Consider the following 180,476-nt stretch of genomic DNA (forward strand, 5'->3'; position numbering starts at 1 on the left):
AGGGGCTGGCCATGTACGGCCAGATGACCGCCGGTTCGTGGATTTACATCGGCACGCAGGGCATCGTGCAGGGAACGTATGAGACCTTTGTGGAGGCCGGTCGCCAGCATTATGATGGCAATCTCAAGGGCAAATGGATTTTGACCGGCGGTCTGGGTGGCATGGGCGGCGCACAACCGCTGGCCGCCGTCATGGCCGGTGCCTGCTGCCTTGCCGTGGAATGCGATGAAACCCGCGTCGATTTTCGACTTCGCACCCGTTACGTCGATGCCAAAGCCCATACGCTGGACGAGGCACTTGCACTTATCGACCAATGGACGAAGGCAGGCGAAGCGAAATCCGTCGGCCTGATCGGCAATGCGGCGGAGATTTTCCCCGAACTGGTCAACCGCATGAAAACTGGAGGCCCGCGCCCGGATATCGTCACAGATCAAACTTCTGCACACGACCCGATCCACGGCTATCTACCGGTTGGCTGGACCGTTGCCGAATGGCGCGCGAAACAAGAAAGCGATCCGAAGGCAGTGGAAACCGCTGCCCGCGCTTCGATGAAGCTCCAAGTTCAGGCCATGGTCGATTTCTGGAACGCGAGTGTGCCTACACTGGATTACGGCAACAATATCCGCCAGGTCGCCAAGGAAGAGGGTCTGGAGGATGCCTTTGCCTTCCCCGGTTTCGTGCCAGCCTATATCCGCCCGCTGTTTTGCCGTGGCATAGGCCCGTTCCGCTGGGCAGCGCTTTCGGGGGACCCTGAGGATATCTACAAGACAGATGCCAAGGTGAAGGAATTGACGCCCGGCAACACCCATCTGCACAACTGGTTGGACATGGCCCGCGAGCGTATTGCTTTTCAGGGTCTTCCAGCCCGTATCTGCTGGGTGGGTCTTGGCGACCGCCATCGTCTGGCATTGGCCTTCAACGACATGGTGAAAAGCGGCGAGCTGAAAGCCCCCGTAGTCATTGGTCGCGACCATCTGGACAGCGGCTCCGTTGCATCCCCCAACCGCGAAACGGAAGCGATGAAAGATGGATCGGATGCCGTCTCCGACTGGCCACTATTGAACGCGCTGCTGAACACCGCCTCAGGTGCGACCTGGGTTTCGCTGCACCATGGCGGCGGTGTCGGTATGGGCTTTTCCCAGCACTCCGGTGTCGTCATCTGCGCTGATGGGTCGGAAGACGCGGCACGGCGGCTGGACCGTGTGCTGTGGAACGACCCGGCTACCGGCGTCATGCGCCACGCCGATGCGGGCTATGACATCGCGCTGGATTGCGCCCGGGAAAAAGGTCTTCGTCTGCCCGGCATTCTCGGCAACTGAACGCCATGAAGCTCTACCGCGCGCACGAACACAAGCGCATGCCATGGAAGAATGGCGGCNGGGAGACGGTGGAAATCGCCGTCTTTCCACCGGGTTCTGGCGTCGAAGATTTCGATTGGCGCATCAGCATGGCGGCGGTTGCGAGTGACGGACCATTCTCGATCTTNCCCGACATTGATCGCACGCTGTCCATTCTAGAAGGGAATGGAATGTCGCTTGCAATAGACGGTCAAGAGGCCGTCCCGCTGACGCGTTCGAGTCCGCCACTCGCCTTCGCGGCGGATGTTCCTGTAGCGGCAACGCTTGCCAATGGGACGATTACGGACCTGAATGTTATGACACGGCGTGGGCGCTATCGTCACAGCGTCGAGAGCGTTAGTGGTCGCTTTTCGGTCAGCAAACAGACGGAAACCGAAACGGTATTCGTGCTGGCAACGGGCAATGTTTCTGCGCTGTCAGATCGTCACTCCTTTGCCTTGACGGCACTGGATGCGATGTCGATCGATACCACCGTGACTGTCGAGGCAGATCACACCGTCTGCTATATAATCCGTCTCACGCCGCAGGAATGAATATCGACCGTTCGCTGGCGACGATGTCCTGAAGAAATTGCACCGCGGTTCTAACCCGCGCCAGCTGGCGGGCGTTTTCGTGGAACGCGGTCCAGTAGGAGCGGTGAATGGTTATGTCTGGCAGGATGCGCGTTAGGTTCTGATCATTGCGGGCGATGTAATCATGCAAGATGCCGATACCAGCACCGGAGCGCACTGCCTCAGTCTGGCCTATGGCGCTGGATATTTCAAAGCTGGCATTCCAGTCCCGCATGATTTCACCCGTATAGTTCAACGAAGGCGAGAAGATGAGGTCTTCGACATAACCAATGCGCCGGTGAAGCTTGAGCGCCTCTACCGTCTCAGGCTTTCCGTTCTCCGCGAGGTAGGATTTCGACGCATAGAGACCAAGCGAATAATCGGTGAGTTTGGAGAAAACCAGCCTGCCTTGCTCCGGCCTTTCAATCGTTATGGCAATATCTGCTTCGCGCTGAGACAGCGNAAAAGAGCGTGGCACCGGCACGAGTTCGATCTTGAGTTCTGGATGCAACGATATCAGTGCGCCAAGGCGTGGCGCCAGAAAAGACACGCCAAAACCGTCAGGGGCACCGATCCTCACAGTTCCGCTAATCGCAGCATCGCTCCTTCCGAGACTGGCCTGAACTGCAAGCATTTCAGCTTCCATATGTTCTGCCGATATCAGAAAGCGGCCACCATCTTCCGTCAACTCACAGCCGTTCGTACGGCGGGTGAAAAGTCGGGTCTTCAGTGCCTCCTCCAGGGAGGTCAGCCGCCGGGACAGTGTGGCGTGGTTCAGTCCGAGACGTTTCGATGCAGAAAGAATTTGGCCCGTGCGCGCAACAGCAAGGAAGATGCGGACGTCATCCCAATTCATGGCTTGTTACGCAAAATCACGGGTTCCACGTCGATCAGAGTGAGCGACCTCACCATTGCCGCCGTGGCTGCCTTGTATTTGAGAAAATGCGGTGTCTGTAAATGGGCTTCATATGCCGCAGGGTTGGCATAAATCTCAAGGATACGAATTTTCTCCGGGCAATCCTTTATCGCCACCGCATTCAATGAGATCACGCCCTCTTCCATACTGACCGAAGCCTCGATCTCCTCGGCCAGCAAATGGCGATAGGCATCCAAGTGAAGCGGATCGATTTCGATGTCCGCCATTCTGACGACAAGGTCTTGATCCATCGATTTGCTCACTGTTTGGCCATCCAGTTTTGGACTTCAATTTACGCACAACGGCTTCTTATATCAGCTCATTGATTTGTACAAATTGAAGTGCGATGGTTCGCTATCAAAAAATCCCGGAGGAACACCCATGAAAGAAATCGGTCACTTTATCAACGGCAAGCATGTGGCTGGCACCAGCGGCCGCACATCCAATGTCTATAATCCGGCAACGGGCGAAGTGCAGGCAACGCTTTCACTGGCGAGCGACGCGGAAATTCTGGCTGCCGTGGAAAGCGCCAAGGCTGCGCAGCCGAAATGGGCCGCGACCAACCCGCAGCGCCGGGCGCGCGTGTTCTTCAAATTCGTGGATTTGCTGAACCAGAACATGGACGAGTTGGCCGTGCTGCTTTCGAGCGAACACGGCAAGACGGTGGAAGATTCCAAGGGGGACATTATTCGCGGGTTGGAAGTCTGCGAATTCGTCTGCGGTATTCCGCATCTGTCCAAAGGTGAGTTTACCGAAGGTGCTGGCCCTGCCATCGATATGTACTCCATCCGTCAGCCGGTCGGTATCGGTGCTGGCATTACGCCTTTCAACTTCCCTGGCATGATACCGATGTGGATGTTTGCCCCGGCCATTGCCTGCGGCAACGCTTTCATCTTGAAGCCTTCGGAGCGTGACCCCTCTCTGCCGATCCGTCTGGCAGAATTGATGATCGAGGCCGGTCTGCCCGCTGGTATTCTCAACGTCATCAATGGTGACAAGAGCGCGGTTGACGGCATTCTCACCAACCCGGATATCGGCGCGATCTCCTTCGTCGGCTCCACCCCGATCGCGCGCTATGTCTATGGCACGGCTGCCATGAACGGCAAGCGCGCGCAGTGCTTCGGCGGTGCCAAGAACCACATGATCATCATGCCAGATGCCGATCTCGATCAGGCTGTCAGCGCCTTGATGGGTGCTGGTTACGGTTCGGCAGGTGAGCGCTGCATGGCAGTTTCGGTTGCCGTTCCAGTCGGCGAAGAGACTGCTAATCGCCTCATCGAAAAGCTCATTCCGCAGATCGAGGCGCTGAAGATCGGCCCCTATACCGATGACAAGGCCGATATGGGTCCGCTGATCACCAAGGAAGCGCAGACACGCGTGAGCGGCCTGATCGACAGTGGCGTCGAGCAGGGTGCAAAGCTTGTCGTTGACGGTCGTAATTTCAAGCTTCAGGGCTATGAAGATGGCTATTTCGTGGGCGGATGCCTGTTCGACCATGTCAAGACCGATATGGACATCTACAAGCAGGAGATTTTCGGGCCAGTCCTGTCCGTCGTGCGCGCCAAGAATTACGAAGACGCGCTCGATCTGCCGATGAAGCATGAATATGGCAATGGCGTTGCGATCTTCACCCGCGATGGTGATGCCGCCCGTGATTTTGCCAGCCGCATCAATATCGGCATGATCGGCATCAACGTTCCGATCCCGGTTNCCCTGGCCTACCACTCCTTCGGCGGCTGGAAGGCATCGAGCTTTGGCGATCTCAACCAGCACGGCACAGATTCGATCAAGTTCTGGACGAAGACCAAGACGGTCACGGCTCGCTGGCCTTCGGGCATCAAGACCGGCGCGGAATTCGTCATGCCGACGATGAAGTAAAAAGACTGTCTTTCCAGTCATGCGCCCTCATCGCTGAGGGCGCANTTTTTGTGCGCGTTATTTCGTACCGTACATACGGTCGCCCGCGTCGCCCAGACCGGGCATGATGTAGCCCTGTTCGTTCAAATGGCTGTCGATCGAGGCCGTGAAAATCGGCACATCAGGGTGTGCTTCGCGGAAGTTCTTGATGCCCTCGGGGGCTGCCAGCAGGCACACAAAGCGCATGTTCTTCGCGCCGCGTTCCTTCAATTTGTCCACGGCAGCGATGGACGAGTTGCCGGTTGCCAGCATCGGATCGACAACGATGATCAGGCGTGCATCGAGATTATCAGGGGCCTTGAAGAAATATTCGACGGCTTCAAGTGTGTCATGATCGCGGTACACACCGATATGCGAGACGCGGGCGGACGGAACGAGTTCCAGCATACCTTCCAAAAGCCCGTTGCCGGCACGCAGGATTGAGGCGAACACCAGCTTCTTGCCTTCCAGAACCGGCGCGTCGATGGTCTGCATCGGCGTTTCGATGGTCTCCATCGTCATTTCCAGATCACGCGTGACCTCATAGCAGAGCAGCGTCGAGATTTCCCGCAGCAGACGGCGGAAACCGGCGGTCGAGGTTTCCTTCTTGCGCATGATGGTGAGTTTGTGCTGCACGAGGGGATGAGCGATTACGGTGACGCCGTCCATGGAGCTGGCCTTTTCTTTTATCTATGATGTCTCTGTATTTCACCGAATGAGCGGCTTTCGCAAGACCGGAAACACATTTTGCATCCCCGTTCCCGCTCGATTTATGCCGCTGTCGACTGCGCATCCAGCTTGGCAAGCAGCTTCGCGCGCGTGTCCTCATCCACAAAGGCGGCCTCAAGCGCGGTACGCGTCATGGCATTGGTCTCGGCATCGCTGAATCCGAAAGCATGGCGCGCGATCTCGTATTCCTGCGCCAGCGACGTGTGGAAGAACGGAGGATCATCTGAGCTGATGCAGACGCGCAAGCCTGCATCGCGAAGGCACTTCAGGGGATGACTTTCGAAATCTGGATAGACATGGAGCGCGATATTGGAGCCGGGGCAGACTTCCAACACCGTTCCGAGTTCCACCAGTCGCGCCACCAGCGCATCATCCTCGATGGCGCGCACGCCGTGGCCGATGCGTTGGGGTTTGACAAGATCAAGCGCATCCGCCACGCTGAACGCGCCGCAGACTTCGCCCGCGTGAATGGTGAGCCCAAGCCCGGCATCACGAGCGATATCGAAGGCGCGGGCGTAATCCGCCACGCGGCCCATGCGCTCTTCACCCGCCATGTTGAAACCTGTGATAAGCGGGTGCTTGACCCGCGCCGCATATTCCGCAGCGGCAATGACGCTTTCCGGGCCGAAGTGGCGCTCTCCGGTGACGATGATGCGCGCTTCGATGCCGGTCTTTTCCTTCGCCGCCGCGATGCCTGCCGCGATCCCCGAGAGATAGGCATCCGCGCCCAAACCGATACGGTCGCCGTGATCAGGCGAAATGATCAGCTCACTATAGATGGTGTTTTCACCGGCCAATTCGGTCAGATAGGTTTCGGCCAGAAGCGCGTAATCGTCCTCGGTCTTGAAGACCTGAGCCACGGCATCATAGCAGCGAATGAATTCGGCAAAATCCGTCCAGATATAAGCGCCATCGCGCATGAAGCAGCTGCTGTCTATGCCGTATTTCCTCGCCTGTTGTACCACCAGCGCGGGCGGCGCGGCACCTTCCAGATGGCAGTGGATTTCTGCTTTCAACAAATNCGACGTCACAAGAAACTCCTGCCGTAGCGGCCAGTTGGGATGCCAAGATGAGTGGCGATGCTTTCGCCGATATCGGCNAAGGATGAGCGTATCCCGATATTGCGTTCGCGGATGCCGGGACCGAAGGCCATGATCGGCACGCGCTCGCGGGTGTGATCCGTGCCGCGCCATGTGGGATCGCAGCCATGGTCGGCGGTGAGAATGGCGATATCACCCGGCTGCATCTTGCGGTGAATTTCAGGGAGGCGGGCGTCGAAAGCCTCAAGTGCTGCGGCATAACCCGCCACGTCGCGGCGGTGTCCGTAATTCATGTCGAAATCGACAAAATTGCTGAAGACGAGATCGCCGTTTTCGGCCTCGTCCATCGCCTGCAATGTTGCATCCATCAGCGCTTCATTGCCATTGGCCTTGATAACGCGGGTAACACCCTGATGTGCATAGATATCGCCTATCTTGCCGATGGCGAGCACCTTACGGTCCATCTCCACCAGACGGTCGAGCAAGGTCGGCTCCGGCGGCAACACGGAAAAATCGCGACGATTACCGGTTCGCTCAAAAGTAGCGACAGTTTCTCCGGTAAAAGGCCGGGCAATGACGCGGCCGATATTGAGCGGATCGACCAGTTTGCGGACCGTCTGGCAAAAGGCGATCAGCCGCTCTAGCCCGAAATGCTCTTCGTGCGCGGCGATCTGGAAAACCGAGTCCGAGGACGTATAGCAGATGGGCTTGCCGGTGCGGATGTGTTCTGGGCCGAAACGGGCGATAATGTCGGTACCGGATGCATGACAATTGCCGAGAATGCCGGGAACCTCACCCTGTTCGCAAATGGCTTCAACCAGTTCAGGAGAGAAGGCGTCGCCCTCAGACGGGAAGTACCCCCAATCGAACCGCACCGGCGTGCCTGCTATTTCCCAATGACCTGATGGTGTGTCCTTGCCTTTTGAAACTTCATTGGCGCAGCCATGAACGCCATAGATACGTTCCGGCTGCTCCATGCCCGCTGGTGTTTCGCCGCTGGAAAGCTGGGCGATGTTCAAAAGGCCAAGCGCCGACATGTTCGGCAATTTCAGCGGGCCGGACCGGAGACCTTCGCGATCCGCCGCACTGGCGGCGCAGAATTCGGCGATGTGGCCCAGCGTGTTCGAACCGAGATCGCCATATTGCTCGGCGTCCGGCGCACCACCGACACCGAAGGAATCAAGAACGAGAAGAAAAGCTCGTGCCATGCGTCACCACAAAAAGCGCGGCGTAAAGGGCCGCGAGAACAAATGAGTGATATAATCACCGCGATCAGAAAGGTGAAACGCTTTCTTCAAGCACTGTCTTGATCGTCTGTCCTGGCTTTCTTTGGCGCATTGAGATTGCGTGTGACATACCAGCCAGCAGCTACAACCATGCCCGCCAGAATGTACCATGTGATGGCATAGGACAGATGGTTGTTGGGNAAAGTCAGCATCGTCTTGCCGCCGATGGGCAGGCCGCCGGGATTGGGTGTTGCATCCGCATCGATGTAGAAGGGAGCGGCGTTCTCGATCTGTTTGGTTTCAGCAATCTGGACGATATTGCGGGAGTACCAGCGATTGTTCTGCGGATCGTTGGCGCGCAGGAAAAGGCTGCCGGTTTCAGGCGCCCGCATCAGGCCGATTACCTCGACATTGCCTTCGACCTCGCCCTGGGGGCGGGTAGCCGGATCGCGCTTATTGGTCGGCACGAAGCCTCTGTTAACGATGACGCGTGTGCCATCCGCGCGTTGCAGGGGCGTCAGCACCCAATAGCCGGGGCCGAGATCGGTCACGGTATAGACCTGAACCTCATCCTGATGGCGATATGTGCCGGTAATCTTCACACGGCGATATTCGTATTGCGAAGGATCCGTCATTGCAGGCCATTCGCTTGGCGCGGAAATGTCCACGGGCGCGGCTTGCGCACGCTCCTCCACGTGAGCTACGAGATCGCGCTTCCACGCGAGACGGTTGACCTGCCATGTGCCAAGCGCCAGCAAGCAGTTGGTGAGGACGACGGTCATGAAAATGACGACGATGGCTGCCGGGCGGATGCCCTTACGTGGTGTGGTTTCTTTTTTGGTGGTCATTAGAGCTTTCCCGCTCAACAGAAACCCCATGAATCCGCTCTCCGATTCATGGGGTTTTTGTCTCTCGGAGAGGAGCGACCCGCTGTTACGCGGGCCACGATAGCTTTGCAACGGTGCCGGTTACGGCATGTTGCGCATCTGTTCCATCGTCATCGTCGGCATCATGTTCTTGTTCATGTTGTACATGACCCAGAGAGAACCGACGAGCGTGATCATGACCACAACCAGCGTGAACAGCAGCGACATGAAGGTCCAGCCGCCCTGCGACTTCGTGTTCATGTGCAGGAAGTAGATCATGTGCACGAACACCTGGATGACACCGAAGATCATGATGACGATGACGGTGGTCGTGCGGTTGTCGATGACATCGCCCATGACCAGCCAGAATGGAATTGCCGTCAGGATGACCGAGAGGATGAAGCCGATCATGTAGCTCTTGAAGGAGCCGTGATCCTCACCGCTATCGTGGTGATGATCGTCGCCATGGGCATGCCCGTGTCCGTGATTGTGATCGTGGTTATGGTCGTGTGTGTTTGCACTCATCACAGAACTCCAACCAGATAAACAAAGGAAAAGACGCCAATCCAGATAACATCCAGGAAGTGCCAGAACATGGAAAGGCACGTCAGGCGGCGCATGTTTTCAGGATGCAGGCCAAACTTCTTGACCTGGACCATGAGGGTAACAAGCCATATCACGCCGAAGGTGACGTGCAAACCGTGCGTGCCGACGAGCGCGAAAAAGGCGGACAGGAACGCGGAACGCTGCGGCGTCGCACCTTCGTGGATCAGGTGGTAGAACTCGTAAAGCTCCAGACACAGGAAGGCCAGACCGAACAGGCCGGTGATGGCGAGCCAGATCAGCGTCGTGTTGATGTTCTTCTTCTGCGCTTCCAGCATGGCAAAGCCATAGGTGATGGAGGAAAACAGCAGGAAGGCGGTGTTGATCGCCACCAGCTTCAGATCGAAGAGGTCTGCACCGGATGGGCCGGCCGCATAGCTGCGGCCGACCACGGCATAGGTTGCAAAGAGCGTCGCGNAAATAAGGCAGTCGCTCATCAGATACAGCCAGAAACCGATAGATGTACCGTTTTCCGTGTGGTGGTCTTCCTTTAGATAGAAGACCGGCTTTTCCGCGCCGTCGGCGCTCTGGGCAGGTGCTTGAGACATTCTGTTACGCCTGAGTTGCCAGCAGCTTCGTACGTTCTGCTTCGACTTCCGTCACATCCGATACCGGGATGTAATAGTCGCGATTGTAGTTGAAGGTGTGGGCGATGGAGACCGCTATAATCGCAACCAAGGATACGATTGCCAGCCACCAGATGTGCCACACCAGGGCAAAGCCGAGGACGACGCTGATCGCACTGATGATCACGCCCGTGCCGGTGTTTTTCGGCATGTGAATGGGGATGAAGCCATCGACCGGACGTTCTGCATTGTGTTTCTTCATATGGGCCCAGGCATCGATTTCATGCACGACCGGCGTGAACGCGAAGTTGTAGGCAGGCGGCGGAGAAGACGTAGACCACTCCAGCGTACGACCGCCATAGGGATCACCCGTCACATCACGCAATTGATCGCGTCTGATGTAGCTGACGATGAGCTGGATGATGAAGGACGCGATGCCGAGTGCGATAAGGAATGCACCGAAGGCTGCAACGATGAACCATATCTGAAGCGATGTGTCTTCGAACTGGCTGAGACGACGCGTGATACCCATCAAGCCAAGCACGTAGAGCGGCATGAAGGCAAAGTAGAAGCCGACGAACCAGAACCAGAATGACATCTTGCCCCAGAATGGATCGAGACGGTATCCGAATGCCTTTGGATACCAATAAGCGATACCCGCGAGAACACCGAACACCACGCCACCGATGATCGTATTGTGGAAATGGGCGATGAGGAACAGCGAGTTGTGCAGCACGAAGTCAGCTGGAGGAACGGCCAGCNAAAACGCCCGTCATGCCACCGATGACGAAGGTGATCATGAAGCCCATGGCCCACAGCATCGGGACATCGAACGTGATGCGGCCCTTATACATGGTGAACAGCCAATTGAAGATCTTCGCACCGGTCGGGATCGAGATGATCATGGTCGTTATGCCGAAGAAGGCATTGACGCTGGCACCCGAACCCATGGTGAAGAAGTGGTGCAGCCAGACGACATAAGCGAGAATGGTGATAACCACGGTCGCGTAAACCATCGAGGCGTAACCGAACAGGCGCTTGTTGGAGAATGTCGACACGATCTCGGAGAATATGCCGAATGCTGGCAGCACGAGAATGTAGACTTCCGGGTGACCCCAGATCCAGATGAGGTTGACGTACATCATCGGGTTGCCGCCGAGATCGTTGGTGAAGAAGTTCGTACCAACGTAACGGTCAAGCGTCAGAAGTGCGAGCGTGCCAGTGAGGATCGGGAACGACGCCACGATCAGGATATTGGAACACAGCGATGTCCACACGAAGATAGGCAGGCGCATCAGGGTCATGCCGGGCGCGCGCATCTTGATGATGGTCACGATCAGGTTGATACCGGATAGCGTCGTTCCCACACCGGCGATCTGCAAGCCCCAGATATAATAGTCGACGCCCACACTCGGGCTTCCCTGAATACCCGACAACGGCGGATAGGCCAGCCAGCCCGTCTGCGCGTACTCACCGATGAACAGCGAGATCATTGTTATGACAGCTCCGGCTGTCGTCATCCAGAAGGAGAAGTTGTTGAGGAACGGGAACGAGACGTCACGCGCGCCAATCTGTAGCGGAATGATGTAGTTCATCAGACCGGTGATCATCGGCATCGCCATGAAGAAGATCATGATCACGCCGTGGGCGGTGAAAATCTGGTCGTAATGGTGCGGGTTGAGATACCCCTCAGAGCCACCAGAGGCTATAGCCTGTTGAATTCGCATCATGATGGCATCAGCAAAGCCGCGCATGAGCATGACGAGCGCCAAAATGATGTACATGATACCGATCTTCTTGTGATCGATACTGGTGAACCATTCCTTCCAGAGATATCCCCAGAGACGGAAATAGGTGAGTGCGCCCAAAACGGCCGCGCCACCAAGCGCCACGACCGCAAAGGTCACGATCAGGATTGGCTCATGGAAAGGGATGGATTCCCACGTCAGTTTCCCGAAAAGGAACGACGTTTGATCGGTATTGACGACCATTTTAGCCTCTTGCGATTTTCGGAGTGCTGCCTGCCCAACGGGACGAGTAGAGCATTCCCACGTCATTGAATCTACGTATCGGACAAACCGATGCGCTCAGAGCAGCGCGAACGACGCGCTGCATAGAATTCACTCTCACTCAGCCCGCGCTTTTACCCGCCGAAGGTAATTGCGCTTTCGTATCTGGCAAAGCTGCGGGCTCGAACGTCTGGCCTTCTATGGCCGCTGGCACAGACTGTGGACCTGACGCTATGCCGTAAGGCGAAAGCGGCGTGCAAACCACGGAGTTCAGAGCCTTGGCAATGTCGATGCCTTCCTTGCCGCCGCCGCCATTCGCGTCGATGTGCATCATGTCACGCATGCAGAGCTTGTTCGGCTCCACACAACGGTTGAGGATGGCATCGTAGAGCTGCGGATCGACATTGGCGAAATACTGCACGGGCTCGCGTTCGCTTGGCTTTGCGAATTCGAGATATTCCATGCGGCCGAAGCCCTTGCCCCCATCCTTGGCCTTGGCAACCCACTGATCGAAACCTTCCTGGCTCATGCCATGGAACTTGAAGCGCATGTGCGAGAAGCCGGGGCCGGAGAAGTTGGCCGAGAAGCCGTCGTACACGCCGAGCTTGTTGATGACGGCGTGAAGCTTCGTTTGCATGCCGCCCATGGCGTAAATCTGACCCGCCAGCGCCGGAACGAAGAACGAGTTCATCGCCGTTGTGCCGGTAATCTTGAAGTTGATCGGCACGTCGACAGGCGCTGCGAACTCATTGACGCTGCCGATGCCGAGTTCCGGGTAGAAGAACAGCCACTTCCAGTCCATGGCCACCACTTCGACGGTGATCGGCTTCATATCGGCCGTCACCTGACGATTCTCATCGATACGCTCGATCGGACGATAGGGATCCAAACGGTGGGTCGCGATCCAGGTGACCGTGCCGAGCATCAGAATGATGGCGACCGGAGCCGACCAGATCACCATTTCAAGACGCGTGGAGTGATGCCACTCCGGATCGTAATCCTCCGCCTTGGCGGATGCACGGTACTTCCACGCAAAAAAGAGCGTGAGAGCAAGAACCGGAACAATGATGAGGAGCATCAAAACCGTGGAAGTGATGATGAGGTCTCTCTGCTGGACTGCGATGTCACCGGCAGGATTCATCACAACGAGATCGCAGCCGCTCNAAAGCAGAAGCGACGAAATAGCCAACAGGGCAGATGGAATTTTCATGAGCGTGCGCACGTTCTGATACTCGTACTGNTTTTGGTAATGTCGCGTATAATTGTCAAACGTCATAAAGGACATGAGGTAGTTTGTCGCGGTGCAGCATAAACTTAAAACTGCAATCGTTGCGGCAATCGGATTTTGAGCCGNAAAGGATGAGTGCGCCCCATTATCTCACACGATACGGTCTGGGCAAGCCCCTACGCGCATTCTGTAATTGACGGGTTCAAACCCCTGTGTGACAATCCGCCGCATATGACACAGCGCAAGAGGAGGCGGGTGCGTCATGGACAAGTGCTCTGCACTGCGCAGGAGGGAATTTTTATGAGTTATACCGATACGGCTTTTCCGCAACACAAAGGACCAACCGGTCAGTCGCCAGCGCCGGTTGCTGTCGATCCAGACCGCATCACGATTGCGGTCATTCTGGCCCGAATGACGGAGTTCTTCGATTTTTTCGTCTATGCAATCGCATCCGCACTGGTTTTCCCTCACGTCTTTTTCTCCTTCGTCGATCCCCTGACGGCCACTCTCTATTCATTTGCGGTGTTCTCGCTGGCTTTCATTGCCCGCCCCATCGGCTCGCTCCTGTTTCTCCAGATCGACCGTAAGTTTGGACGTGCGGTCAAACTGGCGACAGCGCTGTTCACGCTCTGTGGCTCCACCATGGCGATCAGCTTTCTACCCTCCTATGCCGAAGCTGGAATGATCGCGCCCATTCTTCTTGCCGTCTTCCGTATCGGCCAGGGTGTTGGTCTCGGCGGCGCGTGGGATGGCCTTGTCTCGCTGCTTGCCATGAATGCGCCTGNAAAACAGCGCGGCTGGTACGCTATGATGCCGCAGCTCGGTGCCGCCATGGGCTTTGGTCTGGCCAGCGCGTTCTTCATTATCTTCACAACACAGCTTTCCAATCCGGAGTTTCTGGCATGGGGCTGGCGCTTCCCGTTCTTCGTGGCCCTGGCGCTTAATGTTCTGGCGCTGTTTGCGCGGCTACGCATGATCATGACACCCGAATTCCAGACGATGCTGCAACAGCATGAGCTCGAGCCGAAGCCGATGTTTGAAATGCTGCGCAAGCAGTCACGCGTTGTGCTGACGGGTGCTTTCGTGCCACTGGCAAGCTTTGCCCTGTTTCACCTTGTCACAGTCTTCCCGCTTAGCTGGGTGTCACTCAACACCGACCAGAAGGTTTCGGATTTTCTGTTTGTTCAATTTGTAAGCGCCATCATCGCTGGTGGCATGATTGTCGTTTCAGGCGTTCTCTCCGACAAATTCGGTCGTCGCAAGTTGCTGGGCGCTGCCGCTGCAATGATCGCGGTGTTCAGCTTCATCGCGCCGGTTCTTCTGTCATCGGGCGATATTGGCCGTTACCTTTTCGTGTTGATCGGATTTGCGCTGCTGGGCTTGTCCTTTGGCCAATCCGGCGGCGCACTGGCATCGCGTTTCAGCCGCGAATACCGCTATACCGGAGCGTCGCTAACGTCAGATATTTCCTGGCTGATCGGCGCAGGCTTCGCGCCACTAGTGGCCCTTGGCTTCTCGTCCAAATTCGGATTGTTTGCCGTCGGCATTTATCTTCTGTCCGGTGCGGTCTGCACGCTTGTCGCGCTATATTTCAGCCGAACGCTGGACATGCCTGCCGAGTAACATGACTTGAAACCTGAAGCGCCGCAGGATCACAAGCGATCCTGCGGCGCTTTTTATACTGGTCAGNTTTCAGCAATCCGAGCAGGTGATCGGATCTGCTTCGCGCTTGGCGAAATAATAATCGCGGCCAATGGTGATCGGTGTAATCTTTGACGACAATGTCGACATGAACATCNAAAGCGTGTGGGGAATCGTCAGTTCCGCATGGACGAGAAAAGCATTAGGCTGCTTCAGGNTTTCAGGGATTTTCACGACAGAATTGACGGGATAAGGCCGCTGATTATCCTGATCCCATGACCAGCTGATCTTCGCGATCTTGTTGGCGTCGACCTGTATCCCGCTGATCTTCAACTTGAGGCCGGTTGTTCCATACGGCACGAAAATGGCCGCAGCTACGTCCTTCATGGTGTTGAGATAGGCCTTGTTGACGGTCTGCGGCTGGGACGTCAAATCTGCAATCGCGCCAGCGGCTCGCGTCGCACGCTTGTAGACGCTAAAGCCGATTGTGAGCTCAAACGCTGTAATGTAAAGCGCGAGCAGGATCGGAAAAATAATGGCGAATTCTACAGCGCCCACGCCCTGACGATCGCGTCTCAGTCGATTGAACGTCTGGCCCAGAGCGCGCATGGCTTGCTTCGTTTTTCTCATGATCTGGACGCACTCATTGATAGGCTTCATTGCGGTAGGCGTCCGTTGCGACGATCAGAAAATGGGATGGCATGGAGCCGTCCTTGGGACGAANTTTTGTAAGATAAGGCCTGACAAGATCGGTGATCACTTGCCAGCGGTAATAGACACGCAGCATGTTGATCGACGTCGGCCCACCCGGCGTGAATCCGAACGCCGAATCATCCAGATCGAAGTACTGGCCGTTCGGCGTCAGCGGTATTGTCTTGGGTATGTCCGCGAAAGTGTTGAAACGCCTTAGATCGATATAGAGCTTCTGCGGTATTTTGATCTCATCGACAGAGCAGGTGATCAAGATCGACACTTCAGCGCAGAACTGCTTTCGGAAATCTTCCTCGGTGATCGTATTGGCGATCTGCCCGGTGCGCAACTTGCGCGCCATGGTGTCAGTCGCGTTTGTCACCAACTGCTCTCCGACCAAAGCGAGAAACGTCTCTATAATGGCGAAGACGATCAGGAAATAAGGGATGGCCAGGATCGCAAACTCTATCGCTGCCGACCCATCGCGGGAGCGGATGAATCTGGCGGCCGGATTTGTTTTGGNAAACACTGATCGCATAGGGCTTTTTATCTTCATGATGAGAAAGCATGTCTGGCCCGAAAGCTTTTATGCGATAGAACTATATGGCTGCTTCCTTTACATTCCCTTGCTTGAAATCATTGCATTTCCCCTAATGACACGATTTCCCCGCTGGACCAGATGAGCGCCACGCGGAGATCATATCAATGGAAGACAGAAATAATATAAATATTGCCAATTTTGTGCATTTGCGGGATATTTACAGGACTGATATTTTTAACGGAAACGCCTTTCTGGCAGTTTCCACTTTGCCTGGGGTGAACATTTGGCCAGCTTCAATGAAACCGTCGAAGGCGGTGTAAAAGAACATTCCGCTATCGGTCGCGCAGGTGGCTCGCTCGTCAGCCAGACGGCGGATGCATTGCGGCAGTCCATTTTGTCCGGTGAATACAAGCCCGGCGATAAGTTACCGAGTGAAGCGGGCCTAACCGAACTGTACAAGGTCAGCCGTACCGTCGTGCGAGAAGCCGTCGCTGCGCTGCGCGCCGACAAACTCGTGGAAGCCCGCCATGGCGCAGGCATTTTTGTGCTGACCTTGCCAATACAGCAACCGCAACCGTTTCAGGACGTGGACCACGACCGCATCTCGTCGATTATCGAGCTTCTGGAATTGCGTGCCGCGGTGGAAACCGAGGCGGCGGAACTGGCGGCGGTTCGCCGATCACCCGCGCAGGAAGAAGCGATCATTCGCTGTCTGTCCGCTGTTCAGGTTTGCATAGAGAAGGCAGAGCCGACAGCCGAGGCCGATTTCAAGCTGCACCTCGCCATTGCCGATGCGACCAACAATCCGCGCTTTCGCGAGTTTCTGGAAGTCATGGGTCAGAATATCATCCCGCGTGCGGCATTAAGGTCATCCCAGTCCGAGCAGACTGCCGCCTCTTACCTGCGACAGCTTCAGAACGAGCACGACGTGATCGTCCACGCAATCTCAGATGGCGATGCTTCCGCCGCCCGGGAGGCCATGCGGAAACACTTGAAGGGTAGCCAGCAGCGCTACCGCGCCATGTTGCGGCAGGGCTGATCGCCAGAACCAAGGGCGGATGCCCAAAGGAGTTTCAATGACATTGGTTAGAACCTTTGAGGGGAAGAACCCTCGTATAACAATGCCGAAAGGCGCAATCGATACTCAAATGCACATGTATCTGCGCGACTTTCCCGCTCAGGAGGGAGGACCGCCTGTGCCGGAGGGAACGCCAGGGCCAGATGAGTATCGCCGNCTGATGAAATGGATCGGCATAGAGCGTGTGGTCATAACCCAGGGGAATGCCCACCAGCGTGACAATGGCAACCTGATCGCCTGCCTGCGAGAAATGGGCAGCGTGGCCAAAGGCGTAGCCGTCGTGACGCGCGAAACACCGCTTGATGAGTTGCAGGAACTTGTCGAAGCAGGTGTCGTTGGTGCACGCATCATGGATCTACCAGGTGGTGCCGTCGATCTCACCCATCTGGAAGAGGTCGACAGCATAGCGCAGGAACTCGGCTGGTCCGTTGCTGTTCAGTTCGATGGCTCCAACATTCTCGATCACGAGCAGAAGCTCGCCGCAATCAAGAGCCGTTGGATTTTCGATCATCATGGCAAGNTTTTTTCCGGCGTCACGCCCGACAGCGATCAGATATCGGCTCTGAAGCGGCTGATCGAAAAGGGAAATTGCTGGTTCAAATTTGCTGGTTGCTATGAATCGAGTCGCTCAGGCGCGCCAGATTTCGAAGACATCGCAGCCGTCGCCCGCGTGATTGCGGAACACGCGCCGGAGCGCATCATCTGGGGCACCAACTGGCCGCACAACAACGCGAAAACAACCGAAGAATATCTAGATGATGCAGACCTGCTGGATACGGTGCTATCGTGGTTGCCATCCGATGAAGCCCGCAAAAAAGCACTGGTGACGAACCCCGAAGAACTGTTTGGTTTCGATCCGGTCTGAGTGAATATGCAAAAAGCCCGGGTTGACCGGGCTTTTTCAAGTCTGGAAATATCTTAGGCCTTAACCGCCGTCGGCGTTATAAAGCACTTCCAGTGTCGGAATCGACGTGATGTTGAAGCCGCCATCGACATAGTGACATTCGCCGGTAACGCCGCGCGACATATCCGACNAAAGATAAAGTGCGGAACCGCCGATATCGTCGATGTCAGGTGTGCGGCGAAGCGGTGCGTTCTTCTGGTTCCAAGAGAAGATCGCCCTCGCGTCCGAAATACCCGCACCTGCCAGTGTACGCACTGGACCAGCGGAGATTGCATTGACGCGAATGCCTTTCGGCCCGTAATCAGCAGCGAGATAGCGAACGGAGGCTTCCAGTGCAGCCTTTGCAACACCCATGACATTGTAATTCGGAATAACGCGCTGCGAGCCGTTATAGGTCAGCGTCAGAATTGAGCCGCCATCGGTCATGAGAGCAGCTGCGCGCTTGGCGATTTCCGTGAACGAGAAACAAGAGATGACCATGGTGCGGCTGAAATTTTCACGCGTGGTATCCGCGTAAAGACCCTTCAATTCATTCTTGTCGGAAAAGCCTATCGCATGAACCACGAAATCGAGAGAGCCCCAGCGCTCGCCCACCGTTTCGAACAGGGCATCCACCGAGGCAATATCCTCGACGTCGCAAGGCACGATAAAGTCGGAGCCGAGCTCCGCAGCCAGCGGCTTTACGCGCTTGCCCAGGGCTTCGCCCTGATAGGTGAAAGCAAGCTGTGCACCCTGCGCAGCCAACGCCTTGGATATCCCCCAGGCAATGGAATGATTGTTGGCGACCCCCATGATGAGGCCGCGNTTTCCCTGCATGATCCCATTCATGGGCAATTATCCGTTATAGCGCTGGAAGACGAGCGTAGCGTTGGTACCGCCGAACCCGAATGAGTTGGAAAGAACCGTATCGATCTTGGCATCGTCGATGCGCTTGCGAACGATGTTCACGCCCTCGAATTCGGGATCGAGGGTCTCGATATGCGCGCTTTCGCCGATGAAACGTTCCTGCATCATCAACAGGCCGTAGATCGATTCCTGAACGCCTGCGGCACCCAGGGAGTGACCGGTCAGCGACTTAGTAGACTGGATGTGAGGAATCTTCGAGCCGAACACTTCACGGATCGCACCGATTTCCTTGCTGTCGCCAACGGGTGTCGATGTGCCGTGTGTGTTGACGTAATCGACCTCGCCCTTCACCGTTGCGAGTGCCTGACGCATGCAGCGAACAGCGCCCTCACCTGACGGTGCGACCATGTCGTAACCATCTGATGTCGCACCGTAACCGACGATTTCCGCATAAATCTTTGCCCCGCGCGNCTTGGCATGTTCCAGTTCTTCCAGAACCAGAACACCAGCACCGCCTGCAATGACGAAGCCGTCACGATTGACGTCGTAGGCGCGAGACGCAACGGTTGGCGTCTCGTTATATTTGGAAGACATCGCACCCATGGCGTCGAACAAGTTGGACATGGACCAATCTAGGTCTTCATGGCCGCCGGCAAACATCACGTCCTGCTTGCCCCACTGAATCATTTCAGCCGCATTGCCGATGCAGTGCGCAGACGTCGAGCAGGCCGACGAAATCGAGTAGTTCACGCCGTGGATTTTGAACCAGGTCGCAAGCGTCGCGGATGCCGTCGAGGACATGGCCTTCGGCACGGCGAATGGGCCGATGCGCTTCGGGCTGTTGTTCTTCAGCGTGATGTCAGATGCTTCAACGATGGTGCGGGTGGAAGGTCCACCGGAACCCATGATGATACCAGTGCGCTCATTGCCGCTGATGTCGCTTTCTTCCAGACCGGAATCGGCAATCGCCTGCTTCATGGCAACGTGGTTCCAGGCACCGCCTTGGCTGAGGAAACGCATAGCGCGACGGTCGACCAGATCGGTTGGGTCGAGCGATGGCTTGCCCCACACCTGGCACTTGAAGCCGTGTTCAGCNAAATCCGGTGAGAACGAGATTCCCGACTTCGCGTCTCTCAATGACGCCGTAACCTCTGCGGCATCCCCGCCGATCGATGAAACAATACCGAGGCCGGTGACTACAACTCTTCTCATAAAGTTGACCTTTTCTCTGTTTGCCGCATGACGCATCTGCTCTTTCGCGGTTAAACCGCCAAGAGCAGACATCCCATATCAGGCGGTCTTTTCTTTAGACAGGCCGACACGCAGGTCCGACGCTTGATAAATCGTTTCGCCATCGGCCTTCAGCCAGCCATCGGCAGTGCCAAGAACCAGGCGGCCACGCATGACGCGCTTGAAATCGATGCCGTATTGAAGGAGCTTCGTCTCGGGACGAACCATGCCCTTGAATTTGACTTCACCTGTGGACAACGCCATGCCGCGGCCCGGCTCGCCCAGCCAGCCGAGGAAAAAGCCCGTCAGCTGCCACATGCCGTCGAGACCAAGGCAGCCCGGCATAATGGGATTGCCCTGNAAATGGCATGGGAAATACCAGTCATCTGGAGATACATCATACTCCGCACGGATGAAGCCCTTGTCGTGAGCTCCGCCGGTTTCCGAAATTTCNGTGATGCGGTGAACCATGAGCATAGGAGGCAGAGGAAGCTGCGCATTGCCGGGGCCAAACAGTTCGCCACGTCCGCAAGACAGAATTTCCTCGTAATTGTAGCTCGATTGCCTCGTTGACATGTTGCTCCGCTTCCCCGTTCACTGGTGTTGAAGGACTTCTTTAGAGCAAGTTAGGTTCAAAATGAAGCGCCACAAGGGCAGCTTGCATCTTCAATCACTTAAGCTCTTGGCAAAGTCCTGTCTTAACATGGCGCCCGCATACAGGAAGCGTAAGTCCTGAACCAGAGGAAAATTGCAAAAACGCCCGGTTTGCAGCCAATTGCTACTGCTGCCATGACGGAAACTATTGAATGCAGTGCCCGTAAAAGTTATATGCTTTCTAAATTGAGTTTATTTGACAGCTTTTGGGGCCGCACTTATGGCATTTGACGCCACGCTGGATATTGGAACAAGGTTGCGCCGTTTCGGCTTGCGACCTACGCGCCAGCGTGTGGCGCTTGGCGACCTTCTGTTTGCCAAGGGCGACCGGCATCTCACGGTTGAAGAACTGCATGACGAAGCCGTGAACGCAAATGTTCCGGTATCTCTGGCAACCGTATACAACACACTGCATCAGTTTACCGAGGCCGGTCTGATCCGCGTTTTGGCCGTGGAGGGTGCGAAAACCTATTTCGACACCAACGTCTCCGACCATCACCACTTCTTTGTTGAAGGTGAAAACGAAGTTCTGGATATCCCCGTCAACAATCTGCAGATCGACAATCTACCGGAGCCGCCTGAGGGCATGGAAATCGCCCATGTCGACGTGGTCATCCGCCTGCGCCGCAAGCGTCGCTGATATCGTCAGGCCTAGGCCATCGCTCAAGCGTTCCTAGTTTGACGGACCTTCGTTGAAGCCGACCTCATCGACCAGTTCGGACGCTTGTTTACGGTGAGCAGCTATGTCAGCAAGTGACAAAGTGTCTGGCTTGATCGGGCCAAAGTTCTTCACGACATCTGAAGGCTGCCCGCCAGGAATCACCGGATATTCGAAAACTTGCTTGGCGTAAATTTCCTGCGCCTCACCGGACGCAAGGAATTCAATCAGCTTGAGAGCATTTTCACGGTTTGGTGCATATTTCGTCATCGCCACGCCGGAGATATTCACATGTGTTCCCCGGTCGTTCGCATTGGGGAAGATCACACGAACGGCGTTACCCCAGACTTTTTCTTCCGGTTCCTGCTCGTTGGTCAGCATCAGGCCAACATAATAGGTGTTTCCAAGCGCGATATCGCATTCGCCGGAATAAATGGATTTGGCTTGTGTGCGATCCGTACCATCCGGTTTGCGGGCCAGATTGTTCTTCAATGCCGTCAGCCACGTGCGGGTGTAGTCAACACCGTGATGGGCGATCATCGATGCGAAGAGCGCAATATTGTAGGAATGCTGGCCGTCGCGAATGCAGACTTTGCCTTTCCATTTCGGATCGGCAAGCTCCTCATAGGTAATATCTTTCTGGCTTACACGGTCTTTTGAGGCATAGACGACGCGTCCACGCGTCGTCAGACCGAACCACTCGCCCTCAGGGTCACGCAGATTGGCGGGGATATCCNTTTCGATGATCGGATCGTTCAGGACGGACTGCGTAACCTTACCTTCCTTGGCTTCGACCAAACGGGCTATGTCGACGGTCAGGAGAATATCGGCGGGAGAGTTGACCCCTTCTGCCTGAAGGCGCTCCACCAGTCCTTTGTCCAGAAACAGGACATTCGTTTCAATACCGGTCTCTTTGGTAAAGGCGTCCAGCAAAGGCTGGATCAGTTCCGGTTGCCTGTAGGAGTAGACGTTGACCTCGCCACCCGCAAAAGCTGTGGACATTCCGCCACTGGCAACCAAAGATGTCGCCGCCATCGCATAAATCACGGATTTCATGCTTGCCATGGGAAACGCCTCCGATAAATTCGATTCTTGAGTTGTTTGTTCATGAATCGAATGGACGGTCAACGGGGCAATTTTGAGAACCAGAAATCTGCGAGAGATTTTTTTACTTCTGGAATTGTTCTAAACTGNAAAAGCGACTATATGACTCCACATTATAGAGTCAGGAGATCAGCATGCGTTTGACCAAACAGACCAATTATGCCGTCCGCATGTTGATGTACTGCGCCGCCAATGAGGGCCACCTCAGCCGTATCCCGGAAATTGCCAAGGCTTATGGTGTGTCGGAATTGTTCCTGTTCAAAATTCTTCAGCCGCTGAACAAGGCAGGCCTTGTTGAAACCGTGCGTGGCCGCAATGGCGGCGTCAAGCTCGGCAAGCCAGCAGACCAGATCAGCCTTTTCGATGTTGTGAAGGTCACCGAAGACAGCTTCGCGATGGCTGAATGTTTCGAGGACGGCGNCGTCGAGTGTCCGCTTGTGGATAGCTGTGGATTGAACTCTGCACTTCGCAAGGCGCTCAACGCGTTCTTTGAAGTCCTGACACAGTATTCGATCGATGATCTCGTCAAGGCACGCCCGCAGATCAGCTTCCTGCTAGGCCTTGAAGAAACCATGGCAAAGCGCCGGCCCGTTAGCGTTGCGGCCACGGCCCCAGCAGCCTGAAGCAGGCGAGACCGGTGATATGAAACCCGCAACATCGTTTGCGGGNTTTTCNTTTTGCCATCCAGTTGACGACAGCGGTTGAACGGGCGCAACTGCACATAGATACTCGCCTGTCCCGATTCCATTCGTATGTGCAATGATCACCAAGCCAGACCTCTACAGCTTTATCCTGACCATCATCATTGGCAGCATCGGCGCCTTCATCGCCTTCGTCATCGGTCTTCCGGCTCCGTTTTTGTGCGGTCCGGCACTTGCCGTCACCCTTGCCGGGTTGGCAGGTTTTAAGCTGTCGATCCCTCCCCTGTTGCGAAACGCCACATTCGTTGTCGTCGGCATTTCCATGGGAACGAGCGTTACGCCACAGGTCATCGACGCTGCAAGGGCTTGGCCGCTGAGTTTCCTGGCGGTTCTAGTTACGGTCGTTATACTTCTCTACGTAGCCTTCTGGATCCTGCGCTACGGTTTTGGCTATGATCGCACGACAGCGATGCTGGGCGCTTCGCCCGGCCATCTCAGCTACATCATCAGCCTGACAGCGGAAACAAAGAGCGATCTGGCAACCGTCAGTGTCATTCAGAGTGTCCGCGTACTGGCGCTGACGCTCGCCGTACCGCTGCTCGTTGAGTATTTCGATCTGATCAGCATAGAACCGATTATCCTGTCGCCACCGATGAGCCCTGTCGTCTTAGGCATGACCATTCTTGCGTCGCTTGCAGTCGGTTGGATTTTCATGCGCTGGCGCTTTCCGGCAGCACTGCTTTTGGGCGGCGTTGCGGTTTCGATCGGTATTCACATCACCGGCTTGACCAGCGGCGGCGTCCCGAGTTGGCTGAGCCAACCCACTTACATCATATTGGGCAGTCTCATCGGCACGCGTTTTTCCCGTGCGTCCCTTCGCGACATGCAAAAGGCGTTTGTCGCTGGCGGGGTGGTCACCATAGCTGTCATGGTCCTTTCCTCGGTGGTTGCGATATTGGTTTCACGGCTGACGGGCGTACCTCTCAACGCTGTCATGATTGCGTTTGCGCCTGGAGGATTGGAAACGATGGCAGCCATGGCGGTCATGATGCACGCCGATACCGCATATGTCGGTTCACACCACGTTCTGCGTCTCTTGTTTCTATCCGTGCTGATGCCATCAGTCATGGGCAAGGATGCGCGCAAGAAACAGGACTAGACCTAAGTTCTTCGTTAGAATCCGCATGCATTCAGCTTCGAATGCGATCCTCTTGGCCCGGCTCTCGTCACGACCACCGGACCGGGGAAAAATCGCCTACATCGACATGAGTACGACTTTCCCGCCGCCGCTCTCCCTGCCGTTCAGAAGACCTGCGGCTTTCCGCTGAATCCGAATCAACTCATCACGCTATCCGGCAGCGACACCGCTGCAACCATCGCAGCTGCTGCCAGCCAGACGAATAACGCCAACGCGGCCACGGATCTATGGCACCGATGGTGGCATTGCTTCGCAACTCCTGCCGTGTTGGTCCATAGCGGACTATCGATGCTGGAAGCAAAAGCCGCCAAGCGCGCAGGCTACTGACATGTTGCCAGCCCCGATGTGTAGAAAAAGTTTCCGCGGCGCTCCGCAATACGGTAAGCGGTTGAGACGGGTTTTGAAATTGCAGAGGTCATCGTGAAACAGGCAATCATCGTTATGGGTGTCAGCGGCTGCGGCAAGTCCACTGTGGGTGAAGAACTGGCTGACAAGCTGAGCATTCCCTTTATGGAGGGTGACAAGCTTCACCCCGCTTCCAATGTCGAAAAAATGGCTGCCGGAATGCCATTGACGGACGATGATCGCTGGCCGTGGCTGGATCTGGTCGGTGCCCAACTGCACAAAGGTTTTGAGGCTGGCGGCATCGTCATCTCTTGCTCTGCACTGAAGAAAAGTTATCGTGAACGTCTGCGTGATGCCTGCGGTGGACCGCTAGCTTTCGTTTACCTGGAAGGAAGCGAAGCGCTTTTGACCGAGCGCATGGGTGCCCGCACAGGCCACTTCATGCCGCTCTCGCTGCTGAAGACCCAGCTCGCAACGCTGGAAGTGCCAACCAGCGAACCCAGCGTCGTCACCGTCAGCATCGACGCCACGCCAGACGAGATAACCGAGAATGCCTTGAAGGGTCTATCTGCTCTTTAAACGCCCAGCTTGTCACGAAGACCGTACCACCAGGCACCGAGCATGGTCAGCGGCACGCGGAACGTCTTTCCGCCCGGAAACGGGTAGTTCGGCAGCGATGACCAGACGTCGAAGCGTTCCGCATGGCCAGCCACCGCTTCGCCCAGTATTTTGCCCAACAACTGTGTCGTCGTCACACCATGGCCGCTGTCGCCGTGGGAGAAATAGATGTTGGGTGCCAGGCGTCCGATGTGCGGAACACGGGTCAGCGTCAGCGCGAAATTGCCACTCCAAGCAAAGTCGATTTTGGCGTTTTGCAATTGCGGAAAAGTTTTGAGCATATTGGGACGGATGACGCTGGTTAGGTCGGCTGGATCGCTGCCGCCATAACCGATACCGCCGCCATAGAGCAGGCGATTGTCGGAGGTGCGGCGATAATAATCGAGGATGTAATTGGCATCCTCGACGCAGTAATTGGCAGGCAGCAGTTCTTCGATCAGCGCCGCGTCCAGCGGCTCCGTCGCCATCACCTGGCTGGATACCGGCATCATCCGCTCACCGATTTCCGGCAATAAACCGCCGAGATAGGCGTTTCCGCAGACGAGTACATATTTGGCGGCAACTTTGCCCTGCGCTGTCCGAACGACCGGGTTTGCCCCTTGTTCGACCGCGATGACGCGTGAGTTTTCGAAGATGCGCCCACCCAATCGATCGATAGCTTCAGCTTCGCCCAGAACATAATTCAGCGGATGAATATGGCCGCCGAAACGGTCGATCATGCCGCCCGCGTAACGGTCCGACTTCACGTATTTGCCGACCTCGGCTTTGGAGACCATTTCGAGACCGGTATGGCCGTGCTTTTCCCAATTGGCCTTGTTGGCCGCCATTTCGGTGATCTGCTTGGGTGTGAAGGCCGCAAAGAACCCGCCATCGACAAGGTCGCAATCGATCTCGTATTTCGCCACACGCTCGCGGATGATCTGGCCGCCTTCAAGTGACATTGCACCCAATTGCGAAGCCTTTTGCGCTCCGTAACGACGGGCTATCGTGTGAAGATCGCGGCTGTAACCATTGACGATCTGTCCGCCGTTGCGCCCCGATGCGCCGAAGCCGACCCTCTCGCCTTCCAGCACGATGACAGAGAAACCTTTTTGCGCCAGTTCCAGCGCGGCCGACAGACCGGTGAAACCTGCACCGATGATGCAGACATCCGCATCCTGATCGCCCTGAAGCGCCGTTCGCACGGTTTTGGTGTTGGCGGACGCCGCGTACCATGACGTGGTGTGGCCAGGATTTGGGGCGTTTGTTACGTCTGCCATGTCACACCGTCCTGATATATGCGTCGTACTCGACGTCGGTCACGCGTAGCGAAAATTCGGACAATTCCTGCTGCTTGCAGGCCGAATAAAGCGTGCGGTATTTCTGCCCGAAGGTTGCATAGGCAAAGCTCGACCGGGTGAAGCGCTGAAGCGCGTAATCCCAGTTCGTTGGCAGTGGCTCATGGTTGACAGCATGGCTGTCACCGGAGATCGCCCCGCCTGGCTGGCGCTTCTCTTTCATGCCGGCAAGTGCCGCACTGAGGATCATGGCAAGCACCAGATAGGGGTTGGTATCGGCACCAGCCACGCGGTGTTCAATGCGGGTGGCGGGTTTGCTCGCCACGATAACGCGCACGGCTGCGGAGCGGTTATCGATACCCCAGGAGGCATAAGTCGGCGCATGTTCGCTGGGGCGCAGGCGGCGGTAGGAGTTGGCATGCGGTGCAAACACCGCCATGCTTTCTCCCATATTCTCTAACAGGCCGCCGACTGAATGCATCAGCGCTTCAGAAGGGCCATTTTCTCCCGCGTAGATGTTGTTGCCATCCCTGTCCAGCATGGNAAAATGGACGTGCATGCCATTGCCAGCCTGCATGCCGTAAGGCTTGGCCATGAAGGTGGCATCAAGATCATGCTTGCGGGCAACACCCTTGACGATACGTTTCAGAAATACGGCGTAATCTGCAGCCTGAAGCGCATTGGGCACATGGTTGAGGTTAATTTCATACTGGCCAGGACCATTCTCGCGAAGGGTCGTGTCCGCCCCCACATTCTGTGCGCTGCAGGCAGTTGAGATGTCGTGAAAAACACCCTCGAAATCCTGCAATTCCGAGATAGACAGGACTTGCGTCTGGCCTGTATGCCAGCGACCCTCGCGGCTACGCGGCGGGCGCACGGGGTCGAGTGCGGAGCGAACGGGGTCGATCAGATAAAATTCCAGCTCCGTGGCAACAACCGGCGTCAGTCCGCGTCGGGTAAAGCCCGACAGTACCTGCGCTAGCACGTTGCGCGGATCGCCATAAAAACCGTTGCCGTCGGGATCTTTCATGGCCAGCAGAACCTGCGCCGTGGGACGCCCCAGCCATGTGACGCGTGATAGTGTTTCCGGGACGGCGAAGCACAAACCATCGGGATCGCCTGTGCCTTCCGCGAGGCCTGCGGCGTTGACATCGCGGCCCCAAATATCCAGCGCGTACACGGAGCGTGGCATGGCCATGCCNTTTTCCAAAACATCGATGGCGCGTTCACGCGGTATCCACTTGCCGCGTGGCACTCCGTTTACATCGATGACAAAGGCTTCGAGAATTTCAATGTCAGGGTTTTGTTCAAAGAACGTCTTCGCGTATTCAATATCGACCATCATTCACCAGCAGGTTGTTTCGTCTTCTGTTCGCGGCAGAGTCGCTAACGGAAAGCATCCACAAGCTGATAAATTAGATATCGCACCGTCATGATGACATTAGGCCTCATTGTTTCCCACGTTCTTGTCCCACCCTACGTGGGCTTGCCCCAGAAGGCCAGCGTGTTCTTGAAAATGCCTAATCGCTGATGGCTGCCGTCTTGACCGCCTCAATATTAAAAGCCGCCGCCATCAGAGCGCGCGTATAGTCCTCCTTTGGCGCCTCAAAGATAGTTTTGGCCGGGCCGCTTTCCACCACTTTGCCCTGACGCATTACAATCATGTCGTTTGCCAATGCTTTTACGACCTTCAGATCGTGGCTGATGNAAAGATAAGCCAGATCATGTCTGGCTTGCAGATCGCGCAGCAGGTCCACCACTTGGGCCTGCACGCTCATATCCAGTGCCGATGTCGGCTCGTCCAGCATCACGAAGCGGGGCTTCAGCACCATGGCGCGGGCAATGGCGATGCGCTGCCTTTGGCCACCGGAAAATTCGTGCGGGAAGCGCCAACGAGTGGCGGTATCGAGGCCCACCTCATCCAGCGCCTGCGCCACGCGCCGGTCCCGCTCATCCGCAGATAGCGAATTTTCATGCACCCGCAAGCCTTCAGCGATGATCTCACCCACAGACATGCGCGGACTGAGCGAACCATAGGGATCCTGAAACACCACCTGAAGCCGGTTTCTGAGCGGCTTCATCATGCCGTAGGAATAACCTTCGATGGACTGGCCGAGAAAGGAGATGCGACCCTTGGATGAAATCAGCCGCGATAGCGCCAGACCAAGCGTGGTCTTGCCGGAACCGGATTCACCAACCACGCCCACCGTCTGCCCTGCCCGCAGGGTAATATCGATGCCATCCACCGCCTTGACGTGATCAACCACCTTGCGCATCAACCCGGCCTTGATCGGGAACCAGACCTTGATGTCATGGCCCTGCATGACAACAGGCTTGCTGCTATCGGAATGCGGTGGTTCGCCCTTTGGCTCGGCCGCCAGAAGATGGCGCGTATAGGCGTGCTGCGGATCGTTAAAGACCTGCGCGACCGTGCCTGTCTCGACGATTTGGCCCTTGGTCATCACGCAGACACGGTCTGCGAATTTCCGCACGATGCCCAGATCATGGGTGATGAACAGCATGGACATGCCATGCTGGNTTTTCAGATTGCCCAGAAGCTCAAGGATCTGCGCCTGCACCGTGACGTCGAGTGCTGTCGTTGGTTCATCGGCAATCAGCAGCTTTGGCCGGTTGGCGAGTGCCATGGCAATCATCACGCGCTGGCGCTGCCCGCCTGACAGCTCGTGCGGATAGGCCTTCAAGCGCTTTTCCGGCTCACGGATACCGACCTGCAACAGCAATTCCAGGATGAGTTTGCGCGCCTCGGCCCCCGATAGGGCCTGATGAAGCTCCAATATCTCGCCAATCTGCCGCTCAATGCTGTGCAGCGGATTGAGCGAGGTCATCGGCTCTTGGNAAATCATGGTGATATCGTTGCCACGAACGGCGCGCAGCTCACGCATTGAAGCGTTCAGCAAATCCTTGCCTTCAAACAGGATCTGGCCAGACGGATGGCTTGCGGCAGGGTAAGGCAGCAATTTCAGGATCGAGTTTGCAGTCACCGATTTACCGGAACCGGACTCACCCACCAACGCCACCACTTCACCCGGCATGATATCGAACGATACGTGATCGACGGCCACGGTTTCCTTGCCGCCCTGATGGAAGGCAATGGAAAGGTCACGGACGGAAAGAAGCGGCGTTGTCGTCTGGTCCGTCATGGCACTCATCGGAAGGTCTTTCGCGGATCAAAGGCATCACGCACGGCTTCGCCAACGAAGATCAGCAAAGACAGCATGATCGACATGGTGAAGAAGGCCGTGAGCCCCAGCCATGGTGCCTGAAGGTTGTTTTTGCCCTGCGCGATCAGCTCACCCAGCGAAGGAGAACCGGGCGGCATGCCAAAGCCGAGGAAGTCGAGCGATGTCAGCGTGGTAATCGAGCCTGAGAGAATGAACGGCAGGAAGGTCAGTGTCGCGACCATGGCGTTTGGCAGAAGGTGGCGGTACATGATGGTGCCATTGCCGACGCCAAGCGCGCGTGCGGCGTTGACATATTCGAAGTTTCTGGCGCGCAGAAACTCGGCGCGAACGATGCCGACGAAACCGACCCAGGNAAATAGCAGCATGATGCCCAGCAATACGAAGAAACCGGGTGGCAGAATGGCGGCGATGATCAGCAGGATGTAGAGCACCGGCATGGACGACCATATCTCGATGAAACGCTGCATCAAAAGGTCTGTCCAGCCACCGAAATACCCCTGCACGGCACCGGCGCTGACACCGACGACGGCAGAGGCGATGGTGAGCGCCAACCCGAACAACACGGAAATGCGGAAGCCGTAGATGACGCGAGCAGCCACGTCGCGCGCCTGATTATCCGTGCCGAGCCAGTTGAGATTACCGAGCGTGCAGCCCGGATCGTCCGTCCCTTGCGGATAACCGGAGCAGCGTTCTTGCGCATCCATCAGCCAGAAGGGTGCTGTGGGTGCCGAATGAGGGATGTTCGAGTTGACTGTCTGATAAGAGTATCGGATCGGCGGCCAGATCATCCAGCCATTGGCGTTAATCTCATCCTGAATGAAAGAGGATTTATAGTCCGTCTGCGCCAGAAAGCCGCCGAATTTCTCTTCCGGGTAATCGACCATGACAGGCATCAGGATCTCGCCCTTGTAGGAGGCAATGATTGGTTTGTCATTTGCCAGAAATTCGGCAAAGAGGCTCAACCCGAATATGACAAGAAACAGCCAGAACGACCAATATCCGCGGCGGTTCGCCTTAAAATTCTGCCAGCGCCGCACGCTTGTCGGAGAGAAGAACGGACGCTTTTGAGGCGGTGCATCGGTGACAACAGGAGTTGTAACACTCATCACACATCCCTCCGCTCAAAGTCGATGCGCGGATCGATCCAGGTATAGATCATGTCGGAGATGAGGCTGACGACGAGGCCCATCAGCGAGAAAATGAACAACGTTCCGAACACAATCGGATAATCGCGGTTGACGACCGAGAGGTAACCGAGTCGTCCAAGGCCATCCAGCGAGAAGATGTTCTCGATCAACAGCGAACCGGTGAAGAAGGCGGAGATAAAGGCACCGGGGAAACCAGCAATGACGATTAACATGGCGTTGCGGAAGACGTGGCCGTAGAGAACCTTACGTTCGGACAGGCCCTTGGCGCGGGCCGTGACCACGTATTGCTTCTTGATCTCATCGATGAAGGAGTTCTTGGTCAGCAGCGTCGTAGTTGCAAAGGCCGAGAGAATGAGCGCAGTCAGTGGCAGTGCTAAATGCCAGAAATAGTCGATGATCTTCTGCCACCATGTCAGTTCGGCAAAATTATCCGATGTCAGCCCGCGCAACGGGAACCAGTCGAAGAACGAACCACCGGCAAACACCACGATCAGCAGAATGCCGAACAGGAAGCTTGGCACCGCATAACCGACGATGACGATGCCCGATGTCCAGACATCGAATTTGGAGCCATCCGAAACAGCCTTCTTGATGCCGAGCGGGATGGAGATGGCGTAGGAGATGATCAATATCCAGAAGCCGAGCGAGATCGACACCGGCAGCTTGTCGATGATGAGATCGATGACGGAGGCATTGCGGAAGAAGCTGTCGCCGAAATCGAAGCGGATGTAATTCCACATCATGTCGAGGAAGCGCGTCAGAGGTGGCTTGTCGAAACCGAACTGCTTTTCGAGTTTGGCGATGAGTTCCGGATCCAGCCCCTGCGCGCCGCGATATTTCGAACCGCTTTCATCCATCCCTCCACCCATGAGGTCGCCACCGCCAGAAAGACGGTCAGACGCACTGTCGCCGGAGCCGGACAACTGGGCGACAACCTGCTCCACCGGTCCACCCGGTGCGAACTGGATGACGAGNAAAGAAATGCCCATGATGCCGATGATGGTCGGTATCATAAGGGCCAGACGCCGCAGAATATAAGCTCCCATCAGGCGCTTCCATGCATGGCAAGAGGTTTGGCTGTCATCGGCTTCGTCAAACCGTTTCCTTTCGGGCCTGCGGAGAAGACCGCAGGCGGCGTGATTCGTAATGGCTCATGTGAATCAAGGCTTGCCTTATAAAGCAAGGCCCACATTATTTTCCGGCGTTTGCAGACCACCATGCGTCGGGGAAGCCGATGCCGTATCGGGGCAGCGTCTGTGGTCGAACGATTGTGTTCCAGTAAGCAATTGAAGTTTCGCCTCGATAGAACTGTGGGATAACGTAAGCGTTCGCCAGCAACACGCGATCCAGCGCGCGGGCAGCAGCGATCTGATCTTCACGATTTGGGGCAAAAATGACCTTGCGGACAAGCGCGTCGACTGCTGAATTCTTGATGCCAGCGACATTGTTCGAGCCCTGCCTGTCGGCCGCAGCTGATNCCCAGAAGTCAGCCTGCTCGTTGCCTGGGTTTGGTGCTGTCGCCCAAACCTTCATGATGACGTCGAAATCGAAGCTGCGGACACGGTTGGTGTACTGAGAGGCATCGACACTGCGAATGGTCGCATTGATGCCAANTTTTTTGAGGTTCTGAATGTAGGGAAGAATCGTCCGCTCAAGACCGGGAGAATCGATCAGGAACTCAATATCCAGTTGCTTTCCGGTTTTGGCGTCCACCATACGGTTACCACGAAGCTCGTACCCTGCTTCCTTCATCAGCTTCACCGCCTCACGAAGATTGTCCCGCAGCTTCGCCGGATCGCCGCCAACCGGGTTGCGAAACTCCGTCGTGAAGACTTCAGGCGGAATCTTGTCTTTGACTTCGTTGAGCATCTCCAGCTCTTTGCCGGAGGGAAGACCGGATGACGCAAGTTCGCTTCCCCAAAAGAAGCTATCGACGCGTTTCAGCTGCCCATAGGCCAGAGTTTTGTTCAAGTCCTCAAAATCATAGGCGTAGTTCAGTGCTTGCCGCAATCTCGGATTTTGAAATTTTTCGCGCCGACCATTTGGCACCAAAGCTTGCATGACGCCTACCGAGCGAAATACATTCGGCAATTGTTCCCGTTTTATCTGCCCATTTTTCACGGCAGGAATGTCATACCCCGTCATCCAACGACTGGATGATTGCTCTTGGCGGTAATCGACATTTGCAGATTTGAATGCCTGAAACTCCACGTCCTGATCCGCAAACACCGTGTAGGTGATGGTCTTGAAGTTGTTCATACCCACATTGAGGTTGAGGTCCTTGGCCCAATAATCATCCCGACGCTCATAGGTAATGGTCGAACCGGGCGAGATGGACGCGATCTTGTACGGACCAGACCCCATCACTGGCTCCAAGGTGCCCCGGGAAATATCGCGCGGCTTGCCGTCCGCGCCGTTGTCTTCCCACCAATGCTTCGGCACAACCATCACCTGGCCGACAATCTGTGGCAATTCCTTGTTGNTTTTTTCATCGAAGGTGAAGGTGACCTCGCGCTCACCGGTCTTTTCTGCCTTGGTGACATGGGCGTAATAGGTTGCCAGCTGCGGGCTTAAATCCTTTGCTTTCTCGAAACTGAAAACGACATCTTCAGGTGTCACCGGCTGACCGTCCGCCCACTTCGCTTCTTTTCGCAGCCGGAAAGTGGCTTTGGAGATATCGTCGGGATAGCTGACCGCTTCGGCAAGAAGCCCGTAAGATGAGGAGAGCTCTTCTTCCGAGGATTTCATCAGCGTATCGAATACAGCGCCGAGACCCGTCGCAAGTTCACCCTTTGCCAGAAGCGGATTGACCGTATCGAAGGTGCCGGCGGTTGATAGGCGCAGCGTCCCGCCTTTCGGCGCATTCGGGTTCACATAATCGAAGCGCTCGAAACCATTGGGATGCTTCAACTCACCGACGGTCGAAATCCCGATGCGCCAGTTTTCAGCGTCTTGAGCCCGCACCGTGATCGGAACGATCACACACGATACGGCAGCCAGAGCAAACAGACCGGATTTCAACTTTGCCAATGCCATGAAGCGACAGTCCTTTTCGTTTTCGTTGCTGTGCACCATAAGACAAACATTGGCNAAATATAGGGGATTTGGCTCACAAGCAGTTTACGGCGGAGAAATCTTGCAAACATGCTTTCACCAAATTCGCGTTCCAGCGTAATATTCTCAACAGAATCATTTCAAGCATCGCAGGCGGCGGACGATATGGAAAAACTGGCAAGAGGCGTGGGCAAAGCATCACTCCTGGCACTTTCGATGATGTCCATGCTGGCCGTCGATGGAGTCTCGGCCTTTGCGCAAGACGCACCCGCCAAGCAGGTCTTCGGCAACATTGCCCTGCCATCTGCCGGACCATCTGCCTCTTACGGTTCCTATGCGAAGGGATGCCAGTCAGGGGCTGTTGCACTTCCAACCGAAGGACCAGGTTTTCAGGCCATGCGGCTGTCCCGCAACCGTCGCTGGGGGCAACCGCAATTGGTCTCTTTCATCGAACGATTTGCGCAGGACGCACAAAAGATCGGCTGGCCGGGTCTTTTGATCGGCGACATCTCGCAGCCACGTGGCGGACCTATGCTGACGGGCCACGCCTCGCACCAGATCGGCCTTGATGTCGATATCTGGTGGCGACAGATGCCCAACCAGATCATGAGCGCCGAGCAGCGTGAAAGCACGCCATTTATCTCGATGCTCGACAAGAGCAAGTTCCTGACAGTCGATGATCGTAAATGGTCGCCGCTCAACGCCAAGCTGGTGATGATGGCGGCGAGTTATCCTCAGGTGGAGCGCATCTTCGTCAACCCGGCCATCAAGCAGAAGCTGTGTCAGACATGGACCGGCGACCGCACCTTCATGGGCAAGATCAGGCCGATCTATGGGCATGACGAGCATTTCCATGTGCGTCTCGAATGCCCGCCGGGCGCACCCAATTGCAAGCCGCAGGCACCAGTGGGCGCGGGCGATGGCTGCGACAAGTCGCTGGCATGGTGGTTCACCAAGGAACTCTGGGCTGCGCCAAAGAAAGACCCCAATGCAAAGCCGCCAAAGCCACCGCGCCCGATGATGGTGTCCGATCTGCCAAAGGCGTGCGCGGCAATTGCGGCCGCACCGTCTGCGGGCAAACGAAGCGTTGCTGCTCAAAACGCCTATGCTCCCTCGCCTCAGGCGCAGGAGATCGTCCCACAAGCTTCTGGCTTAGGTGGACCCATGCCGCCTGCGGATGTGCCACGGCCATCCTCACGCCCATCATCGAATTGACCGTATCCGGCTTTCCAAACGATGCGTAGTTGCGGTAGAAGGCTTCAAATCGATTAAGATAACGCGATCTGAACAAGGCTGGGGCGCAGAGACCATATGACCGGGCAACGCTGTATCGCTTTGATCGCGCATGACCAGAAAAAAGACGATATGGCGAATTTCGCCCGCAAGCATCAGGCCGCCCTGTCGCAATTCAGGATCGTTGCCACCGGCACCACCGGTGGGCGTGTGCAGGAGGCCTGTCCCGGCTTAAACGTGGTCCGTCTGAAAAGCGGCCCGCTGGGTGGTGATCAGCAGATCGGCGCGATGATTGCGACAGGCGACGTGGATATGCTGANTTTTTTCATCGACCCGCTCTCTTCCCTACCCCACGACGTTGACGTGAAGGCCTTGACGCGCCTTGCGACCGTCTATGACATTCCCATGGCTTTGAACCGCGCCACGGCCGAACAGTTGGCAGATTTTCAGTCGACACATTGACATCCCGGCCATCCAGGAGCAGCGATGACCAAGCAGAACGACACACTTTCCTTTCCGATTCTCATCGGAGACATTGGCGGCACCAATGCGCGCTTCTGCATTCTGATGGATGCAGAAGCTGAGCCTGTTCATCTGACAAGCGTCAAGACGGCGGATTTCNAAACCATTGATGACGCAATACAGCACACGATCCTGGACAAGACCGGCGTGCAACCCGTCTCTACAATTCTCGCTGTCGCAGGCCCGATCGAGAGCGATGAGATTCCATTGACGAACTGCCACTGGGTGGTGAAGCCGAAAGAGATGCTGGTCAATCTCAGCCTCAAAGATGTCATCGTCATCAATGATTTCGAGGCACAGGCGTTGGCCATTGCATCTCTTGGCAACGATAATCGCCTAGCCATCGGGCCCCTGCGACCTGACATGATGGCGTCGCGTGTCGTGTTGGGTCCGGGCACGGGCTTGGGTGTTGCAGGGCTGGTCTACGCCCGGAACATGTGGTTTCCAGTTCCAGGCGAAGGTGGTCATGTCGATATTGGTCCGCGCAGTGCGCGGGATTATCAAATTTTTCCGCATCTTGAGACAATCGAAGGACGCATTGCTGGCGAGCAGATTCTCTGTGGACGTGGTTTGGTGAACCTCTACCGCGCTATCTGCACCGCAGATGGAGTTACGCCTGCGTTTTCCGATCCCGCCGAAGTGACAGCCACGGGTTTGAGTGGAGACAATCTGCAGGCCAAAGAAACCTTGTCGCTGTTCAGCACGTATCTGGGACGGATCGCGGGCGACATGGCATTGATCTTCATGGCAAGAGGCGGGGTCTATCTTGCCGGTGGGATTTCTCAAAAAATCATTCCAGCGTTGAAGCTGCCGGAGTTTCGCGAAGCTTTTGAAGACAAGGCGCCGCACAAGGCCTTGATGCGCAGCATTCCGACGCATGTCGTTACCCATCCGCAGGCAGCACTGGCTGGTCTTTCCACCTATGCCCGGACGCCCGGCGATTTTGGCCTGACGCTGGATGGCAGGCGCTGGCAGGTGTAGGTAAGTCAGGACTGGCCAAAACCGGGCCAAGTGGATATAGACGCCGGTTGAATGGGCAGCGTGCTTGCTCCGAACCTCACAAGGTGGATGAACACTTGAAGACCGCCNAAAAACGGCATCCTGTGGATACCGATACAATTACATCAGTCCTGAAGCGCANTTTTGCAGAAAACGCCCGCGATCATATTTCGGGCTACGCTTTCGCAATATTCTGCCTGCTAACCGTTGCTGGCACGACGGCCTTCACTGCCTGGATCATGGACTCCATCATCAACGAGGCCTTCGTCAACAGACGGGCAGATCTCGTATGGATCATTTGTGCCTCTATCTTTGCGGCCTTTTTCATCCGTGGTCTGGCAACCTATGGGCAATCGGTCGCCCTGTCCAAGATCGGTAATAACATCGTCGCGCGGTACCAGAAGCGACTGTTTTCGCACCTCATGACATTGTCGGTCGGCTACCTCAGCGAGTCTCGCTCGGCTCATCTGGCAGCGCAGGTTAGCCAGAATATCGGCGGTATCCGCGATGTCATGAACCTGACGGTGACGACGGTCGCTCGCGATCTCCTTACCTTCATCGCGCTGGTTGCCGTGATGATCTTGAAAGACCCTGTTCTTTCTATCGTTATCGTATTCATCGTGCCACCGTTGGTATTGGGGCTACGTTACATTGCAAAAAGGCTGCGGACTGCGACACGCGAAGCCGTCATCCTTAACAGCCGTGTGCTGGGTGCAATGCAGGAAACGTTGCAAGGTATCGCCATCGTCAAAGCCTTCACTATGGAAAGGCAGCTCGAAGACCGCGTTGACAAGGTCATCGATTCCGCAGAGTGGCGCGCAAACCGCATTGCCAGGCTGACGGAGAAAAGCGCCCCTTTGACCGAAACCATTGCGGGCCTGGCAGTTTCCGGCGTGTTGGCGTATGCGGCCTACCGCGCAATCTATAACAATGTGCCCCCAGGTGCCTTCTTTGCATTCGTGACGGCTCTTCTTCTGGCTTACGATCCAGCGCGGCGCCTTGCGCGCGTACAGATTTCGCTGGAGCGTGCGGTCGTCAATGCGCAGATGATCTATGACATTCTCGACATGGAGCCGGTACAGCGTCAGAAACCCGATGCACAGCCACTGACTATTTCGAACGCAACGGTGGAGTTGCGTGATGTGGTCTTCTCCTACAAGGATGGAACAATCCTGAAGGGCGTCAGCTTTACCGCAGAAGGTGGCAAGACAACCGCCCTCGTCGGCCCGTCCGGTGCTGGAAAGTCGACGATCATCAACCTCATTCCCCGTTTCTATGATCCAAACGGTGGGGCCATCCTGATCGATGGGCAGAATATCGCCGATGTGACGACAATGTCCGTCCGCCAGAACCTAGCCTACGTTTCACAGCAACCTTATCTCTTCGAAGGCACGATCCGGGACAATATTCGCTACGGTCGTCCTGAAGCCACGGATGCTGAAATCGAGGACGCGGCAAAGCTTGCGTTTGCGCATGATTTCATTCTCGCACAGCCACAGGGCTACGAGACCCCGGTTGGAGAAAACGGTATGACCCTCTCCGGCGGTCAGCGTCAGCGTTTGTCGATTGCACGTGCACTCGTCCGCAATGCACCGATCCTGCTGCTTGATGAGGCGACATCCGCGCTTGATACGGAATCGGAGGCCGTGGTGCAGAAGGCACTCGACACAGCGATGACTGGGCGTACCGTCATCGTTATCGCGCACCGGCTGTCAACCGTGGTCAAGGCGGACAAGATCGTGGTGATGAATGAAGGTCTAGTCGTTGAGGAAGGTGTGCATGACACGCTTGCGCGCCAGGAAGATGGCCTTTACGCTCGTCTCAACAACCTCCAGGCGACAGGCGTTCGCGGTCTTTAAGTAACAAATCATAGGTAGACAGCATGAGCGGCGATGGCATGAAACTGGTGGTGGTAGGCGCTGCCGGACGTATGGGACAGACACTGATCCGCCTGATCCATCAAACGCCGGGCGTTCAGCTTCATGCGGCGGTGGAGCGTGAAGGCTCTTCCTTTATTGGTCATGATGCCGGTGAAATCTCCGGTTTGGGTAACATTGGCGTCGCAGTAACCAGCGATGCACTGGCAGCCTTTGTCCATGCCGAAGGCGTCATCGATTTCACATCGCCAGCGGGAAGTGTCGTCTTCGCAGGTTTGGCGGCACAAGCGCGGATCGCCCATGTCATCGGCACCACTGGCTGCACGGCCGACGATGAGGAAAAATTCGAGGCTGCCGCCCGCCATGCCCGGATCGTCAAATCCGGCAATATGAGCCTCGGTGTCAATCTTCTTAGTGNTTTGACCCAGCAGGCAGCGAGGGCACTAGAGGCCAGCAACTGGGACATTGAAATTCTTGAAATGCACCACAAACACAAGGTAGACGCACCTTCCGGAACTGCCCTGCTTCTCGGCGAAGCAGCAGCCAAGGGCCGTTGCGTCAATCTGGCAGACAAATCCGTTCGCGTTCGAGATGGTCATACCGGAGCGCGCGNAAATGGCACGATTGGATTTGCAACCCTGCGCGGCGGCTCCGTGATCGGCGACCATTCGGTGATCATCGCTGGAGAGGGCGAGCAGGTTACCCTGTCTCACCATGCCGCCGACCGCACGANTTTCGGACGCGGCGCGATTGCCGCTGCCGTCTGGGCCTATCACCAGAAGCCTGGGCTCTATTCCATGCTGGACGTTCTGGGTCTGGCAAACGACCAATAACCAACTCTGGAGAGCTATCGAAATGAGCGGAACCCTCGTCCTCGTTCGTCACGGTCAAAGTGACTGGAACCTCAAGAACCTCTTCACGGGCTGGCGCGACCCTGATCTGACAGACCTTGGTGTCGAGGAAGCGAATGCGGGCGGCAAAGCACTCGCCGATTACGGCATAACGTTCGACGTTGCCTATACGTCGTCGTTGATCCGCGCGCAGCGGACCTGCCAGATCGTTCTGGATAATGTCGGCCAATCCGATCTGGAAACCATTCGCGATGAAGCCCTGAACGAGCGTGATTATGGTGATCTTTCCGGCCTCAACAAGGATGATGCCCGCGAAAAATGGGGCGAAGACCAGGTGCATATCTGGCGTCGGTCTTACGACATTCCGCCGCCGGGTGGTGAGAGCCTGCGCGACACTGGTGCTCGCGTATGGCCATATTATCTGACCGAAATTCTGCCTCGTGTCTTGCGTGGAGAAAAAGTTCTCGTCGCCGCACATGGCAATTCACTGCGTTCGCTGGTGATGGTGTTGGACAAGCTAAGCAAGGAAGAAATCCTGAAGCTTAATCTCGCGACTGGCGTGCCTATGGTCTACAAGTTGAACGCGGACTCCACCGTCATCTCCAAGGAAGTCCTCGGCGACATGTCGGCAGCGCATTGACACGAAAGAAAACNAAAAAGCGCCGAAGGCTCCTGCGGCGCTTTTTTCTAACAATCTATCTCTGGAAATACCGAAGCATCTGTCAGAAATTTTGATGCTCACCAAACCAATAGGCGCAGAATACGCTCGAAGCCGCAAAAACGGTGAAGAACAGCGCAATTAAAATTCCGATTTCCATAAGCTTTTACTCCTGGCATCNTTTGAAACTTACCAGAGTAACGCGCGATGCTTGAAGAAGTTTCATCTTCACCGGTCAGATGCAGATCTGCCTGACTGGTAGAGGCGTGAAAAATCGTATTTCAGGACAGTTTTTCGCTGCCTATCATCATTCCGTCATGGGAAGAGCATAAGTCGCGACTGCGGCCTTGAACGCCAGAAGCGATTCAGCTCAAGTGCTGTAAAAGTTGGCCAANTTTCGAAAGCAAGATGACGTGCGCTATGCCATTTACTTCACACCACCCGAACATGATGCTCTGACAGAAAAAGCATCGAGGTGGTTAGGGCGCAACGCGTTTTCCGGCGCGCATTATCAAGACCATGAGTCTTTTGGGGATGTTACTGCAGAACCGCGCCGTTACGGATTTCACGCCACGTTGAAAGCCCCGTTCGAACTCTCTGAAAAACACAGCGAAAACGACCTTCTGACGGCGTGTCAGACATTCGCAGCGACCCGTCATGCCTTTGATATCCCGAAGCTTGTCGTGGGAGCGCTTGGTCCTTTCTTTGCCCTGATACCCCAAGACGTTCATCAGCCGCTTCAAGATTTCGCCGCCGATATCGTTGATTATTTCGAGCCGTTTCGGGCCCCCTTGTCGGANGGCGACATTGCCCGGCGCAAGCCGCAAAGCCTGACAGAACCCCAGCGGCAGAACCTCGCCCTTTGGGGGTATCCTTACGTCATGGACGACTTTCAATTTCACATGACACTGACGGGCCCGGTGGATGAGGATGACAGAGCGAACATGACCGGCATCCTCTCTCGTGAATTTGCAGCATTTACGGAGAAGCCTCTGGCCGTTTCCGGTCTTGGGCTGTTTATGGNAAAGACACGTGGCGAAGACTTCACCGTTCATACATGGTTGCCCCTGGCACCGGCAACCTGAGAGACGGGACGACAAGATATGAAAGCAGTACAGGCATGACCGAACATGNTTTTTCCAATGCGCGTATCGTGCTTGAAAACGATATCCTCAAAGGCTCCGTTCTCGTTCGAGATGGCCTGATTGCAGATATCAGCGAGAGCATGTCCCTTACTGGTGAGGATTGCGAAGGCGATTACCTGATACCGGGTCTTGTTGAATTACACACAGACCACCTGGAACAGCATTACTCGCCGCGCCCAGGTGTGACCTGGGACAAGATAGCCGCTATTCAGGCCCACGATGCGCAGATCGCATCATCGGGCATCACCACGGTGTTTGACTGCCTTCGCCTCGGCTCAGACGAGGACGGCGGCTTTGCCAAAGGCGAAATGCGTGGCATGGCGGATGCGATCGAGCTAGCACAGCGCGAGAACCGACTGCGTGCCGACCACTTGCTGCATCTGCGTTGCGAGGTTGCCGCTTCAGATGCATTGGAGCATTTCGAAGATTTCGAAAACGATCCGAATGTCAGGTTGATTTCGCTGATGGATCATTCTCCCGGTCAGCGGCAATTTCAAACGATGGATCAGTACATCGTTTTTTACCAAAAGAAGCGCGGCCTGAGCGATGAGGTCTTCAAGGCTTTCGTTGATCGCCGAGTCGCGGCCTCTGCGCAATATTCCGCGCAGCATCGCGATTATCTTTCGGCCCGTTGCGCAGAGCGCGGCATTACCGTCGCCAGCCATGACGACGCAACGCTCGCTCACGTCGAAGAGGCTATCGGCCACGGTGTAACGCTGGCGGAGTTTCCAACCAGCGTGGAAGCGGCCCAAGCATCCCATAATGCGGGTATGAGCGTTTTGATGGGCGCGNCCAACATCGTTCGTGGCAAGTCGCACTCTGGCAATATAGCTGCACGCGACCTTGCCGAACTTGGTGTTCTGGACGTCCTATCGTCAGACTACGTGCCCTTCAGCCTGCTTTACGCGCCATTCCTGCTTGCAGACCAAGTCGAAGGCATGACGCTGCCCAAGGCGCTTGCCATGGTAACCGCCACACCGGCACGCACTGTCGGTCTTGACGATCGCGGTCGCATCGCTCTGGGAATGCGTGCTGACTTGGTTCGTGTTCATAGAGACGTGGGCGTTCCGATCGTGCGTTCGGTCTGGCAAACAGGCAGGCGCGTTGCATGAGTGAATCGCACTCTTTCAATTCCTCTTCCTTGTCCCAACGCCAAGGTGTCATGGTCGTGGTTGTCGGACCGAGCGGCGCTGGCAAGGACACGCTTATGGAATTTGCCGCAGCCAGGCTCGGCCAGCAGCATAATATTCATTTCGCACGCCGGGTCATTACCAGAAACCGCGATGCGGGTGGTGAGGATCATGATGCGGTGACGCAGGAAGAGTTCCACCGTCGCCATGAGCAAGGGGATTTTAGCGTCTCATGGCAGGCGCATGGGCTGAGTTACGGAATTCCAGCCTCCGTTCAGGACAGGCTCAAACTCGGTGATATCGTCATCGCCAACGGCTCACGCTCTGCTCTTGCTCATTTCCGGTCAGCATTCCCCGTGTTGAAAGTCATCAATGTTATCGCGANCCCTGACGTGCTGGCAGCAAGGCTGGAAAGTCGCGGGCGCGAAAGCCGGGACGATATTCTTCGCCGGCTCCAACGCAGTTCATTGGACGTGTGTGGTGATTTCGACGTCACAACCATCGACAACAGTGGAGAACTCGCCGTGGCTGGAGCGGCTTTTGCCAAACTGCTGGAAAAACAACTCGGCCGCTGTCTCTAACTACAACGCTTTGATCTGCGCCAAGATATCGTCTTCGATGTTGATACCGNTTTCAAGTGATTGCCGACGTAGGCCCTGGCTTCGGCGCCCAGGAAGACGTGCGTGTTCCTGCCCCTCGATTACGGATGCCATAAGCGAAAGACGCTTTGCCAGAACATGATCTCCGGCGATTGTGGGGTCGATGACGATGATGGTGTGACCAAGAGACGGCGCGGTTCCGGCGTCATCCAGCAGTGAAGATGCCTGGAAACCGAAATTGCCACCGGTCAGTCCTGCGGCCATGACCTCCACCATCAGCGCGAGTGCCGCACCCTTTGCGTCACCCGCAGGCACCATCGTACCGTTGATTGCCTCGTTGGGATCTGTTGTGGGGCATCCGTTGGCGTCCAGCGCCCAGCCTTCTGGAATGAGTTCACCCNTTTGGCGCGNCGCCATGATCTTGCCACGCGCGACCTTGGAAAGTGCTAGATCGATGACCAACGGATCCGCGCCATCAATCGGTGCGGCAAAAGCGATCGGATTGGTTCCATATAGCGGCTTTATGCCACCCCATGGCGCCATGGACGCTGGCGCGTTGGCGACCATAAATGCGACAAGGCCCTGCTCTGCAAAACGCTCCACAGTCAGCGCCATCACGCCCGCATGGTGCGACCGCCCGATCACGCCGAGAGCAATACCCTGTTCCCGCGCAATAGCGGGCAGCTGCGCGACCATAATGTCAATAGCCGGGTAAGCATAACCATGACCTGCATCGATGGAGAGAACGGAAGGGCGAAGGCGCGTCGCAACGGGGCGAACTTTTCCATCCACTTTTCCAACACGCAACTGGCTGACATAAACGGGAATACGTCGGACGCCATGGCCGCCTTGGCCTGCCGCTTCGGCAGCTACAATCGCGCGCGCAACCGAACGTGCATTCTCTTGTGCGACACCANTTTTTTCGAAAATGGAAGAAACAAACTCTTCCGCCTGTTCAATGCTGAATTTCATGACTGCGACTGCTTCCCGTTGAGAAAACAGGCCTATCTCATTTCCGCACAAGCAGAAAGTACAATGGCTTCAGAGGTGGCACAACAGGCAATAAATCAGACCATTCTCACTGAATTTCTATTCTCACCTGGAAGGACGTCTGCGCTCCCGGTGGCGGTTGCGCCACGGATGCGTTTTCGATGGAGCTTACGACTTTCCTGTCCACAGCCGTATCACCCGTCGAATTGATGACACGCACCCTACCGATGGAACCACCATCGGTCACGTTGAAAGCGACCGTCACCGACATACCCTTGGAGCCAGCCCGGGAGACGCGGCGAGATACGGCAGAGCGGACCCTCGAATTCCATTTGGCGGGCGATACCGAAGATGAGAACAGACCCGAGCTGTTTTTCGCTGCAGCCGTGCGGTCCGACTGTGTCGTTTCAACCTTGGCCGTATCCTTCGCGGGAGATGCGGCCGGTGCGACGGTCTGTTTACGTTCGACTTTTTTCTTTTCAGGCTCGTCCTTCTTTTCTACCNTTTTTTCCACGGGAGTGGGTGGTGGACGCATGACCGGCAGCGGAACTTCGACATTTTCCAACGCAGCCATCTGCTGCTCCTGAACGGGGTCCGTCTCTTCCACACGCTCGGGCAACGGTTCAGGAAGTGGCTCGGTTATTTCCTGTGGCGGTTCTAGCGCAGGTTCCGGCTCTGGCGGAGTTTCCTCGGTAACGGGTTCCGGCTGTGGCTGCGGTGGCTCTACAGGTGGCGCCACTTCTTCCACCTTGTCAGGAACGACGCNTTTTACTTCCTGAATATCCTCGACATCGTTGGCTTCCACCGTCTCTTCGGTGTTGACCGCTTCAGGAAGGGCAGCAAGTTCGATCATGATCGCTGCAGGCGGTCCACCATCTTCGACTGGCTCTGGCTGTTCCTGCATCAAATAGTAAGCAGCGCCCGCATGGACGCACACCGTCAACACAGCCGCTGTCGTCCATAGCGCCAATTCTCCCAGCCGAGAGCGTCCGGCACGGGGAAAAGAGGTTCCACTCATGGGGCTACTCCGATGGGAGCTGGGGTCGCGGGCGCGCCTGATGACTGAGTTGCTGGAACAGCTCCGGTCTGGCTCGCAGCAGCCGCACCTTCGAGGCCCACAAGTGCGATCTTGAGATATCCGCTGTCGCGCAGCATGTTCATGATTTCCATGAAGTGGCCGTAGTCGACCGCCTTATCGGCACGAAGAAAGATACGGGTTTCCTTGTTGCCGCCGGTGCGGGCGTCCAGACGCGCCGCCAGCGCTTCACGCGCCACGGCATCATTGCCGAGATTGAGCGACAAATCATCTTTGACGGTCAGGTAAAGCGGCTCGTCGGGACGCTCCGCCGGTTTTGCAGAGGACGCGGGCAGATCGACATTCACATCCACCGTCGCCAGCGGAGCCGCCACCATGNAAATGATGAGGAGAACCAGCATGACGTCGATGAAAGGCGTCACATTGATCTCATGGTTTTCGGAGAGTTCGTCTCCGGCACCTTCACGAATACCACCTGCCATGATCAGCGCCCCACGAGTGAGACCGCAGGCTTCGCAGCACTGCCCGGCGGAATGCGGCGAAAATCAAGATCGCGGCTGACGAGACGTTCGACACCGGCTGCGACATCGGCCAGCAGATGGCGATAACCGGTAATGGAGCGCGCAAACACGTTGTAGATCACCACTGCGGGAATAGCCGCAACCAGACCGATGGCAGTTGCGAGCAAGGCTTCAGCAATACCGGGTGCCACAACTGCAAGATTGGTGGTCTGCGATTCCGAAATGGAGATAAACGAGTTCATGATGCCCCATACCGTGCCAAACAGGCCGACGAACGGTGATGTGGAGCCGATTGTTGCCAAAGCCCCGGTTCCCCGGGACATACGGCGGCCCGCATGGGTTTCGATGCGTCCAAGAACGGAAGAAACACGCTCCTTGATGCCGCCGCCATCGGTGTGTTCCACTATGGAGTCCGATAATTTCATTTCATGTGTTGCCATACGCAGCATCAACGCGGCAGGACCACCNTTTTTTTCGGCAGCCTCGGTAGCTTCAGAAAGTGTCTTGGCCTTGTGAATGATCTTGAGTGTTGAACCGGCACGAATGCGAGCGCCTGCCAATTCGATCGACTTCGCAACCCAAACGGTCCATGTCACAAGAGACGCGAAGGCCAACCCGATCATGACACCTTTTACGACCCAATCGGCGGCCATGAACATGCCCCATGGGGACAGGTTATGCGGAATATCCGTGCGTTGCCCGGCGCTGGCGGCAGGCTGCACAGGCGGTTGCTCCAGAGTTGGTTGGATAGGAGGCTGGGTGGTTATATNCGACGCGGGCTGTTGGGCAGCAGGTGCCTCTGGCGCAGGTGCTGGCTCTGGCGATTGCGGAGGCTGAGCAGCGGGCGAGGTCTGCGCTGGTGAGACCGGCTCAGTTACTGGCGCCTGGCTGGTTGAAGGAACTGGCTCGGTCTCAGGCGTTTGTGTCTGCGCAACGCCAGCACCGGCATAAAGGCAGGCCAAAAGCGACAGCATGATTGTGGCGGAACGAGGCCGTTTGCACGGCAAAGCATTCAGGTTCGAGGTGTGTTTTTCAAATGCCATCTTGATAATCCCGGAGTTCCGTAACAATGCGCCGATCTCTTGCAGCTGGTGCCTGCGCTCACAAAATTTACGGCCGCAGCTTGATGCGCAGTCCGCTAGCAAAGTTGAGTAAGATTGACAACTATTACATTACCNAAACATGCCCTGTAAACTCTTCTTTTACGAAACAAGCATGTAGCGGGCGGGCATGCGCGCTATGAAGGCAGGAAATGCGCGACGAGTTCATGCCGATCACCCGGGTAAGTGACCTTGACTTGGGTGATGTAGGTCTGACCACTCCAGGTTCGCCGCTCGATGACCAGACAGGCTGTTCCATTGGGGATGGCGAGAGCCTCGGCCACGCGCCGGTCGGCTGAAATTGCGCGAATGCGGTGTTCGGCGGCCCTCCACGGCACCATCTGCAACAACCATGACCCCGGTCCAACTGCAGAAAAATCCGCGTCCCGCGCCTCCGGCACGGAAGCAACATTGATCAAACGCTCTTCGAGGCAGAAGGGAACATCGCTGGTGAAATGGCGACACGTAATCGCCAGGACTTGAGCGTTTGATGCAATTTCGAGCTTCACCCGATCTTCTGCATTGGCTTTTCTCAGTTCGCGATTATCGAGCTTGTAATCGTATAGGAGGCCAAGCGCCTCTACTTCGCGCTGGATATCGTGAATTTCAAGAACAGCGGACTGGCCGTGCGGCTGGGTGACAAAACTGCCTGAGCGGCGGCGGCGCTCGATCAAACCTTTCTTGACCAGCTCACCCAGCGCCTTGTTCACGGTCATGCGTGAGCAGCCATATTCAAGCGTCAGTTCATGCTCGAACGGAATACGATGGCCGGGCGGCCATTCGCCGGACAATATCCTGCCTTCGACATCCCCCATGATGCGCTCGTGCAGGGATTTTTCCTGAACCCGGTGGGTTTCAGCCATATGTTTGCTCGTCCTATTTCATCATGGGCCTGATATCATCCTGCATTGCGCTTAGCCATATGGCATGGGTGAACCCGAANTTTCCCACTATTAAAATATTGTTTCCAGCCATGTGGTTATGATGCTTCAAAATTCATGTCGAGATGACCATGACCAGACAAAGACGCCGAAAGATCATTCGAGTACGACGCACCGCAGTTGGTGTTGCACTCGTTGCAACGCTCTCTTTCGTTGCTGGAATGACGGATGCCATCGGCCTGTCCATGTCGGGAGACTTCGTGTCCTTCATGACGGGAAACACCACACGCGCGGCATTATCCCTTCAGGCTGGTGATTACACCCACGCCGCCAAGCTTTTGCTGGCAATCCTCACTTTCGTCGGTGGCAATGCGATCGGCATCGTTGTTGCTAACAGGTTCGAAAGACGGGTCTTTACCGTTCTCTGCACGGTCGGCCTCGCGCTTGCACTCGCCGCGTTTTTACAGATGGAGGGCATGGCGACGGGCTCCTTCTATCTGGTGGTCTTTGCCATGGGCGTGATCAATGCAGCCGTTGAACATGTCGAGGGACTGCCCATCGGCTTGACTTATGTCACAGGCGCTCTTTCCCGTTTCGGGCGCGGCATCGGGCGCTTTATAATGGGTGACCGAAAACTGGATTGGACGATCCAGCTGGTACCTTGGCTCGGCATGATTGCGGGGGCGATGTTTGGGGCTGTGCTGGCCACAGTCTATTCGACAATAGCTCTTCTCACCGTGAGTCTGCTCGTCTTTGCCATTGCGCTTGCGAGCATTCTCATGCCGCATCCTCTCATGAGACGGTACAATCGGAGGGTTGCGATCGGCAGAAGCAAACCGCGCTGACGATTACTTGCTGGAAATGGTCACGAACTTCGTGCCACGGACTCGCACGGTCATCACGCATGGCTCACTGTCGGTGCGGTCGCAAAAGCGCGGATGCATCTTGAATTGGAAGACCATGTTTCCGAAACGCTGAACGAAATCGTAGCTGTAGATGGTAGCCGTGGCGATCATCAGATAGCCGCCCTCCTTTACCTGCACATAGAAATTGTTGGGGCATCCATCGTCATTGCAACTGCGCGCCTTTTCCCCATCGCAGGTCAGTTCACCGCGATTGGTCACGGCGTCAACCAGCCCGTCATTATTGATATCAAGCCGTGTCACGAACCCCTCGCCGAACTCGGCGACTTTGCATTCCTTGCGAAAATGGTCCTTTTCATAAATCTCAGGGTCGCTTACCAGTTCCTGCTGTGCCTGCGCCATCATCGGAACGGCCNAAAAAACCAGCGCTTGAAGTGTTACGAAGAGAAGGCTTCTCACGGCATTTTCCTTTAGGTCTGTTTACGCTATGGATGCGACTGCATTGGGCATGCCAGCTTTGATCAGGCGGTGGATCATATCGGACGGTCCTTGCGTCACACTGACCGCGCGAATATTCGAGGAGCGCCTGCCCATGACCCTTCTAGCTTTTCTCGATTATGCCGGCGTTGCTGTTTTTGCTGCGACTGGCGCACTCGCAGCCTCGCGCAAGCAGCTGGATTTCATCGGCTTTCTGTTTTTCGCAGCGGTGACCGGCATCGGTGGCGGTACGCTTCGCGACCTCGTGCTGGGCCGCGCGCCGGTCTTCTGGGTCGTCAACCCCACCTATATTCTCGTCTGCGTGGTCATTGCCGCAGTCGTCTATCTCACGGCCCACCTGCTGGAATCCCGCTATCGCCTTTTGATCTGGCTTGATGCCGTCGGTCTCTCGGCCTATTGCGTGATGGGGGCAGCGAAAGGCCTTGCCGTCACCGGATCGCCCACGGTCGCCATCGTCACCGGCACCATGACAGCCACATTCGGCGGCGTGCTCCGCGATATTCTCGCTGGGGAACCATCCGTATTGCTGCGGCCTGAAGTCTATGTCAGTTGCGCTCTTGCTGGCGCCTGTGTGTTCACGGCCGTCCATGCGCTGGGTCTGCCGATTCTTGTCGCATCGGCTGCTGGCGTTCTCACCGCCTTTGCGATCAGAAGCGGAGCGCTGATCTTCGGCTGGACGTTCCCACGCTATCACGCCCGACCCGGCAGACCGCCTGAAGACGTGATGTAAGCCAAATATAAAAGGCGCCCTGAGGACGCCTTTATGGATGNTTTCATGCTGACGGCATTCAGTGAACGCTGATGGTCCGCAATTCGTCTTCGGCAGCTTTGAAAAATGTGCTGGAACGGTTGTCAGTCAAAAGAATTGGCGTTCCATCTGCGCCGAATAGAGCCCATAGATCCAGAGTCGGATCGATATTGGGCGCTTCGGGAAAACAACGGTTCACTTCTTCGGCACGCANTTTACGGATATATCCGACTTCGCCTGCCCCGATATGGGCCAGTTGCGACTTGGTCAGACTCGCATGCGCTTCTTTCAACAGCATATGGCAGACTCCATTTATGAGACGCCATGCCGCTACGAGTCGCTTGGCGTACAGAATCCTACTGTGAAACGGAAATGTTAATTTTCTTCACCACGTTAGAGATTTCAGGCCGGGTGAGATCGATGGATAGCAGACCGTTGCGCAGACGTGCATCATTGACCTGCATGCCGTCTGCCAGCACGAATACCCGCTGGAACTGTCGCGCGGCAATGCCCCGATACAAATAGTCCTTCGCGTCCTGTTCCTGCTGACGTCCACGAATAATCAATTGATTGTCAGCCGTCGTGACGTCCAGATCATCTTCTGAAAAACCTGCGACAGCGATGGTGATCCGCAAACGTTCCGGGCTAGTGCCTTCTGCCGCCAACCGCTCTATGTTGTAGGGCGGATAGCCATCATTTGCCTTGGTCATCCGTTCGAGCGNTTTTTCCATGGCATCGAAACCCAACATCAGGGGATGGGTAAAAGGTGTCATACGGCTCATATCTTTCAGTCCTTGTACCCAAGCGACGATCATTTGCCCCGCTTACGGCGGCATCAATCCATATGGGAATATGGTGCCAGCAGCGCAAGCATGGCGCACCGTGAAAAAGTCACAACTGTCGCCTGCTTGACAAGCTTTGGAAACAGGCTTGAAAAGACATCTCTTATCNAAAGCAGGAAGACTATGGCCGAGCGCAGAAAAATCATTATCGACACCGACCCCGGACAAGACGACGCCGCCGCAATCATGCTGGCGTTGGCGAGCCCGGATGAAATCGAAGTTCTCGGTCTTTGTGCCGTAGCCGGCAATGTGCCGCTGAAGCTGACCAGCCGCAACATCCGCATCATGCTGGAACTTTGCAATCGCACAGAAATCCCCGTCTATGAAGGCTGCGAGCGCCCGCTGGTCCGCGCGCCCATCACCGCTGAACATGTTCATGGCAGCACCGGCCTGGATGGCCCGACCTTGCCGGAGCCGGTGCTTGAGGCACAATCGCAAAATGCCATCGACTTCATCATCGAGACGATACGCCGCGAGCCGGAAGGCACTGTAACGCTTTGCACACTCGGCGCATTGACGAATATTGCCACCGCTTTGCAAAAGGCACCCGATATTGCCCCGCGCGTCAAGGAACTGGTGCTGATGGGTGGTGGTTTCTTCGAAGGTGGCAACATCACGCCTGCCGCCGAATTCAATATCTACGTCGATCCGCACGCAGCAGACATCGTCTTTCGCTCTGGCATTCCGCTGGTCATGATGCCGCTTGATGTGACGCACAAGCTTTTGACCACCAAGGCCCGCGTCGCCGCCATCCGCGATATCGGTACACGCCCTGCCATCGCCATGGCGGAGATGCTGGAGTTTTTCGAACGCTTCGACGTGGAAAAATATGGGTCCGATGGCGGCCCATTGCATGATCCGACCGTGATCGCCTATCTCATCAAACCGGACCTGTTCGATGGTCGCGATTGCAATGTCGAGATCGAGGTGAACTCGGAACTGACCATCGGCATGACGGTTGTCGACTGGTGGAAGGTAACAGGCCGCGAACCCAACGCCCGCGTCATGCGCGATGTGGACGCGGATGGATTCTTTGCACTTCTGACGGAGCGCTTCGCACGGATTTGATCAAGGACTATAAGGTCGCCTCACCGGCGACCTTACTCCATTACAATTCATAAAAATCGGCAACTACCTTCCACGCATCCTCAGCCGTCTCACAGAAATGCAGCAGCTCCATATCGTCAGGCGCAATCGTACCGAAATCGGCAAGTGCTTCGAAATTGATGATGGAGCGCCAGAAAGCCTCACCGAACAGGATGAGCGGGATCGGCGCCATGCGCTTGGTCTGAATCAGCGTCAGTGTTTCAAACAGCTCATCCATGGTGCCGAAGCCGCCGGGGAACACGACGACGGCCTTGGCGCGCATCAGNAAATGCANTTTGCGGATAGCGAAATAGTGNAAATTGAAGCTGAGTTCCGGCGTCACATGCGGGTTGGGTGCCTGCTCGTGCGGAAGCAGGATGTTGAGGCCGATTGACGGCGCACCGGCTTCCGATGCGCCGCGATTGCCCGCCTCCATCACACCCGGTCCACCACCCGTCATCACGACATATTCGCGATGATCGTACTTTTCGGACGCAATGGCGCAGAGTTTGGCAAATTTGCGAGCTTCATCGTAATAGACAGAGGCAGCTTCAAGATTCTTTCTCTGCGTCTCGTTGCGCGCCGCCCAGGCCTCACCACCCGGTTCGGGAATGCGAGCGCCGCCAAATAGAACTACAGTGGATTTGATACCTCGCTCGGTCAGAATCATTTCCGGCTTCATCAGTTCCAATTGCAACCTAATGGGGCGCAACTCTTCCCGACACAGAAAATCGGTGTCGGCATAGGCCAGACGATAGGATGGCGAGGCTGATTGCGGGGTTTTCGGCAGGCCTTCTGCCTGCTGCTTGTCAGCGGAACTGGATTTCAAAGGGTCCCAGACACCGTCCTTGCGCCGCAATTTGCCANTTTTCAGTTTTGCCATGTCCATGCCTTTCGTCTGCATGCGCCAAATCACATTGACGCCCTTGAAACACTCGCTTAGAGCAATTGACCATGTCCGGCCAGCGGTGCGGATATTTCCCTTTATGTGACGATAGTCAGCGAAGTTTAAGGAATTCTCATGAGCATCTCGGATCTTGGCTCCCTTGAAACAATCATCGAAACCGCATTCGATAATCGCGACGGCGTCAACATATCGACCAAAGGCGAAATTCGCGATGCCGTCGAAACTGCGCTGAACCTGCTCGACGCAGGCCAGGTGCGCGTGGCCGAAAAGCAGTCCGATGGGAACTGGACCGTGAACCAGTGGCTGAAGAAGGCCGTTCTTCTGTCTTTCCGTCTCAATGACATGGAGATCGTCACCGGCGGTCCCGGCGAATCCACATGGTGGGACAAAGTGCCCTCCAAGTTCGAGAACTGGGGTGNAAACCAGTTCCGTGCTGCAGGTTTTCGCGCCGTGCCAAACGCTGTCGTGCGCCGTTCCGCTTACGTTGCCAAGAACGTTGTCTTGATGCCGTCCTTCGTCAATCTTGGCGCGTACGTCGATGAAGGCACCATGGTCGATACATGGGCAACCGTTGGCTCCTGCGCGCAGATTGGCAAGAACGTGCATCTGTCCGGCGGCGTCGGCATCGGCGGTGTACTGGAGCCGCTTCAGGCTGGCCCGACCATCATCGAAGACAACTGCTTCATCGGCGCTCGCTCTGAAGTCGTGGAAGGCTGCATCATTCGCGAAGGTGCCGTTCTCGGCATGGGCGTCTTCATCGGCAAGTCCACCAAGATCGTAGACCGCGCAACCGGCTCGATCACCTATGGCGAAGTGCCGCCTTACTCCGTGGTCGTAGCCGGCACCATGCCGGGCAAGCCGTTCCCGAATGGCGAGATGGGCCCGAGCCTCTATTGCGCCGTGATCGTCAAGACCGTCGATGAGAAGACCCGCTCCAAGACCGGCATCAACGAGTTGCTGCGCGACTGATATAAAGTAGACTGACCCATGCAAGCCACCGATCCCGTCGCCAATCTTGCCGCCCTCATCCGTTGCCCTTCGGTGACACCAGCAGAAGGTGGAGCGCTCTCGCTGCTGGACAATCTGCTGACACCGCTCGGCTTCAAGGTTGACCGTGTGATGGCGACGGAAGAGGGAACACCTGACGTCGAAAACCTCTACGCCCGCATCGGCACACAAGGCCCGCACCTGATGTTTGCTGGCCACACCGATGTCGTGCCTGTCGGTGACGAGGCCACGTGGAGCCATCCGCCTTTTGCGGCTGAAATAGCCGGTGGCGAAATGTTCGGGCGTGGTGCCGTCGATATGAAGGGCGGCATCGCCTGCTTTATTGCGGCCATCGCCCGCCATGTCGNAAAGCATGGAAAGCCCCAGGGCTCGGTGTCTTTCCTGATCACGGGCGATGAAGAAGGACCGTCCATCAACGGCACATCCAAGCTTCTGGAATGGGCTGCCGCCAAAGGCGAGACATGGGACGCCTGCGTGGTGGGTGAACCCACCAACCCGGACCAGTTGGGTGACATGATCAAAATCGGCCGCCGCGGCTCTTTGTCGGGTCGGATCACGGTCCACGGCGTGCAGGGCCACGCCGCCTATCCGCATCTGGCCGACAATCCCATTCGCGGAATGTTGCAACTTACACACGCGCTGATGGACCCGCCCTTCGACACTGGAACAGATAATTTCCAGCCATCCAACCTCGAAGTCACCACCATCGACACCGGTAACGCAGCAACGAATGTCATCCCGTCCAAAGCGACGGCTAGCTTCAACATCCGTTTCAACGACACATGGACGGCAGAGACGCTGCGCGACGAGATCATCCGGCGACTGGATGAGGCCGCTGCTGACGGCGCGTTGCGCCCAGATCGTTCGCCGGTTAAATACGACCTCGTCTGGGCCGATCGTCCCTCCCACGTCTTTCTGACGCGCAACAACTCACTGATCTCATCGCTGTCTGGTGCGGTGGCTGAAGTCACTGGCAACGAGCCGAAGCTGTCCACGACCGGCGGCACATCGGATGCCCGCTTCATCAAGGACTATTGCCCAGTAGTGGAATTCGGCCTTGTCGGCCAGACCATGCACATGGTGGATGAGCGCGTCGCCGTGGCCGACCTGGAAACACTGACCCGCATCTACGAGACCTTCATAGAACGCTGGTTTGACCATGCCATCGCTTAGCGAACTAGCACTTTATATGCGGGGCCTTTGGCTGCTCTTTCTCGGTGATCCCGCTGGTGGGCGTTTGCTGGACCTCACCGACCGTGGAATGACACGGTCATTTTATGCCGCGCTTTTGTGCCTGCCGTCCATGGCGCTGTCTTGGTACTGGTGGCATGAGGCTTATGTTTCCGTTTTGCCGAAGGACGTCNGCACCGGTGCCATGTTCTTTGTCCGGCTGGCCATGGTCGAGGCCATCTGCTGGATGGTGCCGTTGATCCTGATCGGGCTTTTGCTGGTGTCATTTTGTGCCAAACAGAAGTTTCCGGCCCTTGTCGTCGTCGCAAACTGGCTGTCGCTGCCGTTTTCCTATGCTTATGCCGTTCTGATCCTCATAGCGCTGCTGGTCCCCTCCTTGCAGGGACTGATCGCGATCCTGTGGTTTTCGCTGCTGCTGACGCTCGTGTTCAGCTTTTCCCGTATCGTGAAGTTCTTTGTCCGCGAACAGCCACTGCTTGTCGCGGCGCTGGTCATGACGTTGCTCATTCCCGGCATGATTCTGTCGGAAGTGCTGCAACGCTTTCTCGGCGTCTATCCCAACTGATACTGGCCAGCCTGTTGCGCGACGCGCCGCAAGCGAAAATTATGACAGATAGACCCCGTCATTCTTCGTCTCCGGTCTGGGTTGCCGTGGCGGTATCACATCGGGATAGTCGACCTGCATGAAATAGAGCCCATCCGGCGGCGCGACCGGCCCGCAGGCCTTGCGGTCGCACGCCTCAAGCGCCGCCTTCACGTCTTCTGCCGTCATGCCACCATCGCCTGCCAGTTTCAGCGTTCCGGCAAATGAGCGAATCTGATTGTGCAGAAAGCTCTGTGCCGTCGCGCGTATCTCGATCAGATCGCCATCTCGTGTCACATCGAGCCGGTCGAGCGTTCTAACCGGGCTGTTGGCCTGGCAGTGAACGGAGCGGAAGGTGGTGAAATCATGCCGTCCGACCAGCATCTGGGCTGCGGCATGCATCGCCTCATGATCAAGGTCTTTCGATACCCACCAGGCACGCTTGTGCTCCAGCGCCAGCCGCGATTTGCGGCAGATGATGCGATAGAGGTAGTGACGGCGCAGCGCCGAAAATCGTGCGTCGAAATCCTCCGTCACAGCCTCCACGTTTAGAACCGAGACAGCCTCGCCAGCCATGGCCAGATGCGCGTTCAGCGCGTTGCGCAGTTTGTAAGGCTCCCAGGCGCGTGCGAGATCGACATGCACGACCTGACCCTTGGCGTGAACTCCGGAATCGGTGCGGCCTGCACCGCGAAAGCTGACGATCTCTTTGGTCAATGACAGCACAGCAGCTTCCAGGGCACCCTGCACAGAAGGGCCATTGGTCTGCAGCTGCCAGCCGAAATAGGGGGAACCGTCATATTCAACGGTCATGCGGAAGCGTGGCATCAGCCGAGCCTCGTTCCGACAACGACGGGAGTGCCGCGCAGAAAATCTTGCGCTAGCATCGGCTTGCCGCCTGCCTTTTGCAGACGCACCAGCCGCACCGCACCGCTGCCGCAGGCAATGGTCAAATCACCGTCCAGAACAGACCCTGCCTCGCCCATGCCGCTCGCCAGTTCGGTCTCCAGCACCTTCACACGCTCGGCCTTGCCGCCGATCTCCATTTCGAACCATGCGCCGGGAAACGGTGACAGGCCGCGAATGTGATTGTGCACATCGTGGCTGGACCAGGAAAAATTGATGCGGGTTTCGGCCTTGTCGATCTTGGCGGCATAGAGAACGCCTTCTTCCGCCTGCGGTGTCAGCGGCAGATCGCCATCTTCCAGCTTCAGCATCGCTTCGCGCATCAGCCGCGCACCCGCCAGCATCAGGCTGTCATGCAATTCGCCAGCCGTCATATTAGCGCCGATGGCAACACACGCGGTCAGCGCAACGGGGCCAGTATCCAGCCCCTTTTCCATCTGCATGACCATCATGCCGGTCTCGGCATCGCCCGCCATGATGGCGCGTTGAATGGGGGCGGCACCGCGCCAGCGCGGTAGCAGTGAGGCGTGACCGTTGTAACAGCCAAGACGAGTGCCGTTCAAAATGGCTTCAGGCAACAGCAGGCCATAGGCAACGACAACGGCGACATCTGCGTTGAAGTCTTTGAATTCCGCCCTGTCTTCCTCAGCCTTGAAATTCACAGGCGTGAGAACCGGTATGCCGAGCAGTTCGGCGGCCTGATGCAGAGGCGATTTCTGGAGATCTAGACCGCGACGACCGCCTGGACGAGGCGGTTGCGTATAAACGGCGGCGATTTCGTGTCCCGCATCGACCAGAGCGCGAAGCGTGGGAACCGAAAATTCCGGCGTTCCCATGNAAATGATGCGCAGTGCCATGCTCGCCCCCTGCCCCGTCGCCCGATCCGACAATCTCTAGAAGACAGTCAGATCAGATTTTTGCGCGGGCCGCCTTGGTGAATTTCTTGATGACCATATCCCGTTTCAAGCGGGAAATGTGGTCGATGAACAGAACACCGTTCAGATGGTCCATTTCATGTTGCAGGCAGGTAGCCAAAAGGCCATCGGCTTCCACCGTCTGCTTTTTACCGTCGCGGTCGATATAGGCGACTGTCAGTGCAGCAGGACGCTCCACTTCCGCGTAGTAGTCGGGAATGGACAGACAGCCCTCCTCGTAGACAGACACATCGTCCGACACTTTGAGGATTTCCGGGTTGATGAAAACGACCGGCTTGCGGTCTTCATCTTCGCGCGAGATATCGATCACCAGCATGCGGCGCGCCACGCCGATCTGAATTGCGGCGAGACCAATGCCCGGCGCATCATACATCGTGTCCAGCATGTCATCGGCCAGACGCGTAATCTCGGCATCCACCTGTTCGATGGGCTTGGATTGCTGGCGCAGCAAAGGATCAGGCNAAATAATAAGAGGTTTGATCGTCATGGCTTCCCCATAACGCATCTCATCTTTGGAGGAAACNAAAAATAAAGGCCGATATTAGCGACATGAGCAGGGCCAAACGAGACTCATTCACGCCCTTGAAATGTTCCTGTTTTGATCTGACGAATCGCAAGAATTCTGTTAGATTTGGCTATGAACATCGATCTCAATGCGCTTGGTACGACAGCTTTCAGTCTCGGCAGCCTCCACATATCGGTTGGCGCTCTTCTCTGCATCGTCATTTCGGGGTGTCTGGTGGCTGCTGCCTTCATGTGGCGTAAACCGCCGGTTCCCGATCAGTCGCGTGACGAAATCACCGAACTTCTGAGAACACAATCGGAACTGCATGGTCGCATCGCCGCCATGACTGAGACATTGAGTGCGCGCCAGAACGAGATGAGCCAGACGCTGAACGACCGACTGGATGGCATGTCACAGCGCATCGGCACCACTTTGACGGAGCAAACACGCTCGACGCATGNAAATCTCAGTAAGCTGCAGGAGCGGCTTGCTGTCATCGATGCGGCACAGGGCAATATTCAGGATCTGGCCAAGGATGTGATAGGCTTGCAGGCCATCCTCAACAACAAACAGACACGCGGAGCCTTCGGGCAGGCGCGCATGGAAGCGCTGATTGCCGACGCCCTGCCTTCCGGTTCCTACAGTTTGCAGCCGACCCTTTCGAACGGTTTCCGTCCTGATTGCACCATCAGAATGCCGAACAATGCGCCGCCACTGGTCATTGATGCCAAGTTTCCCCTGGAAGCCTGGAACGCGCTGAAAGCCGACGATGCGCCGGAGGCAAAGCGCGCTGCCACGCAGCAGTTTCGTCGCGACATGGAGGTGCATATTCGCGATGTCGCCGAGAAGTATCTGATCTCCGGCGAAACGCAGGATACTGCTTTCATCTTCGTGCCGTCAGAATCGANTTTTGCCGATATTCACCAGCACTTCGAAAATCTCGTCCAGCGCGCACACCGGTCCCGCGTCGTCATCGTATCACCTTCACTGTTGATGCTCTCCGTTCAGGTCATACAGTCGGTTCTCAAAGACCAGCTTATGCGCGAACAGGCGCATCTTATTCAGGGCGAAGTCGCGATGCTGATGGACGATGTACGGCGTCTCGATGACAGAACGCGCAAGTTACAGGCGCATTTCGGACTGGCTCAAAAAGACGTGGACATGATGCTGACCTCCTCGGAAAAAGTTCTGGCGCGTGGGATAAAAATCGAGAGCCTGGATTTTTCGCTGTCTCNAAAAGAAATTGCTCGCTCCGAGGCAGAGCAATTACGCCGCATATCGGACGGGCGCCCGGGTGCCGCCAAACTGCGAGTGGTTGACGACGAGTGATCCACCCGGCAAAGTCCGGCTCTGNTTTGTATCGCTACCCNTTTATGGAATCACCCGCATGATCACAGTTTTTGGGTCCATCAACATGGATCTCGTCGCCATCTCCGAGCGCCTGCCCAAGCCTGGCGAAACGGTCACTGGAAAATCCNTTTCCACAGCGGCTGGCGGCAAGGGAGCAAACCAGGCGCTGGCCGCGAAACGTGCCGGTGCGATCGTGAAAATGGCAGGCGCCGTGGGTGACGACGCGTTTGCCGCACCCGCGCTGACGCTTCTTCGTGATGCGCGGACCGATCTGTCCTTGGTGNAAAGTGTTGCCGTGCCGACAGGCACCGCCGTCATTCTTATCGGCGAGGGCGGCGAGAACATGATCTCGGTCATTCCCGCCGCCAATGGAGAAGTCAACGTTGCGGATGCCGAGCGTGCTGTTTCTGAAATGGCGACCGGTGATATTCTGATGCTGCAATTGGAAATTCCAGCCGATGCCATCGAGGCCGCCCTGAAAGCAGCCAAGGCAAAACGTATCACTACGATCATCAACACGGCGCCTTTGACATCACAGGCTCAACACCTCTCACGGCTTTCCGATATCGTCATCGCCAACGAAACCGAATTCGAGCTTTTGATCGGAAAAAACGGCCTTTCACCAGAACAGAGGGAAACAGAGCTTTCGACGCGCCATGGGGAGACAGGTCAGACCTTTATCGTCACGCTGGGTGCAGAGGGCGTGATCGCTATCCGCAACGGCAAGCTCTTTAAGGCCACAGGCCTTAAAATCGAACCTGTCGATACCGTCGGCGCTGGCGATACGTTCTGTGGTTATCTGGCTGCAAGCCTCGACGCCGGTCTGGATTTCGAGTTAGCGCTTCGCCGGGCAGCCGTCGCCGGTTCGCTGGCCTGCACCCGTGAAGGTGCGCAGCCATCCATTCCTGTTGCATCCGAAGTGGAAGCAAAGGTCTGAACCATTATCAGGTACGGATGAAAGTGAGATAGGCGGAACTGCGACCTTCACGCTTCGCCTTGTTCTCGTATCGGGTACCCGGCCATGTATCGAAAGGTGTCGACCAGTCTGCTGAGATTTCTGCAGTCCACTTAAATCCGCCGTGGTGGGCGCAATGTTGAAGCGTCCAGTTAACATAGGTGTCGATGTCGGAGGCAAAGCAGAACTTGGCTCCAGGCTTCAACACACGGTGAAACCGCGCCAGATTGACATCTGACACGAAGCGCCGCTTCCAGTGCTTTTTCTTCGGCCAGGGATCAGGATAGAGCAGATCGATATGGTCGATGCACGCATCCGGTAGCCAGTCCAGCAACTGTGTTGCATCGTCGTCATAGAGGCGGATGTTCATCAATTCGCGTTCGCGCACGCTGCCCAGCAATTTCGCCATGGAATTGACGAAGGGCTCGACGCCGAAGAAGCCGGTGGCCGGATTTTCGGAGGCACGGTGGATGAGATGCTCACCACCGCCAAAGCCGATTTCAAGGCGAATGGATTTCACATCAGCGGGAAAAAGCGCCGCGAGGTTTTTAGGCGGCGGCGTCTCAAGATCGACCTTAAGCAAGGGCAAAAGGTTTTCAATCGTATCGACCTGCTGGTTGCGCAGCGGTTTGCCTTTCCGCCTGCCNAAAAACGCCTCGGTTGCGCGTGACCGCCGCTCTTCCGTCATGTCAGTACTCTCAAGCCAGATAGATTAACCCGTGCAGTGCCTTCAAGGGCTCTGCACGGGTTATGATGTCAGACCGTATCTCTCAATCAGCGCTGATTGACAAGTCTTATGCCGCTTTCAGGGCGTCCTTCAGCGGCTTGACGAGGTCAAGTTTCTCCCAGGAGAACGAACCGTCACGGCCAGCCTTGCGGCCGAAGTGACCATAAGAAGACGNTTTTGCATAGATCGGCTTGTTAAGATCGAGATGACGACGAATGCCCGATGGCGACAGATCGATGACCTTGCGGATCGCGGCCTCGACTTCGTCTTCGCTCAGCTTGCCAGTCTCGTGGAAATCGACATAGACCGACAATGGCTGCGCAACGCCGATGGCGTAGGACAGCTGGATCGTGCAACGCTCTGCCAATCCTGCCGCGACGACATTCTTGGCGATATAGCGGGCCGCGTAAGCAGCGGAACGGTCAACCTTTGTCGTATCCTTGCCGGAAAACGCGCCGCCGCCATGAGGGGCAGCACCGCCATAGGTGTCCACGATGATCTTACGACCGGTCAGGCCAGCGTCACCATCAGGACCACCGATCACGAACTTGCCGGTTGGGTTGATGTACCACTGGCAATCGTCTGCGATCTTCAACTCGCCGAGTGCTTCACGGATGTAAGGCTCCACGACGGAACGGACTTTCTTGGAGTCCCAGCTTGCATCAAGGTGCTGCGTGGACAAAACGATGGAGACGGCTTCGGAGGCCTTTCCATCGACGTAACGCACTGTAACCTGGCTCTTGGCATCGGGGCCAAGCTTTGCAGCTTCGCCTTCACCGCTTTTACGCGCAGTGGCCAGAAGCTGGAGAATACGGTGCGAATAATAGATCGGGGCCGGCATCAGGTCCGGTGTTTCCTTGCAGGCATAACCGAACATGATGCCCTGGTCGCCCGCGCCTTCGTCGCCCTGCTTGTCAGAGGCGTTGTCTACGCCCTGCGCAATGTCGGCAGACTGCGGGTGAAGCAACACGTCGATCTTGGCCGTCTTCCAGTGGAAACCATCCTGCTCGTAACCGATATCTCGGATTGCCTTGCGGGCAGCAGCCTTGAACTTGGCGGGATTGATGATGGGATGGCCACTTGCGTCTTTCAACACCTTGCCGTCCTTGTCCTGCTTGAGCAGGGTATCTGGTACGCGGACTTCACCAGCGATGATCACGCGATTGGTAGTAGCAAGCGTTTCGCAGGCAATGCGGACAGTCCAAGGGTCGACACCAGTCTTGGCAGCTTCACGGTAAATGAGATCAACGATTTCATCGGAGATACGGTCACACACCTTGTCAGGGTGACCTTCAGCGACAGACTCGCTGGTGAACAGGTAATTGGCACGCATGCGGGATTCCCCTCAAAGAAACTGTCTTCGCGTTTGTTAGTCATTTTGCCAGAGAAAAACAAGGACACAACGACATAAATATATCTTTATATGAGAAATCCTAACTCATCCTTACGCNAAAAAAACGGCCCCGAAGGACCGTTTGATGATGGAAAGGCAGTGCCGGGATTATTCCGCGTCGCCCTCTGCTGCGAGCGCCTTCACCAGATCGACAATACGCCGGCGAACTTTTGGGTCGCTAATCTTGACAAATGCCCTGTTCAGCTGAAGACCTTCGGATGACGACAGGAAGTCTACGACATAGTTGGAGCTGGACGCTTCTGCCATGCCGGTTGCACTTACTGTGTGGTCGCCCGGCGCGTCTTCGAAGAAGAAGGATACGGGAACATTCAAAATGCCGGAAATGTTCTGCAGGCGGCTTGCGCCGACGCGGTTCGTTCCTTTTTCGTANTTTTGAATCTGTTGGAAAGTGATGCCGAGGCTCTCACCCAGTTTTTCCTGGCTCATGCCCAGCATGGTACGACGGAGGCGGATACGGCTCCCGACATGAATGTCAATCGGGTTCGGCTTCTTCTTGTTTTCTGTCATTGTTGTGATCCTGACATTCGTTTTATTCGGGGTTATCGACTACACGCCTGTACCAATCCTGAACTGTAGGAGTGTCGCAGCACGGAATATATCATGTGCGTTGTGCAACCGAGCAAGTTCACTATGCAANTTTAGGGGTTTTTCGTCAATTCTTCCGATTCATCAAACCCATCCGAGCGATCACTGCACACACGAGCAATAATCCAAAGAACAACCAAAAGTGTATCTGTCGCATATCTGCGGTGACGATACCAGTAGACAATCCACTTAAAGTGGAATCAATTATCCCTTTTTGACCGTAATCCAGCCCTGCGACAATTCGCCCCATAGGATCAATTATTGCCGAAATGCCCGTGTTGGCAGCGCGAATCACTGGAACACCGGTTTCCACGGCGCGTATTCGCGCCTGCTGTAAGTGCTGATAGGGACCGGGCGTATTACCGAACCAGCCGTCATTCGTAACGTTGACGATGGCTGTCGAGGTCGAGATGTCAGCGGGAACCTCGCCCGGAAAAATGATTTCATAGCAGATGAAGGAGTACAGCTTTTTGCCTGAAGGCAATGTGATGGCGTCTCGTGTTGCTGCGGGTGAAAAGCCTCCCGGCAGGCTGATCAGATTGTCGATGCCGAGATGCCGCAGCACATTTTCGAACGGGACATATTCGCCAAACGGGACGAGGTGAACCTTGTCCGTCGCGCCGATGATCTGCCCCTCGCTGTCGATGGCATAGACCGAATTATAGTAGCGTGGCGCATTTCCGGCACCTGCATCTTCCATCCGCACGGCGCCCGTCAGAAGGATTTGCCCATCTTTAAGCGTCTTCGCAATATCTTCGAGAGCATCGGGATTTTGCGTCAGGATGAACGGCACTGACGTTTCCGGCCAGACGATAATGTCGGGACGTTTCTGNCCCTCGGGGGTCGGCAAAGCCGAAAGACGCAGATGCTCCTTGAAAATCTCCGCACGATCGGCGTTCAGCATCTTGCGAGACTGGTCGATCCCCGGCTGCACGATTCTGACGGTCAGAGCGTCGTTTGGGGGCGACAATGGTTGCTGGAGACGATACGCACCATAGCCGAAATGAAATGCCATCATCACGGCTGCAATCGACAGCCCTGCTATCATTCCTTTCTTTGTACCGAGCAAGGCTGGACTGGNAAAGATGAACACGGCCATTATCGACATTCCGAAAATGCCGATAAGATTGGATGTTTGCATCATANGGGGTATCGGCATCAGACCAGAGCCGACCGTATTCCATGGAAATCCGGTCAGAACGAAACTGCGCAGCCATTCGATCACACCGAAGGAGGCTGCGAGAGCCGCAATGCGTCCCCAACCATCAGACCACAGCAGGTTCGCCAGCATGACGGCGAGGCCGTNAAAAATGGCAAGACATGCAGGAAGGCCGAAAATTGCCAGTGGCAAGGCCCAAGCGAATTCATCCGCCTCCAGAAGCAATGCGTTGCCAAGCCACCACAGCCCGGCCACGAAATAACCAAAGCCGAACAGCCAGCCTATGACGAATGTTTTCCAACCACGCGACCACGCGCCCCCATCGGGGGTTCCGGTTGTCCCGTCGATCAACCAGACCAGTAACGTAAAAGAGATGAAAAGTGCCGCGAAAAAACCGAAGGGCGGAAAAGCGAGTGCACCGACAGCGCCAGCAAGAAAGGCGGTACATATTCTCCCNAAACCACTGCACAACATGATTTTGCCCGCCAGCCGCTCCATGCAGTATCCACCNTTTCAAGGCACCGTCCGGCACGAGATACACGGGAGGCGACACCGTCTGTTTAACCGGACTTACTGTNAAAAAAAGCGCGCGTCCACAGAACGAATATTCTGCGGCACTCAAATCATGAACATTGCTCGCACATCAGGCCGAAGCGTTATCCGCACGGTTTGAGGGCGGTGGCAAAGCGAGAACCACTTCACTTGTAGCCTCGGCAGGGGCCTGATCATCCTCGCCCTCAGAGGACTGGTTGCGGACGATACGAACGCCTTTGATGCGGCGCGAATCGGCGTCGAGAATATGGAATTCAAAACCGGACACCGCCCGAACGACTTCACCCTTTACCGGAATGCGACCAAGGGCGAAGAAAATGAGACCGCCCAAAGTGTCTATTTCCTCAAGATGCTCACGAACATCGAAATCGGGGCCAATAGCTTCGGCCAGTTCTGTCAACTCGGCACGTGCATCGGCAATCAGAACACCAGCGGAAAGGCGGGAGAACATCGTCTCGTCCTTGTCATGCTCGTCATCAATATCACCGATCACCATCTCGACAATGTCTTCGTGGCTGACGAGGCCATCAGTTCCGCCATATTCATCAATCACGAGCGCAAGCTGCGTGCGCTGGGCCTGCATGGNTTTCAACAGGGCTGAGGCCAGCATGGAAGACGGTACGAACAGGATTTTGCGGACCAGACCGGCTTCTGCGAGTGNTTTTTCCAGATCGACTCGGGCAAGATCGAAATTGGCACGTGGCGACTTTGCAGCTTTAACATCGGCCGCGGNCGTTGCACGCGAGCCCACGCGGCGTTTATTTCGCGCCTGCTTGCCAATGAAAGACAGAAGATCGCGAATATGGATCATACCCTTGGGGTTATCCAGCGTCTCGTCATAGACAGGCATGCGCGAACGACCGGTTTCTTCAAACAGGATCATCGCCTCGCCAACGGTCATATCCTGATCGAGACCGTCGATATCGACGCGCGGGATCATGATGTCCTCAACGCGGACCTCTCTGAAACGCAGAATATTATTGAGCATCGCCCGCTCTTCGGGCGTAAACGCGGCACCGATTTCGGTATCGGTCATCAGCGCGTCGGTAATGTCTTCACGCAGACGCTCGCCGTGCGACGGCTTTAACAGCCGCGAGATGCGAGACCAGAGGGACGCTCTGGGTTTGAAGTGGTATTCGGATCGTAAGGGACTACTGCCCTCCTCCGATGAGGATTGCTCCCCGGTTTCTTTGGCCTCTTGGGCCGGTCGTGCAGAATTTTCGTTCATGGTCCCAAACTGTTAATTCAAAGCGGCTCTTGACCCGCGTAGGGATCAGATAGACCAAGCTTCGCCAAAATGCGAGTCTCGAGCCCTTCCATTTCTTCCGCCTCTTCGGTGTCCGTATGATCGTAGCCGAAAAGATGCAGAAAGCCATGCACCAGAAGATGCGTCAGATGATCCTCGAAACTCTTGTCCAGATCAAGGGCTTCTCGCTCCACAGTTTCATGCGCGATGACGATATCACCCAACATCGGCCCCGGCATGCCGCCCGGTTCCAGCGGATAGGCTGGAAAAGACAACACATTCGTCGGCGTGTCCTTCTCACGCCACTCCGCATTGATCTCACGGATCGAGGCGTCATCGGTAAAGACAAGTGACAGTTCCGTAGGCGTTTTTGGAAAAGGCTGCTTTTCTTCCGCCTTCNAAAAATCGACAGCCGGGTTCAGGACCCGGCTGGTCAACACCAAAAGTTCATCTTCCGATGGCCAGTTCTCGGCCTCGACGCTGATCTGAATATCGAGTGACGTCATGTCCTGCTTCAATTGCCTCTTGGAAGGCTTTCATCCGGCACGGCGGTCTGCGCTTCATAGGCGCGGACGATACGTGCGACCATAGGGTGGCGAACGACGTCCACATCCTTGAAGCGAACGACGGACACACCCTCGACATCCGTGAGGATTTGCAAGGCGTCCACAAGGCCAGACTTCATGCCACGCGGCAAGTCCACCTGGCTTGGGTCACCGGTGACGATCATGCGGCCTTTTTCACCTAGGCGCGTCAGAAACATCTTCATCTGCATCGTTGTGGTGTTCTGAGCTTCATCGAGGATGACGACCGCATTGGCAAGTGTGCGCCCACGCATGAAAGCCAGTGGAGCAATTTCGATGACTCCGGCCTGAATGGCACGCTCAACCTTATCGCCCGGCATCATGTCATACAGTGCGTCATAGAGCGGCCGCAGATAGGGATCGACCTTTTCTTTCATGTCGCCGGGAAGAAAGCCCAGACGCTCACCGGCCTCGACCGCTGGACGCGACAGAATGATCCGATCAACCGCGCCACGTTCCAGCAATTGCGCTGCATGCGCTACGGCTAGATAGGTCTTACCCGTACCTGCAGGCCCTACGCCAAAGACCAGCTCCGACTGTTCCAGCGCTCGCATATAGACATCCTGTGTCGGCGTACGAGCGGCGATGGTTTTCTTGCGAGTGGAAATCTGAGCCATGGAGATTTTGGCTTTGCGCTCCATGGTCGGTAGGATCAACTGATCGTCCGCCGCCATCGCCATGCGAATGGCACCTTCAACGTCAGATACCTCGACTGTTCCGCCTTTCAAAAGGCGCTCATAGAGCATGTCCAGCGCGCGGCGCGCCTGGTTGGTAGCAACGAGATCCCCGGTGATGGCAACCGAATTACCGCGGGGGCGTACGTCGATGTTAAGGCGCTGTTCTAGCAGTTTCAGGTTTTGATCGAACTGACCGAACAGCTCTCCGGCTATCCTGTTATTCTCGAACGTGAGGACGAAGTGATTGGCGTCGGTCGCGGCTGGGCGTGGCTGGCGCGATGGGGGTGATACCAATTCGTGTGCGTTCAAGCGGTCAGGCTCCCGTCCAAAGTCAGTGTCGGTCCCCACTCTCGCTGTCTGCCACCTCGGCAAACAAGCTGTTTGGACCCGTTGCGGTGATTCGCACATGAACAATGTCGCCGATTTTCATGTCGTTTGCATCAAGATTCACAGATTGCAGCCAAGGAGATCGTCCAATCAACTGCCCCGGCATGCGACCGGGCTTTTCCAGCAACACATCCATCGTCTTGCCAACCAGCGAACCGGCAAATTCATGCTGTTGTTTCAATAGCAAAGCCTGCAAACGTTCAAGCCGCTCACTTTTTACGTCTTCCGGCACCTGATCGATCAAATCTGCACCAGGTGTGCCGGGACGCGTGGAATATTTGAATGAAAAGGCCTGCGCGTATTTCACCTGCTCCACGATGGCGAGGGTATCGGCAAAATCCTGATCCGTCTCGCCAGGGAAACCGACAATAAAATCCCCGGACATAGCGATATCAGGGCGGGCTGCGCGAATCTTTTCGACAAGCCTAATATACTCTTCGCCGGTGTGGCGCCGGTTCATGGCTTTCAGGATCACGTCGGAGCCCGATTGTACCGGGAGATGCAGATAAGGCATCAAAATGCGGAGATCACGATGAGCTTCGATCAGTTGATCGTCCATGTCTCGCGGGTGGCTGGTGGTGTACCGCAAGCGGGCGATACCAGGAATTTCCGCCAGCCGATACAGCAGCTCCGCAAGTCCCCATTGCTCGCCATTGGGGCCCGATGACCGCCAGGCGTTGACGTTCTGGCCAAGCAGCGTGATCTCCCGCACGCCAGAATCGACCAACCTCATTGCTTCATCAACGATCTGCTGCACGGGCCGCGAGACTTCAGACCCCCGCGTGTAAGGCACCACGCAGAAGGTACAGAACTTGTCGCACCCTTCTTGCACCGTCAAAAAAGCCGTGACACCACGCGCCCGGATTTTTGCCTTTTCCGCGACAGGCAAATGCTCGAACTTGTCTTCGACTGCATATTCCGTTTCGATGACACGCTCACCACCGCGGGCGCGCCGCAGTGCTTCCGGCAAGCGATGGTAAGTTTGCGGACCGATGACAACGTCCACCGCTGGCGCACGGCGCAGAATTTCATCGCCCTCCGCCTGCGCCACACAACCCGCAACGCCGATCATGAATTCGCGGCCCTGTTCCGCACGGGAGGTCTTCATATCCCGTAGGCGACCCAGCGCGGAATAGACCTTTTCCGCAGCTCTTTCCCGGATATGACAGGTGTTGAGAAGAACGAGATCTGCCTCGTTGATATCCTCGGTCGGCTCGTAGCCGTCCTTTGCCAGAGCATCGCCCATGCGAACGGAATCATAGACGTTCATTTGGCAGCCATAGGTCTTGATGAAGACCTTGCGGCTGTTTGCGCCCTCGCGAAGGGCGGGTGGGTTGGCTTCAAGGCCGATCAATTCCTGGGTCATGGCCGTTATCTAATGNTTTAAAGCACCATGTTAAACAGAAAAATGCACAATCAACGAGACTTTCGCCATCCGCCGCGCAAACTGAAATTCAACATGGTGCGGATAGAGGTTGTCGCATCGGCGCTCAATGTCTTGCGATTATCGCCACGGCGGAATGAAATCGCCTCCCCGAAAGAGACGTCGACATCGATGGTGCCTGCTTTCATGATACCAAAAAATGACGGCACCAGTTCGATGCTTCCCGGCCATGCAGCAACTGGGCGGTGATAACGACCCATCGCCATGCCCTGGATGCCGGTATAGGCAACCGCCACCGGCTGCACATGCACCATCTGCCCGGGCACCTGCTCGGCCGCACTGGAGGCCGCGCCNAAAAGGGAAGATTTGATCGGAAGAAGTCGATTGCCGTCCGACGTCGTTCCCTCGGGAAAAAGAAGAACGATTTCACCATTTGCCATGCGCTGCGCGATGTCGTTGACCTGCTCGCCGGCATTGCGCTTCTGATCACGTGTGACGAAAATCGNTTTTTGCAGACGGGCCAACACACCGAAGACCGGCCAGTCACGCACTTCTGTCTTGGCGATGAAAACCACGTCGGCAGTGCTGCCCAAAACCATGATGTCGGTCCACGACACATGATTGACCGCCAACAGCAGAGGCTTGGCACGCTCCACCTCGCCATGGATGTGAACCTTTATGCCGAGCAGATGACAGGCCACCCTGTGCCAAAACCGCGGGAGGCGGCGGCGGATCGGCCAATCNAAATGAAGGGCAACAAGTTGCACCGGCAACAGCACCAGCGTGACCAGTGTCAGAACGATGGTGAAATACATCACTCGCAGCCACATCATCGCTTCATCCGCTCCGTGGCACCATGTCTGGCTCAGCCATCTTCGGGCTTCAGCGGCACGCCGTAAAGTTCGAGCCTGTGATCCACCAGCTTGAAACCATGTTCACGCGCAATCTTTTCCTGAAGCGCTTCAATTTCGGCAGAGCGAAACTCAATGACGACGCTGTTCTTCAAGTCGATCAGGTGATCGTGATGCTCTTCCGGCATGGTTTCATAACGCGAGCGGCCATCGCGGAAATCATGACGTTCGATGATGCCTGCATCCTCAAAAAGCTTGACCGTGCGATAGACTGTAGAAATCGAGATGCGGGGATCGACGGTTGACGAGCGACGATAAAGCTCCTCGACATCCGGATGGTCTTCGGATTCCTGTAAGACGCGGGCAATCACACGACGCTGATCGGTCATGCGCATACCGCGCTCGGCACATAGTTCTTCCAGCGTTTTCGAAAGGTCTATCACGTCTTGTAACTCTCAGGTGCTTCCGTTGGAATGGCGCTCAGGCGCTGTGCAATCGTTACAACGAACTAACGAAGATCACGACGCATGACAAGCGCCGTCGATTTCGTACCATCCTTGGCAGTATAGTAGGCCTGCCGTTCAGCCACGGTTTTAAAGCCCAGCTTTCTATAAAGCCCCACCGCAGAGGCGTTACCGCCATCGACTTCCAGAAACATGGTTTCAGCACCGCGCATCTCCGCCTCACGCATGGCCGCCTGCATCAGCCGCCAACCAAGACCGGCGCGTGCGAACTTTTCACTGACAGCAACGGTTAGAATTTCGGCCTCACCGCCCGCCTCTCGCGACAAAACGAAGCCGCCCATCGGCTTGCTGAAAAAGGCGTTGGTCTGGCGTGCGACTGCACCAAAAACGCTACTCTGGCTGAGCAGACCTGAAAACTCGCCGTCATTCCAGGGACGTGAGAACCGCGCGCTATGCAACTCGGCAACCTCGACACAGTCGCCGTGAACCATGGTCACGATCTCGAAGTAAGGTTTCCAGCTCAGGTAATCGTCAAACATCGAAAGGAATCATCCGCATCCAAACTCTGAATGGCCCTATCAGGCAACCGGACGTCGTTCCAGTGCAAAACCTGACTGTGGTTTGGCGTCTGGTCCACGCAGATACAGCGGCGCAGGTTTTGGCATGCCCTGTGGCTTTTTCGCGCCCAGACGGGCAACGGTTACAATCGCAAACCGGTCCGGCCCGGAGCCTGTTTCCCCGCCAATAAAAAGCGGTGCAGCAGAGCCGATGACGGTGCCAGCAAAGCCTGCAAGTGCTGATTTCGCCTCTTCGAGTGACAGGAGTGCTGCCTCGCCGGTGGGCGATCCATCTGGGGCGAAGGTCTGGAGATAGGCTTCGTCACGCTTGGCATCGAGCCCGACAGCAACCGACAGCCCAGGATTTTGAGAATGGTGTTGCGCCGCCAGTGTTTCCAAAGTCGTGATGCCCACCGCCTCGATACCTAGCGAAAGCGCGAACCCTCGAGCCGCAGCCACGCCCACGCGAATGCCGGTAAAAGACCCGGGACCGATGGTGACAGCAATCCGCTCAACATCTTTCAACGCCAAGGAGGCCTGCAGCAAAGCACCGTCGATAATACCCATCAGCAGTTCCGCATGGCCCTTGCCGATATTTTCTGTCACTTCGCCCAGCACAACATCCGCTGCGCTGTCATAAAGGCAGGCAGAGCAATCCACACCTGACGTGTCGATGGAAAGAACGATCATGGGATGAGCCGTCCTCTTTCAGACGGCTTCGACTTCTTGCACTTCTGGAACGAAATGGCGCAAAAGGTTCTGTACGCCGTGTTTCAGCGTTGCAGTGGAAGACGGGCAACCGGAGCATGCACCCTTCATGTTGAGGAACACAGTGCCATCGCGGAAACCGCGGAAGGTGATATCGCCGCCATCTTGTGCAACAGCAGGCCGAACACGTGTTTCGAGAAGTTCCTTGATGGTGGCAACGATAGTCTCGTCACCGGCTTCGAAGAACTCTTCTTCCTCATCGGAGATTTCGGCGGCAACAGCCGTTCCCATCAGCGGGCGACCGGACATGAAATGTTCCATGATCGAACCGAGAATTGCCGGCTTCAGATGCTGCCACTCGGCGCCGTCCTTTGATACGGTGATGAAATCAAAGCCGTAATAGACGCCTGTCACACCCGGAATTTCGAACAAGACTGCAGCCAGCGGCGAGGCTTGCGCCTGCGCGGCATTCAGGAATTCAGCCGTGCCACTTTCCAAAACGACTTTGCCTGGAAGAAACTTCAGCGTTGCCGGGTTCGGCGTGGATTCCGTCTGAATGAACATTGCAATCTCCTTCGGGATACGCCATCGACATCCCGCAATTTAGAATACTTCCAAAATACGCCGGACGAAGATCAACTTCAAGTCCTGACATGATAAACACATTCAAGAAATCTGATAATCAGCAGAGAGCGTCGATTTCTTCATCCGTGAGAGTATCTGGTAAAACCGTCACCGGGATCGGAAATGCAGCACCCCGCCCCGCGATGGAGGACACCAATGGCCCAGGCCCTTCTTTGGTCGATCCCGCCGCAAGCACGAGAATGGCGATATCCCGGTCCTCATCGATCAAGCCGTGAATCTGTTCGGCGGCATTGCCTTCTCGGATCACAGATTCCGGCTCCATTCCAACGCTTTCGCGCACCTTTTGCGCCACCTTGGCCAAGGATGCTTCAGCTTCTTCTCGCGCTTCGGCGCGCATGATCTGCTCGACGCCGAGCCATTGCTGGAAATCGCCTTCCGGGATCACATAGAGAAGCACGAGCGCGCCATTGGAGTTTTTTGCACGGCGACCCGCATAGTGAACGGCCCTTTCGCACTCTGGCGTTCCATCGATGACAGCTAGAAACTTGCGGCGGTGTCCTTCGAGACGCGAAAGCCGTTTCGATACCATTGCGTACTCCTCTATTCGTCGCGGCAGGACAAACCGCCCGATGGCTCGGGCGACATTATATCAAATCCCGAGATTTAAACATGTTGTTTACCGAGAGAAATGTCTGAGCGTCAGCGCAGGAACCCGATGATATCGCGGACTTCGTTCATCGTCTTTTCAGCGATCACCCCTGCCCGCTCGCCGCCCTGTTTCAGAATTCCATCGATGTGACTGACATCGTCAAGCAAGCGACGCATTTCTCCGTTGATGGGGGCAAGGACATTGACCGCGAGATCAACCAGAGCCGGTTTGAATGCGGAGAACTGCTGNCCCCCGAATTCTGCCAAAACGTCTGCCTTGGTCCGGTCGGACAAAGCCGCATAAATGCCTATCAGGTTTTCAGCCTCGGCACGCCCCTTCAGGCCATCCACTTCACTTGGCAGCGCATCGGGGTCTGTCTTTGCCTTCCTGATCTTTTTCGAGATCGCATCGACATCATCCATAAGGTTGATGCGCGACAGATCGGAGGGATCGGACTTAGACATTTTCTTCGTACCATCCTTCAAGGACATGACACGCGGCGCCGGACCGCCGATCAAGGGTTCCACCATCGGGAAATACGCATGCACGGGCTCATCGCCAACCGTGATATCGACGCCGAGACCGGTCGGACGGATGTGATCGCTGAAATCGATATTGAATTTCTGCGCAATATCGCGGGCGAGCTCGAGATGCTGCTTCTGATCATCGCCTACAGGTACGTGTGTTGCACGATACACGAGAATATCGGCTGCCATCAGGCTTGGGTATGCCAGCAAACCAAGCGAAACCTGTTCGGTGTTCTTGCCTGATTTGTCCTTGAACTGCGTCATCCGCTCCATCCAGCCGATGCGCGCCACGCAGTTGAACACCCATGCCAGTTCGGCATGCTGCGGCACGGCGGATTGATTGAAAACGATTTGCTTGACCGGATCAATACCCGCCGCGATGAAGGCGGCGGCAATCGAGCGCGTCTGAGACTTCAGGTCGGCGTGCACGAGTTGCGCGGTGATCGCATGCATATCAACCACGCAATAAATGCAATCATTGTCTTCCTGCAGAGCGACGAATTTGCGGATGGCACCGAGATAGTTGCCGAGGTGAAGGTTTCCGGTTGGCTGGACGCCTGAGAAAACCAGTGGCTTGAATGCGTTCATGATCGTCCTCGAAAAGGCTTGTGGAGGGCCTTGCCCCGCGTTTCAAATTGGTGGCGCTTATGCACCCGCAACAGCCTGCAATCAAGGGGCTTCAGTGGGGTCTACCTGACTTTCCGTTTTCGCCTGTCGCCGCTTCAACCCCCGTTTGACCATGCCGAGATTGGCACCGCCAGTCAGGAAGGCAAGTCCGAAATAAAGGACCATGGATGCTNAAACGAGAGTTACGAGTGTTCCGGCCCGCACCACAATTGAGGACGCAGACGACAGTTCGAAGGCGAGATAGGCCAGTGCGTAATGGATGGCGATGGCCATGACCCCGGCTGCAAACAAAAGCCGCGGAATGCGGGTCAGAAGCGGAATGTCAATTTTCCAGTGTCCCCGCCAGAGCAGCATGCCGAAGAGAAGTGCGGCATTGACCCAGCCTGCGGTAATTTCAGCTGTAGCAATGCCGGGTCCGCCATAGGATGGNAAAAGGGTAAGCGCCATCGACACGTTGACGATAACAGAAATCGCCGCAAAGATCATTGGTGTACGGGTATCTTCGCGGGCGAAAAAGCCGGGAATGAAAGCCTTGATCAGAACGAAGGCGGGAAGACCCAACCCGTAAATACCAAGAATTTCAGCGACCGTTCCAGTTGCCGATGCGGAGAAGTTGCCGCGCTCATACAGAAACCGCACGATAGGTTCGGCCATGACAAGCAGGGCGGCTGCGGCTGGCAGCGTCAGGAACATGACGAATTCGACTGAGCGGTTCTGTAAATTGGCGGCTTCTACCTGATGACCACCGCGCAAAGCGCGGGCGAGTTCCGGCAACAGCACGGTGGCCACGGCAATGCCGACGACGCCAAGTGGAAGCTGATAGATGCGATCCGCGTAAGCCAGCGAGGAGATAACGCCCTCTTTGCCCGATGCAATATTGGTGTTGATCAACAGATTGATCTGAGTGATGCCGCCGGTGATTGCGGCAGGCAGAGCCAGAACCAGCAGGCGTTTGACGTTTCCGGTCATGCGAGGACGGCGAAAGCCGATCTTGATACCGGCATTGCGCACGGCAATCCAGACGATGGCCAGTTGCACGAAACCGGCCGCCATCACGCCCCAGGACAGGGCATAACCCACCTGAAGCGGATCGTAGCTCTTCCACCAGGCNAAACCGAGTACGCCGATCAGGATGATATTGAGAAATACTGGCGCGATGGCCGCGGCAAAATAACGATGCAGCGAGTTCAACATACCGCCCATCATAGCCGCCAGGGACATGCAGGCGAGATAGGGAAACATGATGGTTGCAAGGCGCACGGTATTATCGAATTTGACGGCGTCCTCAACGAAGCCCGGAGCAATGACTGTTCGCACGATGAACGGCATCGACAGTTCCATGAGGATCGTCAGCGCCATCAAGACAGTGAACAGGACACCGAAGACCTCTTCCGAAAAGCGCTTTGCACCCTCCATACCGTTGGCCTCGATTTCCTTGGCAAAAAGCGGCACGAAGGCAGAATTGAACGCGCCTTCGGCAAACAGTCGGCGGAACGTATTGGGGAAACGAAACGCCGCATTGAAGGCATCCGCCACCGGACCCGTACCGACGGCAGCAGCCATCAACATTTCACGCGCGAAGCCGAAAAGGCGGCTACCGAGGGTCGCGGTGCCGACGGTTGCGAATTTTCCAATCAGGCTCATGGATGTTTACGCCTTCGCCGTTCGTGCGGGCGGCAGTGCCGCAACATCGGGATGAGCTATGATGCCTGATGGCATCCGATCCCGCAATTCATCCTCCTGCTCGGCCATTACCGCTTTCAGACGTGACGCAATGCTCGCCTGACGGTTATCCGTCATCACCTTCTGGCCGAAGAGATCGGTTACATAAAAGGTATCGATGACCTTCTCGCCGAAGGTGGTGATGCGGGCGGAGGTGATGTCGAGCGACAAATCCGCTAACACGGCCGTCATATCCGCAAGCAGGCCCGTGCGGTCGAGGCATTCGACTTCGATTACCGTGAACTTGTTGGAAAGCCCGTTCGAAATGGTGACTGATGGTGGGATGTTGAATGTCTTGCTCTTCTTGCGGCCCTTGGTGCGGGTCGCGATAATTTCCGGAATGCGCTTTTTGCCCGCCAGAACCTCTTCGATCATCTTGCCGATGTTGTTGGCACGACGCGTCTCGTCTTCATCAATTGGAAATTCCCGGTTGATGAGGATCGTATCAAGCGCGCGCCCGTCCGAAGTGGTGAAGATTTGCGCATCGGCGATGTTGGCACCCGCAGCCGCACAGGCACCTGTTATGATGGACAGGAGACGGGGATGATCCGGTGCAAGAACCGTAATTTCTGTAATGGCGTGGAAGGAATGCGTGCGCACCATGGTGGACATCGCCTGTTCCCGCTTGTCCGTTTCGCGCAGAAACCGTGTGTGACGGATTTGGTCCTGAAGATCGACAGACAGCAGGTAAGGCTCGTAATGCAGGCCGGAATATTTGCGCCGCGCCTTCTGTCCCCAGTCGGTCAAGGCGTCGTAAAGTGCTTCTCGCGCAATTTTGGCGCGCTCCTTGCGCGACGTTTCAGAGAAGCCGCCAGACAATAGAAGTTCTGTTTCGTAATAGAGGGTGCGCAAAAGCTGGCCCTTCCAGCCGTTCCATACATCCGGCCCGACAGCCCTGATGTCACAGACGGTCAGGATCAGCAGCATTTTCAGCCGCTCCATGGACTGCACCTTGTCGGCAAAATCCGTGATCGTCTTGCGGTCATGCAGGTCGCGGGTCTGTGCAACCATGGACATCAGCAGATGCTGCTCGATCAGCCAGAACACCGTTTCGGTCTGCTTGCTGCTCAACCGGAACCGTTGGCAAAGCTTGCGCGCCACCCTCGCACCGGCAATGGAGTGGTCCTCCTGCCTGCCCTTGGCCACGTCATGCAGCAATACAGCCACATAAAGAACATCGCGGTCCTCGATAGCTGGCATCAAGCGGTTGACCAGCGGGTGTGTATCGACAGCCTGCCCGTTATCGATTTCAGCCAGCACCGCAACGGAGCGGATGAGGTGCTCGTCGACGGTGTAGTGGTGATACATATTGAATTGCATCATCGCGACGATCTTGCCGAAATCCGGGATGAATTTGCCAAGAACTCCCGCCTCGTTCATGCGGCGTAATGTCAGCGCCGGATCGCGCCGCGAGGTCAGGATCGCCAGGAAGAGCCGGTTCGCCTCTTCATTGTCGCGAAGTTCGTGGTTGATCAGAGCCAATGAACGGCTGACCACCCGCAAAGCATCCGGGTGGAGCTCGAGATTGTTGATATCGGCCACATGAAACAGCCTGATAATGCTGACCGGATCGGTGCGAAACACATCGATATTGGCCAGCGCAATGCGGCCACGATCTTCCACGAACTCGTCAGAACCCGGAATTTTACGGAGACGATGGGCAAAGCGGCTGAACACACCGGAGAGACCCGGCACGTCCTTGGCCTGTTTATCCTCGAGTGCCGCACACAGGATGCGCGTAAGGTCACCCACATCCTTGGCGACCAGGAAGTAGTGNTTCATGNAACGCTCGACAGCCGAGAGGCCGGGGCGCGGCTGATAATTCAGTGCTGCTGCAATTTCGCGCTGGATGTCGAAGGACAGACGCTCTTCTGCCTTGCCAGTGATAAAATGCATCTGGCATCGTACGGTCCAGAGGAAATCATCGGCCTTTTCGCACAGCTTAAGCTCACGTTTGGAGAGGACGCCAAGCTTTACCAGTTCTGCCGTGTCGCGCACGTGATAATAATATTTGGCAATCCAGAACAGCGTGTGCAAATCGCGCAGACCGCCCTTGCCTTCCTTGACATTGGGCTCGACCAGATATCGCGTATCGCCTGCCTTGCGGTGGCGTTGATCGCGCTCGGCAAGCTTTGCAGCAATGAATTCAGGGCCGCTATTTGTGACAACCTCGGTCTCGAAACGACGCTCCAGCTCATCGGCAAGGACTTGGGCACCACAAATGGCGCGCATTTCCAGAATGGCGGTTCGGATGGTCATATCGGCCTTGGACAGGCGAATACACTCGTCCACCGTGCGGGTGGCGTGGCCGACCTTGAAGCCGATGTCCCACAGAATGTAGAGAACGAACTCGATGGCCTTGTTCATATCAGGCGTANTTTTTACCGGAAGCAGAAACAACAGATCGATATCTGACCCTGGCGCCAATGTTCCCCGCCCATAGCCACCAACTGCGGTGATCGCGATTTTCGGTGCGTCATTGGGATAGACATGTTGGCAGGCCAGATCGTAAAGCACTTCGATCAAGCGATCCTGAAGCCAGGAAATCCGGCGGGCGCAATCAATGCCGCCGCCTTCCGTATCCAACAGTTCACGGGCTTTTTCTCGGCCTTGGGCACTGGCCTTCTTAAAAATCGGCAGGAGGTCGGATCGCACATCGACCACACGCTGCCCATCACCCTGAAAGACGCGTTCACACTCGCGTTTCAGTGCCGTAACATCGAGTATCGTGGAAAAATCCAAGTCTTTCGTGGCCATTGATGCCGATATCCANTTCATATGGGCTATGCTTTCGGCATAGCCCTATAACGATTTTTGAACGTGATGGACAGGCACTGTAAGTCTTTAAGCCTTGCCAAGTTGTTTCTTGAGCGCATAAAGCGCATCCAACGCTTCTCGTGGCGTCATTTCGTCCGGGTTGAGCGCTTTCAAAGCCTCATCGACCTTCGAATTGCCCTGTGGGCGGCTTTCCTCGCGTCGCACGGCAACCTGAAACAGCGGTAGATCATCGATCAGCTGACTTGCCGGATTTTTCCGGTCGGCATCCTCAAGCTGGGTCAGAACGGCCCTTGCCCGCTCAACGACGGAAGCCGGAAGACCGGCAAGTTTTGCCACCTGAATACCGTAGGATCGATCTGCTGCACCCGGCCCGACCTCATGCAGGNAAATCACGTCACCTTCCCATTCGCGCACCTTCATGGTGGCATTGGACAGGCGACCCAGCTTTTCAGACAGTACCGTCAGTTCGTGGAAGTGGGTGGCGAACAAACCACGGCAGCGGTTCACCTCATGCAGGTGCTCAACCGCCGCCCAAGCGATGGAAAGACCGTCGAAGGTTGCCGTGCCGCGACCGATCTCGTCCAGGATAACCAGCGAACGATCCGTCGCCTGATTGAGGATTGCCGCCGTCTCCACCATCTCCACCATGAAGGTCGAGCGACCACGAGCCAGATCATCCGATGCACCGACACGCGAAAACAGGCGATCGACAATGCCGATATGGGCTGATTCTGCCGGGACGAAAGAGCCAATCTGGCCGAGAATGGCAATCAACGCATTCTGGCGCAGGAATGTCGATTTACCGCCCATATTGGGACCGGTCAGCAACCAGATCGCGCCATTACGGTTGCCACCGACGGCCGAGAGATCGCAATGATTGGCAATGAACGGGCCTGTCGATTGGCGACGCAATGCCTGTTCCACCACGGGATGGCGTCCACCCTTGATGTCGAACATCATCGAACCATCGACCACTGGACGGCAATATGCCTGCTCTGCTGCAAGACATGCAAGACTTGTTGCAACATCAATGGAAGCCAAGGCCAACGCCCCGGCCTTGATCGCTTCGGCGTGCGAGACAACGGCCTCGACCATTTGCGTGAAAGCCTGCAACTCTATCGTGAGGGCCTGCGAGGCGGCATTGGCGATACGGCTTTCCAGATCGGCAAGCTCGGTAGTGGTAAAGCGCATAGCGCCCGCCATCGTCTGGCGGTGAATGAAACGGGCTTTCGCCTCGGCACTTGCCATCATCACGTCGGCATTGCCTGCGGTCACCTCGATGAAATATCCCAGCACATTGTTGTGCTTGATCTTCAGCGATTTGATGCCCGTTTCTTCGGAATATTGCAGCTGTAGACCGGCAATCACCCGCCGGGACTGGTCGCGCAACGCACGTATCTCATCCAGCTCNGGGTTCGAANCCTCCCGCACGAAACCACCATCGCGTTTAAGCAAAGGCAATTCGTCCGCGAGCGTCGCGCCAAGCATCGCTTCAAGTTCGATCGGTAGCGCTTTCAAAGAGGCAAGCGCCGTTGCCAACTCATCCGGCAACAAGCCTTGATCCAGCAATTCAGCGACCCTGGCAGCAGCGTACAGACCAAGTCTTATCGCGCCCAGATCACGCGGCCCGCCTCGATCAAGCGCCAGACGTGACAANGCGCGCGGCATATCGGCAACGTGTTTCAGCGCGTCCCTGAGACCATCGGACAAGGACACGTCATCCAGCAAATAGGCCACCGCATCAAGTCGCCCGTTAATCCTGTCCGCATCGGTGAGAGGAGACATCAATCGCTCAGCCAGAAGGCGCGCACCGCCACCGGTGACGGTGCGGTTGATCGCATGCAACAGCGATCCATCCCGTTCCCCTGACAGCGTTTTGGTCAGCTCAAGATTGGCCCGCGTGGCGGGATCGATGAACAGTGTCGAGGCCGAACTTTCGCGCTCCGGTGCCGCGAGAGGCGGGCGCTCTGCAATCTGGGNTTTCTCGACGTAAGCGACTGCGGCAGCCGCAGCGGCCATCTCGACGCGGGAGAAAGACCCGAAACCGTCCAGCGTAGAGACGCCGAAGTAACGTGCAATGCGACCCTCCGATGTCGCACTATCAAACAAAATGGCGGGCTGCGGCACGGCCACACGGCCAAGCATATCAAAAACCGGCTTCAGCTCTTCATCATGGAACAGGCTATCTGCGACGATCAGCTCGCGTGGATCTATCCGCCAGATATCGGCCAGAAGCCGCGTCAGCGTCGTCTCGGCCAGACGGAAGACGCCAGTGGAGATATCGATCCACGCTAGCGCAAATTGTGCCTCTGCACTGNCCCTGATACGGGCGAGCGCCATCAGATAATTCGATTCCGTCGGCGACAGAAGTTTTTCTTCCGTCAGCGTACCCGGCGTTACGAGCCGTACGACATCCCGCCGTACAACGGACTTAGAGCCACGTTTTTTCGCTTCCGCCGGGTCTTCCGTCTGCTCACATACCGCCACGCGATAACCGCGAAGGATGAGTTTTTGCAGATAGTCATCCGCCGCATGCACCGGCACGCCGCACATCGGGATATCCTGGCCAAGATGCTGACCCCGTTTCGTCAACGTAATCCCGAGCGCCCGTGACGCCTCAGCCGCATCATCGAAGAAAAGCTCGTAGAAATCGCCCATGCGATAGAACAGCAACGAACCGGGGTTGTTCGCCTTGATCTCGATATATTGCTCCATCATCGGAGTCGCCGAAGCGCGGCTCTCTTCCGATATGAGCGAGGCAGTGGAATGAACGTCCGTCAATGGCTTTTCAATATCGGTTTGGTGTTGCGAGAAACGAACACCAGACTAACGGCCCCACCCCTTGACGACAACACATTCAAGCCGCCTGCCCACAGGAAGCTTTGATCTGAAGACTTTAGCCGTTGAAACGTTCGGCTTCACCACCGTAATAGTTGATGTAGCGATTGGCGATGGCCGATACGGGCAGAATGACGAGCACATCCGTGGTGTTGAAAGCGTGATCAACCACAGCGCCAGTGCCGAACATGGCGCCCAGCCGCATATAGCCCTTTATGAGCGGTGGCATGGCAAAGAGAGCGCGGCGCGGATTGATCGCCTCCAATGGCATCATGTCCATTTCGCAATAAAGCTCCGGCAGCGCGGCCGCTGCCCAGTCCCCNTTTGCGCCACAGGTGTGATGAAGGTAGGACAGCGCCAGCGCATGTGCCTCCGGCTGCACACCGGGAAAGGATGCGCAGCCGATCATGGCATCCATACGGTGTCTGACGGCATAAGCCCAATTGCCTTGCCAGAGCAATTCAACCGTTCTTTTCGTGCGATATTCCGGCAGCACGCAGGAGCGTCCCAACTCCATGAACCGCTTGGTTGGGTGGCGGTCGATCAGCCCTTCGATGTTGAATTCGCTGGCCGAATAAAAACCATTATTGGCAAAAGCCGTGTCCTGCCGCAGCAGCCGATAGGTGCCGACGATCTGATCTTCCGGATCACCTTCGATGGAGTTGTCCAACACCAGAAGGTGGTCGCAGACCAAATCGAACGCATCGATATCACGCTCTCGGCGCATGGCTTCGGCTGGCAGGCGCGCACCCATTTCCTCAACGNAAACACGGAAACGGACATTCTGCGCGGCGTCGATTTCGCGCTCGTTTCTGGCAAGTCGGGTTTCCAACGGGCCGATGCGGCCGAAAACATCATCGTTGCGCTTTTGCGAAACGGGAAGCGCGCTGATGACGACATTTCGCTCGCGAATGTCGTATTCGAGAATTTCCGTGACCATGGAGAATCGCCCCACCACCGTTGGTTTCTGGCTGTCATAAATCACTTATTGACGACAGAACAGTGACAACGGGCAGCATAACCAACAGCAGATCAAATCTAAATTTTGCCCAAGCGTTTTTGGGGAAACAGGCGAAGCACCTCCTCGATCAACCGCTTCGGTTCAACCGGNTTTGTCAGCACTGTTGCGATCCCGGCTTCCAGTAAAATCGCTCGTGTTTCCCAAGTCGTATCGCCGCTCAACACCATCAGCGGAATCTTATTATTTGAAAGCTGCACACAGAGGTGCGGAAGAATAGCGAAGCCGTCCCCCCCTNGCATATGCAAATCGGAAATAACGAGGTCCGGCAAGCCGGATTTCTCAAAAAGCGCCTCTGAAAGTGCTGCGAAGTCGCTCACCACGTGCACTGTGCAGCCGGACTTCTCAAAGACGGCACGCAGTATCCGTGCGTTGACGGGATCGTCCTCGGCAATGAGAACATCAAGTTCCCTTCGTGTCTCATCCAATGCGGGCGAAAAACCAACCCCGGGATGATGATTATCGTTGATCGCATCGCGCGGTTCCATGCCGCGCAGGCGTCCGCATAAAACGTCCATCAGAGATTTTTCCCGCAGCGGTCGGATAAGCCAAGCATCGAACCCATCGCGTGGCTGCGATGCACGTTCCTCCGGGTTAACGAGCAATATGTGTCGTATCGTGCGGCCTTGCACCGATGGCCATGCCTGAAGTGTGTCGCGAAAAGCAGGCGCGACGCGATGATCAACGATGATGTCGGTCACGTGGTCCAAGTCATCGGGTGCTTGCCGCCTCAACTCCTCCAGTTGGCGTGGTGTGGAAACATGGGTGCAGATGCCGCCAAGGGCATGGATCGAGCCCGATGTCGCCGTTGCGGCGACACCCTGTGGCGCAAACAGCAATACGTTCGAGAGGCTTAGCGCGCCGACGCGGTTGGATGGTATGACCGGCGCCAAAGCGGACGCTGGCTGGAATATCAAGGTGAAGGTACTGCCTATGCCCTTCTTGCCTGACACGGACAATGTTCCTCCAAACTCACGAATGATGCGAGCAGATATGGCCAGACCAAGGCCTGTGCCAGCGCTACGTTGAGCGGCGGAGCCCGCCTGTTCGAACTCTCCGAAGATTCGCGCCTGCTCGGACTTGCCAAGACCCGGACCCGTATCCTCCACCTCGATTGAAAGTGCGTTGCCTTTCATGGAAGCCCGAACGAGAACTCCGCCCTTGCTGGTAAATTTTACAGCATTGCCGATGAGGTTGAACAGGACCTGCCGAAGACGGGCTGGATCGAAATCGAGATAGTCAGGCACATCCGGCGCAACGATGGATGCAATTTCGATGCCTTTTTCATGGGCGCGGTGAGCGAGCATCTCCACCACGCTTTCGATGAGTTGGCGCAGATTTTCTGCTCGTGGATTGAGCTTGAACCGCCCGGCTTCCATGGTGGAGAAGTCCAGCAGATCCTCAACGAGCTGCACCAGCGCCTGGCCGGACTGGCGCATGCCATCCAGATAATTGCGCTGCTCCTGATTAAGAGACGTTTGCGACAGGAGATGGTTCATGCCCAGAATGCCTGATAGCGGCAGGCGAATTTCGTGGCTGACGGTTGCCAGCAATCTGCCCTTGGCGGCATTGGCGTTTTCCGCTCGAAGCCGTGCATCTTCACGGGTGACGATAGCGGCGCGCTCGTCAGTGACATCACGGGCAATGCTGCTGATCACCAGCCGGCTGCTCGTTCCGTCATGGGCGATGGTATCGTGCCATGTGNAAATGCGCTGACCGTAAGGCGTGGCGATTTCGACATCGTAGCTGTGGACCCTGTCGCCNNGGCGNAAGGCAATGCCGATTTCTTCGCATGTCTTGCCTTGCGGCTCTCCGCAGCCTGTCATTTCACGAAAGGTGCTGTTGGCGTGCAGAATGCGCCGGTTCATATCGCGGGTCACGACGATATCGCCCATGGCTTCGTGCATTTCCGCCACGAGCGCGGCGTTCTGCATTTGCCGCGCTTCTACGACCTTCACATCCCTCACCGATGCCTGACGCAGAACGGCGGCCCGAAACATCATGTAGAAGGCGCAGGATACGCAAATGGAAACGGATACGGCCGCCATGTAGAGGGCGACATTTCCGCCCAGATACACAGCGCTTGCGAAAGCAAAACCACAGCCAGCGGTAAACAGCGTAACCGTTCGAAGAAGACTGTTGTAAAAAGGCAGGCCTGACGGCTTATCCGGGCTTCCGTTATGCCCAGCGGTATCGGAAACCCCACTCGTATCGCTGGGGTCGAACGCTTCAGAAATCCGGTTATTCAGTTTCGCCAGTTCGCTCATGTATAACGGCTAGCACGGCAGCAGTTTTGATTGGCTTGGCTTGAACGTTAAATTTTTAGCTTTTCTTCGTTCTTGCGTGCAGTATTTCGTCCAGAATGACGCAACCAGCACCGATGGTGATGAACGAGTCCGCCAGATTGAAAACCGCAAACGACCATGTGTCGGTATGAAACAGGATGTAATCGATCACATGACCATAAAGAAACCGGTCGAAGATGTTGCCAGCTGCGCCGGCAATGATCAGCGCGAAGCCGAGATGTGCGAAGGTGCGATCAGCTTCCGTCTTGCGCCACAGCCAGATGACGAAACCGACGATCACCAGACGCATCGTGACGATGAACCATCCCTCCATGCCTGAGAGCATGGAGAAGGCAACGCCGAGGTTATAGGTGCGATAAAGCGCCCAGAAAGGCATCACCGGCACCATTTCCTGCAAGGGCAGGTAGGCTTCAACCAGAATCTTGACGATCTGGTCCGTGATCAATGCGATGACGATGAATATGACTGCAGGGATCGGTCTGGAGAACAATGCGGGTTTCGTCATCATTTTACCGGTGCAAGTTCGAGAACATGGCGGCGCGCTTCAAACAGCATAACGGCCGTTGCAACCGCCAGATTAAGGGAGTCAGCACGTCCCTGTTGCGGAATACGGGCCAGTTGATCGGCCTTTCCAGCCAGCTCCGGCGGAAGACCGCCTTGCTCGTTGCCCATCAAAAGCACAGTCGGCTTCTTTTTGTAATCGATTGTTCTGTAATCCACAGAGCCTGCGAGATGGGTCGCAACGACGCTGACACCAGCTGATTTCTTCCAACTCAGAAACTCGTCCACGGTCGCATGCGCGACAGGTATGGCGAAGACCGAACCCATGGTGGCACGCACCGTCTCCAAGGNAAATGGGTCGGTGCAGTCACCAACGAGTATTACGCCGGAGGCACCTGCCGCATCCGCCGTGCGGATGATGGTGCCGAGGTTGCCGGGATCACGGACCCTGTCGAGTGCAATATAAGTCTGGCCGTTATCAGGCTGGATGTCTTTTAGCGGCGTCCATTTCTGATCGAAGATGCCCACCACCATCTGCGGATTATCGCGGCGGGTGATGGAGGACAGAANTTTTTCGGTGACCTCGAGAACCAGCCCACCGGAGGCAACCGTCTTTGTCGCCACCTGCTCGACCAGGGATTTACCCTTGGCATTTTTGGCATAAACCAGCGTGCGGATCGTCCAGCCCAATTCCAGAGCATCGATCACCAGCTTTAGGCCCTCGGCCATGAAGGTACCGGTTTCTTCCCGACCCTTTTTCTGGGTCAGGTTCTTGATGTCCTTGATGATGGGGTTGGCTAGGCTCGTTACTTCCTTGACCTGACCTACCNNGCCNGGTCGANTTTCACGTCGGTCATCGATCATTTCGGCACCCAGCGGCTGAAGAGAGAGGTAGNAAGCACACGCCCCGGCGTTTTGCCATCGAGGCCTGCCTCGCGGATGACGAGTTCGCCAGACGCGACCTCCCCGCCTGCGCCGCGCATGGTTTCCCGCATCAATTCATGCATGGAGTAAAAGCTGGCTCGAATCGAATAGGCTGTCAGCACTAGGCCCAGCGCCTTGGGCGACAGGATATCGCGACATACATCCAGCATCAGCGGCAAATGGTCGAAAAGCTCCCACACTTCACCGTGTGTACCCCGTCCAAATTTCGGCGGATCGGTGAGGATGATGTCATAGCTGTTGCCGCGACGTTCTTCACGCAGGATGAATTTCATCGCGTCTTCGCAAATCCAACGGATCGGCGCATTTTCCAGTCCGGCCAATGCCTGATTTTCCCGCGCCCAGCCAATTGCCTTCTTGGACGCATCCACATGGGTCACCTCAGCGCCGGCAGCAGCGGCCACTAAGGAGGCTACGCCAGTGTAACCGAACAGGTTGAGGACTTTTAGCGGACGATCAGACGCTTCAATCGTGTGTTTCAGCCATTCCCAATGAACGATCTGCTCGGGGAACACGCCGACATGGCGAAAGGCGGTGAAACGACCGAGGAAGTTGACACCGAGAAGAGAGAGCGGCCAAGTTTCTTCCAACGGTGCCTTCGGAAAACGCCAGCGGCCCATACCGTCTTCATCGGTATCGCCGCTGAAGATGGAATCGGCATTTTCCCAGACTCGATCCGGCAGGCTCGGGCGCCACAGCGCCTGCGCTTCTGGACGCACGATGCGGTATTGGCCGTATTGCTCGAGCTTCAACCCGTTACCAGTGTCGATCAGATGGAAATCACCGGCGCCCATCGATTCCAGAATGACCGGAACTCGCTCGGCCGGTAGTACACCCGTTCTTTGCTTTAAAGGACGTGGCGGAACCTGCTCTACATCAGGCGGCGCAATCTTAACCTTGGCGGTGGTGTTGTCCCTAACAGCTGGCCTTGACGGTTTGGCAGCAGAACTCGCGGAAGGCCGCACATGGTCGACATTACGGCCACGGGGCGCAGCGTCGTTTTGCTTTGCCGGTTTGACCGAATTTCTTTGCCGGGGCTCCTGNCCCGCGCGCGGCTTGGCACCCGGGCGGTTGTCTTTTTTCTTCAACGGGGTTCTTTCCAAGTCTGACCGCATCTCATGCGGCGGCCAATAACATCACGGCGCGTTATTATCAAAGGGCTGCGCTGTCAAAACCTATCACGTTGCGAGCAATTTTACTTGGAGGCGATGCGGGCATCCACCGGCGCATTGATCGCGACCGTGGTGGCGGCCGCCTTATGCCGGTTGGCTTCATCGTGCCAGCGTATGGCTTCCTTGGCTTCAGTGCGGGCGCGCTTCCGATGTTTCCCTTGCGAAAACCACGTGACCATCGATCCCAAAAACACGCCGAAAATGACGGCTAGAAAAATGAAGACGAAAAACGGGGCCGAAAACGACAACAAGCTGTCATCGGGCTTGAAAGGGTTGAGCGCCAGAGTGACGGCCTGCCGGTTTGCCACGCACAGCACGACCAGAATGATAGCCAGCGGCACGAAAACCAAAAGGTTGACGATCNTTTTTGACATCCAACGATACTCCGTCCTTCGGGGTCTTCAGACAAACCTGCATCGACGTCAGATAGGAGCTTCAATGCTCCGTCTCAACCACCACGCTCAGTCTTCATCTTCGACGTCGCTCATGCCCGGGTTGAGGCGTTCACGCAACTCTTTGCCCGTCTTGAAAAAAGGAACCCATTTTTCTTCGACAAAAACGGACTCACCGGTGCGCGGGTTGCGTCCTGACCGCGAGGGGCGATTCTTCACCGAGAAAGCACCGAAACCGCGCAGCTCGACACGGTTGCCCGCTGCCAACGCATCCGTAATCTCATCCAGCACAGCGTTGACGATATTTTCGACATCACGGTGGTAAAGGTGAGGGTTATGCGCAGCAACGATCTGCACCAGTTCAGACTTAATCAAAGTTGCCCCCTGAAAGAATTGGCTTTTTATCGGTCTCTAACCTGCCAAACCGAAACAAGACCGTCAAGAAACAACTTGTCGGCCCCCAGTTGGCGAGGCGCATCGAATGGCAGAAATTCATCATAGCCGAGCAGTTTGACGATCCCGGCAAGACTGAACAGGCCGAATGGCGAGCGCTTCGAAGGTGCGGTCCATTCCACGATCGGCAGATCCTTGGCCACCTTGCGGGTCTCGAAATAGCCGCGGATTTCTTTTTCGCCACCAAGCGTGTCGATGAGTTTGGCAGCGACGGCCTGACGACCGGTGNAAATGGAACCATCAGCGAGCTTGAGAACGTCTTCTCGCGGCAGCTTGCGGCGATCTGCAACAAGGTCCACGAACCAGCTGTAGCTATCCATGACCATGTTGCGGATCATGGTTTTTGCTTCTTCCGGCGGCTCGTGAAAAGGCGAAGGTTCTGCCTTCATCGGCGATGATTTGATCTCCTGCAGGGATACGCCAAGCTTATCGAGAAGAGGACCAACCTGCGGATACTGGNAAATCACGCCGATCGATCCGGTGATGGACGTATCGCCCGCAATGATCGTGTCGCCCGCCGTGGCAATCATATAGCCGGCAGAAGCCGCCAGTGTGCGCACGTCAGAGACAACGGGCTTCTTTTCGGCCACGGCGCGAATGGCTTTGAAAATCCTCTCGCCGCCATAAGTCGTGCCGCCGGGTGAGGAAATGGACACGATGAGCGCCTTGGCGCTATCGCTATCGGCAATCTTCTGCAGTCGCTCTAGAAGCTCGGTATCATCCTGGATGATGCCGCTGATCTCCACACGTGCTATGTGCGGACGCATGCTTTGCGTGGGCTCTGAGAAGGCGAAACGATAGATGGCGAACAAACCTGCAACGAGAAGCAGGACGACCGCGACACGCCAAAATGTCAGCTTGCGCCGCAATTGCCTACGATCTGCGATTGCCATTTGATCCATTTATTCACCTTCGATGAAACCGGTAACAGCTTCTAAAAGCCAGCCATATGAGCCTTGTAGCCACCTCTTGCAAGGAAACAAACGGGAAAGCATCGTTTTGATAAAAATATCGCGGCTCTTGCGCTCGTTCAGAGAAAAACCATATTGGCAGAGCATGGCCGTCGTGCCAAACACAACAAGAAATATAGATGGCGTCGCTTTTAACCCTTCTGGCTGCGACGAACCTCGCTTCGGACCCTTAAAAAATGCTTGAACGACTAAGCCAGCCAACGCCCGGTTTTCCCTTGTCCAACGGACATGCGCGCGCCTATGACGTTGCTTTGCGCCATTCCTCACGCGTCAAGAAACTGAGAGTTATTCTCCCGCTTGGAGCAGCCATCATCTCGCTGTCCTTCATCGCAGTATCGCTGGCCCGTACGTGGTTGCCGGACGAGGTTTCACTCCAAAGCGCGACGGTGGAAAACGGCAAGATCGTGATGGAAAAACCAGCACTTGCCGGGCGTAACAACAAGGGCTTCGATTATTCCATGAACGCTGAACGGGCATTGCAGGATATTGCCAGCCCCAACCTCATGACACTGGAAAATGTGCTGGCGGCGGTGCCGATGAATGATATTGTCGCACAAGTTGTCGCGCAGGAAGGGATCTTCGACCGGGCGACAAACCAATTGCAGATGATTGCCCCCTTTGACATCAATCTCAGCAATGGCATACAAGCTAAGTTCCAGTCTGCAAATGTCGACCTTAAAGCCGGAACGATGGACAGCAAAATGCCTGTTGCCATCACGACCAAAGAAGGTTCCATTAACGCCGATAGTTTACAGATCGCAGATAATGGCAAGACAATTACATTTTCNGGGCAGGTACGAGCTCGTATAGCTGCATCGACCATTCAGAACGCAGGCAAGTGAGAGCCCGACCCAGATGATGCAGATTTTGCGCACAGCCCGTTATACCAACGCCGCCTGTTTTGCAGCCGTTGCTCTTGCATGTCTCGCAGGCCCTGCGGCCGCACAGAGCACGACGAGCAGCATGGAAGGCTTGAAGCTTTCCAACGACCAGCCGATTGCCATTGAGAGCGATCAGCTGGAAGTTCGGGACCAAGAGCACAAGGCTTACTTCACCGGCAACGTCAAGGTCGTTCAGGGAACGACGACTTTGCAGGCAGGCAAGATGACAGTGCTTTACAAAAGCAAGGGCGAAGGAGCGGCCGCGAACTCATCCATCACCAGCGGCGGCGCCGACATCGACAAGATTTTCGTAGACAACTCCGTTTACCTGACCTCTGGAACGCAAAAAGCGACCGCTGATAAGGGCGAGTTCGACATGGCGGCGCAGACATTCATTCTTTCGGGAAAACAGGTCGTCCTTTCTCAGGATACCAATGTCTTCACCGGGTGCAAATTGACGGTCTTCATGACAACCGGGCAGGCGAAGCTGGAAAGCTGTGGCGGGCCAGTGCGCATCATGCTCGACCCGAAATCGCAGNAAAAGCAGTAGTTCGTATCCCGTGAAGATCCAATCCATCTCAAAGCTGTTTGGCGCTGGCGCCGCGCGCTCATCCGAAATTGATGGCGATGCTGGCGACAAGTCGCGCTATGAAGGCACCTTGATTGCTCAAGGCTTGACGAAGACCTACAATACGCGCCGCGTCGTCAACGGTGTGTCGCTCGTCGTTCGCCGTGGTGAAGCTGTTGGCCTTCTTGGACCAAACGGTGCCGGCAAGACGACCTGTTTCTACATGATCACCGGCCTCGTTCCTGTCGACTCCGGCAAGATTGCCATCAATGGCAATGATGTTACCAACATGCCCATGTATCGCCGTGCGCGATTGGGCGTAGGCTATCTGCCACAGGAAGCATCCATTTTTCGCGGATTGACGGTCGAAGAGAATATCCGCGCCGTTCTGGAAGTCCACGAGCGCGACGNAAAAAAGCGAAATCGCAAGCTTGATGAACTCCTGGAAGAGTTCCATATCTCGCAATTGCGCAAATCGCCAGCAGTCGCTCTCTCTGGCGGTGAGCGCCGACGGCTGGAAATTGCCCGCGCCCTGGCGACGGACCCGACCTTCATGCTGCTGGACGAGCCTTTTGCTGGCGTTGACCCTATTTCCGTTAGCGACATTCAAAACCTAGTGCGCCATCTTACAGCGCGCGGCATCGGTGTTCTGATCACTGACCATAATGTGCGCGAAACATTGGGCTTGATCGACCGAGCCTACATTATCCATGCCGGTGAAGTACTGACACACGGCCGCGCGTCGGAGATCGTCAACAATGCTGACGTTCGACGCCTGTATCTGGGTAATAATTTCAGCCTGTAACGGGCGAGATATAAAAATAGCCACTCAAAATATGCAGGCGGCAAAGATTCTTCCAACTCTCTCAACAGTTGAGCTTGACCAAACAAGAATAAAAAGCAATTTTTGGGCCAGTTCAGACTTTGCCGCCTGGAATTTTAGAAAATACGGGTGATAAAGGGGTTTATGGGAGTTTAGCGTCCACCATGGCCTTGTCCGCCAGTCTATTGCTGCGTCAGAGCCAGTCTCTGGTCATGACCCCGCAACTGATGCAGTCCATCCAGCTGCTTCAGATGACGCATATCGAACTCACGCAATTCATCGCGCAGGAAGTCGAAAAGAATCCTCTGCTTGAAATAGTGGCAAATGATAGCGAGTTAGGCGGCTCTCCCGCTGCCCATTCGGAGGGTTTTGATGAATCCAGCCCGGCTCCTGAGCAGTTTGCCGAGAGCCCGCCCGATCCTGAAGAATGGTATGGAGACCGGGCGAGCAGCCTGAACGAACAGCTCGATACGAGTTTCGAAAACGNTTTCCAGGACGATAGCGCGCAGTCAAAGGCGGACGCACCTGAGCTCATCGGCCAATGGAAGTCCATGCCGGGTGCAGATTCCGCGGAGGCTTATGATCTCGATGACTTCGTCGCCAGCAAGCTGACCCTTCGCGACCATATCGGCCAGCAACTGCCCTTCACGGTCTCCTCGCCCCGAGACCGTTTGATTGCTGATGCGCTTCTCGATCACCTGGAGGAGACCGGCTACATACCTGCAAAGGCGCTGGATGATGTTTCGGATCAGCTGGGTAAAGCCATTGGCGACGTTGAAAACGTTCTCACTCTTCTGCAGACACTTGATCCACCTGGTANTTTTTCAAGGACGCTTTGTGAATGCCTCTCCATTCAGCTTGCGCAAAAAGACCGTCTTGACCCGGCAATGCGTGCATTTGTCGGTAATCTCGAGCTTCTGGCCAAACGCGATTTTGTCTCGCTCAAACGCCTGTGTGGCGTTGGCGAAGAAGATCTTCTGGATATGCTGGCCGAAATCCGTTCGCTCAATCCACGGCCCGGTGCAGGTTTCGAGACCGGAATTTCGGAAATCATTGTTCCTGATATCATCGTCAGACCCGCAAGCGATGGCAGTTGGCTCATCGAGTTGAACCCGGAGACCTTGCCGCGTGTACTGGTCAACCAAACATATTTCTCACAGGTTTCAAAAATCAAGGCGCGCGGTGGCGAGGACGGTGAGTTCCTGTCCGAATGCATGCAAACCGCCAGCTGGCTGACCCGCAGCCTTGACCAGCGCGCCAAGACGATCATGAAAGTGGCCAGCGAAATCGTGCGTCAGCAGGATGCTTTTCTTGTGCATGGCGTTGATCATTTGCGTCCGCTCAATTTGAAGCAGGTGGCTGATGCCATCAAGATGCATGAGTCCACCGTGAGCCGCGTCACATCGCGCAAATACATGCTGACANCCCGCGGGTTATTCGAACTCAAATATTTCTTCAGTGTTTCCATCGGTTCGGTTGANGGGGGTGATAGCCACTCCGCGGAGGCGGTGCGCCATCGCATCAAGATCATGATCTCGCAAGAAGCACCTGATAGAGTTCTGTCGGATGACGAAATCGTCGAAAACCTGNAAAAAAACGGTGTTGATCTGGCGCGACGAACAGTCGCAAAATATCGTGAAGCGATGAATATTCCCTCGTCCGTGCAAAGGCGGCGAGAGAAAAAAGCAATGGCCAAAGCTGCGACCGCCTAACCAAATATTAATATATTTCAAACTGTTAATAATGTTAATTGACTCTTCATGCCGCCAAGGCTAGAAGCTCGCCGCACGGGTGGCAGGGGGCCATCAACGTTAAAGTGTTCGTTGTGCCAAGGTACCAAACCGGAATGAGACCGAAAGAGTCTCGAAACGCTTGGATGAGCGCTTGGCTTGACGTAAGCTGGTATACGCAAATCACTGAAGAAGGAAAAATTCCATGAGTGTGCGTGTATCTGGTAAGCATATGGATATCGGCGAATCGTTCCGTCAAAGGATCGAGGAAAACATCAGCCTGGCCATTACCAAATACTTTGACNGGGGGTATTCCGGTCAAGTGACTGTAGAGAAGTCGGGGCCACGTTTCTCGAGCGACTGCAAAATCCATCTCGATACAGGGGTTGTGTTGCATGCTGCGGGCGAGGCCAACGATCCACAGGCAAGTTTCGATGCGGCAGCTGCGCGAATTGNAAAGCGGCTTCGCAGATACAAGAGAAAGCTGAAGGATCACCATAACGGTGCTTCCGCCAACAGTATTCTCGAAGAATTTCCCTACACGGTCATGGACGCCGTGCCGGATGAAGATGACGAAGTGCCTGAAGATTTCGCACCGACAATCGTTGCTGAAACCTCAAAGCAGGTGAAAACGATGACGGTCGCAAGTGCGGTGATGGCGCTTGATATGACAGACGAGCCGGTGTTGCTGTTTCGCAGCCCTGCCAAGGAACTGAATATCGTTTACCGCCGTAACGATGGAAACATCGGTTGGATCGACGCGGCGACGATAAAGAGCTGAAGAGTCTGACNAAGCGAAAGGAAGTGCGCCCCGCACGGGCCGCACTTCCTGATCGTTTCGATGACATGAAGGATAAAGAGAATGGCGTTGGCAGATTTGCTGCAACAAGATGCAATTATTCCCGCCCTTAAGGTCAATTCCAAAAAGCAACTCCTTCAGGAACTGGCGGCGAAAGCTGCGCGGATCACTGGAGTGCCGGAACGGGAAGTTTTCGACGTCATATTGCAGCGTGAGCGGCTTGGCTCGACAGGTGTCGGCCACGGTATCGCTATTCCGCATGGNAAACTGGCCAGCATCAACTCCATCGTCGGCGTCTTTGCACGCCTCGATAATCCTGTTGATTTCGAAGCGCTAGACGACCAGCCGGTCGACCTCGTCTTTCTTCTACTAGCACCTGAAGGTGCTGGCGCTGATCATCTGAAAGCGCTTTCCCGTATTGCCCGTGTACTGCGGGATCCTGAATTGGTAGCCAAGCTTCGTGCCACTGATTCGGATACTGCCATCTACACCTTCCTCAATCAGGAACAGGCAACCGCCGCCTGATATGGCTGGCGAAGACCCAACCAAATCTCCAAACGTGGCACACAACCAGACGCGCGGCGTGAGCGAAGACAACCTCCCTGTTTTTGCGCCCGCGCTGAAACAGCAGATGGCCTTTTCATTAGGCTGGTCTGAGCGGGTAACAAATCTTCCTCGCTGGAAGGAGATTGCTCGCGCCAAACTATGGGAACTTACCCTCCNAAATCCGATACAGACGGATTTTGCCTCCGAAATTATAGATGAGGTGGATCGCGGAGCTTATGTCGCCCGCAAGGTGGCGTTTAATCTTACGAACGACAGTCGCGTCATTGCATTGTTGCTGATGCCGAAAGGCACAGGCCCGTTCCCTGCTGCCGTGATGTACCACGACCATGGGTCGATGTTCGATATCGGCAAGGAAAAGCTGATCAAAAGCTGGGATGACGAGGCCAGGCTACAAACGTCCAAGACATGGGCGGAGAGATTTTTCTCTGGGCGATATCCGGCTGACGCGCTTGCCCGCCGAGGTTACGTCGTGCTGGCAACAGATGTATTGGGCTGGTCCGATCGTGGGCCACTAACCTATGATGCGCAACAGGCGCTTGCGGCAAATTTCTTCAATATGGGAAGCTCTCTGGCCGGTCTCATGGCGTTCGAGGACACGCGGGCAGCAGATTTTCTGGCGAGCCTACCGCAGGTCGATCAGCAGCGGCTAGCGGCGGTTGGCTTCTCCATGGGTGCATTCCGGGCATGGCAGGCCGTAGCGCTGAGCGACAGGATCAAAGCGACCGTAGCCGTCAACTGGATGGCGACGGCAGAAGGGCTGATGGTGACGGGAAACAATCAGTTACGGGGCGGATCCGCGTGGCACATGACCCATCCGGGCCTGCTGCAATATCTGGACTACCCCGATGTTGCGAGCCTTGCCGCACCAAACCCGATGCTGATCTTCGCCGGAGCGACGGATACACTCTTTCCCCCTGCATCGGTAAAAGACGCGTTCGAAAAAATGCGGTCAGTTTGGGAAGCATGGAACGCGCTGGATCGCCTCGAAACCAAACTATGGCCAGGCGGTCATGTCTTTACGGCTGATCAACAGGATTATGCCTATGACTGGCTCAATCGCCAATTCGGCATGTAACGGGTCCATCATTCCAGCTAACAGTTGGAATGATGGACACTGTTTCGTCAGGCGTCCTTCTCGTTGACGCTGCTGGTACCGGGTTCCGCTGCTGCTTGCGCTTCGCCCTTCGGGCCGCCCTTGGCAACGCCCACCATCGCAGGACGCAGAACGCGATCGCCAATTGTGAAGCCAGCTTGCACCACTTGCACGACCGTATTGTTCGGGACTGCCGTATTTGGAATCTCAAACATGGCCTGATGGAAATTAGGGTCGAATTTTTCGCCTTCGACAGTCATCTTGCGCACGCCGTGGCGCTCGAGCGCCGAGAGCATCGACCGCTCGGTCATGTCAACGCCTTCGATCACACCGGCGATCGCAGCATCAGCGTTTTCTTTCAGCTCTGGTGGAATGGTTTCCAAGGCTCTGCGCAGATTGTCTGAAACCGCCAGCATATCGCGGGCAAAGCCAGAGACGGAGTAGGCTTTCGCGTCCTTCACCTCACGCTCGGTGCGGCGGCGTAGATTGTCCATTTCTGCGGCGAGGCGCAGAAATTTGTCACGCAAATCTGCATTTTCTGCTTTCAGCACCTCAACGGCATCAGGCTCGGCCTGCTCGGGCGCATCGTTCTCAACTGTTGCACCTTCGGCTCCCTCGTCAACGAGGTCCGCGTCAGGTCCGGCTTTGTTGGTCTTATCGGTCATGACGTTACTCCAGCTTTGCATATGTTCATGGCTTGCGCCCGATATCGAACTTTGCCATGCGAAAATCAAGGCTTGCGGGGAAAAGCGCCACTTTTTCGACCAGTGTTTTTAGAATCAGCGCCGTTTGTTCGAAAGCCGAGCCATGATTTGCGCGGTATAATCCACCATGGGGACGATGCGTGAGTAATTCAGCCGCGTCGGACCAATGACGCCGACAGCCCCAACCACCCTATTATCATCGTCTCGATAGGGTGCAACGATAAGCGACGAACCCGATAGTGAAAAGAGCTTGTTCTCAGAGCCGATGAAAATCCGGACGCCGGAACCGGTTTCGGCCAGATTGAGAACTTCGATCAGATTGTCCTTGCGCTCCAGATCATCGAACAGCAGGCGAACGCGGTCGATATCCTCCTCGCCAGCCAGCCCTTCCAGAAGATTGGATCGTCCGCGCACAATCAGACGGCCCAGCTTGTCCTCATTATCGCCGGACCAGACCGCCAGCCCACGCTCCACCAGATCCTGCGCCAAAGTGCTAAGTGCGGTTTGAAGCTCGGTCTTCTGTTGCAAAAGTTGCGTGCGCAATTCCGGCAAGGTCTGGCCCGACAGATGCGCATTGATGAAGTTTGCCGCTTCCGTGAGTTGTGACGAGGTAATGCCGGCAGGCAGGTCGATGATGCGGNTTTCAACCTGATTGTGATCACCCACCAGAATGGCAAGGCCTTTGGTCGGCTCCAGCCGAATAAACTCCACATGCTTCAACACAGCATCGCTTTTGGTCGTCAGAACGAGCCCCGCGCCCCGCGACATGCCCGACAACATGCGGCTGGCTTCTGTCAGTAACCCCTCAATGGGCTGCTCACGTCCGGAAACAGGGCCAATCTGCCGATCGATGCTGGCGCGTTGCTCCTCTGGCAGGTCACCCACCTGCATGAAAGCATCCACGAAGAACCGCAGCCCCGTCTGTGTCGGCAGGCGGCCTGCGCTGATATGCGGCGAATAGATAAGCCCCAATTCCTCCAGATCGCTCATCACGTTGCGCACGGATGCAGGAGACAGCGACATGGGCAACACGCGTGACAGACTACGTGATCCCAGCGGTTCGCCGTTTTCGAGGTAGCCTTCAACGATGCGGCGGAATATTTCGCGCGAACGATCATCCAGAAGCGCACCCGGTTCTTTTCCGATTGGAGGAGAGATGCTCATTGCGTCCGTTCTTCATCCCGTCAGTTCATCAATGGAATATAGTCGCTCGTGCGCTTAAGTAAAAACGGAAATTCCGTATCTGCCTTGCGCGTACCCGCTTTTCCTTTGCAAATCGGTCGGCGCAGCCTTAGAAGGCGGAGATCAAAACGGAGACGAACCATATGCGGCCTTCAGGCAGAAAAACCGATCAGATGCGCAAAGTTTCCTTTGAGCGCAATTTCTCCAAGCACGCAGAGGGTTCCTGTCTGGTCAAATTTGGCGATACGCACGTTCTCGTCACCGCCAGCCTTGAAGAAAAGACGCCACCATGGCTGCGCAACAGCGGCAAGGGCTGGGTCACTGCCGAATACGGCATGCTGCCCCGCTCGACCCATGAGCGCATGCGCCGCGAAGCCGCTTCCGGCAAGCAGGGTGGCCGCACACAGGAAATCCAGCGTCTCATCGGTCGCTCATTGCGCGCCGTGGTCGATCTTCAGGCGCTGGGTGAGCGCCAAATCAGCATTGACTGCGATGTCATTCAGGCAGATGGCGGAACACGTACCGCCTCCATCACCGGCGCATGGATTGCCCTTCACGATTGCTTGAAATGGATGGAAACCCGCAACATGATCAAGGTCGAGAAGGTCCTGAAAGACCATATCGCCGCCATTTCCTGCGGTATCTTCGCCAGCCAGCCGGTGATCGATCTCGATTACTTGGAAGATTCCTCGGCCGAAACCGACGCGAATTTCGTCATTACCGGCTCCGGTGGCATCGTTGAAATTCAGGGCACGGCCGAAGGCGCACCCTTCAGCGAAGACGAATTCCTTACCCTGCTCGGTCTTGCCAAGACCGGCTGTGCGGAACTCGTTGAGCTACAAAAGCAAACGATTGCCTGAGCGAGGACGCCAAACCATGCGCAAACTCGACACCAGAACCATCGTCGTTGCCAGCCACAACAAGGGCAAGATTGCCGAAATTGCCGATCTGATCGGTCCTCTCGGCTTTTCTGCAAAGTCTGCGGCAGAGTTGAATTTCGCCGAGCCCGATGAAACCGGCACGACCTTCGAGGAAAACGCCGCCATCAAGGCACTGGCGTCTGCGCACGCCTCAGGATTGCCCTCGCTTTCCGATGATAGTGGTCTGGTGATCGATGCACTTGACGGCGCACCCGGTGTCTACACCGCCAATTGGGCAGAGACGGCAGACGGCACGCGTGATTTCGACATGGCAATGCAGAAGGTGGAAGACGCCTTGCAGGAACGCGGCGCGACTGATCCTTCCGCCCGCACATGCCGCTTCGTCAGTGTTCTGTGCCTGGCTTGGCCCGATGGGCACACCGAATTCTTCCGAGGCGAGATCGAAGGCGCGGTTGCATGGCCGCCGCGTGGCGCCAGCGGTTTCGGTTACGACCCGATCTTCCGGCCGGAAGGACATGAGACAACCTTCGGCGAGATGACAGCCGAGCAGAAACATGGCTGGAGGCCCGGCGATGCCCAGGCCCTGTCCCACCGCGCCCGTGCGTTCAAGACATTCGTCGAAACCTGTCTGGACGCATGATGATCGATTTTGGGAGCAGGTTCTCCCCTGNCCCCGACGCGACGATGTTGCCCGATACCGGCGAGCCCGGTTTCGGCATTTACGTGCATTGGCCCTTCTGCGCGGCTAAGTGCCCCTATTGCGATTTCAACAGCCATGTCCGCCATAAGCCGGTGGATCAGGAACGGTTTGTTGCTGCTTTCCTTCGCGAGATGGAGACGATGCGGCAATTGAGTGGCGCAAAGGTCGTCACAAGTGTTTTTCTGGGTGGTGGCACACCGTCGCTGATGAATCCGCAGACCGTTGGCGCCATTCTGGATGGCATCGCCCGTTTCTGGCATGTGCCCGATGGCATCGAAATCACCATGGAAGCCAACCCCTCCAGCGTCGAAGCCGAGCGTTTTCGGGGCTATCGCGCCGCTGGCGTCAACCGCGTGTCGATGGGCGTGCAGGCGCTGAACGACCGCGACCTGAAATTTCTGGGCCGCCTGCATGATGTGGCGGACGCGCTGAAAGCCATCCGGCTGGCCCGCGAGATTTTCCCGCGCATGTCTTTCGACCTCATCTACGCCCGCCCGAACCAGACGGTGGACGAATGGGAAAAGGAGCTTGTTGAAGCCATTTCCTATGCCGTCGATCACCTGTCGCTCTACCAACTGACCATCGAGGAAGGCACCGCCTTTTATGGTCTGCACAAGGCTGGCAAGCTGATTGTGCCGGATGGCGATCAATCCGCTCTGCTCTACGAGGCCACGCAGGAGATCACCGCCCGCCATGGCATGCCCGCCTATGAGGTGTCCAATCACGCAATGCCCGGCGCGGAAAGCCGCCATAACCTCACCTATTGGCGCTACGGCGACTATGCCGGTATCGGCCCCGGCGCGCATGGCCGCCTGACCAAAGGCGGCACTAAACTCGCGACCGCCACGGAGCGTCACCCGGAGACGTGGCTTGAGGCTGTCGAGCGTGATGGCCATGGTATTCTGGATCAGGAAGTGCTGGGCGTCGAAGAACAGTCGGACGAACTGCTGCTCATGGGCCTGCGTCTGCGCGAAGGCGTCGACCTTGCCCGCTGGAGCGATCTTTCCGGTCGTGACCTCGACCCGGACAAGGAAGACTTCCTGCTGCAACACGGCTTTATCGAGCGCATTGGCAATTCGCGCCTGCGCTGCACGCCATCCGGCATGCTGATACTGGATTCGGTGGTGGCTGATCTGGCGTGCTGATATAGTCCGTTACGCGGACGTCTCAATCGTATCCTTGTCTTTTGCCTTGCGGGCAATCTCCGCGCTTTCACGCCGCAGTGGCGCGCCGATAGGGCAGATATCCTGCACGAACCCGGTCAGGCTGTTGGCAAGCGTATCCGATACCTGTCGATAATAAACATACTTGCCCCGCTTTTCAGACGATACCAGCCCCGCATGCTCAAGCAATTGTAAATGCTGCGAAATCGACGGTTTCGACATCTCGAAACGCGCCGCGATATCACCTGCATTCATCTCGTGATGGGCGACATAGGCAAGAANTTTGCGTCTGACTGGAGAGGCAAGCGCCTCGAAAATCAACTGAATGGACATTTCTCCTCCTATCATTAATCAATTAGACAATCAACTAACTGTTGACAGGATTATAATTAGTTGATTACCTAATTGTAGAAATGAAAGAGATCAGATCATGCATATTCATTCCCAATGGGNTTTCAATTGCGCTCCCCATCACATCTGGCCGCATTTTCTCCATGCCAAAATGGACAGCTCCAAGCCTTTCCTGTTTCGCTTCGGCATTCCCAAGCCCGTCAGTTGCAAGGTTCTGGAAGGATACGGCGCGCTCGGCAACACCCGCCAGTGCACGACGGATCGCGGCACCATCGACCAGAGCATTCTCGATTATGTACCCAACCAAAAGCTTCGTTACCGCATGATCGGCAGCACCGTCTGGTGCAAGGACTGGATCGGCAATCTGGAGGGTGAATTCACCTTGGCTCCCATGGGGCCGAACCTCACCCGCGTCGAGCGCCGCAGCGAATTTGTCGCGCACGGATTATTGGCACCGATCAAGCAACTGGCACTCTGGATCGCCTTGAAACAGGCCCACCGCTATGCCTCGAAGAACTGGCGCAGATTGAGCAGCGAGGTACGAGACGCAGAACAGCAGCGGAAGGTTGTGCCATGAGGGATCTCCCACCATCGCACATCGTGGCCCGTGTTATATACTGTCTGGAAATTCTGTTCTTCGCAGCGCCCTTCTACCTGACCTACGGTCTTGCGGCCGTTATCAGCGCTCCCTTTGCGGGCTTGCTTATCCTGTTCAGTCCGGTTTGGTTTACGGCGTATCTGTTCGATGCNAATGGTGAGGTAGGGCGGGCTATTCTCGGAATTGTCGTCGTCATTGCAATAGCAACTCTGTCCTGGACCGGTGCGATCGCCCTATGGAAATTCGCAATGCTCTCGTACATTTATGNTTTCAAGGGCACGCAAGAGCTATTGAAACACCGGCGTGACTTTCGTATCGGCCTTTACTGCGGTATTGCGCCGCTCGTTTTCACCACGCTTTTCATGGCTTCCATTGTCGTCAGTGACGGTGGCTGGGCAAGTTTGCCCTTTGCCATGATTGGCGGCGGTCTGATGCTGTTCCCCGTCACCCATCTCTGGATCGCGATGAGCGGTGCAAAATGATAAGTCCAGAAAAAGTCTCACNAAAGCAGAAACGGCCAAGTTTCCTTGGCCGTTTTGTCGTCAGGCATTATTTTCGTTGATTAACCGCTTCAGCAACTCGACCTCGTGGCCGAGTTTCGTATCACCGCCGATCAATTCTTCGATCTTGCGCACGGCATGCAGAACGGTGGTGTGATCGCGTCCGCCAAACCGGCGGCCGATTTCCGGGAAGGACCGTGGCGTCAGCATTTTGGCAAGATACATGGCGATCTGGCGCGGCTTGACGATAACGCGGGTGCGGCGGTTGGAGACCAGTTCCTGGCGCGAGACATTGTAGTGTCTGGCGACTATGCGCTGGATGTCTTCGATGCGCACGCGTTTTGGCTCACCAGTGCCCACGAGATGCGCCAGAAGTTCGTCCACGCGCTCCACCGAAAGGTTCGGCTCGAAGGAGCGGCGAAAGATCAGCTGGTTGAACGCGCCTTCCAGTTCACGGCCACTGGCCGTTACGCTGCGGGCAACGTGAGACACGATTTCTTCCGGAATATCGAAAGCTGGGTCTTCCTGACGGGCGGTCGCGATACGCTGGGTCAGCATTTCGTGACGCATGTCATAATCGGGACCTTCAACTTCGATGGCCATACCACCCTGAAGACGCGAACGAACGCGCGGATCGAGCGATTCCAGTTCCCATGGCGCGCGGTCTGCGGCCACAACGACCTGTTTGGCGCTGTCCAATAGCATGTTCAGCAGATGGCAGAACTCATGCTGGATCATCTTGCCCTGAAGGAACTGCATGTCATCGATCACAAGAAGATCGATATTGCGCAACGTGTCTTTCAGCGTCAGTGCATCATTGTCACGGATTGCAGTCGCAAAACGCCACATGAAATATTCTGCTGTCAGATAGACCACACGCGGATTGCGTGGGCTGTCGATGGCAGCATTGGCGATGGCCTGCAAAAGATGCGTCTTTCCAAGACCAACGCCTGCGTGAATGAAGAGCGGATTGAAACGCACGGCGCCTGCACCGGCTTCGGCAATCGTCTTTGCAGCTGCCAGAGCCACGCGATTGGACGAGCCTTCGACAAAGGTGTCGAAGGTGAAGCGGCTATCGAGCGGCGATCCAAACAACGGACCAGAGCCCGAATGACGGGTCGCGTGACCGGATTGCGATGCGCCTGAAATCTGCCCGTTTGAAGAGGGCTGTGGCGGAATGAACGGCTTTGCACGCTGGGCTGTCGTTGCCGCGTCGGATACGGGCTGCAAACGTTCTTCGACCGGAGCTGGCCGTGCCGGGCGGCTTGCCGAACGCACCAGAATTTCCACCTTCAACACATCCGCATCCTCGCTCTGGACGAGCGTCGTGATGAGATCGATATAACGGTTGTTGATCCAGGACTTCAGAAACGTCGTCGGTACGGTAAACCGCACGACGCTCTTGGAAACGGAATGAAGCTTGAGGCGTGCAAACCAGCTTGCATAAACTTCCGGTCCGACCTGTGCCTTCAACCGCGCGCTAAAACGTTCAAACAGCGCGTCATGCTTCATATCCTGCTTTTCCCCTAAGATATCAGTACCAGCTGCATCACATGCCTTTGGCGTGCGGTCCCCACTTGCCACCGCACCCATCACCAAATTCAATTGCATATTGCCGCCTTTCAAATTGCCAATCATAGCCCGACGAACCAACGTCCATCAGGGATACCCCTCGTTTATTATTCCCTCTCGGACATTCCCCTCGAAAGATATGTCCTCAAGTCATTTGTATCACCGCGAGCCGGTTATCCCATTTCCTCTTCATCATGGAGAGGCCTGCGATTACTCAACAACTACTCCCACAACACAACTTTAACATACGCCTACCAAGGCACAGTTCTACGTTTCTGCAACCCGATGGATTGCAGCCAAACTGGCTCCGATACCTGNAAAAACGAACTCTAACAGAACTCGTCCACAAGAAGCATTTGCCTTCGATACTCAAGGATCGAGATAGCTTGTGGATAGAAATCCTTGCCCCTTGTCGAGATGCATTTAGGCAGGATCGTGTGTCGAGATCAATGGCGANTTTTCTGCGAAACCTTCGATCGGGCATTGACTCACTCAGACCANTTTGCATCGTTTAAGCGGCGGTCCGGAGAATCTGTTATGAATCAATGAGATTCAATTTCGAAGGNTTTCCACGGGCCGATTTGGCCGAAAAATAAAAATTAGCTTGACTCGATAGCTAGGCACCCTTCCGTAGCGTAAAGCTGGCGCCTTTTATTAGACCTTTTGTAAGTATTTGTTTTTGTTGATATTTATCCGTCATCGCTCTGACGCAGAAGTGTCATGCTNAAAGCTAAAATATTAACAGCGAAGNAAAAACNAAAAAAGCCCGGTCATAACGACCGGGCTTTTTATAATAATTTGTATTAGCCGGATTAGGCTGAAAGTGCCTTAACACGCTGTGCCAAACGAGACACTTTGCGATCTGCCGTGTTGCCTGGCATGACACCGCGCGTTGCGGCGCGCTGGATCTCAGGCTGTGCTACCTTCAGGGCTTCAGTCGCGACTGCGAGATCACCGGTTGCGATGGCTTCTTCGACCTTGCGGATGAAACCACGAACGCGCGAACGGCGAGCCTTGTTGACTTCAGTACGGCGAGCGATCTTGCGAGTCGCCTTTTTCGCCGAAGTTGTATTGGCCATGTATGCCTCTCTTCGAATTCAAACCAAAATCCGCAACCACAGGATCAGGTCTATCGAAGACCTCGCGTTCCAAAGAGTGCGGGAGTAATTGGAACAAGCCGGATGGCTGTTCCTAACCTTGGGCGGGCATATAACCCTAAAGCCGCTGCCCGTCAACGCGCATTTTCATCAAAAACGCTGATATTCCGAATCTGCGCTTCGATCTGACAGNAAAAAGCGGCGTGATTTTCTGTCAGATTCGTAGACTGAGACTAGCGGTTTTGAAAGGCGGGNTTTCTTTTTTCCACAAAGGCCACCATGCCCTCTTTCTGATCCTGCGTCGCAAAAAGCGACTGGAACAGACGGCGTTCAAACCGCAGACCTTCACTCAATGACACCTCGAAAGAACGGTTGATGCTTTCCTTGGCCATCAACACCGAGGCGCGAGAGAGTTTTGCGATGGTGCTTGCTGCTTCCAGCGCCTCGTCCATTAACCGCTCTTGCGGCACGATACGGGAAACCAGGCCTGCCCGCTCTGCTTCGGCAGCGTCCATCATTCGCCCCGTGAGGACGAGGTCCATGGCTTTGGCCTTGCCAACGGCCCGTGTCAGCCGCTGTGAGCCGCCCATGCCCGGGATGATGCCCAGCGTGATTTCCGGTTGGCCGAATTTTGCACTGTCGGATGCGATAATGAAATCGCACATCATGGCAAGCTCGCACCCGCCGCCCAGCGCAAAACCTGAGACGGCCGCAATGATGGGCTTGCGGCTGGCAGCCACCTCATCCCAACCACCTAGGAAATCTCCAAGATAGACATCTACAAAATCCAGTGACTGCATATCTTTGATATCGGCACCCGCGGCGAATGCTTTCGGAGAGCCGGTGATAACAACGGCGCCGATGGAATCATCGGCGGAAAACGACGTCAATATATGACGTAATTCCTTGAGAAGGGTCGAGTTCAACGCATTCAATGCCTGCGGGCGGTTGAGCGTGACGATACCGACGGCCTCGCGCTTTTCGACAATCAGCGTCTCATAATCCATGTTGAGGGTCCTCTCCCGTTATTTCTGGCAGGCAGCGCAAAAGAATGTGGAACGCCCCGCCTGCACGATGCGCTCGATTGTACCCCCGCATTCCGGCGTGCGGCAAGCATGGCCCTGTCTGTCATAGGCGGAAAAGGAATGCTGGAAGTAACCGAGCGTTCCATCTGTTTGTATGTGATCGCGTAAGGATGAGCCACCTGCCGCAATTGCGTCGGTGATCACGTCCCGGANTTTCTGGGTCAATTCGACAAGCTGGGCCTTCGGTTTACCTGTTTTCGTCACCAATGTACCAGCGGCGCGCAGAGGTGAGAGGTGAGCACGCCACAGCGCCTCGCAAACATAGATATTGCCCAGCCCGGCAATCACTTTCTGGTCCAGCAACGTGCTTTTCAGCGGCTGGCTTTTGCCACCGAAGCGGCTTGCAAGATAGTCGGCGCTCAACGCATTGCCGGTCGGTTCCGGCCCCAGTCCCACAAAGGCTGGGTAAAGATCGATATTAGACCGGTCCACAAGGTGCATGAAACCGAACCGGCGTGGGTCATTATAGATAACGCGCGCAGCCCCTTGGGCACCTCGCAAATAGAAGATCACATGGTCATGCTTTCCGTCCTTGGAGCGTGGATGATGAAAATCTCCGGGCGTTTCTACTTCAAGCGGGCTCTCTATGCGAAATGACCCGGACATGCCCAGATGGGATATGATCGTCAGCCCGCCCTCCAGCTCGATCAGCAGATATTTCGCCCTTCGCCCAAGAGAGATGATGCGCTTTCCCTCGACCAACTCCGAGAAGCCCTGCGGAAACGGAAAGCGAAGATCGGGCCGCCCGAGCTCCATCTTCTCGACCACGGCCCCTTCCATAGTTGGTGCAAGACCACGTCTGACGGTTTCGACTTCGGGCAATTCTGGCACTGGAGTTTATCCCACATGTTTGTCGCGGCGGTCTTGTGATCGAAAGCCTGCGGGCATACATGTCGCAGGCACTTTGCACCGCAACAGATAGCGTTGCATCCACCTTTCCGCTATGGTCCGTAACGCAATTAATGATGGAGACCGCTCATGACCGAAGCCCGCACGACTGCCGATGGCGGCATGGAAACCTCTTATGGCTTCCATAAGGTCGATGAAGGCCAGAAGCAGGGCATGGTCAACGAGGTCTTCCACAAGGTCGCCAAGCGCTATGATATCATGAACGACGTCATGTCGGCGGGTATGCACCGTGCCTGGAAAGATGCGATGATTTCCGCGCTGAACCCGCGCAAGGATGCCTCCTATAAGACGTTGGATGTCGCTGGCGGCACCGGCGATATCGCCTTCCGCATTATCGAAGCCTCCAATCGGCTGGCGCACTCCACCGTTCTCGATATCAACGGCTCGATGCTGGCCGTCGGTGAAGAACGGGCAGCNAAAAAGAAACTGTCCGAAAATCTGACCTTTGTGGAGGCTAATGCCGAAGAGTTGCCGTTCGAGGCAAACAGTTTCGATGCCTATACGGTCGCGTTCGGAATTCGCAACGTACCGCGCATCGATGTGGCCTTGAGCGAAGCGCACCGGGTTTTGAAGCGTGGCGGGCGTTTATTGGTGCTGGAGTTCTCCGAAGTGGACATGCCGCTTTTGGACAAGGTCTATGATGCGTGGTCGTTCAATGCCATTCCGAAGTTCGGCAAGATGATCACCGGCGATGCGGAGCCCTATCAGTATCTGGTGGAATCCATCCGCAAATTCCCTAATCAGGATGATTTCGCCGCGATGATCCGGGCGGCCGGTTTTTCGCGCGTCACATACACCAATTATACCGGTGGCATCGCCGCCCTTCATTCCGGTTGGAAGCTCTGATCAATATGGCGTTTGAGAGCAGGAAGAAGACATTCGCATGAGCACTCTTGGCGCTTATTTCCGACTTGCAAAGGTCGGCTGGGTTCTCGTGCGGGAAGGCGTCGTGCTTGCTCTGCCATCAGAAGACCTGCCGCCATCAGCGAAATTCGCGAAAGCTGTTCTCAAGCCCTTCGCCCGCAACAGAGCTAAGCGGGCCGACCGCCGCGACCGTCTGGCGACAGCAGTGGAAAGACTGGGGCCTTCTTATGTGAAGATGGGCCAGTTTCTGGCTACGCGTCCAGACGTAGTGGGCAATGACTTCGCCGACGATCTCTCGCGTTTGCAGGACCGCATGGCGTTTTTCCCGAATGCAGCGGCAAAAGCGAATATCGAGGGGTCGTTGGGACGTNCCATATCCGACCTCTTCCTCGAGTTCGGAAACCCTATCGCGGCGGCCTCGATAGCACAGGTTCACCCAGCCATTGTGCGCACCCCTACCGGACAAAAGAAGGTCGCCGTCAAGGTCATTCGTCCTGGTGTCCGGCAGCGTTTCCAGAACGATCTGGAGGCTATGTACCTTATTGCCGATCTCCAGCAACGTTTTATCCGCTCTGCCCGCCGTCTACGTCCCGTTGAGGTTACCCGCGCGCTGGAGCAGACCACCAAGATCGAAATGGATCTTCGGCTGGAAGCGGCTGCCTTATCCGAGATTGCCGAGAACACCCAAAATGATCCCGGCTTTCGGGTGCCTGAAGTAGATTGGGAACGCACGGGCCGCGATGTCGTCACCATGGAATGGATCGACGGCATCAAGATGTCGGATGTCGCGGCGCTGAAAGCTGCCGGTCACGACCTCAATGCTCTCGCCGATACACTTATTCAGTCTTTCCTGCGCCATACGTTGCGCGATGGCTTCTTCCACGCCGACATGCACCCCGGCAATCTGTTCGTTGACCCGCAAGGCATGATTGTTGCCGTGGACATGGGCATTGCCGGGCGGCTCGGCAAAAAAGAACGCAGGTTTCTTGCAGAAATTCTCTATGGCTTCATCACCCGCGATTACATGCGTGTGGCGGAGGTGCATTTTGAAGCGGGATATGTTCCCGGCCATCATGATATTGCAAGCTTCGCCCAGGCCATCCGCGCCATCGGCGAGCCAATTCACGGCCAACCCGCCGAAACCATCTCCATGGGTAAACTCCTCACCCTTCTGTTCGAAGTGACCGAGTTGTTCGACATGGAAACGCGCCCGGAACTGGTGATGCTGCNAAAGACAATGGTCGTGGTCGAGGGCGTGTCGCGCATTCTCAATCCGCGCTTCAACATGTGGAAGGCGGCAGACCCCGTTGTCAGCAACTGGATTCGTGACAATCTAGGCCCTAAACGCATCGTCACCGACCTGAAGGATGGCTTGAAGGCCGCGGTCAAACTCGCAGAGGCCGCACCTGAGATCGCTGCCAAGACAGAAAAGCTGCATGCCGATCTGGTTTATATGAGCGAACACGGCCTGCGCTTCGATGAGCGGACGGCCGAGGCAATAGGCAAGTCGGAAGCCCGCCATACTCGTTGGGCGCGAGTAGCGCTTTGGGTCATTGCACTGANCCTGANTTTTATCGCCATCAGGATCAGTTGAGACGACAACGATTCATCGCAACTTGGTTTTCAAAGATGCTTCAGGAAAGCATGTTGGCCGTATTCCGTTTTTTGCTTGCCAGTCACCCAATGAACGGCGCGTCTTGAAGCCTGCCAACCCGTCGGCTTTGCCGACGTCATAGCCTTTGGCGACGAGTGCCNTTTGCATGGCAAGCACGTCAGATCGCAGCATGGAGCCGACATCGCCCCATTTGCCCTGAAACGGCCCCGCACCATAAGCGATGCGATCTGCCAGATTGCCAATGAAGAGTGCGTACAGGTCGGAGTTATTATATTCCTTGATGACGTAGAAATTGGGCGTAACAACGAACTCAGGTCCATTGCGTCCGGCAGGCACCAGCATCATGCCATCCGCGCTCAAGTCATTGGCNGGGAATGCNTTTCCAGAGATGCGAGTAATACCCAACTTGGCCCATTCGGCCACGGGGCGTGCGAGATCGGGCCCTTCCTGTGCACACGATACATCGTCTGGTATGGAAACTTCAAAGCCCCAGTCACGATTGCGTTGCCAGCCGCGCGTGGAAAGATAGTTGGCGATGGATGCCAGCGTATCCGGCACGGAGTTCCAGATATCGCGACGGCCATCCCCATCGAAATCCACGGCATATTTCAGATAGCTTGAGGGCATGAATTGCGGCTGACCGAGTGCGCCTGCCCATGAGCCCATCANTTTCGACGCTGGAATATCGCCGCGCTCCACGATCTTCAGGGCATCGATCAGCTCGACGCGGAACATCTCCTTGCGGGTGGATGTATAGGCTTTCGTGGCCAGCACGTCAATCACGGCATTGGGCAGCTTTGCCCGCCCGAAGCCGGATTCACGACCCCAGACGGCGATTAATATATTGCCGGGAACGCCATANTTTGCCTCGATGCGCTTTAACGTTGCGGCATGGGTCGCTGCGAGCGAGCGCCCTGATGCTGCCAGCCCCTGCAAACGCTGCTCGGAAAAATAGGCGCCGGGCGAGGAAAATTCCGCCTGGCTTTGCGCCTGTTCGCTGGGTGGCTTCTGGCCGGGAATAATGAGGTCGGGCAGTTTCCAGTTGATGGAAAGGCCTGATAGTGTCGCATCAATCGTTTTCTGGGAAATGCCCGCTTTGCGCGCCTCCGGCCAGATTTCCTTTTTCAGCCATGCATTGAACTCGGCATCATATTTTGCGGCGGCGGCACCCGTTGGAACTGTTTGAGAGGATGCTGTTCCTGCGGNAAATGCGCAGATGATCGCGGCTAGAGCCGGGCCGATGAAACGTGGGCGCATGCGTCTTCCTCTTCTTAAATGACCGTGCGGGCGCGAAGTGCCGCTGTCAAAGTACCTTCGTCCAGATAGTCAAGTTCACCCCCGACTGGAACGCCGTGCGCTAGACGGGTGATCTTGACACCGAGACCCTGAAGGCGGTCCGTTATATAGTGCGCCGTCGCTTGCCCTTCGACCGTTGCATTCACCGCGACGATAATCTCCTTGATACCGCCAACGCTCACGCGCTCTATCAAACCCTTGATGTTCAAATCTTCCGGTCCAACACCATCGAGCGGTGACAGCGTCCCGCCCAGCACATGGTACGCGGTATTCATCGCACCAGACCGTTCCAGTGCCCAGAGATCGGACACATCTTCCACGACGATGATGACCGTTTGGTCACGTCGATCATCGGTACAGACTGTGCAGGGGTCCATCGTATCGACATTGCCGCAACGCGAGCAGACCTTGACCTTGTCATAGGCCTCACCCATGGCATGACCAAGCGGTCCAAGCAGTTGCTCTTTCNTTTTTATGAGATGCAGCGCCGCGCGTCGCGCGGAACGGGGACCTAGTCCCGGAACTTTCGCCAAGAGTTGAATGAGTTTTTCGATTTCGGGGCCGGTGACTCGTTTTGCCATCCGCTGCTTTTAGCCCATATGAAGTGCAAACGGAATCGTTTGGAGGAGTTACGTGCCATGAAACTTCATGCCGTCTGTATGGGACAAGCCGAAAAACTGCCGGGCAAGAGCTACAAGACCGGAATTTTCAAAGTGCCGGTCACGGGGTCCGTCCTGATTGATGGAGAGGGCATCGTGGGCGATGCAATCTGCAATCGCAAGCACCATGGCGGCGTCGATCAGGCTATCTACATCGAAGGTCTGGAAACCCTCGACTGGTGGGGTGAGATGCTTGGAAAACCTATCGCTCCCGGTACATTCGGCGAAAATCTGGTGATTTCGGATTTGGACAATCGAGACGTCTACATCGGCGACCGCTTAACCATCGGCGAGGTCGTCCTGGAGGTCACATCCGCCCGCATTCCCTGCGCAACCTTCACAGCGCGCATGCAAGACCCGACTTTTGCGAGACGCTACACAAAGGCAGCGCGCCCGGGAATTTATTGTCGGGTCATTTCGGGAGGTGCCGTGACCGCCAGCGACACCGTATCTTACGATCCATTCGAAGGCAGCAAGGTCTCAGTTCCTGAAACGATGGCGACATTCGGAAAACGGCTGAGCGAAGAAACGAGGCAGCGATTCCTCGCCGCCCCGATCCATTACAAGTTAAGACGCGAGCTTGAATCCTACTAGAAAGGCAGCTTCATGCCGGGCGGAATTGGCAAACCAGCTGTCAAGTCACGCGTCTTTTCAGCGGTTATGGCTTCGGCGCGCTGCTTTGCATCATTGTGAGCCGCGACCAGCAGGTCTTCGAGGATTTCGATTTCGTCTTCCTTGAGAAGCGACGGGTCGATTTTCACCCCAAGCAGCGAACCCTTGCCACTCATTTTGACTGTGACGAGACCGCCACCGGAGGTGCCTTCGACTTCAAGTGCAGAAATCTCTTCCTGCATCTTCTCCATCTTGGCCTGCATTTCCTTGACCTTGCCCATCATGCCCATGATGTCACGCATGTCGAAACTCCTGTCTTTTTTNNAAACTCTATGTCGTCGCCGGGAAGGATGTCGCCTTCACTGGATTCTGCGACGGATGGTGGCGCGATGTCTTCGACATCATCAGGCACAGGTGTGCGGATACGGACGTCGGTAATCTTTGCGCCTGGAAACTGCGCCAGAATGGCGGCAACATCGGGGTCCTGCCGGGCGTCGACAAGGCGCGCATCGCGGGCATTGACTTCGGCTTCCACAAGTGTCGCCTGGCCTTGCTCTTTGCTGAGGCTGACCAGCCAGTGAATGCCTGTCCATTCCTTCAGCTTGACGCCGATCTCACCGGGAAGTGAGCCGGGTGCCCCTTCGCCGAGTCGCAGGTCGAGCCGCCCTGGCTCCAACCGCACGACATGGACGAAATTACGGACCTTTGCTTTGAGAATTGGGTCCCGATATTGAGTGCAGAGATCAACGATGTCACTCAAGGAATTGACTGGAATCTTCGGCTCTGGTCGCTCCTCTGGTTGTGGTGCTGCAACCTGCATTTCCTGCGGTCGGCTGTCAGGCACGGCGCGCAGCATCGCAGTTGGCTGTGGCGCGGACTGGCGTTGCGGGGAGGATTGAGCAGTCGCCACAGCTTGCGTCGATGAGTAGGCGCGCGAACCGCCGCCATTGCCGACACTGCCTGACGGCGCTCCATTTGTTGCACCGCTATCGCCATTGGAGAGCTCCAGCAGGCGACGGGCCGCATCTTCCGGCGCGGGCAGATTGGCGGCGTGCGACAGGCGGATCAGCACCATTTCAGCAGCACCAGCTGGGCGCGAAGCGTTCTCCGTTTCCGGGATGCCCTTCAGAAGCATCTGCCATATGCGAGACAGGCTGGAGACTGCGATGGTGTCGGCAAATTCTGCGCCACGGACGCGCTCAATCTCGGAGAGCGATGGGTCGTCTGCGGCATCCGGCACATATTTCATGCGCGTCACGAGATGTGTGAAATCAGCCAGGTCATTCAAGACCACCACCGGATTTGCGCCGGCTTCGTACTGAGCCGTAAACTCTTCCAGAACCGATGCGACATCACCCTTCACCACATGCTGGAAGAGGTCAACGATGCGCGCGCGGTCGGCGAGACCCAGCATACCACGCACGGCGTCGGCCTCCACACGTCCACCGCCATGGGCAATCGCCTGATCCATCAACGATAAGCCGTCGCGGGCAGAGCCTTCGGCAGCGCGGGCGATCATCGCAAGCGCTTGGGCCTCGGCCTCGATGCCTTCCTTGGCAGCAATGGCCGTAAAAAGGCCGACAAGATCAGCCGCGCTGATGCGGCGCAGATCAAACCTCTGGCAGCGGGACAGAACGGTGATCGGGACTTTGCGAATTTCGGTCGTCGCGAATATGAACTTCACGTGCTCTGGCGGCTCTTCAAGAGTCTTCNAAAGACCGTTGAACGCCTGCGTCGAGAGCATATGCACTTCGTCGATGATGTAAACTTTATAACGCGCAGAAACCGGGCGGTAGCGGACCTGCTCGATGATCTCTCTAATGTCATCGATACCGGTGTGGGAAGCCGCGTCCATCTCGATTACGTCAACATGTCGGCCTTCCATGATGGCCTGGCAATGTTCGCCGGGAATGCGCAGATCAATCGTCGGCTTGTCGATTTCGTCGGTCTTGTAGTTCAGCGCACGCGCCAGAATACGGGCTGTTGTCGTCTTGCCCACACCGCGAACGCCGGTCAGCATATAGGCTTGTGCAATACGACCGCTTTCGAACGCATTGGTGAGCGTGCGAACCATCGGCTCCTGGCCAACCATCAGATCGGAAAAATCTTTCGGACGGTATTTGCGCGCCAGAACCCGGTAACCTGTACCCTGCTCTTTGGTCTGGGGCATATTGGTTCCGGTTTCGCTCATCGCCTCGCCAGTGATTGGGTGCTGCCCGTGTCAGGCCGAACTGGCCCGGCGAAACCTGAGCACGTCTTCAAAAAGAAAAGGTGGGAGGCTGGCACGGCGACCCGTGCCTGGCTCGTTAGGGCTGCTTCCTTCCGGACCTGACCCGGTTGGCGAGTGGCTCGTCCACCACCAACCTCCCGAAGGCACATATCGGCAATAATAAAACCAAATGCAAGCCAAGCCGCCAAAAAACTGCTATCACAGCGAAAACAAATTGGGAGGATGCCTTGGACATATTCCGGCTTGACGAGAGACTGGCCCGCGACAGCGTGCTGATTACCAAGCTGGGCCTATGCCAATTGCGCCTTCAAAACGACAAACGCTGGCCATGGCTGGTGCTCGTTCCCCAGCGAAATGGCATGAGTGAGCTGTTTGATCTGACCCCGCTCGATCAGGCAATGCTGACCTTTGAGACTAATCAGGTGGCATCGACGCTAAAAGACTTGACCGGAGCCACGAAAATAAACGTTGGCGCTCTTGGGAACATCGTCCGCCAGCTCCATATCCATATCATCGCTCGCAACGAAGGGGACGAGTGCTGGCCCGGACCTATCTGGGGACAAGGTACACCGATCCCTTATGCGGATGACGACAAACACGATTTTATGAAAAAGCTGGGCGGCGCGCTCTAATGAATTCAAAAAGCATTTTCGACACCAACTCTCCTCACCCAGAACCCAGCAAGCTCACTGCCTTTGCGCAAAACGCTATTGATCGTATGGCCGAGAAACGGACTGAAGAGTGCGTCGTCAATGCCTTAAAGATCGAGGGAACACATTTGCTGGCCTTCGCCGGCAATAAGCTCGTCCTCAAACATGACGATCAGGTTCTCGACCCGCTGTTTGCGGCCTACGAACTGGCTGAACTTAACCCCGACTTCGAGAATGCCATTCTGCTGGGTTACAAGGACAATGGTGAACCGCGCGTTGCCGTTCCCGTGCGGATTGCCGCCGATACACTGGCCAGTCATTACAAGCCGGTCGACGCGCGGACACTGTATCGAGATCAGCTAATTGGCGAAGAACTGCTGGGAGAGGTTGCGCAGGCTGTCAGTCTCATCCAATGGAATGCGGACAATCATTTCTGTGGCCGCTGCGGCGGCGCGATGGAACTGCGCATCGGTGGATACAAACGCATTTGCGCTGCCTGCGGCCATACGATCTTTCCGCGTACCGACCCTGTCGTCATCATGCTAACCATCGATATCGAGCGTGACCTGTGTCTGCTGGGTCGTGGAGCGCACTTTGCACCAGGCATGTACTCCTGCCTTGCCGGTTTCGTCGAACCCGGTGAAACGATCGAAAACGCCGTCCGACGCGAGACGCATGAGGAGGCCCATATCGATGTGGGTCGCGTGCGTTATCACGCGTCACAGCCATGGCCCATGCCGCACACACTGATGATTGGCTGCTTCTCGGAAGCCTTGTCTTTCGACATCACGCGCGATGAGGCAGAGCTGGAAGATTGCCGTTGGTTCACCCGTGATGAAGTGATGGAACTTCTGGAAATGAGCGCGCCCGATGGCCGTACCCCANCCCCGCGCNGTGCCATCGCGCACCGNCTGATGCGCGACTGGATCGAATGGGAGAAACCGGCGGAGTGAGGTTGCGTTGCAGGCTCAGAGATTGTTGAGCTTGCGGCGCATCTCATGGCCCGGATAGACGCCGAAAATACGGACTTTTTCGGAAAAGAATCGCAGCTCTTCCAAAGCGTGACGCACCGGCTCGTCCTCCGGATGGCCTTCGATGTCGGCATAAAACTGCGTCGCCACGAACTTGCCGCCCAACTGATAGCTTTCCAGCTTCGTCATGTTAATGCCGTTCGTCGCAAAACCACCCATGGCCTTGTAGAGGGCTGCTGGAATGTTGCGGACATTGAAGACGAAGGTGGTGACGATTACCTCATCCGCCATTGTCCGCTTCCCCCAGTTTTCATCGCGCGACAGCACGACGAACCGCGTCACGTTGTTTTCCGAATCCTCGACGTTTTCGGCCAGGATATCAAGGCCATACAATTGTGAAGCAAGCCGTGGCGCAAGAGCCGCCATGCTGCGGTCCCCCAACTCGGATACCTGTTTTGCAGCGCCCGCGGTATCGCCAGCGACGATTGGCTTCCAGCCGTTAGAGCGAATGATTTTGCGGCATTGGCCCAGCGCATGGATGTGGCTGTGCACGGTCTTGATTTCATCTTCGCTCACACCTGGCAGCACCATCAACTGAAAGCGGATCGGCATAAAATATTCGCCAATGATGTGCAGACGTGATTCGGGCAGCAGATGATGGATGTCGGCGACGCGGCCTGCCAGCGTGNTTTCAATCGGGATCATGGCGAGATCTGCATCGCCGTTCTCAAGCGCGTTGAAGGCATCTTCAAATGTCGGGCATGGCAGCGGGTCCATGTCGGGAAACACGTCGCGGCATGCCATGTCGGAATTCGCGCCATAGTCGCCTTGAAAGGCAATGCGGTTGCTGCTCATGGGGATCGCCATCAATTCTGTTTGCCTGTAAGGATTTCACGCGCCCTGTCGAGTTGTGCCTGTGTATCGACGCCGAGTGGAACCGACTGGACGATTTCCGCATCGATGCGCATTCCCGATTCCAGCGCGCGCAACTGCTCAAGGCTTTCGCGCAGTTCCAGCGGTGAAGGTTTCAGCGTTACGAATTTTTCAAGGGCTGCGCGGCGGTAGGTGTAAAGCCCGATATGGTGGTAGAGCGGGCCTTGACCATAAGGCGCAGTCGCACGCGTGAAATACAGCGCACGCAACCGCGTATCGGAGATAGGGCTGCCGACGATCTTAACGACACTGGGGTTGGTCTTTTCTTCCTCATCGGTGATCTCTACCGTCAGGGTGGCAATATCTACGGACGCGTTATCCATAGGGCGCAACGACGCACGAATCGTTTCCGGCTCAATGGTCGGCAGGTCACCCTGAACGTTGATGACGAATTCGGCATTGCCGTAAGGATCGGCTTTCTGCAGCGCTTCATAAATACGGTCAGAGCCGGATTGGTGGTCCTGACGGGTCATAGTCACATCGAAACCGGCATTTTTGACGGCTTGGAATACCTGATCATCATCGACTGCGACGACGATACGCTCTGCGCCCGCTTCGCGCGCCCGCATTGCAACCTGAACGACCATGGGGTGGCCTGCAATATCGGCTAACGGCTTGCCTGGCAGGCGGGTCGAAGCCATTCGTGCCGGAATTAGCACGACGGCTTTTTCGAAATACCGATTATTCATCCAACACCCTTCAAATCCCGCAATAAAAGTGGCAATACGTCACCGTGCGGGGAACATATTCAAGTTGCGCAGGCTGTGCAAAAGCCATAGCTTTTGAGCAATTTCAAGATGTCCGTTTGATGCGAACGGTTGTGAGGGAGCGCAAATCAATGAATTCATATGTAAACATGGCGGTCGGAGCCCTTTTGGGCACGATATTCGTCCTTATGTCGGTATCGATAGCGTCGGAAGGTANTTTCCATGCACCGACACCCGNAAAGGAAGGTTTCGCCATTGTTGCAGAGACAAGCGGGGCAGATAGCGGCAGCGGGGAAGCTGCTGCGGTAGCAACGCCTATTGCCACACTTCTGGCAAGTGCCGATGCTGCGAAAGGCGAAACCGTTTTTAAGAAGTGTGTGAGCTGTCACACCGGGGAGAGCGGCGGCCCCAATAAAGTCGGCCCCAACCTTTATGACGTCGTCAACCGCCCCATCGCCAGCCACGCGGGCTTCAGCTATTCGGCAGGCATGAAGGACTTCTCCAAAGGCAGCACCGAGAAGTGGGATTATGACCACCTCAGCTACTTCATCGAAGCACCAAAGAAGCATGTTCCAGGCACCGCCATGGGCTTTGCCGGCATCAAGAAAGAGACAGAGCGCGCTGATTTGATCGCCTATCTTCGCACCCTATCGGCCAATCCGGCACCGTTGCCAGACCCTGCGGCGGCACCTGCCCCCGCACCGGCGGCGACAAACTGATAGACTTCTGGAAAAGCCCGGTTCGCCGGGCTTTTTGCTGAGCACATCGTCTCTAGTCAATTTCCCATCAACACATCGAACAATGTCGTCTGCTTCGGCGCACCCTGCCGTTGCGGCGCATTGCCGCCGATATCAGCGGGTGGAACCGGGCCACCATTCTGTTGCGGAAACTGCTGGGCCGGAATATCGGCCGGCGGATAAGGCGATGTCGAGGCCGTCTGATCAGGGCCGACGGGTGCTGCTGGATAATCCTGCGGTGTGGGCGCTGGCCCGCCACCCAAGGCATTCGAGATAATGTCACCGATCGACTTCGGTGGTGCCCCTGGCGCTTCCGCCATAGGTTGGCCGATCTCTGGTGCGCCATAGGCGCCGAGCCCAAACAACGGAGATGGCGTGAGCCCCGCATGCGCCGCCGTCATGAACTCTTTCCACGCCTTGGCCGGCAGACCGCCGCCCGTGACCTTTTTCATCGACGTGCCATCGTCATTTCCGAACCACACGCCGGTGGTCAACGTACTGGTATAGCCAACGAAAAGTGCGTCACGGAAGGATTGCGTGGTGCCAGACTTTCCAGCCGCTTGCCAACCTTTCAGCCGTGCTGCCTTGCCAGTCCCCTCATTGATAACGCCCACCAGCATGCTGTTCATGGTTGCAGCAATGGCTTCACTCAAAACACGTGGTGGATTGTCGTATTTGTTCTCGTAAAGCACCTTTCCGTCAGGATCAGTGATTCGCTTGACGATATGCGGAGTTGCTTTGAAGCCGCCATTCATCATTGGGGCGTAAGCGGCGGTTAGCTCAAGAAGTGATACTTCCGAAGTACCAAGCGCAATGGAAGCATTGGCTTGAAGGTCTGATTCAATGCCCATGCGGTGAGCGACCTGCGTCACCCTGTCCGGTCCGACTTCCATGACAAGTTGCGCGGCGATGGTGTTCAGCGAATTAGCAATCGCCGTTGCCAGCGTGACTTCGCCACGATATTTCTGGTCGTAATTTTCCGGCGTCCACTTGCCGANTTTGACCGGCGCATCGTTGCGCACAGAATTCGGTGTCAAACCGCTTTCCAGCGCGGCAATATAGACGAAGGGCTTGAACGCGGAACCAGGCTGGCGTTTTGCTTTGGACGCACGGTTGAACTGGCTTTCCGTATAATCCGCTCCGCCGACGATGGCTCTGATAGCACCCGTTCCATCAATGGAGGCAAGTGCTGCCTGCGATGCGCCGAGCTTTTTGCCCTCGCTTTTCNAAACATCGGAGAGGGATTTTTCGGCCTCTTTTTCCAGATCAAGATCAATGGTCGTATCGACAACCAGATCCTGCTTCACGTCGCCCACGAGCATGCGGACTTCTTCGAGCACCATATCGGCGGCATAATGCTCGGCACCAGACCAAAAGCGCTTTGCCTTTGTCGGCGGTTGCGACATTGCCGTCTTGATCTCATCTTCACTGATAAAGCCGACGTCGTGCATGGATTGGAGAACGACCTGCGCACGTTCCTCCGCTGCCTGAGGGTCACGCGCGGGCGAAAGGCGAGACGGCGCTTTCAGCAATCCGGCCAGAAGTGCTGCTTCACCAAGATTGACATCGCGGGCGGACTTGTTGAAGTACCGGCGCGATGCCGCCTCTACCCCGTAAGCATTCGAGCCGAAGTAGACGCGGTTGAGATACATCGCAAGGATCTGGTCCTTGGTATATTTTTGCTCCAGCCAAAAGGAGAGCAACACTTCCTGTATCTTGCGCTCAAGTGTTCTGTCGGGAGAGAGGAACAGGTTTTTCGCAAGCTGCTGCGTCAGGGTTGAGCCACCCTGAACCGTCCTGCCGCTTGTTATATTGGTGACTATGGCGCGGGCAAGACCCAGCGGATCAATGCCGAAATGCGAGTAGAAGCGCCGGTCCTCGATGGCAACCACTGCCTGCGGAAGATAGGGCGACATATCTTCTAGTGCCAGCGCCTCGCCACCTGTCGTGCCACGATTGGCAAGCACGGTGCCGTCTACGGCGACGATTTTCAGATTGGGCGGGCGCTCCGGGATGGTCCAAGTGCTGGCGCTCGGCATGCGCGCACCGTAATAGAGAACAAGACCCGCAACGCCGATTCCGCCCCAGATACCGAGCACGATGCACCAGTAGAAACAGGAGCGGATAAAGCCTGTGATGCCGCCACTGGATCGCGGCTGGTGCTTCGACGGTGTTTTCCTGGAACGTTCGCGCTTCTGGGGCTCGAAGGGATCGGATTGCTTGGGCTTTTTGGCGCCGCCTTTTGTGCCGTTGATCCGGTCGCTCGCATCGAGACGCAAGTCGTCGCCGGATTCGTGAAAATCCCCGAAAGAAGGTTCTACGCGCTGGCCTGACTTGCCATTACCTGCCATCTGCGGGACATCGCTCCATGATTTGGCGGTTTTGTTCCCTGCCCTGTGATCGTCGTTGCATCCGGATGAAGCTTAAATGCGGCGATTTAAGGTGGGGTTAAGGGAGACGAGTTGTCACGTTGCCGTCACTGGCAGACGTCAACCCATTCGGCGCACGTCAACGCGGCCATATAGTCTGGGCTGATACGGACAGCAGCATTGGTAGCACCAGCCGCTGGCACGACCTCGGCATAATTTTTAAGCGAAAAATCACAGTAGATCGGCAATGGCGAAGGCAAACCAAAGGGGCAGACACCGCCGACAGGATGACTGGTGACTTCAAAGACCTCTTCTGCACCCAGCATGCGCGGTTTGGCGCCGAACCGATCTCGGAATTTGCGATTGTCCAACCGCCTGGTTCCAGCCATAACCAGCAGAAGAACGGTCTCCCCCGCCTTCAGGCAAATGGTCTTGGCAATCTGGTCCGGGGCGACATTGTGGGCTTCTGCGGCCTGCGCAACAGTCGCAGAACTCGCTTCGGTCACGACAATGGTGATGTCAGGCGCAACAGACGTGAAGTATTTTCGAACAGATTCAATACTCATGCTCAATGTTTAGGCGTTAACGCGCAAAAGAGCAATACATCTGCTGTTAGTTATGCATTTTGCGCAATGCTGCACTGCAATGTTTTGACTGTTTTTTGGGGAAAATCGTAGTATCTTCAAATCATCGAAGCGACGCACTCCTCCTCCCAGCGTCGCCCGGTTGGACTGGCAACACTCCTCCTCCCAGTTGTCAGTCAGTATCAAGAACCCGGCGCACCTCCTCCCGCGCCGGGNTTTTGCNTTTTTGACTTGGTTCAGTCGACCACCCATATGTCGGTAATCACTGCGAAAATCGACGCGCGCGGATAGAAAAAAGCTTGGTTTAGGCTCGCCAAACCTTGTCGAAGAAACTTGACATATCCGCTGTGCGACATTAATTCTTCGCCATCGATATTTGTTTGACGACCAGAGCTTCGACGTCTTTTTTGAGACGCATACGACGATCTTTCCTTCAAATTCGAGAACACCGCGCTGATTTTCAGTGCAAACGTAATTTGCCAACGGAAGGAACATCGTTATGGCGACTGGTACAGTAAAGTGGTTTAACGCGACTAAGGGCTACGGCTTCATTCAGCCTGACGATGGCGCACAGGACGTATTCGTGCACATTTCTGCTGTTGAGCGCGCTGGCCTGAACGGCCTTAAGGATGGTCAGAAGATCACCTACGAACTCGTTCAGGACCGTCGTTCTGGCAAGATGTCTGCAGACAGCATCGTTGCTGCCTAATTTGGCGTTGTCGGCTGGCACATCGCCAGCTTGATCAAGATTTTGAAAGGCCGGATTTTCCGGCCNTTTTTTATTTGTCCTGTTTCGGCAAGAATGCCCTGTTCAGATATCACCCTTTAGAGTTTTATNAAAAAAGGGAAAGCCGCCTTGTAAACGCCGAGCGCCATACCAATATTAAGTTCACGAGTGTTTCGGTAATTGTCCGATGGACCAATCGATTGCTTCTTGTGCGTTAACCAAAGATTAACCAAAGCAAGGCAATCTGTTTTCCGAAGACGCGAGCGACAGCGAAGTTAGTTGGCGCCGTGCTGAGACACCAAACCGTTTTATGCACTTTGACCACGGATGTACTGGCACTGAAGCNAAAACGGTAGGAAAGGTCGGGCTTGCCCGGCCTTTTTGCNTTTTTAGGGCTTCAAACGTTCACAAATAAAGCGCCGCCGGAATGACCGACGGCGCTTTTTATTATTTACCGCCCAGCGCTGCCAAAATCCGTACCCAGGAACGAATGCCTTTGTGGAAGGATTGCAGGTCGTATTTTTCATTCGGCGAGTGAATGCGGTCGTCGGTCAGTCCAAAGCCGATCATCAATGAGTCCATGCCCAGCATCTTTTGNAAATCACCGACGATCGGGATGGATCCGCCCATACCGATCACGACGGCAGGCTTCGCCCATTCATCCGAAAGCGCGTTCTTTGCTTTCGTCAAAGCCGGCGAATCATAGGAGAGCTGGATGGCCGGTGAGCCGCCATGCTCATGAAAGTCCACCGTGCAATCAGCTGGGATTTTCGAGCGGACATAGGATCGGAAGCTCTCGCGGATTGCAGCCGGGTCCTGCTCCCCCANCAAGCGGAAGGAGACCTTGGCCGACGCTTTGGCCGCAATCACGGTCTTGAAGCCCTCGCCGGTATAGCCACCGATGATGCCGTTGACCTCCGCCGTCGGACGCGCCCAGGTCAACTCGAGAACAGAACGACCTTTTTCCCCTGCTGGAATAGACAGGCCGACTTCACCCAGAAACGACTCAGCGGTGCGCCCCAGATTATCCCACGATGCCTTGATGTTGGCAGGCGTTTCCTCAACACCATCGTAAAATCCGGGAAGCGTCACGCTGCCCGTCTCGTCATGAAGACCAGCGAGTATGTGCGTGAGAATATGGATGGGATTTGCCGCAGCACCACCGAAGAGGCCGGAATGAAGATCGCGGTCAGCGGCAGTGATGACGATCTCTTCTCCGACCAGACCGCGCAAGGCGGCAGCAATAGCCGGCGTCTCGCGATCCCACATGCTAGTGTCGCAGACCAGCGCGTAATCGGCCTTCAATTCACCGGCATTGGCATCAAGGAAAGGTTTCAGCGATGGCGAGCCGGATTCTTCTTCGCCTTCGAACNAAATGGTGATGCGAAGTGGCAGCGAACCGTGCACCTGCTTGTAGGCTCTGCATGCTTCCACGAAGGTCATCAACTGACCCTTGTCGTCAGAGGTTCCGCGACCGGTAATGACCTGTCTGCCTTCACCGATATCCTCGATCGCGGGGTCGAACGGATCGTTGTCCCAAAGCGCAATGGGATCGACGGGCTGCACATCGTAGTGACCGTAAAACAGCACATGCGGCGCATCCGGTGTTACGCCATCATGGTGGGCAACGACCATTGGGTGACCGGGGGTATCACGGATCGAGGCATTGAAACCGAGGCTCGTCAAATCCCGGACCAACCAGTCGGCCGCCTTGCCGCATTCTGCCTTATAGGCCGGGTCCGTCGAAATGGATTTGACACGGACCAGTTCGAAAAGTCGCTCGAGGCTGGAATTGATGTTGTCGTCAACCGCCGAAAGTACGGGGGAAATATCTGTCATTACGCGATCCTGTCATGCAAAGATCAAAACAGGATAGAGCAAAGGCCGCGCGGTTTCGAGCCGGAAATTTACGTTTCGGTTCTGGATGCCTCTATCGTGCGGCTCATATATTCGAGCAGCAATTGCCGCTCGAACTTCAAGAGGGTAGCAAGCATGGCATCATCCGTCGCCTTGGATGCAGAAATAGCCTGCATTTCAAGCTCACGACCCGTTTCCGTCAATTCGATGATCTGGGCACGGCGGTCTTTGGGATGAGGCTTTCGCTGAATAAGGCTATCGCGCTCCATCCTCGCCAAAGTGTTGGCGAGCGTCGCCTGCTCTACATCGACACGATCAAGCAACTGGCGCTGTGTCAGCCCGTCTTCATGCCACAGCTCTAGCAAGATGGGGAACTGACCAGGCGAAAAGCCGAATGTCGCCGCTCGCTTGCTCAGCGCTTTTGAAAACGTTTTTGCAAGCTGGGCGGCGAGGTAGGTCGCCGAATCGTTTCGCGAAAAACGCATCTCATCCCTGCCACTAAGCGGCGATCATATCAGCCGCGTTTATATACCAAGCTATGTAGGGCCGCAGGCTTTCGTGAAACGTGTGATCAGGGCACGCGCATNAAAAAACCGCCATGGCCGGGAGGGACAGCCATGGCGGTTATGTTGAAGGACAAAGGCCCGGAGAGGGGGGATAGGCCTTTGTCCGGTCTGACGCGGCGGGGGACGAGCCAGCTATCAGACTACGGCGTGATCAGTCGCCGTCCCTTACGAAATGAGGCTGCAAATGCGGCTTTTCAAGGGAAGCCAGGATTACAAATTAGTAACGTTCTGGTGAGAGTGAAACGCGCCGATTGGCGCCTGAGAAACGGTGCGTTGCTGCATTCGGCCAGCAACTTTATGTGGACGCCAACCATGGCCCGCGCTATCCATGCTTCCCATGAAAAAAGGCGATCATCTCTTCCTCGTAGACGGCTCCGGGTTCATCTTCCGGGCGTTCCATGCCATTCCTGCGCTCAACCGCAAATCGGATGGATTGCCGGTCAATGCCGTATCCGGTTTTTGCAACATGCTGTGGAAGCTTTTGAAGGATGCGCGCAACACCGATGTGGGTGTCACGCCGACGCANTTTGCGGTGANTTTCGATTATTCATCCAAAACATTCCGCAACGAGCTTTATGATCTCTACAAGGCCAACAGGTCAGCCCCGCCGGAAGATCTGGTGCCGCAATTCGGCTTGATCCGCCACGCCACACGCGCGTTCAATCTGCCCTGCATCGAGACGGAAGGGTTCGAAGCGGACGATATCATTGCGACCTATGCCCGGCAGGCGGAGGCGATCGGCGCGGATGTGACGATCATCTCATCCGACAAGGATCTGATGCAGCTCGTCAGTGCCAACGTTCATATGTATGACGCGATGAAGGACAAGCAGATCGGCGTGCCTGATGTCATCGNAAAATGGGGTGTTGCACCTGAGAAGATGATCGATCTGCAAGCGATGACAGGGGATTCGACCGATAATATTCCAGGCATTCCTGGCATCGGCCCCAAGACCGCGGCGCAGTTGCTGGAGGAATACGGCGATCTCGATACGCTTTTAGCGCGCGCAGGAGAGATCAAGCAGCAGAAACGCCGCGAAAACATAATCGCCAATGCGGAACTAGCGCGTCTCTCACGCCAACTCGTGTCGCTGCGTACGGATGTCCCGCTGGAAATGGCACTCGATGCGCTGACGCTGGAGCCGCAGGACGGGCCGAAGCTGATTGCCTTCCTGAAAGCCATGGAATTCACGACGCTGACCCGACGTGTCGCGGAGGCAACAGGTGCGGATGCTGCCGTTATCGATGCGGCTCATGTGCCAGTGGAGCGCGGTGCGCTCGCCCATGGCCCCGATCTGGATGCTACAAATGCGCCAGCAACGGAACAGACAATGCCGCTCGATGAAAGCGCGGTTGGCAATGCGTCTGCCGTTGCCTCCAAGCTCGAAGGCAGTACGCCGTCTGCACTGGCATCATCTCGTGAGGCCATTTTCTCAGCGGCCAAGATCGACGTCACATCTTACCAGACCATCCGCAGCCTTGATGAACTGGACCGGTGGATTGCGATGGCCCGCGAAAGCGGTGTTGTCGGTTTCGACACGGAAACGACATCGCTCGACCCCATGCAAGCGGAACTCGTTGGCTTCTCACTGGCCGTTGCCGACAATAGCAGGGATGCCAGCGGTGCCAGTATCCGCGCAGCCTATGTGCCGCTCAGTCATAAAACAGGTTCCGGTGGTGATCTCTTCAGCGACGGGATCAAACTGGCACCAGACCAGATACCGTTCAACGACGCGCTTGAACGGTTGAAAGCATTGCTGGAAGACCCTGCCGTTCTCAAGGTCGCACAGAACCTGAAATACGACTATCTGCTGGTCAAGCGCCTCGGCATCACCATTCAAAGCTATGACGACACGATGCTGCTGTCCTACGTGCTGGAAGCGGGTAAAGGTCTGCACGGCATGGACGCTCTATCCGAGCGTTGGCTTGGCCATACGCCAATTGCCTACAAAGACGTGGCGGGTTCCGGCAAATCCGGCGTGACGTTCGATTTCGTCGATATTGACAAGGCCACAGCCTACGCCGCAGAAGACGCCGATGTAACCCTGCGCCTGTGGATGGTGTTGAAGCCTCGCCTAGTAGCCGACAAACTGACATCCGTCTATGAGCGACTGGAGCGCCCGCTTTTGCCGGTGCTTGCGCGCATGGAAGAACGCGGCATCACCGTCGACAGGCAAATTCTATCCCGCCTTTCCGGTGAGTTGGCGCAGAAAGCCGCCGCTTTCGAAGACGAGATTTACGAACTTGCAGGCGAGAAATTCAATGTCGGCTCGCCCAAGCAACTTGGTGATATCCTATTCGGCAAAATGGGATTACCCGGTGGCTCCAAAACCAAGACCGGCCAATGGTCGACCTCTGCTCAAGTGCTGGAGGATCTAGCGGCAGAGGGCGCCCCACTGCCACGCAAGATCGTGGACTGGCGCCAACTGACCAAGCTGAAATCCACCTATACCGATGCCCTGCCCGGTTACGTTCATCCGGAAACGAAGCGGGTGCACACATCCTATTCGCTGGCATCCACCACCACGGGCCGCTTGTCGTCGTCGGAGCCGAATCTGCAGAATATTCCGGTGCGAACGGCAGAGGGCCGCAAGATACGCACGGCGTTCATTTCGACGCCGGGTAACAAGCTTCTATCCGCAGATTACAGCCAGATCGAACTTCGGGTGCTGGCGCATGTGGCTGACATTCCGCAACTCAGAAACGCCTTTGCTGAGGGCATCGACATTCACGCAATGACGGCGTCCGAAATGTTTGGCGTCCCCGTAGAGGGCATGCCATCCGAAGTGCGCCGCCGCGCCAAGGCTATCAACTTCGGCATCATTTACGGCATTTCCGCTTTCGGCCTCGCCAATCAACTCAGCATAGGGCGCTCGGAAGCGGGTGAATACATCAAAAAATATTTCGAGCGCTTCCCCGGCATTCGCGACTATATGGAGAACACCAAGACATATGCCCGAGACAATGGCTACGTCGAAACCATCTTCGGTCGCCGCATCAATTACCCTGAAATAAAGTCGTCCAATCCATCGGTGCGCGCCTTCAACGAACGCGCTGCGATCAATGCGCCTATTCAGGGCTCTGCCGCCGATATCATCCGTCGTGCCATGATCCGTATAGAACCGGCATTGGGCGAGGCTCGGCTTTCTGCGCGTATGCTTCTGCAGGTGCATGACGAACTTANTTTTGAAGTGGAAGAGGCCGAGATCGACAAGACCTTGCCGGTTGTCGTGTCCATCATGGAAAATGCGGCCATGCCTGCCATCGACATGAAAGTGCCCTTGAAAGTGGATGCGCGCGCAGCCGCCAACTGGGACGAGGCGCACTGACGCGTCCTTGTCATGGAAGTGTCGTTTGCCAGTAGTAAGTGAGGCTACCTCGTTTTAGGGAGCCTTCAACATATGCACGCGCCTGTCGTTTCACCTGAGCTGACTGCGTTTTCCACAGACAAAAGAGAGGCACCACCACGCCACTTAGGAACCCGTTACGATTCGAACGGCGAGTTCCTGCATGAGCCGGGCAATACTGTGGTCTGCCATCTGGCAGAGGGGTCGCGCACGCAAAGTGCGATCATCAAGGCGCGCGAGNAAATCATAGGAATGCCAGAGGCGCACAGCCATCTGGCCTTCACACCGATTTCCAGTCTGCACATGACAGTCTTTCAGGGCGTCATCGAATATCGCCGCGATTGGCCTTATTGGCCGAAGAACATGCCCGGTGATTCCTCAATCGCCCAGATGACAGAATTTTATCNAAAAAAACTTGAGAGCTTTCCAAAGCTTCCGCCCTTTTTCATGCAGGTGACCCATGTCGGCCCTCTCGGCCTCACGCTGAAAGGCGTGACGCCCGAGGACGACCGCATCGTGGCCGCATGGCGCAATGCATTTGCCGATGCCTTCGGTTATCGGCACCCTGACCACGATACCTACGAGTTTCACATCACCTTCGCCTACGTCATGCGCTGGTTCGAACCCGACTGCCTGNCCCCGTGGCAAAGAATGCTGGACGAATGCCTTGAAGAACTGCAGTCTGCTGTTCCGGTTCTGGAAATGCGAGCACCAGCATTCTGTGAATTCAGCGATATGAAGCATTTTGAGGAATTGATCGTTTTCGATCCTGTCTGATAGTCAATGTGGAAATGCTTTGGCGCGGAAACATTGATTGTGATTCGGCCATTCTCGAAAAAATGTGCACCGGGGCTGGTCAAAGCCCAGTGAGGCATGTATAAGCGCGCCAAAATTCAGATATAGAAACATGTGACATTCGGCCTGGGTCCTGGCTGGTTCCCGTGTTTCGCCGCTTCAGTGGAGTTACACAAAATGGCAGTACCAAAGAGAAAAACAAGCCCGTCCAAGCGCGGCATGCGTCGTTCGGCCGATGGCCTGAAGTCTGCAACTTACGTTGAAGACAAGAACTCCGGCGAACTTCGCCGTCCACACCACATCGACCTGAAGACAGGCATGTACCGTGGTCGTCAGGTTCTGACACCGAAAGAAAGCGCATAATTTCTGCGCAGTCTTTGATTGACGAATAAGCCGACCTTTGGGTCGGCTTTTTTGTTTTATCCAAGTGCACTTCGATCGTGCTTGGAAATTCCAGCGCCTCCACTTAGACTTGCACCTGGGAATGCGGAGGGGAAGAGCGGTGACATATCGCTGGATCGGTATCGTGCTTTTTTGCTTGGGCCTTGGCGGCGTTGCCTTGACCAAGGGCAGCGATCTCGTTGCCGAAAGCTACTTCGATGAGGTAGCGGCGCAAGGTGGCACTACGTTGCGGCTGGCAGTCTCTGCACTGGGCGGACATCTCAGTCGCTATGAGCCGCTGCCCGCGCTGATGGCAGATCATGACGATATTGAGGAGCTGGTTGTTCACCCGCAGGATCAGGCGTTGCGACTGCGCGCCAATATCTACCTGAAATCCATCAACGATCTGCTGAAATCATCCGATATCTACATTATGACGCTGGATGGCGAGACCATTGCTGCCAGCAATTATGATGGACCGGCGAGCTTCGTCGGCCAGAATTTCAGCTACCGCCCATANTTTCAGGATGCCGCCAAGGGCCAGCAATCGAAATTCTTTGCGCTGGGCACCACTTCGCACAAACGCGGCTATTATTTTGCCTCACCCATCTTCTTCAACGAAGAGATCAAGGGCGTCATCGTCTTCAAGGTCGACATCGAAGGCATCGAGGCATCCTTCGGCAATGGCGAGAACCGGATTTTCGTCAATGATCCCGAAGGCATCATCTTCATGACGGGAACGCCGGAATGGCTTTACGCCGCCATCCAGCCACTCACCCCCGAACGCATTGCCAAGACGGAAAGCTCACGACGGTATTCCGACGCGGATCTGAAGCCGCTGGGCCTGACACGCGGCACTTTTGGTGCGCATGACATGATGACGATTCGCGAGGGCGAGCAGGAGAAGGAATATCTTTTCCTCTCCCAGCCGATGCCCGATGCTGGTTGGACGGTGAATGTATTGATGGACACCAGCTCGGTGCGCACGCAGGTCAAAACAACGATGATCGCGATCGTTCTTTGCCTCTGCCTCGCCGGCGCGCTGGTTGCCGCCATGTTACAGCGGCGCAAGAGCCTCCAGGACAGATTGGTCCACCAGGCGGAAGCGCGGGCCGAACTTGAAAGACGCGTGGAGGAACGCACCGCCGATCTTGCACGCGTCAATGTAGACATCAAGCATGAGATTGCCGAGCGCAGGCAGACCGAAAAACGGTTGCGCAAGACGCAGAAGGATTTGATCCAGGCTGGCAAGCTGGCAGCGCTCGGCCAGATGTCGGCCGCCCTTTCCCACGAGTTCAACCAGCCACTGGCTGCTGCCAAGACATACGCCGAGAGCGCATCTTTACTGATAGAGCGCGGACGGGTGGGCGAAGCCTCGGATAATCTGAAACGTATCTCGGTGCTGATCGACCGTATGGCAGCCATTGGCAAGCATCTGCGCAANTTTGCGCGCAAACCTAATGAAAAGCTCGGGCCTGTCCCGCTGGATGCCGTGGTCAGCGATACGCTTGAGATCGTCAACGCGCGACTGAAGGCAGCAGACGCGCGATTGACGGTGGATTTGGGACCCGTGCCGCTTCAGGTCAAAGCAGGCCCTGTCAGGCTCCAGCAAGTCTTGGTCAACATCATCTCAAATGCAGCCGATGCTGTGGAGGGGCTGGGCGATCGACAGATTGGTCTTACAGCGCGCCAGGTGGGCGAAAAAGTTATCCTCTCCATTCGCGACCACGGTCCCGGCGTTCCACCCGCCATCATGGAGCGTATCTTCGATCCGTTCTTTTCCACCAAAGGCGTCGGCAAGGGGTTGGGCCTTGGGCTTTCCATTTCCTACAACATCGTCAAGGATTTCGGCGGGCGTCTGAGCGTCACCAATCTGCCCGAGGGTGGGGCGCGTTTCGATATTGAGTTGGACGCCGACGTACCGATGGAGATTGCTGCCGAATGAATGTCTCGCGTGTTTTGCTGATCGATGACGAAGAGGACTTGCGGCTTTCCACCGCACAGGCGCTGGAGCTTGCTGGTCTAGACGTCGTCACCGTCGATAATGCCGACCATGTGTTCGAACTCATTGGCTACAGTTTCGATGGCATCATCGTCAGCGATATCAGAATGCCTGGCATGGACGGAATGACCCTGCTGCAAAAGGTCCGGGAACTGGATGCGGAAATCCCTGTCATTCTGGTCACCGGTCATGGAGATGTGCAGCTTGCCGTTAGCGCCATGCGCAACGGCGCCTATGATTTCATCGAAAAACCGTTCAGCGTTCAATATCTTGCTGGCATCATCAAACGCGCGATAGACCGGCGCTCACTCGTTCTGGAAAACCGCCGTCTTCGTGCAGTTGCTGGAAAACGCGATGATCTGGAAACGCGACTGCCNGGGCGCACGCAGGTCATGGTCGATCTGCGCTATCGCATCCGCGCGATTGGTGCGGCCGACGCCGATACGCTGATCATCGGCGATACCGGTGCGGGCAAGGAAGTGGTGGCGCGCGCGCTCCACGATGTCAGCGCCCGTGCAGACAAACCCTTCGTCGCTATCAATTGCGCCGCGTTGCCGCAGCACCTTATCGAAAGCGAGCTGTTTGGCCATGAGGCGGGGGCTTTTCCCGGCGCGCTGCGCCCGCGTTACGGCAAGTTCGAACATGCCCGTGGCGGCACGGTGCTGCTGGATGAAATCGGCTCCATGCCATCAGACATGCAAGGCAAGCTGTTGCGGGTGCTGCAAGAGCGTACGATCACTCGTCTTGGCTCCAACGAGACCGTGGAGCTCGATGTCCGCTTTATCGCGACCAGCAAGGCTGATTTGGCACAAGAGGCGGTGGCGGGCCGTTTTCGGCAGGATTTGCTATACCGGCTCAATGTCGCGACCGTTCATGTGCCTTCGCTGGCGCAGCGCCGATCCGATATCCCGCTTCTGTTCCTCCAGTTGGTGCGCGAGGCGGCCGCGCGTTATGGCCGGGATGATCTCGATGTACCCTCCAATATCGTATCAACGCTTGCCATGCGGGAATGGCCGGGCAATGTTCGGGAACTGAGAAATGCTGCAGATCGGCTGGTGCTGGGGTTAGATGGCAGCGCCTCTGATGGGCCGCGGACAACGTCAGATAACGCTACAAGCCTTTCCGCCAAGGTCGCAGAATTCGAGAAGTCTGTTTTGACAAGAGCGATTGCCCTCAACAAAGGCAATCTCAAAGCCGTCTACGAGACACTCGGAATATCGCGCAAAACACTCTATGNAAAAATGCNAAAACACGCACTGACGAAACAAGAGTTTGGGGATGAACCCTAAACTATATTCAGACGAAATATACCTTTGATTTACAAGTGCATTGCACAACTACACATTAAAATTTCTNAAATACNAAACAGTTCATTCAGTATTCATTCGCATTGTATATTCCTATCTCCACTCAGTCCAATTACGGTCTGATTTGGGGGATATGGATTTGCTTAAGTTTGGTTCTATTGTAATTGCTGCAGTTTTGATTGCATTGGGTGCAGGTTCTGCCAGCGCCCAAACAAAGGGTGATTGGGTTCTTGGAAACTACAAGGGCGCAGGCTACTGGTTTCCTGGCGTGGTTGAGAAACTTGCTGGCGACAAGATCACCATTCGCTACGATGACGGTGACCGGGAAACTGTCGCAATCAATGCGGTCCGTCCTTATGACTGGATGATTGGTACCAAGGTTGAATGCAACTACAAGGGTGCGGGAAGCTGGTATTCCGGCAAGATCGCGTCGCTGGCGGGTGAGAAGATCGGCATTGCCTATGACGATGGCGATAAAGAAACGACCAAGACCGGTCGTTGCCGCTCAAAGTAAACTCTCGATTTACATGCAATTGTCCTGAAGCCCGCCGTCTCATCGCGGCGGGCGTCTCGATTGGGAGTCGTNAAAAACTGCACCCGATANTTGGATGGGTGGATTTTCACCCATCGGCAGTGGCAAGTGTTTCGAAATCCACCCATTATGGGTGGCAGAACCCCAATTTGTTCTTGGGTTCCTCTTGAAAGCATTGCTTCGCGCCCGATACCGATTGCAAATAGCCTCACCCCGACCGACCGCAATAGGAGTGCGCCGGTCGATGAGGCTATATTTCATCGGGAGGAAAAGATGAAAATTCTCAAGACCGTCACAGGTGCCGTGGCTGCCGCTGCCGTATCGCTGTTTGCTTTGTCCGCTGCTGCGCAAACCTATCCGCAGCGCAACATCACCATGGTCGTTCCCTTTGCCGCAGGCGGCCCGACGGATACCGTTGCCCGCCTCGTTGCCGAATCCATGTCCAAGGATCTTGGGCAGCAGATTATCGTGGAAAATGTCGGCGGTGCTGGTGGCACGCTCGGTGCTGGCCGTGTCGCAGCCGCTGATCCGGATGGCTACACCGTTCTACTCCACCATATCGGCATGGCCACCAGCGCCACGCTTTACCGCAAGCTGGCCTATAACACGCTCGAAGCCTTCGACTATGTCGGCCTCGTCACCGAAGTGCCGATGACCATTTTGTCGCGCAAGACGCTTGAAACCACAGACCTCAAGGGCCTCATCGAATATGCGAAGGCCAACAAGGACAAGGTCACTGTTGCCAATGCCGGCATCGGCGCCGCCTCGCATCTCTGCGGCATGCTGTTCATGAGCGCCATACAGACACCGCTCGTGACAGTGCCTTACAAGGGCACCGGCCCTGCCATGACCGATCTTCTCGGCGGTCAGGTCGATATCATGTGCGACCAGACGACCAACACCACCAAGCAGATCCAGGGCGGCACGGTCAAAGCCTACGCCGTTACCACGCCGAAGCGTCTGGACGTGCTGCCAAACGTGCCGACCTCAGCTGAAGCCGGTCTGCCGAACTTCGAAGTGGGCGTCTGGCATGGCGTCTACACGCCAAAGGGCACACCTGCCGATGTCAATGAGCGCCTTTCCAAGTCACTTCAGGTCGCACTGAAAGACCCGAATGTCGCAGCCCGCTTCGCCGAGCTCGGCACCACGCCGTCTTCGGCGGAAGAAGGCACGCCTGCGGCGCTGAAGGCAAAGCTTGAAAGCGAAATCACACGCTGGAAGACGGTCATCGAGGCCGCTGGCCAGTACGCCGACTAGGCCTGCTCTCAAGCAATCAACCGGTGGCCTCACGGGCCACCGGNTTTCACTCGTCAGCGGGGTAACAAACAAATGAAATCATTATCTTTCGACGCAACGGAGGCGGCTTGCGGCGGCTTCTTCATGGTGCTCGGCATTTTCTTTGCCTGGCAATCCTACGGCCTTGAGCTGGGAACGGCGTTTCGCATGGGTCCGGGATATTTCCCGCTGGTGCTGGCGCTCATTCTCGTGGGGCTTGGCACACTCATTCTCGTACGGGCGGGCAAGTTTCAGGGCGAACCGCTGGGGCCTATTGCCTGGCGTGGCATCTTCCTCATTCTGCCAGCGCCGATCATCTTCGGCATGACGGTGCGCGGCCTCGGCTTCGTGCCTGCCCTGTTCATCAGCGCGCTGATCGCATCCTTTGCATCGCAGAAGATGACACCGTTGATGGCGCTCATCCTGTCGGTTGGCATCACCATCNTTTCCGTCGCAGTCTTCGACTACGGTCTTGGTCTGCCCTTCCAGCGCTTCGGCCCCTGGCTCAATTTCTGAGGTGCATGATGGAACTGTTCAATAATCTCGCGCTTGGNTTTTCCACCGCAACCTCTCTCGACAACCTGTTCTTCTGCTTTATCGGCGTCATTCTGGGAACATTGATCGGCGTGTTGCCGGGCATCGGTGCCACGGCGACCATTGCCATGCTGCTGCCCATCACATTCCAGCTGGAGCCGGTGTCATCCCTCATCATGCTCGCCGGTATCTATTACGGTGCGCAATATGGCGGCTCGACCACCGCGATCCTCATCAACATGCCGGGCGAGTCCTCGTCTGCCGTCACCGCTATTGATGGCTACCAGATGGCGCGCAAGGGCAAGGCGGGCGTGGCGCTTTCGGTCGCAGCCATTGGCTCATTCTTCGCGGGTACGGTGTCGACCTTTCTGGTCGCGATCTTCGCACCACCACTCACGGCCATCGCGCTGAATTTCGGTGCCGCCGAATATTTTTCGCTGATGGTCGTTGGCCTTGTCTCCTCCATTGCACTTGCCCATGGCTCCATCATCAAGGCGCTGGCCATGGTGGTTCTCGGCCTGCTGCTCGGCCTTGTCGGCACGGATATCTATAGCGGCACGCCGCGCTTTACCCTCGGCATCCGCGAATATGCCGATGGCCTGAACTTCGTGGCGGTTGCCGTCGGTGTCTTCGGTATTGCCGAAATTCTGCGCAACCTCGAAAGCGAAAAGACCCGCTCCGTCTTGATGGCAAAGGTCAGTGGCCTCTTGCCAAGCAAGGAAGAGTTCAAGCAGATGGTGGGCCCGGTTCTGCGCGGCACGGCCATCGGCTCGGCACTGGGTATCCTGCCGGGTGGTGGTGCCATTCTTGCGGCTTTTGCCTCCTACACAGTCGAAAAGCGTGTGTCCAAACACCCGGAAGAGTTCGGCCACGGCGCTATTGCCGGTGTGGCCGGCCCTGAGTCAGCGAACAATGCCGGTGCGCAGACCTCGTTCATTCCGCTGCTCACGCTCGGCATTCCCGCCAACCCCGTCATGGCACTTATGATTGGCGCCATGATCATTCAGGGCATCGTTCCCGGACCCAATGTCGCCACCGAGCAGCCTGCGCTGTTCTGGGGCATCATCGCGTCCATGTGGATCGGCAACCTGATGCTTGTCATCCTCAACCTGCCGCTGATCGGGTTGTGGGTGAAGCTGCTGACCATTCCTTACTACGTGCTGTTCCCCATCATCATGGCGTTCTGCGCCATCGGGGTCTACAGCGTCAATTCCAACGTCTACGATCTCTATGCCGTCGCCTTCTTCGGGCTCATCGGCTATGCGCTCGTTAAAATGCGGTGCGAACCGGCACCGCTTCTGCTGGGCTTCGTGCTGGGGCCGTTGCTGGAAGAAAACCTTCGGCGTGCGATGATCCTCTCGCGTGGCGATGCGACGACCTTCGTCACCCGCCCCATAAGCGCAACCCTGTTGCTGATCGCCATCGCCGTTCTCGTCGTCGTCTTCCTGCCAAGCGTCAAGAAGAAGCGCGAAGAAGTCTTCCAGGAAGAAGATTGATCCGCCGCGACGATAGGGAAAGCTTCAAAGGCCGGGCATCATGTCCGGCCTTTGTCTTGTCTGTGAGATGCAAAGCTGGCAAAGCAGGGCATTGACAGGAGATGCCTATGGCCGACAACAGCGAAAACCGTATCATTGCGCTCGAAGAAACCGTGGCGCATCAGGCNAAAACCATCGAAGAGCTGTCCGATCAGCTGACGGAACAATGGAAAGTCGTTGAGCAGACCCGCGCCAAGCTGGATCGATTGACCGACCGGTTCCTGAACCTCGAGGAGCAATCGCTCGAAGCACCTGCCATAACCAAGCCGCCGCATTATTGAGGAGCGCGCTATGAGTGTTGTCCACCCCGCTCCATCGGCTTCAGATGTCTTGAGCTTCTGGAAAGATGCCGGACCCGAAAAGTGGTTCGACAAAGACGCGCATTTCGACGCGACGTTCCATGATCGTTTCAGGGATTTGCATTTCGCAGCCGCAAGATGCGAACTGAAAACGTGGTTCGACGGCGCGGAAAGCAGTCTGGCGTTGCTGTTGCTGCTGGACCAGTTTCCACGCAATTGCTTCANGGGCACGGCGCACATGTATGCGACCGACCCGCTTGCCCGCCAATATACCCAGGAGGCCCTGCGGCGCGGCCATGACCGTACGATCGATCCAGAGCTTCGCATTTTCTTCTATCTGCCTCTGATGCATTCGGAAGACCTGGGGGATCAGCACCTATGCTGCAAACTCTGCGAACCACTGGGCGAGCGCTACCTGCCTTTCGCGATTGAACATCGCGACATCATCGAACGCTTCGGACGTTTCCCACATCGCAACGAAATCCTGTTGCGCGACAGCACAGATGAAGAAAAACTCTTTTTGGRAAAGGGTGGGTTTGCCGGCTGATCCGGTTGGGGCTTCGGCATAGAAAAGCCGCGCATTCTGCCGAAGCGCGGCTTTGTCTTAAGCGTCAAGGAGATGGATCAGCCGTCGAAGAATTCCTTCATCCGGGCGAAGAAGCCGGTGGATTCAGGGTTGTTTTCCTTGGACGACAGTTCCTCGAATTCCTGCAACAATTCTCGCTGACGCTTCGTCAGTTTCTGCGGCGTTTCGATCTGGATCTGAATATAGAGATCACCCTGCTGCGCGGAACGCAACACNGGCATGCCCTTAGCCTTCAAACGGAATTGCTTACCCGCCTGTGTGCCTTCCGGCACCGTCACACGGGATTTAGTTCCGTCCAGCGTCGTGACATCGAACGTACCACCGAGCGCCGCCGTCGTCATGGAGATCGGCACCGCGCAATAAAGATCGGCACCATCGCGTTGGAAGAACTCATGCGGTCGCACAGACAGGAAAATGTAGAGGTCGCCCGAGGGACCACCACGCATACCCGCCTCGCCTTCGCCCTGAAGGCGAATGCGTGTGCCGTCTTCGATACCCGAGGGAATATTGACCGACAGCGAGCGCTCTTCCGTAATACGGCCCTGACCGTTGCACTTCGTGCATGGGTCGGTAATCGTCTGGCCACGACCGTGACAGGTGGGGCAGGTGCGCTCCACGGAGAAAAACCCTTGCGCAGCGCGTACGCGGCCTGAGCCCTGGCAAGTGCCGCAGGTTTTGGGCTGCGTGCCGGGCTTGGCGCCGGAACCAGTGCAAACATCACAGGTTATGGACGTCGGCACACGAATTTGCGCTGTCTTGCCCGCGAAGGCTTCTTCCAGCGATATTTCCATGTTGTAGCGAAGGTCGGCACCGCGTTCGCGTCCGCCGGTGGAGCGACGTGCACGTCCGCCACCCATCATCTCACCAAAGATGTCTTCGAAAATGTCGGAGAAACCACCGCCGGCACCACCGCCAAAACCGCCGCCTGCATTGCCCATGCCGCCCTGCTCGAAGGCTGCGTGACCGAAACGATCATAGGCGGCCCGCTTCTGCGGGTCTTTCAGTGTCTCATAGGCTTCGTTGAGTTCTTTGAATTTCTTTTCAGACTCGGCGTCACCAGGATTCTTGTCTGGATGATACTTCATCGCAAGTTTGCGGAAGGCGCTTTTCAGCTCTTTTTCGTCAGCTGTTCTGCCAACGCCAAGTGTTTCGTAAAAGTCTGCTTTCGCCATTAACTACAAGCCCCGGAAATGGATTTCCGGCTGCACAAGGCAGCCGGATTTCAGTCAAGCATCAATTGGAGTTCAAAAGCCACGCTTATGCGGACTTCTTGTCGTCCTTGATTTCTTCATAGTCGGCATCGACGATATCGTCCTTGCCGCCCTGAGCGGCGCCTTCGCCACTCTCAGCCTGCTGGGCTTCGTAGATGGCCTGACCCAGTTTCATGGACACTTCCATGAGGGTCTGCGTCTTCGCCTGAATATCGTCAGCATCCGGCTCAGCCGCTTCAACCGAGGTCTTCAGTGCGGCAATGGCATCCTCGATAGCCTTGCGGTCCGTCTCAGAAACCTTGTCGCCATATTCCTTCACCGACTTCTCGGTGGAGTGGATAAGGCTTTCGGCCTGGTTCTTGGCCTCTACACCGGCGCGACGCTTCTTGTCGGTTTCGGCGTTGGCCTCGGCATCCTTCACCATCNTTTCGATGTCGGCGTCAGACAGACCACCAGATGCCTGGATGCGGATCTGCTGCTCCTTGCCAGTGCCCTTGTCCTTAGCGGAAACCTGCACGATGCCGTTGGCGTCGATATCGAAAGTAACTTCGATTTGCGGAACGCCGCGGGGTGCCGGCGGCAGGCCAACGAGGTCGAACTGGCCGAGCGACTTGTTGTCGGCAGCCATTTCGCGCTCACCCTGGCTGACGCGAATGGTCACGGCAGACTGGCTGTCTTCGGCGGTAGAGAAGGTCTGGCTCTTTTTCGTCGGGATCGTCGTGTTACGGTCGATCAGACGTGTGAACACGCCACCCAGTGTTTCGATGCCGAGCGACAGAGGCGTTACGTCGAGAAGCAGAACGTCCTTTACGTCACCCTGCAGAACGCCAGCCTGAATGGCGGCACCCATGGCAACAACTTCATCCGGGTTCACACCCTTATGTGGCTCCTTGCCGAACAGCTGCTTGACGATTTCCTGGACCTTCGGCATGCGGCTCATACCACCGACGAGAACGACTTCTTCGATCTCGGCTGCGGTGAGGCCAGCATCCTTGAGCGCAGCCTTGCACGGTGCAACCGTACGCTGAACCAGATCGTCCACAAGGCTTTCGAACTTGGCTCGAGTCAGCTTCAGTGTCAGGTGCTTTGGACCGGTTGCATCTGCGGTGATGAACGGGAGATTGATTTCGGTCTGCTGCGACGACGACAGTTCGATCTTCGCCTTTTCAGCGGCTTCCTTCAGACGCTGAAGCGCAAGCTTGTCGCCCTTGAGGTCAATGCCCTGGTCCTTCTTGAATTCACCAGCCAGATACTCGACCAGACGCATGTCGAAGTCTTCACCGCCAAGGAACGTATCGCCATTGGTGGACTTCACTTCAAAAACGCCATCGCCGATTTCCAGAACGGAAATATCAAAGGTGCCGCCGCCCAAGTCGTACACGGCAATCGTCTTGCCTTCCTTCTTGTCGAGGCCATATGCCAAAGCAGCAGCCGTCGGCTCGTTGATGATGCGCAGAACCTCAAGACCAGCAATGCGGCCAGCATCCTTGGTGGCTTGGCGCTGTGCGTCGTTGAAGTAGGCGGGAACCGTGATAACGGCCTTCTCGACCTTTTCGCCGAGGTAGGATTCAGCCGTTTCCTTCATCTTCTGAAGGATCATGGCGGAAATCTGCGAAGGGGAATAACCCTTGCCCTGCGCCTGAACCCAGGCATCGCCATTGTCACCCTTGACGATCTCGAACGGAACAAGAGCCTTGTCCTTGCCGACAGTCGGGTCTTCGTAACGGCGACCGATAAGGCGCTTTACGGCAAACAATGTGTTGGTAGGGTTGGTAACAGCCTGACGCTTCGCAGGCTGACCGACCAGACGCTCGCCATCATCGCTGAACGCAACCATGGACGGGGTCGTGCGCGCGCCTTCGGCGTTTTCAATAACTTTAATATCCTTGCCGTCCATCACTGCGACGCAGGAGTTGGTCGTGCCAAGGTCGATACCGATTACTTTTGCCATTTTCTTCTCTCCTTGAAGCGAGCTGTCGGAACCCCGTGAGGCATTCCACTGACAACTCCTTGACTTGGATGGTCTTCGTGTTTGTGCAGCATTCTTCAATGCTGTTCTNGGGGGTATATAAGGAGCGATTTTTCCCGCTGCAAGGCAGATAGATGTGTCCATCGCTGCAAAAATCAAGAAATGCAGCTTCAGNAAAAACATACGGGGCGTCACAGCCACTCCGTATGCCCCAAGATCGCCAGACAACCAGGTTGCATGAGTCCAACAGATTCGCGTTAATCGTCATGTCTCTGTCATGCGTGATGCCTATAGGCGGGAAGCATTTCCATAAAACATAACGCCATAGAGGTTATCATGCGCAAACTTTATGCTGCATTCGTTGCCACCACCATTCTTGCCGGTACAGCACACGCTGCGACCGTTTATCCCCTTGATCGTGCGACGATTCTCACCGGCTCCCCNTTTGATTTCAAGGTAGAGTTCAAGAGCGTCGTAAAGCCTGAGGACGTCAAGATCACCGTCAATGGCCAGGATTACAAGACGGTCTTCGGTTCCGACGTCATATTCACAGCGGAAGAAAAGGGCAAAGAAGACAAGGTCCTCGGTTCTGCCGTCACATTGCGCGGGCTGAAGATTTCACAGGCTGGCGATTACAAAGTTGAGGTTTCTGCTGGCGCCGAGACGAAAAACGTCACATGGACTGTTTACGGCACCGGTGAAGCACCAAAAGCTAAGAACGTTATCTTCCTGTTGGGTGACGGCCTTTCCGTTGCGCACCGTACGGCTGCCCGCATCGTGTCCAAGGGCATGACCGAAGGTAAGGCGAACGGCCGCCTCAACATGGACGAGATGGACCATATGGCGTTCATCGGCACATCGTCGACAGAAGCTGTCGCTACCGACAGTGCCAACACCATGTCGGCTTACATGACGGGTCACAAGACCGCCGTGAACGCGCTTGGCGTCTATGGTGACCGCACACCTTCTAGCCTTGACGACCCGAAGGTCGAAACGCTGGCTGAAGCCCTTCGCCGCCAGACGAAAAAGTCGATCGGCATCGTCACGACGTCCGAATTGCAGGATGCGACGCCAGCCGCTGTCGTTTCCCATACCCGCAAGCGCGCCGACAAGGCCGAGATCACAGGCATGATGTTCGACGTCAAGCCAGACGTAGTTCTGGGCGGTGGTTCGGCGTACTTCCTGGGTAAGGACACTCCCGGTTCCAAGCGCAAGGATGACAAGGACTATATCAAGCTTTTCAAGGAGGCCGGTTACACGCTGGCCACCGACAAGAGCGAGCTTGAAAAAGCTGAAGGTTCAAACACCGGAAAGCTCCTTGGCCTGTTTCACACCAGCAACATGGATACGCTGCTCGACCGCAACTTCCTTAAGAAGGGCACGGTCGACAAGTTTCCAAATCAGCCCGGTCTGGTCGATATGACCAAGGCGGCCCTCGGTGAACTGTCGAAAAATCAGGACGGCNTTTTCCTGATGGTCGAAGCTGCCAACATCGATAAAATGTCCCATCCGCTGGACTGGGATCGCGCCGTCATCGAAACCATCGAGTTCGACAAGGCCGTCGGCGTTGCCCGCGAATTCGCGGCGAAGAACCCGGATACGCTGATCGTCGTCACCGGCGACCACACCCATGGCGTCTCCATCATCGGCACCGTCGATGACGAAAAGCCGGGCGATGAAATGCGCGCCAAGGTCGGTACCTACGCCGAAGCCGGCTTTCCGAACTACGAAGACAAGGATGGCGACGGTTATCCTGACCGTGTCGATGTTACCCGCCGCCTGTTCCTGAACGCCAATAATGGTCCTGACCATTACGAAACATTCCGTCCCAAGATGGACGGTCCTTTCGTTCCGGCCATCCAGAACGAGAAGAAGGAATACATCGCCAACGAAGCCTACAAGAACGTACCCGGCGCCGTTTTCGTGCAGGGTAACATTCCAAAGGACGGTGATAGCGGCGTTCACGCCGTTGATGATATCGTTCTTCAGTCCACAGGCCCAGGCTCAGAAGAGTTCAAGGGCTACATGGAACAGAGCGACGTGTACCGCGTGCTGGCCGATACCTTCGCCCTCGGCACAAAGCAGACGCAGTAAACACTGCACTGACTGATCGTGATCCGGCTCGCAAACAGCGGGCCGGATTGCATCGTTTAGAAGAACCCGGACAGGTCGAATCGGAGATCGTCATGGCGCACCGTTCCCGCATGCTCACACGCAGACAGTCGCTTCAACTCGCCAGCCTAGCTGTGTTTTCACTCAGCGCACGGCAGTCATTTGCAGCGCCGTCGCCGCTGACCTTCGATGAGATGTATGGCAAGATCGGCGTGTTGGGTCTGGAGTATTCCGATAAACTGAAGCAATTGAGCGGCAGGGAAATCCGCATGAAGGGCTTCATGGCTCCGCCCCTGAAAGCCGAAGCTGCATTCTTTGTGCTGACAGAAATCCCGATGGCGCTTTGTCCGTTCTGTTCGTCGGATTCCGACTGGCCGGATAATATCGTCGTCGTCTACCTCTCGGNAAAACAGACCTTCGTGCAGCCCAGCACGACGATCGAAGTGACCGGAACTTTGGAGCACGGTTCATGGACCGACCCGGAGACGGGTTTCGTTAGCCTCGTGCGCATCAGAGATGCTCAATATTCGGTGTCTTGAACATGCTGTCTCTAACCATCTCCGGTCTCACCGTCTCCTACGCCNGGCTCGCTGCGCCCGTGTTGCATATCGATGCTTTGACTGTCGCAGCCGGAGAGATGGTCGCGATAACGGGCCCATCCGGTTCCGGCAAAAGCACCTTCGTCAATATCATCACCGGTCTGGAACGGGTGCGTGAGGGAAAGGTGGTCTGGGGTGATCAGGACATTGCCGGATTAAGCGAGACCAGACGCGACCGCTGGCGGGGCGAAAATGTCGGGCTTGTCATGCAGGAGTTTCATCTTCTGCCCGGCCTGTCCGCGATTGAAAACGTCCTGTTGCCAGTTCATCTCAGTCGCGCCATGTCTGGTGGCTATGGCAAACGTGCAGCCGAATTGCTTGAAAAAACCGGTCTAGGTAGGCCCGATCAGAATATAAACACCATGTCGCGGGGCGAGATGCAGCGCGTGGCAATTGCGCGCGCGCTTCTGCGAAAGCCCGGTGTCATTGTCGCCGATGAGCCCACCGCAAGTTTGGACCCCGACAATGGCGAGGCCATCGGTCGCATGCTGGTCGATCTGGCGCGGGCCGAAGGCACGACGCTCATCGTCATCACCCATGACAGGCTGTTGGCGCAGCGCCTCGACCGCCGTCTGGAACTTGGCAATGGCCGTATCATGACCGACATTGCCGGGAACCTTTGATATGATCCGTTTTATCCTGTCCGATCTGAAGCGCCTCTGGGCCGGTTCTCTGGTCGTCGTCTTGCTGGTTTCCCTGGCAACGGCCCTCGGCGTCACTGTCACCTTGCAGGAACGTGCATTGCGCCTGGGGACGGCGCGCGCGGCAGATAAATTCGACCTCGTCATCGGCGCGGCGGGCAGCGAAACGCAGCTAGTCTTGTCCTCGGTCTTCCTTCAAGCCGCACCTCTGCCGCTGGTCAGTGGCGAAACGCTGGCGTCCTTGGCCAAAGACCCGCGCGTTGCATGGGCAGGGCCAGTGGGTTTCGGAGATTCCTTTGCCGGCTATCCAATTGTCGGAACGACGACGTCGCTAATCGACAACACCTCAGGTGGCTTCTTGGAGGGGCAAGGCTTTGCCGACGGGGAAGACGCCGTTATCGGTTCTGCGGTCGATCTGCCCATCGGCGCGGAAATCAAGCCGATGCATGGAACGGCGGAAGAAGGTGGTCATACCCATACCGAGATCGTCTATCACGTTCAGGGTCGCCTGAAGCCCACAGGCACGCCATGGGACCGCGCCATTCTGGTGCCGATCAGCTCTGTCTGGCACATTCACGGCATGGAAGCGCATGAGGATGGTCACGACCACGCCCATGAAGCAGAGGGTGAGGGACACGCGCATTCCCATAAAGAAGGCGAGGAAGCCGGACTGAACGAGACTTTCACAGCAGAAACACCCGGCGTGCCAGCCATTCTGGTAAAACCGNAAACCATTGCCGACGCCTACAAGCTTCGCCAGCAATACCGGAAGGGCAACACGCTTGCAGTATTTCCGGGCGAGGTACTGACGAAACTCTACGCCACCTTGGGCGACGCGCGTCAGGTTCTGTCCGTTGTCGCCATCGGTGCTCAGGGGCTGGTGGGCGCATCCCTTATTCTCGTGACGCTAACCCACATCGTTCAGCGGCGAAAACAGATCGGAGCCTTGCGCGCATTCGGTGCTCCCAGATCATCCATATCGCTGATCGTTTGGATAGAACTCTTCGCGCTCTTTGCCACAGGCATCGCGTTGGGTTTTGCTATTGGNTTTGCAGCTGCNAAAATCATCACGGGCATGCTTGTTGCGAAAAGCGGCGTCCTTATGCCTGTGGAGTTTGCCAAGGCCGACCTGACACAGGCGGCGTTGCTGCTTGCGGTGGCCGCCGGTCTCGCAATTCTTCCAGCGTGGCTAGCTTATCGTCAATCCCCCGCAGAGGCGCTCCGCGGGTAAGCACCCTTCCTCAATGCGGATCGATATGCGCTTTGTGAAAGATGTCGTCCTGCGGCGGGATGGCCTGACGCTCTATCATGCGGTGGACGCGCGGGCGCGTTGCACCTCTATGTAAGGCCAGAATACTGTCCCAGCTTTTGGCGTCCGCTTGCGTTCGGCGATGGTTATGCCGAACATATTCCACCCATGTCGGCACGTGGTAGATTTCTGTCCAGATATCCGGGTTTTCCAGATCTCGCATCAATGTCCAGTTCTGCGCACCATCTCGCAGCCGAATCCGCCGCCGCTCAGCCATGATCGTCATGAACTCCGGCAGATCGCTATCATCGATCTCGTAATCAACCAGAATGGCAATCGGGCCGCTTCGGGGTTTGACGTCAAGCCGCAGGTTCGGCTCCACAAACCGATTGAGCGGATCGAGATTGAGTGACGCGAAGGCTGGCATGGTTAGCTTAAGGCCGACGAGAACACCTAGCAGCATCAGCAGGCACGAACAGAGCAGCGAGTAGGACAGACCGTAATTTTCGGCAAGCGAGCCCCAGAGCCAGCTGCCTACGGCAATGCCGCCGAAGGTCAAGGTCTGGTAAAGAGACAACGCCCGTCCCACCACCCAGCNGGGGGTGGAGAGTTGAACAATCGTGTTGAAAAGCGAAAGCGCCNAAACCCAGCTTGCGCCGGAAATGGTCAGCACGAGCGCGGTCAGGATCGCACTTGTGCTGACAGCCGTAACGGCCGCGCTGAAGGCAAAGCCTAAAAATGCAACGCGTACGATCCATTCGCTGCTCAATGTTTCGCGAAGACGCGCACTGATCAAAGCGCCGCCAATGGCACCGACACCAAAAGCACCCAGCATAATGCCGTATGTCAGCGGACCACCCTGCACCAAATCTCGTGCCACAAGCGGCATCAGTGCCAGAATGGCGCTGGCAGACAGGCCGAACAGGAAACCGCGCACGAGAACCTTACCGATATTCGGCGACATCGCCACATAGCGCATGCCGGCCGAAATGGCGGCAAACAGATGTTCGCGGGGCAAACTGGACGTGTTTTTCGGCGGCTGCCATTTGAACAGCGCGTAAAGAAGCGCAAAATAGCTGAATGTGTTGACGAGAAAAGCGGCAGCAGCGCCCGAGATCGCGACGATGACACCGCCGATAGCAGGGCCGACGCTTCTGGTTATGTTGAAACCCACACTGTTCAACGTCACCGCCGCGGGCAAGTCTTCACGCGGCACCAATTCCCCAACGGATGCCTGCCATGAGGGGTTGTTGAGCGCCGTGCCGCAGCCGATCATGAAGGTGAAAAACAGCAGCAGCCAGGGCGTCAGCCATTCGGCCCATGCAAATACTGTCAGTAAGATCGATGCGGCCAGCATCAGAAACTGCGCCGAAATCATGATGCGGCGGCGGTCAAGACTATCGGCGAGAGCACCTGAAACCAACGNAAACAGCATGATCGGCAATGACGTCGACGCCTGCACCAGCGCAATCATGNTTTCCGATGACGACAGCGCCGTCATCATCCATGCCGCACCCACCGCCTGAATGAGCCCGCCGAAATTCGATGCTATGCTCGCAAACCAGATTGTTCTGTAAGTGGGGTGCCGCAATGGCGCGAGCGGAGATTTTCTATCGGGCACGAGCAGTCCAATGATGCAATTGTTGTTTGTCCAGAGCGGCAGTATAGACGCCGATCACGAGGACGCTACTGTTTCCGACTGCCCTGTGCTGAAATTGTGACGAAAGCCAATTTCATCGCATTCCGGCTTTTCCTTGCAATGTCGGGCATAAGCAGTTATACGAGCAATCAAATTCTTGATCGTCTGATGAAGAGTGGGGCCGAAAGGCTCCGCTCTTTTTCGTTAGGCGCCCTAAAAACCGGTGCGAAACGTTTCCGGTTAGACAATAAGACCGGAAGACCAGAATGGCTGAAGCCGAACCAAGACTGATAACCGAAACGGGCGTAGACCAGCGCATCGCCGAAATCATCGAGCCGGTATTGGCTGGCATGGGCTTTTTGCTGGTCAGGGTGCGCCTTTCCAACCAGAACGGTTCGACGTTGCAGGTCATGGCGGAGCGCGAAGACGGCACCATGACCGTTCAGGACTGCGAAGCGGTCTCTCTGGCCATTTCACCTGTTCTTGATGTGGAAGATCCCGTCGAGAAGGCGTATCATCTGGAAGTATCGTCGCCCGGCATTGATCGGCCGATGGTCCGTAAAACAGATTTTGCTCGCTGGCAGGGCCATATCGTCAAGATCGAGACATCGATCCTGGTGGATAACCGCAAGCGTTTCCGTGGCAAGATTGCTGAGATCGAAGCCGACGGCTTCAAGCTCGAACGTGACCAGATAGCCTATGGTGAGGAGCCTGTGGTTCTGATCCCGTTCAACACGCTTTCGGACGCAAAACTGGTTTTGACGGATGACCTCATTCGTGACGCGTTGAAGGCGGATAAGCAGGCCAAGGCCGCAGCTGCCGCCAACCAGAACGAAGAAGCAGACGAAGATTGATTCTAATTACCACGTAAGCCCTGAGATGAGGGTTAGAACGCAACTTGCGATTTACGGAGACAGAAAAATGGCAGTAAGTGCTAACCGGCTTGAGCTTCTGCAGATCGCCGACGCCGTCGCGCGTGAAAAGGTCATCGACCGCGAAATCGTTCTGGCCGCGATGGCTGATGCCATCCAGAAAGCTGCCCGCTCGCGTTACGGTTCCGAAACCAATATTCGTGCCGACATCAACTCCAAGACCGGCGAAATCCGCTTGCAGCGTCTTCTCGAAGTGGTGGAAAAGGCCGAAGACTACGGCACGCAGATTCCACTGGAACTGGCACGCGACCGCAACGTCGATGCCAAGATCGGTGACTACATTGCCGATCCACTGCCGCCGATGGATTTTGGTCGTATCGCTGCACAGTCTGCGAAGCAGGTCATCGTCCAGAAGGTTCGTGAAGCCGAGCGTGATCGCCAGTATGACGAGTTCAAGGACCGCATCGGCGAAATCATCAACGGCACCGTCAAGCGTGTCNAATATGGCAACGTCATCGTCGATCTGGGTCGCGGTGAAGGCATCATCCGTCGTGACGAGATGATTCCTCGCGAAAACCTGCGTTACGGCGACCGCGTTCGTGCCTTCGTTTACGACGTGCGCCGCGAGCAGCGTGGCCCGCAGATTTTCTTGTCGCGTACGCATCCGCAGTTCATGGTCAAGCTTTTCACCATGGAAGTGCCGGAAATCTACGACGGCATCATCCAGATCAAGTCGGTTGCCCGCGACCCCGGTTCGCGCGCCAAGATCGCCGTTATCTCCAACGACAGCTCGATCGATCCGGTCGGCGCTTGCGTCGGTATGCGTGGTTCGCGCGTTCAGGCTGTGGTCGGTGAGCTTCAGGGCGAAAAGATCGACATCATTCCTTGGTCACAGGATCCGGCATCGTTTATCGTCAACGCCCTTCAGCCTGCTGAAGTTTCCAAAGTCGTTCTCGATGAAGAAGCCGAGCGTATCGAAGTCGTCGTGCCGGATGAACAGCTTTCGCTGGCCATCGGTCGTCGCGGCCAGAACGTGCGTCTTGCTTCGCAGCTGACCGGCTGGGACATCGACATCATGACGGAAGCCGAAGAGTCCGAGCGTCGTCAGAAGGAATTCAACGAACGCACCGGCATCTTCATGGAAGCGCTGGATGTGGACGAAATGGTTGGCCAGGTTCTCGCGTCCGAAGGCTTCGCGCAGGTCGAGGAACTGGCCTATGTGGATCTGAGCGAAATTTCGTCCATCGACGGCTTCGATGAAGACACAGCTGTCGAAATCCAGACGCGCGCCAAGGAATATCTTGAGCGTATCGAAACCGAGATGGACGCAAAGCGCAAGGAACTCGGTGTTTCCGACGAGCTTCTCCAGATCAATGGCCTCACATCACCGATGCTGGTCGCACTGGGTGAAGAAGGCGTCAAGAACATCGAAGACTTTGCAGGCTGCGCCGCCGACGATCTTGTCGGCTGGAGCGAACGCAAGGACGGCGAGACCAAGAAGTTTGAAGGCACGTTCTCCAAGCTCGACGTTTCCCGCGTAGAAGCTGAAAACATGATCGTTCAGGCTCGCCTTCTGGCCGGCTGGATCACCGCTGAAGACCTTGCTGCCGAGCAGGAAGCAGCAGCAGCGACGCAGGAGGCGGATGCCGCCGATCAGGAATGATGTCGCAAACGCATGAGCCGGACGAGCTGATCGATGACGAGCAGTTCGAAGGCACCGCAAGCGAGCGGATGTGCATTGTGACGCGGCAGATCGGATCGCCTGATGAGCTGATCCGTTTTGTCGCAGGCCCGGACCAGACAGTGGTTCCGGATCTGAAACGCCAATTGCCGGGGCGCGGTTGCTGGGTCAAACCCGAGCGCGCCCTGATCGAAAAGGCCATTGCGAAAAAACTCTTCGCACGCGCCTTGAAGACGGATGTGAAAGCCGGGCCGGACCTTCTGGATATGATGGACCGGTTGATGGCACAACAACTGACCGGGATGATCAGCATGGCACGCAAAGCCAGTCAGTTCATCTCCGGCGCTACGAAAGTCGATGCTTCCGTGCGATCGGGAAAGGCCATTGCGGTGTTTCACGCCACGGATGCAGCACCGGATGGTGTGAGAAAGATAAACCAGGCCCGCAAGGCCTGGACCCTTGGCTCAGGAGCCGAGAGTGAAATACCGTCCTTTCTGCTCTTCAGTGAGCAGGAAATGGACGGACTGATGGGCCAGAATGCTTTTATCCATGCCTGCGCGCTTGCAGGACAGGCGGGTGAAGGTGTAGTGAAGCGCGCAAAGATGCTCGAGCGGTATCGCAATGGCGATCAACCTCAAGCGGATTTAGACGCTGCCCGGACAGAACAATGACGCGGTCATCGGACGATATCCGCCACCGCGTTCGGATGCAGCTAGTTAAAGACAGGGCCTGATGAATGTCATCCGGCTCTCGTCCGAAGGAACGGGAACGGAATGACCGAGAACAACGACGACAAGACACTCAACGCACAGCCCAAGAAGACTCTCACTCTCAAGCCGAGCGGAGCGTCGACGGGAACTGTGCGTCAGGATATGGGTCGTGGTCGCACCAACGCGGTTGTCGTGGAGACACGCAAACGCCGCCCATTGCGTCCTGAAGACGAAAAGCCCATCACGCCGACAGTGTCCGCAGCGCCGCATCCTGCCCGGCCAGCAGCACCTGCTGCAACGCCTGCAGCAGCACAGCGTCCGCAGCAGCCTCAGCAGCAGCGACCTTACCAGTCCGGCAATCAGAACAACAATAACAACCAGAACCGATCTGCGCCATCTTCGCAGCCACAGCGTCAGCCGGACCGCCCGCGTGGCGCCGTCCTGCATGACCTTTCGGCTGGCGAAATGGATGCGCGCCGTAAGGCTCTGGCAGACGCTCAGGCGCGCGACATCGTTGAAGCCAAGCAGCGTGCCGAAGACGAAGCCCGCCGCAAGGTAGAAGACGAAGCCCGTGCAGCGGCCGAAAAGGAAGAGGCTGTACGTCGCGCCGCTGAGGAAGCCCTCGCAGCAAAGACGGCACCTGCTCCTGCTCCAGCCCCCGCCGAAATCGTACCGGCTCCTGCTGCCGCCAGAACACCTACGAGCACGGGTCGTCCCGATGCACGTCCTCAGACGACACGCACGGCACCTGCTGCCCCTGCACCAATCGACAGTGCAGGCCCACGTGGTCGCCGCGCTGGCGAAGAAGAAGATGATCGTGGCGCTCGTCGCACTGGTGTACCGGTTCGCGGCAAGATAACCGCGCCGGTTCCAGCCAAGCCTGCCGCTCGCCTCAAGACGGAAGAAGAACGCCGCCGTGGCAAGCTGACCGTTACGTCCAACTTGGAAGAAGATGGTCAGGCCCGTGGCCGCTCGCTGTCTGCGATGCGCCGTCGCCAGGAGAAATTCCGTCGCGGCCAGATGCAGGAAACGCGCGAAAAGGTCATGCGCGAAGTTATTCTGCCTGAGACCATTACCATTCAGGAACTGTCGCAGCGCATGTCTGAACGGGCAGTCGATGTGATCAAGTATCTGATGAAGGAAGGTCAGATGATGAAGCCGGGCGACGTCATCGACGCCGATCTGGCTGAAATCATCGCTGGCGAATTCGGCCATACCGTCAAGCGTGTGTCTGAATCCGACATCGAAGAAGGCATCTTCAACGTCTCCGACGAAGATGGCGGCGGCGAACTGGTTTCGCGTCCTCCTGTCGTGACCATCATGGGTCACGTCGACCACGGCAAGACATCGCTGCTCGACGCTATCCGTCAGACCAGCGTTGTTTCAGGTGAAGCCGGTGGCATTACCCAGCATATCGGTGCCTATCAGGTCGAAAAGAATGGTCACAAGATCACTTTCATCGACACTCCCGGCCACGCTGCCTTTACGGCCATGCGTGCGCGTGGTGCACAGGCAACCGACATCGCCATTCTGGTGGTTGCAGCCGATGACAGCGTGATGCCGCAGACGATTGAATCGATCAACCACGCGAAAGCCGCTGGTGTGCCGATCATCGTTGCGATCAACAAGATCGACAAGCACGAAGCAAACCCTGAAAAGGTTCGCCAGCAGCTGTTGCAGCACGAAGTTTTCGTGGAATCCATGGGTGGTGAAGTTCTTGACGTGGAAGTCTCCGCCAAGAACAAGCTCAACCTCGACAAGCTTCTCGAAGCCGTTCTTCTCCAGGCCGAAATTCTCGACCTCAAGGCTAACTTGAGCCGCACGGCTGAAGGTACGGTCATCGAAGCTCAGCTTGATCGTGGCCGTGGTTCCGTTGCTACCATTCTGGTTCAGAAGGGCGTCTTGCGTCCGGGTCAGATCATCGTTGCCGGCGACCAGTGGGGCCGTGTTCGTGCCCTCGTCAATGATAAGGGTGAACACGTCAAGGAAGCTGGTCCGGCCATGCCGGTCGAGGTTCTTGGTCTCTCGGGTACACCGTCTGCCGGTGATCGCTTCGCGGTTGTTGAAAACGAAAGCCGTGCCCGCGAAATCGCAGAGTACCGTCAGCGTTTGACCCGCGATAAGGCTGTTGCCCGTCAGACCGGTCAGCGCGGCTCGCTCGAACAGATGATGACGCAGTTGCAGTCGACAGGCCGCAAGGACTTCCCTCTGCTCATCAAGGGCGACGTGCAGGGCTCCATCGAAGCCATTATCGGTTCGCTGGACAAGCTCGGCACAGACGAAGTTCGCGCTCGCATCATTCACTCGGGTGCCGGTGGCATCACCGAGTCGGATATTTCGCTCGCCGAAGCATCGAACGCGGCCATCATTGGCTTTAACGTTCGTGCCAACGTGCAGGCACGTCAGGCGGCTGAACGGGCTGGGATCGAAATTCGCTACTACAACATCATCTACGATCTGGTGGATGACGTGAAGTCGGCAATGTCGGGCCTTCTGTCTCCGGAACGTCGCGAGACCTTCCTCGGCAACGCCGAAATCCTAGAAGTCTTCAACATTACCAAGGTCGGCAAGGTTGCCGGTTGCCGTGTGGTCGAAGGCAAGGTGGAACGTGGTGCTGGCGTTCGTCTGGTGCGCGACAACGTCGTCATCCACGAAGGCAAGCTCAAGACGCTCAAGCGCTTCAAGGACGAAGTCGGCGAAGTGCCGGTTGGTCAGGAGTGCGGTATGGCGTTCGAGAACTACGAAGACATCCGTGCGGGCGATACCATCGAGTGCTTCCGCGTAGAGCACATCACCAGAACGCTCTAAGCGTTTCGCCGCAACACAAGAAAACTGTCGGGCGCCGGCTTAACCGGCGCTCGCTCTGTTTGAGGCTTGATAAAAATGGCAAAAGTAACATCATCCGCGCCTTCGCAACGCATGCTGCGTGTTGGCGAACAGGTGCGCGCTGCGATCACACAGATTCTGCAGCGCGGAGAAGTGAACGACGATCTGATCGAAAAGACGGTGATTTCCGTTTCGGAAGTGCGCATGTCTACCGACCTCAAGATCGCAACCGCCTATGTGACGCCGATTGGCGTTGACGACCACACCGATACGATCACGGCATTGAACCGCCACGCCAAGTTTCTTCGCGGTCGGCTCGGCCCGAATTTGCGGCAGCTGAAATATGTGCCGGAACTGCGTTTCCGCGACGATACCAGCTTCGACAACTACAAGAAGATAGACGCGCTTCTGCGCTCGCCGGAGGTACAGCGCGATCTGGGACCTTCAAACGATAAAGACGACGAACAGAATTGAAGCATGTCCAAACCACGTAAACAGCAGAACCGCAAACCCAAGGGACGGCCGATTTCTGGCTGGATCATTCTCGATAAGCCTTTTGATTTCGGCTCGACCGAAGCCGTCTCCAAGATAAAATGGCTGTTCAACGCCCAGAAGGCCGGTCACGCTGGTACGCTTGATCCCTTGGCCTCCGGCATGCTGCCGATTGCGCTGGGTGATGCCACCAAGACCGTTCCTTATGTCATGGACGGCCGTAAAATCTATGAGTTCACCGTGACCTGGGGCGAAGAACGCACCACCGACGATATGGAAGGCGATGTTCTGAACTCGTCAACCAACCGTCCCGATGAACAGGCTATCCGAGATTTGCTGCCCAACTACACCGGCACCATCTTTCAGACACCACCACAGTTTTCAGCCATCAAGATAGCTGGTGAACGCGCTTACGATCTTGCTCGCAGTGGTGAAGCGGTCGAAATCCCAGCCCGCGAAGTTGAAATTCACCGGATTACTCTCCTCGCCTGCCCAGATGCAGACACTGCGCATTTCGAAGTAGAATGCGGCAAAGGCACATATGTCCGTGCATTGGCACGCGATCTTGGGCGTGACCTGGACTGCTACGGCTTCATTTCACAGCTTCGCCGTTCGATGGTTGCGCCCTTCGCAGAGGACGCGATGGTGCCACTCGAAAAGCTCGTCGAGTTCGAAGCCATCGAAGACCGCGACGAGAGACTGGCGGCGCTTGATGCCTATCTGATCGATACGTCGGAAGCATTGTCTTCCCTGCCCCACCTCATCATCAACGATGATCAGGCACATCGCCTGAAAATGGGCAATCCGATCCTGTTGCGTGGCCGCGATGCACCGACACAGGAGACGGATGCCTATGCCACGGCGCGCGGTAAGCTGGTTGCCATCGGTGACATCGCAGAAGGCGAATTCCGTCCCAAACGCGTTTTCGGCTAGTGTGCCGAATGCTCGATAGGCTGAAAGGGGCGGTGGTAATCGCCTCTTTCCTTTATAGACCAATTGGTTTATAGGCAGCGGCAGCTTGGGCAGCGCCCGCGCTAATGAATGGCCAGTGCTGGACGACATCCCGGTGCTTGGCGTCCTGNTTTTCCTTAAATAGAAAGGATCGTCCGATGTCGATTACTGCAGAGCGCAAAGCCGCCCTTATCAAGGAATATGCCATTAAGGAAGGTGATACCGGTTCGCCGGAAGTTCAGGTCGCAATTTTGACCGAACGGATCAACAACCTGACAGGCCACTTCAAGGATCACAAGAAGGACAACCACTCGCGTCGTGGCCTTCTGACCATGGTTTCCAGCCGCCGTTCGCTTCTCGACTACGTCAAGAAGAAGGACGAGAGCCGTTACACCAAGCTGATCGGTGCCCTCGGCATTCGCCGCTAAAAACTGACACCGGCGGGTTTCGATAAGAAATTTCCGCCGGTTTTTCTTATGGCAGTTCTTAACTGGACGCCGAAAACGAAGATGGGCCGGATGGGCCGGTGCCATCTAAACCAAACCGATGACCTGTCATGGGGCAGGATTGCCGGATGCTTTTGTGACGAAGTGCAACGTCACCACATATCGATGGATATGACGCTCCAAAGCCTCCAGCTGTCTTGCCCGTGACGTGTTAAAGCCCCGGGTTTTCCTTCAATGTGAGAACCGAGGCTTCATTTAAGGACAAGATATGTTCAATCAACATTCCGTCGAAATCGAATGGGCAGGCCGCCCTCTGAGACTTGAGACAGGCAAAGTTGCCCGTCAGGCCGATGGTGCGGTTATCGCAACCTACGGCGAGACAATGGTTCTTGCGACCGTTGTTTCCGCAAAGTCTCCAAAGGCTGGTCAGGATTTCTTTCCGCTGACCGTCAACTACCAGGAAAAGACATACGCCGCTGGCAAGATTCCAGGTGGTTATTTCAAGCGCGAAGGCCGTCCTTCCGAGAAGGAAACTCTGGTTTCCCGTCTGATCGACCGCCCCATCCGCCCGCTGTTTCCTGAAGGCTACAAGAACGACACACAGGTTGTCGTTACCGTCATTCAGCACGACCTTGNAAATGACCCGGACGTTCTGTCGATGGTTGCGGCCTCTGCTGCCCTGACACTGTCTGGCGTTCCTTTCATGGGCCCAGTCGGCGGCGCACGCGTCGGCTACATCAACGGCGAATACGTCCTGAACCCACATCTCGACGAGATGGACGAATCAGTTCTGGATCTGGTCGTTGCCGGTACGCAGGACGCCGTCCTGATGGTCGAGTCCGAAGCCAAGGAACTCAACGAAGAAATCATGCTCGGCGCTGTGATGTTCGGTCATCGCGGTTTCCAGCCGGTCATCGACGCCATCATCAAGCTGGCTGAAGTTGCTGCCAAGGAACCACGCGAATTCGAACCGGAAGATTTTTCCGCTCTCGAAACAGAAATGCTCGGCGTTGCCGAAGCTGAACTGCGCGACGCCTACAAGATCACTGAAAAGGCTGCCCGTTACGCAGCCGTTGACGTGGCAAAGGCAAAGGTCAAGGCTCACTTCTTCCCTGAAGGCGCAGAGGCAAAGTACACCAACGAAGTCATCGGCGCGGTGTTCAAGCACCTGCAGGCGAAGATCGTTCGTTGGAACATTCTCGACACCAAGAGCCGCATCGACGGTCGCGACCTGTCTACCGTTCGCCCGATCGTTTCTGAAGTCGGCATGCTGCCACGCACCCACGGTTCGGCGCTGTTTACACGTGGCGAAACCCAGGCCATCGTTGTTGCCACACTCGGCACCGGCGAAGACGAGCAGTACGTTGACAGCCTGACGGGCATGTACAAGGAACGCTTCCTTCTGCATTACAACTTCCCTCCCTACTCGGTTGGTGAAACAGGCCGCATGGGCTCCCCGGGCCGCCGCGAAATCGGTCACGGCAAGCTAGCATGGCGCGCAATCCGCCCGATGCTGCCATCGGTCGAACAGTTCCCTTACACGCTGCGCGTCGTCTCCGAGATCACCGAGTCCAACGGCTCGTCCTCAATGGCAACCGTTTGCGGCACATCGCTTGCTCTGATGGACGCAGGCGTTCCGCTTGCCAAGCCAGTTGCCGGTATTGCCATGGGCCTCATTCTTGAAGGCGAACGCTTTGCCGTTCTGTCCGACATCCTGGGTGACGAAGATCACCTCGGCGATATGGACTTCAAGGTTGCAGGTACTGCTGACGGCATCACCTCGTTGCAGATGGACATCAAGATCGCCGGTATTACCGAAGAGATCATGAAGGTCGCTCTGGAGCAGGCAAAGGGTGGTCGTACGCACATCCTGGGCGAAATGGCCAACGCCATTACCGAAGGTCGTTCGCAGCTCGGTGAATTCGCTCCACGCATCGAAGTGATGAACATTCCGGTCGACAAGATCCGTGAAGTCATTGGTTCTGGTGGCAAAGTCATTCGCGAAATCGTCGAAAAGACCGGCGCGAAGATCAACATCGAAGATGACGGCACCGTCAAGATCGCTTCTTCTTCCGGCAAGGAAATCGAAGCAGCTCGCAAGTGGATCCACTCCATCGTTGCAGAGCCTGAAGTTGGTCTGATCTACGAAGGTACGGTCGTTAAGACCGCTGACTTCGGCGCTTTCGTCAACTTCTTCGGCGCACGCGACGGCCTCGTTCACATCTCGCAGCTGGCATCCGATCGCGTTGCCAAGACCTCAGACGTCGTCAAGGAAGGCGACAAGGTTTGGGTCAAGCTGATGGGCTTCGATGAGCGCGGCAAGGTTCGCCTGTCCATGAAGGTTGTCGACCAGACAACCGGCAAGGAAGTTTCGGCTGAGAAAAAGAGCGAAGGCGAAGCTGCCGAATAAGGCGGCTAGCGCTATCCGATATCGAGGCGCGGGATTTTTCCCCGCGCCNTTTTTCTATTTGACCTTAGGAACCACCCCATGAGCCGTGACGCCATTNAAACCCTGTTCCACCCCTTCGCTGCGCAGATGCTGGATGCACCCGGTCAAGGGGAGCGCGTATTGTTTCTAGGCGCAGAAGCAGGCGCGCCGCGTCTGGAAGGCTTTGATGCCACGATTACCGCAGTCCAAAGCCAGCGTCCGCTTTACCGCGCGTTGCAGGCCCAAGGTGCCGAGGTCACACCCGACCTTTCCGGCGAGGATTTCGATAGCGCACTCATCTTGTGCGGCAAGCATCGTGGTGAAAATGAAAATCGGGTTGCCGAAGCTCTGAGCCGTGTGAAAGCCGGTGGCATGATCGTAGCTGCTGGTTCCAAAGAAGACGGCATCGCCACCCTGCGCAAGACCCTGTCTAAACTCGGCATCGAAGCAGATTCGACACCCAAATATCACGGCGTTGCCATCTGGTTCAAAAGACCGGAAGAGGTCTCAACGGCCGTTTCCAAGCTCAAGCAGGAAATTGCAACGATCGAAAACCGCTTCACGGCCCTGCCCGGCATGTTCTCGCATGACCGTGTGGATGGTGGCTCGGAACTTCTGGCCTCGCGTTTCCCCGCTGACTTCGACGGCAATGCGGCAGATTTCGGCGCCGGCTGGGGCTACCTTTCCGTTATGCTGGCTGAAAAGTCACCGCGTACAGCGCGTATCGATCTGTTCGAGGCTGACTGGAACGCTCTTGAATATGCNAAAACCAACATGCTGGAAAATTGCCCGCGTTTGGCGACACGTTTCTTCTGGCAGGATTTGGCCGCCGAGCCGCCGAAGGAAAAATACGACCTTATCATCATGAACCCGCCATTCCACACAACCGGACAGGCGTCCGAGCCCGCTCTTGGTCAGGCGCTGATCAAAACTGCCGCAACCGCTTTGCGTAGCGGCGGCAAGCTGTTGCTGGTTGCCAATCGCGGCATGCCCTATGAGACGGTTTTGTCGACTGAATTCCGTTCCAGCCAGGAAGTGTGCCGCAACTCCCGCTTCAAGGTGCTGAGCGCACNAAAATGATCAGCTGAGCAGCCATGCCCAGAACGACACGGTCAGCACACCAAACAAGGTGGAAATGCTGATCGTGGAGGCAGCGATGCTGTGGCCGATACCAAAGCGGTTGGCCAGCAGCCATGAATTGATACCCGTTGGCACGCAGGACGTCAGAACCAGTGCCGCGGTCCATGCAGGACTTAACCCCAGCGCATGTGCGGTCAACCATACGCAGGCCGGCATTAGAACCAGTTTGAAAGCTGTCATCGTGACCGCAATGCGCAGATTGCCGCGAATGGGATATTTGGTTAGCGCCATACCGAGCGAGATCAATGCGGCCGGGGCCGCCATGCCAGCGATCTGATCGATAACAGTCATCATCACCGTGGGCATAGGCACACTTATCATATTGAAGCCAAGACCTAACGCGAGAGCGATCACCAGCGGGTTCTGCGCGAGATTGCGCCCTACCTGCTTCAAGACGGCAAATGCGCTACGTTTTTCTCCACCGGTGACTTTGTGGGTCGCATTCTCCATTAAAATGGTTCCTGCAATCATCATGATTGGCAGATGGACCACAAGAAGAATGGAAATGGCAACGATACCGTCACTGCCAATGGAGCGTCCGACAAGTGGGAGACCGATGAAGATATTGTTGGCGAACGCCGATGAGATACCGGCAATGACGCTAACCCGCAGGTCCTGTTTGAACATATGCCGCGTCACCAACTGCCCTGCCGTCCAGGTGATGGCTACACCGGTAAAGTAGGTAAGCCAGAGCTTGAAGGGTGATGCACCGTGAAAATCGGCAGCCGCCAGCGTCCGGAAAATCAGGGTTGGGACTGCGATCTTGAACACGAAGTCGCTCAGGACGTCGCCAGCTTCCGCCTTGAAAAGCTTCGCTTTGACCGTCAGCCAGCCAATGAGGATGAGAAGAAAGATCGGCGCGACATTGACGGCGACAGCGTACATGGGGGAGGACTTTCGCGGGCCTTACAGGGATGCGTTCGGTCTAACGCATATGGCACAGGCAAACAAATGATTTTGCCTTACTCCTCGCAATCGAACAGCGACGAAAAAGAGCGCAAGAAAAAAGCGGGGTTACCCCCGCCTTCATCCCGCACGCTGTGCCAGTACATCCGTGGCGAAGCGACGCGCGTTTTATAACAATGCTCAATGACAGGTGCATGACGACGAAATTTAACGTCAAGAATGTACCGGACGCCCTCCAGAATGAGGTTTTGGCTTTTCATGTCGGCAGAAATCTTTAAGACCGAGTTCTGGATAACGCATCGGTCGATGCGGTTCGGACGAGAGGCACATGACAAAATTCGACGTACTGACCGTTGGCAACGCCATCGTGGACATCATTTCCCGCTGCGATGATGCTTTTCTCAATGTCAATAGCATCACCAAGGGCGCTATGAACCTGATCGATGCGGAGCGTGCCGAACTGCTCTATTCGCTGATGGGCCCGGCATTGGAGGCATCAGGTGGCAGCGCCGGAAACACGGCAGCGGGCATCGCGAATTTTGGTGGGCGTGCGGCATATTTCGGCAAGGTGGCCGAAGATCAGCTCGGGGAGATTTTCCAGCACGACATCCGCGCTCAAGGTGTTTATTTCGAAACCAAACCGCAAGGCACATTCCCGCCGACGGCACGCTCGATGATTTTCGTCACCGAAGACGGCGAACGCTCGATGAACACTTATCTCGGCGCTTGCGTCGATCTCGGCCCTGAAGATGTCGAACCAGCTGTCGTTGCACAGTCCCAGGTCACATATTTCGAAGGCTACCTATGGGACCCACCGCGCGCCAAAGACGCTATTCGCGATTGCGCCCGCATTGCCCATGNAAACGGTCGAGAAGTCTCCATGACGCTCTCTGACAGCTTCTGCGTTGGTCGCTATCGCGATGAGTTTCTGGACCTGATGCGCTCAGGCACGGTAGATATTGTGTTTGCNAACAAGCAGGAAGCGCTCTCTCTTTATGAAACCGATGATTTTGAGCTTGCGCTGACAAAAATTGCGGCTGACTGCAAGATCGCAGCCGTGACCATGAGCGAAGAAGGTGCCACGATCATTCGTGGAAACGAGCGCGTGAAAGTCGAGGCTTATCCCGTGCACGATGTTGTGGACACCACGGGTGCGGGCGATCTCTTCGCCTCCGGCTTCCTGTTCGGCTACACGCAGGGTCGTTCACTGGAGGACAGCGGCAAGCTGGGTTGCCTCGCCGCCGCCGCCGTCATTCAGCAAGTGGGCCCGCGACCTATGTCCTCGCTGAAAGCATTAGCAGCAAAGCACGGCCTTATTTAAAGGCCTCGCCGGGATAAGCACCCCAAATTTCACCTTGCGAAACCCATCCTGTCACCTGACCGGTATGGGCGCGGCACCAGTCGCCATTGCACTCGCCGATGCTGATCTGAACGCCTGGCTCCAGCCGGGCAATGACGGCAGCACCGGATTGCGCTTCGCGGCGCATGTTAACAAATACGTCCTTACCCTTGCCGCGCATCCAGGGCGCGGCGACAGCCGTTCTCTCGCCAGACAGAAGTGCCTGGTTGACCCAGCCCTCTGTGCCATCCGCATCACGAATGCGCCGCCAGTTTTCGTATTCCTGGATAATTTCCACAGGCATGCCTGATTTCATGTACATCCATGACACCGCATAATCCGTGCTGGGCCCGATGCGCATGTTGACGCGTCGCGACTTGAGACTGACGAATCGAGGTAGCGGCAGGCCACTCGCACCCTTGGCTGCACCCTGCGCATATGCGGGCGCGCTTGCGGCATCGATAAAACCCAGCGACAATGCAATGCAGATAATCGAAACAATGCTACGCATGCCGGTTTCCGTTCCTTGCTTTTTAGCAATAGAGAATAGTGATCATGGACATCGTTTCTAAAGGCTGCGACTGCGACATGCGAGATTTGTTTGTCTTCGTCGTTGGGTCTGGTAGAAACGCCCGTGGTAAATGAAATTATCGCTCTTTCTGGTTAATGACCTCTGAACAAGGTGCCTGCTGACGATGACGAATAAAAAGAGACCATCCGTTTATTTGACACGCAAATTACCGGATCTGGTCGAAACCCGCATGCGCGAGTTGTTCGACGCGGAACTGAACATCGAAGATGCTCCGCGCACGAAGACGGAACTGGTTGCGGCGATGCAGACAGTGGACGTTCTGGTGCCGACCGTGACAGACCGGATCACGGCTGAGATGATTGATCAGGCTGGCCCGCAACTGAAACTGATCGCCGGTTTTTCCAACGGAACCGATCACATCGATGTTGATGCTGCCGCCCGCAAGGGAATTACCGTAACCAACACCCCGAACGTTCTGACGGAAGACAGCGCCGATATGACAATGGCCCTCGTTTTGGCTGTTCCGCGCAGACTGGTCGAAGGAACCCGCGTGCTAGCCAACGGATCCGACGAATGGGGCGGCTGGTCACCCACGTGGATGCTGGGCAGGCGTTTGTCTGGNAAACGCATCGGCATCGTCGGTATGGGACGTATCGGCACCGCCGTCGCCCGCCGCGCCAAGGCTTTTGGTCTTTCCATCCATTACCACAACCGCAAGCGCGTCAACCCGGCAACGGAAGCCGAGCTCGAAGCGACCTATTGGGACAGTCTCGATCAGATGCTCGCGCGGGTCGATATCGTCTCGGTCAACTGCCCTTCGACACCGGCAACGTATCACCTGATTTCCGCACGTCATTTGGCGCTGATGCAGCCGACGAGCTACATCGTCAACACCGCGCGCGGCGATATCATCGACGAAGCCGCCATGATCCAATGCTTGCGGGATGGCAAGATTGCGGGCGCAGGGCTTGATGNTTTCGNAAATGAACCTGTCGTAAACCCGAAGCTCATCAAGCTTGCGAAAGAAGGCAAGGTGGTTCTGCTGCCACATATGAGCTCGGCAACCATCGAAGGCCGGATCGATATGGGTGACAAGGTCATCATCAACATCCGCGCNTTTTACGATGGCCACCGTCCACCCAACCGGGTGCTTCCGGGCCGCAGCTGAAGAGCTTCAGTCCAGACGTTTGGTCATTTCGATAGAGGTGATACTGTCATAGCCAGGGTGGGAGTTCTCCGCCGTCTTGGCAAAACCCCACGCCGAGAACCTCTGGTGGTTCCCGGTCAGTTCAATGCGTGTTTCCAACCGCAGTGCCATGAGGCCCAAGCGGGACGCAGTGTCTTCGGCCTTGGTCAATAGCGCGCGTCCCACGCCTTTCCCTTGTGCTGTCAAAGAAACTGCAAGCTTGCCGACATACAGGCTCGTTGCTTCAGGTCGGCAGAAAATACAGCCCAACATGCTTGCATCTTCAAGCGCTATGAACGCAATTTCGTCCTTCGCTTTTTGCATCAACCTTGCTGATGTGAGGTGATGCGCAGAAGACGGAGGATCAATGACGCCATCCATATAAGCGAAAGAGGATCGAATCAACGTCAGTACTTCATCGAAGCGCCCAAAGCTCTGGTCTATTCTGACAATGTTCATCAGGCGTTTTCCTGCCGCCGCTTGTAGCGAACCGTGTCGAAGCAGGACGCCAGCGCATCGTATAGAAGCAGGCGTCCTATAAGTGGCTCACCGGTCTGCGTGATAAGCTTGATCGCTTCCATCGCCATGATCGTGCCGATGACACCGGTCAGCGCCCCAATGATACCCGTTTCGGCGCAAGACGGCACAACGCCCTGCGGCGGAGGCGTTGGGAACAAATCCCGGTAGCCGGGTAATAGCATGCCCTCCGATCCCGTCTCATAGGGTTTGAGAACGGTAACGGAACCATCGAATCGACCCACCGCCCCCGTCACCAGAGGCACTTTGGCTGTCTCTGCCGCATCCGCTGCGGCATAGCGACTATCGAAATTGTCGGAGCCATCGATGACCAGATCGAAAGACTTCAGATGGTCATGTGCCCATACTAGGGAGAAGCGCTCCTCAAAATGAATTGTCCGCACATGTGGGTTGAGCCGAGCAATAGACCGACGGGCACTCTCCGTTTTATGCTGCCCGATCGTGCCTGTGTCATGAATGACCTGACGCTGGAGATTGGACAATGAAACAATGTCGTCATCGATGATGCCGAGCGTTCCAACGCCCGCTGCTGCCAGATAATAAAGCACTGGCGCCCCCAGACCGCCCGCGCCTATGACCAGTACCTTCGCTGCTTTCAGCCGCTGCTGGCCAACGCCGCCGATTTCCGGCAGCAGGATATGTCTTTTATAGCGTTCGATTTCCTCTGGGCTCAAGGGGTCCAAGATCGCGTCTCCGGTGANTTTCAAGAGGATGTAAGCATTATCAACCGATGCTTCCATCGGAAACGTTGAAAAACTGCGCCCTGTCCTGCAGCCCTGAAAACATCGATGCATCCGTTCCGGTCATAAAGCTTTGACCGCCGAGTGCGTGAATGAGATCGAACAGTGCGGCGCGGCGGCCTTCATCCAGATGGGCAGCGATCTCATCCAACAGCAACACCGGCGCATGGCCCGTCATATTGGCCGTTAGTTGCGCATGAGCCAGGATCAACCCAACAAGCAACGCCTTCTGTTCACCCGTGGAGCAACGACCGGCGTCCATGTCCTTTTCAGCGTGACGAACATAGAGGTCGGCACGGTGCGGACCCTCCAGCGTACGCCCGGCACCGGCATCGCGGTAACGATTGTCCTTCAACAATGCGAGATATTCATCCTCCAGATCGACGGCAGGACGGTGAAATTCGCCGTCCATAAAGCCAGACAAAGTCAGCGATGCGGTCGGGAAATTGGCATCGTTCTCACGGCTTTCAATCAGTGCTCTCAGCAAACCCAGCATCTCGTGACGCGCGACCGCCATAGAGATACCAAGCTCTGCCATCTGCTTTTCGATGCCTTCCAGCCAGAGCGGGTCGAAACGGCCATCTGACAAAAGGCGATTGCGCCCGCGCATGGCTTTCTCAAAATCACTCGCACGGCGTCCATGGCTGGGATCGAGTGACAAGACCAGCCGGTCGAGAAAACGGCGCCGGTCAGACGAGGAGCCGGTGAAAAGCCCGTCCATGGAGGGCGTAAGCCACAAGACACGGAGGTGGTCGGTCAATTCGTCCACGGATTTAACCGGCGTCCCATTCAGTCGCAACCGGCGGGAAAGGGTTTCGCCTTCACCCTCGACGCCTGTACCAATCGCGACGTCGNCATCCATGCCGGTCACCTCGGCAAAGATCGAAAAGCCGATGTTTTCCGCACCCACCTGCGTAACATCGGACAGGGTCGCACGACGCAAACCCCGTCCCGGCGATAAAAAGGAAATCGCCTCCAGCAGGTTGGTCTTGCCGGAACCATTGTCGCCGGTCAGCACCACATGCCGCTGGTCAAGTCGCAGTGAAGCCTCCGCATAATTGCGAAATGCGTTCAGTTTCAACCTTGTGAGAAAAACCTTGCTGGTCATGCCGCTTCCAGAATCGTAATCGCTCATGACCTACAGCATGCGCTGGAAAAGCGGAACGAATTTTCACGAACAGAGCAGTATCTGAGGGAGGAAGTCCCTACTCCCATATATCGATCTTGATATCAGCTTCTTGCGCGTTCTGAACCACGCGCTTGCCGTTTGGCAAATCATTGCCATAGAGNTTTGCGGCAATGCCCGCTTCGTCCAATCCGTATCCGATCCAGCGATCTCGTAAGCGCTGCTCGAGAACCTCCACGCTTGGTCCGACGAAAATGGAAAGATCAAAGCTGTTTTTCAGTTGAATCCACGGCTGCTCATTCAACAGAAGATAGTTCCCTTCCGCGAGAATGAACCGCGTTTCAGAAGAGACGGAGCGTGCAGATGCGATGGCGATTTCCCGGGCGCGGTCGAAAACCGGTACCAGAACGTCCTGATCTGCCTTTCGCACCGCGTTGACGATATCGAAGAAACCGCGCACGTCGAACGTTTCGGGAGCGCCTTTACGGGCAAGAAGGCCGCGCTCACGTAAAATGCCGTTGTCCATATGGAACCCGTCCATGGGCAGAACTTCGGCTTTTTCGCCACGCTTGGTCAGTTCACAGTAAAGTGCATCGGCCAAAGTGGATTTGCCGGCCCCTGGGGGACCGGCAATGGCGACGATGAAGCGGGAATTTCCCGACGCGCGCTGCACGATAGCATCGGTCAGCGCACCGAGTGTCATAGTCATGCGGCCATAGTTTCCTTTGGAGGCTCCTTGGCACCCGTCATGAAGGCGACAGCATCCGACATTGTGTATTCCTTCGGATTGATCACGCAGAGGCGCTTTCCGAGCCGATGAATGTGAATGCGGTCTGCGACCTCAAACACATGCGGCATGTTGTGCGAGATGAGGACGATAGGCATACCGCGGGAGCGAACGTCCAGAATAAGCTCCAGCACGCGCCGGCTTTCCTTGACACCCAGGGCCGCCGTCGGTTCGTCGAGGATAACGACCTTGGAGCCGAAAGCTGCGGCTCTTGCAACAGCTACACCTTGCCGCTGGCCACCTGAGAGGGTTTCCACCGACTGGTTGATGTTCTGAATGGTCATCAGCCCGAGTTCGGAGAGCTTTTCGCGCGCAAACTTATCCATTGCAGCATGGTCCAGCTTGCGAAGCACTGTGCCCATGAAGCCGGGCTTTCTGAGTTCGCGCCCGAGGAACATGTTATCAGTGATCGACAGCGCGGGTGAAAGCGCCAAGTTCTGATAGACGGTTTCGATACCGGCGTCGCGGGCCTCCAATGGAGTCTTGAACTGTACCTGCTTGCCTTCCAACCTGATTTCACCTTCGTCCGGGCGGACAGCACCGGAGAGAGCCTTGATCAGGGAGGATTTGCCAGCACCGTTATCGCCAATGACTGCGAGGATTTCGCCTGGGTACAAATCGAAATCGGCGTTGTCGAGAGCTGTCACACGACCATAGCGCTTAAACAGGCCATGGGCAGAGAGAATGGGTTGCTTTGTCATATCCACGGCCATCACACGCCTGCCTTTCTGATCCATTGGTCAATTCCGACAGCGGCGATGATCAGCCAGCCAGTCAGCATGACTTTCCACTGGGGATCTGCACCCAGCATGTTGAGACCCATGGAAACGACGCCAACGAGCATGGCCCCAAACAGTGTACCAAGAATGGAACCACGCCCGCCAAACAGCGAGATGCCGCCAATCACAGTCGCAGTAATAGCCTGAAGATTATAGTCGGTCACCGCAGCGGACGGTGAGATGGAGCCGTTACGACCGATGGCGACCCAGGCCGCAAAGGCTGCGATAACGCCGGCGACCGTGTAGACACTCAAGAGAACCTTGCGCGTCTGAATGCCGGACAGCTTCGCCGCCTCGGGATCATCACCCACCGCATAGACGTGACGACCCCATGCCGTATGATTAAGGACGTACCAAAGGACGCCGACCAGCACGACCATGGCAATCACGCCAAGCGTGAAGATTGCGGTTCCGACACGAAAGTTCGTGGCAAAGAGGTGAAGCAGCGGCGCGTTCTGGGCTACATCCGTGTCGCGTATGGTCTCGTTCGCAGAATAGATGAAATTCGTCGCCATGACGATATTCCATGATCCCAGCGTGACAATGAAGGGTGGCAATTTGACCACGGCGACAAGAAAGCCGTTAAAGAAGCCGCACAATCCGCCAACCACAAAGCCTGCGAGGATCGCAACGCCTGTCGGCAAGCCGTAGGTGACGGCAAAATTGCCCATGACCACGGATGAAATGACCATCACGACACCAATCGAAAGGTCGATACCGGCGGTCAAAATGATCAACGTCTGCGCTGAACCGAGAATGCCGACAACCGCGATCTGTTGAAGAATAAGGGTCAAAGTATAGGATGAAAAGAAGCGCCCGCCGATCGTGAGACCGAAGATGGCGACCGACAATATCAACACGATCAGCGGCACCGCCGCAGGGGTCGAGTGCAGGAAGTGCTGCGCGCGCTTGAAGGGTGAAATCTTTTGCTGGTCGAATGAAGCGACATTCTTGTCGCTTGAATCCAGCACTTTCTCGAATTCCTGTATTCCGCTCATGTTTCCTCCTGCCGCCCGCCAGCACAGCCCTTCAAGGCGCCCGTTATTGAGCCGGGTAATCTGACAGCGAAATCTTCTTGGCGAAACTGGCCGGGACTTGATCCCGACCAGCCCACATTAATCGATAGAGGCTATCAACCCCAGCACTTGGCAAGGCCTTCCTTGACGCTGATGGCTGGAACGCCGGAAACCGGCTTGTCGGTGACAAGCGAAACGCCTGTGTCGAAGAATGACTTGCCTTCGGTTGGCTTTGGCTTTTCACCTGTGTCGGCGAACTTCTTGATCGCTTCCACGCCAAGCGCTGCCATCATCAGAGGATATTGCTGAGATGTCGCGCCGATCACGCCGTCTTGGACCGATTTAACGCCGGGGCAACCGCCGTCAACGGAAACGATGAGCACGTTCGTTTCCATGCCGACTGCCTTAAGGGCCTGATAAGCGCCAACCGCGGCAGGTTCGTTGATGGTGTGAATGACGTTGATGCCTGGATCCTTCTGGAGAAGGNTTTCCATAGCCTTACGGCCGCCTTCTTCATTGCCGTTGGTCACGTCATGGCCAACGATGCGGGGATCGACTTCGTCGCCGATCTTGTTCGGGTCTTTCGGGTCAATGCCGAAGCCGATCATAAAGCCCTGGTCGCGCAGAACGTCGACGCTTGGCTGGTCAGGGGTAAGGTCGAGGAAGCCAACTTTAGCGTCCTTTGCCTTGTCGCCCATGGTTCCCTTTGCCCACTCACCGATCAGTTTGCCTGCGAGCAGGTTGTCTGTTGCGAAGGTCGCATCGGCAGACGCAATGGGGTCGAGCGGGGTGTCGAGCGCGATGACGAGAATGCCAGCGTCGCGTGCTTTCTTGATAGTCGGCACGATACCCTTGGTGTCGGATGCAGTGATCAGGATACCCTTTGCGCCATCGGCAATGCAGGACTCGATCGCGGCAACTTGGCTCTCGGAGTCGCCATCGACCTTACCGGCATAGGATTTCAACGTAACGCCGAGTTCTTTTGCCTTGGCTGTCGCGCCTTCCTTCATTTTTACGAAGAAGGGGTTCGTGTCGGTTTTGGTGATGAGGCAGGCCGAAACATCGGCAGCGGATGCNAAAGATGCNAAAGAAACGCCAAGCGCGAGCGCGCCGAGAAAGGCGGAAACGGTGCTTTTCATGTAGTCCTCCCAGTGATGAGTGCTTCTCGTTGAAGCGACTTATGCGGCCCTTCTCCTCCTAGATCGGGTGCCACTGGCGCAGATGGAAACATCAAAACAACAGCGTGTCAATAAATAAATCCAATTGAATTATTAATTCCATGTGGCATGTTATAATTTTAGTAACCGTTGAAAAGTGTGTTTGGAGGAACTGCTTTTCGCTTAAACGGTGGTTGCGCAGTACAGAGGCTGACGACGTCAATGTCGTCACTGAGGAGGNAAATTATGACACGCTCAGCGGAAGCCACACGGCACACGCCAGCGAACGCACCAGATTTGAGTGGGGGAGCCAATCAAGTCCGTGTGCGCGCCTACAATGAGCGCCTTGTTCTCTCCCTTGTGCGGCGACACAGCGGGCTTTCGAAAGCGGAAATTGCCCGCAGGAGCGGCCTTTCAGCGCAAACGGTGTCTGTCATCATGCGCTCACTTGAGAGCGACGGGCTTCTTGTTCGCGGTGAGCGTTTGCGTGGCAAGGTCGGTCAACCGTCCACCCCCATGCGGCTGAATCCCGATGCGGTTTTCTCATTCGGCGTCAAGATCGGTCGACGTAGCGTCGATCTCGTTTTGATGGATTTCGTCGGCCGGATCAGACTGAAGCTCCGCAACACCTACCCTTACCCCATGCCGGAATGGATATTGCCTTTCGTCATCAATGGCATGGCGGAGCTTGAGGCACGGCTGTCAGAGGATGAACGAGAGAGGATTGCTGGCATCGGCATCGCCGCGCCCTTCGAGATGTGGAGCTGGGCGCAGGAGGTCGGTGCGCCACAAAAAGAAATGGACCGCTGGCGTGGCGTGGATTTGAGGGCGGAAATCGCCGATCAGGTCAGTTACCCTGTTTTCCTTCAAAACGATGCGACCAGCGCTTGCGGTGCAGAACTGGTTTTCGGGTCCGGCCAGAATTATCCTGANTTTCTCTACGTTTTCATAGGATCGTTTATCGGCGGAGGCGTGGTGCTGAACTCCGCCCTGNTTTCCGGGCGAACCGGTGCAGCGGGTGCTATCGGCCCGCTACCCGTTCAGGGGCGGGATGGCTCCACTGTCCCATTACTCAAGATCGCGTCGATCTTCGTGCTGGAAGACATGTTGCGTGAACATCACGTAGACCCGAAGCCCCTGTGGTTTTCCCCTGACGATTGGATCGACTTCGGAGAGCCACTGGAGCGATGGATACAAAACACCGCCGCGGCCCTCGCCCAGGCAGTACTCGCCGCGGCATCGATCATCGATTTCGCTTCCGTCATCATTGATGGCGGCTTTCCCAGCTGGGTACGCGCACGGATCGTTGCGGCAACCAAAAAGGCGCTGGATTTGCACGACCTACAAGGCGTCGTCGTGCCGGAAATACGAGAGGGTGCTGTTGGCAGCCAGGCACGTGCAATCGGTGGCGCAAGCCTGCCGTTGTTTTCACGTTATCTTCTGGACCAGAACGTTCTGTTCAAAGAAACGACCGCATAAACGAATAACGCTTGTATAGCTGATTTGATATCTGGAAGGGATGGCGGACAGGGTGGGATTCGAACCCACGGTACGCTTTCACGCACACACGCGTTCCAGGCGTGCGCCTTAAACCACTCGGCCACCTGTCCGTCTAAACATCTGCATTTTGTGAAAACTGCAAATCACTGGAACGGCGCGATATATACCGATGAATTCGCTGGGATCAACCCGAATCTGACAGTTTTTTTATTTGTGCAACAATTGCTTGGTACCGATGTGGATTGCAAAGGCGGTTTAGCCACATTATCCAGTGAGTTCTGGGCCAAAGCCCAGCGTGCCAATCGGCTCGCAGTTTTGCAATAATCATCGGAGCAGCCATCCATGAAAACGGTTTTCCGGTTCATCAGTTTCTTATTTCTGGCTGCGGCAGTTGGCGTCGGCGTTCTGGATTCGATCCGCTCCGTCTCGACGTCGTCCGTCGACTTGATGAGCACGCAAGACGCGTGGGTCAAANTTTTTCCTGCTTCGGTCACCATGGTAGAAGGCGGGGTCGCGCACTATATTCATCCCGAAGCGTGGCGTTGGGTCGAAAATGGCCTGTCGATGGTTCCAGCTTTTGCAGTTCTTCTTACCCTGTCACTGCTGNTTTGGATGGCTGGGTACAAGAAGCAAAGAGCCATTGGCCGCTTTGCCGCTTAATGCGGCCATCGTCACGCATATTCATGCTGAAACCAGAGGGCGGCCCCGTTCGGGCGCGCAAGGAGACTGCAATGTTCGGATTTGACACGATGTCTNAAAAAACCGTCATGCCCACACCGGAGACCGCTTATCCCGGCCGTGATGAGCCTCTGCCGATCCCGGAACATCATTTCGTCAACGGCAATCCGTTGAAAGGCCCCTACCCCGATAATCTGGAGACGATCTATCTTGGAATGGGATGCTTCTGGGGGGCGGAGCGTCTGTTCTGGAAAACACCGGGCGTGTGGGTCACGGCTGTCGGTTATGCCGGGGGTATCACGCGAAATCCTACCTATCAGGAAACGACCACGGGGCTGACAGGTCACACGGAAATGGTGAAGGTCGTATTCGATCCGGCGAAGGTGTCGTTGGCCGCATTGCTCAAGACATTCTTCGAGGAGCATGACCCGACACAGGGCATGCGCCAGGGCAATGATGTCGGTACCACCTATAGATCCGCCATCTATACCACCAGCGAGTCGCAGCTGGCTGAGGTCAAGGCGGCCCGAGACCTATTCCAGCAGGCATTGAAGGATGCCGGCCACGGGCAAGCGATCACTACGGAAATCGGGCCACTGGATATTTTTTATCATGCAGAAGACTATCACCAGCAATATCTGGCNAAAAATCCCGGCGGATATTGCGGGCTACGCGGAACCGGTGTGAGCTGCAATATCAGCTAGGCCTGCGCACCGATCAGCGGTGAGGCGACTGGGTTCGCGGGTTTCCCCGCAGGGCTTTCTCGCCTCACCCGTGCTGCCTATCGTTATCGCAACGCCGCATCCCNTTTTTTAAGCCTATTGCTCTAGAAAGCAGCAGTTAAGGGTTTTTCCACCGGGTNAAAAAAACCGGATGAATTTTTCTTGCAGCCGTGCAAGGATATGCCCACGCACAGTCTAGAAAAGGCTGGCAGTTCCGCAGACATGCCCGTAACCGGGTTTGCGGGAGGACCCTTTAAAAAACCAAACTGTAACAACAGGGCTGCACAATGAAAAAATCCCTTCTGACGCTTTTCGCGCTGGCCGCGATGTCGGCTTCCGCTTTGGCTGCGGATATCAAGCCTGCGCTGGTCTATGGCACGGGCGGTAAATTCGATAAGTCGTTCAACGAAGCCGCCGCGACAGGCGCAGAAAAATTCAAGGCGGAGACCGGCACCGAATACCGCGATTTCGAGCCGACCAGCGATACACAGGGTGAGCAGGCGATCCGAAACTTCGCGAGCCGTGGCTTCAATCCAGTCGTTGCTGTGTCNTTTGCCTGGACATCCGCTATGGNAAAGGTGGCTGCCGAGTTTCCCGACACCAAGTTCGTGATTATCGACTCCGTCGTCGAGCTGCCGAATGTGCGCTCCGTTGTTTACAAAGAAGAGGAAGGCTCTTACCTCGTCGGCCTTCTAGCCGGTATGGCGTCCAAGACCGGCAAAGTTGGCTTCATCGGCGGCATGGATATTCCGCTAATCCGCAAGTTCGCTTGCGGTTATGCGCAAGGTGCCAAGGNCGCCAACGACAAGATCGAAGTTTTCCAGAACATGACCGGTACAACGGGTGCCGCCTGGAACGACCCGGTTCGTGGCGGTGAGCTGACAAAGAACCAACTCGACCAGGGTGCTGACGTCGTTTACGCAGCGGCAGGTGCCACCGGTCTCGGCGTTCTCCAGACGGTGGCCGATAACAAAAAGTACTCGATTGGCGTCGATTCCAACCAGAACCACCTGCACCCCGGTTCGGNTTTGACATCGATGGTCAAACGCGTCGATCTTGCTGTCTATAACGCGTTCAAGGACACCAAGGACGACAAGTTCACCGCTGGCGTCACGTCTCTCGGCGTCAAGGAAGACGGCGTTGCTTACGCGCTTGATGACAACAACAAGGCTCTGATTACCCCTGAAATGACTGCTGCCGTTGAAAAGGCGAAGGCGGACATCATTGCCGGTACTGTCAAGGTTCACGACTACATGTCGGACAAGTCTTGCCCAAAGTGATGTGATTTGTAGAAGACGGGCGCATCGCGGATTTCGCGTTGCGCCCNTTTCATATCCAGCCTCCGGAGACATTTGGGTTGACGATGGAACCTGCAATCGAGCTTGTCGGTATCGATAAAAAATTCGGCACCGTGCATGCCAATAAAAATATCAATCTCACCGTTGCCAAGGGAACGATCCATGGCATCATCGGTGNAAACNGGGCCGGNAAATCGACACTGATGTCGATTCTTTATGGANTTTATTCTGCCGATTCAGGAGAAATCCGCATTGACGGCAAACCCGTCAATATCAGAGACAGCCAGGCGGCGATCGATGCAGGCATCGGCATGGTTCACCAGCACTTCATGCTGGTCGAAAATTTCTCGGTGCTTGAAAATATCATGCTGGGTGCCGAAGGCGGCGCTTTGCTTGCAAAAGGCACAGCTGCGACCCGCAAGGAATTGAAGCGTCTCGAAGACGAATACGGCCTTGAGGTCAATCCTGACGCGATCATCGAGGATTTGCCGGTTGGATTGCAGCAACGTGTGGAAATCCTCAAGGCGATGTATCGTGGTGCCGAAATCCTTATTCTGGATGAACCGACAGGGGTTTTGACACCCGCCGAAGCCGATCATCTTTTCAAGATTTTGAGCGTGCTGCGCGATCAGGGCAAAACAGTTATTCTCATCACCCACAAACTGCGCGAAATCATGGCCATCACCGATGACGTCTCCGTCATGCGTCGCGGCGAAATGGTTGCGACCCGCAAGACGTCCGAGACCACGGTCGAAGAACTCGCTGAACTCATGGTTGGTCGCCGTGTCCTGCTGCGCGTTGAAAAAGGAGAAGCCAATCCTGGCGACGTTCTGTTCTCCGTGCGCAATCTGACTGTCAAGGATAGCCGTGGTGTGACCATGGTGGATGACGTATCTTTCGATGTGCGCGCTGGCGAAATCGTCGGCATTGCCGGTGTGGCTGGCAACGGCCAGTCGGAACTGCTGGAGGCCATCGCTGGTATTCGCAAACCGTATTCCGGTGAAATTCTGATGGGCGGCAAGACGGTCGACAAGGTCGATCCCGCAGTGCTGCGCAAGCTGGGCTTGGCCCATATTCCGGAAGATCGTCATCACATGGGGCTGGTGTTGAAGTTCGAGGAGTATGAAAACTCCATCCTCGGCTATCACCGCGACGAGCGTTACGGCAAGGGACCGTTCCTCAATCCAGAAGCCATTCGTAAGGATGCTATCGNAAAGATCGAGAAATACGATATCCGCCCGCCAAATGCGAATTTGNAAACTGCCAATTTCTCAGGTGGCAACCAGCAGAAGATCGTCGTTGCGCGCGAGATTGAGCGTGATCCAAACATGCTGATCATCGGCCAGCCAACACGTGGCGTCGATATCGGTGCCATCGAGTTTATCCATCGCCGCATCATCGAAATGCGTGATGCCGGCAAGGCAATTCTGCTGGTGTCCGTGGAGCTTGATGAGATACGGTCGTTGTCGGATCGTATTCTGGTGATGTTCGCGGGCCGGGTCGTTGGAGAGAAAACGGCGGAAGCCGAAGAACAGACGCTGGGCCTGATGATGGCCGGCATCGCCGCATAAGGCAAAGGCTTTAAAGCTCATGAGTACAGCTTCCGTCCCTCTTCCCAACTGGATGTCCTACGGCCTTCTGCCGTTTTTGAATATTCTCACCGCATTCGTCATTTCCGGTCTCGTCGTGTGGGGCATCGGCGAAGATCCCTTTGCCGCCCTGCAGCTTTTGATCGAAGGTGCGCTGGGCCGGGGTGATGCCATTGGTTTCACACTATTCTACACAACGAGCTTCATCTTCACCGGCCTGTCGGTGGCCGTCGCTTTTCATGCTGGGCTCTTCAACATCGGCTCCGAAGGTCAGGCTTACATTGGCGGTTTAGGCGCAGCACTTGTGGCACTTGCACTGGACCGCTACGTGCCCTGGTACGTAACCATGCCGTTTGCCGTCATCGGTGCCGCGGTGTTCGGCGCCGCCTGGGCCTTCATTCCGGGCTGGCTTCAAGCGAAACGCGGCAGCCATGTCGTCATCACCACCATCATGTTCAACTTCATAGCCGCGGCTCTGATGGTATACCTACTGGTGAATGTGCTGATCGTACCAGGTAAGATGGCCCCTGAAACCCGTACTTTTCTGCCAGGTGGACAATTGCCGAAACTGGACTGGCTGATGGCAATGTTCGGTCTGAAACTTGGACCTGCCCCCTTCAACGTGTCATTCATCATTGCGCTGGTTGCGGCTTTTCTGGTCTGGGTGCTCATCTGGCGCACCAAACTGGGTTATGAGATGCGTACGCTCGGCATCAGNCCCTCCGCTGCGGTCTATGCTGGCATTCCCTATTCACGCACTGTCATCATCGCCATGCTGATCTCCGGTGGTCTGGCGGGCATGATGGCGCTGAACCCGGTCATGGGTGCGTCCGCTCGGCTGCAAGTGGAGTTCGTGGGGGGTGCCGGTTTCGTCGGCATTGCCGTGTCGCTGATGGGGCGCAGCCACCCGCTTGGCATCGTATTTGCGGCATTGCTTTTCGGTATACTCTACCAGGGTGGCGCAGATCTTTCCTTTGAAATGCCTAATATCACCCGCGAGATGATCGTCGTCATTCAGGGCCTCGTCATCCTCTTTGCGGGCGCGCTTGAATTTATGTATCGCCCCGCGCTCGTGCACATCTATCAGCAATTCGTGAAGAGGTAACGGCCCATGGAAACCTTCGATATGCTGATCAGCATTCTCGGTTCGACCGTTCGTCTGACAATCCCGCNTTTTTTTACGGCACTGGCCGGACTGTTTTCCGAACGCGCAGGCGTGTTCGATATCGGCCTTGAGGGCAAGATGCTGGCTGCGGCTTTCGCGTCTGCTTGCGTTGCCTATCTTACGGGAAATCCATGGGCTGGACTTGCCGCAGGCATTGGCACCGCGATCTTTTTCTCGCTGGTACATGGCTTTGCTGTCATTACCAATCGCGGCAACCAGATCGTCTCCGGCGTGGCGCTGAACTTCGTTGCCGCCGGTCTGACGGTGGTTCTGGGACAGGCATGGTTCGGGCAAGGCGGTCGTACACCGCAAATCCCCGGCGAAGGCCGCTTCTCTCCCATCATACTGCCGGGCGTGGATATGATGCGCGAAGTGCCTTTTATCGGGCCGCTTTACGCCAACGTCATTTCCGGCAACAATATCCTGACTTACCTCGCCTTTCTCGCCGTGCCTATTTCCTGGTGGGTTCTCTACCGCACGCGCTTTGGTCTTCGTCTTCGTGCCGTCGGTGAAAACCCCGGCGCTGTGGATACGGCAGGCATTTCCGTGGCATGGATGCGCTTCCGCGCCGTCATTGTTGCCGGTTTTCTCTGCGGCTTTGCAGGAGCCTATCTCGCGGTCGCGCAATCGGCAGCCTTCATTGCCAACATGTCTGCCGGTAAGGGTTATATTGCGTTGGCCGCGCTGATCTTCGCCAAGTGGAAGCCCGTTCCAGTCATGTTTGCGTGCCTGCTGTTCGGCTTTCTGGACGCGATAGCGAACTTCATGCAGGGCAAAACAATACCCGGCATTGGCGAAGTTCCTGTTCAAATCTTCCAGGCGCTGCCTTATATCCTCACCTGTATTCTGCTGGCCGGGTTCATTGGCGTTGCAAAACCGCCGAAGGCCGGTGGCGTCGCCTATTCAAAGGAGCGTTAGTCCATGTCTCACGAGCTTTTCGAAGCAGCCCGCGATGCTATGAGCTTTGCGCACGCGCCTTACTCCAAGTTTCCGGTCGGTGCAGCCATCCGCGCCGAAGACGGCAGGATTTACAAAGGCACCAACATCGAGAACCTTTCCTTTCCACAAGGCTGGTGTGCGGAACCATCCGCCATCAGCGCCATGATCATGGGTGGCGCCAAGAAAATCGCAGAGATCGCAGTCATCGCCGAAAAGCTGGCTCTTTGCCCACCCTGCGGTGGCTGCCGCCAGAAAATCGCAGAATTCGCCTCTGCCGATACTAAAATCTATCTTTGTGATGAGGCTGGCGTTCAAAAGGTCATGACCATGGAAGAGCTTTTGCCCTTCAGTTTCAAGACCGAGCTTGCTTGATGGATCATGCGATGATCGACGTTCTCGTTGACAGGCTGAACGGGCTTGTGCCACGAACCGCCATTATCCTCGGCTCCGGGCTCGGCTCTCTGGTGGACGAGGTCTCAGACGCTATCCGTGTCCCCTATTCGGATATTCCTGGCTTTCCGGAGAGTGCCGTTTCCGGTCATGCGGGCGAACTTGTGGCGGGATATCTCGGCGGACAGCCCGTCCTCATGCTTGCAGGCCGTGTCCACTATTATGAAAAAGGCGATGCGGCGGCCATGCGGTCAGCCATTGAAGCTCTCGCAGGCATCGGCGTACAATCGCTCATTCTGACGAATTCGGCAGGCTCCGTCAGACAAGACATGCCACCGGGGTCGGTCATGCAGGTTACCGACCATATCAATTATTCCGGCATGAACCCGCTGATCGGTGAAGAAACCGATCGGCGCTTCGTGGGTATGACCAGTGCCTATGACGCGGAACTTTCGATTGCCATGCGCAATGCTGCCATTCGCGCCACTGTTCCTTTATTCACCGGCGTTTATATGTGGTTTTCTGGTCCAAGTTTCGAAACGCCTGCGGAAATCCGTATGGCCCGAACGCTCGGTGCAGACGCGGTCGGCATGTCAACCGTGCCAGAAGCCATTCTCGCACGATTTTTCGGGATGCGCGTTGCGGCCGCTTCGGTTATTACCAATTACGGTGCCGGAATGACTGGCGAAGAATTAAGTCATGACGAAACGAAAGACATGGCGCCGATTGGCGGCAAGAGACTGGCCGCGATTTTAACGGAAATGATTTCTGGAGGAAATTGAGCATGGAACTTCAGCGCCCGCGTGAAGCTGCCGCTCTCGCCTTGTCCCTATTGGACCTCACAAATTTGAAGGAAGACTGCACGCCGGAGCAGATTGCTGCTTTGTGCCAGAGGGCCCACACGCAATATGGCACCACCGCTGCCATCTGCATCTGGCCGCGATTTGTCGCTCAGGCACGCGCGGCCTTCGGCAACAATCACACCATTCGCATTGCAACTGTCGTAAATTTCCCGGCTGGCGATTCTGACGTGGCAACGGTCGTTGAAGAAACGCGGCGCGCGATCGCTGATGGCGCCGACGAAATCGATCTCGTCATTCCCTACNAAAAATTCATCGCAGGCGATGAAGCTGCGGTCTCAACGATGGTAGCTGCAGTACGCAAGACTTGCACAACGCCTGTTTTACTCAAGGTCATTCTCGAAACGGGCGAATTAAAAGACAAGTCGTTGATCAGGCGGGCGTCCGAAATCGCCATAGCCGAGGGTGCTGATTTCATCAAAACCTCTACCGGCAAGGTGAACATCAATGCCACGTTGGAATCGGCAGACATCATGTTGCAGTCCATCAGAGACAGCAAAAAGAAGGTGGGTTTCAAGCCTGCTGGTGGTATCGGGACGGTTGCGGATGCTACGTTGTATCTGCGCCTTGCTGAGACGATCATGCAGCCCAATTNGGCGATGCCGTCGACATTCCGTTTCGGTGCCTCCGGAATTCTGGACGATATCTTGAATGTTCTCGCAGGGGACGAGCCGGCAAAAGCGTCCAGCGGATATTGAACGCATGATCCCACAGGAAATCATCCGCCGCAAACGCGATGGCGCGATACTGACGGCGGGCGAAATTGGAGACTTTATCGCAGCTCTTTCCACCGGTGCAATTTCCGAGGGACAGGCAGCAGCTTTCTCCATGGCGGTTTTCTTTCGTGGGATGACCCGTGACGAAACGATCGCTCTAACCCTCGCCATGCGTGATAGTGGCGATATTCTTTCATGGGCAGGAATCGGCAAGCCGATCGCGGATAAGCACTCCACAGGGGGTGTTGGCGATAATGTCTCGCTCATGCTTGCACCCATCGTCGCAGCCTGCGGATTGGCCGTGCCGATGATTTCGGGCCGGGGGCTTGGCCACACCGGCGGTACGCTCGATAAGCTGGAAGCGATTCCCGGCTACAACGTTATGCCCGACGAAACGTTGTTTCGCCGCGCAGTCGCTGAGGTCGGCTGCGCCATTATCGGCCAGACGGGCGATCTCGCTCCCGCCGACAAGCGTCTCTATGCCATTCGCGATGTAACGGCGACCGTCGATTCAGTCCCATTGATCACAGCCTCCATCCTGTCGAAGAAGCTAGCTGCGGGACTTGAGACATTGGTTCTGGATGTCAAATTCGGCAATGGCGCATTTATGCAGAGCACCGAGGACGCCGAGATGCTGGCCCGTTCATTGGTGGATGTGGCCAATGGTGCGGGCGTGCAAACATCGGCTCTGCTGACAGATATGAATCAACCATTGGCAGATGCAGCCGGAAACGCACTGGAAATCATTCATTGCCTTGATTTTCTCGATGGCAAAAAGGGTGGTACACGCATCGAAACACTGGTTCTCGCCTTCGCAGCCGACATGCTGGTTCAGTCTGATGTCGTTTCAAATCTGGTTGATGCCGAAAGAAAAGTTCGGCATGCGCTGGCAAGCGGGGCGGCAATAGAGCACTTCGGCCGTATGGTCGCCATTCTTGGTGGGCCGAAGGATTTCGTCGAAAAGCCTGGCCAGTATATTCAACGCGCGCCTCACATCTTGCCTGTTCCAGCTCCAGTCACAGGGTGGCTTTCATCCTGTCAAACCCGAGACATCGGCATGGCCATTGTCGAGCTCGGCGGTGGAAGACGTCTTCCGAAGGATGTAATCGATCATAGGGTCGGTATTTCTGACATTCTGCCCTTGGGAGAGCGTGTGGNAAAAGGCCAGCCAATGGCCATCGTCCATGCCGCGACAGAACAGGACGCCGAGCGCGCGATCGTTACCGTTTTAAATGCATTCTCAATGTCGCCTGTCCCAGTCACAGTACCCCCCATCATACAAGGGCGTGTTGGCTAAGCGCTTTAGCTATAGCGAGATTGCACTTTGAAAGCCAAGGGCTTAGGTTCGCCCTCAAACGGGAAACGGACCGGCATTATGGTACTTTCAGGCAAACACATCCTCCTTATCATTTCCGGCGGCATCGCGGCCTACAAGAGTCTCGATCTTATCAGGCGCCTGAGAGAGCGTGGCGCGAAGGTCACCCCGGTGATGACGGAGAGCGCAAAGGAATTTATCACTCCACTCGCCGTCGGCGCTCTGTCCGCCACCCATGTCTTCACAGATTTGTTTTCACGGCAGGATGAGCAGGATGTCGGTCATATCAGATTGGCGCGAGATTGTGATCTGGTGATCGTCGCGCCCGCGACCGCCGATCTGATGGCNAAAATGGCAAACGGATTGGCAAACGATCTGGCTTCGACAGTCCTGCTTGCGACGGACCGCCCGGTACTGGTTGCCCCTGCGATGAACCCCNAAATGTGGGCCGCAAAAGCGACAAAACGCAATACTGAAACGCTAAAAGCCGATGGTGTCCACTTCACCGGGCCCATGGCGGGTGAGATGGCTGAAAAGGGGGAGGCTGGCCTTGGCCGCATGGGAGAGCCGCTGCAGATCGTTGAGGCCGCCGAAAGAGTGCTGGATGACAGACCCAAACCGCTAGCGGGGNAAAAAGCCATCGTTACCTCCGGCCCCACTTATGAGCCGATCGACCCAGTGCGCTACATTGCCAACCGCTCTTCAGGCAAGCAAGGCCATGCTATCGCGGTAGCATTAGCCGAGCTCGGTGCAAATGTAACACTCATATCCGGCCCGGTGGCGATAGATGATCCTCAACAAGTTGCGACCATCCATGTTGAGCGCGCCGAAGAAATGCTTGACGCCGTCTTGTCACATTTGCCTGCCGACATTGCTGTGATGGTCGCAGCAGTTGCCGATTGGCGTACGACAACATCTGTGGATCAGAAGATTNAAAAACAGTCCATGAACCAACCCATGGCTCTGCAATTGACGGAAAATCCCGATATTCTCAAAATCGTCGGTCATCACGCAAACAGGCCGAATATCGTCATCGGCTTCGCGGCAGAAACACAGGATATTGNAAAAAATGGACGCTTAAAGCTGGAAAGAAAGGGTGCAGATATCATCGTAGCCAACGACGTGTCCACCGCCAGTGGCGTAATGGGCGGTGACAGGAACAGAGTGAAGATTATTTCCAGAACCGGAACAGACATCTGGCCAGATCTCGACAAACATGAAGTGGCAAGAAACCTTGCAGCATTGATCGCGGNAAAAATCTCATGAGCCTGTTCGACCGTCAAAATTTCGATTTGATCTTGGAAAAATGGCCGGGCGTCAGTTTTGTCGACCAATGGGATTCTCATGTTGCCAAAGTCGGAGGGAAGGTATTCGCAGTTCTAGGAGAGCGAGAGAACTGGCGTCTCGTCGTTAAATGCTCTGAAGAAAGCTTCGAAATTCTCACCCAAATGCATGGAGTAAGTCAGGCACCCTATTTTGCGAAGCGCAAATGGATTTCCATTTCCGATGATGCTCCGCTAGAGCCAATGGAGGTAGAACACTATGTCCGCCGGTCTTATGAGTTGGTAGCGTGTGGATTGACCNAAAAAGTGCGAACGGAACTCGGTATCAGGTTGAGCTGAGATCAGGCATAATTATCAGCGCCGTAGCATTTCAATACCATCACCATCAGATCGGCTGCTGCGATATAGACGTTGCAAAATTTCGCGCCGAACAGGGCAGCGGCATACGCTTGTCGCTACAAACTCTCCTTCAAACACTGGACGAATAAACCGAAACGCTCGTGTGATCGCCCGGCCCGGTGACTGTTCTCTCGGCTGCTTTTCGCAGGAGAGCTCTAAGCTTGAAAAACTCTATTCTCAATGGGATTGAAATCCGGGTTGTAGCACGGAAGGAATATCATCCTCGCGCTGACCGCTTCGATCAATTGCTTGCTCTCGATTGTTTGCTGCTGGACAGATTATCGAGGATGATGACGTCACCCGGCTTCAATGTCGGAGCCAGAACCTGAGCGACATACGACTTGAACAATTCACCGTTGATCGATGCGTCGATAACAAGTGGCGCGACCATTCCCGTATTGCGTCGGCCGGCAACCACTGTCGTCGTCTTGCGACAACCGTGAGAAAAACCCATCCGCAACTGCTCGCTTTGCGGTATAGNCCATGAGTACGGGCCATATTTATAGTGGCCCAGGTTTCGCCGATGCACACACGAGCCGCCCCGGGTCGGGATTGGGTTACTTCTTGAACCAACGTTGTCGCCTTTCCAGAACGTTCTGGATGACTTTGATCAATCGCATGGCCAGTCTTTTTTGCTCGTGTGTTGGTGCAGGATAAGAAAGTGATGATCGTGACGTTTGCATTTGGCAAGAGGGGTCCGGATTTTCTCAGCGAGCGGACCTTTTCTGGAAGACCTCATATGCCGCACTGATCAATCCGGTAGTCATGAACACAGAAAGCCACGTGATTGGGCTTTATTTGGCTTTTGGGAATTTTTGGTTGCGGGGGCAGGATTTGAACCTGCGGCCTTCAGGTTATGAGCCTGA

General features: G+C 56.1%; 170 protein-coding genes, 1 tRNA gene, 1 other RNA gene and 3 pseudogenes (1 of these 175 only partly in view). 82 read left to right on the top strand and 93 right to left on the bottom strand.

Annotated features, from left to right (window positions below):
• Together hutU and CUC55_RS09630 are read left to right on the top strand one after the other, a co-directional pair.
• Positions 1-1,319, top strand: partial view of a urocanate hydratase gene (hutU, locus tag CUC55_RS09625; protein WP_067649378.1) — the 3' portion only. 367 nt of this gene lie to the left of the window's left edge; the window shows 1,319 of its 1,686 coding nt (coding positions 368-1,686); its start codon lies beyond the left edge, outside the window; it ends in the stop codon at positions 1,317-1,319.
• A gap of 5 nt (positions 1,320-1,324) precedes the next feature.
• Complete coding sequence (locus CUC55_RS09630) at positions 1,325-1,891, top strand: HutD/Ves family protein (RefSeq protein ID WP_103087687.1); 567 nt, start codon at positions 1,325-1,327, stop codon at positions 1,889-1,891.
• Here the strand turns inward: CUC55_RS09630 and CUC55_RS09635 are convergent.
• Positions 1,875-2,765, bottom strand: a complete 891-nt coding sequence (locus CUC55_RS09635) for a LysR family transcriptional regulator (RefSeq protein ID WP_103087688.1) — start codon at positions 2,763-2,765, stop codon at positions 1,875-1,877. The two genes, CUC55_RS09630 and CUC55_RS09635, sit on opposite strands and share 17 nt — an antisense overlap.
• A complete protein-coding gene (locus CUC55_RS09640; protein WP_067649387.1) occupies positions 2,762-3,076 on the bottom strand; it encodes a putative quinol monooxygenase in 315 nt (104 codons plus the stop codon). The genes CUC55_RS09635 and CUC55_RS09640 overlap by 4 nt, the downstream gene beginning before the upstream one ends.
• Before the next feature lie 130 nt (positions 3,077-3,206).
• On the opposite strand from CUC55_RS09640, the gene CUC55_RS09645 reads away from it, so the two are divergent.
• Complete coding sequence (locus tag CUC55_RS09645) at positions 3,207-4,703, top strand: CoA-acylating methylmalonate-semialdehyde dehydrogenase (RefSeq protein ID WP_103087689.1); 1,497 nt, start codon at positions 3,207-3,209, stop codon at positions 4,701-4,703.
• Positions 4,704-4,760: 57 nt separating this feature from the next.
• Here the strand turns inward: CUC55_RS09645 and upp are convergent, their stop codons facing one another.
• The 8 genes and pseudogenes from upp to cyoA form a co-directional block, all read right to left on the bottom strand.
• Complete coding sequence (gene upp / locus CUC55_RS09650; protein WP_067649394.1) at positions 4,761-5,390, bottom strand: uracil phosphoribosyltransferase; 630 nt, start codon at positions 5,388-5,390, stop codon at positions 4,761-4,763.
• A gap of 101 nt (positions 5,391-5,491) precedes the next feature.
• Entirely contained in the window at positions 5,492-6,481 is a 990-nt protein-coding gene (locus tag CUC55_RS09655; protein WP_103087690.1) for an adenosine deaminase, read from the bottom strand.
• The gene (locus tag CUC55_RS09660) at positions 6,478-7,698 is read right to left on the bottom strand and encodes a phosphopentomutase (RefSeq protein ID WP_103087691.1); all 1,221 of its coding nucleotides are present in this window, start codon (positions 7,696-7,698) and stop codon (positions 6,478-6,480) included. The genes CUC55_RS09655 and CUC55_RS09660 overlap by 4 nt, the downstream gene beginning before the upstream one ends.
• Before the next feature lie 86 nt (positions 7,699-7,784).
• Positions 7,785-8,564: an SURF1 family protein gene (locus CUC55_RS09665; protein WP_103087692.1), complete on the bottom strand. Its 780-nt coding sequence runs from the start codon at positions 8,562-8,564 to the stop codon at positions 7,785-7,787.
• A gap of 120 nt (positions 8,565-8,684) precedes the next feature.
• Positions 8,685-9,107 carry a cytochrome o ubiquinol oxidase subunit IV gene (gene cyoD / locus CUC55_RS09670; protein ID WP_067649406.1) on the bottom strand — a complete coding sequence of 141 codons (423 nt, stop codon included), beginning with the start codon at positions 9,105-9,107 and terminating at the stop codon, positions 8,685-8,687.
• Positions 9,107-9,733, bottom strand: coding sequence for a cytochrome o ubiquinol oxidase subunit III (gene cyoC / locus CUC55_RS09675; RefSeq protein WP_103087693.1), 627 nt, complete (start codon positions 9,731-9,733; stop codon positions 9,107-9,109). Before cyoC ends, cyoD begins: the two co-directional genes overlap by 1 nt.
• A 4-nt stretch (positions 9,734-9,737) precedes the next feature.
• Positions 9,738-11,742 (bottom strand): annotated as a pseudogene (gene cyoB, locus CUC55_RS09680) (cytochrome o ubiquinol oxidase subunit I).
• Positions 11,743-11,881: 139 nt separating this feature from the next.
• Entirely contained in the window at positions 11,882-12,970 is a 1,089-nt protein-coding gene (cyoA, locus tag CUC55_RS09685) for a ubiquinol oxidase subunit II (RefSeq protein ID WP_103087789.1), read from the bottom strand.
• A 318-nt stretch (positions 12,971-13,288) separates the two neighbouring features.
• Between cyoA and CUC55_RS09690 the strand changes: the two genes are divergently transcribed.
• Positions 13,289-14,611, top strand: coding sequence for an MFS transporter (locus tag CUC55_RS09690; RefSeq protein ID WP_103087694.1), 1,323 nt, complete (start codon positions 13,289-13,291; stop codon positions 14,609-14,611).
• A gap of 69 nt (positions 14,612-14,680) precedes the next feature.
• Here the strand turns inward: CUC55_RS09690 and CUC55_RS09695 are convergent, their stop codons facing one another.
• Positions 14,681-15,289 (bottom strand): TadE/TadG family type IV pilus assembly protein, encoded by a 609-nt coding sequence (locus tag CUC55_RS09695; RefSeq protein WP_425352804.1) that lies wholly within the window; start codon positions 15,287-15,289, stop codon positions 14,681-14,683.
• The gene (locus tag CUC55_RS09700; protein WP_103087695.1) at positions 15,273-15,857 is read right to left on the bottom strand and encodes a TadE/TadG family type IV pilus assembly protein; all 585 of its coding nucleotides are present in this window, start codon (positions 15,855-15,857) and stop codon (positions 15,273-15,275) included. Before CUC55_RS09700 ends, CUC55_RS09695 begins: the two co-directional genes overlap by 17 nt.
• Positions 15,858-16,143: 286 nt before the next feature.
• On the opposite strand from CUC55_RS09700, the gene CUC55_RS09705 reads away from it, so the two are divergent.
• Together CUC55_RS09705 and CUC55_RS09710 are read left to right on the top strand one after the other, a co-directional pair.
• On the top strand, positions 16,144-16,899 hold the full coding sequence (locus CUC55_RS09705) for a FadR/GntR family transcriptional regulator (RefSeq protein WP_245303973.1): 756 nt from the start codon (positions 16,144-16,146) through the stop codon (positions 16,897-16,899).
• A gap of 115 nt (positions 16,900-17,014) precedes the next feature.
• Complete coding sequence (locus CUC55_RS09710) at positions 17,015-17,803, top strand: amidohydrolase family protein (protein ID WP_483415238.1); 789 nt, start codon at positions 17,015-17,017, stop codon at positions 17,801-17,803.
• 60 nt (positions 17,804-17,863) lie between these two features.
• Here CUC55_RS09710 and fabI read toward each other — a convergent pair whose 3' ends face one another.
• The 3 genes from fabI to fabA form a co-directional block, all read right to left on the bottom strand.
• Complete coding sequence (gene fabI, locus CUC55_RS09715; protein ID WP_103087697.1) at positions 17,864-18,670, bottom strand: enoyl-ACP reductase FabI; 807 nt, start codon at positions 18,668-18,670, stop codon at positions 17,864-17,866.
• A gap of 6 nt (positions 18,671-18,676) precedes the next feature.
• Positions 18,677-19,900, bottom strand: a complete 1,224-nt coding sequence (gene fabB, locus CUC55_RS09720) for a beta-ketoacyl-ACP synthase I (RefSeq protein WP_103087791.1) — start codon at positions 19,898-19,900, stop codon at positions 18,677-18,679.
• 78 nt (positions 19,901-19,978) lie between these two features.
• Positions 19,979-20,494 carry a 3-hydroxyacyl-[acyl-carrier-protein] dehydratase FabA gene (gene fabA / locus CUC55_RS09725; protein WP_103087698.1) on the bottom strand — a complete coding sequence of 172 codons (516 nt, stop codon included), beginning with the start codon at positions 20,492-20,494 and terminating at the stop codon, positions 19,979-19,981.
• A 298-nt stretch (positions 20,495-20,792) separates the two neighbouring features.
• Between fabA and irrA the strand changes: the two genes are divergently transcribed.
• The gene (irrA, locus tag CUC55_RS09730; protein WP_067649433.1) at positions 20,793-21,212 is read left to right on the top strand and encodes an iron response transcriptional regulator IrrA; all 420 of its coding nucleotides are present in this window, start codon (positions 20,793-20,795) and stop codon (positions 21,210-21,212) included.
• Positions 21,213-21,245: 33 nt separating this feature from the next.
• Here the strand turns inward: irrA and CUC55_RS09735 are convergent, their stop codons facing one another.
• A complete protein-coding gene (locus CUC55_RS09735) occupies positions 21,246-22,295 on the bottom strand; it encodes a Fe(3+) ABC transporter substrate-binding protein (protein ID WP_103087699.1) in 1,050 nt (349 codons plus the stop codon).
• Positions 22,296-22,468: 173 nt separating this feature from the next.
• Here CUC55_RS09735 and rirA point away from each other — a divergent pair, with 173 nt between their 5' ends.
• From rirA to CUC55_RS09755, 4 genes and pseudogenes are all read left to right on the top strand, one after another.
• Positions 22,469-22,957 (top strand): iron-responsive transcriptional regulator RirA, encoded by a 489-nt coding sequence (gene rirA / locus CUC55_RS09740; RefSeq protein ID WP_103087700.1) that lies wholly within the window; start codon positions 22,469-22,471, stop codon positions 22,955-22,957.
• 136 nt (positions 22,958-23,093) lie between these two features.
• Positions 23,094-24,134 carry an AbrB family transcriptional regulator gene (locus CUC55_RS09745; protein WP_067649441.1) on the top strand — a complete coding sequence of 347 codons (1,041 nt, stop codon included), beginning with the start codon at positions 23,094-23,096 and terminating at the stop codon, positions 24,132-24,134.
• A gap of 108 nt (positions 24,135-24,242) precedes the next feature.
• Positions 24,243-24,423 (top strand): annotated as a pseudogene (locus tag CUC55_RS09750) (ABC transporter substrate-binding protein); the annotation flags it as partial.
• A 191-nt stretch (positions 24,424-24,614) separates the two neighbouring features.
• Complete coding sequence (locus CUC55_RS09755) at positions 24,615-25,097, top strand: gluconokinase (protein ID WP_067649445.1); 483 nt, start codon at positions 24,615-24,617, stop codon at positions 25,095-25,097.
• Here CUC55_RS09755 and CUC55_RS09760 read toward each other — a convergent pair.
• From CUC55_RS09760 to CUC55_RS09785, 6 genes are all read right to left on the bottom strand, one after another.
• Entirely contained in the window at positions 25,094-26,395 is a 1,302-nt protein-coding gene (locus tag CUC55_RS09760) for an NAD(P)/FAD-dependent oxidoreductase (protein ID WP_067649448.1), read from the bottom strand. The two genes, CUC55_RS09755 and CUC55_RS09760, sit on opposite strands and share 4 nt — an antisense overlap.
• A gap of 1 nt (position 26,396) precedes the next feature.
• Positions 26,397-27,758 (bottom strand): glutamine synthetase family protein, encoded by a 1,362-nt coding sequence (locus CUC55_RS09765; protein WP_170063855.1) that lies wholly within the window; start codon positions 27,756-27,758, stop codon positions 26,397-26,399.
• Positions 27,759-27,933: 175 nt separating this feature from the next.
• Entirely contained in the window at positions 27,934-29,583 is a 1,650-nt protein-coding gene (locus tag CUC55_RS09770) for an ABC transporter ATP-binding protein (RefSeq protein ID WP_103087701.1), read from the bottom strand.
• Positions 29,580-30,722, bottom strand: a complete 1,143-nt coding sequence (locus CUC55_RS09775; RefSeq protein WP_103087702.1) for an ABC transporter permease — start codon at positions 30,720-30,722, stop codon at positions 29,580-29,582. Before CUC55_RS09775 ends, CUC55_RS09770 begins: the two co-directional genes overlap by 4 nt.
• Positions 30,722-31,810 carry a microcin C ABC transporter permease YejB gene (locus tag CUC55_RS09780; RefSeq protein ID WP_103087703.1) on the bottom strand — a complete coding sequence of 363 codons (1,089 nt, stop codon included), beginning with the start codon at positions 31,808-31,810 and terminating at the stop codon, positions 30,722-30,724. The genes CUC55_RS09775 and CUC55_RS09780 overlap by 1 nt, the downstream gene beginning before the upstream one ends.
• A gap of 145 nt (positions 31,811-31,955) precedes the next feature.
• Positions 31,956-33,800: an extracellular solute-binding protein gene (locus tag CUC55_RS09785; RefSeq protein ID WP_103087793.1), complete on the bottom strand. Its 1,845-nt coding sequence runs from the start codon at positions 33,798-33,800 to the stop codon at positions 31,956-31,958.
• 183 nt (positions 33,801-33,983) lie between these two features.
• Between CUC55_RS09785 and mepA the strand changes: the two genes are divergently transcribed.
• The 9 genes from mepA to phnN all read left to right on the top strand — a co-directional run bounded on the left by mepA (position 33,984) and on the right by phnN (position 42,814).
• Positions 33,984-35,033 (top strand): penicillin-insensitive murein endopeptidase, encoded by a 1,050-nt coding sequence (mepA, locus tag CUC55_RS09790; protein WP_067649845.1) that lies wholly within the window; start codon positions 33,984-33,986, stop codon positions 35,031-35,033.
• Between the two features lie 96 nt (positions 35,034-35,129).
• The gene (locus CUC55_RS09795; RefSeq protein WP_103087704.1) at positions 35,130-35,513 is read left to right on the top strand and encodes a methylglyoxal synthase; all 384 of its coding nucleotides are present in this window, start codon (positions 35,130-35,132) and stop codon (positions 35,511-35,513) included.
• A gap of 24 nt (positions 35,514-35,537) precedes the next feature.
• Complete coding sequence (locus tag CUC55_RS09800) at positions 35,538-36,554, top strand: glucokinase (RefSeq protein WP_103087705.1); 1,017 nt, start codon at positions 35,538-35,540, stop codon at positions 36,552-36,554.
• A gap of 95 nt (positions 36,555-36,649) precedes the next feature.
• Complete coding sequence (locus CUC55_RS09805) at positions 36,650-38,431, top strand: ABC transporter ATP-binding protein (RefSeq protein WP_103087706.1); 1,782 nt, start codon at positions 36,650-36,652, stop codon at positions 38,429-38,431.
• A 23-nt stretch (positions 38,432-38,454) separates the two neighbouring features.
• Positions 38,455-39,282 (top strand): 4-hydroxy-tetrahydrodipicolinate reductase, encoded by an 828-nt coding sequence (gene dapB, locus CUC55_RS09810; RefSeq protein ID WP_103087707.1) that lies wholly within the window; start codon positions 38,455-38,457, stop codon positions 39,280-39,282.
• 22 nt (positions 39,283-39,304) lie between these two features.
• Positions 39,305-39,940 (top strand): 2,3-bisphosphoglycerate-dependent phosphoglycerate mutase, encoded by a 636-nt coding sequence (locus tag CUC55_RS09815; protein WP_067649477.1) that lies wholly within the window; start codon positions 39,305-39,307, stop codon positions 39,938-39,940.
• Positions 39,941-40,371: 431 nt separating this feature from the next.
• Positions 40,372-41,043 carry a DUF1045 domain-containing protein gene (locus CUC55_RS09820; RefSeq protein WP_103087794.1) on the top strand — a complete coding sequence of 224 codons (672 nt, stop codon included), beginning with the start codon at positions 40,372-40,374 and terminating at the stop codon, positions 41,041-41,043.
• Positions 41,044-41,078: 35 nt separating this feature from the next.
• Positions 41,079-42,215 (top strand): alpha-D-ribose 1-methylphosphonate 5-triphosphate diphosphatase, encoded by a 1,137-nt coding sequence (locus CUC55_RS09825; RefSeq protein WP_103087708.1) that lies wholly within the window; start codon positions 41,079-41,081, stop codon positions 42,213-42,215.
• Positions 42,212-42,814, top strand: coding sequence for a phosphonate metabolism protein/1,5-bisphosphokinase (PRPP-forming) PhnN (phnN, locus tag CUC55_RS09830; RefSeq protein ID WP_245417732.1), 603 nt, complete (start codon positions 42,212-42,214; stop codon positions 42,812-42,814). The genes CUC55_RS09825 and phnN overlap by 4 nt, the downstream gene beginning before the upstream one ends.
• On the opposite strand, the gene CUC55_RS09835 is transcribed toward phnN, so the two are convergent.
• From CUC55_RS09835 to hutC, 5 genes are all read right to left on the bottom strand, one after another.
• Positions 42,815-43,804 (bottom strand): Ldh family oxidoreductase, encoded by a 990-nt coding sequence (locus CUC55_RS09835; protein WP_103087709.1) that lies wholly within the window; start codon positions 43,802-43,804, stop codon positions 42,815-42,817.
• A gap of 106 nt (positions 43,805-43,910) precedes the next feature.
• A complete protein-coding gene (locus CUC55_RS09840) occupies positions 43,911-44,840 on the bottom strand; it encodes an energy transducer TonB family protein (RefSeq protein WP_103087710.1) in 930 nt (309 codons plus the stop codon).
• Positions 44,837-45,340, bottom strand: coding sequence for a TonB system transport protein ExbD (gene exbD / locus CUC55_RS09845; RefSeq protein WP_103087711.1), 504 nt, complete (start codon positions 45,338-45,340; stop codon positions 44,837-44,839). The genes CUC55_RS09840 and exbD overlap by 4 nt, the downstream gene beginning before the upstream one ends.
• Before the next feature lie 2 nt (positions 45,341-45,342).
• Positions 45,343-46,422 (bottom strand): tonB-system energizer ExbB, encoded by a 1,080-nt coding sequence (exbB, locus tag CUC55_RS09850; RefSeq protein WP_170063856.1) that lies wholly within the window; start codon positions 46,420-46,422, stop codon positions 45,343-45,345.
• 194 nt (positions 46,423-46,616) lie between these two features.
• Positions 46,617-47,342, bottom strand: coding sequence for a histidine utilization transcriptional repressor HutC (hutC, locus tag CUC55_RS09855; RefSeq protein ID WP_067649496.1), 726 nt, complete (start codon positions 47,340-47,342; stop codon positions 46,617-46,619).
• Positions 47,343-47,491: 149 nt separating this feature from the next.
• On the opposite strand from hutC, the gene CUC55_RS09860 reads away from it, so the two are divergent.
• Positions 47,492-48,205, top strand: a complete 714-nt coding sequence (locus tag CUC55_RS09860) for a YoaK family protein (RefSeq protein WP_067649854.1) — start codon at positions 47,492-47,494, stop codon at positions 48,203-48,205.
• 3 nt (positions 48,206-48,208) lie between these two features.
• On the opposite strand, the gene CUC55_RS09865 is transcribed toward CUC55_RS09860, so the two are convergent.
• On the bottom strand, positions 48,209-48,628 hold the full coding sequence (locus tag CUC55_RS09865) for a hypothetical protein (protein WP_103087797.1): 420 nt from the start codon (positions 48,626-48,628) through the stop codon (positions 48,209-48,211).
• Positions 48,629-48,815: 187 nt separating this feature from the next.
• On the opposite strand from CUC55_RS09865, the gene CUC55_RS09870 reads away from it, so the two are divergent.
• Positions 48,816-49,451 carry a trimeric intracellular cation channel family protein gene (locus tag CUC55_RS09870; protein ID WP_067649502.1) on the top strand — a complete coding sequence of 212 codons (636 nt, stop codon included), beginning with the start codon at positions 48,816-48,818 and terminating at the stop codon, positions 49,449-49,451.
• A gap of 58 nt (positions 49,452-49,509) precedes the next feature.
• Here CUC55_RS09870 and CUC55_RS09875 read toward each other — a convergent pair whose 3' ends face one another.
• Together CUC55_RS09875 and CUC55_RS09880 are read right to left on the bottom strand one after the other, a co-directional pair.
• Complete coding sequence (locus CUC55_RS09875; protein WP_103087712.1) at positions 49,510-49,767, bottom strand: BQ00720 family protein; 258 nt, start codon at positions 49,765-49,767, stop codon at positions 49,510-49,512.
• 58 nt (positions 49,768-49,825) lie between these two features.
• Positions 49,826-50,251, bottom strand: coding sequence for an Hsp20 family protein (locus CUC55_RS09880; protein WP_103087713.1), 426 nt, complete (start codon positions 50,249-50,251; stop codon positions 49,826-49,828).
• A gap of 183 nt (positions 50,252-50,434) precedes the next feature.
• Here CUC55_RS09880 and CUC55_RS09885 point away from each other — a divergent pair, with 183 nt between their 5' ends.
• Positions 50,435-51,379 (top strand): nucleoside hydrolase, encoded by a 945-nt coding sequence (locus tag CUC55_RS09885; RefSeq protein ID WP_067649510.1) that lies wholly within the window; start codon positions 50,435-50,437, stop codon positions 51,377-51,379.
• Between the two features lie 40 nt (positions 51,380-51,419).
• Here the strand turns inward: CUC55_RS09885 and CUC55_RS09890 are convergent, their stop codons facing one another.
• On the bottom strand, positions 51,420-52,280 hold the full coding sequence (locus CUC55_RS09890) for an LOG family protein (protein WP_103087798.1): 861 nt from the start codon (positions 52,278-52,280) through the stop codon (positions 51,420-51,422).
• Positions 52,281-52,418: 138 nt separating this feature from the next.
• Here CUC55_RS09890 and dapD point away from each other — a divergent pair, with 138 nt between their 5' ends.
• Positions 52,419-53,273 carry a 2,3,4,5-tetrahydropyridine-2,6-dicarboxylate N-succinyltransferase gene (gene dapD, locus CUC55_RS09895; RefSeq protein WP_103087714.1) on the top strand — a complete coding sequence of 285 codons (855 nt, stop codon included), beginning with the start codon at positions 52,419-52,421 and terminating at the stop codon, positions 53,271-53,273.
• An 18-nt stretch (positions 53,274-53,291) separates the two neighbouring features.
• The gene (gene dapE, locus CUC55_RS09900) at positions 53,292-54,485 is read left to right on the top strand and encodes a succinyl-diaminopimelate desuccinylase (protein ID WP_103087715.1); all 1,194 of its coding nucleotides are present in this window, start codon (positions 53,292-53,294) and stop codon (positions 54,483-54,485) included.
• A 622-nt stretch (positions 54,486-55,107) separates the two neighbouring features.
• On the opposite strand, the gene truA is transcribed toward dapE, so the two are convergent.
• The 3 genes from truA to def form a co-directional block, all read right to left on the bottom strand.
• Positions 55,108-55,914 (bottom strand): tRNA pseudouridine(38-40) synthase TruA, encoded by an 807-nt coding sequence (gene truA, locus CUC55_RS09910; RefSeq protein ID WP_067649522.1) that lies wholly within the window; start codon positions 55,912-55,914, stop codon positions 55,108-55,110.
• The gene (fmt, locus tag CUC55_RS09915; protein ID WP_103087717.1) at positions 55,914-56,849 is read right to left on the bottom strand and encodes a methionyl-tRNA formyltransferase; all 936 of its coding nucleotides are present in this window, start codon (positions 56,847-56,849) and stop codon (positions 55,914-55,916) included. The genes truA and fmt overlap by 1 nt, the downstream gene beginning before the upstream one ends.
• A gap of 52 nt (positions 56,850-56,901) precedes the next feature.
• Complete coding sequence (gene def, locus CUC55_RS09920; protein WP_103087799.1) at positions 56,902-57,414, bottom strand: peptide deformylase; 513 nt, start codon at positions 57,412-57,414, stop codon at positions 56,902-56,904.
• Between the two features lie 144 nt (positions 57,415-57,558).
• Here def and CUC55_RS09925 point away from each other — a divergent pair, with 144 nt between their 5' ends.
• Both CUC55_RS09925 and CUC55_RS09930 read left to right on the top strand, forming a co-directional pair.
• Positions 57,559-58,761: a DNA recombination protein RmuC gene (locus tag CUC55_RS09925; protein WP_425352805.1), complete on the top strand. Its 1,203-nt coding sequence runs from the start codon at positions 57,559-57,561 to the stop codon at positions 58,759-58,761.
• A gap of 58 nt (positions 58,762-58,819) precedes the next feature.
• Positions 58,820-59,719 carry a ribokinase gene (locus CUC55_RS09930; protein WP_103087719.1) on the top strand — a complete coding sequence of 300 codons (900 nt, stop codon included), beginning with the start codon at positions 58,820-58,822 and terminating at the stop codon, positions 59,717-59,719.
• A 7-nt stretch (positions 59,720-59,726) separates the two neighbouring features.
• Here the strand turns inward: CUC55_RS09930 and trmB are convergent, their stop codons facing one another.
• From trmB to CUC55_RS22725, 27 genes are all read right to left on the bottom strand, one after another.
• Positions 59,727-60,425 carry a tRNA (guanine(46)-N(7))-methyltransferase TrmB gene (gene trmB, locus CUC55_RS09935; protein WP_103087720.1) on the bottom strand — a complete coding sequence of 233 codons (699 nt, stop codon included), beginning with the start codon at positions 60,423-60,425 and terminating at the stop codon, positions 59,727-59,729.
• Between the two features lie 106 nt (positions 60,426-60,531).
• Positions 60,532-61,797, bottom strand: coding sequence for a methionine adenosyltransferase (metK, locus tag CUC55_RS09940; protein ID WP_103087721.1), 1,266 nt, complete (start codon positions 61,795-61,797; stop codon positions 60,532-60,534).
• Positions 61,798-61,965: 168 nt separating this feature from the next.
• The gene (locus tag CUC55_RS09945; protein WP_103087722.1) at positions 61,966-62,385 is read right to left on the bottom strand and encodes a helix-turn-helix domain-containing protein; all 420 of its coding nucleotides are present in this window, start codon (positions 62,383-62,385) and stop codon (positions 61,966-61,968) included.
• A 145-nt stretch (positions 62,386-62,530) separates the two neighbouring features.
• Positions 62,531-64,120: an apolipoprotein N-acyltransferase gene (lnt, locus tag CUC55_RS09950; RefSeq protein WP_103087723.1), complete on the bottom strand. Its 1,590-nt coding sequence runs from the start codon at positions 64,118-64,120 to the stop codon at positions 62,531-62,533.
• 145 nt (positions 64,121-64,265) lie between these two features.
• A complete protein-coding gene (locus CUC55_RS09955) occupies positions 64,266-65,402 on the bottom strand; it encodes a hemolysin family protein (protein WP_103087724.1) in 1,137 nt (378 codons plus the stop codon).
• Between the two features lie 17 nt (positions 65,403-65,419).
• On the bottom strand, positions 65,420-65,926 hold the full coding sequence (ybeY, locus tag CUC55_RS09960; RefSeq protein ID WP_103087800.1) for an rRNA maturation RNase YbeY: 507 nt from the start codon (positions 65,924-65,926) through the stop codon (positions 65,420-65,422).
• Between the two features lie 8 nt (positions 65,927-65,934).
• Positions 65,935-66,990 carry a PhoH family protein gene (locus tag CUC55_RS09965; RefSeq protein ID WP_067649549.1) on the bottom strand — a complete coding sequence of 352 codons (1,056 nt, stop codon included), beginning with the start codon at positions 66,988-66,990 and terminating at the stop codon, positions 65,935-65,937.
• A 22-nt stretch (positions 66,991-67,012) separates the two neighbouring features.
• On the bottom strand, positions 67,013-68,434 hold the full coding sequence (gene miaB / locus CUC55_RS09970) for a tRNA (N6-isopentenyl adenosine(37)-C2)-methylthiotransferase MiaB (protein ID WP_067649552.1): 1,422 nt from the start codon (positions 68,432-68,434) through the stop codon (positions 67,013-67,015).
• Positions 68,435-68,484: 50 nt separating this feature from the next.
• Positions 68,485-69,285 (bottom strand): lyso-ornithine lipid O-acyltransferase, encoded by an 801-nt coding sequence (gene olsA, locus CUC55_RS09975; RefSeq protein ID WP_103087725.1) that lies wholly within the window; start codon positions 69,283-69,285, stop codon positions 68,485-68,487.
• A 32-nt stretch (positions 69,286-69,317) separates the two neighbouring features.
• Positions 69,318-69,698 (bottom strand): Fur family transcriptional regulator, encoded by a 381-nt coding sequence (locus tag CUC55_RS09980; protein ID WP_425352212.1) that lies wholly within the window; start codon positions 69,696-69,698, stop codon positions 69,318-69,320.
• 113 nt (positions 69,699-69,811) lie between these two features.
• Positions 69,812-70,306 carry a GNAT family N-acetyltransferase gene (locus CUC55_RS09985; RefSeq protein ID WP_067649561.1) on the bottom strand — a complete coding sequence of 165 codons (495 nt, stop codon included), beginning with the start codon at positions 70,304-70,306 and terminating at the stop codon, positions 69,812-69,814.
• Positions 70,307-70,345: 39 nt separating this feature from the next.
• Positions 70,346-71,014 carry a tRNA (adenosine(37)-N6)-threonylcarbamoyltransferase complex dimerization subunit type 1 TsaB gene (tsaB, locus tag CUC55_RS09990; protein WP_067649563.1) on the bottom strand — a complete coding sequence of 223 codons (669 nt, stop codon included), beginning with the start codon at positions 71,012-71,014 and terminating at the stop codon, positions 70,346-70,348.
• An 18-nt stretch (positions 71,015-71,032) separates the two neighbouring features.
• Entirely contained in the window at positions 71,033-71,596 is a 564-nt protein-coding gene (locus CUC55_RS09995; RefSeq protein ID WP_062451583.1) for a NifU family protein, read from the bottom strand.
• A 118-nt stretch (positions 71,597-71,714) separates the two neighbouring features.
• Positions 71,715-72,206 carry a universal stress protein gene (locus CUC55_RS10000; RefSeq protein ID WP_067649568.1) on the bottom strand — a complete coding sequence of 164 codons (492 nt, stop codon included), beginning with the start codon at positions 72,204-72,206 and terminating at the stop codon, positions 71,715-71,717.
• 110 nt (positions 72,207-72,316) lie between these two features.
• Complete coding sequence (gene trpS, locus CUC55_RS10005; RefSeq protein WP_067649570.1) at positions 72,317-73,381, bottom strand: tryptophan--tRNA ligase; 1,065 nt, start codon at positions 73,379-73,381, stop codon at positions 72,317-72,319.
• 81 nt (positions 73,382-73,462) lie between these two features.
• A complete protein-coding gene (gene murJ / locus CUC55_RS10010) occupies positions 73,463-75,064 on the bottom strand; it encodes a murein biosynthesis integral membrane protein MurJ (RefSeq protein ID WP_103087726.1) in 1,602 nt (533 codons plus the stop codon).
• Positions 75,065-75,070: 6 nt separating this feature from the next.
• Entirely contained in the window at positions 75,071-77,899 is a 2,829-nt protein-coding gene (locus CUC55_RS10015) for a [protein-PII] uridylyltransferase (protein ID WP_103087801.1), read from the bottom strand.
• Between the two features lie 87 nt (positions 77,900-77,986).
• Entirely contained in the window at positions 77,987-80,638 is a 2,652-nt protein-coding gene (gene mutS / locus CUC55_RS10020; protein ID WP_103087802.1) for a DNA mismatch repair protein MutS, read from the bottom strand.
• Positions 80,639-80,816: 178 nt separating this feature from the next.
• Entirely contained in the window at positions 80,817-81,698 is an 882-nt protein-coding gene (gene olsB, locus CUC55_RS10025; RefSeq protein WP_103087727.1) for a l-ornithine N(alpha)-acyltransferase, read from the bottom strand.
• A 98-nt stretch (positions 81,699-81,796) separates the two neighbouring features.
• Positions 81,797-84,043 carry a PAS domain-containing hybrid sensor histidine kinase/response regulator gene (locus tag CUC55_RS10030; RefSeq protein ID WP_103087728.1) on the bottom strand — a complete coding sequence of 749 codons (2,247 nt, stop codon included), beginning with the start codon at positions 84,041-84,043 and terminating at the stop codon, positions 81,797-81,799.
• Positions 84,044-84,098: 55 nt separating this feature from the next.
• Positions 84,099-84,587: a signal peptidase II gene (gene lspA / locus CUC55_RS10035; protein WP_067649865.1), complete on the bottom strand. Its 489-nt coding sequence runs from the start codon at positions 84,585-84,587 to the stop codon at positions 84,099-84,101.
• On the bottom strand, positions 84,587-85,447 hold the full coding sequence (locus tag CUC55_RS10040) for a TrmH family RNA methyltransferase (RefSeq protein WP_103087729.1): 861 nt from the start codon (positions 85,445-85,447) through the stop codon (positions 84,587-84,589). The genes lspA and CUC55_RS10040 overlap by 1 nt, the downstream gene beginning before the upstream one ends.
• Positions 85,444-86,613, bottom strand: a complete 1,170-nt coding sequence (locus CUC55_RS10045) for a class I SAM-dependent methyltransferase (RefSeq protein WP_103087730.1) — start codon at positions 86,611-86,613, stop codon at positions 85,444-85,446. Before CUC55_RS10045 ends, CUC55_RS10040 begins: the two co-directional genes overlap by 4 nt.
• A 107-nt stretch (positions 86,614-86,720) precedes the next feature.
• Positions 86,721-87,071, bottom strand: a complete 351-nt coding sequence (locus tag CUC55_RS10050) for a LapA family protein (RefSeq protein ID WP_103087731.1) — start codon at positions 87,069-87,071, stop codon at positions 86,721-86,723.
• Between the two features lie 87 nt (positions 87,072-87,158).
• Positions 87,159-87,464, bottom strand: coding sequence for an integration host factor subunit beta (locus CUC55_RS10055; RefSeq protein WP_042616207.1), 306 nt, complete (start codon positions 87,462-87,464; stop codon positions 87,159-87,161).
• 26 nt (positions 87,465-87,490) lie between these two features.
• Positions 87,491-88,444, bottom strand: coding sequence for a signal peptide peptidase SppA (gene sppA / locus CUC55_RS10060; RefSeq protein ID WP_103087732.1), 954 nt, complete (start codon positions 88,442-88,444; stop codon positions 87,491-87,493).
• On the bottom strand, positions 88,445-88,714 hold the full coding sequence (locus CUC55_RS22725; RefSeq protein WP_157940944.1) for a hypothetical protein: 270 nt from the start codon (positions 88,712-88,714) through the stop codon (positions 88,445-88,447).
• Here CUC55_RS22725 and lptC point away from each other — a divergent pair.
• From lptC to CUC55_RS10095, 7 genes are all read left to right on the top strand, one after another.
• Complete coding sequence (gene lptC, locus CUC55_RS10065; protein WP_067649595.1) at positions 88,690-89,355, top strand: LPS export ABC transporter periplasmic protein LptC; 666 nt, start codon at positions 88,690-88,692, stop codon at positions 89,353-89,355. The two genes, CUC55_RS22725 and lptC, sit on opposite strands and share 25 nt — an antisense overlap.
• 13 nt (positions 89,356-89,368) lie before the next feature.
• Positions 89,369-89,944 (top strand): LptA/OstA family protein, encoded by a 576-nt coding sequence (locus CUC55_RS10070; protein ID WP_103087733.1) that lies wholly within the window; start codon positions 89,369-89,371, stop codon positions 89,942-89,944.
• A 67-nt stretch (positions 89,945-90,011) separates the two neighbouring features.
• On the top strand, positions 90,012-90,767 hold the full coding sequence (gene lptB, locus CUC55_RS10075) for an LPS export ABC transporter ATP-binding protein (protein WP_170063860.1): 756 nt from the start codon (positions 90,012-90,014) through the stop codon (positions 90,765-90,767).
• Between the two features lie 182 nt (positions 90,768-90,949).
• A complete protein-coding gene (rpoN, locus tag CUC55_RS10080) occupies positions 90,950-92,497 on the top strand; it encodes an RNA polymerase factor sigma-54 (protein ID WP_103087735.1) in 1,548 nt (515 codons plus the stop codon).
• Between the two features lie 223 nt (positions 92,498-92,720).
• Positions 92,721-93,296 (top strand): ribosome hibernation-promoting factor, HPF/YfiA family, encoded by a 576-nt coding sequence (hpf, locus tag CUC55_RS10085; RefSeq protein WP_103087736.1) that lies wholly within the window; start codon positions 92,721-92,723, stop codon positions 93,294-93,296.
• 81 nt (positions 93,297-93,377) lie between these two features.
• Positions 93,378-93,839 carry a PTS IIA-like nitrogen regulatory protein PtsN gene (gene ptsN / locus CUC55_RS10090; RefSeq protein WP_067649605.1) on the top strand — a complete coding sequence of 154 codons (462 nt, stop codon included), beginning with the start codon at positions 93,378-93,380 and terminating at the stop codon, positions 93,837-93,839.
• Positions 93,840-93,945: 106 nt separating this feature from the next.
• Complete coding sequence (locus tag CUC55_RS10095; RefSeq protein ID WP_425352813.1) at positions 93,946-94,956, top strand: dienelactone hydrolase family protein; 1,011 nt, start codon at positions 93,946-93,948, stop codon at positions 94,954-94,956.
• Between the two features lie 47 nt (positions 94,957-95,003).
• Here the strand turns inward: CUC55_RS10095 and grpE are convergent, their stop codons facing one another.
• Positions 95,004-95,639, bottom strand: a complete 636-nt coding sequence (gene grpE / locus CUC55_RS10100) for a nucleotide exchange factor GrpE (RefSeq protein ID WP_067649610.1) — start codon at positions 95,637-95,639, stop codon at positions 95,004-95,006.
• A 114-nt stretch (positions 95,640-95,753) separates the two neighbouring features.
• Positions 95,754-96,842 carry a heat-inducible transcriptional repressor HrcA gene (gene hrcA / locus CUC55_RS10105; RefSeq protein ID WP_103087738.1) on the bottom strand — a complete coding sequence of 363 codons (1,089 nt, stop codon included), beginning with the start codon at positions 96,840-96,842 and terminating at the stop codon, positions 95,754-95,756.
• Between the two features lie 161 nt (positions 96,843-97,003).
• On the opposite strand from hrcA, the gene rph reads away from it, so the two are divergent.
• From rph to hemW, 3 genes are read left to right on the top strand one after another with little or no spacing between them, the layout of a single operon-like run.
• The gene (gene rph / locus CUC55_RS10110) at positions 97,004-97,720 is read left to right on the top strand and encodes a ribonuclease PH (protein ID WP_067649614.1); all 717 of its coding nucleotides are present in this window, start codon (positions 97,004-97,006) and stop codon (positions 97,718-97,720) included.
• A gap of 16 nt (positions 97,721-97,736) precedes the next feature.
• Positions 97,737-98,381: an RdgB/HAM1 family non-canonical purine NTP pyrophosphatase gene (gene rdgB, locus CUC55_RS10115; RefSeq protein WP_067649617.1), complete on the top strand. Its 645-nt coding sequence runs from the start codon at positions 97,737-97,739 to the stop codon at positions 98,379-98,381.
• Entirely contained in the window at positions 98,381-99,586 is a 1,206-nt protein-coding gene (gene hemW, locus CUC55_RS10120) for a radical SAM family heme chaperone HemW (RefSeq protein WP_103087803.1), read from the top strand. Before rdgB ends, hemW begins: the two co-directional genes overlap by 1 nt.
• Before the next feature lie 9 nt (positions 99,587-99,595).
• On the opposite strand, the gene CUC55_RS10125 is transcribed toward hemW, so the two are convergent.
• The 5 genes from CUC55_RS10125 to mutM all read right to left on the bottom strand — a co-directional run bounded on the left by CUC55_RS10125 (position 99,596) and on the right by mutM (position 105,638).
• Entirely contained in the window at positions 99,596-99,952 is a 357-nt protein-coding gene (locus CUC55_RS10125; RefSeq protein WP_425352806.1) for a metalloregulator ArsR/SmtB family transcription factor, read from the bottom strand.
• Between the two features lie 1,143 nt (positions 99,953-101,095).
• Positions 101,096-102,565, bottom strand: coding sequence for a chromosomal replication initiator protein DnaA (dnaA, locus tag CUC55_RS10140; protein ID WP_425352213.1), 1,470 nt, complete (start codon positions 102,563-102,565; stop codon positions 101,096-101,098).
• Between the two features lie 872 nt (positions 102,566-103,437).
• Positions 103,438-103,704, bottom strand: a complete 267-nt coding sequence (gene rpsT / locus CUC55_RS10145) for a 30S ribosomal protein S20 (protein WP_067649628.1) — start codon at positions 103,702-103,704, stop codon at positions 103,438-103,440.
• Between the two features lie 251 nt (positions 103,705-103,955).
• Positions 103,956-104,729, bottom strand: coding sequence for an enoyl-CoA hydratase (locus tag CUC55_RS10150; protein ID WP_103087740.1), 774 nt, complete (start codon positions 104,727-104,729; stop codon positions 103,956-103,958).
• Positions 104,730-104,747: 18 nt separating this feature from the next.
• The gene (mutM, locus tag CUC55_RS10155; protein ID WP_103087741.1) at positions 104,748-105,638 is read right to left on the bottom strand and encodes a bifunctional DNA-formamidopyrimidine glycosylase/DNA-(apurinic or apyrimidinic site) lyase; all 891 of its coding nucleotides are present in this window, start codon (positions 105,636-105,638) and stop codon (positions 104,748-104,750) included.
• Positions 105,639-105,785: 147 nt separating this feature from the next.
• Here mutM and ubiE point away from each other — a divergent pair, with 147 nt between their 5' ends.
• Positions 105,786-106,562 carry a bifunctional demethylmenaquinone methyltransferase/2-methoxy-6-polyprenyl-1,4-benzoquinol methylase UbiE gene (gene ubiE, locus CUC55_RS10160; RefSeq protein ID WP_067649635.1) on the top strand — a complete coding sequence of 259 codons (777 nt, stop codon included), beginning with the start codon at positions 105,786-105,788 and terminating at the stop codon, positions 106,560-106,562.
• Positions 106,563-106,599: 37 nt separating this feature from the next.
• Positions 106,600-108,174 (top strand): 2-polyprenylphenol 6-hydroxylase, encoded by a 1,575-nt coding sequence (gene ubiB, locus CUC55_RS10165; protein WP_103087742.1) that lies wholly within the window; start codon positions 106,600-106,602, stop codon positions 108,172-108,174.
• Between the two features lie 12 nt (positions 108,175-108,186).
• Here ubiB and CUC55_RS10170 read toward each other — a convergent pair whose 3' ends face one another.
• Positions 108,187-109,452, bottom strand: coding sequence for a lytic murein transglycosylase (locus CUC55_RS10170; protein ID WP_103087743.1), 1,266 nt, complete (start codon positions 109,450-109,452; stop codon positions 108,187-108,189).
• A 14-nt stretch (positions 109,453-109,466) separates the two neighbouring features.
• Positions 109,467-110,072, bottom strand: coding sequence for a recombination mediator RecR (gene recR, locus CUC55_RS10175; protein ID WP_103087744.1), 606 nt, complete (start codon positions 110,070-110,072; stop codon positions 109,467-109,469).
• Between the two features lie 57 nt (positions 110,073-110,129).
• On the opposite strand from recR, the gene CUC55_RS10180 reads away from it, so the two are divergent.
• A complete protein-coding gene (locus CUC55_RS10180; RefSeq protein WP_067649645.1) occupies positions 110,130-110,744 on the top strand; it encodes an MOSC domain-containing protein in 615 nt (204 codons plus the stop codon).
• Here the strand turns inward: CUC55_RS10180 and CUC55_RS10185 are convergent.
• The 3 genes from CUC55_RS10185 to ffs form a co-directional block, all read right to left on the bottom strand.
• Positions 110,741-111,064: a YbaB/EbfC family nucleoid-associated protein gene (locus tag CUC55_RS10185; protein WP_067649648.1), complete on the bottom strand. Its 324-nt coding sequence runs from the start codon at positions 111,062-111,064 to the stop codon at positions 110,741-110,743. The two genes, CUC55_RS10180 and CUC55_RS10185, sit on opposite strands and share 4 nt — an antisense overlap.
• Positions 111,043-112,953, bottom strand: coding sequence for a DNA polymerase III subunit gamma/tau (locus CUC55_RS10190; RefSeq protein ID WP_103087745.1), 1,911 nt, complete (start codon positions 112,951-112,953; stop codon positions 111,043-111,045). Before CUC55_RS10190 ends, CUC55_RS10185 begins: the two co-directional genes overlap by 22 nt.
• Positions 112,954-113,033: 80 nt before the next feature.
• Positions 113,034-113,130: signal recognition particle sRNA small type (gene ffs, locus CUC55_RS10195), an RNA gene on the bottom strand.
• Between the two features lie 89 nt (positions 113,131-113,219).
• Between ffs and CUC55_RS10200 the strand changes: the two genes are divergently transcribed.
• Positions 113,220-113,624: an HIT domain-containing protein gene (locus tag CUC55_RS10200; protein WP_067649881.1), complete on the top strand. Its 405-nt coding sequence runs from the start codon at positions 113,220-113,222 to the stop codon at positions 113,622-113,624.
• Entirely contained in the window at positions 113,624-114,595 is a 972-nt protein-coding gene (gene nudC, locus CUC55_RS10205) for an NAD(+) diphosphatase (RefSeq protein ID WP_103087746.1), read from the top strand. Before CUC55_RS10200 ends, nudC begins: the two co-directional genes overlap by 1 nt.
• A 15-nt stretch (positions 114,596-114,610) precedes the next feature.
• On the opposite strand, the gene CUC55_RS10210 is transcribed toward nudC, so the two are convergent.
• Both CUC55_RS10210 and CUC55_RS10215 read right to left on the bottom strand, forming a co-directional pair.
• The gene (locus CUC55_RS10210; RefSeq protein ID WP_425352807.1) at positions 114,611-115,468 is read right to left on the bottom strand and encodes a prephenate dehydratase; all 858 of its coding nucleotides are present in this window, start codon (positions 115,466-115,468) and stop codon (positions 114,611-114,613) included.
• A gap of 11 nt (positions 115,469-115,479) precedes the next feature.
• Entirely contained in the window at positions 115,480-116,235 is a 756-nt protein-coding gene (locus CUC55_RS10215) for a 3-deoxy-manno-octulosonate cytidylyltransferase (RefSeq protein WP_067649656.1), read from the bottom strand.
• 149 nt (positions 116,236-116,384) lie between these two features.
• Here CUC55_RS10215 and CUC55_RS10220 point away from each other — a divergent pair, with 149 nt between their 5' ends.
• Positions 116,385-116,972 (top strand): c-type cytochrome, encoded by a 588-nt coding sequence (locus CUC55_RS10220; protein WP_103087747.1) that lies wholly within the window; start codon positions 116,385-116,387, stop codon positions 116,970-116,972.
• A gap of 56 nt (positions 116,973-117,028) precedes the next feature.
• Here CUC55_RS10220 and CUC55_RS10225 read toward each other — a convergent pair whose 3' ends face one another.
• Together CUC55_RS10225 and CUC55_RS10230 are read right to left on the bottom strand one after the other, a co-directional pair.
• On the bottom strand, positions 117,029-119,341 hold the full coding sequence (locus tag CUC55_RS10225) for a transglycosylase domain-containing protein (RefSeq protein WP_103087748.1): 2,313 nt from the start codon (positions 119,339-119,341) through the stop codon (positions 117,029-117,031).
• A gap of 125 nt (positions 119,342-119,466) precedes the next feature.
• The gene (locus CUC55_RS10230; RefSeq protein WP_067649667.1) at positions 119,467-119,925 is read right to left on the bottom strand and encodes a YbaK/EbsC family protein; all 459 of its coding nucleotides are present in this window, start codon (positions 119,923-119,925) and stop codon (positions 119,467-119,469) included.
• Positions 119,926-120,442: 517 nt separating this feature from the next.
• On the opposite strand from CUC55_RS10230, the gene CUC55_RS10240 reads away from it, so the two are divergent.
• Entirely contained in the window at positions 120,443-120,652 is a 210-nt protein-coding gene (locus CUC55_RS10240; protein ID WP_045230211.1) for a cold-shock protein, read from the top strand.
• 465 nt (positions 120,653-121,117) lie between these two features.
• Here CUC55_RS10240 and CUC55_RS10245 read toward each other — a convergent pair whose 3' ends face one another.
• Positions 121,118-122,509, bottom strand: a complete 1,392-nt coding sequence (locus tag CUC55_RS10245; protein WP_103087749.1) for a M20/M25/M40 family metallo-hydrolase — start codon at positions 122,507-122,509, stop codon at positions 121,118-121,120.
• Between the two features lie 68 nt (positions 122,510-122,577).
• Positions 122,578-123,012, bottom strand: coding sequence for a MarR family winged helix-turn-helix transcriptional regulator (locus tag CUC55_RS10250; RefSeq protein ID WP_067649673.1), 435 nt, complete (start codon positions 123,010-123,012; stop codon positions 122,578-122,580).
• A 418-nt stretch (positions 123,013-123,430) separates the two neighbouring features.
• Here CUC55_RS10250 and polA point away from each other — a divergent pair, with 418 nt between their 5' ends.
• From polA to CUC55_RS10305, 11 genes are all read left to right on the top strand, one after another.
• Positions 123,431-126,421: a DNA polymerase I gene (polA, locus tag CUC55_RS10255; protein WP_103087806.1), complete on the top strand. Its 2,991-nt coding sequence runs from the start codon at positions 123,431-123,433 to the stop codon at positions 126,419-126,421.
• A gap of 72 nt (positions 126,422-126,493) precedes the next feature.
• Positions 126,494-127,216, top strand: coding sequence for a DUF1868 domain-containing protein (locus CUC55_RS10260; RefSeq protein ID WP_103087750.1), 723 nt, complete (start codon positions 126,494-126,496; stop codon positions 127,214-127,216).
• A 195-nt stretch (positions 127,217-127,411) separates the two neighbouring features.
• Entirely contained in the window at positions 127,412-127,597 is a 186-nt protein-coding gene (gene rpmF / locus CUC55_RS10265; RefSeq protein WP_003507205.1) for a 50S ribosomal protein L32, read from the top strand.
• A 121-nt stretch (positions 127,598-127,718) separates the two neighbouring features.
• On the top strand, positions 127,719-129,560 hold the full coding sequence (locus tag CUC55_RS10270; RefSeq protein WP_103087751.1) for a sensor histidine kinase: 1,842 nt from the start codon (positions 127,719-127,721) through the stop codon (positions 129,558-129,560).
• Entirely contained in the window at positions 129,557-130,906 is a 1,350-nt protein-coding gene (locus CUC55_RS10275) for a sigma-54-dependent transcriptional regulator (RefSeq protein WP_103087752.1), read from the top strand. The genes CUC55_RS10270 and CUC55_RS10275 overlap by 4 nt, the downstream gene beginning before the upstream one ends.
• A 157-nt stretch (positions 130,907-131,063) precedes the next feature.
• The gene (locus CUC55_RS10280; RefSeq protein ID WP_245417734.1) at positions 131,064-131,438 is read left to right on the top strand and encodes a tudor domain-containing protein; all 375 of its coding nucleotides are present in this window, start codon (positions 131,064-131,066) and stop codon (positions 131,436-131,438) included.
• Between the two features lie 291 nt (positions 131,439-131,729).
• Positions 131,730-132,713, top strand: coding sequence for a tripartite tricarboxylate transporter substrate-binding protein (locus CUC55_RS10285; protein ID WP_067649686.1), 984 nt, complete (start codon positions 131,730-131,732; stop codon positions 132,711-132,713).
• Positions 132,714-132,785: 72 nt separating this feature from the next.
• Positions 132,786-133,247, top strand: a complete 462-nt coding sequence (locus CUC55_RS10290; RefSeq protein WP_103087753.1) for a tripartite tricarboxylate transporter TctB family protein — start codon at positions 132,786-132,788, stop codon at positions 133,245-133,247.
• 8 nt (positions 133,248-133,255) lie between these two features.
• A complete protein-coding gene (locus CUC55_RS10295) occupies positions 133,256-134,761 on the top strand; it encodes a tripartite tricarboxylate transporter permease (protein WP_067649691.1) in 1,506 nt (501 codons plus the stop codon).
• 107 nt (positions 134,762-134,868) lie between these two features.
• Positions 134,869-135,081 (top strand): SlyX family protein, encoded by a 213-nt coding sequence (locus tag CUC55_RS10300; protein ID WP_067649694.1) that lies wholly within the window; start codon positions 134,869-134,871, stop codon positions 135,079-135,081.
• A gap of 10 nt (positions 135,082-135,091) precedes the next feature.
• A complete protein-coding gene (locus tag CUC55_RS10305; protein ID WP_103087754.1) occupies positions 135,092-135,646 on the top strand; it encodes a DUF924 family protein in 555 nt (184 codons plus the stop codon).
• Positions 135,647-135,723: 77 nt separating this feature from the next.
• Here CUC55_RS10305 and dnaJ read toward each other — a convergent pair whose 3' ends face one another.
• Together dnaJ and dnaK are read right to left on the bottom strand one after the other, a co-directional pair.
• The gene (gene dnaJ, locus CUC55_RS10310) at positions 135,724-136,857 is read right to left on the bottom strand and encodes a molecular chaperone DnaJ (protein ID WP_067649705.1); all 1,134 of its coding nucleotides are present in this window, start codon (positions 136,855-136,857) and stop codon (positions 135,724-135,726) included.
• Between the two features lie 85 nt (positions 136,858-136,942).
• The gene (gene dnaK / locus CUC55_RS10315; protein WP_103087755.1) at positions 136,943-138,847 is read right to left on the bottom strand and encodes a molecular chaperone DnaK; all 1,905 of its coding nucleotides are present in this window, start codon (positions 138,845-138,847) and stop codon (positions 136,943-136,945) included.
• Between the two features lie 354 nt (positions 138,848-139,201).
• Here dnaK and CUC55_RS10320 point away from each other — a divergent pair, with 354 nt between their 5' ends.
• The 4 genes from CUC55_RS10320 (at position 139,202) to CUC55_RS10335 (ending at position 143,448) form a co-directional block, all read left to right on the top strand.
• Entirely contained in the window at positions 139,202-140,959 is a 1,758-nt protein-coding gene (locus tag CUC55_RS10320; RefSeq protein WP_103087756.1) for an alkaline phosphatase, read from the top strand.
• A 110-nt stretch (positions 140,960-141,069) separates the two neighbouring features.
• Positions 141,070-141,516, top strand: coding sequence for a hypothetical protein (locus CUC55_RS10325; RefSeq protein ID WP_245417739.1), 447 nt, complete (start codon positions 141,070-141,072; stop codon positions 141,514-141,516).
• A gap of 2 nt (positions 141,517-141,518) precedes the next feature.
• On the top strand, positions 141,519-142,199 hold the full coding sequence (locus CUC55_RS10330) for an ABC transporter ATP-binding protein (protein WP_103087758.1): 681 nt from the start codon (positions 141,519-141,521) through the stop codon (positions 142,197-142,199).
• A gap of 1 nt (position 142,200) precedes the next feature.
• Positions 142,201-143,448 (top strand): FtsX-like permease family protein, encoded by a 1,248-nt coding sequence (locus CUC55_RS10335; RefSeq protein WP_103087759.1) that lies wholly within the window; start codon positions 142,201-142,203, stop codon positions 143,446-143,448.
• A gap of 10 nt (positions 143,449-143,458) precedes the next feature.
• Here the strand turns inward: CUC55_RS10335 and CUC55_RS10340 are convergent, their stop codons facing one another.
• Positions 143,459-145,087: an MFS transporter gene (locus CUC55_RS10340; RefSeq protein ID WP_103087760.1), complete on the bottom strand. Its 1,629-nt coding sequence runs from the start codon at positions 145,085-145,087 to the stop codon at positions 143,459-143,461.
• 284 nt (positions 145,088-145,371) lie between these two features.
• On the opposite strand from CUC55_RS10340, the gene rimP reads away from it, so the two are divergent.
• The 9 genes from rimP to CUC55_RS10385 all read left to right on the top strand — a co-directional run bounded on the left by rimP (position 145,372) and on the right by CUC55_RS10385 (position 156,591).
• Positions 145,372-145,959, top strand: coding sequence for a ribosome maturation factor RimP (gene rimP, locus CUC55_RS10345; RefSeq protein WP_067649724.1), 588 nt, complete (start codon positions 145,372-145,374; stop codon positions 145,957-145,959).
• 67 nt (positions 145,960-146,026) lie between these two features.
• Positions 146,027-147,640 carry a transcription termination factor NusA gene (nusA, locus tag CUC55_RS10350; RefSeq protein WP_103087761.1) on the top strand — a complete coding sequence of 538 codons (1,614 nt, stop codon included), beginning with the start codon at positions 146,027-146,029 and terminating at the stop codon, positions 147,638-147,640.
• Complete coding sequence (locus CUC55_RS10355) at positions 147,637-148,329, top strand: RNA-binding protein (RefSeq protein WP_067649730.1); 693 nt, start codon at positions 147,637-147,639, stop codon at positions 148,327-148,329. The genes nusA and CUC55_RS10355 overlap by 4 nt, the downstream gene beginning before the upstream one ends.
• 102 nt (positions 148,330-148,431) lie before the next feature.
• Complete coding sequence (gene infB / locus CUC55_RS10360) at positions 148,432-151,176, top strand: translation initiation factor IF-2 (RefSeq protein ID WP_067649733.1); 2,745 nt, start codon at positions 148,432-148,434, stop codon at positions 151,174-151,176.
• A 75-nt stretch (positions 151,177-151,251) separates the two neighbouring features.
• The gene (rbfA, locus tag CUC55_RS10365) at positions 151,252-151,668 is read left to right on the top strand and encodes a 30S ribosome-binding factor RbfA (RefSeq protein WP_067649736.1); all 417 of its coding nucleotides are present in this window, start codon (positions 151,252-151,254) and stop codon (positions 151,666-151,668) included.
• Positions 151,669-151,671: 3 nt separating this feature from the next.
• Positions 151,672-152,619, top strand: a complete 948-nt coding sequence (gene truB / locus CUC55_RS10370) for a tRNA pseudouridine(55) synthase TruB (protein ID WP_067649739.1) — start codon at positions 151,672-151,674, stop codon at positions 152,617-152,619.
• Positions 152,620-152,795: 176 nt separating this feature from the next.
• Positions 152,796-153,065: a 30S ribosomal protein S15 gene (gene rpsO, locus CUC55_RS10375; RefSeq protein WP_067649741.1), complete on the top strand. Its 270-nt coding sequence runs from the start codon at positions 152,796-152,798 to the stop codon at positions 153,063-153,065.
• Between the two features lie 286 nt (positions 153,066-153,351).
• On the top strand, positions 153,352-155,493 hold the full coding sequence (gene pnp, locus CUC55_RS10380; protein WP_103087762.1) for a polyribonucleotide nucleotidyltransferase: 2,142 nt from the start codon (positions 153,352-153,354) through the stop codon (positions 155,491-155,493).
• A gap of 78 nt (positions 155,494-155,571) precedes the next feature.
• Complete coding sequence (locus tag CUC55_RS10385; RefSeq protein ID WP_103087763.1) at positions 155,572-156,591, top strand: class I SAM-dependent methyltransferase; 1,020 nt, start codon at positions 155,572-155,574, stop codon at positions 156,589-156,591.
• Here the strand turns inward: CUC55_RS10385 and CUC55_RS10390 are convergent, their stop codons facing one another.
• On the bottom strand, positions 156,592-157,536 hold the full coding sequence (locus CUC55_RS10390) for an AEC family transporter (RefSeq protein WP_067649749.1): 945 nt from the start codon (positions 157,534-157,536) through the stop codon (positions 156,592-156,594).
• Between the two features lie 349 nt (positions 157,537-157,885).
• On the opposite strand from CUC55_RS10390, the gene CUC55_RS10395 reads away from it, so the two are divergent.
• Entirely contained in the window at positions 157,886-158,878 is a 993-nt protein-coding gene (locus CUC55_RS10395) for an adenosine kinase (RefSeq protein WP_103087764.1), read from the top strand.
• Here CUC55_RS10395 and CUC55_RS10400 read toward each other — a convergent pair.
• Positions 158,871-159,407 carry an SH3 domain-containing protein gene (locus CUC55_RS10400; protein WP_067649752.1) on the bottom strand — a complete coding sequence of 179 codons (537 nt, stop codon included), beginning with the start codon at positions 159,405-159,407 and terminating at the stop codon, positions 158,871-158,873. The genes CUC55_RS10395 and CUC55_RS10400 overlap by 8 nt on opposite strands.
• 184 nt (positions 159,408-159,591) lie before the next feature.
• On the opposite strand from CUC55_RS10400, the gene CUC55_RS10405 reads away from it, so the two are divergent.
• A complete protein-coding gene (locus tag CUC55_RS10405; RefSeq protein WP_103087765.1) occupies positions 159,592-160,596 on the top strand; it encodes a 2-hydroxyacid dehydrogenase in 1,005 nt (334 codons plus the stop codon).
• 6 nt (positions 160,597-160,602) lie between these two features.
• Here the strand turns inward: CUC55_RS10405 and CUC55_RS10410 are convergent, their stop codons facing one another.
• The 7 genes from CUC55_RS10410 to CUC55_RS10440 all read right to left on the bottom strand — a co-directional run bounded on the left by CUC55_RS10410 (position 160,603) and on the right by CUC55_RS10440 (position 166,738).
• Positions 160,603-161,073 carry a GNAT family N-acetyltransferase gene (locus CUC55_RS10410; RefSeq protein ID WP_067649757.1) on the bottom strand — a complete coding sequence of 157 codons (471 nt, stop codon included), beginning with the start codon at positions 161,071-161,073 and terminating at the stop codon, positions 160,603-160,605.
• Positions 161,073-161,834: a molybdopterin-synthase adenylyltransferase MoeB gene (locus CUC55_RS10415; protein ID WP_067649893.1), complete on the bottom strand. Its 762-nt coding sequence runs from the start codon at positions 161,832-161,834 to the stop codon at positions 161,073-161,075. The genes CUC55_RS10410 and CUC55_RS10415 overlap by 1 nt, the downstream gene beginning before the upstream one ends.
• A 40-nt stretch (positions 161,835-161,874) precedes the next feature.
• Entirely contained in the window at positions 161,875-162,999 is a 1,125-nt protein-coding gene (gene recF, locus CUC55_RS10420; protein ID WP_103087807.1) for a DNA replication/repair protein RecF, read from the bottom strand.
• A gap of 97 nt (positions 163,000-163,096) precedes the next feature.
• Positions 163,097-163,726 carry a nucleoside triphosphate hydrolase gene (locus tag CUC55_RS10425; RefSeq protein ID WP_103087766.1) on the bottom strand — a complete coding sequence of 210 codons (630 nt, stop codon included), beginning with the start codon at positions 163,724-163,726 and terminating at the stop codon, positions 163,097-163,099.
• Positions 163,723-164,505, bottom strand: coding sequence for an ATP-binding cassette domain-containing protein (locus CUC55_RS10430; RefSeq protein ID WP_067649899.1), 783 nt, complete (start codon positions 164,503-164,505; stop codon positions 163,723-163,725). Before CUC55_RS10430 ends, CUC55_RS10425 begins: the two co-directional genes overlap by 4 nt.
• Before the next feature lie 11 nt (positions 164,506-164,516).
• Positions 164,517-165,581 carry an ABC transporter permease gene (locus tag CUC55_RS10435; protein ID WP_067649763.1) on the bottom strand — a complete coding sequence of 355 codons (1,065 nt, stop codon included), beginning with the start codon at positions 165,579-165,581 and terminating at the stop codon, positions 164,517-164,519.
• 134 nt (positions 165,582-165,715) lie between these two features.
• Positions 165,716-166,738: a sugar ABC transporter substrate-binding protein gene (locus CUC55_RS10440; protein WP_103087767.1), complete on the bottom strand. Its 1,023-nt coding sequence runs from the start codon at positions 166,736-166,738 to the stop codon at positions 165,716-165,718.
• Between the two features lie 264 nt (positions 166,739-167,002).
• Here CUC55_RS10440 and CUC55_RS10445 point away from each other — a divergent pair, with 264 nt between their 5' ends.
• The gene (locus tag CUC55_RS10445; RefSeq protein WP_103087768.1) at positions 167,003-168,235 is read left to right on the top strand and encodes an ROK family transcriptional regulator; all 1,233 of its coding nucleotides are present in this window, start codon (positions 167,003-167,005) and stop codon (positions 168,233-168,235) included.
• 41 nt (positions 168,236-168,276) lie between these two features.
• Here CUC55_RS10445 and CUC55_RS10450 read toward each other — a convergent pair.
• A tRNA-Ser gene (locus CUC55_RS10450) sits at positions 168,277-168,366 on the bottom strand.
• Positions 168,367-168,987: 621 nt separating this feature from the next.
• Here CUC55_RS10450 and msrA point away from each other — a divergent pair.
• From msrA to CUC55_RS10510, 11 genes are all read left to right on the top strand, one after another.
• Positions 168,988-169,638 carry a peptide-methionine (S)-S-oxide reductase MsrA gene (gene msrA / locus CUC55_RS10460; RefSeq protein WP_103087808.1) on the top strand — a complete coding sequence of 217 codons (651 nt, stop codon included), beginning with the start codon at positions 168,988-168,990 and terminating at the stop codon, positions 169,636-169,638.
• A 305-nt stretch (positions 169,639-169,943) separates the two neighbouring features.
• Positions 169,944-170,936: a BMP family lipoprotein gene (locus tag CUC55_RS10465; protein WP_103087770.1), complete on the top strand. Its 993-nt coding sequence runs from the start codon at positions 169,944-169,946 to the stop codon at positions 170,934-170,936.
• A 77-nt stretch (positions 170,937-171,013) separates the two neighbouring features.
• Positions 171,014-172,525, top strand: a complete 1,512-nt coding sequence (locus CUC55_RS10470) for an ABC transporter ATP-binding protein (protein ID WP_425352808.1) — start codon at positions 171,014-171,016, stop codon at positions 172,523-172,525.
• 19 nt (positions 172,526-172,544) lie between these two features.
• Entirely contained in the window at positions 172,545-173,648 is a 1,104-nt protein-coding gene (locus tag CUC55_RS10475) for an ABC transporter permease (RefSeq protein ID WP_103087772.1), read from the top strand.
• Between the two features lie 6 nt (positions 173,649-173,654).
• Positions 173,655-174,626, top strand: coding sequence for an ABC transporter permease (locus CUC55_RS10480; RefSeq protein WP_103087773.1), 972 nt, complete (start codon positions 173,655-173,657; stop codon positions 174,624-174,626).
• 3 nt (positions 174,627-174,629) lie between these two features.
• On the top strand, positions 174,630-175,019 hold the full coding sequence (locus CUC55_RS10485) for a cytidine deaminase (protein WP_067649786.1): 390 nt from the start codon (positions 174,630-174,632) through the stop codon (positions 175,017-175,019).
• Positions 175,020-175,030: 11 nt separating this feature from the next.
• Entirely contained in the window at positions 175,031-175,819 is a 789-nt protein-coding gene (locus tag CUC55_RS10490; protein WP_425352211.1) for a purine-nucleoside phosphorylase, read from the top strand.
• A gap of 2 nt (positions 175,820-175,821) precedes the next feature.
• Complete coding sequence (deoC, locus tag CUC55_RS10495; RefSeq protein WP_103087774.1) at positions 175,822-176,595, top strand: deoxyribose-phosphate aldolase; 774 nt, start codon at positions 175,822-175,824, stop codon at positions 176,593-176,595.
• A gap of 4 nt (positions 176,596-176,599) precedes the next feature.
• Entirely contained in the window at positions 176,600-177,910 is a 1,311-nt protein-coding gene (gene deoA / locus CUC55_RS10500; protein WP_103087775.1) for a thymidine phosphorylase, read from the top strand.
• A gap of 78 nt (positions 177,911-177,988) precedes the next feature.
• Positions 177,989-179,194, top strand: coding sequence for a bifunctional phosphopantothenoylcysteine decarboxylase/phosphopantothenate--cysteine ligase CoaBC (coaBC, locus tag CUC55_RS10505; protein WP_103087776.1), 1,206 nt, complete (start codon positions 177,989-177,991; stop codon positions 179,192-179,194).
• Entirely contained in the window at positions 179,191-179,550 is a 360-nt protein-coding gene (locus CUC55_RS10510; protein WP_103087777.1) for an MmcQ/YjbR family DNA-binding protein, read from the top strand. Before coaBC ends, CUC55_RS10510 begins: the two co-directional genes overlap by 4 nt.
• A 166-nt stretch (positions 179,551-179,716) precedes the next feature.
• On the opposite strand, the pseudogene CUC55_RS23210 reads toward CUC55_RS10510, so the two are convergent.
• Positions 179,717-180,277 (bottom strand): annotated as a pseudogene (locus tag CUC55_RS23210) (transposase); the annotation flags it as partial.
• Positions 180,278-180,476 lie beyond the last annotated feature (199 nt).

It is taken from the genome of Agrobacterium bohemicum, assembly GCF_002896715.1.
GTDB lineage: Bacteria > Pseudomonadota > Alphaproteobacteria > Rhizobiales > Rhizobiaceae > Agrobacterium > Agrobacterium bohemicum.

Coding starts and splice junctions, on each gene's coding strand:
- CUC55_RS09640 (WP_067649387.1), bottom strand. CDS start 3,076: ATGGATCAAGACCTTGTCGTCAGAATGGCGGACATCGAAATCGATCCG.
- upp (WP_067649394.1), bottom strand. CDS start 5,390: ATGGACGGCGTCACCGTAATCGCTCATCCCCTCGTGCAGCACAAACTC.
- cyoD (WP_067649406.1), bottom strand. CDS start 9,107: ATGAGTGCAAACACACACGACCATAACCACGATCACAATCACGGACAC.
- irrA (WP_067649433.1), top strand. CDS start 20,793: ATGGCATTTGACGCCACGCTGGATATTGGAACAAGGTTGCGCCGTTTC.
- CUC55_RS09745 (WP_067649441.1), top strand. CDS start 23,094: ATGATCACCAAGCCAGACCTCTACAGCTTTATCCTGACCATCATCATT.
- CUC55_RS09755 (WP_067649445.1), top strand. CDS start 24,615: ATGGGTGTCAGCGGCTGCGGCAAGTCCACTGTGGGTGAAGAACTGGCT.
- CUC55_RS09760 (WP_067649448.1), bottom strand. CDS start 26,395: ATGGCAGACGTAACAAACGCCCCAAATCCTGGCCACACCACGTCATGG.
- mepA (WP_067649845.1), top strand. CDS start 33,984: ATGGAAAAACTGGCAAGAGGCGTGGGCAAAGCATCACTCCTGGCACTT.
- CUC55_RS09815 (WP_067649477.1), top strand. CDS start 39,305: ATGAGCGGAACCCTCGTCCTCGTTCGTCACGGTCAAAGTGACTGGAAC.
- hutC (WP_067649496.1), bottom strand. CDS start 47,342: ATGGCTGAAACCCACCGGGTTCAGGAAAAATCCCTGCACGAGCGCATC.
- CUC55_RS09860 (WP_067649854.1), top strand. CDS start 47,492: ATGACCAGACAAAGACGCCGAAAGATCATTCGAGTACGACGCACCGCA.
- CUC55_RS09865 (WP_103087797.1), bottom strand. CDS start 48,628: ATGATGGCGCAGGCACAGCAGGAACTGGTAAGCGACCCTGAGATTTAT.
- CUC55_RS09870 (WP_067649502.1), top strand. CDS start 48,816: ATGACCCTTCTAGCTTTTCTCGATTATGCCGGCGTTGCTGTTTTTGCT.
- CUC55_RS09885 (WP_067649510.1), top strand. CDS start 50,435: ATGGCCGAGCGCAGAAAAATCATTATCGACACCGACCCCGGACAAGAC.
- truA (WP_067649522.1), bottom strand. CDS start 55,914: ATGCCACGCTTCCGCATGACCGTTGAATATGACGGTTCCCCCTATTTC.
- miaB (WP_067649552.1), bottom strand. CDS start 68,434: ATGACCCAGGAATTGATCGGCCTTGAAGCCAACCCACCCGCCCTTCGC.
- CUC55_RS09980 (WP_425352212.1), bottom strand. CDS start 69,698: ATGCGCATGACCGATCAGCGTCGTGTGATTGCCCGCGTCTTACAGGAA.
- CUC55_RS09985 (WP_067649561.1), bottom strand. CDS start 70,306: ATGTTTGACGATTACCTGAGCTGGAAACCTTACTTCGAGATCGTGACC.
- tsaB (WP_067649563.1), bottom strand. CDS start 71,014: ATGATCGTTCTTTCCATCGACACGTCAGGTGTGGATTGCTCTGCCTGC.
- CUC55_RS09995 (WP_062451583.1), bottom strand. CDS start 71,596: ATGTTCATTCAGACGGAATCCACGCCGAACCCGGCAACGCTGAAGTTT.
- CUC55_RS10000 (WP_067649568.1), bottom strand. CDS start 72,206: ATGGTATCGAAACGGCTTTCGCGTCTCGAAGGACACCGCCGCAAGTTT.
- lspA (WP_067649865.1), bottom strand. CDS start 84,587: ATGACGAAACCCGCATTGTTCTCCAGACCGATCCCTGCAGTCATATTC.
- grpE (WP_067649610.1), bottom strand. CDS start 95,639: ATGACCGATAAGACCAACAAAGCCGGACCTGACGCGGACCTCGTTGAC.
- rph (WP_067649614.1), top strand. CDS start 97,004: ATGCGGCCTTCAGGCAGAAAAACCGATCAGATGCGCAAAGTTTCCTTT.
- rdgB (WP_067649617.1), top strand. CDS start 97,737: ATGCGCAAACTCGACACCAGAACCATCGTCGTTGCCAGCCACAACAAG.
- dnaA (WP_425352213.1), bottom strand. CDS start 102,565: ATGAAGCATGACGCGCTGTTTGAACGTTTTAGCGCGCGGTTGAAGGCA.
- rpsT (WP_067649628.1), bottom strand. CDS start 103,704: ATGGCCAATACAACTTCGGCGAAAAAGGCGACTCGCAAGATCGCTCGC.
- CUC55_RS10180 (WP_067649645.1), top strand. CDS start 110,130: ATGAAACTTCATGCCGTCTGTATGGGACAAGCCGAAAAACTGCCGGGC.
- CUC55_RS10185 (WP_067649648.1), bottom strand. CDS start 111,064: ATGCGTGACATCATGGGCATGATGGGCAAGGTCAAGGAAATGCAGGCC.
- CUC55_RS10215 (WP_067649656.1), bottom strand. CDS start 116,235: ATGAATAATCGGTATTTCGAAAAAGCCGTCGTGCTAATTCCGGCACGA.
- CUC55_RS10230 (WP_067649667.1), bottom strand. CDS start 119,925: ATGAGTATTGAATCTGTTCGAAAATACTTCACGTCTGTTGCGCCTGAC.
- CUC55_RS10240 (WP_045230211.1), top strand. CDS start 120,443: ATGGCGACTGGTACAGTAAAGTGGTTTAACGCGACTAAGGGCTACGGC.
- CUC55_RS10250 (WP_067649673.1), bottom strand. CDS start 123,012: ATGCGTTTTTCGCGAAACGATTCGGCGACCTACCTCGCCGCCCAGCTT.
- rpmF (WP_003507205.1), top strand. CDS start 127,412: ATGGCAGTACCAAAGAGAAAAACAAGCCCGTCCAAGCGCGGCATGCGT.
- CUC55_RS10285 (WP_067649686.1), top strand. CDS start 131,730: ATGAAAATTCTCAAGACCGTCACAGGTGCCGTGGCTGCCGCTGCCGTA.
- rimP (WP_067649724.1), top strand. CDS start 145,372: ATGGCTGAAGCCGAACCAAGACTGATAACCGAAACGGGCGTAGACCAG.
- CUC55_RS10355 (WP_067649730.1), top strand. CDS start 147,637: ATGATGTCGCAAACGCATGAGCCGGACGAGCTGATCGATGACGAGCAG.
- infB (WP_067649733.1), top strand. CDS start 148,432: ATGACCGAGAACAACGACGACAAGACACTCAACGCACAGCCCAAGAAG.
- rbfA (WP_067649736.1), top strand. CDS start 151,252: ATGGCAAAAGTAACATCATCCGCGCCTTCGCAACGCATGCTGCGTGTT.
- truB (WP_067649739.1), top strand. CDS start 151,672: ATGTCCAAACCACGTAAACAGCAGAACCGCAAACCCAAGGGACGGCCG.
- rpsO (WP_067649741.1), top strand. CDS start 152,796: ATGTCGATTACTGCAGAGCGCAAAGCCGCCCTTATCAAGGAATATGCC.
- CUC55_RS10390 (WP_067649749.1), bottom strand. CDS start 157,536: ATGTACGCTGTCGCCGTCAATGTCGCGCCGATCTTTCTTCTCATCCTC.
- CUC55_RS10400 (WP_067649752.1), bottom strand. CDS start 159,407: ATGCGTAGCATTGTTTCGATTATCTGCATTGCATTGTCGCTGGGTTTT.
- CUC55_RS10410 (WP_067649757.1), bottom strand. CDS start 161,073: ATGAACATTGTCAGAATAGACCAGAGCTTTGGGCGCTTCGATGAAGTA.
- CUC55_RS10430 (WP_067649899.1), bottom strand. CDS start 164,505: ATGACAAAGCAACCCATTCTCTCTGCCCATGGCCTGTTTAAGCGCTAT.
- CUC55_RS10435 (WP_067649763.1), bottom strand. CDS start 165,581: ATGAGCGGAATACAGGAATTCGAGAAAGTGCTGGATTCAAGCGACAAG.
- CUC55_RS10485 (WP_067649786.1), top strand. CDS start 174,630: ATGTCTCACGAGCTTTTCGAAGCAGCCCGCGATGCTATGAGCTTTGCG.
- CUC55_RS10490 (WP_425352211.1), top strand. CDS start 175,031: ATGATCGACGTTCTCGTTGACAGGCTGAACGGGCTTGTGCCACGAACC.